Source organism: Polynucleobacter sp. 78F-HAINBA (assembly GCF_018882325.1).
Lineage (GTDB): Bacteria > Pseudomonadota > Gammaproteobacteria > Burkholderiales > Burkholderiaceae > Polynucleobacter.
The window spans coordinates 1-230686 of sequence record NZ_JACVOQ010000002.1 but is presented as its reverse complement, the minus strand read 5'-3'; the positions used below and the strand labels follow the sequence as shown (position 1 = coordinate 230686).

Below are 230686 nucleotides of genomic sequence, written 5' to 3'. Positions count from 1 at the left end.
GTGTAGTCAGTATTGGTATTGGAATAAACACCCTTGCTGCCAGTTAGGCGGATTGAATTGTGCTTATTGATGGGATAAGACATAGTGCTTCCAAAGCGCCAGTTTTCTTGTGAACCAGTGATTGCTGTGCCATTGACATATTTTTGACCGCCAGTAAAGTAGGTGGCATCAGCAGATATATAGGCCATGTTTTGAAAGTAATAAATGACGTGGGCTTCAGATGAATATATCGGATTTTGGGAGAGCGTATTGCTTCCCAGAAAGCTGGTGTTACTTGTATAGATCGTAGCCATACCCGCTAATTCCAAGCGCCATGGACCAATTGCTTGCGATGCTCCGATAGCAGGTTGAATCAGCGAGCGATTAGCGCCTACATTGAGCATTTGTTCGCTGTTGTACTTACCCCATGGAATAGATGCGGCTAGGCTGGTGCCGATAATAAGATCTTGTTGATAACTTTTAAATTCATCTAAGGAGAGTGCTGGTGCTCCATAAAGATTGGCTGAGACTTTCACAACAGGATCAGATAATCCTTCAGCAGATGCGTTTATATTTTGAGGGCCAAGAGTGCCTGTCCCAGAGAGTTGAGCGTACGGAACCAAGAGGCTGATTCGGCCAGACTGCCCAAAGACGTCGATGATGCGAGTTAGATTTACCGCTTCAGTAGTCAGTGTATAAGAACCACTTTTGGCCTGTGCAATACCGCCTGTAACAAAATTGATGCCAATTGGCGCATTGGAATATGCACGGGCTTCAATTTCTTGAGCTTGAGCCTGCTGATAAGTAAATACCAATAGGCATAGCCAAAAAATTCTCACGCAATACGAGTAAAACAATTATTTTTTCGAGCCAAAAAGAATTGCCAGTGTGGCTGTATTGCCTATTGCTTGGTTGACGCCCATGAAGATTAAGTAAGGCCAAACAATAAGCCAATAGAGGATAGCCATTGCAAAAATTCTGATGGGCTCACCATTGCCAAAGGCTGCCATAGAATGGATGAATTCTTTGCCATGAATTAATCCATCGACTCCAGCCTCAAGGAAGTTCAAAGCTAGAACGAAAGCTAAATAAACAATGGATTCAAATATTAGTGAATTAACAATCCCATGTTCTTTGTTAACTTTGATTGGATAAGCAGCCTGAGCAATCAACATAAATTTAGCTGCAATACCCGCCTTGATGATTGCAAAACCAAAAATAGATAGCGGGATCGGGCGCTCCTCAAGAGCGGTAGCGGCAAAAAATGTAATTGCACAGAACCAAGTGCCGAGATAAAGGGTCAGGGCAAAAGCCTTTTTAGCCTCCTCTTTAAGCTTATCTATTAAGCTGTGATGGTTAGGTTGGCTAACGGTATTGTTTGTCATTAAAAATAATCAATCAGAGAAAAGTGGGGCGATTACTCGCCGCAAGTGGCGCAAGAGCCTGCAGTTTCCACTGGAGCAGGCTCCTGTGTATAGCGTGCAATAAAGGCGTGCTTGCTGGTCATCGGAATTTTTAGCCAAACAAAGTGACCTGAACCAGGCGCAACATCTATTGATTCGCCACTCATATTCCACATTTCAGACAAGACAACATCAGTATTGCCGTTAGGCTCAATGATCTCTAATTTGTCACCAACGGAAAAGCGGTTCTTAACATCAACCTTGACGCGGCCCGAAGCAGAATCGACATCCAGAGTCTCGCCTACATACAAGCTGCGCCCTGATAAGGAGTGGCCGCGCATATAGAGTTGATACTCTTTATCGTGGTGGCGCTCATAGAAGCCATCGGTGTAACCTCGGTTAGCCAAGCCTTCTAGTTGACCTAATAAAGCGGTATTAAATGGTCTACCTGCTACAGCGTCATTGATTGCTGCTCGGTAGGCTTGTACAGTACGAGAAACGTAATAAGGCGATTTGGTGCGCCCCTCAATCTTGAATGAATCCACGCCCATCTTCGTCAAGCGTTCAATATGCTCAATCGCGCGCAAATCCTTGGAGTTCATGATGTAAGTGCCATGCTCATCTTCTTCCATTGGCATCAAATCATCTGGACGACGCGCCTCCTGGAGGAGAACGACATCACCACTGGTATTTTGTTGCCCTGGCTTGACCTTGTAATCCCAGCGGCAAGCGTTGGTGCAAGCACCTTGATTGGAGTCACGATGCGACATATAACCAGAGAGTAAGCAGCGACCAGAATAGGCAATACACAAAGCGCCATGAACAAATACTTCTAATTCCATTTCTGGACAGTCCTGACGAACTTCTTCGATTTCATCAAAAGAAAGCTCGCGTGACAAGATGACTCGACTAATGCCAACGGAGCGCCAGAACTTCGCAGAAGCTCCATTGACGGTATTAGCCTGAACCGATAAATGAATGGGCATATCTGGCCATGCTTCTCTGGCCATCATGATGAGACCTGGATCCGACATGATCATGGCATCGGGCTTTAATGCAACTACAGGATCCATGTCTTTAATGTAGGTGCGCGTCTTACCGCCATGAGGAAGTAAGTTAGAAACCAGATAAAACTTTTTGCCTAAAGCATGGGCGGTATCAATACCTTCTTTGAGCGTTTCCATTTTTCCGAAGTCGTTATTGCGTACTCGGAGTGAATAACGTGGCTGCCCCGCATAAATGGCATCAGCGCCAAAGTCAAAGGCAGTGCGCAGCATAGAGAGGCTGCCGGCAGGGGCTAGAAGTTCTGGAATCTTGGTCATGGGGGCTATTTTAGTGAATACAGGCATTCTTGCTTGATTTGCAGCAACACCAAGCCCTGGAGGTCAATAGGCATGTGTTTATCCCATCATTCCAGCTAAATAACCCACTATGCAGAGTATCCTACGGGGTCTGTGGCCAGCATTGCAACAATGAACGGGGAGCCTTCCCCTTGAGTTGTACACCCGAAATTGAAGGCACTTATTAAAGAATCAGAAAGAACGCAATGACAAAACTCACATCCAAGCCAATCCTCAAAAAAGCGAGCGGCATTCTGGCGCAAGAGTTTGCGATACCTAAAGATATCGCTTGGGCCTGGGTCACATTATTGCTGTCACAAGAAGAGCAAAAACGCGATAGCGAGGAAAAGCGCTATGCCCGCATTGCAGAATTCGAGACTTGGATTACAGAACTCAGTTTACCGACTGATCCAAAAAATCCTGCAGGCGGAGCCGTAAGTCCAGAGTCGGTCAAGAATTCAGCTAGAAACGTATTTGAGTGGCCGCATGAGTACATTTTTGAAGAGCCGGCAGTAGCCAAGCATCCAGATTCCAAGATGACATATGCCGATACGATTACCAAACCAATCTTAGATGCCGTTAAAGACGCTGGCGGATCCGATGATCGTCCTGCACTTATTGCTATTTTGGAAGGCTATGCAAAAGAGGGTAAAGAGCCATTTGCCAATGTCACACCAGAAGGTATTGAGTGGAAGGGTAGCAATTGGTCCGATGGAGATAAGCTCAATCTCCTCACAATCAAAACCTTAAACAACCGCTTAGCCAATCTAAGAAAGAAGGGATTGATCTAAACCCAATCAATTCATCACAACAGAAAAAGAAAAAACCACCTAAAAAGGTGGTTTTCTTGTATTTGGCTCCTCGACCTGGGCTCGAACCAGGGACCTACGGATTAACAGTCCGGCGCTCTACCAACTGAGCTATCGAGGAATAAGCCGATATTATAGCAAGATGAAATCATCTACTCCAAGTTCTGTGCAGATCCCTAAAGTATTGACCATCGCTGGGTCCGATAGTGGCGGTGGCGCGGGCATTCAGGCTGACCTCAAAGTCATTACAGCCCTGGGCGGATATGGGATGTCGGTCATCACTGCCATCACTGCCCAGAACACTTTGGGGGTGAGCCGTATTCAGGATATCGACCTTGATGTGGTCGAGGCCCAGATCGATGCGATCTTTCTGGATATTGGGGTGGATATCGTCAAAATTGGCATGTTGGCCAGCCCAGAAATCGTCCGTACAGTGGCATCAGCCCTCAAGCGCCATGGGGCCAAAAGAATTGTTCTTGACCCTGTATTAAGAGCTACCTCAGGCGCCAGCCTTGGAGGTGACGATACTGCCCAAGCCATTATTAAAGAGTTGTTTCCGATGGCGACTTTAGTAACCCCTAATCTCGAGGAGGCCTCCTTGCTATTGGGCCGAGAATTAACTGGCCCTGAGGATTTCAAGTTGGCTGCAGAAGAGTTGCTCGACATGGGCCCGCAAGCGGTCTTGATCAAAGGTGGTCATCTCGATACCACCCATACTCAGCTGACTGATTTTCTGATGTGGCGAACCATGGAAGATGGTCTTGAAGTAATTCAATCAAAAGAGTTCAAACATTACCGCGTCAATACAGCCAATACCCATGGCACTGGTTGCTCATTAGCATCCGCCATTGCAACGTATTTAGCAGATGGTCATGATCTTTCTCATGCAGTTGCTAAAGCAATTTCTTATGTTGAGGCAGGGCTTGAGGCAGGGCGCTTCTTAAGTATTGGTGAGGGCCCCGGACCCTTGTGGCACATGCATGATTTCTATAAAACGGCATTGCCAGAAGAAGAGGGTAAGTATTGAGTTTTTTTGTCTTAGGTCTTAAGTCTCATCTCTTATGTCTCATGTCTTCATCAACTCTTGCAGCCGCTTCACGGCTGCTTTGGGGTCGCTAGCGCCATTAATTGCTCTGACAACAGCAACTGAGCCAACTCCACTTTGTGCCACCGCATGAATGCTGCTTTCATCAATGCCACCAATCGCCACTAATGGATAGTGGTTCATTAATTGAGCGTACTTATATAAACGCCCTAAACCCTGAGGTGCTGTGGCCATCTTTTTGAGATTGGTTGGAAAGACGGCGCCCATAGCGATATAGCTTGGGCAGAAGCGATCTGCATAAACCATCTCTGCATAACCATGGGTACTTAAGCCAAGTCGAAGACCTGCAGATCGAATGGCATCTAAATCTGCAGTCTCTAAATCTTCTTGTCCCAAGTGGATTCCGTAGGCGCCAGCCTCAATCGCTTCTTGCCAATAATCATTAATAAAGAGCAAAGTCCTGCTGCCCTGAACTGCATCAACTGATTCTCTAATTTGTTTTTTAATGAGTTTTTTGTCTTCGGATTTGAGGCGCAGTTGGACGGTTGGCACTTCGGCCTCCACCATGCGTTTTACCCAATTAGCATCCGGCATCACTGCATATAAACCCAAGCGCTTTGGACACTCTGCAAAAGCATTGGGGTTCATATTGCGGGTCCAGGGAAGCAAGTCAAAATGCTCCGGTCTAGATGGCCATTTGAAGGGATTGAATCCACCATCTTGATGAACCATGCGAGACCAAGCCTTACCTAAGACTTTGGCGTCACACTCAATAAAGCCCATTTGGATTGCAGCAACCATGCCGGCGAGTTCGTAATGATCAGCAGCATGCTCGTTATCGATTAACGGTGGTGGCGATGCCAGGCTGAATTCTGGAATCGGAATGCACAAATCTGCTTTGCTATGAGCCGCAACAATTTGGTCTGCAAGATCGCGAACTAAGCTCATCAGTACCTTAATTAACTTTGATGCCAAAAAGGCGTGCCAACCAATGGCGTACTAGCTTGTGCAGATTGCTGGGCTTTCATGGCGCCAGAAAGGTAGGCAGTGCGACCAGCATCTACAGACATTGCAAATGCCTTAGCCATCGCTACTGGATCATCAGCTAATGCAACAGCAGTATTCAGTAGGACACCATCAAAACCCCATTCCATCACACTGCAAGCATGGGAGGGTAAGCCCAATCCAGCATCAACCAACAGCGGAACCTTTAAGCGATCACGCAAGAGTTTTAATGCATAAGGATTTAAAGGGCCTTGGCCTGTTCCAATCGGTGCAGCCCAAGGCATTACCGCTTGGCATCCCACATCAACTAAGCGTTGGCACAAGATAAGATCTTCTGTGCAATAAGGAAGAACCTTAAAACCATCTTTAATTAAAGTTTCTGCGGTAGAAACTAAACGTAAAGTATCAGGTTGCAAAGTGTAGTCATCGCCGATCAGCTCCAACTTAATCCAGCTAGTTTCAAAAACCTCACGCGCCATTTGCGCGGTTGCAATGACTTCTTTAGGGCTGTGACAGCCAGCGGTATTCGGTAAAACCGGTACTGCCATTTTTTTGAGTAGATCCCAAAAACCAGAGTGCGCCTCTGTAGTAGAGGTTCCTTGCCTACGCAAACTAACAGTAATCATTCCAGGATTAGATTGCTTAACAGCATTTTCCAAAACTTGTGGAGAAGGGTAACGCGAAGTCCCTAGCAACAAACGGCTAGCAAAAGTCTCACCATACAGAACCAGGGGATCTGCAGTATTTAAAGGATTTGGTAAAGGGGCAGTCATGTAAATAGATTACTTATGTATTAATTTTATTAATTCGTAGATGAGTTAGCCGCCAGTAACCGGTGCAATGACTTCCATTTCATCGCCTTCACGCAAAACTTCTTCCGCGTGCCTGGTCTTGGGAACGAATTCATAATTGATGGCAACAGCAAAAGGTGGTTTTGCATCAATGAGTAAAAGAACATCATCAATCGTGCTGTTATCCGGAACTTCTTGAGGAACTTGGTTGACCATTATGCGCATGCGCTGAGCTCCTGATGGGTTGAACCTGTGACCTCTAATCCCAATGCAGTTGCGGTCGAACTAGATCCTGAGCTCAACACTTCTAATGCGCAATCTAAGATGGCTGGAGAGATCATGAAGCCATGGCGATAGAGGCCATTGATCATCATAAGGTCGGCCTGGTTGGATTTTTGATCAACAGAAATCTCAGGCAAGTTATCTTTGAGTGTTGGGCGGCATTGTGTAGCCATCTCTAAAATGCGTGCTTCGGCAAAACCACTATGCACGGTATAAACCGCACTAAGTAATTCCATGGCGGAGCGCACGCTCATTGGAGATAAATCCTCAGACTCAATTTCTGTAGCACCAACAACATAGACATCATCTTCTTTTGGAGCGATATAAATTGGGTAGCGTGGATGAATCAGGCGAGTAGGGCGACGCAGTTTGACCTCTGGTGCATGCAAGCGAATGACTTCACCACGCACGCCACGTAAATCTTTAGCTGTATCACCAAGCTGTTTCCAAGAATCCTTTGCTCCCAAGCCACGACAATCAATCACCCAATCAAAACCATGCGATTTACTACGGAGCTCTTCAGGATCGACTGATTGATTCCAATGACAAGGCACCTTCATTAAAGTGAGCTCAACTAACAAAGCTTCCAGTAACTGGCGGTTATCTAGTTGGCCTTCATTCGGAAGGTAGAGACCTTGGGTAAAGCGATCAGCAACCCCCGGCTCGATTTCCGCGAGAGATTGAGTATCCAAATGAATTGGTTTGGAAAGCGCCTGATTTCGATCGCAATTTCTTTCAAGATGGGAGGCAAAACGTTCTGCATCACTGGCATCTTGACGATGCCATAAGATCAAAGTGCCATCTTGTTGAAAGTAAACCGGCTTAGCTAGTTCATCGATGAGTTGCTTCCAACGCGGTAAGCTATGAACACCCATCCGCACAACGTTATCTTCCGTAATGGCAGATTCCGCTAGTGGCGCAAGCATTGCAGCAGCAATACGTGCAGCCGCATTAGCGGCATCTGAGCCGCCTTTCTCAAACAGCTCAACTTGAGCACCGCGTTTAGCAAGCGCAACCGCTAGCAACCGACCCATAAGGCCGGCGCCAACGATGGCATATTTGCCGTTTGAGAATGCCTTAGTCACTTACTGATAAATCTCGCTACCGCGCTTACGAAACTCTGCTGACATCTCTTCCATGCCCTTTTGTGGATCGGTAGAGACTTCGGCAGTAATCGGAATCACTTTTGCTTTGGGATTGCCATCAGCATCCAATGTAGCTGCGTAATCACGGACCTCTTGAGTGATCTTCATAGAGCAGAACTTCGGTCCACACATTGAGCAGAAGTGGGCAATCTTGGCGCCTTCAGCAGGCAATGTAGCGTCGTGATACTCACGAGCACGCTCAGGATCTAAGCCAAGATTAAATTGATCTTCCCAGCGGAACTCAAAACGCGCTTTTGATAAAGCGTTATCGCGAACTTGAGCGCCAGGTAAACCTTTAGCTAAGTCTGCGCCATGGGCTGCAATCTTGTACGTGATGATGCCGGTACGGACATCCTCTTTATCCGGCAAACCTAAATGCTCTTTTGGCGTGACATAGCAAAGCATCGCTGTACCGTACCAACCAATTTGCGCAGCACCAATACCGCTAGTGATGTGATCATATCCAGGGGCAATATCGGTGATCAATGGTCCAAGGGTATAGAAGGGTGCTTCTAGGCAGTGCTTTAATTCTTCGGTCATGTTTTCTTCAATGCGCTGCATTGGAACGTGACCAGGACCTTCAATCATCACTTGAACATCATGCTTCCATGCTTTGGCAGTCAATTCACCAAGGGTATGAAGTTCGCCGAACTGCGCGGCATCGTTCGAGTCAGCAATGCAGCCTGGACGTAAACCATCACCCAAGCTAAATGACACGTCATAGGCTTTCATGATCTCGCAGATCTCATCAAACTTCGTATAGAGGAAGTTTTCTTTATGGTGAGCTAGGCACCACTTAGCCATGATGGAGCCACCACGAGAAACAATGCCGGTAATACGATCAGCAGTGAGTGGAACATAGCGTAGTAGTACGCCAGCATGAATAGTGAAGTAATCCACACCTTGCTCAGCTTGCTCTACCAAGGTATCGCGGAACATTTCCCAAGTGAGGTCTTCTGCAATACCACCAGTCTTATCGAGCGCCTGGTAGATTGGAACCGTACCAATTGGAACTGGTGAGTTACGAATAATCCACTCACGCGTTTCATGAATATGTTTACCTGTAGACAGATCCATGATGGTGTCTGCACCCCAACGAATGGACCACACCATTTTCTCTACTTCTTCATTGATGGAAGAGGTCACGGCAGAGTTACCGAGGTTGCCGTTAATCTTCACGCGGAAGTTACGACCAATAATCATTGGCTCCAGCTCAGGGTGATTGATGTTCGCAGGAATGATCGCGCGACCAGCGGCAATTTCTGAACGTACAAATTCACCAGTAACAATGTCAGGCAAATTGGCGCCGTAGCTCTTTCCAGGATGCTGCTTGAGTAGTTGTTTGTATTCAGGATTCTTGCGCAATTGCTCAAGGCCCATAGACTCACGCAAAGCAACGTATTCCATTTCAGGAGTCACGATGCCTTTACGGGCGTAATACATTTGGCTCACGTTTTGGCCAGCGCGTGCAACGCGAGGAGGATTAATGTGGGCAAAACGCAGATTCTGGGTAGCCGCATCTTGTGAGCGAGCAACGCCGTACTCAGAGCTCGGTCCAGCTAATTGCACCGTATCGCCACGTTCTTCAATCCAGTTTTTGCGCAATAAAGGTAAACCTTTTTCAAGGTTGATCACAATGTCGGGATCGCTATAAGGACCCGAGGTGTCATAAACCGGTACAGGTGGATTGGGAACCATCTCTTCGCCTACGCGAGTTGATAGTTGCTCAATCATTCGGATAGGAGCTTTGATATCTGGACGCGAACCTTCTAAATAGGTTTTAGTCGAAGCGGGATAGGCAAATTTTTGGCCAAAGTCTCGCTCCAAGCTTTTAAGGCTAGGAATTTCTTGTTTAGATTTATTGTTGGTATCACTCATGTCCATCTCCTGACTGTAATTAGATGGACGAAACCGGGTGACGGTCTGATGGAAAACTCCCCACGCCAGCATTACCTGGATCGGGTTATAGGGTCTTTCTCAGCGCCTCACAGTAAAAATCACCATCAGGGCACCCCTGTTTCATCCTTAGAGCTAATTTAACCACGAATTCAGACCAAGTTGGGTGACCAAAATCAAGTTGCAAAGGGTGCTTCAGTCTAGGGTGGTGAAATCTAGCCAGCTTTGGTATTCCGCAAAATGAAATCCGCCGTCACAAAAGCGGCATCGCTAGTGAATTCATCGGCCAGAATGCGCGCTGCAGCCTCTGAAATCGAGATTTCAATAAAACCACTGACTTCACCATCGTGGTTGGTAGGTGCAAAGTTGTCCGCTAATTCCAGGTCATAAATATAGAGCTGTTCATCATGAAAACCTCTCCCCGGAATGGGGCGGCGCATATGAATACGACCCACTGGCTCAATTTGGTCAGAAATCTGCGGTGGAACGCCAGCTTCTTCCCATAATTCTCGGCGGGCATTAACCCAGGGGGTTTCATCGGCCCCAATACCGCCAGCAGCAAGGTTATCTAGTCGACCTGGGTCAGTAGCCTTGGTTTCACTGCGACGTCCAAGCCAGAGATTGCCGGCCTTGGTATAGCCATTAATGTGGGTTGCCATGCTCTGAAAGCCAAAAGTACGGAAGGCAGAGCGCTCTAAACGGAAGTATTCATGCCCATTTTGGTCAATCCAAGCGAAATCCTCATGTCGCCAGCCCGGAATAAAGCCGCCTTGCTGCATCCGATCGGCTAATTTCGCCAGACTCTCGGAGAGTGCCACAGGTCTTGCTTGGCGAATAGTCAGCCGATCGTGACCTATTTCTACATGGGATATTGGGTTTTTGGCCAAGGATTCTTGCAAATACGGGATGAAGTCCGGATTGAGGTGCCCAATGACCTGCCCAGAGGAGGCGCCACCCAGAAAATGGATAGGTAAAAAATCCTGAGGGGCAGACCTCGCCGTATTTTGGAGCATCTCCTCAAGGGCGGCAATCGTGCTGGTGGTGAGCTTGTGCATGCCCTAAGTGTAAGAGAAATTAAAAAAACTAAAAAAGTAGTCTAAAAATCTATAAACAAATTTCAATTGTCAACAGATCTTTACTTATATTTTTGTCAGAGGCGGATGCTCATAATTTAAGCAAGCTAGGTCACTCTATACAAATCTGCGACTTACGAAAACTTTTAGGTATTTATCCACAATCCCTGTGGATAAGTTTTTATTTGGGAGTGGTCCCGCCGACAGGAATCGAACCTGTATCCCACGCTTAGGAGGCATGTGCACTATCCATTGTGCTACGGCGAGAATTAAAAAATAAAAAACTTTTTTTTAAAAAGATGTTGGGGCGTGAAACATTATCCACTGATTACCAGCCACACATCGCCCATACTGAATTGGTGATGGCAACCATCATGTCAGGTGCAAAGTAGGCTAAAAAAATCATTCCCAAAATAATGATTGCAAGTGGATATAGGAGCCATTGCGTGAAACGGTGTTTTGCTTGCATATCGTCTTAAGCAAGCGCAGCACGATGAATCGCACGCTCTTTTACAGGCAAGTTGACCAAGAACGCAAACACGCCCAATGCAATCGCAATATTCCAGACAATCAAATAGGAGCCAGTGCGATCAAATAAGTAGCCACCAAAATAAGCGCCACAGAAGCTGCCCAATTGATGCGAGAAAAATACCAAGCCAGAAAGCATGGTGAGGTATTTAACGCCAAAGATCTGCGCCACGATCGCATTGGTTAATGGGATGGTGGATAGCCATAGGAAGCCCATGATGGCAGCAAAGATGTAGGTAGAGGTTGGGCTGAGTGGCAGCCAAACAAAAGCCATAATGGCAAAAGATCTGAGGATATAGATGCCAGATAGTAGGTAGCGCTTAGGAAAGCGTTGGCCTAGTATTCCGGCGCTATAGGTGCCAAAAATATTGAATAAGCCAATCAATGCCAGTGCAGTTGTTGCTACTGCTGGTGCACCAACATCGGGATAGATCTTAGATAGATCTTTGAGGTAGGGTGCCAAATGCACTGCGATAAACACCACCTGAAATCCACACACAAAATAACCCAAAGTGAGCAATCGAAAACTAGGATTGCCAACAGCTTCTTTTAGCGCTTGTTTAATTGTTTGATCACTCGCTTGCTGCGAATTGTTTAAATTAGGTTCACGCAACATAAACGCAATCGGAATCATCAGGCTGGCCATCAGTGCCAGCATGAGTAGCGCATCGTTAGCACCAAAGCTACTAAGTAGTCCTTGCTCAACCGGAATCATGAGGAACTGCCCAAACGATCCAGCGGCTGCTGCAATACCCATTGCCCACACCCGTTTTTCTGCAGCAACATTACGACCTAAGATGCCGTAGACCACGCTATAGGTTGTTGCAGTTTGTGCAAGACCAATCAGCAATCCACCAGCTAATGAAAAGTTCAAAGCATCGGTGGAGATTGCCATGCCGGCTAAACCAAGCGCATAGAGCGCACCACCAGCCACCATAATTTTGAGAGCGCCATAACGATCAGCTAATGCTCCGGTGATCGGTTGAACTGCACCCCAAATTAAATTCTGTAAGGCAATGGTAAGAGCGAAAGTTTCACGACCCCAGCCATTGGCTGAAGTGATGGGTAAGTTGAAGAGGCCAAAACCATGGCGTATGCCCATGGAGAAGGTCACCATCAGCCCGCCAAAAATCAACACTTGTTTAAGCGATAACTTTTGGCTTGTATGGCTCGATGACATTGGGTTAAATAATGCCTTTTTCTTGAAGAGCGGCGATAGCTTGTGGGTCTAGGCTTAGGCGCTCCTTCAAAATCTCATTCGTATGCTGACCCAGGGTCGGGGGAGCCATGCGCACCTCAACTGGGGTTTCAGACAGTCGCATTGGGCTGCCAACGAGTTTCATATTGCCGGCAGTAGGGTGCGGAACGTCAATTTGGACCCCTCGAGCCTTAACTTGCTCGTTATCAAACACTTCCTCGAAGTTATTGATGGGGCCACAGGGTACGTTTGCTGCCTCTAAAAGGCTGATCCATTCAGCCTTGGTTTTACGACGAGTCATCACTTCTAGTAATGAAATCAATGACTTACGATTCTCAACTCGCAGAGGATTGTTAACATAGAGAGGGTTCTCGGCCAAATGGGCCTCGCCACCCGCAGTAACAAAGTGCTTGAATTGGCCATCATTACCGACGGCCACAATCATCCAGCCATCTGAGGTTGGGAAGGTTTGATAAGGGACGATGATGGGTGAGGCATTGCCCCAGCGACGAGGGACTTTATCGGAACACAAGTAGGCGCTGGAAACATTGGCCATGACCGCAATTTGGGTATCTAGGAGAGCCATATCGATGTATTGGCCTTGGCCGGTCTGATCGCGATGGACTACAGCCGCTAAGATGGCCGTGCTGGCATACATGCCGGTAAAGATGTCCGCTATTGCCACGCCTGCTTTTTGTGGGCTGGCTCCTGGAAAATCATCCGCCTCACCGGTCACGCTCATAAAACCACCCATGCCCTGGATGATGAAGTCGTAACCCGGGCGATGCGCATAGGGGCCATTTTGACCAAAACCGGTAATAGAGCAGTAAATTAGGTCAGATTTGACCTTTTTGAGGCTTTCATAATCCAGGGCGTACTTGGCTAGATCGCCAACCTTATAGTTTTCGATGACTACATCAGACTCTTTAGCGAGCTGGCGAATGATTTCTTGACCCTCAGGCTTACTGATATCGACCGTAATAGAGCGTTTATTGCGATTAATACAGATGAAATAGGCTGTTTCTGCGGTGTCATGGCCTTCAGCATCCTTCACAAAGGGAGGGCCCCAATGGCGGGTATCGTCCCCAACGCCTGGGCGCTCCACTTTAATGACGTCTGCACCGAGATCGGCGAGGTTTTGTGCGCACCACGGGCCGGCAAGCACACGGCTGAGGTCTAAAACGCGAATATGACTTAAGGCTCCCATCCGCTAATTTTGGCATGAATAGAGGGGTAATTCAGGAAAATTCGGGTTTTGCTTTGCACATGACTACAATTTGCCCGCATGGCTACCCGTAAAACATCCGAATACAGCGAATCATCGATTCAGGTCCTAAAGGGACTCGAACCCGTCCGTCAGCGGCCGGGAATGTACACCCGCACCGACAACCCTTTGCACATCATTCAAGAGGTGCTTGATAACGCTTCCGACGAAGCTCTAGGTGGGTTTGGTAAGCAAATCATCGTGACATTGCATACCGATAGCAGTGTCAGCATTGAGGATGACGGTCGTGGAATTCCGGTTGGAATGCATCCGACTGAGAAGTTACCCGTTGTAGAAATCGTCTTTACTCAGCTCCATGCTGGCGGTAAGTTCGAAAAAGGTACTGGTGGTGCTTATGCGTTCTCCGGTGGTTTGCACGGAGTTGGTGTTTCGGTAACCAATGCCTTATCCAAGAGACTAGAAGTGACTGTATGGCGTGAAGGCCAGGTGTCTACTTTGACTTTTGCTGATGGCAAGGTTATCGAAAAGCTTAAAACTAGCGCTGCTGGTAAAGAAGATAAATCGCACGGGACGCGCGTCCGTGCATGGCCTGATGGCAAGTACTTTGATAGTGCTGCGATCCCAATGCCAGAACTCATTCGTCTATTGCGCTCTAAGGCAGTGCTATTGCCAGGCGTCAAAGTCACCCTGATTCAAGAGAAGTCTGGTGAGAGTCAAACTTGGCAATATGCCCAAGGATTGCGCGGCTATTTAAATGAAGCGATGGCTCAAGCGGGCCATGGTGCAGAAGTAATTCCTCCATTTGAAGGTGAGCAATACGCTACAGGCAATGGTGATGACGACTCCTTTGCTGAAGGCGAGGGCGCGGCATGGGTTGTTACTTGGACTGAAGACGGCGCACCGGTGCGTGAGAGTTATGTGAATTTGATTCCGACTCCAGCAGGCGGAACGCATGAGAGCGGATTACGAGAAGGTCTCTTTAATGCCGTTAAAGGTTTTATCGAGATGCATGCTCTACAGCCTAAAGGTGTGAAGCTTATGCCCGAGGACGTGTTTGCACGCGCCTCCTTCATTTTGTCTGCCAAGGTTTTGGATCCACAGTTCCAAGGTCAAATTAAAGAGCGCTTGAATTCCAGAGACGCAGTGCGCTTGGTCTCTGGTTACGCTAAATCTGCTCTTGAGCTTTGGCTTAACGAGCATGTGGATTACGGCCGTAAATTAGCTGACTTGGTAATCAAGCAAGCTCAAGCACGAACCCGTGCAGGCCAAAAAGTCGAAAAGAAAAAATCTTCCGGTGTAGCGGTGCTACCTGGAAAGCTGACCGATTGCGAGAGCGAAGATATTGGCCTGAATGAAATCTTCCTCGTGGAGGGTGATTCAGCGGGCGGCTCAGCCAAGATGGGTCGTAATAAAGAATATCAAGCGATTCTGCCTTTGCGCGGTAAGGTTCTTAATACCTGGGAAGCAGAGCGCGATCGCTTGTTTGCGAATAACGAAGTTCATGACATTGCAGTTGCGATTGGTGTTGATCCGCATGGTGCTAATGACACGCCTGATTTATCAAACTTGCGTTACGGCAAAGTATGTATCTTGTCTGATGCGGACGTTGATGGCGCACACATTCAAGTATTGCTACTAACCTTGTTCTACAAGCATTTCCCTAAGTTAATTGAATTAGGGCACATTCATATTTCAAGACCGCCATTGTTTAGAGTGGATGCGCCAGCACGTGGCAAAAAGCCAGCGCAAAAAATCTACGCACTGGATGCAAATGAACTCCAAGCAATTGAAGATAAATTGCGCAAAGATGGCGTTAAGGAAACTGCATGGCAAATTTCTCGATTTAAGGGCTTGGGCGAGATGAGTGCTGAGCAATTGTGGGACACCACTTTGAATCCAGATACGCGTCGCCTCTTGCCGGTGACCTTGGGTACTTGGACAGAAGATGAAACGATTAAAACAATGGATATGTTGATGGGTAAATCCGAATCCGGGGCGCGTCGTGATTGGTTAGAAGAGCGCGGTAACGAAGTAGAGGCGGATATCTAATGGCGATTAAAAAAACTCCGGGCGGTAGTGGTTCAGACGATCAAGCAGATTTGTTTGCTGGTGAACCCATTGAAATGAATATTGTTGAAGTGGATGAGCCCATTGCTGTCCAAGCAGGTGGCCCTAAAGATCCGCATGATCCCAAAATTGTTGAACTCAATGAGGATGACAAAGACAGCCTAACGCTGGCAGTCTATGCAGAGCGTGCTTATCTTGATTACGCAATTAGCGTAGTTAAAGGCCGAGCTTTGCCGGATGTATCGGATGGTCAAAAGCCGGTTCAACGCCGTATTCTGTTCTCGATGAGTGAGATGGGTTTGCGCGCTGATGCTAAGCCGGTGAAGAGCGCTCGCGTTGTGGGTGATGTACTGGGTAAGTTTCATCCGCACGGCGACCAATCTGCTTATGACGCATTAGTACGTCTTGCCCAAAGCTTTTCATTACGTTACCCATTGATTGATGGTCAAGGTAACTTCGGCTCACGTGATGGTGATGGTGCAGCGGCCATGCGTTACACCGAGGCGCGTTTAACCAAAATTGCTGGTCTTTTGCTGAGTGAAATTGATGAAGGTACGGTAGATTTTGCGCCGAACTACGACGGATCTTTCCAAGAGCCTAAGTTGTTGCCAGCACGCTTGCCATTTGTTCTTCTGAATGGCGCATCTGGTATTGCGGTGGGTATGGCGACGGAGATTCCTTCACATAACTTACGTGAAGTAGCTAGCGCAGCGATTGCTTTGATGAAGTCTCCAAAAATGAGCACTTCAGAGTTGTTAGAGATCATGCCTGGCCCTGACTATCCAGGTGGCGGTCAAATTATTTCTTCTCCAGCAGAGATTGCGCAGATTTACGAAGCAGGTCGCGGCAGTCTTAAAGTGCGTGCCCGTTGGTCTGTCGAGGAATTGGCTCGCGGACAGTGGCAAATTGTGGTCAATGAGTTGCCACCATCCACTTCATCACAACGCGTACTGCAAGAGATTGAAGAGATCACCAATCCGAAGGTCAAGGTTGGTAAGAAGACCTTAACCCCCGAGCAGAACAATCTCAAATCGACTATTTTGAATGTGCTTGACGGTGTCCGTGATGAGTCGAGCAAAGATGCGGCTGTGCGCTTGGTATTTGAGCCTAAGAGCAAAAATATTGATGTCAATGAGTTTGCGAACTTATTGCTCGCCCACACCTCACTAGAGTCCAATGCGCCAATGAATTTGGTGATGATTGGTACGGATGGTCGTCCACGTCAAAAAGGTCTCAAAGAGATTATTTCCGAGTGGATCTCCTTCCGGGTTGGCACTGTTACACGTCGTACTCAGCACCGCTTAGGCAAGGTAAACGACCGTATGCATATTTTGGAAGGACGCTTAATCGTTCTTCTAAACATTGATAAGGTGATTAAGATCATTCGCAATAGCGATGAGCCTAAAGCTGACCTGATTAAAGAATTCAAGCTTAGCGATCGCCAAGCAGAAGATATCTTGGATATCCGTTTGCGTCAGTTGGCTCGCCTTGAGGGTATCAAGATTGAACAAGAGTTGAAAGAACTCAAGTCTGAGCGTGATGATCTTGAAGGTTTATTACAGAGCGATACCGTTCTCCGTAAACGCATCATCAAAGAAATTGAATCCGATATGAAGGATTTTGGTGATGATCGCCGTACCTTAATTCAGGAAGATAAGCGTGCTGTTGCTGAAACTAAAGTATTGGATGAGCCAGTAACGGTCATCGTATCTCAAAAAGGCTGGGTGCGTGTACGCCAAGGTCATGAGCACGATGCAACCCAGTTTGGCTTTAAGGCAGGCGACGCTCTTTATGGCACATTTGAGTGTCGGACCGTTGATGTGATGCAAGGTTTTGGCAGTGATGGCCGCGTCTATACCGTACCGGTTAGTGAGTTGCCTGGTGCCCGTGGGGATGGTTCGCCTTTGACTAGCTTTGTGAACTTAGCTGCTGGTTCACAAATGGTGGCTTACTATGCCGGCCAACCAGATGATTTAGTACTCATTTCTACTAGATCGGGTAACGGCTTCCTTGCAAACGTTGCGGATATGACTACCCGTAACAAAGCTGGTAAATCTTTCGTTGGTATCGATAGCAAGTTCCCAGGTGGTGATGCGCCTCTTGGAGCGGCTAAAGTGACCGCTGGCATGAAGCAAGTAGCCTGCTTATCAGAAAGCTCTAAGTTATTGGTATTCCCGCTGGATGAACTCAAGCGCTTACCTACCGGCGGTAAGGGCGTCATTCTGATGGGCTTAGATGATAAAGAGAAGTTGGCGTCTGCAATTGCCGTTGGTCCTGATGGCGCTACGTATTCTGGTGCCGGACGAGCAGGTAAGCCTACAGAATTAAGCCTTGATGCGAAAACCTTGAAATCGTTTGCGGGTAATCGCGCGCGTAAGGGTCATTTCGTAGAGCCAAGACTGAAGGATGGAAAGCTCAAGGCAAACTAAGCAGCAAGCCTAGCTTGGTAGAAGTTCAACAACCCGGTCCTTGGTTGACCGGGTTTTTTATTTCCCCTTATAACTTTTTGGGAATTGGTACGCCGTACTTCACGGCAATCACTTCAGCCAATATTGATACAGCAATTTCAGGTGGCGTCAAAGCGCCGATAAAGAGACCAACAGGTCCGTGAAGACGCTCTACCTGTTCTTGTGTCACATCAAACTCTAATAAGCGGGCTTTACGTTTCTGGGTATTGATTCTGCTGCCCAATGCGCCAACATAAAAAGCGGGGGACTTTAATGCCTCCATCAGCGCCATGTCATCGAGCTTGGGATCATGCGTTAAGGCAACTACAGCTGTATGGGAGTCAACGCCAATTTCTAGCAATACATCATCTGGCATGCCCTTGATAAATTGAATATGCTCGCGATTGATGCCTTCTGCATACTCTTCACGAGGGTCAATGACGATGACTTCAAAGTCAGATGCGAGTGCAAAGTCGGCTGTATACAGCGATAGTTGCCCCGCGCCAATAATGACCATGCGCCAACGAGGACCATAAGTGGTTTTCATTAATCGCTCATCGCAAATAAATGCCTCATTACGGTTGCCAGCTTCTAGTTTGGATTTACCGGTCACCAGATCCACTGTGCGGGAGGCAATTTGGTGGTTGGAGATGGAATTCAGAATGGCTTCCAGAATTGCTAATTCTGGTTTTGGTTCGACAAGTAAGCGCAACGTTCCGCCACAAGGCAAACCAAAGCGCGCGGCCTCTTGTTGACTAACCCCGTAGACGACCATCTCTGGCAAGTCTCTAGTTAAGATTTCAGTTTGAACTCGGCGAATTAAATCGTCCTCAACACACCCACCGGATACCGACCCAGCAACTTGCCCATCACCTCGAATAGCCAGCCAAGAGCCGATAGGTCTTGGGGCAGAACCCCAGGTTTGAACCACTGTGGCGATGGCAACAGGATGACCTGCCTTGAGCCAGTCAACAGCGGCTTTTAATACGCTTAAATCAGTGCTGTTCATTTCTTGTCTCTAATTTCTTATATTTAATTTTTTTGTATTTATTATTTTTTTCTGGCAATGTAATTATTATCACCTTAATGACAAGTTCTAGCCTATCCACACAAGCCTCACATTTACGCCTTGCTGTGCTCTTGCTAGCGGCGGGAGAGGGTAGTCGCTTGGGGACACATCCCAAAGCCTTGCTCCGTAAGGACGGTCAGACCCTATTAAGACTATTTTCAAGTGCAATTCAAGAATTTGCCCCAACTGAATACATCGTAGTGACTGGCTTTCATGCCGGAGCGATTGAGTCAGAGATCGAGATGATCAATAGCTCCCTCACACATTCAATCGAAGTCATTCGGAATCCCGCTCCAGAAAGAGGTCAAGCCTCCTCTGTTCGCCTGGGCCTCGAATCCCTTAAAGGAGGGTTTGATGTCTTGTTGGTTGCTCTCTCAGATCAACCTGAGATAGGGGCAAGAGAAGTGCAAGAACTGCTTAATTCATTTCTCAACCGGGAGATCGGCGAGGAAATCATTCTCCCAATAGTGGAAGGTAGGCGCGGTAATCCTGTGCTCTTTTCACGAAAAGCGTTATTAGACGTCCTTGCAACTCCTGGGATGGTTTGTCGGGAATATATGGATGCTCATCCTGACAAAGTAAGGACTATGCCCACCAGCAATCAGGCATTTGCGATGGATGTTGACACGCCGGAAGACATCCAACAACACAAATTAAGCCTAACTTAGTTTTTTAAATCTCAGCAATCAGCTCGATTTCAACGCAAGCACCCAAAGGGATTTGCGCCACACCAAATGCACTGCGTGCATGCTTACCGGCATCGCCAAATACTTCAAAGAGCAGTTCTGAGCAGCCATTCACAACCAAGTGTTGCTCAGTAAACTCGGAGGTGGAGTTGACTAGCCCCATCACTTTCACAATACGCTTCACTTTGTCTAGAGAACCCAAGTGATTTTGTAAGGTGGAAATTAAATCAATCGCAATTGACTTAGCTGCAGCTTTTCCGGTCTCTGTATCCATATCCTGACCAAGCTTACCTACCCAAGGCTTACCATCTTTCTTGGCAATGTGGCCAGACAGAAAAACAGTGTTGCCGGAAGTGGCTGCCATGACATAAGCGGCAGCAGGGGGACCAGGCGGGGGTAGATTAATACCAAGAGTTTTGAGACGATCGCTAATGTGGTTTGTCATAGGTTTTTATTAAGAATTTAAAAAGAATAAATAGATACAGGTGGTTAATGTAAATCTTACTGGATTACTTTGATAGTTGACGCATGGCATTTTCAAGACCATTCAAAGTCACGGGGTACATGCGGTCTTTCATTAAGCCCTTCATGATGTCAATGGATTGACGGTACTGCCAGACTGATTCTGGCTCCGGATTGAGCCAAGCAAAGTGGGGGAAGTGATCAATCAGGCGATTGATCCAGGCTGCACCAGTTTCTCGATTGTTGTATTCCACTGATCCGTTAGGGCTCAGAATTTCATAAGGAGACATAGTGGCGTCCCCAATGAAAATCAGTTTGTAGTCGGGCCCATACTTATTAATAATGTCTTGAGTAGCCGTCACTTGGTCTCGTCTGCGACGATTGCTTTGCCAGAGGTGTTCATATACGCAGTTATGAAAGTAGTAATACTCCAAGTGCTTGAATTCAGTTTTGACGGCGGTAAACAATTCAGAAATCCGCTGAATGTGGTCATCCATTGATCCACCGACATCCATTAACAATAAGACTTTGACTTGATTGTGACGCTCAGGTCGCATTTGGATATCAAGCATCCCTGCATTTGCTGCAGTTGAATGAATGGTCTTATCGAGATCCAATTCAAGACTGGAGCCTTCTCTAGCAAACCGTCGTAAGCGACGTAATGCCATTTTGATATTGCGTGTGCCTAGACTGAGATCGCTGTCGTAATCTTTAAACTCGCGCGCTTCCCAAACTTTAATGGCCGTACGATTACCAGCACTTTCACCACCAATGCGAATACCCTCTGGGTGATAGCCGCTATGACCAAATGGGGATGAACCTCCAGCGCCAATCCACTTGTTGCCACCACCGTGCCATTCCTTTTGTTCCTTCATGAGTTCTTGAAGGCGTTTCTGCAACTCCTCAGGACCGCCTAATTTTTTGAGCGCCGCTTTTTCTTCTTCAGTTAATACGCGCTGTAATTTTTTCTCAAGCCAGTCAAGTGGAATGTATGGGGCTAAGGCCATGATTTGCTCTACGCCATTAAAGTAAGAGCCAAAGACTTGATCAAAGCGATCAAAGTGCTGCTCATCCTTTACCAAAGTCATGCGCGCTAACTGGTAAAACTCATCAATCGAAGGTTCAATGATGCCTTCCTTTAAAGCTTCCAATAAAGTTAAAAATTCTCGAACAGAAACTGGCACCTTGGCCTCTTTGAGCTGGAGAAAAAATTGAATCAACATGATTCAGCTATTGCAGTATGGAAGAGCGTGAGATCAGCGGTGATTGCGGTTCATCATGACGAGACGTTCAAACAAGTGAATGTCCTGTTCGTTTTTCAGAAGTGCACCATGTAACGGTGGAATCGCAATCTTGTCTTCACTGCTATAAAGGGCCTCAGCTGGAATATCTTCTGCTAGCAATAGCTTTAACCAATCGATTAATTCAGAAGTAGAGGGTTTCTTTTTTAAGCCCGGCAGTGATCTGATTTGATAGAACGATTTAAGAGCTGCATCCAGCAACTCTTGTTTGATGTTGGGATGGTGGACATCCACAATGCTTTGCATGGTTCCAGCATCTGGAAACGAGATGTAATGAAAAAAGCAGCGACGCAAAAATGCATCCGGCAATTCTTTTTCATTGTTTGAGGTAATGATGACAAGAGGGCGGTGCTTTGCTTTAATGAGCTCCCTGGTTTCATATACATAGAACTCCATACGATCAATTTCTCGTAATAGATCGTTTGGAAATTCGATATCTGCTTTATCAATCTCATCAATTAACAGTACAACTGGCTCATCCGCTTCAAATGCTTGCCAAAGGACGCCTTTAACAATGTAGTTGCGTATGTCATTTACTTTTTCATCGCCAAGCTGGGAGTCTCTCAGTCTGCTAACGGCATCGTATTCATAAAGTCCTTGCTGCGCCTTGGTGGTCGACTTGATGTGCCATTGCATGAGGGGCATATTCAATGCTGCGGCAACTTCCTCGGCCAGCATCGTCTTGCCTGTACCTGGTTCGCCTTTAATTAAAAGAGGGCGCTGCAGTTGAATTGCGGCATTTACTGCCAATTTCAGGTCATCGGTAGCTACATAGCTTTGGGAGCCATCGAAGCGGGATTTGGTCTTAGTCATCTCTAGGGCAATCAATTTGTCTTTAAATAGCGTTCAAGTATAGGTAAAAGGGCTGATATTTTCAGTGTTTTCACTGATTTCAAGCTCTGAAATGGTGGATCTGCTCCTGTCTCCGCTATACTCTGAGCAAATTGATCTAAATCAAACTCGTTAATGATGATTTCTATGAAAAAACACCTCATTCTTTCCCAATTGACCCTCTGCGCTGGTTTGGCTTTTGCCGGACTTAACGCTCAAGCTCAAGACGTCAAAGGCTCTGCTCAGGCTGGACAAGGCAAGGTTTGGCTTTGTATTGGTTGCCACTCCATTCCTGACTACCGCGCTGACTATCCTTTGGTTTACAAGGTCCCAATGCTAGGCGGCCAAAATGCTGCTTACATAGCTAGCTCTTTGTCTGCTTACAAGAAGGGCGAAAGAAAGCATCCAACGATGCGTTCAATTGCTGCCAGCTTGTCTGATCAAGACATGGCTGATCTTGGCGAATACTATGCTGCGCAAACTGCCAGCTCACCAAATAACCCATTGAAGTGATATTTAGAGGCACGTTTATGAAATTCGCACTAATTACCGCCATTTTGTTATCCAGCATCGGTCTAGCTCAAGCAGCTAGCGCTGAAAAAGGTCAAGCACTTGTAGAGAAGGCTAATTGCGCCTCTTGCCATGGTGCCGGGCTAAATGCTCCAATCCTGCCTGCTTACCCAAAGTTAGCTGGCCAGTATTCTGATTACCTCTACTACGCATTAAAGGCGTACAAAGTAGGGAATGGAAATGCTCAATACGGTCGCAATAACGCCATTATGGGTTCCCAAGTCCAGGCATTCTCTGATGCCGACATGCATGACATTGCCGCTTATATCGCTTCATTGCCAGGAAATTTCGTAGTTAAGAAGTAATCCAGCAATTCTTGCCGCATAAGCAAAAAGGCTTAGGTTAATCACCTAAGCCTTTGTTCTTTATGGGCTTTCGGGTTTTCCTATGCCTTTATTTTGTTGCCTCAAGCCCTCTGGTGAGGTGTTTTCGCATGGCCAGCTCTGCTGCTAGGGGATCTCTTTTGAGTATTGCCTGAAGAATCTCACGATGCTCCACGAGTGAACTTAATAAACGTCCGCTTCTGGTCAAGGAATCTCGTCTTTGAAGCTTTAGCACCTTACGAAGGTCCTCAATCACGCCATTCATCCACTTATTGCCAGCGATTTCTTGGATCAGATCATGAAATTTGACGTTAATTTCGAAAAATTGCTCTGTATCACGATCTGCTGCAGCTTTTTCTAGACGGTGATGCAGGTTATCAAGTTGTGTGAGCTGTGCTTCAGAAGCCTTTATGGCTGTCTCTTTTGCTGCCTGACCCTCTAGTAAAGAGAGGACGGTAAAGATTTGTTCTAGATCCCGGCGATCAACTTCGGTGACATAGGCACCTTTATTCATCTTTGTAGTCACCAGGCCCTCAGAGGCTAAGACCTTGATTGCTTCACGCATTGGTGTACGCGAGATGCCAAAGGCTATCGCTAAGCTTTGCTCGTCAAGCCAGCTCCCGGGCGCCAGTTCATGGGAAAAGATCTGCTCGCGTAGTCGCTCAGCTACATCTTCATATAAGGGTCTGTTAATTAGTTTTGTATTCATAATTATGTATACAGTATCTAGACAAATTTAAAAATGTCAAGCAAAATAGCCCTATAAATTTAGCAACAATGTAATAAAGCCAACCGGGAGTGCTTTATGAGTACAAGTGAAAAAAAGTCAGCATCGAATTCATCCAATACATGGCCTAATGTGCCCGATAGCAATTTAGATGCTTGGAAAAAGTCAGCACAAAAGTCGGCGCCAAATGGTGATGTCGATAAATTAGGTTGGCAAACGCCTGATGGAATTCATCTCAAGGCTTTGTATACGGCCGAAGATACTGAAGGACTTCAATACACACATTCATTGCCAGGATTTGAGCCATTTGTCCGCGGACCTCAGGCAACCATGTACTCAGTACGTCCTTGGACTATTCGTCAATACGCTGGTTTCTCAACTGCAGAAGAATCTAATGCGTTTTATCGCAAGGCGCTAGATGCAGGTGGCCAAGGTGTTTCCGTTGCTTTTGACTTGGCTACCCATCGCGGCTATGACTCTGATCATCCACGCGTGACTGGCGACGTTGGTAAAGCTGGTGTAGCAATTGATTCTGTAGAAGACATGAAGATTTTGTTTGATGGCATTCCATTAGACGAAGTATCCGTTTCAATGACGATGAACGGCGCCGTATTACCTGTGTTGGCTGGTTATATTGTTGCCGGTGAAGAACAAGGTGTTAAGCAAGAGCTGCTATCAGGCACGATTCAGAATGACATTCTGAAAGAGTTCATGGTGCGCAACACTTACATCTACCCACCAGAGCCTTCGATGCGCATCATCGGTGACATCATTGAATACACCGCCAAACACATGCCGAAATTTAACTCGATCTCGATTTCGGGTTACCACATGCAAGAGGCTGGTGCGAACCAAGTTCTCGAATTGGCATTCACATTGGCTGACGGTAAAGAGTATGTAAAAACTGCATTAGCCAAAGGCCTGGATGTCGATGGCTTTGCTGGCCGCCTTTCATTCTTCTTCGCTATTGGTATGAACTTCTATTTAGAGGTTGCCAAGTTGCGTGCTGCGCGCCTCTTGTGGTGGCGCATCATGAAGTCATTTGAGCCAAAGAATCCAAAATCACTGATGTTGCGTACGCATTGCCAAACATCGGGCTGGTCTTTAACTGAGCAAGATCCGTATAACAACGTTGTTCGTACAACGGTTGAAGCCATGGCAGCAGTATTTGGCGGCACCCAATCCTTGCACACGAATTCATTTGATGAAGCGATTGCTTTGCCATCTGAATTCTCTAGCCGTATTGCCCGTAATACTCAGTTAATTCTTCAAGAAGAAACGCACATCACTAGCGTGATTGATCCATGGGCTGGCTCTTACATGATGGAGAACCTCACCCAAGAGATGGCTGATAAAGCCTGGGAAATTATTCAAGAAGTAGATGCCATGGGTGGCATGACTAAAGCCGTGGAAAGTGGTTGGGCTAAGCTGAAGATTGAAGCTGCAGCTGCTGAGAAACAAGCCAAGATCGACTCTGGTTCTGATGTCATCGTCGGCGTTAATAAATACAAGCTCGGTAAAGAAGACTTAGTTGATGTCTTGATGATTGACAACGATAAGGTTCGTGAAAGCCAAGTTGCACGATTAAAAGATATCAAGGCGAAGCGCGACTCCAAAAAAGTTGAAGCTGCATTAGAAGCATTAACAAAAGCCGCAGAAGAAAACACTGGCAACTTGTTGGAGTTGGCTGTACAAGCAATTCGTTTGCGCGCCACGGTTGGTGAAGTTTCTGATGCATTAGAAAAAGTTTACGGGCGCCATCGCGCCGATACTCAAAAGGTGACTGGTGTGTATGCAGCTGCTTACGACTCAGCAGAAGGCTGGGAAAAATTGAAGGTAGAGATTGCTGATTTCGCAAAAGACTTTGGTCGTCGCCCACGCGTGATGATTGCGAAGCTTGGCCAGGATGGTCATGATCGTGGCGCAAAAGTAGTTGCAACTGCTTTTGCTGACTTGGGCTTTGACGTGGATATTGGACCGCTGTTTCAGACTCCTGAAGAGTGTGCTCGCCAAGCAATCGAAAATGACGTTCACGCTCTAGGAATCTCTACTTTGGCTGCGGGACATAAGACTTTGGTGCCGGCCATTATTGCTGAGTTGAAAAAGCAGGGCGCTGACGACATTATTGTTTTCGTTGGCGGTGTGATCCCAAGACAGGATTACGACTTCTTGTATGAGGCGGGTGTGAAGGGTATTTATGGCCCTGGTACTCCGATTCCGGCATCAGCCAAGGATGTGCTTGAGCAGATTCGTAAATCTGTAAAGCCAGAGTAATTTAAAGATCGAAGACATCAGCATGCTAAATGCAGTTGACCAAGCTTTGGTGAATGATCTCACCGGTGCACCATCATCGGCGCAGCGTCGGGCCTTGGCCAAGATCATCACCTTGCTTGAATCTACTCGCATGGATCATCGTAAGCGTGCGGATGATGTCCTCAATACCTTATTGCCAAAGACAGGCAAATCATTTCGCCTGGGAATCTCTGGTGTGCCTGGAGTTGGGAAATCCACCCTAATTGAAACTCTTGGTTTGTATCTAATTGAGAAGGGGCATCGTGTTGCCGTTCTAGCCATTGATCCTTCTTCCAGTCTATCTGGCGGCTCGATATTGGGCGATAAGACGCGGATGGAGAGGTTATCAGTACTAGATAAGGCCTTTATTCGTCCGAGCCCATCATCTTGCACATTAGGCGGCGTTGCTGAGAAAACGCGTGAAGCGATGTTGGTTGCTGAAGCCGCAGGATTTGACATTGTGATTGTTGAAACCGTTGGTGTTGGTCAAAGTGAAATTGCAGTTGCTGGCATGACAGACATGTTCTTGCTATTGCAATTACCCAATGCTGGCGACGACCTGCAGGCGATTAAAAAAGGCGTCATGGAAATTGCCGATCTGATTGTGATCAACAAGGTTGATATCGATCCAGACGCCGCTATGCGCGCACAATTATTTATTACGAGCTCTCTACGCCTTTTGGGTTTTCAGGGCAACCCAGATCACGCCTCGCACGATCAAGAGTATTGGCATCCTACGGTAATGACCTTAAGCGCTCTAGAGGGTAATGGCGTATCTGAATTGTGGGAAAAAATTCTGCATTTTCAGAAACTGCAAAACGCGAATGGCAAATTGCAATCGCGCCGTAAACAGCAGGCTGGAGCATGGATGTGGGATCGCATTGATGCTGGCCTTAAGAATGCTTTTCAGAATCACCCAGCAGTACAAACACTTTTACCTGGTCTGAGTGCCGAGGTAAATCAAGGAACCATGGCCGCTTCTGTTGCTGCGAGACGTTTACTCGAAGCAATGGGACACGAATTTTTCTAAGGAGTAGTTATGAAGGAAATCATTCAACAGCTTGAAGCAAAGCGCGAACTTGCCAGATTAGGTGGCGGGCAAAAGCGTATTGCCGCTCAACATTCCAAAGGCAAGCTTACTGCACGCGAGCGTATTGAACTCTTGCTAGATGCTGGCACCTTTGAAGAGTGGGATATGTTCGTTGAGCATCGTTGCCACGATTTCGGCATGGCTGACCAAACTGTTCCAGGTGATGGTGTTGTTACTGGTTACGGCATGATTAATGGCCGCTTGGTATTTGTATTCTCACAGGACTTTACTGTCTTAGGTGGCTCTCTTTCAGAGGCGCATGCCGAGAAGATTTGCAAGATCATGGACCAAGCGCTCAAAGTTGGCGCTCCAGTGATTGGTTTAAATGACTCTGGTGGCGCACGTATTCAAGAGGGTGTAGCTTCCTTAGGCGGCTATGCTGAGATTTTCCAGCGCAATGTGACTGCCTCTGGCGTGATTCCTCAAATCTCTTTAATCATGGGTCCATCAGCTGGTGGCGCTGTGTATTCACCAGCACTCACTGACTTCATCTTCATGGTGAAGGACAGCTCTTACATGTTTGTGACTGGCCCAGAAGTGGTTAAGACAGTGACGCATGAGGATGTTACTGCAGAAGAGTTGGGTGGTGCGGTAACTCATTCCACTATTTCAGGTGTATGTGATTTGGCTTTTGATAATGACGTTGATGCCATCATGATGCTCCGTCGTTTCTTCAACTATTTGCCTTTATCTAATCGCGAAAAGCCACCCATGATCAATGGGGCGCAGCGCACTGAAGAGCCTGATTTCTCACTTGATACATTGGTGCCAAGCAATCCAAATCAACCTTACGATATGAAAGAGTTGATTGAGAAGATTGTTGATGATGGCGAATTTTTCGAACTCCAACCTGATTACGCAAAGAACATCTTGATCGGTTTTGCGCGCATGGAAGGTCGCTCAATTGGTATCGTTGCTAACCAGCCTTTAGTTTTGGCAGGTTGCTTAGATATCAAAGCATCTATTAAAGCTGCTCGTTTTGTTCGCTTCTGTGACGCCTTCAATATCCCTGTTGTCACATTGGTTGACGTGCCTGGATTTATGCCTGGTACATCGCAAGAATACGGCGGCATCATTAAGCATGGTGCGAAGTTGCTTTACGCCTATGCTGATTGCACCGTTCCTAAAGTGACGCTGATTACACGTAAAGCCTATGGTGGAGCCTATGACGTGATGGCCTCTAAGCATTTACGTGGCGACGTGAACTTCGCTTGGCCTTCTGCTGAAATTGCAGTAATGGGCCCTAAAGGTGCCGTTGAAATTATCTTCCGTGAAGAAAAATCGGATCCAGCAAAAATTGCCGCACGTGAAGCTGAGTACAAAGCGAAGTTTGCAAACCCATTTGTGGCAGGTCGACGTGGCTACATTGATGATGTGATTTTGCCGCATGAGACACGTAAGCGTATCTCACGTTCTTTGGCGATGCTGAAAGATAAAGAACTCACAAACCCACCACGTAAACACGGCAACATTCCCCTCTAAGGCGCCGACAAATCATGACTACGAAAATGTTTAAGAAAATTTTGATTGCAAACCGCGGTGAGATTGCTTGCCGTGTAATGAAAACCGCCAAGAAGATGGGCATCAAGACGGTAGCCGTCTATTCTGAGGCGGATAAAGAGGCGCGTCATGTGCAAATGGCTGATGAAGCGGTTTGTATTGGGCCGGCTCCTTCACGCGAGTCCTACTTAGTCATGGATCGCATTATTCAGGCTTGTAAAGACACTGGCGCTGAAGCGGTTCATCCAGGCTATGGTTTCTTATCTGAGAACGAACAGTTTGCTAAACGCTGCGAAGAAGAAGGTATTGTATTTATTGGACCAAAGCATCAGTCTATTGCAGCCATGGGCGATAAGATCGCCTCCAAAAAGCTTGCTTTAGAAGCTAATGTTAATACCATTCCTGGCTACAACGAAGCGATTGATACAACTGAAGAAGCAGTCAAGATCGCCCAAGGCATCGGTTACCCGGTGATGATCAAGGCATCAGCAGGCGGTGGTGGCAAGGGCTTGCGTGTTGCATTTAATGATAAAGAGGCTGCTGAAGGCTTTGCTGCCTGTAAAACAGAGGCAATGAATAGCTTTGGTGATGACCGTATCTTCATTGAAAAGTTTGTTGAAGGCCCTCGCCATATTGAGATTCAGGTTCTAGGTGATTCACATGGCAACGTGGTGTATTTGGGTGAGCGTGATTGTTCGATTCAGCGTCGCCATCAAAAAGTGATTGAAGAGGCCCCATCACCATTTATTGATCCGGCAACCCGCAAGGCAATGGGTGAGCAAGCCGTTGCTTTGGCAAAGGCTGTGAACTATCAATCTGCCGGTACAGTCGAGTTCGTGGTTGGTAAAGACAAGTCTTTCTACTTCCTCGAGATGAATACCCGCTTGCAAGTGGAGCATCCAGTAACCGAAGGGATTACCGGCTTGGATTTAGTTGAGCAAATGATTCGTGTAGCTGCAGGTGAGAAGCTGGCATTTAAGCAGGAAGATATTAAGCTTGATGGCTGGTCAATGGAGTGCCGTATTAATGCTGATGATCCATTCCGTAACTTCTTGCCATCTACTGGCCGATTAGTGAAATATCGTCCACCAGAGGAGTTGGATGGTGTACGCGTAGACACTGGCGTCTATGAGGGCGGCGAGATCCCGATGTACTACGACTCGATGATTGCGAAGTTGATTGTTCACGGCAAGGATCGCACTGAAGCTATTGAGAAGATGCGTGCTGCACTGAATGACTTTGTCATTCGTGGCATTCATTCAAACATTCCTTTTCAGGCAGCGCTTTTACAGCATCCACGATTTGTATCAGGTGACTTTACTACCGGCTTTATTGCTGAAGAGTATCCAGATGGTTTCAAAAAGGATTCTGTTCAGCCAGCTGATCCGAAGCGTTTAGCAGCCTTAGCAGCATTTATGCGCTATCGCTACCTTGAGCACATCAAGATGATTGACGGCCAATTGGCCGGGCATGAAATGACGATTGCGAAGAAGTTTGTCGTGGTTACTGGCTCACGAGTAGGTTCAAGCGAAGAGATTCAAGAGATTCCTGTTCGCGTTGATCTGAAAGATGGCGTCTACTCTGTCTACATAGAAGAAGAGAGCGATGTTAGTCGTTACAACATCGTTAGCAATTGGCGTCCAGGTGAGCTTTGCCTACGTGCAACCATCAATGGCACGCACAAGATCACTGCACAAGTAGAGCGTAAAGGTGTTAAATACGCACTTGTCTTAGATGGTGCGCATTACGAATGTATGGTCTTAAGCCCTCTAGGTGCTGAACTTCAACGTCGCATGTTGGTTAAGGTTCCGCCAGATACTTCAAAGTTAGTCATGTCTCCAATGCCTGGTCTATTGACCAATATTTCTGTGAAGGTTGGCGAAGCAGTTACTGCCGGTCAGAAATTGGCTGCCATTGAAGCCATGAAAATGGAAAACACACTCGTTGCTGGACAAGACGGCGTTGTTGCCGAGATCTGCGCCAATGTTGGTGAAAGCTTGGCAGTTGATCAGTTGATCATTCGTTTTGAATAAGGCTGGTTATGACTAAACCATTCAAGATTTTAGGAATTCAGCAAATTGCTATCGGTGGCGAGAATAAAGATCGCCTCCGTAAGCTTTGGGTTGAGTTATTGGGCTTTGAATACAAGAGTACTTTTGTCTCTGAGCGTGAAAACGTCGATGAAGATATTTGCGCGATTGGCAAAGGGGCTCATGAGATTGAAGTTGATCTCATGCAACCCTTCGATATTGAAAAGAAGCCTGCTGTTCATCAGACCCCTTTAAATCACATTGGCCTATGGGTAGACGACCTACCAAAGGCTGTTGAATGGTTGTCGGCTCAGGGTCTGCGTTTTGCCCCAGGCGGTATTCGTAAGGGTGCTGCGGGGCATGACATCACCTTTGTTCACCCGAAGGGCAATGAGGAGTTTCCGTTCTGTGGTGAGGGCGTATTGATTGAGCTAGTTCAGGCGCCACCAGATATCATTGTGGGTCTGAGTTCATAGAATCTAGAGAGTCTAAATTGACCCGTATATTGGCCATCGACACCTCCTCAGCTTGGTGTTCGGTGGCTTTATCTTTACCTGATGCCGCGCCTTTAGTTCGCCACCAAAAAGTGTCGGCTGGCGCTAGCCAGCTCTTATTGCCTTGGGTGGAAGCGTTGCTATCCGAAGCTTCGATAGAGCTTTCCGCTTTAGATGCAATTGCGATTGGTAATGGCCCTGGAGCTTTCACGGGGGTGCGCTTAGGTGTTGCTGCTGTTCAGGGGCTCGCTATTGCGACAAGGCTGCCAGTTTTACCTGTAGCGAGTCTAGATGCCATTGCTAGTCAACTCGTTCTAACTCCAGCATTTATTTCTTCGGGGGCTCAATCATTTGTCATTGCAGTTGATGCCCGCATGGAAGAGGTTTATTGGGCTAGCTACAAGATTCTGGCCAATCAATTGCCTCAGCGGCAGGGAGAAATACATCTGACGCCACCAGAGGCATTGGAGCTTTCAAATATTGATTTTCTAGCGGGCAGTGCGCTTCTAGAATTTGGTGATCGACTATTTACCAACACTTCACATCCATTAGCCAGTACTCATCTTGATTCCGCTATCGGAGTGAATGCTCTAGGCGTTTTGGCTTGTGCGGAGGAAATGTGGGGTAAAGGCCTGCAGCAAGATGTACATCTACTGGAGCCTCTATATATTCGAAACAAGGTGGCATTGACTACTGCGGAACGAATTCAGCAACATGGTTGATAACATCGATTCCTTGCACTCCAGTACCGAAGGAGTATCAGAGCTCTCATTTCTACCCATGACGGTAGCAGATTTAGATTCTGTTCTAGCCATTGAATCTGTTTCGCACATTCATCCATGGACAAAGGGTAATTTTTCAGATTCACTTGCTGCTGGTCATTGGGCATACTGTGTGCGACCTCAATTGACAGATACAGTTAAGGGTAGTTATTTGGATCCAGAAGTGCTTTGGTCTTACTGCATTTTATTTCCGGCGGTAGATGAGTTGCATCTCCTGAACATTACCGTTTCTCCAAAATTGCGTCGTCTAGGTATTGGCATAAAAATGATGAATGCAATCGAGGGTGTAGCAGCGCAGCAAAAAATGCCTCGGATTATTCTTGAGGTTCGCCCCAGCAACGATGCAGCCTTAAAACTATATCAAAGCCTGGGATACGAACAGATTGGTTTGCGCAAAAACTATTACCCAGTTGATGCGGCAAGCGGATTGCGTGAAGATGCTCTGGTTTTGGCTAAATCGATTAAGCTTGAGGCATGAACATGAGTGCAAATTCTGCCTTTCTGAAAGAGATGGGTATTACCGAGTGGACTTCACGGGATGCTATTCCAGCGCAAACTCAAGTAATGGCTTCTGCAGAAGTGCTTACCCAGGATGCTGATCCACTGGCTACTTCAGCCCCTGTTGCCTCAGAAGCACGCGAGCGAACCTCTTCTGGAATATGGTGGTTTTTTGGTAGCAAACCTCAAGGTGACGCAGAAGTGCTTTTTCAGAACATCATTCGTGTTCTGGGTTTAACCCCACAAGAATGGTCTTGGAAAAATCCTGCGGATAAGTTCAATCCGGAATTGTTGCCGCAAGATGGAGCTCCGATAGTTGCTGTAGCTTTTGGTGGCTCAGCCGCTCAAAAATTATCGGGTGAACGTGATGCTCTTCCAGAGCTTCGCGAAACAGTCTTAGCTATTAATGCTGATGGCGCAGAGGATCTACCGCTGATTGCGACTTTTGAGTTAAATCAATTGATTGCTAGACCAAAAGATAAGGCGCTATTTTGGCAGGATTTATTGCTTGCTAAATCAGTATTGCAAAATATCTAAGCCTTCCGCTTAGTGCTTGTGCTCGCCAATTAAATGCATTGAGTCATATTCAGCTTGATTGGAAGCATGACGTTTAATCACTAGCCACATAATTGCGCTTACAGCGACACCAAAGCCAATAATTACCGCCTGAATCGGAGCATCCAGCCAAATTAATCCAGAGTAGATTAAGAGCATCATCAACACTGAAATATTTTCATTAAAGTTTTGCACGGCAATGGAATGACCGGCAGACATCAGAACGTGCCCACGATGTTGAAGCAGTGCGTTCATTGGCACCACGAAGTAACCAGCCAGCCAACCAACCAATATCAATAAGAAATAAGCTGGCAATAGGTTTAGGGAGATCTCAAACTTACCAATAGTCCAAAGCGTTGTATTGGGCAGCATGTCTGAGTTGTAGATTGCCATGACGCAGACCACAAGACCCATGGCAATGCCATAAGGAAGGACTTTGAGGGAGCTACGTAGAGGTACGCGCCAAGCTGCCCAAACAGCCCCTCCGGCAACGCCAACCGCAGAGATTGCCTGAAGAATCGCTCCTTGGGATAAGGTCATATGCAAGGCAACTTGAGCCCACTTAATCACAATAAACTGCAAGGTAGCGCCAGCACCCCAAAATAGGGTGGTCACTGCCAAGGAGATCTGTCCAAGGCGATCATCCCAGAGGGTCTTAAAGCAAACAGCAAAATCTTTTACCAACTCAATCGGATTGGTTTTCTGGGACTCATAGCGCGCCCCGGTATCTGGAATGCGTAAATTGATTAGGGCAGCCAGCACATAAATCATCATGATGATCATGATTGCTGATTCTGCGGCAGTATCAATGCTGGTCTCAAGGATGGGCATATCAAACCCCAAAAGACTTTGGGATACAGACTTGCTAATCAGGACACCCCCAAGTACGGTGCCCATAATGATCGAGCCTACGGTAAGGCCTTCAATCCACCCATTGGCTGCAACCAGCTTTTCCGGGGGGAGTAGCTCGGTCAGGATGCCGTATTTGGCTGGTGAGTAGGCAGCAGCCCCAAGGCCAACAATGGCATAGGCCAGCAAAGGGTGGCTGCCAAAGAGCATTACTACGCAGCCAAAAAACTTAATCGTATTGGTGATGAACATGACATTGCCCTTGGGCCGGGAGTCAGCAAAGGCCCCCACAAAGGCTGCCAGCAATACATAAGAGAGAACGAAGAATAATTTGAGTAAAGGAGTCATCCAGGCCGGAGCGTTAAGCTGGACCAAGAGGGCGATTGCTGCGATCAGCAATGCGTTATCAGCAAGCGACGAAAAAAATTGCGCCGCCATAATGATGTAAAAACTACGGTTCATTCGTACAATCTAGTCATTAATGTAATTAAAACATGAAAGGAGGGGTGGATATGAGCTCGTCGGCTAATCGCTTGATAAATAGGCCAATTTTGGCAACTATACACACTGATGCCTTTCGTCATAATTTAGGTCGTATTCGTGAACTCGCCCCGGAATCCAAAATCTGGTCGGTTGTAAAGGCTAAATCCTATGGGCACAGTCTTGAGGCCGCATTTAAAGGGCTGGAGTCTACCGATGGTTTTGCCTTGCTGGATATTGCAGATGCACAATGGCTCAGAGATCATGGGTGGGAAGGCCGCATCCTGCTTTTGGAGGGCCTTTTTAGTCAAGAAGAGCTTGAGTTAGCAAGTAAGCTCCGATGTGATTTGGTGGTTCATAGTGAGAAGCAAGTCGCATGGCTGGAGTCTTTTGTTAATCATTCGGGTCACCCAATCAATCTCTTTTTGAAGCTGAATTCCGGCATGAATCGCCTTGGCTTTAGGCCGGAGCAATACCGGACAGCTTTTCACCGCCTACATGCGGCTGGTTATCACCTTCATCACATGACCCATTTTGCTAATGCAGATCAAGTCGATCAAGCGCCATCGGTAGGTGAGCAGCTGGACTGTTTTGAGCAAGCAATTGAGGGCTTGGAAGCTCCAAGCTCCTTAGCGAATTCAGCGGCAATACTCTGGCATCGCAATGCGCTAGGTGATTGGGTTCGCCCAGGAATTATGTTGTACGGCGTTTCACCTACTGGAGTGCATGCCGACATTGTTCGTTCTGAACTTCAAGCAGTTATGCAGCTCCGCAGTGAAATCATCGACATTCAAGAATTAAAGAAGGGTGATCATGTTGGCTATGGTGGCCGCTACCAAGCTCCGGAAGATATGCGTATCGGTGTAATTGCTTGTGGCTATGCTGATGGCTACCCGCGTCATGCGGAAGATGGCACACCAGTTTGGGTTGATGCTGCTGATGCACAAGGTGACGGCGTGATTTGTCCGATTGTTGGGCGTGTATCAATGGACATGCTAACGATTGATTTGCGTGAAGCACCCAATGCCAAAATCGGTAGTGTGGTTGAGCTATGGGGTCAAGAAGTGCCGGTGGACGATGTGGCTCAGATGAGCGGAACCATTGGCTATGAACTTATTTGCGCATTGGCACAACGGGTGCCCGTAGTAATCAAGTAAGGCGCTGTGCTACTTGATAGCACGCACCTTATTTAAATTTACTTATTCCAGATCTGCCACCAACGGCGCTCTTTTTGAACGCGTTGGCCAGTAACCATCATCTGGCTATCAGGGAAGTTGAGCTTGAATACGCGCAGCGAATCATTACTCAAGTCAGTCATGCCTAGCTTCTCATAAGACTTCGTTAGAAGGTAGAGCGCTTCTTCAACAGCAGGTGCGCGATCGTAATCACGAATAACAAGTTGCGCTCTATTGGCCGATGCTAGATAGGCGCCACGTTGATAGTAGAAGCGAGCAACAATCACGTCAGCCTCTGCTAAAGAGTTCACGATATAGCGCATACGATCCAAAGAGTCGGGCGCATATTTACTATCAGGGAAACGCTCAACAACGACTTTGAATGATTCAAAAGCTTCCTTAGCTGCCTTAGGATCTCGCTCACTTAAATCTTGTCCGGTAAATTTACCAAGCCAACCCAGGTCATCATTAAAGCTAATCAAGCCCTTGAGGTAGTAGCCGTAATCTAAATTTGGACTTCCTTGATGAAGCTTAATGAAGCGATCGATGGCAACTTGAGCTTGCGCTTGTTCTTGTGCTTTCCAGTAGCAATAGGCTGCATTAATTTGCGCTTGCTGAGAATAGGGGCCAAAAGGGAAGCGTCCCTCTAGCTTTTCAAAGTACTTGCCGCACTTTGCATAATCAGCATCTTTCAGTTTGTCGGTTGCCTCAGAGTAGAGCTTTGTTTCTGACCAAATATCCGCATCATCTTTTTGACCGTCACTACCAGCGCACCCACTGAGAACTAAGCATGCAACGCCAGCTCCAACAAATAGGGAAACAAGTGATTTCCTAGAAGATGACCCAACAGTGGCAGCAAGCCTTAAACTGGCGTCTGTAATAACGTCCGACATAACTAAAAGGCTCTTTAAGCGTGGCATTGCCGCATACTCCCGATTCGAATCCCATTGATTATATCGATGATGAGGATTTCATTGCCCTAGAAGTTCCCCCTGAGGTCAGTGGAGAGCGTTTGGACAAGTTCCTTGGTGGTGCTTTGCCTGATTATTCGCGAAATCGACTTAAGGCCTGGGTTGAGGCTGGGGCCGTTACGGTTGATGGAAAGGTCACTAAAGTCCGCCATTTGCTCCGTGGAAGCGAGAGTATTAAGGTCTTTCCACAAGAAATGCCGGAACAATTTGCTTTTGCACCAGAAGATATCCCCTTAGATGTCGTTTATGAGGATGACACGGTCATTGTCATTAATAAGCCCGCTGGCCTAGTGGTCCATCCTGCAGCTGGTAATTGGACGGGCACTTTGTTAAATGGCCTATTACATCGCTTTCCAGAGCTAAAACTGCTCCCAAGGGCCGGAATTGTGCACCGCTTGGATAAAGATACCTCTGGATTAATGGTGGTGGCCCGCACGGATATCGCCCAAACCTCCCTGGTAAGGCAGCTACAGGAGAGAACAGTAGGTCGACGTTATCTCGCTTGGGTTTGGGGTGATGCCCCATCACAGGGCAAGGTATTAGCAAGCGTTGGCCGTGATCAGCGTGATCGCCTCAAAATGGCAGCTGGCTCACCCCAGGGCAAGCCTGCAGCAACACTATTTCGACGCTTGGCTAAAGGCGTTTTTGCTGAAAGTCCTACGGCTTTGCTGGAGTGCCGACTAGAGACAGGCCGCACCCATCAAATTCGGGTTCACTTGGAATCCTTGGGTTTTCCACTTTTAGGTGATCCTGTTTATCGCAAACGTACCCCTGGCGCAGCTAAGACATTGCCTTTAAATCGCCAGGCATTGCATGCTTACGCTCTTAGTCTGCAACACCCAGCAACGCATGAAGTGATGACCTGGTTTAGGCTACCCCCACAAGATTTAATCGATTTATTGCCACTGGTGGGTATGACTGAGGAAGATCTGCCTAAAGAAGAGGCGCTAATGGCATCCATCAAAAATGATCAACGCAATTAATCTGATTGAGCCGAGCTGGGTTGCACCGCAGCAAGTAAGGGCCTTTTGTACAACTCGCCATGGCGGTGTCAGCAAGTCACCATTTAATACTCTCAACCTTGGGTTGAATGCGGGCGATGATTCGGCGGATGTTCTCCAAAACCGCATCATCGTTAGATCACATCTTCCAACTGAACCACTTTGGCTTAAACAGATTCATGGTGCGACTGTAAGCACTCCAATCAACAGGAACGCTTCCAGTGGCAGACCATTTGAGGCAGATGCTGCCGTCACCAATATTCCAAATGAGGTCCTAGCGATTCTGACTGCGGATTGCATGCCGGTATTGTTTGCAAGCAAGAGTGGGGGAGTTATTGGGGCAGCACATGCTGGTTGGCGTGGTTTAAGTGGTAGTGTTCTTGAAAATACCCTTCAAGAAATGCTTGCCATATCACCAGGCTTGAGTCCAAAAGATATTGTTGTGTGGATGGGTCCCGCCATAGGTCCAACCGCATTTGAGGTGGGTGAAGATGTGCTGCAGGCTTTCGCTCCCCAAGGCCTAGATATTCTGTCAAAGGCATTTACGCCAATTGTTGCTAGCCCCGGAAAGTACCTGGCAAACTTATATTTACTAGCCCGAGATCGTTTGCGCTCATTGGGTATCGAGCAAATTGATGGTGGCGACTTTTGCACCTTCAACGATTCAGAGAGATTCTTTTCTTATCGCAGAGATAAAGAAACCGGCCGTTTTGCTTCCTTGATTTGGATATCTGCCTAGACATAAACTCGGGGTTATTACTAGCTTAGCCCTAGGGCTAGGGTTAGTGCGTATAACCCTTCCAGCCTGATAGATGGAGAATGGTCTCAATAACTTTACGAGATCATTATGTTTGCAGGTATGAATACAGGTGTTGCGCCATCATTGGCTCCACACCACATGGCGTTAATTCCACCAGAGCGTTTGGCAGAAATTCAAAAAGAATACTTCGCCGAATTTGCGCACCTTGGAACCAATCCAGAATCTATTGAAGTAAAAGATCGTCGCTTCTCTGGGAAGGCTTGGCATTCGTCTTGGAGCAAGATGATTGCCGCAACTTATTTGTTGAACTCTAAGCATTTGCTATCTCTTGCCAAAGCAGTTGATGCAGATGAAAAAACTAAGGTCAAAATTTTATTCACCACAGAGCAAATGATTGATGCCTTATCCCCGTCGAACTTTATCGCAACCAATCCTGAGGTTCTTGAAAACATTATTAGCTCACAGGGTCAGTCTATTCAAAATGGAATAGTGAACTTGCTTGGGGATTTGAAAAAAGGCAAAGTTTCATTAACCGATGAAAGTGCTTTTGAAGTTGGAAAGAATATTGCAACAACTGAAGGTCAGGTGGTATTTCGCAATGATCTCTTTGAGTTGATTCAATACACGCCACTGACTGACACAGTCTATGAGCGCCCATATTTAATGGTGCCACCCTGTATTAATAAGTACTACATATTGGATTTGCAACCTGATAACTCTGTTGTGCGTTACATGGTTGAGCAAGGCCATACTGTTTTCTTGGTTTCCTGGAAAAATCCTGATGCCTCCATGTCTAAAGTTACCTGGGATGATTACGTCGGCGAAGGTGTCATTAAAGCAATTGAGGTAACCAGGGAAATTGGAGCGACGGATCAGATTAATGTGCTCGGCTTCTGCGTTGGTGGAACATTAACTTCCACTGCATTAGCTGTATTAGCAGCTCGTAAAAAAGATTACGTTGCCAGCTTAACCTTACTCACCACGCTATTGGACTTCACCGATACCGGCATTCTGGATGTCTTTATTGATGAGGGCATGGTCAAGTTACGAGAAAGCACTATTGGCGGTGAGGGCGGTCATTTCGGCATGATGTCTGGATTGGATCTTGGTAATACATTCTCTTTCTTACGTCCAAATGATTTGGTGTGGAACTATGTTGTTGAGAATTACTTAAAGGGAAATTCTCCACCGCCATTTGATTTGCTCTATTGGAATGGTGACTCTACCAATTTGCCCGGTCCAATGTACTGCTGGTATCTACGCCATACCTATCTACAAAATGAATTGATTAAACCAGGCAAGCTTACCGTGTGTGGTGAAAAGGTTGACTTAGGCAAAATCACGGTCCCAGCTTATATTTATGCATCGCATGATGACCATATCGTGCCCTGGAAATCGGCTTATGAATCTACCCATATTTTGAAGGGCAAGAATCGATTTGTCTTAGGAGCGTCAGGACATATTGCTGGAGTGATTAATCCACCAGCAAAAAATAAGCGTCATTATTTTGAAAACAATAAGTTAGCTAAGACAGCAGATGAGTGGTTAGCTGCAGCTAAAGATATTAAGGGTAGTTGGTGGCCTAACTACGCTCAATGGTTAGAACAATTTGGTGGCAAAAAAATTAAAGCTAGCAAAACGTTCGGTAATGCACAGTACAAAAAACTAGGAGCGGCACCTGGTAAGTACGTGAAAGAAAAAGTATCCGCAGCTGCTCAATAATATTTTCATAAGGGGTAATACATGTCTCAAAAAATTGCATACGTAACTGGTGGTATGGGTGGCATTGGCACTGCTATTTGTCAACGTCTCGCCAAAGATGGCTTTAAAGTTATCGCTGGTTGCGGTCCAAACTCCCCGCGTAAAGATCGCTGGATTGGCGAGCAAAAAGCTCTGGGTTATGACTTCATTGCTTCTGAGGGTAACGTTTCCGATTGGGACAGTACTGTTGCTGCATTCGATAAAGTTAAAGCTGAAGTAGGGCGTGTTGATGTTTTGGTGAATAACGCTGGTATTACTAAAGACAGCGTCTTCCGCAAAATGACTCCAGAGCAGTGGAAGGCAGTGATTGATACCAACCTCAATTCTTTGTTCAATGTGACCAAGCAAGTAGTTGATGGCATGGCTGATAACGGATGGGGTCGCATTATCAATATCTCATCAGTAAACGGTCAGAAGGGCCAGTTTGGTCAATCTAACTACTCCACAGCTAAAGCAGGTTTGCACGGATTTACGATGGCCTTGTCACAAGAGCTGGCCTCTAAAGGCGTTACTGTAAATACAGTTTCTCCTGGTTATATTGGTACAGACATGGTCAAGGCTATTCGTGAAGATGTTCTAGAGAAGATTGTTGCTGGTGTTCCAGTGAAGCGTTTGGGTACTCCAGAAGAGATTGCTTCCATTTGCTGCTGGATCGCCTCTGACGATGGTGGTTATGCCACTGGTGCTGATTTCTCCTTGAATGGGGGTCTGCATACGGGCTAAACACCTTAAAAATGCAGTTTTAGTAGTGTGCTCATCGGCATATTTACCTTTAGGTCAAACTAGGGATAAACTATGCCGATGTTGCATTGCAGTACCGAGAGTTAGGAAAAAAATTACATGGCCACACGTTCAAAAAAAGCCGGCGATAGCCGCTTGATCAAGAAATACCCCAATCGTCGTTTATATGACACCCAAACCAGCACCTATGTCACGCTGGCTGATATCAAAAATTTAGTAATGGCTGGCGATGCTTTTAGCGTTGTTGATGCAAAAACTGAAGATGATTTAACGCGCAATATCTTGCTACAAATTATTTTGGAAGAAGAGGCTGGCGGAGCGCCGGTATTTTCAACTCAAATGCTTTCTCAAATCATTCGCTTTTATGGAAACTCCATGCAAGGTTTGATGGGTAGCTATCTTGAAAAGACTATGCAGTCCTTTGTTGATATTCACAATAAGTTAGGCGATCAAACTCAAGGCTTAGGTGCTGGTAGTACCCCTGAGGCGTGGGCCAAGATGATGAACCTTCAAAACCCAATGATGCAGGGTTTGATGGGTAACTACATGGAGCAAAGCAAAGATTTATTTGTGAAGATGCAAGAACAAATGCAAAACTCCCCAACCATATTTAAAGGTTTCCCATTTCCAGGTCAGCCTAACTCAACAGAAAAAGAATAGTTGTGGCGGGTAAAGTTGGTTTTGTTTCCCTGGGATGCCCCAAGGCGCTGGTTGATTCTGAGCTCATCCTCACGCAATTAAGTGCCGAAGGTTACGAAACTTCCAAGGATTACTCAGGCGCAGATCTTGTGGTTGTTAATACGTGTGGCTTTATTGACTCTGCTGTTGAGGAAAGTCTTGCTGCGATTGGTGAGGCCTTATCCGAGAATGGCAGGGTGATTGTTACGGGCTGTCTTGGTGCTCGTAAAAATGCTGATGGTAGTGATCTTATTCAGAGTATTCACCCTAAAGTCCTTGCTGTTACTGGCCCACATGCCACGCAAGAGGTGATGCAGGCTATTCATTTGCATCTGCCAAAACCTCACGATCCATTTACTGATTTACTACCGCCGATTGGTGTGAAGCTCACGCCAAAGCATTATGCGTACCTTAAGATTTCCGAAGGTTGCAATCATCGTTGCACTTTCTGCATTATTCCTAGTTTGCGCGGTGATCTTATTTCGCGTCCGATTGGTGAAGTGCTGCTTGAGGCTAAAAAATTATTTGAGTCCGGCGTAAAAGAATTATTGGTTGTTTCTCAAGACACGAGTGCTTATGGTGTAGATATTCAATACCGTACTGGGTTTTGGGATGGCAAACCAGTCAAGACACGCATGTTTGATTTGGTAAATGCTTTAAATCAAATTGCCAGAGAGCATCAAGCTTGGGTTCGCCTACATTACGTTTACCCATACCCACATGTTGATGATGTTCTACCTTTAATGGCCGAGTTCTCTGATCATGGTTATGGCGTACTTCCTTATCTAGACATTCCTTTGCAACACGCGCATCCAGATGTGCTTAAGCGCATGAAGCGTCCTGCTAGCGGGGAAAAGAATTTAGAGCGCATTCAGGCATGGCGTGCTGCATGTCCAGATTTGGTAATTCGTAGCACTTTTATTGCGGGCTTTCCTGGTGAAACTGAGGAAGAGTTTGAGTATCTTTTGAATTTCCTGGGTGAGGCTCAAATAGATCGTGCCGGTTGTTTCGCTTATTCACCGGTTGATGGTGCAACTGCCAATGCCTTGGATAACCCAGTTCCAGATGCATTGCGCGAAGATCGCCGAGCCCGCTTTATGGCCAAGGCTGAGGAAATCTCGACCAAACGACTTGCTAAAAAAATAGGCAAACGTATTCAGGTCATCATAGACCGCGTGGATGAATCGGGTGGAATTGGCCGAACTATTGGCGATGCCCCTGAAATTGATGGTTTAGTGCGGGTTTTACCCCCTAGCAAGCCTTCTAAGCGCTATCGTGCCGGTGAAATCATCAAAGTGACGGTGATTAGCTCCCAAGGGCATGACCTAATAGCCGAAACTTGACTATTGGAATAAAAATAGTGTTTTGACCTGTTATCAGGGTCATTATTTTGCCTAATTAGGTACCGTAAAGGGGATTGTTATGAGTCGTGATGTCGTCGTTTTAAGTGCTGTACGTTCTGCAATTGGCACATTCAATGGATCATTGAGCAGCCTTGAGCCATGTGAGCTCGGCGGTATCGTGATGAAGGAAGCGGTTGCGCGCTCTGGAGTGGATCCAGCTTTAATTAATTACGTTACTGTTGGTAACACTATCCCTACAGATAACCGTTACGCCTATGTAGCTCGTGTAGCTTCTATCCAAGCTGGCCTGCCTATGGAATCGGTTGCCATGGCTTTAAATCGTTTGTGCAGTTCTGGTTTGCAAGCGATTGTGTCTACTGCTCAACAAATTATGTTGGGTGACTGCGATTACGGTATCGGTGGTGGCGTTGAAGTGATGTCACGCGGTATGTACGGTTCACCAGCAATGCGCAGCGGTGCTCGCATGGGCGATACCAAAATGATTGACTTGATGGTTTCTGTTTTGACGGATCCATTTGGTGTTGGTCATATGGGTGTTACTGCAGAGAACCTCGTTGAAAAGTGGAAGCTCACACGTGAAGAGCAAGATGCTCTCGCAGTGGAATCACATCGTCGTGCTGCACACGCAATCAAAGAGGGTCGCTTCAAATCTCAAATCGTTCCAATCACCATCAAAACTCGTAAGGGTGATGTTGTGTTTGATACAGACGAACATTGCAAGCCAGATACCACTATGGAAACTTTGGCGAAGATGAAAGCGGTCTTCAAAAAAGAGGGTGGTAGCGTAACTGCAGGTAATGCATCAGGTATTAATGATGGTGCAGCATTCTTTGTATTGGCAGAAGCTGAAGCCGCTAAGAAGGCTGGTCATAAGCCAATCGCCCGCCTAGTGTCTTACGCTGTTGCTGGTGTACCTAACCACATCATGGGTGAAGGCCCAATCCCGGCAACTAAGATTGCTCTGGAGCGTGCTGGCCTGAAATTGGATCAAATCGATGTGATTGAATCCAATGAAGCGTTTGCTGCACAAGCTTTAGCAGTTGCTAAAGGCTTAGGTTTAGATCCAGCCAAGACTAATGTCAACGGTGGAGCAATTGCATTGGGTCACCCAATTGGTTGCTCTGGTGCCGCTATTGCGACTAAAGCTATTCATGAACTGCATCGTGTTCAAGGCAAATATGCTTTGGTCACAATGTGTATTGGTGGTGGTCAAGGTATCGCAACTATTTTTGAGCGCCTGTAATCAGCGCTCATTTGCTGCTCTATCCTAAGCCAAGTGCTTTAGGCAATGAGCAGTAAAGCAGCATCCAAGCCGACTCGGTCAAAAGCCGCGTCGGCTTTTTCTTTGACGATTGGTTTTGCTTTATAGGCAATACTGATTCCAGATCTGTGCATCATTGGCAGGTCGTTTGATCCATCACCCATGGTGATGGAGTTACCTTTTTTGCAATTCATCAATGCGCAGGCTTGCTCTAGATAAGCATTTTTCGCTGCGCCATCAACGATATCGCCAATGACTTTACCTGTCAGCTTGCCATTAATGATTTCTAGAGTATTTGCTTGGGTTTGCTTAAAGCCCAACTCCTGCTGAAGCTTTTGGGTAAAGAAAGTGAAGCCTCCAGAAACTAGTAAGGTATACAAGCCTTTAGCATTTGCCCCAGCTAGCAATTCAGTGGCACCAGGGTTAGGTCGCAAACGTTCGCGATAGACTGACTCCAATACATTGGCGGATACGCCTTCCAGAAGGGCTACGCGTCTGCGCAAACTTTCTTTAAAGTCTTTAATTTCACCGCGCATAGTGGCTTCAGTGATTTCTGAAACGGCAGCTTTCTTGCCTGTGAAGTCTGCAATCTCATCAATGCACTCAATATTGATCAGGGTCGAGTCCATATCCATTGCCAGCACCTTCACTTCACCTGGATTAAATCCTGGGGAAAGAAAAGCTAAGTCCGCATCATGCGCAGCAGCAATATCACGCATAGCAACTCTTGCTTCCGGAAGTAAAGCTTGAGAGCAAGTCCAGCGGGCAGTGAAATACTTCAAATGACTTTGTTCATTGCCGTCCTTGGCAATCTCAATACCTAAAACTTTTGCATGCGCAATCAATGCAATATTTAATTGTGAAGTGATTGGGATATTAGCAATTGCTACAAGAGTAAGGTGCTTAGACATAGGCATTGACGATCAGTAATTAATTTGCTTGAACAGTATTGAGCATGGCGGACTCATTGAGGCTTCTGAGAATTTTCCGGATATGGTCTAGACGTTGCTCTAGTTTCTCAAAATCCTTCTCTTTTTGGGGAAGAATTTTTAACTTATCCTGCCCATTGAGTTGAATGTATTTGGATGACTGAATCAATTGAATGATCTTCATCGGGTCAATCGGAGGATTGGGTATGAACTGGATCTGAATCGATGCTGGGCTAGCATCAATCTTCTTGATTCCAAAGCCAGCCATTTCTAGGCGTAGTCGATGGGTTTCATATAGGGATTTAGCTTGGTCAGGCAAATCACCATAGCGATCTACCAGTTCTTCACGTAATCCCATGAGTTCGGAGAAATCATTTGTACCGGCGAAACGCTTGTACATGGAAAGGCGTTCATGAACATCGGGGCAATAGTCATTTGGGAAGAGTGCAGGTACGCCGAGATTGACATCAGTAGTTGCCTGCAGCGGAGATAGTAGATCTGGCTCTTTGCCGCTTCGCAGGGATTTAACTGCGCGATTGAGCATCTCGGTATACAGCTGAAATCCAATTTCATGAATTTCACCAGACTGTTTATCTCCTAGGACTTCACCTGCGCCGCGGATTTCTAAATCATGCATCGCCAAATAGAAACCGGACCCTAGTTCTTCCATGGCTTGAATAGCATTTAAACGTAGTTGCGCCTGCTTACTGAGTGCCTCAGGGTCCGGAACTAGCAAATAGGCATAGGCCTGGTGATGGGAGCGTCCAACGCGACCACGTAATTGATGTAGCTGGGCTAATCCAAATTTATCTGCGCGATGCATGATGATGGTATTAGCAGTCGGAACGTCAATACCCGTTTCAATAATGGTGGTGCATAACAAGATGTTGGTGCGCTGAGTCACAAACTCACGCATGACCGATTCCAGTTCACGCTCATGCATTTGACCGTGGGCAACGCTAATACGAGCCTCTGGAATAAGCTCTTGCAATGCATGCTTACGGTTTTGAATTGTTTCCACTTCATTGTGGAGGAAGTAGACCTGGCCACCACGCTTAATCTCCCGAAGCACTGCTTCACGAATAACGCCGTCACCTTCTCGCCGCACAAAAGTTTTGATGGCCAAACGTTTCTGGGGTGCCGTCGCAATGATCGAGAACTCACGCAAGCCTTCCATGGCCATGCCCAGTGTCCTTGGGATAGGTGTTGCTGTCAGGGTCAGGATATCGACTTCAGCGCGCAATGCCTTGAGCGCATCCTTTTGACGCACTCCAAAGCGATGTTCCTCGTCTACGATCACCAATCCCAAGTTGGCAAATTGAGTTTCTTTTGAAAGAAGCTTATGTGTGCCAATGATGATGTCAGCCTCGCCTTTAGCGATCGCCTCTAATGCGGCATTAATTTCTTTGGTGGTTTTAAATCGCGAGAGCTCAACAATGCGCACAGGCCAATCGGCAAATCTATCCTTCCAGGTTGCGACATGTTGTTCTGCGAGCAGGGTGGTTGGCGCCAAGATGGCCACTTGTTTACCACCCATCACCGCAACAAAGCTGGCGCGCAGGGCAACCTCGGTCTTGCCGAATCCTACATCGCCACACACCAGTCGATCCATCGGTGTACCGCTAGTCATATCACCGATCACTGCAGCAATCGCATTTGCTTGATCTGGTGTTTCTTCAAAGCCAAAGCTTTCAGCAAAGGCTGCGTAGTCATGAGCTGAGAACTCAAAGGCATGACCTTTGCGAATCGCTCTTGCTGCATACAGGCTTAATAGCTCAGCAGCGGTATCTCGAATTTGCTGTGCAGCTTTACGTCTTGCCTTATCCCACTGACCAGAACCCAACTGGTGCAATGGTGCTGAGTCAGGATCAGAGCCTGCATATCGGGTCACCATCTGTAGTTGTTGCACTGGTACATACAGGGTTGCATCTTTGGCGTAAACCAAGTGCAGGAACTCTTCAAAAATGGGCTCTTCTTTGGGTGGTGCTAAATTGAGTAGCACTAAACCTTGATAGCGACCAATGCCATGATCTGTGTGAACAACGGGGTCACCAATCTTGAGCTCAGATAAGTCCTTAAAGAGCATATCCGGATCGGCGCTCTCACTCTCCTTGCCTTTACGTCGTTGACGTGCTGTGGTGGTGAATAGCTCAGCCTCGGTAACCACGACGAGGTTTTCAGCTGGCCATGTAAAGCCGTTAAAGAGTTGCGCTGTGACCAAGCCAAATAGAGCATCACTCTTAATAAAGTCAGCAATACCTTCAAAGCCTTCTGGCTTTAGTGGGTAGAGCGGTTTGCCATTTTGTCCAGCAACTGAATTACTCTCCTCAAAGAGTTGGCGAATGGATTCTTTACGGCCATTACTATCACTACAAATAAGTACGCGCACTTTTTCTTGAGAAACCAAAGCGCGCAAGCGATTCATTGGATCAGCATCACGACGATGAACCGCTAAATCAGGAACAGCTAAAAATTGCGGAGCAGCTTTTGATTCTTTATCCGCCTCTTTATCCAATGCCAGACGCGCATTGGGTTTGGCTGCTGTGAAGAATTGATCCACATCCAGGAATAACTCTGCTGGTGGAAGAATGGGGCGATCAAGATCATGCTTTAAGAATTCATATCTAGAAAGCGTGTCCTTCCAGAAGCCCTTAATAGATTCTTCAACATCACCGATGCTTACTAGCCAGACGGGATCGCCTGAGCGGGGGAAGTAATCAAAGACTGTCGATGATTCTTCAAAGAAAAGGGGTAAATACGATTCGATACCAGCACTAGGAATTCCTAGGTTGACATCTTTATAAATTGAACAACGCGTTGGATCGCCTTCAAATACCTCGCGCCATCTGCCGCGAAAGGCGGTACGTGAAGCATCATCAAATGGAAATTCATGTCCCGGTAATAGACGAACTTCTTTAACCGGATAGAGGCTGCGCTGGGTATCTGGATCAAAAGCTCGAATTTGCTCAATCTCATCACCAAAGAGATCAAGGCGATAAGGCAGACTAGAGCCCATCGGAAATAAATCAATGAGTCCGCCGCGAATACTATATTCACCAGGGCGCATTACTGCGCTTACAGGATCGTATCCAGCTTGCTGCAACTGAAGTTTTAGTGCCGCCTCATTAAGCTTGTCACCTTGTCTAAAAAAGAAAGTATGGCCAGATAAAAAGTTTGGTGGTCCGAGTCTTTGTAAAGCGGTGGTAATGGGCACCAAGACAATGTCGCAACTGCCGTTGAGTAATTCATAGAGCGTTGCTAAGCGTTCTGAGACCAAATCCTGGTGAGGTGAGAAATGGTCATACGGCAGAATTTCCCAGTCAGGCAATAAACGCGTCTTGAGCTGTGGGGCAAAGGCTGGGATTTCTTCTAACAGACGCTGGGCTTCCTGCGCCTGAGCGCAGAAAATAACCATGACTGAGAATTCAGATCGGTACCGCAGGGCAGATTGGGCTATTAATGCAGCATCTGATGAGCCAACGAGCCCTGAAAAGGTAAAGCGCTGCCCAGCCCGGGGTACGGGTATGGGGGGTGCTAGTTTTAATGCATCAGACATCTGCGCTCATTATAGAATCAGGTATGCGCCCGGCAAATCAATCTTCTCCCCAATGTCACGCCTTGTTACCCACGGCTGGAGCAGGATCCAGACTTGGTGGAGTCTTGCCAAAGCAGTTTCAGGAATTAGCGGGCAAACCCATGCTGGCCTATGCCTTGGAAGCCTTTGCTGCTACCCCGGAGATTGCCTCTATTTGGGTGGGTGTTAGCTCCGGCTTTGTCGACAATCCTATTCTGAGCTCACTCTCCAATAAGTCTGCCTCTATTCAATTTCTCCCAAGCGGCGGCCCAACCCGTCAAGAAACCGTCAGAAATACTTTGGCAGCCATGCTTAAGGCGGGAATTCCGGAAACAGACTGGGTGCTTGTGCATGATGCTGCCCGACCTGGCATTTCTACCGAGCTGATTCAAAAACTGATTCGTGCTGTCACTCAAGCTGGTGAGGGCGGTCTTTTGGCAATTCCTTTAGCCGATACATTAAAAATGGCTGATGCCAACTCCGCAATTGCCGGCAATCCCAATAGGTCGATGAAGACGATTTCTAGAGATCATCTTTGGCAGGCACAAACGCCCCAGATGTTTGGCTTAAAGCGTCTGCATGATGCAATTGAAGAGGGTATTCGACTAGAGGCCGACATTACCGATGAGGCAAGTGCAATGGAACTCTCAGGCTCTAGCCCATTATTAATAGAGGGTGCCACTCGCAACTTCAAAGTAACCCACCCAGCGGATTGGGATTTGATGCAAACCATCTTGCAGGCCTCCCGCAAATAAACCCTCTGAATCTATAACGACAACTCAATGACTTCAAGCGCTCCTCACATTCCCCAGTTTCGTATTGGTCAAGGTTATGACGTTCATGCCTTAGTTGCGGATCGTAAGTTAATCTTGGGTGGTGTTCATGTCCCCAGTGATAAAGGCCTATTAGGGCATTCGGATGCGGATGCCTTGTTACATGCATTAACCGATGCCCTGTTGGGCGCTGCTGGATTGAATGACATTGGCCAGCTATTTCCAGATACTGATCCCCAGTTTAAGGATATGGATAGCCGAATTTTGCTCAGAGCCGCTCTTCAGAAGGTTCAGGCTGCCGGGTTTCAGGTGGGTAATGTCGATGCGACGATTATTTGCCAAAAGCCCAAATTAGCCACTTTTTTGCCTGATATGGTCCGCAATATCGCGGCAGATTTAGCTGTCACGCCAAGCCATGTCAACCTGAAGGCCAAAACCAATGAATCCCTTGGGCACTTAGGCAGAGGTGAGGGCATTGCAGTCCATGCGGTGGCTCTGCTCTACAAGGCCTAAATATCCTCCAAAACCACTAAGCATTGTAGAATTACGGTCTTTAGAGTGAAGCTTTAGCTCGGTAGTGTTTGCGGAATTCGCGCGAGGATGGCGAAATTGGTAGACGCACCAGGTTTAGGTCCTGACGCCAGCAATGGTGTGGGGGTTCGAGTCCCCCTCCTCGCACCACAAGATAACTACTTGGCTTGGGCTTCACATATTCCGATTTTCAAATAAGAGACGAGAATGGCTGTGCAGATAGAAAATTTAGGTCAGTTAGACCGCAAAGTGACCTTAGAGTTCGCTCGTGCCGATTTGGCTAAGGCAAGAGAAGACCGTTTGGCTAAATTGGGTAAGACCATGAAAGCCCCAGGCTTCCGTCCAGGCAAAGTGCCTAAGAGCATGGTTGAAAAGCAATACGGCATGCAAGTGGATTTCGAGCTTCAGTTCGATAAAGCTTCTGAGCTGTTCTATGACTTAGCTCAAAAAGAAAAAATCCTTTTGGCTGGCCAACCACGCCTTGACCCAAAATCTGAATTAGACGCAGACAAAATTGTGTTCGATGCTTACTTTGAAGTGTTACCAGAAGTGAAGATTGGTGACTTCAGCAAAGCAGAAGTGACTAAGTACACAACTGACATTTCCGATGCAGAAATTGATCGCGCATTAGATGTATTGCGCAAGCAGCAAGTTCATTACCATCCACGTGGCGTAGCTGGTGCTCATGGTGATGGCGGTGCAAACACAGCTGCTCAAGCTGGCGACCAGGTTGTAATCGACTTCGTTGGCAAAATCGATGGCGTTGAATTTGCTGGCGGTAAAGCTGAAAACTTTGAGTACGTTCTTGGTGAAGGTCGCATGCTCCCAGAATTTGAAGCTGCTACATTGGGCCTCAAAGCGGGTGAGAGCAAGACTTTCCCATTAAGCTTCCCAACGGATTACCACGGTAAAGATGTAGCCGGCAAGACTGCTGACTTCACTATTACTGTTAAGTCAGTAAATTGGGCGCACCTGCCAGCAATTGATGATGCGTTTGCATTGTCTTTGGGCGTTACTGAAGGTGGCGTTGCCAAAATGCGTGAAGAAGTCAAAGAGAATTTAGATCGCGAAACAAAACGTCGTATTACTTCCTTGTTAAAAGGCGAAGTAATGGAGAAGCTCAACAGTCTTTGCGAACTCGATGCACCAAAATCTTTGGTTGCTCAAGAGCAAGAGCGCTTAGTTGAGTCTGCACGTCAAGACTTAATGCAGCGTGGCATTCCTAATGCAAAAGACGCACCGATTCCTGCTGAGATGTTTGCTGAGCAAGCCCTCAAGCGTGTTCGCCTCGGTTTGATTTTGAGTGACTTGGTTAAGCAGCAAAACTTGGCTGCAACTGCAGATCAAATCAAAGCTGAAATTGATGAACAAGCTGCTACATACGAAGATCCTAAAGAAGTAGTGCGTTGGTTCTACAGCAATCCAAGCCGCCTTAAAGATATCGAGAACTTGGTGCTGGAAGACAACGTGATTAAGCATTTCACTTCGCAAGCTAAAGTGATCGATAAAGCAGTTACCTTCGAAGAACTCAGCAAGCTCAACTAAGTATTAATTAATAAAGGCCTGATCACATGAACCAGAATCATTTCCAGTCTGAGAATTTAGAACCTAAAGCTTTGGGTTTAGTTCCAATGGTGATTGAAACCTCTGGTCGAGGTGAGAGAGCCTATGACATTTACTCTCGCTTACTCAGAGAACGTGTAGTTTTCTTGGTTGGCGAAGTAAATGATCAAACTGCAAATTTAGTGATTGCCCAGTTGCTATTTCTTGAGAGTGAAAATCCAGATAAAGAAATTTCTCTGTACATCAACTCTCCTGGCGGCTCTGTTTCCGCTGGTCTGGCTATCTACGACACAATGCAATTTATCAAGCCACACGTCAGCACTTTGTGTATGGGTATGGCTGCGAGCATGGGTGCGTTCTTGTTGTGTGCTGGTGAGAAGGGTAAGCGTTATGCATTACCTAACTCCCGCGTGATGATTCATCAGCCATTAGGTGGCGCACGTGGCCAAGCTTCTGATATTGAAATCCAAGCTCGTGAGATTCTTTACTTACGTGAACGCTTGAACAAGATTTTGGCGGATCGCACTGGTCAATCAATTGAAACGATTGCTAAAGACACTGATCGCGATAACTTCATGTCTGCAGATCAGGCTCAAGAGTATGGCTTGATCGATAAAGTGATTGATAAGCGTCCTTAATACCTATTCATTTTTAGATAGCCACCTTGAGCGATAAAAATACTACCAATAGCGCAGATAAAGTTCTGTATTGCTCTTTCTGCGGCAAGAGTCAGCATGAAGTAAAGAAACTGATTGCCGGACCTTCTGTTTTTATTTGCGATGAGTGTATCGACTTATGCACCGACGTCATTCAAGAAGAGCTCGCTAAGCTTCCTAAGGCTGAGGACGATGATGCTTTACCAACACCACACCAGATTCGCGAGAACTTAGATCAGTACGTGATTGGTCAGGACCATGCGAAGAAGACTTTAGCTGTAGCGGTTTACAACCACTACAAGCGTTTGCAGTATTTGCCAAAACCTAAAAAAGAGAAGCTTGATAAAGATGGTAAGCCTGTTGAGGCTGCCGACAAAAAGGAATCTAAGACTCCTGCCAAAGCCATGGTTGATGGTGTTGAATTGGCAAAGAGTAATATTTTGCTGATCGGTCCAACCGGCTCGGGTAAAACATTGTTAGCCCAAACTTTAGCGCGTATGTTGGACGTGCCATTTGTAATGGCTGACGCCACAACATTAACCGAAGCGGGTTATGTTGGTGAAGACGTTGAAAACATCATTCAAAAGTTATTGCAAGCTTGTGACTACAACGTAGAAAAAGCACAGCGCGGTATTGTGTATATCGATGAGATCGATAAGATCTCCCGTAAATCAGATAACCCATCCATTACTCGCGACGTATCAGGCGAGGGCGTTCAGCAAGCCTTGTTAAAGCTGGTTGAAGGTACGATGGCTTCTGTGCCTCCTCAAGGTGGACGTAAGCACCCGAACCAAGATTTCTTGCAAGTTGATACGACCAATATCCTATTTATCTGCGGCGGTGCATTTGACGGTCTTGAGAAGGTCATTCAACAACGTACTGCGAAGACTGGCATTGGATTTAATGCCACGGTTCCAGGTAAGGATGATCGCGGTGTTAGCGACCTCTTAATCGAAGTGGAGCCAGAAGATTTAATTAAGTTTGGCCTCATTCCTGAGTTGATTGGTCGTTTGCCGGTTGTAGCAACTTTGGCGCAATTGGATGAAACTGCCTTAATTCAGATCCTGACTGAGCCTAAGAATGCCCTTGTAAAGCAGTATCAGGCGCTTTTAACAATGGAAGGCTCTGAGCTTGAAGTTCGTCCAGCGGCATTGTCAGCCATCGCCAAGAAAGCTATTGCACGCAAAACCGGTGCACGCGGCCTGCGTTCTATTCTTGAGGGATCCCTCATGGATGTCATGTATGACCTGCCATCTTTGAAGAATGTTCAAAAGGTGGTCATCGATGAAAATACCATCGCTGAGGGCGGAAAGCCTATTTTGGCCTACAAGCAGGGTGACGAATCCACAGAAATGAGCAAAAAAGCCTAATTTTTGCTATTTTTTGCTGTTTTCACAGGGTTTTCGCTCACTTTTTGCATATTTACCCCTTGTTTTTCACTTGGTGGCACCCATATAGGTAGTATCCTATTCCTAAATAATGTCCCTATGTAGTAGTACGGCATTTTTAGAGATTTTTACGGAACGACTATTTTGGAGGAATTGCCCCATGCCTGGCCACTTATTACTACCCTCTGAACCTATTCAACTGCCACTTCTCCCTTTAAGAGACGTCGTAGTGTTTCCGCACATGGTCATCCCCTTGTTTGTGGGCCGTCCAAAATCAATCAAAGCGCTAGAAGCTGCCATGGAAACTGGCAAAAATGTACTTTTAGTAGCTCAAAAGACTGCCGCCAAGGATGAGCCTGGCGTAGAGGATCTCTATGAGGTTGGCTGTATCGCCAACATCCTGCAAATGCTCAAGCTGCCCGACGGTACCGTAAAGGTATTAGTTGAGGGCGTACAGCGCGCTGAAGTAAGTCAGGTTGAAGATAGCCAGGGTTATTTCTGCTGTGAAGCTAGCCCAAGCCCAATGTCAGCATTGGATGCGCACGAGACTGAGGCTTTGCGTCGTGCCATCATGGCTCAGTTTGATCAGTACGTAAAACTGAATAAAAAAGTTCCTCAAGAGATTCTGTCCTCACTTGGTGGCATTGATGACCCAAGCCGTTTGGCGGATACGATTTGCGCACATCTCCCAGTTAAGCTCGAACAGAAACAGCGTTTACTGGAAATGACGGATGTAGTGCAACGCTTAGAAAGTCTCTTGGCTGATCTTGAAAGTGAAATCGATATCTTGCAGGTTGAGAAGCGTATTCGTGGGCGTGTAAAGCGTCAGATGGAGAAGAGTCAGCGCGAGTACTACTTAAACGAACAAGTTAAAGCTATTCAAAAAGAATTAGGCGAGGGTGAAGAGGGTGCCGATCTCGAGGAGCTTGAGAAGCGCATTAAGGCTGCCCGTATGCCTAAAGAGGCATTGAAGAAGGCTGAGTCTGAGTTGAAGAAACTCAAACTCATGTCACCAATGTCTGCTGAAGCAACCGTGATTCGTAATTTCATTGATACTTTGGTGACGCTTCCATGGAAGAAGAAAACCAAGATCAATAATGATCTAGCCAATGCTGAAAAAGTATTGGATGAAGATCATTACGGACTTGATAAAGTGAAAGAACGCATCCTGGAATACCTCGCAGTTCAACAACGTGTTGAACGCGTCAAGGCTCCGATCCTTTGTTTAGTTGGGCCTCCTGGTGTTGGTAAAACTTCTCTAGGTCAATCTATTGCCCGCGCAACCAACCGTAAGTTTGTTCGCATGGCATTGGGTGGTGTGCGTGATGAGTCTGAAATTCGTGGTCATCGCCGCACTTATATTGGCTCTATGCCGGGCAAGATTCTATCTAGCTTGACTAAAGTGGGCGTACGCAATCCTTTATTCCTCTTGGACGAAGTAGACAAGATGGGCATGGATTTCCGCGGCGATCCAGCAAGTGCATTGCTAGAGGTTTTGGACCCAGAGCAAAATCACACATTCCAAGATCACTATGTTGAGGTTGACTTTGATCTCTCCGATGTGATGTTTGTTGCAACATCTAACTCCTTGAATATTCCTGGTCCTTTATTGGATCGCTTGGAAATCATTCGTCTTGCTGGTTACACGGAAGATGAGAAGACCAGCATTGCCATCAATTATTTAATCCCTAAACAGATTAAAAATAATGGTCTCAAAAAAGATGAATTGAAGATTGAAGAATCCGCTGTTCGCAGCATGATTCGCTATTACACACGTGAAGCTGGTGTTCGTTCCTTAGAGCGTGAAATCAGCAAGATCTGCCGTAAGGTAGTGAAGTTGCTTCTCCTCAAGAAAGAGGCTGCACCAGTCACTGTGAATGCTGACAATCTTGAGAAGTTCCTTTCTGTGAAGATGTATGACTTTGGTCTTGCTGCAAAAGAGAATCAAGTTGGCCAGGTAACTGGTTTGGCTTGGACCGAAGTTGGCGGTGATCTATTGACCATCGAAGCGGCAGTGATGCCAGGTAAGGGCGTCATCACTCGTACCGGCTCCATTGGCGACGTAATGAAAGAATCTGTCGAAGCGGCTAAGACTGTGGTTCGTTCTAGAGCGAGAGCCTTGGGAATTGCGGATGAGGCTTTTGAGAAGAAAGATATTCATATTCACTTCCCAGATGGCGCGACGCCTAAGGATGGTCCATCGGCTGGTATTGCCATTACAACGGCCTTGGTTTCTGTCTTTACAGGTATACCGATTCGCTCTGATGTAGCCATGACGGGTGAGATTACTTTGCGTGGTGAAGTATTGCCCATTGGCGGCCTGAAAGAGAAACTATTGGCAGCGCATCGTGGTGGTATCAAACTGGCTTTAATTCCAGAGGAAAACGTCAAAGATTTGATCGATATTCCGGATAACGTCAAGAATGCGATTGAAATCGTTCCGGTCCGCTGGATTGATAAAGTTCTGGAGTTGGCTTTAGAGCGAAAACCAGTTGCTTTACCGGATCCAACACCAGAAGAGCTCGCTAAAAGGGCTGCTGAAGCTAGCAAAGCCAATGAAAAGATTTCTTCTGGTGAAGCCTTAAAGCATTGATGTCTAGGGGATATTTGAGGGATTTTGAGTCATATTGAACGGTTTATTTAAGTCCATTCTGATGAAGAATCCCTCTTTTATTCCCGCACTAGGTTACAATCTCGTCTGTATTAATTTGGGGCGCTTAGCTCAGATGGTAGAGCGTCTGCCTTACACGCAGAATGTCGGCGGTTCGATCCCGTCAGCGCCCACCAGTTTCCCAAATCGCATTCGCTTTTCCTCTTATAGGCTTTCTAGTTCCTCTAGACCTTCTGCCTAGTACACTCGCATTATTGACTTTATTTTCGAGCGATTAATTCATGTTTGATTCCGTACGTAAGCACCAAAAAATTCTACAGTTTGTATTGATGCTGTTTATTGTTCCTTCTTTTGCCTTGTTCGGCATCTCCAGCTATTCCGGATTTATGGATAAAGAAACGGATATTGTTAAGGTGAATGGCAAACCAATTACTGCGCAAGAAGTGGATATGGCTGCTAAGCGTCAGGCTGAGCGTGTTGGCGGAAACATGCAAATTGCTCAAAGTCTGCCGTTTCGTCAGGCAATTTTGAATGAGTTGCTCCAGCAGCGTATCTTAGGATTTGCGGTGAGCGACCTGCGCTTGCAAGTGGGTAAGCAAGAGCTTGTGAATAGTCTGCAAAAGATTCCTCAGATTCGTGCTTTATATCGTCAAGATGGCACATTTGATGATGCTCGCTTTAAGCAGTTATTGGCAAGCAACGGCATGAATGAAGAGCAGTTCTATGCCGGTCAAAGCTTTGACTTAAAAATTCAGCAGTTAGTTAACTCAGTTGCGCGTACAGAACTGGCAAGCCCAAAATTATCTGAGATTGTTTCATCTTTGTATGAGACCGAAAGACAAGTTCAGGCTTTGCAGTTCAACGCTAAAGATTATTTATCTAAAGTGAATCCAAGTGCTGAAGAGCTGCAGGCTTTTTATGAAGCTAATGCAAAATTATTTGAGCGTCCTGAATACATTGATGTTGAGTACATTGTTCTCAAAGCAGATCCAAAAGAAGACTCCAAAGCCTTTAATGAAAAGGCAGATCAGTTTGCGAATATGACTTACGACCAGTCTGACAGCTTAAAGCCTGCGGCTGATAAATTAAAGCTCAGCATTCAAACCCAGAAGGGTGTGACTCGTGGTGGTGCGCCAGGCGTATCCAAAGATCATCCCTTGGCTAATCCTAAGGTGATGCAGTCTCTTTATGGTGATGAGTCCCTCAAGAACAAGCGCAATACTGAAGCTGTTCAAACGGCGTCAGGTGTATTTGTATCTGCTCGGGTAGTTACTTTGCACCCAGCACAAATTTTGCCGTATAGCGAGGTTGCAGCAGAAGTGAAGCGTCAAGTTAGCCAACGTGCTGCAGAGAAATTGGCCATTTCTGCTGCAAGCGAGAAATTAGCCGCACTTGAAAAAGATCCGAAGAATGCCGCTGGTTTCTCAAGTCCTAGCTGGATCTCACGCAATAAGCCCGGCAGCTTAGTTGGTCCATCAATGGATGAAGTTATGTCTGTTAATGCAAGCAACTTGCCGGCTGTAGTTTCGGTTGCCAATCCAGGTGTTGGCACTACGATTTATCGTATTGATCAAGTTCGTCAGCCACCTGCAGTTGATGCCAAGGTACATAAGGCTCAGGCGCAACAGATTCAAGCGCTGGCTGCGCAAGCCGAATTTGCTGGCTTTATGGGCTATTGGCGTAATAGCGCTGGCGTTAAAGTCATCAACCCGCTCAAGCAAGCAAGCGCAGGTAGTGCGGGCAGTTAAAACTAAGGCAGTTTTTTAAGTAAGTTACTGTATGGGGCCATTGAGCCCCATACGTTTTTAAAGATAACGCTTTGTGCCGCCACATTGGGATGTAGGCGATCCGCCTGGAACAATTCTGGTTTTGTGGCAACGCCTTCTAAGAAAAATGGCATTAACTCGATACGCTCTTGACTTGCAAGCAAGGGGTAGAGATTCTTAAATTGCATGGTGTAGGTTTGGCCATAGTTCGAAGGAATCTGTATGCCGCAGAGCAAAACCTTTGCACCCGATTTTTTGCTCACCTGAATCATCTTGCGAAGATTGGCTTCGGTTTGATTTACAGGCAATCCTCGCAAGGCATCATTTGCCCCCAGCTCTATAAGCACAATTCCTGGTTTTTTCTGATCCAAGAGATTGGGGAGGCGGCTCAGGCCACCCGAGCTAGTTTCTCCGCTAATGCTGGCGTTAAAAACGTTCCACGGACTTTGATCTTTGGCTAATTGCTCTTGGAGCAGGGTGACCCACCCCGTGCCACGCGGCAGGCCGTATTCAGCAGAAAGGCTATCACCCAGTATCAGGACTACTGGCTTTACTTGTGCCCAAGAAGAAATGCTTAATACAAGGCAAAATAGCCCTGTAATGAATTTATTCACAGTTAAAAACTGAATCCACATTTTTTCCACTCTAGAAAATTTTCACATGAACAAACAGTCTAATTCCATTGTTGCCGATCGCGTTGGCAAGCTGGTAAATACGGCTGATGGTGACCTGGCTATTTTGCACGACTTGAGTTTTCAAATTGAGCAAGGTGAAAGTGTGGCAATTATTGGCGCTTCCGGCTCTGGAAAGAGTACCTTGTTAAGCCTCTTGGCTGGTTTAGATCTGCCAAGCTCGGGGCAAATTGATTTAATGGGGCAAAGCCTTAATCTCTTGGATGAAGATGGCAGGGCACGTTTGCGTGGTCAGTTCGTTGGCTTTGTATTTCAGTCTTTCCAGCTGTTGCCACACCTAACGGCCCTAGAGAACGTCATGCTTCCCTTGGAGATGGCAGGCGTAGACCATGCTAAAGCCAGGCTAGAGGCTAATCAATGGCTAGAAAAGGTTGGCTTAAGCCTGAGAGCCAATCACTTTCCTAAGACGCTGTCAGGTGGTGAACAGCAACGGGTGGCGCTAGCCCGAGCTTTCATTAATAAGCCCGCCATTCTGTTTGCCGATGAGCCTACCGGGAGCCTGGACGAAGCTAGCGGAAATAGGGTGATTGAGCTCCTTTTTGAGCTAAATCGGGAGAATTCTTCAACCCTGGTTCTGGTGACCCACGATCCAGCCTTAGCTGCTCGGTGCGGACGCCAATTGAGTCTTCAGGGCGGGCGCCTGGCTTAAGCAAAACCTTATAATCTTGCCATGTCATCATTCTGTTGCTTGCCCGGGGCAAATGCCCTTTCAGCCTTCCGCCAACAGCGACTTTTAGCTTCGCTCGCAGCCCAAGGAATTCAACTTGAGTCCATAGAGGCTCAATACCTTCATTTCGTTTGGTCTGAGTCAGAACTCAGTGCCAAAGATAAAGAGGTGCTCGAGAGTCTTCTGACTTACGGCCAACCTTTTAAATCTCAGCTGAAGGGCGGCTCCTTATTCAGCAAAGCCGCCGATAAACAATCTGCGATTGCTATTCCCCGATTTGGCACAGTTTCTCCATGGGCTAGTAAAGCAACAGATATTGCACGTCAATGCGGGCTTCAAGTGTTACGTATTGAGCGTGGCGTTCAGTATGCTTGGCAGAGTAAAAAAGCACTCAGCACAGAACAAGATCAGCTGGTGTTGGCTGCATTACATGATCGTATGACTGAGGCTGTTATCTCAGATATCAATGAAGCTAGTGCTTTATATCAATCTCTGCCTGATCGCCCATTTGTCCGCATCCCAGTATTAACTGAGGGCAGAGCTGCACTAGATAAAGCAAATCAAGACTTAGGTCTCGCCTTATCGGAAGATGAGGTGCTTTATCTCGTTGAGAATTTCATTCGCTTAGAACGTAATCCGAGCGATGTTGAGTTGATCATGTTTGCCCAGGCGAATAGTGAACATTGCCGTCATAAGATTTTCAACTCTAGTTGGACTATCGATGGGGATGATCAAGAGAAATCCCTATTTGCAATGATTCGCAATACGCATCAACTTCAGCCAGAAGGCACGATCGTGGCCTACTCCGACAACTCAGCAGTGATGGTGGGAGCCGAGTCAGAAACTTGGTCCCCCAAAGGTGAGGGTCGTCGTTACGAAAAAGACACACGTTTAGTACATACCTTGATGAAGGTGGAGACTCACAATCACCCAACGGCAATTGCACCATTTCCGGGCGCCTCTACAGGTGCTGGTGGCGAGATTCGTGATGAAGGTGCGACTGGTGTCGGCGGGCGTCCTAAAGCAGGCCTTACTGGCTTCTCTGTTTCAAACCTCAATATCCCTGGCACCGGTTTGCCATGGGAGTCTGAGAAGTACGGCAAGCCAGAGCGTATTGCCACACCACTACAGATCATGATTGATGGTCCATTAGGTGGCGCCGCATTTAATAATGAATTTGGTCGTCCCATTCTCGGTGGTTATTTTCGCGTCTTTGAGCAAACCTTAGAAGGTGTTCGTCGCGGTTATCACAAGCCCATCATGATTGCTGGTGGTATCGGTAGCATTGATTCAATTCATACTGCAAAGAAGCAAATTAAAGCGGGGCACTTATTTATTCAATTAGGTGGCCCTGGTATGCGTATTGGTATGGGTGGCGCAACTGGTAGTTCTGTTGCAACCGGAACCAATACTGCAGATTTAGATTTTGATTCTGTCCAACGCGGTAACCCAGAAATGGAACGCCGTGCACAAGAAGTGATCAATTCTTGTATTGCAATGGGTCAGAGTAACCCTATTGTTTCAATTCATGATGTTGGTGCGGGTGGTATTTCCAATGCATTTCCAGAGCTAGCTGATGGTGCCGGCTTAGGCGCCCAATTTCAGTTGCGCAAAGTGCCGCTTGAGGAAAGCGGCATGAGTCCTGCAGAGATTTGGTGTAACGAATCTCAAGAGCGTTATGTTCTAGCAATTGAGGCTAAAGATCTGGAGCTGTTTAAGTCACTCTGTGAGCGCGAGCGATGCCCATTTGCCGTAGTGGGTGAAGCAACAGTTGAGCGTCAACTTCAGCTAAGCGACAGTAAAGAAACTACTGGTACCGATGCTGCAATGCCCATTGATATGCCAATGGAAGTATTGCTAGGCAAGCCGCCACGTATGCATCGTGATGTGACGCGTGTGGCACAAGAGTTTGAAGAATTAAATGTCACTGACGCCGATCTTGCCCAATGCATTGCTTGGGTTCTGCAGCAACCCACAGTTGCTAGTAAATCATTCTTGATTACTATCGGCGATCGTACCGTTGGTGGTCTCAATACTCGTGATCCATTTGTTGGGCCATGGCAAGTTCCTGTTGCTGACTGTGCAGTTACCTTGATGGATTACAAGGGCTACCGTGGTGAAGTTATGACCATGGGCGAGCGTACTCCATTGGCCGTGATTGATGCACCAGCCGCTGCCAAGATGGCAGTTGGTGAAGCCATTACTAATCTATTGGCTGCGGACATTCGTCGCTTAGAAGACGTTAAGCTTTCTGCTAATTGGATGGCTGCTTGTGGTGCACCCGGAGAAGATGCAAAGCTGTATGACTCCGTTAGAGCAATTGGGATGGATTTATGTCCAGCACTTGGCATTTCTATTCCGGTTGGTAAAGACTCTCTATCTATGGCTACTGCATGGCAGGAGGGCGATCAAGCCAAAAAAGTGGTTTCTCCAGTCTCCTTAATTATTTCTGCTTTTGCTGCAGTTCAGGACGTTCGTAAAACTACAACGCCTTTGCTTAAACTCAAAGATGAATCTGGCGCAGCATTAGAAACTGAATTGATCTTGATTGATTTAGGTCGCGGTAAAAACCGCATGGCTGGAAGCATTCTTGCTCAAGTACTCAATCAATCTGGTAAATCAGCTCCGAATGTAGATCACCCAGATGATCTGAAGGCACTTGCTACTTCCATCATTGAACTGCGCAAAGCAGATCAGTTGCTGGCTTACCATGACCGTTCTGACGGCGGCTTGTTCGCCTGTATTGCAGAGATGGCATTTGCATCGCATACCGGCATTTCAATGAATGTCGACATGATTGCTGTTGATGTTGGGCAAGAGGCTGACTGGGGTGACGCTAAGAACTGGGCGCAACAGGTATCTGGTCGACGTCATGAGCAAACCATGCGCGCTTTATTTAATGAAGAGCTTGGTGCGGTAATTCAGATTCGCAAAGCTGATCGGGATGCTGTATTTGCTGTTTTGCGTAAATTGAACCTGAGCGCGTTCAGTCACGTGATTGCAAAACCAAATACCAATGGCCGGATTGAAATTTGGCGTGATGCAAAAAATATCTTTGCTGAACCACGTGAAGTCCTGCAAAAGATGTGGGCTAACACGAGTTATCAGATTGCTCGCTTACGCGATAATCCAGATTGTGCTGATAGTGAGTTTGCGCTACTCGATAACGTTGCCGATACTGGAATGTCACCAAAGCTGACATTTGATATTGCGGAAGATATTGCAGCACCATTCATTAATAAGAATGCTAGACCTAAAGTCGCTATCTTGCGTGAGCAGGGTGTTAATTCTCATGTAGAAATGGCTTATGCCATGAATTGGGCTGGCTTTGATAGTTATGACGTTCATATGTCAGATCTGCTTTCTGGTAAATCCAAGTTAGATGATTTCCGTGGCCTGGTTGCCTGCGGTGGATTTAGCTATGGAGACGTATTGGGGGCAGGCGAGGGTTGGGCGAAAACTATCCTCTTTAATGCTCAATTACGCGATCAGTTCTCCTCATTCTTTAATCGCCAAGATAGTTTTGCTTTAGGTGTCTGTAATGGTTGCCAAATGATGAGCAATCTAGCAGGAATTATTCCTGGTGCTGAAGCATGGCCTAAATTTACCCGCAATCAATCCGAGCAGTACGAGGCTCGATTGGTGATGGCTGAAGTGATGGCATCGCCTTCCATCTTTACCCAGGGTATGACAGGAAGTCAGCTACCTATCGCTATTGCGCATGGCGAGGGCTTTGCTAACTTTAGCCAACAAGGCAATTTAGAGGCGCTTCAGAAACAAGGGTTGGCTGCTCTCCGTTTTGTGGATCACCAAGGTAACCCTACTGAAACCTACCCAATGAATCCAAATGGTTCGCCTGGTGGTTTAACTGGCGTTACTACTCCAGATGGTCGCTTCACGGTCATGATGCCGCATCCTGAGCGCGTCTTTAGGGCGGTGCAGATGAGCTGGGCACCAAGTGAATGGCTCGACACACCAGATGGAGCAAGCCCATGGATGCGATTATTCCGCAACGCTAGAGTCTGGGCAAAGTAATCTAATGCCAGATTCATCTATGGCGATGGAGCCAGTTACATTTTCTGAGAGTGGTGGAGTGCGCTATTTGCACTTTGGTAGCGAGTTAATTCAGGGTGCAATGCGCATTCGTGATCCAGATGAGATTTATCTGGAATACAACCAGCAAATGATGGCTTGGTTATTGTTTTTGGAAACTAAGCCTGGCATGAGAATTGCTCAACTTGGCTTAGGAACTGGCGCTCTGACAAAGTTTGCTCATCGTTATTGCCCAGCTGTAAAAACTACAGTTGTTGAACTCAATCCTGCTGTGATTGTGTCTGCTCGCAGCATGTTCTTCACTCCTGATGATGATCGCCGTCTAGAGACATTGAAAGCCGATGCCAAGGCTTTTGTTCAGAACAAGAAGAATCAGGATCGCTTTGATGCGGTTCAGGTTGACTTATATGACGCTATTTGCGATGGCCCGGCTGCTAGCTCCTTAGAATTCTACAAAGGCTGTTACGACATTCTCAAGTCACCCGGCGTACTAACGGTGAATTTGTTTTCTCGTCACAAGAGCTTTGATATCAATTTAAACAATATCTGTGAAGCATTTGATAATCGAGTCCTTCTGTTTCCAGAGTCTCATGACTGTAACGTTGTTGCGATTGCTTTTAAAGGTCCGCAATTAGATGTTGAGTGGAAGGAAGTCTCAAAGCGCGCCAAATTAATCATGGAAAAAACTGGCTTGCCAACCAATACCTGGGCTTCTGGTTTGAATCGTGAGAATGCCCATCAAGAAAATAAGCTCTGCATCTAGGCAAATTTAGATAAGAAAAAAGGCGATCGGTTGATCGCCTTTTTTATTGCCCCAAACATCGGGGCTATTAATACTTAGATTGTTACTGTGTCAGCAACATCGCTGAATGACTTAATCTTGTCAAAGTTCATGTACTTATAAACTTCACCAGATTTAGCGTTCAATGACTCAACTTGCTCAAAATACTCCTGCGGCGTTGGTAGGCGACCCAAGAGCGCTGCAACCGCTGAAAGCTCAGCAGAAGCGAGATACACACGAGTGTCGATACCTAAACGGTTCGGGAAGTTACGTGTTGATGTGGAGACTGCTGTAGAGCCTTTACGGATTTGAGCCTGGTTACCCATACAGAGTGAGCAGCCTGGAGTTTCCATGCGGGCACCTGTAGCACCCAGAATGCCGTAATAGCCTTCTTCGGTCAAAATCATCTGGTCCATCTTGGTTGGAGGAGCCACCCATAGGCGAGTAGGCATATCCTTTTTACCCTGAAGAACTTGACCTGCTGCACGGAAGTGTCCGATGTTTGTCATGCAAGAGCCGATAAATACTTCATCGATTTTCTCGCCAGAAACTTCAGATAAGAACTTCACATCGTCTGGATCATTAGGGCAAGCTAGGATTGGTTCTTTAATCTCGCTCATATCGATTTCGATTACTTCGGCGTAATCAGCGTTTGCATCAGCCTTGAGCAAGTCAGGTTTAGCAATCCACGCTTCCATTGCTTTGATACGACGACCTAAAGTGCGCTTATCTTCGTAGCCATTTGCAATCATCCACTTCATCAAAGTGATGTTAGAGCGCATGTATTCAATGATCGGCTCTTTGCTGAGAGCAATTGCACAACCAGCAGCTGAACGTTCTGCTGAAGCATCGGATAATTCAAATGCTTGTTCAACTTTCAGATCAGGCAAACCTTCGATTTCTAAGATGCGACCAGAGAATACGTTCTTCTTGTTTTGTTTTTCAACAGTCAACAAGCCTTTCTTGATGGCATATAGAGGAATTGCATTAACCAAGTCACGCAAAGTAATGCCGGGCTGCATTTTTCCTTTAAAGCGAACCAATACAGACTCAGGCATATCCAAGGGCATTACGCCAGTAGCGGCAGCAAAGGCAACTAAGCCAGAGCCAGCAGGGAAGGAGATGCCGATTGGGAAGCGGGTATGACTATCACCACCAGTACCGCAGGTATCTGGCAAGAGTAAACGATTTAACCAGCTGTGGATCACGCCATCACCTGGACGCAATGCAACGCCGCCACGGTTAGTCATAAACGCTGGCAACTCATGGTGAGTGCGAATGTCTACTGGCTTTGGATATGCGGATGTATGGCAGAAAGATTGCATTACCAAGTCTGCAGAGAAGCCTAAGCAAGCCAAGTCTTTCAATTCATCACGGGTCATTGGACCAGTGGTGTCTTGTGAGCCGACTGTAGTCATGTGTGGCTCGCAATAAGTGTCCGGGCGTACGCCTTGACCTTCCGGCAATCCACAAGCGCGGCCAACCATCTTTTGCGCCAAGCTGAAACCTTTTTTGTTATCAGGTGGGCTAACAGGGATACGGAATTCTGTAGAAGCTGGCAAGCCAAGTGCTGCGCGTGCTTTAGAAGTGAGGCCACGACCGACGATCAAAGGAATACGACCGCCTGCACGAACTTCATCCAAAATTACTGGTGACTTGAGTGAGAAGGCAGCAATTTCTTTGCCGTTCTTAAATGCTTTACCTTCGTATGGACGGAGTTCAATTTCGTCACCCATATTCATATCGGAAACGTCTAACTCGATAGGCAATGCGCCAGCGTCTTCCATGGTGTTAAAGAAGATTGGAGCAATCTTTGTACCCAAGCAAACACCACCAAAGCGCTTGTTCGGAACAAATGGAATATCTTGACCAGTCCACCACAACACAGAGTTGGTTGCAGATTTACGTGAAGATCCTGTACCAACAACGTCACCAACGTAGGCAATTTGATTGCCTTTCTTTTGGAGAGCTTCAATTTGCTTCATTGGGCCACGAACACCAGCCTCATCGGGTTCAATGCCTGGACGTGGGTTCTTCAGCATGATCGTTGCGTGCAACGGAATATCTGGACGACTCCATGCGTCAGGAGCAGGTGACAGGTCGTCGGTATTGGTTTCACCGGTGACTTTAAATACGGTGAGCTTCATGCTTTCTGGAACAGCGGCGCGGCTCGTAAACCACTCGGCATCAGCCCAGCTTTGCAGAACGCCTTTAGCTTCTGCATTACCTTTTTCAGCTAATTCTTGTACATCATGGAAATAGTCAAACATCAACAAAGTCTTTTTCAAAGCGGCGGCGGCAGTAGCTGCGCACTCTGAATCGGAGAGCAATTCAACCAAAGGCTTAATGTTGTAGCCGCCGAGCATAGTGCCCAAAAGCTCAGTAGCTTTAATGCGTGAAATCAAAGGGGACTTCTCAGTCCCTTTAGCGACGGCATCCAAAAATTCTGCTTTAACTTTAGCCGCTTCATCAACACCAGCAGGAACGCGATTGGTAATGAGTTCAAGTAATTCTGCTTCTTTACCCTTTGGAGGATTTTTGAGCAAACCAACCAGTTCGGCAGTTTGATCTTTAGTCAGGGGGAGGGCTGGAATTCCAAGGGCTGCGCGTTCGGCAACTTGGGCGTTGTAGGCTTCTAGCATCGTATTTCCTATCGGGTAAGAGTTATCAACTTAAGGCTCAGCAGGGCTTTATTCCCTATCCAGTCTATTGTAATTGCTAATTCATGTCTTATATAAGACTTAATTGTTAAAAGTTCTCAAAAAAGCCTCATTTGAGGGCGAAATAGGGGTTAATTGGGATAAACCGATAATTCTCAGTAATTCAACACTATTGCAAAAAGGGTATTGGGCCTGGAGTGATGGTGGATTTTGAGTTTGCGAAAGAAGTCTGAGTGGCAAGAAGTTGCCTATTAAACAGGCAAATTTTTCACTGGACTGGCTAGCAGCCTGAGAGTTATTGGGTGACCTAGGAATTTATCCAGACAGAGACGCTATCGTTATAATTACTTTTTCCAACAGAGCTTAAGCGATGACCAAATACGTTTTTGTCACTGGTGGTGTGGTTTCTTCTTTAGGGAAAGGAATCGCAGCTGCCTCGCTTGCCGCGATTCTTGAATCCCGCGGCCTGAAAGTCACCCTCCTAAAATTAGACCCTTATATCAACGTTGACCCTGGGACCATGAGCCCGCTTCAACATGGCGAAGTCTTTGTTACTGAAGACGGCGCTGAAACTGACCTCGACCTTGGGCATTACGAGCGTTTTGTCTCCGCAAAAATGCGTAAGAGTAATAACTTCACAACTGGTCAGATCTACGAATCCGTCATTAGCAAAGAGCGACGCGGTGAATATCTGGGTAAGACAGTTCAAGTTATTCCTCATATTACGAATGAAATTCAAGCATTTGTAGAGCGCGGTGCGAAAGCAAGTCACGACGGCAAAGCCGATATTGCTATTTGTGAAATCGGTGGAACAGTGGGTGATATCGAATCCCTGCCATTCCTTGAGGCAGCTCGTCAAATGAGCATTCGCATGCCAAAACATAGCTGTGCTTTCGTTCACCTTACTCTGGTGCCTTATTTGAGTAGCGCTGGCGAATTAAAAACAAAGCCGACCCAACACTCTGTTCAGAAGTTGCGTGAAATTGGCATCATGCCAACTGTTCTCCTGTGTCGCGCAGACCGCCCAATTCCGGAAGATGAGCGCGCAAAGATCTCACTTTTCTCCAATGTACGTGAAGAGGCTGTTATTTCAGTTTGGGATGTTGACACTATCTACAAGATTCCTGAGATGCTACAAGCCCAGGGTATGGATGATTTAATTTGTCGTGAATTAAATATTGAGGCTAAGCCTGCAGATTTATCTGTTTGGGCAAACTTGGTTTATGAGTTAGCTAATCCGCAGCACGAAGTCACCATCGGTATGGTTGGTAAGTATGTTGAGTTAACGGAATCCTACAAGTCATTGATCGAAGCTTTGCGTCACGCAGGTATTCATAATCACACACGCGTCAACATCAATTACATTGACTCTGAAGTCATTGAAAAAGATGGTGTTGACTGCCTTCAGAATCTAGATGCAATCTTAGTCCCTGGTGGTTTTGGTAAACGTGGCACCGAAGGTAAGATTGCCGCCATTCGTTATGCCCGCGAGAACAATGTTCCTTACCTAGGCATTTGTTTGGGTATGCAGTTAGCTGTGATCGAATTTGCGCGTCATGTTGCTAATATTGCGCAGGCAAACAGTACTGAATTTGATCCTGAGACAGAGAGTCCAGTTGTGGCTTTGATTACTGAGTGGGTCGATCGTGAAGGTCGCGTTGAGAAGCGCACCAATGATTCTGATCTTGGTGGAACCATGCGTTTAGGTTCACAACGTTGCCCCGTTAAAGACGGCACTTTGGCTCATGAAATCTATGGCTCTGAAGTGAATGAGCGTCACCGCCATCGCTATGAAGTGAATAACGTCTACGTACCGCGTCTTGAGAAGTCTGGTCTGATTATTTCCGCTAGAACTCCTAACGAGTCCCTGCCTGAAATGATGGAGTTGCCTAGCGGAATGCACCCTTGGTTCTTTGGAGTGCAGTTCCATCCTGAGTTCACATCCACTCCGCGTGATGGACATCCATTGTTCTCTGCTTTCATTAAGGCATCATTGGTTCATCAAGCTGCTTCCCAAAAGCAGGCAGCCTAGGAGATCATCATGAGTGCATTTAAGTTATGTGGTTTTGATGTTGGATTGGATCACCGCTTTTTTCTGATTGCGGGTCCTTGCGTTATTGAGTCCGAACAATCTGCTTTAGATATTGCTGGCGAGCTCAAAGAAATTACTTCTGCACTAGGTATTCCATTTATCTATAAGTCATCTTTTGATAAAGCCAATCGCTCATCTGGCACCTCTTTCCGAGGCTTAGGCATGGAAAAAGGGCTCGAGATTCTGGCGCGTGTAAAACGTGAAATTGGCGTACCGGTTTTGACCGATATCCATGACATCAGCGAAATTGCTCCCGTATCAAAAGTGGTAGATGTTCTTCAGACGCCAGCCTTTTTATGTAGACAGACTGATTTCATTCGAGCTTGCGCACAAAGCGGCAAGCCAGTGAATTTTAAGAAGGGTCAGTTTCTATCTCCACATGAAATGCTGAACGTCATTGATAAAGCGCGTGCAGCAGCTGCAGAAATGAACCTAGCGGATCAGTTTATGGTTTGCGAACGTGGCGCTTCTTTTGGTTACAACAATCTTGTTTCCGATATGCGTAGCTTGGCAATTTTGCGTGAAGCAAAGGCACCAGTTGTTTTTGATGCGACCCATTCAGTTCAGCTTCCTGGTGGTCAAGGTAATGCGAGTGGCGGGCAGCGGGAGTTTGTTCCTGTATTGGCTCGCGCTGCTGTTGCGGTAGGCATCAGCGGGCTATTTATGGAGACGCATCCAGATCCAGCTAAAGCCCTTTCTGATGGCCCAAATGCTGTACCGCTAAACCGTATGAAAGAACTGCTGGAATCTTTAGTTGCAATTGATTCTGTTGTTAAGAAGCCCGGATCATTTTTAGAAGATAGTTTTAAGTAATTCCCCAAATTCATTTTTACTTAGGAGAAGGTGCATGAGCGCCATTGTTGACATCATCGGTAGAGAAGTTTTAGATTCACGCGGCAACCCAACGGTTGAGTGCGATGTATTGCTAGAGTCTGGCGTTATGGGGCGCGCAGCAGTGCCTTCAGGCGCTTCAACAGGGTCACGTGAAGCCATTGAGCTCCGTGATGGCGATAAAGCGCGTTACCTGGGAAAGGGCGTTCTCAAGGCGGTTCAAAATATCAATATCGAGATTGCTGAATCGATCTTGGGTCTAGATGCTAGTGAACAAGCTTTCCTTGATCACACCTTAATTGAATTAGATGGAACTCATAACAAGGCTCGCTTAGGCGCTAACGCAACTTTAGCCGTCTCTATGGCTGTGGCACGTGCTGCTGCAGAAGAGGCTGGCTTGCCTCTGTATCGCTATTTTGGCGGATCAGGCGGCATGCAATTACCGGTACCAATGATGAACATCGTTAATGGCGGTGCTCACGCCAATAACAGCTTGGATATTCAAGAATTTATGGTGATGCCTGTCGGTGCTCAAAGTTTCCGTGAAGCATTACGTTGTGGCGCAGAAATCTTCCATGAGTTGAAGAAAATTTTAGGTGCGCAGGGCATGCCAACTACCGTTGGAGATGAGGGTGGTTTTGCACCAAACTTCAAGAGTAATCAAGAGTGCTTGCAGACCATCATGAAGGCAATTGAAGGCGCTGGTTACCAAGCCGGTGAAGATGTTTTATTAGCTTTGGACTGCGCTGCTAGTGAGTTTTACAAAGATGGCAAGTACCACTTATCAGGCGAAGGCTTGCAACTGACCTCAAGTGAATTCTCAGACTACCTCGGCAACTTAGCTGACCAATTCCCGATCGTATCTATTGAAGATGGAATGCATGAGAGTGATTGGGATGGATGGGCTGACATTACTCAAAAATTGGGTAAGAAAATCCAATTGGTTGGAGACGATCTCTTTGTTACCAACACTCGCATTCTTAAAGAAGGTATCGAGAAGGGCATTGCAAATTCGATTCTCATTAAGATCAATCAAATTGGTACATTGACTGAGACCTTTGCAGCGATTGAAATGGCGAAGCGTGCTAATTACACTGCAGTCATCTCTCATCGCTCTGGTGAAACAGAAGACAACACGATTGCTGATATTGCTGTTGGCACCAATGCTGGCCAGATTAAGACAGGCTCTTTGTCTCGCTCTGATCGCATTGCCAAGTACAACCAATTGCTGCGTATTGAAGAAGATTTGGGTGATGTAGCTACTTATCCTGGTAAATCTGTTTTTTATAACCTCAAACGCTAAATAACAGCTTCATTTTTTTATGCGGATCGTCATCTACTCTATGCTGCTATTGCTTATCGCAATACAGTACCCACTGTGGTTGGGCAAGGGTGGATGGCTTAAAGTTTACGAGATGGAGAAACAGCTTGAGCTTCAGCAAGCCAAAAATAGCTTGCTGAGCTTACGTAATGCAAAACTTACTGGTGATGTAAAGGATTTAAAAGACGGCACTCGCGCCATTGAAGAGCGCGCTCGTGTTGAGCACGGCATGCTTAAGGAAGGCGAGTTCTTCGTACAAATTCTGCCAACCGAAAAGTCAGCCGCCAATGCTGCGGATGGCGTGAAACCAACAACTACAAAGCAATAACTACTGCTTAATGTCCGCTTGATGGCGGTCTTGTAGCGTCGGCCAATAAGTCTGTTTTAAATACTTGCCTGCAATCAACGGCATCAAAGCGATAGGCTTTAGCGCAAAAATCACACTCAGTTTCTACAGCACCTTGTTCGGCAAGGATGCTTTCAACTTCTTCTTCGCCTAGCATTCTGAGGACATCAGCCACCTTAGCGCGGGAGCACCGGCATCCGAAGCGAACAGCGCGTGCCGGAAAGCTGCGAACACCACTTTCGGCAGATTCCTCTAAAAAGAGACGGCGGAGAATGGTTTCCGGGGGTAGGGTCAATAACTCTTCATTGGTGATGGTTTCACCAAGCGTCTGAATTCTCGTCCATCCCTCTGCGGCAAGCTGAGGATCTAGATGCGCATGGCCGCCAGAATCAGGTAACCGTTGCAAAAGCAATCCACCAACATGGGTATCGTTTGATGCTAGCCAAATACGAGTATCTAGCTGCTCTGAATTTTGCATGTATAGAGCGATAGCTTCAGCAGCGCTAGTCACTGGCTTAATGACCGTACCACGATGCTCCTGAAGGGCCACAATGCCTTGATAGGGCGGTTGACCGGGCTGACGGTCAGATGGATCAAGAGTGATCACCAGTCGCCCCGTATTGTCTGCATCCAGAAGCTCGCCTAAGGTCGCTTCAGGATCGATGCTGGCTGCATCAACAGACAGCTTTACGGTAGCTCGCATTGTCAGATCAGATTTGCATTCAACTACTAGAAGTTGGATAGGACCCTTGCTTTGAGCTTGAATAATCAAAGTCCCATCAAATTTGAGGCTGGCGCTTAAAAGCGTCGCTGCACCCACAAAATCACCTAGGATTCGTCGTATTACAGGGGGATCATTACGGCGCTCTAAAACGGCCTGCCAGGCGCTGCTAATGGAAACAATTTCCCCGCGGACCGGGGCGCCATCGCACATAAATACAAGTAATTCGTTCATAGGTGAAAGTATCCACTTTTTTGAGGGTCAGGGTGCTAAATGATGAAATCCTAGGCCGACCTGAGATAATGGCATTTATGCATATACGTACACGTTTCGCCCCCAGTCCAACGGGCTTCATTCACTTGGGCAACCTTCGCAGCGCTTTGTACCCATGGGCTTTTGCCCGTCATAACAAAGGCGATTTTATTTTGCGCATCGAGGATACCGATGTGGAGCGTTCCACTCAGGAAGCGGTTGACGTCATCATTGAGGGTATGGCCTGGCTTGGTCTAGATTTAGATGAAGGCCCAATTTATCAAATGCAACGCATTGATCGCTATCGCGAAGTTGTTAAGCAGATGCTAGATGCTGGCCTTGCTTATCCTTGCTATATGAGCGAAGAAGAGCTCAATAAGCTGCGCGATCAACAGATGGCCAACAAGGAAAAGCCGCGCTATAACGGCCAATGGCGTCCAGAGCCTGGTAAAACTTTGCCAGAAGTTCCAGAGGGTGTTTTGCCGGTGATTCGGTTTAAGAATCCCATTGGCGGATCCGTTATCTGGGATGACGCAGTTAAAGGCAAGATTGAAATTAGCAACGATGAGTTAGACGATTTAGTGATTGCTCGTCCTGATGGCACGCCAACCTATAACTTCTGCGTTGTGGTGGATGACCTTGATATGAACATTACCCACGTCATTCGTGGAGATGATCATGTGAATAACACGCCTCGCCAAATTAACATCATGAAGGCACTCGGCGGTATACCGCCGGTATACGCCCATTTGCCAACAGTCTTAAATGACTCCGGTGAAAAAATGAGTAAGCGTAATGGCGCCATGAGTGTTCGCGATTACCAAAAAGCAGGGTACTTGCCCGAAGCCATTCTGAATTACCTTGCACGATTAGGATGGTCTCATGGTGATGCGGAGATCTTTACTAAAGAGCAGTTTGTGAATTGGTTTGACTTAGATAGCCTTGGTAGATCACCCGCGCAACACAATCCTGAAAAACTGCTTTGGTTGAACCATCAATATATTCAGAATGCAGATCCAGCTGTCCTTGCAGATGCTACCAAGCCTTTTGCACATGAGTTAGGTATTGATACGGAAAAGGGTCCAGACTTTGTTCAAGTAGTTGCACTCCTGAAAGATCGCGCAAACACGCTGATTGAAATCGCTGAGGGAGCGAAGCTTTTTTACTTGCCGGCACCGACGCACAATCCTGAGCAGATTGCCGCAAATATCTCAGCTGAAATCATTCCAGCATTAAAAGATTTGATCGAAGCGATTAAGTCTGCGGAGCATACAAAAGTTGCTTATGGAGCAGCTTTTAAAGAAGTTTTAGCCAAGCATCAGATCAAAATGCCAGCGTTAGCAATGCCTGTCCGTTACGCCTTATTTGCTACAACTCAGACTCCAGCCATTGATTCCGTCTTGGTTGTTTTGGGTAAGGATGAAGCTGTAGAAAGGCTCTCCAAGGTCGTCTAAGACAGAATTTGCGTCCTCTTACAAAAATAGGATAAAATCTTGGATTGTTTTGAGTGTCTTGTAGATTTTTAGCGAGATTACGGGGGTATAGCTCAGCTGGGAGAGCGCTTGCATGGCATGCAAGAGGTCAGCGGTTCGATCCCGCTTATCTCCACCAAGCATTTAAAATAGCAGCATTAGTTTTAGCAGTAGTCCAGGTCCCCATCGTCTAGAGGCCTAGGACATCACCCTTTCACGGTGAGTACGGGGGTTCGAATCCCCCTGGGGACGCCAAAATTTTTGGCTAGTTGTGAGTAGTATGAAGTGACACAAGTAGCATGCGATGTACTTGGAGCGGTAGTTCAGTTGGTTAGAATATCGGCCTGTCACGCCGAGGGTCGCGGGTTCGAGTCCCGTCCGCTCCGCCAAGTAAGTTTAAAAAGCCCCTGCATAAGGGGCTTTTTTCATTTCAAGGGCATTCCTTTAAATCTTCTTAGTACGCGATGGTTTTGGTGCAGCCTTATAAAGAGGTTCAACCGAAGGCATCAGTGCAGTCAATTGCTCAATTCGAGTTTCACCAGAAGGGTGGGTGGATAAGAACTCTGGTGAACTATTACCTTTAGTCGCCTTCAACATTTTTTGCCAAACGGTGATTGCGCCCATTGGGTTGTAACCAGCTCTTGCGGCTAGCTCCAAACCAATTGCATCAGCTTCTGACTCATTTTCTCTAGAGTTCGGCAGAACAATTGCGTATTGAGCCACTTGGTTGGCGGCGCTTACTGCCGATCCATATGGCCCAGCTACTGCCATAGCGATATTGACTAAGATATTTTGGGCTGCGGCTTGAGAAACTCGCTCCCTGCCATGCTCTCTTAGGGCGTGAGCGATTTCATGGCCCATGATGGCAGCAATTTCGTCATCAGTGAGATTGAGCTCTTCAATGATCCCCGTGTAGAAGGTAATCTTTCCGCCTGGTGCGCAGCTAGCATTTAGTATTGGCTCATCAATGAGGGTTAAGCGCCAATCCCATTGTCTAGTGTCATCTCGGAATGCCTCGGTCTGCGGAATGAGTCGATTCGCAATGAACTTCAAGCGATCATAGGTGGGTCCTGACGTGACCAGTATATTTTTTTCTTTTGCTTTTTGATTTTGCTCGCTATAACTTGCGGCAGAGAGGCGATTAACGTCCTCTGAAGAAGCCATCATGAATTGCGACCGATTTACACCGACAGCTCCAGGCCTGGTGGTGTTAGCGCAAGCCGAGAGGATGGCAGAAACCGCAAGGATCCAAAAGATACGAATGCTCAAGTGCGATCCCTGCATTTACAACGAATTACTTGATGCCTTATTTCTTTTTAGGCGCAGTAATGGATGCGGCCATAGCATCAAAATAAATTACCTTAACCTGTTCGCCAACATTCACATCGGCTAGCAATTGTGGGTTCTTAACTGTCAACACAGTAACTTTTCCACTTGGACCCTTAACGGAAACCAATTTCTTGGTACGGTCAACCGCAACAATGTCAGCAATGATCGTTGTGGTGTTGGTAATTGTGCGAGTTGGCTTTTCACCAGGTTTGGAGGCTACTTCTGATGAAGTTTCTACTTTGCTACGAATGCCATCGCTCTTAGTCTTGATTAACTCAATTGCTACAGCCAATTCATAAGTAACACTTAGTCGATCACCTTTTTTGATTTGATCAAAACTCTTGATCTCTGGGCCAGCAACAAATTTAGATTCACCTTCGTTGTTTTTAAAGAAAATCGTGCGAGTTTTCTTATCAATCTTGGTAACCGTGCCTTCATATAACTGGAAAACATTGTCAGTGACAGCTGCGTCCACAACTACGGCATTTGCTGCGGTAGGTGTTTGAGCCATAACAAGTGCTGGGCCTGAAAGTAGGGCTGCGGCTACGAGGGTAATTGGGGCGAATTTAATTTTCATAACTTTCCTTAATATTAAGTACTTCTATAGAGATATTAGCGTATTTTTATCCCCAATTTGACCTAAAACGCCATCCTTTGGCGCTCAAGGAAATTTATAGACTTCTTTGATAACATCAGTTCTTTTGTAGCGCCTTGATCAAAAGGAATGAGATGCCCCGTTTTGCAGCTAACCTCACGATGCTTTTTAATGAAGTTCCATTTTTGGAACGCTTTGCTCTTGCCAAAACTGGTGGGTTCAAAGCTGTTGAATTTCTCTTCCCTTATGAATTTGATGCTCAAGAGATTAAATCTGCCTTAGATAACAATGCCCTAAAGCTGGTGCTCCACAATCTCCCTGCTGGCGATTGGAGCGCAGGTGAGCGAGGAATTGCCTGTTTACCCGATCGCGTTGCTGAGTTCAGGTCTGGGGTCGCTAAAGCCATTGAGTACGCCGCCATTCTTGAGGTACCCCAATTAAATTGTCTTGCTGGGAAGGCTCCGGCAGGATCTGATCTAAAAATACTTCACGATATTTTTGTATCCAACCTTCAATATGCAGCCAGTGAACTGAAGAAGGTTGGATTAAAGCTATTAATTGAGCCAATTAATACGTTCGACATTCCTGGCTTTTATCTCTCTAAGACGGAGCAGGGAATTTCCATTTTGAATGCTGTTGGTGCTGATAATGCATTTCTACAATACGACATCTATCATGCACAGCGCATGGAGGGCGAGTTGGGTAACACCATTCAAAAGCACCTCAACCGAATAGCGCATATTCAACTGGCCGATAACCCAGGCCGCAATGAGCCAGGCACCGGAGAAATCAACTACGAATATCTTTTTGGTCTGTTAGACCGCCTTGGTTACGACGGCTATATTGGCTGTGAATATAAACCCCTGAAATCCACTGAGGCAGGTCTTGGGTGGATGAGCCAATACGAACAAGAATAAAACTAGGAAGACATTATGAGTAAGTTAAAGCTAGGTTTCGTTGGTCTCGGAATTATGGGCGCACCTATGGCAGGTCACCTGGTTGCTGCCGGTCACGAAGTATTTATCAATACCCGAAGTAAGATTCCGGATGAGTTGTCTAACAGTGCTGCGATTCCATGTTCTAGTCCTGCAGAAGTTGCTAGCAAGGCAGACATCATCATCACGATGGTTCCAGATACCCCCGATGTTGAAAAAGTTTTATTTGGCGAAAACGGTATTGCATCTGGATTGAGTAAGGGCAAGATTGTTGTAGATATGAGCTCCATCTCACCCATCGCAACAAAGGAGTTTGCTCAAAAGATTAATGCCCTTGGATGTGAGTATCTGGATGCACCTGTTTCGGGTGGTCAGCTTGGCGCTAAAGGTGCAACCCTCACAATTATGGTGGGTGGCAGCGATGCGACCTTTGCAAAAGTAAAGCCTGTATTTGAATTAATGGGTAAAAACATTACTTTGGTTGGTGCCAATGGTGCCGGCCAAATCACGAAGGTTGCCAATCAAATTATTGTGGCTTTAAATATTGAAGCAGTTGCTGAAGCGCTGGTATTTGCTTCTAAAGCTGGTGCTGACCCAGCGAAAGTACGCGAAGCCTTAATGGGCGGTTTTGCTAGCTCTAAGATTTTAGAAGTTCATGGTGAGCGAATGATTAAACGCACATTTGATCCTGGCTTTAGGATTGAGCTTCATCAAAAGGATTTAAATCTTGCACTTAGTAGCGCTAAAGCCTTAGGTGTCTCCTTGCCCAACACTGCAACCGCTCAAGAATTGTTGAACTCCTGCAGCGCCCATGGCGGCAATGCCTGGGATCATTCAGCGATGGTCAAGGCCTTAGAAAAAATGGCGAGCTTTGAAATTGGTCAGAAGGCTTAAAAAAGATTATGAGAACAACGCTGTTGGTTTATCTTCATGGCTTTCGCTCCTCCCCGAATTCAAGCAAGGCGGTGATGACTGGTGAGGCGGTGAGAGCGCTCTCAACACCTGACAATGTCTATGAATGGTATTGCCCTCAATTATTGGCATCCCCTAAAGAAAGTATCGATATGGTTGTTAAACATATCGATCAATCTAAAGCAGATCGCATGGTCATCATCGGATCTTCTTTGGGTGGCTTCTATACAAACTACCTTGCTGAGAAATATCAATGCAAAGGTATTGCCTTAAATCCTGCGGTTTATGCAGCAAGAGAGTTAGAACCTCATGTTGGCCTGATGACTGCTTACGATAGTGAAGAGCCATTTGATTTCAAAGCTGAGTACATTGATGAGCTACGTGCTTTGCAGGTTGACAAGATTACCAATCCAGGGCGATATTTTTTAATCGCCGCAAAGGGTGATGAGCTCCTAGACTGGAAGGAGATGTCTGATTTTTATCCTGGAGCCAAGCAATTGATTCTTGAGGGCAGTGATCATGGTATTGCCGACTACGCCAATCATCTACCAGCGGTAATTGAATTTATCGAGCATTAATTTCTTGATTGATTCATTTGGTAATTTATTCCAATCTATACGCAGAAGATCTCTGTGGATTCTGATTGCCGCCATTTTTCTATCCGTCCTTGGACACCTGATTTTATTTTTTGGCCTTCCTTTCTTTTCTTTCGGTAGTACGCCTCCGATTGCTGAAGACCTGATTATCAAAACAGAACTTCGTATTGAGCCGCCTAAAAAGATTCAACTTAGCAGCGCACCAAAGAAAAAATCTACACCCAAGAAACCCAATGCTGTATCTGCAGATCCGATTTCAGATGCAGGCAAAGGAGAGCAGGGGGCATTAGGCAATCAATCTGGCCAAGCATTTCGTCTTCCAGATTCTGGAACCTATTACTTCGATGCCTATGTTGATGGGCAACTCTATCAAACTGCGCAACTGGACTGGATTGCTGAGGGTAATAACTACCGTCTCTATATCAACATACCTTACGCAGTTGTTGGCCCATTTGTATTTGAATCCCGCGGCTCGGTCGATGCGTACGGAGTTGCCCCCTCTATCTACTGGACGCAACGCGGAACAAAACCCCCGCGTTACTCAAGATTCGATCGAGATCGGAATGGAGTAGGGAAGATGTACTTTTCTGAGAAGCCAGAATTTACCCCCGATTTATTGCCAGGAACCCAGGATCGATTTAGCCTGATGTTCCAGTTTGCCTCCCTGCTAAATGGCAGCGACAAAATTGATGATGCTGGAAGTATTAGGGCGCTTCCTGTGGTCGACTACAACACGCTTGAAATGTGGCAATTTAAGAGTTATGGCGAAGAAGAGTCGGAGGCTATTCCAAGCCTAGGGAAGTCAGTGAATCGCCATTACGCGCTCATGCAGCGTGAAAACGACCCATACAAGCGCCAGGTTGATATTTGGCTTGCCAGGGACCTCGATTGGCTACCTGGCAGAATGCGCTCCCTGGAGTCCAATGGACGCGTTTTGGAGCTAGTCTTTAAGCAAAAGGCGCCTATTGATAAAGCAAAGCTGCTTAATTAGGCTTGAAACAATTCAAATGAGTCTTTTTTAGAATCCAGCTCCGGACTTTGGATTCTGGTTTGACCGGTTTAATAAGGCGCCCATCATGGAATACAAGGCAGCGCCAGACATTGAGACCGCAAAGATGCCTGAGAAGGAGATGATGATAGGCAGGATTCTCCAACGCTCTGATAGCGTGTAATCACCATATCCAACCGTGGTGTACATTTCGCCTGCAAAGTAGAAGGTTTGTGGATTGGTTGGGAAGACCTGTAAAGCAACGCAGATATAAGACCAGGCCACAATTTCTATGAAATGACTACCAATGATCAACAAAATGGCAATGAAATAGGACAGGAAATTTGCTCCGTATATGCGCTTATTTTCAAGTTTGCGATCCAGCCAGTGAAATGCGCCTGCAATCATCAAAACAGCAACGCCATGCAATGTCAGCATGAGGCAAGCCAGAATCAATACAAACCAAATCTCACTATTGCCCATATCCGTATTAATTTCAGAGAACAGGGTGCTGAAACTAGGTAGGCTACTAAAACCTGGAAGTTTGATGAAATGATCAATGAGGTCCATACGAAGTGCTTATTTGAGGATGCTTTCTTAGTTACATTTCTTATTTGACATAATAATGATTATACGCAAGTAATACTTATGTCAGTTATGTGGGGCTCTTTATGGGGCCGCCTGGATATGGCTGCTTATAGAGCTTCTGCCAACGAGAAATCAAACCCTCACGTATATCTTCTTTGCTAAATAACGCAGCTACATCAATTGCTGAATAGCCTTCATGGTTACGCATCTTCAAATCAGCGCCGTTATCCAATAAGAACTTAATTAGCTGATCGTTTCCGGAGCTGACGGCCATCATTAAGGGCGTTGTTTCGCTGGGGCTTAGCGCGTTAACTTTGGCGCCATTGGCAACCAAGAATTGAGCGACACTAAGCTTCCCAGTGGTACAGGCGTAATGTAAAGGCGCCCAACCAGACCTATTCACATCGGCTTTCTTCTTAAGCACCAAGGTCTCTACCAAAGGGAGTTCGCCCTCAATAGACGCCATCATTAGTGGGTTTTCACCGCTTTTATTGGTTAGATTGATATCTGTTGCAGGGTTGGCAATCAGCAGGTCTACAACCTTGAGGGACTTATCCCGAATGGCAACAATCAACATCGGATTGCCTTTGGGATCCAGTGTATTAGGGCTAACTCCAGCCTTAATTAGGGACTGAACCTCTGAGACGTCGTCAAATTTTGCCGCTTTAGTGAAATCAGCAATTTGATCTGCTGTTTGAGCGAATACAAGGCTAGAGAGGCCTAGAAAAGCAGCACTAAATGCGCAATTTAATTTAAATGAATTTCTCATGAAATCGGTCTATTTATATGAAAACATTGGAAAAAATTACTAGAAGTTTGTGCCGCAAGTGTCTCAATTGAGACGCCCTTCAAATCCGCAATAAATTCACCAACTTTAGAGACCCAGGCAGGCTCATTAGTCTTACCGCGATATGGAATTGGCGCTAAATACGGTGAATCTGTTTCAATCAGCATGCGCTCTAGAGGCACTTGCTTACAAGTTTCCTGAAGATCTTTTGCGCTCTTAAAGGTCACAATTCCAGAAAAAGAGATGTAAAAGCCCATTTCCATGGCCGCCTTGGCAACTTCGGTAGATTCTGTAAAGCAGTGCATTACGCCACCAATTTGATCAGCACCCTCTTCTTTGAGGATTCGAAGCGTATCTGCTGAAGATGAACGCGTATGGATGATGAGGGGCTTTTTAGATGCAATAGCTGCTCGGATATGGGTTCTGAAACGCTCTCTTTGCCATTCCATGGATTCATAGCTTCTATCGCCCATGCGATAGTAATCAAGCCCAGTTTCACCAATGGCAATAATTTTGGGGTGTTTTGCCTCTTCAGCTAGGAATTCAAAGCTAGGTTCTGGCGTATCTTCGTAATCAGGATGCACCCCCACAGAGGCATACAAATGAGCATGGTCCTCGGCAAGTTTTTTCACATTAGGAAAATCAGGAATATCAACTGAAACGCAAAGTGCATGGCTCACCTTGCAGGCGGCCATATTGGCCAAAACCTCAGGTAAGCGAGTTTGAAATTCTGGGAAATCGAGGTGGCAATGGGAGTCTATAAACATGACTCGCCATTTTAGTCTTCAAATACCTGTTGGTATTGGGAAAGCAAGGCTTCGAGCTGAATGCGAGTGGCCAGAGGGTGATTTTCATGGCGGCGCGCCTGTATTAAGGACTTCCAGAAACGCAGTAGCTTGGGAAGGCGTGCTTGTTGAGCGAGAGTCTTTATCGTCGCTTCATGTTTGGGGTAATAGCGAGGCGAACCCATTTGAGTGCAACTTTGCAGGTCCGAGACCCAGCGTTGCATTGTGGCTAGCAAAACCGAATAACGCGCTTTTTGCGTCTTATCAGCAGCATCTAACCAATTAATCCGAGCGCCCTGCGACATCGACTGCAATAAATACCGCGATGCTTGAATTGCAATGGTGAGCTCATCTTTTTCATCTTTATTGTGACGAGCAATTAATGAATCCAAAACGGCATAGGGCGCCCCACCCTGCTCGTCATAAATAGACTCAATATCAGCATCACTAATTTTCATACCAGGAACTGAGGCGAGTTGATTGCGCAACCAATTCAATCCACTGATTCGATCTGGGCGTGGTGCTGACAACAAGCGACAGCGTGATCGAATTGTTGGCAAGACGCGATCGAGGCGATCAGCTAGCAATATAAAGATTGTATTTTTTGGCGGCTCTTCAAGAGATTTGAGTAAAGTATTTGCAGAGTCTGCCCTGAGCATTTCTAATGGATAAACTAAGATGACGCGATTTCCTCCGCGGTGCGTCCCAATTGAAAGTCCTTCAATTGCACTTCGTGCATCTTCAATTGAAATACTTTTCTTCTCTTTTTTCTCAGGTGCATCACCATCACCATCAATTTGACTCGCCTTTGTTTTTTTAGGTGAGTCAGATTCAGAATCGAAATCACCATGAGGTAAAAGTTTGCGATGTGTTTCAGGGACAAGTGCAATAAAGTCTGGATGGTTGGCTGAGTCAAACCACCGGCAAGCCTCACAGTGATTGCAGGGCTTTGCACCTTCAGTGGCCTCACATAAAAGCGCCTTAGCCAATTCAATAGAAAACTCGAACTTGCCAATGCCGGATTGGCCATGGATTAGAACGGCATTAGGGAATGAAGAAAAATTCATTCCATCCCAGACAGGCTCAAGCCAAGGGGCTATTTTTTTCGCAGACTCATGTGGAAACATCAGATCAACCATTTACAGCTTGATCTCCAATGATTCAAGATCATTCCAAATCACATCTGGTGTACGAGTGGCATCTACTAAAAAAAAGCGTTTTGGATCCGCCTTTGCTCTGCGGAGATATTCCTGGCGAACCTTTTCAAAAAAATCTAAATCCATCTTCTCAAACTTATCTGGCGCCCTCACCTTAGATCTTCTGGCCTCAGCAACAGAACCGGGTAAGTCAAATAAGAAGGTGAGATTAGGTTGTAGTAAAGAGCCATCTGGACGACCCTGCACCCAACGCTCTAAATCATTTAACTTCTCTAAACTTAAGCCACGACCACCGCCTTGATAAGCAAAACTAGCATCAGTAAAGCGATCGGAAATAACAATCTTTCCAGCCTTTAGTGCCGGCTCAATTACTTGCGCAATATGTTCCCGACGTGCCGCAAACATCAACAACGCTTCGGTTTCTAGATTCATGGGGGCATCAAGCAATAAGGAGCGTAGTTGCTCGCCTAACCGAGTACCACCCGGCTCTCTTGTCATAACAACATCACGATCTGGATATCGTTTTTTTAATAGCTTGGCAAAGGAGTCAATATGCGTGCTCTTCCCTGCACCATCGATGCCTTCAAAGCTAATGAAATAACCTGGAAATGGAGTTGTCATAAGAATTACTGTGAATTCGATTTAGTAGTTACATTGCGTTTGCGTTGAAATTGATCAACAGCATTTTCATGCTCTTTTAAGGTTTTGGAAAAATGGCTACTGCCATCACCACGAGCGACAAAATAAATAGCATCACTTTTAGCTGGATGCATCACAGCTTGAAGAGATTCCTTGCTCGGCATTGCTATTGGCGTTGGTGTTAAACCTTTGTGCATATAAGTATTGTAGGGACTGTCTTTACGCAAATCCGCTTTTCGAAGATTGCCGTCAAATTTAGGGCCAATACCGTAAATTACGGTCGGATCGGTCTGAAGGGGCATATTGATCTTGAGGCGATTAACAAAGACCGCTGCAACCAGAGATCTATCGCTAGATCGTCCCGTCTCTTTTTCAACGATAGACCCCAAAATGAGGAGCTCGTATGGGTTTTTTAATGGCGAAGTAGCATCTTTTTGTTCCCAGGCGGATGTCAGTTGCTTTTGCATGGCTTGGGATGCCCGACGATAAATTGATATATCTGAGTCGTCTGGATCAAAAATATAGGTATCCGGATAGAAAAGACCCTCATCTCCAGGATAAGAAAGACCAATAGCCTGAAGCAATTCTTTAGAGCTCATGCCCTTGGTTTGATGAATCAGTGCTGGATGACCATCTATTAGGCTTCTCAGCTGCCAGATGGTCATGCCGGGAATAATGGCAACACTCTCCCTGACCCGGTCACCACGGGCAACTTGCAGCAAAACATTTCCTAAGCTTGCACGGGGTGCCAATAGATAGGTACCCGGCTTTAGCTTGGAGCCAACAAATAGCGCTCTTGCTGCGATCTGTAGAGTTAGCGGATTAGTGGCTACACCTTGCTCGGATAGCTGGCTTGAAATGGCCGATAGACCCGATTGAGAGGCAATCTTGACTTTGTATGCGGAAGCCCCCGGAATATTGGATGCACCCGGCACAACCGGCCATAAGAAGATGGCTCCATATAGAAGAATAAGAAAGCCAGCCAAGTAGAGTACATAGGATTTCCATGCCCCACAATTTGAATGCTTTGTAAATAGAGTTCTTCTCTGAAATTTTCTGCTCATCGAGCTATGATAAAAGCACATGACCCAAAGTTCAGAAAACACCTTAATGCCCGCAATTAGCCTAAATCACGGATTAACCGCCCTAACCAATTGGGGTTTGATCCTAGTTGAGGGTCCCGATGCTGCAGCCTTGCTACAGGGCCAATTAAGTAATTCCGTAGTCAGCCTAAAACGAACCCTTTCAGGTGAAACGGCGCAAGGTCCTACAGCTGTTCGCCTGGTTGGTTATTGCAATCCCAAGGGGCGGCTTTTAGCCAGCGCTTGGCTTGCCTTGTTTCCAGAGTCTGCCGATTCCGATGATCGTTTTGCTCTTTTCATCTCCAAAGATATTGCAGCCAGCACTGCTAAACGATTGGCGATGTACGTTCTGCGCTCAAAGGTAAAGGTGCTGGATGTTTCAAACGAATGGGATGTATTTGGCTCCTACCAAAACGCACAAGGCGAGCAATCGATTGCCTTACCCAAGGATGCTCTCGCATTGCGAATGCCCGATGTACTTGCTGAAGGACAATCCTTTCAGCGCACTCTGATTGCAAAAAGAAGGTCAGATTCCAATATATCTTCAGATGATGGGGCCGCCCTCATGCAGTGGAATTCTTTAGAGGTGTTGAGCGCAATTCCGCGTATTGTGCTGGCCACCCAAGAACAATTTGTTCCGCAGATGATTAATTTTGAATCAGTTGCTGGAGTAGATTTCAAAAAAGGTTGTTACCCGGGCCAAGAAATCGTTGCTCGGAGTCAATATCGTGGTGCAGTAAAGCGCCGACTTCAGCTAGCACATACAGAGGCAGGTGAATTGTCCTTAGATCTCGCAAAGCCTGGTGTTGAGTTATTCCATGATGGTGACGCTAGCCAACCATGCGGTATGGTAGTTCTGGTGGCTAGCAACCCAAGCCATCCAGATCGCATTGATCTTCAGGTGGAGTGCAAGTTAGATGCACTTGAGTCAGGACAAATCCACCTAGCTATGAGTAATGGCCCTGTGTTAAAAATAGACCAATTGCCTTACCCTTTAATAGAAATTTAATTTCATTACCGTACTAATTAATTTGTTATGTGCCTAATTCTCTTCGCCTGGAAATCACACCCAGACTACCCTTTGGTTGTAGCGGCGAATCGAGATGAATTTTATGAGCGCGATACCGATCCAATGGGATGGTGGTCAGAGCACCCTCATGTCTTAGCAGGAAAAGATAGAGCAGATGTATTGGGCAGCCCCGGAACATGGCTTGGCTTTACCAAGAACGGCCGCTTTGCTGCCCTCACCAATGTCAGGGCACCGAGTGAAAAAAATCCCGATGCAAGAACACGGGGAGAGCTCAGCCTACGCTATCTGACAGGCCAGCACAAACCCCATGCTTATATACAAGAAAATGCAAAACGGTTCGAGCAGTACAACGGATTCAATCTATTAATGGCAGATCTCAGTGATCCAGAGAATGCAGAAATGCACTGGGTCAGCAATCGCCTCATGATGGGTCAAAACATTCGCCCAAGAAAAGTATTTCCTGAGCAAGCGCTGAGCCCCGGAGTCTACGGTCTATCGAATGCCATGCTCGATACCCCATGGCCTAAAGTGAATCATCGAGTAGCGGCGTTTGCTCAAACATTGGCTATGGACAGTGGACAACTTAAAAATGCGGATCACTATTTACGTGTACTAGCAGATACACATGAAGCAAGCACTCAAGAGTTGCCGAGTACTGGCGTAAACCCAGATTGGGAGAAAGCCTTATCTGCTGCATTCATTAAGACGCCCTCTTACGGAACGCGTTCAAGCACTATTTTGCGTGTTCGCAAGGATGGTCAGTTTGAGATGGTAGAAAGACGTTTCGATGCGAATGGCACCGTGGGTCATGATGTTGTTACTGGAGAACTCAGCGCCGCTCCAGGATCCAATCTCTCTGTATAAGCAATCAATACGGTTAAATTTTTACTTCTGACGCGAGTCTTCGTTTACTACTCGCTCACCATTTGCATCTTTAGTAGCCAGTCGTTTTAGAAATTGGAATGTACCTGTTGCCATACAGCAGATTTCACCTTGATCGTTATAGAGCTTAGCCTCACAAAAGGCCATCGTAGCTGTACGTCGAACAGTATCTGCTTTTACCCTCAAGATGCCATTGGCAGCCTGCATAAAGTTATTCTTCATCTCCACAGTTACAACGCTTCGATCGCTAGGATCACTAGAACGCGCAGCCACCGCCATAGCAACGTCCATCAGAGTAAGCAATACGCCGCCATGGGCGACGTCCCAAGTATTGGTGTGCTCAGGCTTGAGGGCTAGGAGTATTTCCCCTTTACCCATCTCGGCGCTGATCAGACGCACGCCAAGTAGCTTTAAAAAAGGAACATTGAGTTCTTCGCCCAGATTGGCAAGCTGAGTTGCCGCATTCAGTTGTACTTTATTTGTCATAGGGTCATTTTAGAGGCTTCTGCGATGCTTGTGAATTACCCATAGAATACAAAATATGCCCTTTAATCTGCGTGGCGATGATGTCTGTCAGCCTACCCAACCTACTCCGCTACCGAACCCCTATTGGGTGGCATTTTCGCCTTCTGTCGCTAAGCTAGTTGGAATGGAACTTGGGGTGAATAACTTTCCCAAAGACCCTGAGTGGCTAGGAGTATTAGCAGGAAATCAACTCAATGTTGGAGAGTTGGAATTTTCAAAGCCAATTTCTACAGTCTATAGCGGCCATCAGTTTGGCTCGTGGGCAGGACAGCTTGGTGATGGTCGCGCTATTTTGCTTGGAGATATCAATAATCTCGAACTCCAATTAAAAGGTGCCGGTAGAACTCACTATTCCAGAATGGGGGATGGCAGAGCAGTTTTGAGATCGTCTATTCGCGAGTTCTTATGTAGTGAAGCAATGCATGCTCTTGGCATTCCTACCAGTCGAGCTCTTGCATTAGTGGGATCGAAGCAAGCCGTTAGGCGAGAGACCATGGAAACCGCAGCGGTATGCTCTCGCATTGCCCCAAGCTTTATTCGGGTTGGACACTTTGAGCACTTTGCATCATTACAAAATATTGTGCGTCTGAAAGAATTGGCTGATCTCCTGATTTCTGAATTCTATCCAGAGTGTCTTACCACCAAAGACCCCTATCTCAATCTATTCAAAGAGATTAGTGCTCGTAATGCTAAATTGGTTGCCCAGTGGCAATCTGTTGGATTTTGTCATGGCGTTTTAAACAGTGACAATATTAGCGTCCTCGGGCTTACTATCGACTATGGGCCTTTTGGCTTCTTAGATCACTTTGAAATTGATCATATCTGCAACCATAGCGATCTTGGTGGTCGATACGCTTATCATCGCCAACCTCAAATCATGCATTGGAATATGGCCTGCCTTGCTAGCGCAATGCTCCCATTGCTGGAGCTCGAGCATTCCGCAGAAGAATCTCAAGACCTTCTCCGCTCCGCGCTCGAAGAATTTCCAGTAATTTATGCAAAAGAGTGGCAACAGCTATTCCGCTCCAAACTAGGTTTGCAGTCAATAGAAGATGGTGACGTCGGATTAATTGAGCGTCTCCTGCAAGCGATGCATGACTCAAAGGTAGATTTCACTAATTTCTTTCGCAACCTCAGTAATCTAAAGAAAGATTCCAAGCTGATAGAGATCATGCTGAGAAATGAGTTTGTTGATCGTGAGAGCATCGATCAATGGTTTACTGACTACATTAATAGACTGCAATCTGAGTCTTTGAGTGATGCAGAAAGAAAAGGATTGATGAACCAAGTCAATCCAAAATACATCCTACGAAATTATTTGGCTCAAACCGCTATTGAAAAAGCCCAGCAGGACGATTTTTCTGAAGTTCAAACATTGCAACAGATACTGATGCATCCGTTTGATGAACAAGAAGCATTTGAGCAGTACTCAAATCCTCCGCCCATCGATATGCAAGCTATTGCAGTTAGCTGCTCGTCATAACTAAATGCATTCACCACTATGACCAAGAAAACAGATCAAGAATATAAAAAATCACTGAGCGATATTCAATATCGAGTAACGCGAGAAGCGGCAACCGAAAGGCCTTTTACCGGCGAGTTTTGGGATCACTGGGCTACCGGTCAATATCGCTGTATCTGTTGTGACACGCCATTATTTCAATCTTCCACTAAATTTGATGCAGGTTGCGGCTGGCCAAGCTATAACGCACCTGAGAACAATGCGGCAATTACTGAAATTCGGGATAGCTCCCATGGAATGATTCGCACCGAAGTGTGCTGCACCGAATGTGATGCGCATTTGGGACATGTTTTTGATGATGGCCCACAGCCAACGGGGCTGCGCTACTGCATCAACTCAGCCTCCTTGAAATTTGAGCCCTCTGAGAATGCCGCCCTCAATAAAGCAGAATAACTTTCAAATAGCTGGATAATCACTGCATGAAATTTCTATTCGACCTCTTCCCCATTATTCTCTTTTTTATTGCCTTTAAATTCGGCGATATCTATACCGCAACTATCGTAGCCATGGTTGCTACCATCGGTCAGATTTTGTGGGTGTACTACCGCCATCGAAAAATAGATGCAATGCAATGGGTTAGCCTTGTCATGATTCTAGTTTTTGGTAGCCTAACAATCTTCTTGCATGACAAAACTTTTATTCAACTAAAGCCAACTGCTCTTTACTGGTTATTCGCTGGCGCCCTATTTATTAGCGCGCAGTTCTTCCAAAAGAATTGGATTCAAGTGTTGATGGGTAAACAGATTACCCTCAAAGAGCACAGCTCTAAATCCGTGTGGCATCAAGTAAATATGGCTTGGGCAACATTCTTCTTTTTTATGGGTGCCCTCAACCTCTATATCGCCTTTGAATATTCGGAAGAGACTTGGGTCAATTTCAAGCTATTTGGCAGCACAGGATTGCTAGTAATTTTCGTCATTCTTCAAGGCGTCTGGCTCAGTCGCCATATGGAGCACCCTGCAGAATGAGTATCAATCAAGATCGAATTGCCTTGTTTGAGTCAGATCTAAAGTCGGCCTTTCAGTTAACCCAGTTGAATATTGAAGATGAAAGCCATCTCCATGCAGGTCATGCCGGAGCAGCTTCTGGTGGCGGGCACTTTAAGCTCACCATCGTAGCCCCAGAATTCGAGGGAATGAGCAAGATGGCTCGCCATAGAGCCATCTATGCTGCTTTAAATAAGCACTTCCCTGCTGCCATCCATGCCCTCACCATCTTGGCATTCACACCTAGTGAAAGCACCAATTAGTCATAGATTGCATTAAGATTTCCCTTTTACACATACTTTTATTTCCCACTCCATGTTGAATACACGCCAAATTTTGACTATCAGCGCATTTGCCGCTGCACTTCTCTCATCCGCTGTTTATGCGCAAAATGCCGCCATCGTTAATGGCAAAGCAATTCCTAAGGCACAGCTAGATAAATTAGTTCAAAAATCGAATCAACCCGATAACCCGCAAGTACGAGATCAAGCAAGAGAAATGCTCGTCACTCGTGAGCTCATTTTGCAAGAGGCCAATAATCGTGGCGTGATGCAAAAAGAGTCAGTTCGCGAACAGCTTGAGCAATCCAAAATGGGTATTTTGATTGCGGCAGTATTTGAAGACTATGTTGAAAAAGAAGGTGTTGCAGATGCTGAGCTGAAAGCCGCTTACGAACAAGTTAAGGGCCAGTACACTGGCAAGGAATATCACGTAGAACATATTCTGGTTGAAAAAGAAGCTGACGCTAAAGCAATAACAGCGCAAATTAAAGCTGGTGGTAACTTTGAGCAAATTGCCAAGGAGAAGTCAAAGGACCCTGGCTCCGCTCCGAATGGTGGCGATCTCGGTTGGGTAAGCGAAAAAGCACTCGTGCCTGAATTTTCCAAAGCGATGGTCCAGCTCAAAAAAGGTCAAGTAACTGACAAGCCAGTCAAGACTCAATACGGCTGGCACATTATTAAATTGGATGATGTACGCGATGTGAAAGCGCCTAGCATGGAAGAAATTAAGGACCAGCTAAAGCAAATGATCACCGCAGATCAAAATTGGCAAAAAGCGAAATTCTCTGAATTAATGCAAAAGCTTCGCGCTAAGGCAAAGATTCAGTAAAGCAAAGCTGCTCTAGCTAACAAACCCAGGCCAACCCCCTGGGTTTTTTCATGCCCAACGAAAAACTACGTTTACCTTTATATTCGAACAATGATGATCTTACACACCATGCTTAGAGTCGGCAATATGACTCGCTCGATTGATTTCTACACCAAAGTTTTAGGCATGAACCTTCTGCGAACTACTGAGCGTCCAGCGCAGAAATATTCTTTGGCATTTGTGGGCTTTGGAAATGGAAATGCAGATGGGCAATCTGAGATTGAGCTGACCTATAACCATGGTGTTGATAGCTATGACTTGGGCACTGCTTATGGTCACATTGCAATCAGCGTTCCTGATGCTTATGCTGCTTGCGAGAAGATCAAGGCCTCAGGCGGCAATGTGACTCGCGAAGCTGGACCAGTAATGGGTGGAGATACCATCATCGCATTCGTTACCGATCCAGATGGTTACAAGATTGAGATAATTCAGGACTGATTTTTTTCTCTTCCGTTGAATCAAGATTCCATCCAACTTCGGGTAATTCAAAGTCTTTCAGATATTGCTGAGGCTGACTGGAATGCGCTACTTTCGCCCGATGCTGGACCATTCCTAAAGCATGCATTCCTAAATGCTTTAGAGCTAACTGGATGTGTTGGTGGCAATACCGGCTGGCATGTAGCCCACCTCTTAGTCGAGGACTCAGACTCAAGACTTCTTGGAGCAATGCCCCTTTACCTCAAGCAACACTCCTACGGGGAGTTTGTTTTTGATTGGGCATGGGCCCAGGCTTACGAGCAGAATGGCATGCCCTACTTCCCTAAGGCGCTTTCTGCAATACCATTTACACCCGTTCGCGGGCCAAGACTTCTTGTGTCAGCAAATGCAGATAAAAGCGCCATTCAAGAGGTCTTAGTATCGGGCTTGAAAACGCTAGTAAAGCAAAATACGCTCTCCTCAGCACATGTCCTTTTCCCAGAGGCTAGCGAACTCGATGAACTCAAGCAGCAAGGATTCATGCTCCGCGATTCTGTTCAATTCCATTGGCATAACGCTGGGTACCAAGATTTTGAGCATTTTCTTGCCAACTTAACAATGAAGCGCCGTAAGAATATTCGGCGAGAACGTGCTGCTGTAGAGAGTCATCAAATTACCTATCGTCATATTCCCGGATCGATTGCAATACCTGATGATTGGGCCTTCTTCTATCGCTGTTATGAAAACACCTATATCGAGCACCGCTCTTCACCCTACCTAACGGAGGAATGCATTCAATTGCTTGGTAGAAGCATGCCTGAGAATTTCCATCTCATCATTGCTTCTCAGGATGGCAGACCTATCGCATCATCATTGCTTGCAGTGGATCGCCTGACTTCAAAAGCATATGGTCGCTATTGGGGTGCTATAGAACATATTCCTTGTCTGCATTTTGAATTGGCTTATTACCAGGCTATTGAATATTGCATCAAGGAAGGTATCAAGATATTTGAAGGTGGCGCTCAGGGTGAACACAAGATGGCCAGAGGATTTTTACCTACCACCCTGCAATCTGCCCATTGGATTGAAGATCCCGGCTTTTCTAATGCGGTGAAACGCTTCTTAGAGCGTGAACATGAAGGTATGGCAGCGTATGTTGATGAGCTTGAGCAACACATTCCACTGAAATCGTCTAAAGTACTGCCATGACCTCATCCAACAACTCACCAGAGCAAGCAGGAGCTAATTCCTTAGCGGTTGGTGACGATGCCTCTGACTCACCCTGCATTGGTGTCTGCACAACTCTGTATGACGAAATCTGTCAGGGCTGTGGCCGCACTCTAGGCGAGGTCAGCAATTGGGTATTTTTTAGTCAGGAAGAAAAAGATTCAGTTTGGAAACGCATCCGTGCCGATGGCACTGCAATGCGATTCCAACGTCAAGCCAAAGAAAATACTTAGCCAGCTAAAGCTTGGCTACGCAAATACTCTTCATAAGTTCCAGAGTAGTCGGCGATTGTTCCATCCATCTTCACTTCAAGGATGCGATTAGCCAAAGCAGAAACAAACTCGCGATCATGGGATACGAAAATTAAAGTGCCTTCGTATTTCTCAAGAGCGATTTGCAAGCTCTCAATCGATTCCATGTCCATGTGGTTGGTTGGCTCATCCATTGCAAGAACGTTATATTTCTGAAGCATCAATTTGCCCCAAATCATTCTGCCCTTTTCACCACCGGATAGCACTTTCACAGACTTGCCAATATCATCGCCGGAGAATAGCAGGCGGCCTAATGTGCCACGAATCACTTGATCATCGTCGCCTGTACTGCGCCAGTTGTTCATCCAATCCATGAGCAATTCGTCTTTTGCGAACATCTCAGTGTTGTCCTGAGGCATCACGCCCACGTAAGCATTTTCTGCCCACTTCACATCACCACTATCAGCGGCAATTCCATCAAAACGTTTGCTCAGGATAGTTTTCAGTAGCGTTGTCTTACCTGCACCGTTTTGACCAATGATGGCAATCTTTTCACCGGCACGCACACCTAGCTTAAAGTTTTTGAAGATGGTACGGTCAAAGGTTTTAGTCAGGGCGTTGCACTCAACAGCCATGTTGTGCAACTTCTTCTCAGAATCAAAACGAATAAATGGATTCTGGCGCGAAGAAGGCTTAACTTCAACGATCTCAATTTTCTCTAACTGCTTCTGTCGAGAAGTAGCCTGACGCGCCTTCGATGCATTTGCAGAGAATCGGGCTACGAATGCCGCTAATTCAGCAATTTTTTCTTTAGCTTTGACGTTGTTGCTGAGTTGCTGTGTTCTTGCTTGAACGGATGCAAGCATGTAGGAATCGTAATTACCTGGATAGACCTTCAGTGTTCCAAAGTCCATGTCAGCCATATGTGTACATACTTCATTGAGGAAGTGGCGATCATGGGAGATGATGACAATCGTGCTCTTAATTTGATTCAGAATATCTTCAAGCCAATGAATGGAGTGAATATCCAAGTTATTGGTTGGCTCATCTAGAAGCAGCACATCTGGATCAGAGAACAGTGCTTGCGCTAACAATACGCGCAACTTCCAGCCTGGAGCTACAGCACTCATTGGGCCATTGTGTTGCTCAATCGGAATACCAATACCTAGCAACAACTCCCCTGCTTTTGCCTCTGCGGTATAGCCACCGTATTCTGCATACTTACCTTCGAGCTCAGCAGCCTTCATGTAATCTTCATCGGTCGCATCTGCATTGGCGTAGATAGCATCGCGCTCAGCTGCGGCCTTCCACATCTCTTCGTGACCCATCATCACCACATCAAGTACGCGAACATCCTCATACGCAAACTGGTCTTGGCGCAATTTACCTAAACGAATACCAGGGTCCAAGCTCACGTTTCCGCTAGTTGGCTCAAGCTCTCCACCCAAAATCTTCATGAAAGTAGATTTACCGCAACCGTTGGCGCCGATTAGGCCATAGCGATTACCGCCGCCAAACTTAACGGAGATGTTTTCAAACAAGGGTTTTGCCCCAAACTGCATAGTGATATTAGATGCTGACAGCACGGATGTGTTCTTACTTTCTGATAGGTCAAATACGAGGGTGCGGATGCAGGTTTTGCATCGAAGACCGTTATTTTAACGGTTTGCGCCTAAAAAAGCCGTAAATTAGACTTTTAGCTTAAATGGCGTGAAATCGGTATGAATGTCATAGTGATCCTGATTTTCCTTGCGCTTCAGAAAACCCACTACCCAGTACGTTAAAGGGGTCGCTAGAACCTCCCAGGCGGTCTTGAGGACATATTGAGAGGCTGCGACAGCTAAGACCTCATTAAGTGGCCAGAGCCCGTAAAAAGCCAGCATATAGAACAGGGACGAGTCCACCAACTCCCCGCTGGCTGTAGACACGATCGTACGCATCCACAGAAAGCGCCCCTGGGTCAAAATCTTCATTTTGGCGAGGGTATAACTGTTAACAAAACTACCGCACCAAAAAGCAATCATTGAGGCAAGGGCAACACGCCACGAGTTACCAAATACTGTCTCCATGCCCTGCTGATAATTGGCCATATAGGATCCAGGTGCTACAGGCAAAGCAATGACGAGTTGAGCCATGATGGCCGCAAAGGCCAGAGCTGTAAAACCAGCCCAAACCGCTCGGCGATCATAGGCATAACCATATACTTCGGTCAAAATGTCGCCAAAGAAATAGGCAATCGGGAAAAAGAGGATCCCGGCCCCAAAGATCACATTGCCAAAATAAGGTAAATCTAAGGTCGCAGCTTTACCTGCGCCAATGAAGTTGGAGCACAGCAGGACCACGACAAAGGCTGCCAATATCAGGTCGTAATAACGATGGTGACGTCTGGGTGCGTCCATAAGTCAAGAAAAATGGATAATAGAAATAAGAATATCTGTATTCCTGAAAATTCACAGGGTGCGTATCAAAAACCAAAATAGGACGACTAACAATCATGAGTAAAGCTAGTTTTAACTGGGCAGACCCCCTACTCCTCGACACCCAATTAACCGAAGATGAGCGCATGGTGCGTGATGCTGCCGCTGAGTATGCTCAAGGCCGTCTCATGCCGCGCATTCATGATGCCTATCGCAACGAAACAACTGACCCTGCAATCTTCCGTGAAATGGGTGAATTGGGTCTTTTGGGAATCACCATTCCTGAGCAGTACGGTGGCGCAAACCTCAATTACGTTTCCTATGGATTAATCGCCCGCGAAATTGAGCGCGTGGATTCTGGTTACCGCTCGATGATGAGCGTCCAGTCCTCCTTAGTCATGGTGCCTATCAATGAATTTGGTAGTGAAGCCCAGAAACAGAAATACCTTCCAAAATTAGCTACCGGCGAATGGATTGGCTGCTTTGGTTTGACAGAGCCTAACTATGGTTCAGATGCAGGCGGAATGATCACCAGAGCGAAAAAAGTTCCAGGTGGCTTCTCGCTCACGGGCTCTAAGATGTGGATCTCCAACTCTCCAATTGCAGATGTATTTGTTGTGTGGGCTAAAAATGATGAAGGCTTGATTAGGGGCTTTATCTTAGAAAAAGGCATGAAGGGTCTATCAGCACCCAAGATCAGCGGAAAGATGGGTCTACGCGCCTCCATTACTGGCGAAATCGTGATGGATGAAGTATTTGTTCCAGCAGAAAATGAATTCCCAGAAATTGCTGGACTCAAAGGTCCATTCACTTGCCTTAACTCTGCACGTTATGGCATCGCCTGGGGTACGCTTGGGGCTGCTGAGTGGTGTTGGTATGCCGCACGTCAATACACGATGGATCGCAAGCAGTTTGACCGCCCCCTCGCCGCTAATCAGCTGATTCAGAAAAAGCTTGCGGATATGCAAACTGAAATTACGCTAGCCCTTCAAGGCTGCCTACGTTTAGGCCGCATGAAAGACGAAGGAATCGCTGCGCCTGAAATCACTTCTATGATGAAGCGCAACTCCTGTGGAAAATCTTTGGATGTAGCTCGCTTAGCTAGAGACATGCATGGTGGGAACGGTATCTCAGATGAATATGGTGTAGTGCGTCATATGCTCAATCTGGAAGTCGTCAACACCTATGAAGGTACGCACGATATTCACGCCCTGATTTTGGGTCGTGCACAAACTGGAATTCAGGCTTTTAGTTAAAGACCAAGTTTGGTGATGAGGTCTTTTGCGGTTTTTGCAAAAGCTTCATCACTATCATTTTCAAGTTGTACGAAGTGATCTTCGCGATAGCTCGGAAAATTGCGAACGATTGAAGATTGGTACGATGGGTCGTAATGCATCACCAATAACTCTTCAACCAAACTCTCAAAATTCCCTGCATCAATTGCCTCATGCCATTTAGTAATTTGAACCTTGCCATAACGCGACGTTAACAAGCCCAGCTTTTGCTTAAAGCTATCGGGATTCGATAAAAAATGTCGGTACTCACGCAGGAGCCATGAAACTCGCGTAGAGGTACTTGAACGAAGTTCTATGCATTGACCTTCACGAATCCGCTCCATTAATGGATCCGGAATATGTAAGCCACCTACCTTTTTACTTTCAGACTCCACAAAGACAATCTTGCTGGAGTCTAATTTATTCAACGCATTCCACAGATTGGTTTCAAAACCTTTTTGCGAGGGCTGCTCAATGTTTGGTTCATTGCCAAGGACTGAGCCACGGTGAATAGCTAAGCCCTCAAGATCGAGGATTTGTTGGCCGAGCGAGCCAATCTCCTGGAGAATGCGAGTCTTGCCGCTTCCAGTCATTCCGGCAATCACTTGAAAAGAAAAATCTTTAGCAGCCTGATCGAGCCCATCAATCACAACACGACGAAAGCCTTGATATCCACTTTGTAGCTGCATGGCTTTCCACCCTATGCGATTGAGGATATGGGTAAATGCACCGCTGCGCTCACCACCACGCCAGCAATAAATCAAAGGACGCCATTCCCTCGGAAAATCGATCAATGAATTTTCCAAATGATTAGCAATATTGCGAGAGACATAGGCTGCGCCTAATTTCTTTGCCGCAAATGGCGATACTTGTTTATACAGAGTGCCGACTTCTATACGCTCTTCATTGTTCAATACAGGCAGATTAATGGCGCCAGGAATATGATCTAAGGCAAATTCAGCTGGGGAGCGAACATCAATAATGGCATCAAACTCATTTAAAGACGATGCTAATTTTTCAATGCCGAGAATGTGTGGATTGCTAGGTTGCAAATAATGTCCTAGCGCAGCTTATTGATCACATGATCAGGCCAAGGCGATGATTTACCGGTCTTCAGATCAACCCAAACCATGGTTGCTCCGCCAACGGCAGCCATCACATCCGGTTCAGAATTCAACGCCATAGTTGTATAGACATCTAGACTTGAGCGTCCAATATTTCCGATATACGTCTTTAGTATCAGCTCACCTGGATAGGCAAGCTGTTGATGAAAATTACAAAAACCATTAATCATCAACATGGATTCATCGCCAGGGGCAACACTATAACCAAGGGAGGTGATCCACTCCACCCTAGCCTGCTCCATGTAACGAAAGTACACCGTATTGTTGACGTGACCAAATGCATCCATATCACCCCAGCGGATAGGCATGTTCATTTGATGAACAAACTTTTTCTCCGTTGGGATCTCGATGCGCATAAGTTTCTAATAAAAGATTAACGAACTTGTAGTGCCATTTGATACAAATTGGTAGAGCGGGCACCTGATCTGCAAAAGGCTAATATGGGACCAGGCATTGTTTTTAACAAGCGTGCCATCTCAACAACTTGATCAGGCGTAAATGCGCCGGGTATGACTGGCAAATAAGCGTAGTTCAAGCCTAGCGCTTCAGCTTGCGCCTGAATTTGTGCATTAGCAGGTTGATCAGGGCCACCTTCAAAATCAGGGCGATTATTGATTACGCTTTTGTAACCCTGTTTAACGATCTCAGCTAAGTGACTTGGGTCGATTTGACCGAGCGTACCGAATTGATCGGTATGGCAAGCAATAGGAAGACTCATTTAGACCTCAAAAAGTAAAAAAGTATTAAAAACTAAATACTTAGATTCTAAATCAGACTTACTTTTTGTGGCCCGTAAAGAAACGGTTGCAAATAGCCATGCCAGCAAGCATTGCCACTATAAAGACTAAAGCCTTGATGTGACCAGCTCCGAGAGCAACAATTGCGGGACCAGGACAAAATCCAGCAATGCCCCACCCTGCACCAAAAATCAGACTACCAATGACGAGAGGCTTGGAAATATCTCTTCTGGTGGGGATATGGAGAGCACCACCAAAAAAAGCTTCCGTACGCTGAGAGACCAAGTAAAAACCGCCTAAGCCAACCAGAATCGCTCCAGCCATCACAAGGATTAAAGATGGATCCCAATTGCCCGCAAGGTCAAGAAAATTGAGAATCTTTTGAGGGTTACTCATGCCGGAAATGATCAGGCCAATACCGAATAAAACACCAATCAAATACTGGCTATAAAAATTGAAATGTCTTCTCATGATTTACAGACCCAACACATGGCGAACGACAAAGACTGTAAGAAATCCTGCGGTCATAAAAGAGATAGTGGCCACTAAAGATCTTGGAGATAAGCGAGATAAACCACACACACCATGTCCACTGGTGCAGCCTGAACCGTAGTGGGCACCAAAGCCTACTAGAAGACCGGCAATGATGATGGCAAACCAATCAGCATCAATTACTGTTGTTGTATGCAGGTCAAGTAACAAGCTTGCCCAAAACGGCGCACTCAACAGTCCCAATACGAGACTTATGCGCCAATTGATGTCAGCTTCTTTGGGTGTAAGCAGACCAGAAACAATTCCGCTGATCCCAAGGATGCGACCATGCAAAATGACATATAAGGCCGCAGCAATGCCCAATAGCATTCCACCGAAAAATGCGGGGCCAGGAGTAAAAGCCAACCAGTCTATCTGCATCTGATTTTTCTTAATAAAAAAGGGTTAACTGCAGGGATTGGGCGCATTACGAGACTCCAAATAACGCAGAGCCAAATATGCGCCAAAGATAAATCCTGGTAGGGCAAGTATTGAACCGATGGCCAAGGTGGAGATTCCACTCAAGCCCTGGCCTACGGTGCAACCAAGTGCTGTCACACCGCCAAAGCCCATGAGCGTAGCGCCAATCAAGTGATTGGCAGTGTCTTCGGTATTACGAAAGCTTTCCCAACGAAAAGACTTGGTGAATATAGAAACAAATGCAGAGCCTGTAATCATCCCAATCACTGCGGCAATGCCAACGGTAATGACCTTGGAGGTATCGCTATACATCATTAGCCAATCTAAGGAGTAGGCATAAGGGGCTACAAAAGAAAGACTCTCCATACGACCAGAGTTGGTAACCAAGAAGACCTCTTCTAAAGTATTTGGATCCTCAGCAACATAGCCCAAGCTACCAGACACCCACCATACAGCGCAAATAGCTAGACCGACAAATATGCCGGCAAACAGATTTTCCGCTGTCCAAAAAGCCTTGCTAGCTAAAGCGTATGCAATAAAAGCGAAACCAATTATTAATCCGAGAGCTAAATGTAAGTTAGCTCGAGCAATGCCAGTAACTGGGCTCAAAATGCTTGGCAAATCTTGTGGTGTATTAAGCCCTATGAAAACAGAATCCAGCGTATTAATACGAATGACACCGAGAAAGCCCTTCATGGTCATATAGGCGGAGAGTCCAAGAACCATAAACACAACGATGGACTTCAGATTGCCGCCGCCAATGCGAACTAGAGTCTTGCTTCCGCACCCAGAGGAAAGCACCATACCAAAGCCAAATAGCGTGCTGCCCACAATAGTAGATAGCCACAAGAGCTTACTGCCGGTATACATGCTCTTTAATGGATCAATCAGCCCAACATAAGACATCAGAGCAAAACCAACAATAGCAACGCCAATAGCTAGGAACCACTGCTTTAAGCGACCCCAGCTAGACATAATAAAAATATCCGAAACCGCACCCATGCTGCAAAAACCAGTTTTCTGCATCACCGCACCAAGCAAAAAGGTAATTGCAAAGGTAGCAAATAAAACGGATTTGCTAAGGGAGGAAATATCTACCGCATCCATAATCAAAATTCTTTACTGAAATTATTTAAATTTATAAAACTGTTTATTGAGAAAGGCTGTGACATCAGCCTCATCCTCAGGGAAAAGATCGAGACGGAGCTCTGTATTACACATAGCAACCATCGACTTTAAGTTCTGGAGATTTTTAACCTTGCTATCGCTACGTGTGTAGATCATGTCGCCATTACCAAAACCAGATTTCTTGGCATGGCAGGCGTAGCATTTCTGTTGATCAATCTTCTTGCCGTTTGCCAGATCTGGCGTTGCGAAGGCAGATAAATGCAGCCCAAGGGATGCAAAAATGGCAATGCAAAGCTTTATCAGTGGTAATTTCATTTGAAATCAGTCATTTAGCGAAGTAAACGACTATTTTAAAGCCCAGACGACAAATTTGCCTTATTCCGCCTGAATTGAGAGGTAAACGTTATAGGCATTCATGCGGTTTGCAGCCCTAAATAAGGGCATTCCTTCGTATTCAGACCAATCTGCCTGCTGATAGGCCTCTTCGAAAGGATCCATATTGACAGCCGATTTGGTCATCGATTCACGCAAATACTTCAAATACTCCCTGGTAAAAAGGATATCTTCAGCTGGATTGCTTGAATAGGCGCCATGACCTGGAATGACGATGCTGGGATTCAATGCTTGAATTTCATCCAAAGCATGCAGCCACCCCCTACTATCTGCATTACCAACAAAAGGAATGCGTCCTCGGAATACCAAATCTCCAGCAAAAAGGACTTTCTCGGAGGGGACGTAAATAATCAAGTCTTCAGGAGCATGAGCAGGGCCTACCCTCCCGATCTTGAATTCAATTCCGCCTACTGTCAGCGTATAGCTTTGATCTATCCATACATCGGCGCCCATTAACTTGGTCGAGGAATTCACCCAGGGTGCGAAATCAACACGGGAGGCAATTAGTCGCTGCTTAGCAGTTTCTGAGGAAAGGTAATTTCTACCCTCGCCTTGTGCATAAATCTTTGCGCCAATATTTTTAAACTCTTGCAGGCCATAGACGTGATCGGCATGGTAGTGAGTCACAATGACTGCAACCACTTTCTGAGGTGTGATCTTTTTGATTTCAGCTATCAGCTTCTTTGCGAGAACCGGCGAACCTAATGCATCAACAACTACTACGCCCTTAGGCGTAATAACAAACCCTGCATTGGAAATGAAATTCTGATTCTTGCTGTTACCCATTTCAGCAAGGCCTTGCACGAAATAAGTGTGTGGCGCTACCTGGATAGGCTTAAGAATTAAATCATCCGCCGCATAAACCGTAGTTACAGATAAGAAAATCGAGAAAGCACCAAGAAGAAGCGAGCGCATCCGAATGGCCGTCACAGAAAACAATTAAGGCTTTATGTAAGCGAAATGATTTTGGTACTGAAGATCAGCAACACGAACAACCCCGGATGGTGTGAAGTCAGTATCGAGAATAAATTGATCCTTCTTAAGATTACGATTCTTTAAGGTAATCTCGCAGACCTCGAAACGCACTCCCCGTGACTTCAAAGCGCCAACTAGGGGTGCATATTCAATTCCATTCTTCTTATCTTTTGCACCTTCCATCATGATGTCTACCCCATTAGCATGGGTAACAACAATGATCTTGGTTTGTGGAGATACATCCAAGTGGTTGCGGATATTACGCAGGCCTTTAATGCCCTGAGTCTCCGCATCATCAATGTGATAAACCACTTCAGTGGGACCAGCAGCATGAGCAGCTAAAGTAAAAAAAGCAAAAGAAGTAACGAGGCACTGAAGTAATTTTTTCATGATGTATCTCTGATTAGTAATAATTAGATTGAAACCATTCCAGGGTTATTTTTTACGCCTTTAATGATTGGCTCGTTTAGCTTCACAGCCTTCACAACCTTCACATCGCGTAAATGACGCTCGATTACATCCCAGATCGGCTCACCACCAGCATTTCTAGCCTCTTCACTTACGGGAGCCCAACCAGCGACTTTATAAATCTTGCTTGGATCTATGTCCTTGCCATTTAAACGCATATCGCTAATGCGCTTACCTGCGGATGCTGCAGGGTCGATGGTGTATTGCATACCACCGACACGAACCATATCGCCGCCCTGCTGGTAATACGGATCAGGGTTAAATAAGTTATCTGCAACGTCCTCAAGAATTGTCTTGATAGTCTCACCAGTCATATTCGTAACTGTGGTGTATGGATAGGTAATAGCAGTTTGATCCAATAGGTTCTCACGGGTGATGGCCTGACCCGGCAATAAGCTAGTACCCCAGCGGAAGCCTGGAGAGAACGCAATCTCTGCATTCTTCTGAGCCATCAATCCATCCAAAATTAATTGGTCGAAGCTACCATTAAAGTTGCCACGACGATATAAAAGACCATCTGTAGTAGCTAACTTCTCATTCAACTTTGCCTCGTATGGAGCGCGAACTTTAGCAATCAGCTTATTCATAGCCGGATCAGCCGGAATCATATTCGAGAAGATTGGGAAGAGTTTGTAGCGGAAATCAACTGGCTTGCCGCCCTTCACATCAAAGTCCAGTACGCCCAAGAACTTGCTATTGGAGCCTGCATTGGTAACCAAAGTGACGCCGCCGGAATTCTTAACCTTAACTGGAATTGGTACACCATCATGCGTATGGCCACCCATAATGGCATCCAAACCAGTAACGCGAGAAGCCATCTTCAAATCAACGTCCATGCCGTTATGCGAAAGCAATACGACAACCTTTGCTCCCTTGGCCTTCACTTCATTAATTGTCTTTTGAAGATTCTCTTCCTGAATGCCGAATGTCCAATCAGGAGTGAAATAGCGAGGGTTAGCAATTGGCGTGTATGGGAATGCCTGTCCAATGATGGCTACTTGGATCCCGTTCTGAACTTTCATCACGTAGGGATTAAATACAGAGTCACCAAAGTCAGCGGTCTTAATATTTTGGGCAACAAAAGAAACCTTGCCCTTGAAATCGCCATTGACGATTTCCATTACGCGCTTCTCACCAAGAGTCATCTCCCAGTGAGGAGTCATAACATCAACACCCAACAGCAAAGCTGCATCAACCATATCCTGGCCATTGGTCCAAAGTGCCGTACCGGAGCCCTGCCAAGTGTCACCACCATCTAATAGCAATGCGCCTGGACGGCTTAATTTAATTTGCTTAATCAAGGTTGCCATATGGGCGAAGCCACCCATCTTGCCGTAATTTTGTGCTGCAGCCACATAATCTAAATAAGTGAATGCATGGGCATCACGTGTACCTGCTGCAATACCGTTAGCCTTAAGGAAATATTCGCCAACTAAATGCGGCGTCTTACCTTCTTGCGCACCAATACCTAAATTAACGTTAGGTTCGCGGAAATAGATTGGCAGGAGTTGCGCATGGCAATCTGTGAAATGCAGAAAGTGGACATTACCGAATTTCGGCAAGTCATAGAATTTTTGCGCAGTAGTTTGTGCGCTAGCAAAGTTGGATTGCAAACTCATGCCACCAGCGGATGCGATAGCTAGCGCTTGCAAAAACTCACGACGATTTAAAGACATAGTATTTCCTTAAGAAAACAGGCCTTTCGGCCTGTTTAGATCTGTTATTTATTTACAGGTGATTCTGGGTCAAGCAATAAAGCCATGACATCCTGAATTTGTTTCTCATTCAAGAGCTTGAAGTGGGCGATACGCGGCATATTGCTGCATGCGTTGTAAGCCTTCGCATTATTAATGCGGTTCCAAGTGTAGGTAATAACCTCTGGAGAGTAGCCACGCATTTTTCCATAGCCGGATAATGAAGGGCCAATAGTTCCATAGGAGATTTCTTTTGGATCGATTTGGTGACAGTTATAGCAACCTCCACCGATCACGGTATCAGCCTTATCAGACCACGTTGCACCACGACCGCTTTGGGCAATTTTTTCGCCATTCTTCCAGTCGCCGATGTACTTGCCATCTGACGGCTGTTGAATCGTGTCCATATTCATTTTCTGAATTTTTTCACGCATAGCCTCGCCCTGCTTGCTGTTAGCAAATTGAGGATCTGAACAGAATTTCTGCGTTGCATCCTGATCAATGCGATCCAAACCAGCAATGCCTTGAGCCCTAAAGCTGTCTTGCATCATCTTATTGAATTTAGGGTCATTTTTTTGCTGAGCAAGAGCAGGTGTCTGCACCAAGCCAGCGGCAAAAATAAATCCAGAAATAGCTAAGAGTTGTTTTAAGTGTGTCATTTTCATTTTCGTCGTCTCTTATCTATTAACGCTTCAAGCCAGGTGTTTCAACTGTGCCGCCATTAGCGTTCTTTGCCATATACATTGACAAAGCCATGGTGACATCAGAGCCATAGATTGGGAAAGGGAAACGCTGTTGACGATAGCAATCATTCAAACGTTGCTGCATTGTCCAAAACTGACCACTAGAAACACGGTATGCAGGCCAGTAGCCCCAACCTAAAGCGGCACCCTTTTGTTCCGTGATATTTGGTAAATCTTGCAAACGAATGCGCTTTCCATTTTCGGAGTGGCAAGATGCGCATGAGAAATCCATCGGTCCGCCCTGGAAGAAAAAGGCACGCTTCCCGAGGTCATACATTTCTTTCTCTTTTGGATGCGCAGTGCTTACCTTAATCTTGTCACCCTTAGACTGGGTTACAACGTAAGCAACAATCGCCTCCATATCCTTTTTAGGACCCTTTTGGAATGGTGCATCGATCATCTCTTGCGGATCGCGACCTTGTAGAACTTGCATACAGGTCATCAAGCGGGATTCAAGATCCTGAACCTTATTGGTATCTTTAAAGTAGCGCGGTAGTTGTGCTGCAGCGCCTTTAACTACGCCTGGGCCTAAACCTAAATTACATTTTTCAAGCGTGGCATTTTTAGGGCCCGCTGGTTTCTTCCATAAATCTTCGCCAGCCGCCTCGTAGAGCTCTGAAGGGTTGCCATCTGCAATCATCTCTCGATATTTGGCAATATCGTCTGTAGCACTTTTTTGTGCTGACACCGAAGATGTCATTGTTAATAAAGTTGCCACTAAACCAGTAGCTAACCCTAAGGTCAATTTACGCTGCATTTCCTACCCTTTCAGAACCACGGAGGCGGTGATGATTTATTAAAGCAAAAAGCAATTAAGAAGCAGTTGCTTCGTCAGTACGCTTGTCACCCTTGCTATCGTTCCAAGTCACAACAATCTTGTCACCCTTAGCACCCTTGTACTTAAAGTTCAAGAATGGATCCTTAGAAACTGCTGGACCAAATTGACCATTGAATACATCTTTACCATTGGCTTTTACATTAATCGTGCTGATGAACCAAGCAGGAATAGTTTTGCCTGAAGCGTCTTTACGCTGACCAGATTCCATATCGTGTTTCATCAAAATTTTTACATCTACAGTACCGCCGTTTTCAGCAGCTCTTACGCGCATTGGATCAGCCATTTTGGTTCCTCTTTTAATCTATATAAGTGAATCGTATTTATCTACTTGCTTCGGAATTAACCGCCGCAACCACCAAGCGTTACCTTGACTTCTTTAACAGTCATTAACCACTTGCCGTCAGCTTTTACTAAGCCGTATACATTGGATGTTTGACCCATCTTGATACGGGTTGTTACAAATGAATCAGTGCCAGCTGGGATAAAGAATTGAGCTGCTAATGAACTTGGATTCTTTTCAACCAAGATAGCCATTTGCTCAGCCTTCAGTGTGGAAGTGATTCCAACAGGAACAACTGCGCCGTTTTCAGCGATATCCGGAGCATTCAAAGTCACTGCAGATGATTTATCTGGACTACCAGCGCCCAAGATCTTAAATACATCATCAATACCCTTGCCTTCAAAAGCGGCCTTGTTCCACTCTTGAGCTTGTGCAGTACTAATGAGACCTGCCGAAGCCATCAAGCCAAATACTGCTGAATACTTCAATAAACTACGACGCTGCTGATTCATAAAAACTCCTTTATTAATCTTTACTTCTATCAATTTATTACCTATTTTGCATTAAAACATGGTGGTTACCACCTAGTTAGCTATTTTTATTTGCCACCAGATAGCACCCAAGTTACTAAAGTCTTGCGGTCCTCATCGGAAAGTTGAGCTTGTGGTGGCATTGGAATGGAGCCCCACACACCAGCACCTCCAGATTTAACCTTTGCCATTAGCTTGTCCAGGGCGCCACTCTGACCGTCATATTTCTTGGCAATATCAGCTATAGATGGGCCAACTAGCTTTGCATTAGGAGCATGACAAGCGGAGCAATTCTCGCTTTGGAACAAAGCTGCTGGACCTTTTTTAGCGGCTGAATGCGTATCCTTGGCATGAGCCAAACCCTCGCCGGCTGCGCCAGGCAATGCTTTTAATGGTGGCTTGGTTGAATCTGCGCCACGATATGGGCCATACATACGGTTTTGCTCTGCAATATTGTCATGCGCATTTCGAGCAAAGTCAGGCAATGTTGAGCCGATTTGGACAAATGGTACGCAGTTATGCATGCAAGAATTTCCATTAACGTCCGGCTTGTCTTTTACATTCCAGAAGCCATGCTTTGTGGTCATGCCGTTACGATTCGGCATTTTGACATCGGCAATATTTTTATCGCTCAGCACAAAATCATCAGGAACAATCTCGCCTAGACTCAAGATAAACGCAACAACCGCGTAAGTATCGTCAGGTGTTAGTGATCTTGGTGCATTCCATGGCATCGCGCGATAAATGTAATCCCATAATGTAGATACCGTAGGCACCTTCATGAGGGTTGTACGTTGCGGCTGCTTCATATCCTTTAATGAAGCTACCTTACCCGTTTTGACATCATCCTTAGTAGTACCACCAGCAATCGGAGTGAAGATCTCATTAGACTCACCAAATGTGCCGTGACAGCTTGCACACTTAGTCTCCCAAATTACTTGGCCTTTTTCGACAGAGCCAGATCCCTTTGGCAAACCTTTAAAGTCGGGGCGAACATCAATATCCCAGGCGGCAACCTCCGCAGGAGTAGCCGCTCTACCAATACCAGGGAATTTGGCTGAACCAGACTGCGCTAACGCTTGTTGCGCAGTAATTGCGATGAGCGCCGCAAAGCCTAGGCCAATACTAAATTTATCCAACTTGAACATTGCTCACCTCGCCGTTTGAATCCAATTTCCATGATTGAATTGCATTGTTGTGATAAATAGATCTAGTGCCGCGAACATTACGCAGAGTCTTGATCGAGGGTTGAATATAGCCAGTGTCATCCATCGCACGGGATTGCAGAATCGCGGGAGAGCCGTCCCAAACCCAATCAATATTGAAGCGAGTAATGGACTTCGTAAGAACTGGAGTCTCTAGGCGAGCAGTACGCCAGTTATTTCCGCCATCAAATGAAACGTCTACACGTGTAATTTTTCCGCGGCCTGACCAAGCCATACCACTCACGTTGTAGAAACCTTTATCTAGCAACTGCTGACCACCCGATGGAGTGGTGATGACCGATTTACATTCCTGAATCGATGCGTACTGACGATGCGTTCCGTCAGGCATGAGCTCAATATAGTGAACCGCTTCGTCTTTTGCATTCCATGGCATATCACCCACTTCCAGGCGACGCAACCATTTAACCCAGCTAACACCCTGCACGCCAGGAACTACCAAGCGCAATGGGAATCCATTTTCAGGACGCAACATCTCACCATTCATCGCCCAAGCCACGATGGTGTCATTCAAACAGCTCTCAAGATTGATGGTACGAGTCATACCTGAGCCATCGCCACCTTCGGCAAGCATGAACTTGCCTTTTTTGAGATCAGCACCACACTCTTCGAGCAAGACCTTTAATGGAACACCGGTGAACTCACAGCAAGAAAGCATTCCGTGTGTGTACTGAACAGTAGGTACGGCTACGTTGCCCCACTCAAGACCAGTATTGGCGCCACACTCAATAAAGTGGGTACGAGAAACAGATGGCAAGCGCATTAAATCGTTCATCGTGAAAACACGTGGGTTTTTCACCAAACCATTGACCATCAAGCGATGGGTTTCAGGGTTAATGTTGTACCAACCCTGGTGATGACGCTCAAAATGCAATCCATTTGGAGTAATGGTTCCGAATAAACCTTGCAATGGAGTGAAGGCAACCGAGGCCGCTGAAACTCGTGTTAAACCTGGAGACTCACGACGAATCAAGTTGGACTCATAAATAGATGGCACGCCATAAGGCATTGTTGCCACATTCTTACCAAGAGTGGTTTGCCATTCTTGCTTCTCAAGGATCGCAGGATCACCCTCGCCTGCAGCCATAGCCAGTGGTGCTGTTAAGCCAGCCGCCGCACCGCCTAGAGCAGACATAAAGCCCTTGCGCAAAAAGCCGCGACGATTCTCATCTAAACCATTGGCATTGATATCGGCGATAAGCTCTTGGGAGATAAAATGCTCAGGCGCCTTAACAAGGCGCGCCTGGTTAGCCGGCTTTTCGATAGCACCAATATCCTGCGCACTAATCTCTATTTGTTTTTTGGTCATGTGATCTCTACTTTGATGAATAGATACTTAAAAAATTAATGCAAACTTTCAGCAATCTTCGCGCACACCGTTTGACACATCTCTACAGTAGCGTTGTCAGCAATTGAGTAAAAGACAGTCGTGCCCTCTTTGCGTCTCAGCAATATTCCCGCCTTGTGGAGAGCGGCAAGATGGCGTGAAACGTTAGCCTGACTGGAGCCGCACAACTCAATAACTTCAGATACAGACTTCTCGCCGCTACACACGGCATACATGATGCGCAGGCGTGATGGCTCGGAAAGTACGCTGAAATAATCTGCTACGCGCGCGAAAACCTTTTCCATCGCTTTAGGAGAAAGATCTTTGGTGGCTTTTTTGACTTTTGCTTTGATATTCACTGGTATTAATATATGCGTATACGTGCATATATTGGACACCCAAGACTAAAACACTTATATAGTGGGATACCCTAGTCCACAAAGGCAATACAATCAAAAAATGGATATTGATGCAATTCTGCTGTCCTTAAAGCTCGCTTTTTGGACCATGGCTTTGATGCTCCCATTTGGGGTTTGGGTTGCTCATAAGCTAACCAAGCTCAATAAAAGCCGTCCATGGCTTGAAGCCGTTCTAGCCCTTCCTTTGGTGCTTCCACCTACTGTTTTGGGCTACTACTTCCTGGTTTCATTCGGAAATACCAGTATTTTCGGTATTCCCCTTGTGTTTTCATTCACAGGCATCCTTCTTGCCTCGCTGATTGTGAATATCCCATTTGCCATTCAACCTATTCAAAGAGCATTTGAGGCCATCAATCCTGAAATTCGTGAGGCTGCCCAAGTGAGCGGTCTAAGCAACTGGCAAATCTTTCGCTTGATTGAGCTGCCACTATCCTGGCGAGGCATTACTGGTGCCGCCGCCCTTACCTTCGCTCATACTCTTGGCGAGTTCGGCGTTGTCCTCATGGTTGGCGGCGCAATTCCAGGGGAAACAAAAACTGCCTCCATTGCAATTTATGACAAGGTACAGAGTTTTGACGCCTCGGGTGCAGGCTCTTTGGCGCTTGTGCTCTTGGGATCATCTTTAGTGTGCATAGCACTCTCGTACGGAATATTTGGTCGCAACCCAAATCGTCGTAGAGGTATCAGCTAATGCTAAAGGTAAAGATTAGTCAAAACACTCCTAGCCCACTGCAAATCAGCTTGGAATGCGCACCGGGAGACTTACACGCTTTGGTCGGCCCCTCCGGGAGCGGTAAAACTACAGCTCTTAGAACCATTGCCGGCCTAAACGCGCCATCTAGAGGAAAAATTGAATGTAATGGCGAGGTCTGGTTTGAAACCGATGATCTAGGTGGTAAAGTCCGGCAGCTTTCACCTGCAGAACGCTCATGTGGATTCTTATTCCAGCAGTACGCGCTCTTTCCGCATCTCAATGCACTGGGCAATGTGACAATTCCCTTGCAAAATTCCGGTCTCAATACATCTGAACGTAAGAAAGTTAGCCTGGATCTATTGGATCGCATGGGTATAGCTGATCTTGCAGATAGATTGCCACACCAACTATCTGGTGGACAGCAGCAACGTGTTGCCCTCGCCAGAGCCCTGGCTAGACAACCCAAAGTCTTGCTATTGGATGAGCCATTTTCAGCAATCGACGCTCCAACACGTCAAGGCTTATATAAGACCTTGGCACAGCTTCGTACAGACTTAAATATTCCCATGATCTTGGTGACGCATGACTTACGTGAGGCTGATTTATTGGCTGACCGGATTACCGTCATAGATCAGGGCATTAGTTTGCAAACTGCTGCCCCAAGAGTTTTATTTGAAAGACCAAGGAATTCCCGAGTTGCGGAATTAGTTGGTATTAGCAATATGTTTCAAGGCGTATTTGACTCTGGTAGCTTGAGTTGGGATGGGTGCAACACAGTTTTTAGTGTTGCAGATAAAGGAAAGATTCCTCCCAAAGCACGTGTTGCCTGGGTCATTCCTCAGAGTGGCTTAAGCGTTCATAACAAACCGACTCAGACTAGCGTGCCTGCACTGGTTGAGAAGATGAGCGCGCTTGGCCAGATAGCAGTCATTCAATTGCGAATTCAAGATAGCGAAAATACAGTTGAATGGGAGGCGTCTGCAGCTGAAGTCAACAGATTACAGATGCAGACTGGAGCGCTAATGCATCTCGAGCTAGATGGAAATCAAATTCATATCATGCCATTGCGACCCATTAATGACCCACGTCGCTTTGTTGATCAGTAGAACTCTGATGCAAAAAATGCGCTTACAAGACTCTCATCCAAGCAAGCGCATCGATATAGGCGGAATTACTTAGAGCAACCGCCTCCACCACAAGAACCGCTCCCACTAGTATTAATTCCTAACAATGGGTAGGCTGGGCAGAATCTAAACAGTCCTGTTGCCAAAGGAACAATACCAATCCAAGCCCAAGCACCAGTCGATCCTGTAATAGCCAAACCAATTAACACCAATCCAACAATAATACGTAACATGCGGTCAATTCCGCCAACATTGCATTTCATATCAACATCCTTTTTAAAATTAAGTACAGATTAGTTCAGAGATACACCTACCAATGGACGGCCTTCTAAAGTCCAAAGGTATAAAGACCCATCATAGAGTTTGGTAGATTTATTACCAATCAACTCAGACATCACAAACCAACCGCCAGCAGCTAAGTGACCACTATTGCAATAGCTAATTGCAGGTGCCTTAGGGTTAATGCCGTTAGCAGTAAATAAGGAGTTATAGGTATTCTTATCCCAGAAATACAATGCTCCTTTTGCTGGCTTTGCCAATAACTCAGGCGCCAGTTCTTTCGCTCCAGCGATATGCCCATAAGCCCCTACATAGTCACGCTTGCTAAGACCAAAAAACTGAACAGGCTGACGAGCATCAATCAAGGTAGATTTACCTGTTTTTGAGGCAAGGGCTACCTGCTCCGAATTGGCAATTAATTCTTTACGCTCAGCTTTGCCGAGCCAAGTTCCATTCGATTTAACAGATGACGCAACAGAATAATCACGGCCTTCAGATAGCCAGCCAGCCATACCGCCATCCAATACAGCAATATTGTCTTCGCCGTAAACCTTAAATTGCCAATAAGCACGTAAGGCTTCATCAATATCTGAAATATCAAGACCAACGGGCACCAAAATAATCGGCTTATCAGAATTGACTCCTACAGACTGAATGATCTTTTCAAAGTCTGCCTTTTCAGGAATGAGATATTTAATCTTCTTCCCATCAATCATTCTGTCAGTCCTAACTCTTTTGAAATCCAATAATGTTGAGTCCTGAATATGCCCGCCTACCTCAACCAAAAATTTCTTACCCGTCTTTTTATCGACTTCAAATTCAGGGGCACGCGTGTAGCTAGCAACATCACCGCGAACTTCAAGTACTTGAACCTCTGATTGGTTGGCCGCCAACCACTCTGCGCTGACTACTGGACCAGGCAATGTCACAGCCTGAACAATTCCGATAAAGCTTGCGATGGCTAAAGCCAGCCCTACTTGCATCTTTTTCATTTGAACTCCTAGGTTAATTTTCAGGTAATAAATGCTGCGAAAGCTGATCCAATAAATCAATCTTGCTTTCCGTTAAAACATGATGACTCTTCGAATCCAATGCACTCTCCAAATCTCCAAGCTCGATCTTGAGCTCGCGAATTTTTTGGTCTCGGCTCAGGATCAGCTTTTCCATGTCGATAAAATATAGTTTTGTTAATGCGCTAATCCAGCGTGCGATTGGCCCCATTCTGCCTTTTATTACCATATCAAAATTACGTAGCTCAGCGACTACCGATTTTGCTGATACAAACTTTTCACCAGTAACCCATTGATTGGTAGTGAATAGTCGAACAGGCAAACCTTGCTGATTTAACGCAATCCCAATGAGGTGATGGAAATCATGCCCAAATCTCTTAAATAAGTGGAAATGGCCATGCTCATCATCAACCATCTCATCCGAAGAATGTGCGTGGTAATAAAACTCATAACCGCTGACTTCGTCCACTAAGTCATTTGCTGGGTAATGATTCCACTCAATAAACTCCTTGGCGCCACAAAGCGCTACCTCGCTAAGGGTTACACCCTTTCTTGCGTATCGTGTTTGGATGCTTGCAATTTCTTGAGCAGCCATACAGAGAGTGGATTGGATCAACACGTTTATGAATTAGTCAGCTGATTTACGCTTTTTCGGTCCACAGGGGTTTGCTGGTCCACAGGGATTAGCCGCCTTCTTCTTAGCTGGGCCACATGGGTTGGATGCATCCTTCTTTGGACCGCAAGGATTTTTTTGCTCGGCGCCAGCCGGTGTTGCTGGAGCATCCGCTGCATTTGCCATCGGAGCTGATGCCAGTCCTGCCAATGCTAAAGCTAATGCAACTACAGTTGATTTTTTAGACATTATTTTTTCCTTTTAAAGTATTAAATTTCTTGCGAGCTAACAGGGCCACGTGATTTCTTTTCCATCCAAGATCCCAATGCAAATACACCAACCGCCGCAATCACCATTGCGACATCAATGGATAGGCTAGAAACACTCAAGAGCTCTGGCAATGAATCGGCATTGGCAATTTCACCAAGTGTGGTGAGGGACTCAATACTTGGGTATATGCCGGCAAATATGCTTGTTCCAAGCAGCAATCCGATTAAAAAGATTCCAGCATCAATGCGACCAGACATGAGTCCAACCACTGAAGTTCCAGGGCAATAGCCACCGATAGCAAAACCAGCCCCAACAAATGCACCACCTAAGGCAGCGGCACCTAAAAATGATGGCGGAACAAAGAGGCTGCCACTATCTACAACGCCAACCTTTTCCAATATCAACAGTCCAACAGCTGCAAATACGATTGCAGTAAACATGACTTTAAATACAGACCAGTCTGTTAGGCGAAACTGGCCTGTTAATTTATTGGGATTACCAAAGCCGGCGCGCTCAAGCACAAAGCCAAAAGCTCCACCAAGTAATAGTCCAGAAAGAATTGTTCCCATCTTATTTCTCCTCTTTCATAAAGCGGCTAGCCAAGAGGCCAACAGCAAAGAATGTACCCAGAAAGGTAAACCCAGCAAGGCTAAGCACCGCTGCTCCTGATAGACCCAGGCCGCTTGTACAGCCAGCAGCAATACGTGCGCCAAAGCCCGCCAATAATCCACCAAATAAAGCCGTAAATGGTCGACTAGAACCACCTAAATAGCGCTTGCCGTCAAACTTCACCGCGATTCTTCCGGCAAAAAAGGCTGATAGTAAGGCGCCAAGGGCAACGCCTACAACTTGCCAACTAATCCAAGCATCCAGAGGCCTGCCCTCTTCAACCATTCCACCCAAATACTCATTAGCATTTGTTGCGGCGGGCATTAGATACATTCCAAACCAGGCTGTTAGGCGAGTTATGAATCCTGTGGCACCCAAACCATGACCAGTGACAACAAATGTTGCTAGAAGCACAATACCAAGCAGAATCCCTGCAATAAGCGGATTCCAGTACGGCGCTGGACAATTCTGATTTTTTTCACTCATCTTCAAATGACCTCAATTAAGGTATTAATAATATATTTAATTATATATTATTACCGAGAAAAGAAAGAGTCAAGTATGAATTGCAGTGAATTGCAGTGAATTTGAGGTACAAAAAAAAATGGGGCCATAAAGCCCCATAAGAAACGAAGATTAATGGAAAGCCTTAGAACTCACCTTTAACCGTAGTCAAACCCAAAGCATCCCAATCAAGCATGCCACCACGGTAGTAATAAATCTTTGTAGCTGGAAAGCCATCGCGAGTCATGGCAGCCATCGCCATTGGACTCTGCGGACACACCGGACCATTACAGAAAGCGTAAATCTTCTTAGCTTTAGAGCAATCCCATTTGGTTGAACCAGCAACTGGCTTTTTGCAGCCTAACTCATCCATACGCATAGCTACTTCCGTATAGGGAATGCCGACAGAACCTGGAATAGTACCTTTTACGCGATCATCAACAACCCGCATATCTACAACAATGGAGTCCTTGTCATTGAGCGCATTTAAAACATCAATCTCATCAACAGGAACAACCCCCTTAATTGGGATTAGCGGCTGCAACCAGCCCTTATTCTTAGCGCATGGGGTCATTACGCGAGTAATTTCCACAGGGCCCTTAGGAGTGTTTACAACAAATTTGGTGGATTTATCGATAATTTGGAGCAACTCAGGATTGGCAGGTGCGGCCGACTGGGCAGAAACCATGCTGGATGCAAGCAGCAGACCAATTGATAAAAACTTTTTCATAAAACCCCTCTTATTATTTATCTGCCAATAAAATGGCTATTTAAATGCTTATATACGCATTAACGCATAATTTCACAGTGTGAGGCCAAGTGTTGCCAAACTTAATCCTGAGAAACCCCTATTGTTGTTGGTGTTATCCCCTTTAATATCCCAATAGCTAGTAATAAACCCTTTTATTGACCTAAATAATGGAATCCACATGAAAAATAGTCGTCGCCAATTTATGATTTTGTCCGCTGCTGGTGCTTGCACCTTGGCTTTGAACGGAAAAGTTCAAGCTCAAGCAATGGTTTCTGAAACTGATCCACAAGCTGCTGCGTTGGGTTACAAGGCTGTAGCAACATCAGTTGATAAAGCAAAGTATGCAAAATACGCTGCCGGCCAAGAGTGTGACAACTGCGCTTTATTCCAAGGTAAAGTAGGCGACGCGACTGGCGGCTGCTCTTTGTTTGGCACTAAGAAAGTTGCTGGTAAAGGCTGGTGCTCTGCTTATGCTAAAAAGGCTTAATGCCAAATTAGCTTCTGTATAAAAAAGCTGCTTCGGCAGCTTTTTTATCGCCTAGCAGTTTATGCGCTAGCTTGTGAGAACGCTTTTAACTTCTCAATACTTGGTATTTGAATGCTCAAACGAGAGACGTTTGAAATGATTCCCTGGTCAGCCATAGAGGCTAGAGCCCTGCTAATAGTCTCAAATTTCACATCCATCATGAGACCCATATCTTCACGCTTAAATAGGGGTGCAATAGCCATGTCGCCAGAAATCTTTGCAACCCTTAAAAAGAAACGCGCTAAACGGACTTCTATTCGACCGGTATTGATTTCAGAAAACCAAGACTCCGATTGAGCAAGAGCTTCACCCCATTTCTTAACAATCTGGCGATGCAAACGCGGTGACTCTTCACCTAAGGATGAAATAATTCTCTTGGGAATGCGGCATAAATGAATATTTGAAAGTGCGGCAGCTGAATGGGTATAGGTGTCGCCTAGCAATGCTTCCATGCCAAATAAGTCACCAGGAACTACGAGACGGACAATTCTTCCGGAGCCATCGGAATTAATGTGAAGTAATTTGATATAACCATCCCTGAGGGTATAAACATATTCAGCCGCATCACCTTGCGTATAAATTCCGGAGTTAGCCTCAAACCTCAGATCATCAATCGGCTCATGGATCTTAGAAAAGTCTTCCTCATTGAGCTCAGCAAATAGTACCGAGCTACGTATCGAGCAAGAATTGCAGTCGCTATTACCTTGCCAAGCGCTCTTAATTTCGATGGTCTTCATGCGCTCTTTTTGGCAACCATACCGAGTAGGGCTGACATGCCGGTATGTCTAGCGCCTTCAGACAACTCTTTTTCGTAGCACTCGAGCTCGAGGATTTCAAATCCCTGACTAAGCTCTCGAATCATTTCTTCTGTATACAAGTGCTCAATTAGGGATGGGCCACCCGTCTTGTACTCCAACTGCTTTGGCGTATAGCCTTGAAGAATAAATAGGCCGCCGGGTTTCAAAGTCTGATGTACTTGCTTAAAAATCCTGGCTCGCATTTCGGGATCAGCAAACTGGATGAAGATGCCAATAACCGCATCATAGGCATTTGCCTGCCAATCAAAACTATCGGTATCGCAGAGGCTATATTGGATGCTAACTTGATTGTCAGTGGCAAATTGCTTAGCCTTGGCAAGGGCGATATCAGAAACATCAAAGCCGGTGACACGCATTCCCTGCTTTGCAAGCCAAACGCCATTGCGCCCTTCTCCATCGGCAATGCAGAGAACAGAATTATTGGGCTTTAGATATTGAGCAGTTTTCTGGACGAGGTATTCATTTGGCTCTTTACCAAAGATAAACTCCTCGTTATCAAAACGCTCATTCCAGAACTGGGTAGCATCGCTAAAACTCATTTAGGCTCCGACCTTCAATTAGCGTTCATGAAACTACTTCTTCAGACCGCCAACGAGGTCATTCTTTAAATCAAGCACATTTTCAAGTCCAACCGCGATACGAACAAGGCCATCGGTAATGCCGGCAGCTTTACGAGCTTCAGGAGTTACGCGGCAGTGAGTCGTAGTTGCAGGATGTGTAATTGTTGTGCGAGTGTCGCCCAAATTTGCGGTGATTGAGCAAAGCTTGGTTTGATTGATGAGTTTGAATGCAGCCTTCTTGCCACCCTTTAAAGTGAAAGACAAGATGGCGCCACCTGATTTTTGCTGGCGCTTAGCTAAAGCATGCTGAGGATGTGACTTCAGGCCAGGATGATAGACACGCTCTACCCCTGGCTGCTTTTCTAACCATTGAGCGATTTCTAATGCGTTCTGACTCTGCTGCTTCATGCGCAACTCAAGAGTCTCTAAACCTTTTAAGAATACCCAAGCATTAAATGCTGAAAGTGTTGGTCCGGCTGTTCTTACGTAGGGAAATACTTTGCCCATGATGAAATCATTGCTACCCACAATAGCGCCGCCAACCACTCTGCCCTGGCCATCCAAATACTTGGTTGCCGAATGAATGACTACATCAGCGCCTAATGCTAGAGGCCTCTGTAAAGCTGGTGTGCAGAAGCAGTTGTCGACCGCAAACAGAGCCTTCGCTTTCTTTGCGATCTTAGAAATAGCTTTGATGTCTGCAATTTCAGTTAATGGATTGGAAGGCGTTTCCAGATAAAACAACTTGGTATTTTCTTGGACGGCATTCTGCCAAGCCTTGGTATCAGCCAAGTCTACATAAGTAGTGGTGATGCCAAAGCGCCCCAAAATATTGCTAAACAATTGGATGGTGGCACCAAATACAGAGCGAGAGCAGACCACATGGTCGCCCGCCTGCAGATGAGACATTGCCATTGTCAAAATCGCAGCCATTCCCGAGGAAGTTGCGATACAGGCTTCACCGCCCTCTAAGGCAGCGAGACGATCCTGAAACATGCTGACTGTGGGATTGGTGAAGCGAGAATAAATAAAGCCTTGATCTGCATGAGCAAAACCATCGGCAGCCAATTCAGCGCTATCGAAGCAAAAGCTAGAAGTCAGGAACATCACCTCTGAATGCTCTTGATATTCAGCGGTGCGACGAGTGCCAGCGCGTACCGCTAGGGTTTCAAGCGCAAGTTTTGAGAAATCAGGTTTTTTGCGGGTAGTTTTACTCTTCATACCGCTATTTTGACACCGAATTACAGAATTGCCTCAGACACGCATGCCTGAGGAACTCGATCGTTGTTTTTAGTCTTCTGTAGCCAAATGCAAATGCAGTTGGGAGCGTGCAAAGTCGCTGGAGTCACGTTGACGATCAGCCTTAGCCTCAGAGGTATTGCGAGCCGCCTCTAAAGCATCCAAGTAAGAGTCATTGATATCACCAGTGATGTAATGACCATCGAAACACGAGGCTTCAAAGTGTTGGATATTGGGATTAATGTCCTTCACAGCCTGCTTCATATCTTCAACGCTTTGGTAGATCAACTGATCGGCACCGATCATCTTATTGATCTCTTCATCAGTACGCCCATAGGCTACCAACTCGCTACGAGTTGGCATATCAATACCGTAGACATTCGGAAAGCGTACTGGAGGCGCTGCAGAAGCAAAAATCACTTTCTTAGCGCCAGACTCACGCGCCATCTGCACAATCTCAAAAGAAGTTGTGCCACGAACGATGGAGTCATCCACAATCAATACCGTCTTGTCTTTGAACTCGATACGCATGGCATTCAGTTTTTGACGTACTGACTTTTTACGTACAGCCTGACCTGGCATGATGAAGGTTCTACCGATATAGCGATTCTTGAAGAAGCCTTCGCGGTAATCAACACCTAAACGCTTGGCAACCTGCATAGCCGCTGGACGACTGGAGTCCGGAATCGGCATCACGACATCAATCTCGCCCGGAATCGTTTCTTTACGAATTTTCTCAGCAAGGTAATCACCCATGCGCATACGCACGTTGTAAACAGTAACGCCATCAATCGTCGAATCAGGGCGAGCCATGTAAACGTACTCAAAAATGCAAGGTGTCAGTACTGCATCAGCAACGCATTGGCGCGAGTAAAAATTACCATCTAAATCGATATAAATTGCCTCACCCGGATTGACGTCTCGCACAAAGGTAAAGCCAAGACCATCAAGGGCAACTGACTCAGAGGCAATCATCCACTCTGGACCCTTAGGCGTATCAATACGTCCGATACATAAAGGACGAATGCCAAACGGATCGCGGAATGCCAGTAAGCCATAACCTGCTATCAAAGACACAACAGCATAAGAACCTTTAACGCGTTTAGTTACTTGAGTAACGGCATTAAACATGGCGCTTTCATCAAGTGCCGCACTATTGGTTTCTTTTTGAAGTTCGTCAGCTAGTACGTTTAATAAAACTTCTGTATCTGAGCTGGTATTGATATGGCGACGGTCGCGATAGGCCATCTCGACACGCAGGCTAGCTGCATTAGTAAGGTTGCCGTTGTGCGCCAAGATAATTCCGTATGGCGCGCTAACGTAAAACGGTTGCGCCTCTTCTTCGCTGCTAGCAGAGCCAGCGGTTGGGTAACGTACCTGGCCAATGCCAGCATTACCTAACAAACTGCGCATATTGCGAGTTCTAAATACATCTCGCACTAAGCCGTTAGCCTTATGCATCGTGAATGAGTTGCCATTCATCGTTGCCATGCCGGCAGCATCTTGACCGCGATGTTGCAAGAGCAACAATGCGTCATATATCAGTTGATTAACTGGGGAGTGGGAAACTGTTCCAACGACGCCGCACATAAGCCTAGATCCCTATTGTTAATGAAGGTGTAACGGTGGGTGTAATTTTGGGCATTGCATCACCCAATTGTTTTGCCCAATCGGCTGGTAGCCAATTTTTAATTAAACCGGTTGCCATGTCTATAGCTGGACGAGTAATCGCTTTTTGCCAAGCCACGCTTTGAGGGATTGGCGTCAAAGCTGCTAATGTGGCCATCACAACCACCACTAAGCCGCCACGCGCCAAACCAAAAATAAGGCCCAAAAAACGATCTGTCATGCTGAGCCCAGCAGACAAGATGATCTTTTGAATCACGTTTCCAACCAGGCCACAAACAATCAAAGTCAAAATAAATAGAATTAAGAAGCTCACACCCAAACTTAGCAACTCATCCATATGAAAGGTAGATAACCATTCAACGGAAAGATAGTTGGTGTAGTGATAAGCAACCCAGGAGGCAACAAACCAAGAGGCAAGTGCCAGGACTTCTTTAAACAGGCCTCGAGAAATGCCCACCAAAGCAGAAACCAACAACACTACTAGGGTGAAGTAATCCACCGTAGTTAACTTCAAGGTGGATAAATATTCCATTAAGGGGCACCAACCTCAACAAGCCTTGGAGATAGACCCATGGCTTTGACTTTTTTCTCAGCAGCTTCAGCCGCATCCTTATCGGTAAATGGGCCAGCTCTCAACACATAAAGCTTCGTACCATCGGTACCCGTTTTATTGAGAACGTAGTTAGGAATCTTTTGATCTTTCATCTTCGTAATCCAGCCTTTGGCGCGATCTTCGGAAGCGAAGGCGCCAATCTGAATAACGTACTTACCGGAACCTACTTTTTTTGGAAGCTCTTCAGCCTTTGCTTTAGTAGTCGTATTTGGTGCAGCAACCACTTCTTCACCAGCAGCTAATCCAATAGAGTTGGGTTTAGGAGCTGCAGGCGTTGATTTAGCGTCGGCCTTGACTTCAGGTTTTGCTTCAGGCGTTGGTGCTACTACAACTTCTTTTTCTTTAGCAGGTGTTTCAACTACTGCTGCAGCTTTTGCTTTTTCATCATTCGCAGGCATTGCTGCGTTAGGTACTGGAAGGCTGGTAACGATGTTCACAGCAATATCGTTATTTACAGACTTTGGCTTGTTATCCAAGATGCGGGGTAAGCCCACTACCGCGATTAAAACCAATACAGCCGCACCAATCAAACGATGACGAGCACGTTGCTGCTCAGGATCTTCGGTTAGAGCAAGCTCTTCACTCTCTTGAGCACGCTGAAAACTGCGGGGGGCTAATTTATTGACGGTACGACGACCCCTCACTGAACCTCGGTCAAGGTCTTCAGTCTCAGAGTTTCGCTTAAAAAGCTTCGGTAAACGAATCATGGATCAATGCGCCTGGTTGTTTCGATATGCCATTACGCCGGCAACGGTATAGAAGGATCCGAAGATAACAATTCTATCACCCTCACCAGCCTTAGAAAGAGCTTTTTGATACGCTGCAGCAGGATCTGGGAAGCATTCAATACCGCCATCTTCGCCATTTTTAACGGCTACGCCCAGCTCTACCAGTCTCTCAGACAAGGCTGTCGCAGTAGCAGCCCGCGGAGTCGGTAAATCAGTACAAAACCAAAAATCAACGCTATCCAATAATGGCTTAATAACTCCAGCTATATCCTTGTCCGCCATTGCCCCAAAAATGGCATAGGTATAGGGGTGATAGCCCATTTTTTCGAGGCCCTGCCCTAAAGTAGCTGCGGCATGGGGGTTATGCGCAACATCCAGGACGACAGTAGGCTGACCAGGAAGCACCTGAAAGCGGCCAGGTAACTCCACCAATGCGAATCCATTACGAATATCTTGGGCGCTAACTGGTAGGCGCTGATGCAATGCCATGAGAGCTGCAATCACGGCAGAGGCATTCAGAATTTGGTTGGCGCCACGTAAAGCGGGATAGCCAAGGCCGCTAAAGCGTTTTTGACGCCCCGCCCAACCCCACTGCTGCTTATCACCCTGAAAGTTATAGTCACGGCCTTGCAGCCATAAATCACAGCCCAGCTCTTCAGCATAATCAATGAGAGATTGTGGGGGCACAGGATCGCCGCAAACCGCAATAGCACCAGCACGAAAAATCCCCGCCTTTTCTCGTCCAATAGCTTCGCGAGTACCGCCGAGAAAATCAGCATGGTCAATATCAATACTGGTAACTATGGCGCAATCTGCATCAATAATATTGACAGCATCGAGGCGTCCACCCATACCAACCTCAAGCACTACAGCATCTAAATTCGCTTTGGAAAATAAATGCATGATTGCCAAGGTGGTGAATTCAAAATACGTTAGGGTTGGCGCATCTACTAGACTGGCTCGAGCCTTTTCAACGGCGGAAAAATGTTCTAACAAGAGATCATCTTTGACCTCTTCACCATTTACTCGAGCGCGCTCGTTAAAGTTGAGTAAGTGTGGGGACATATGACAACCCACTTTATAGCCAGATGCCAACAAAATACTTTCGAGATAGGCGCAGGTTGAACCCTTGCCGTTGGTGCCAGCCACTGTAATAACAGGGCATTCGAAATGAAGCCCTAAAGCTGCTTTAACGCGATTAATTCGGTCAAGGCCCATGTCAATACCGACAGGGTGAGCCGTCTCGAGGTGACTAAGCCAAGCCGCTAGGCTAGAGAAAAGAATGGGAGTTTGGTGTGCGGAACTCAAGCGCTTTATACAGCCGCGCTACCCGCAATCGCAGGCTCAGGAAGCTGCTGGAGTAAAGCCAACAGTCGGGCAATTTCACCGCGCATCTGGCGACGATCAACGATCATATCAATGCCACCCTTTTGCATCAGAAATTCTGAACGCTGAAAACCTTCTGGCAACTTTTCACGAACAGTTTGCTCAATCACGCGCGGTCCAGCGAAACCAATCAAAGCTTTTGGCTCAGCCATTACCACGTCACCCATAAAGGCGAAGCTGGCAGAAATTCCACCCATCGTTGGATCGGTTAAGACGCTGATATATGGCAAACCTTTTTTAGACAGCAAGGTCAACATCGAGTTCGTCTTAGCCATCTGAAATAAGGAGAGCAAGCTTTCTTGCATACGAGCACCACCAGTTGCAGTGATACAAATAAAAGCGCACTTCTTGGCAATAGCCTCTTGGACGCCACGTGCAAAACGCTCACCAACTACTGAACCCATCGAGCCGCCCATATATTGAAACTCGAAACAGGCAGCCACAACAGGAATGCTTTCGATCTTGCCACCAAGAACGATTAAGGCCTCAGACTCACCAGAGGCATCATTCGCCTCTTTAATGCGGTCTGGATATTTCTTGGAATCTTTAAATTTGAGAGGGTCGGTTGGGTAGATATCAGCGCCAATCTCGTAGCGACCTTTTTCATCCAACAAGCTATCCAAACGCAAACGTGCGCCGATGCGCATATGGTGACTGCATTTAGGGCAAACCGATAAATTGGCTTCAATATCTGTGCTGTAAAGAACTGTTTCACAGCTTGGGCACTTGACCCAAAGTCCTTCAGGAACAGATTTGCGGTTGGCAGGATCCGTATGTTGGATTTGTGGGGGCAGTAATTTATCGATCCAGCTCATCAGTTTTTAACTATCCAGTGCATTAACTATCTAAAGCGACGCGAATTTCACGTATGAAGGTTTCAAGTGATTGTACCGCCTGGCCGGGGGCAGAATCCTCCAAAAGTCGAATAATTCGACTACCAATAACCACCGCATCCGCTGTTTTTGATACCGCACGGGCACTTTCAGCATCATTAATGCCAAAACCGACCGCAATCGGGATTGCGGTGGCTTCGCGGATCTTAGGAATGATGCTGGCTACATCCTGGGTATTGAGGTGAGATGCTCCAGTTACACCACGCATGGACACGTAATAGATATAACCAGAAGCTATTTTGGCCGCATCCTTTATGCGTTCTGGTGATGAAGTGGGTGCCAATAGGAAAATTGGGTCAACACCAGCAATCTTCATGCGAGCAGCAAAGTCCTCGCACTCCTCCGGCGGGTAATCCACGACAAGCACGCCATCAACACCAGCGGCCTTGGCTTCAGTTGCAAAGCGCTCTGCCCCCATTTGTTCCACAGGGTTGGCATAGCCCATCAACACAACGGGCGTATCTGCATCAGTTTTACGAAATTCTTTCACCATATCTAAGCAGCCATGCAAAGTAACGCCTTGTGTCAGCGCCCTCTCAGATGACCGCTGAATCACCGGACCATCCGCCATCGGATCGGAAAAAGGAACACCGAGCTCAATGACGTTTGCGCCACCGCGAACCAATGCATGCATTAACTCAACAGTGAGTTTTGGATCGGGGTCACCAGTAGTAATAAAAGGAATGAGTCCCTTTTTGCCAGAAGCTTTTAGTTCATTAAAGAGTGCAGTAATTTTTGACATGGCAATTCGTAATTATTATTTTTATGTGAGTTCGTGAGTGACTTCGAATTAACCTTCGGAGCCGGTAGCTTGTGCGACGGTATGCATATCTTTATCGCCACGACCAGATAGGTTTACCAAGATGGTTTTATCTTTAGAAAGTGTCGGCGCTAATTTGCACGCATATGCAATTGCATGTGAAGACTCTAAAGCAGGAATGATGCCCTCAATACGGCAGCAATCATGGAATGCCTTAAGTGCCTCTTCATCCGTGACCGCTACATAGTCAGCACGACCCGAATCTTTTAACCAAGCATGCTCAGGACCAACGCCAGGATAATCCATACCAGCAGAAACAGAATGCGTTTCAGAAATCTGACCATTCTCATCTTGCAATAAATAGGTACGGTTGCCGTGCAATACGCCTGGCTTACCAACACAAAGTGCTGCGGAGTGAAGACCACTATTTAAGCCATGGCCTGCCGCTTCAACACCAACCAATTTCACTTCTGGATAATCGATGTAAGGATAGAAAATACCCATCGCATTAGAGCCACCGCCAACACATGCCATGACATAGTCAGGCTGACGCCCAGTCATTTCAGGCATCTGTACTTTGCACTCCTCGCCGATCACACTCTGAAAATCTCGGACCATCATCGGATATGGGTGAGGACCTGCCACAGTACCAATGATGTAGAAAGTATCTTCCACATTGGTAACCCAATCTCGCATTGCCTCATTGAGTGCATCTTTGAGAGTTTTCGTTCCCGATTCAACAGGCACTACTTTTGCGCCAAGCAATTTCATACGAAATACGTTTTGAGCTTGACGCGCAACGTCGACAGATCCTTGATACACAGTGCAATCCAAACCGAAGCGTGCACAAATAGTTGCAGTAGCTACGCCATGCTGCCCTGCTCCCGTTTCAGCAATGATGCGCGGCTTACCCATACGCTTGGCCAGCATCGCTTGACCAATGACGTTATTAATTTTGTGTGCGCCTGTGTGATTTAAATCTTCGCGCTTGAGATAGATTTGCGCACCACCCAACATCTCACTCCAACGCTTGGCGTGATACACGGGTGATGGACGACCTACAAAATGTTTGAGCTCGTAATGAAACTCTTCTAAGAATTCTGGATCGTGTTGGTATTTTGCATAAGCCGCTTTGAGTTCATCCAAAGCGAACATGAGTGTCTCAGAAACAAATACGCCACCGTAAGGACCGAAGTGCCCTCGTGCATCTGGCTTATCGTACATAAATACCTCTTTTGATTAGTTACAGCAAATAATTAGGTTGATGTGCTTGCGTCTGCGGCTCGCACTGCCTCAATAAACTGCTTCATTAAGACGTGATCTTTTACACCCTTGCTGATTTCAACGCCGCTAGAGACGTCAACCGCGCAAGGATGCAGACGAGCAATAGCTTCGCCCACGCTGTGAACGTTCAATCCACCACTCAAAACGACCCGAGGCGCGTTTGCGCTTATCCATGCTTGTGGAATTCCTGACCAATCAAAAGGAACGCCCCCTCCACCGTAACCCTCAACGAGAGCATCGAGCAAAAAGGCGTTTGCTTGCCTATATTGTAGGGAAAAATCATCGAATGCGAAGCCGGCTCCAACACGTGCAGCCTTCATCCATGGCTGCCCCGCTGCTAGGCGCTCACACTCTTCTGGAGACTCATCCCCATGAAACTGCCATAAGGTAATGGAAGCTGCCGCCCTAATAGCCTCAAATTCAGCATCTGTAGCGTTTACAACCAAGCCGACGGCATCAACCCCAGCTGGGAGTCTAGATATCAATGCGGCGGCAATATTGGGGGTTACAGCCCTTGGGCTTGGCGGATAAAAGACGAAGCCAACAGCGTCAACGCCAGCGGCAACAGCGGCATCCACATCCGCAGGCGTCTTGAGACCGCAGATTTTGACCCTAGTACGGCCTGGAGAGTTGGTAAGTAAGCCCATAGCCCTAATAATAAGGGGTATGGTGATTCTCTGCCCCTATTGGCCAACGAACTGACCTACCAGAATCTGAGCCGGGTCAATTAACCTGCCATCCTTTAGTACCTCGTAATGAAGATGAGGTCCCGTAGCTCTACCAGTTGACCCAACACGGGCAACCAGTTGGCCCCTCCGAACTTCTTGACCCTCAGCTACGAGTAGTTCACTAGCATGTGCATATCTAGTTTGAATACCATCCCGGTGGTCGATCGCAAGTAAATTGCCATAAACTGGATCACGAAATGCTTTTGACACCCTACCAACGCCGGCCGACACAATAGGCGTTCCTAGAGGAGCCTGAAAATCAACACCCAAATGCTCGCTCCAAGTATTTATAAAAGGGTCCAGCCTTTTTCCGTAGCCACTAGAAATAGAAATGCGATCCTGAAGCGGCATGCCAGTTGGTGAAGCCTCAAGCCAAGAAACGTAACTGACCCAATGCTCAGATAATTTATTTAAGTACTCATTATTTCGCTTCATATCTTGCAGAGAATCTTGAAGTGCATTCATGAGGCTGGGGTTTTTATCAGAACGAGTTGGGCTTATAAATGGGCCACCTACCGAAGGTGTCTTAGGTTTGTCTTTTTGAATTATCGGTGGTGTAGCAAGCACTGATAACTTTTGATTACTGATTTGCAAGTCATTCACCTTAAGCTGGTAAAGAGCAATTTGCTTTTCAATATCAAATAACTTTTGGCGATAAAAGCTATTGAGGTTTTCAAGCTCAACTGCGGTATGAACATTTCCAAGCTTACGGGCAAGCTGAGGGTTGTATTCAATAGCCATCTGAAAACCCATGTATTGCAAAAAAACGCCCAATAAGATTAACGATAATGCAAAAAAACAAGCCCCCAACAAAAGATGCTTTAGCGTTAAATTAATGCGGTGTATCTTGCCAACAGCACCTGAGACCCAAAAAATTTGCATCTGAGTTAAGCGGCATTACTTTTTTGCATCGCCTGAGCAATCAGAACATCAGCAGTTTGTGAAGGTGATTCACTATCGGCCTGTCTAAGCTTGCCTTCGAGTTTTGCGCCAACCTGCATACCCAGAGTGCCATACGTAATGTCACCACTAACAAAGGCGGTGTCTAGCAACTCAACACGGTCAGAAGAAAAAATATTACCCTGAAGGTTTCCAGAAACAATCACATGCTTGGCTCGAATATCCCCAGTCACAGTTGCACCTTTTGCAATAGCGACGGTTGCTTCACAACCATCTTCTTGCAGAATATTTCCATTCACAAGCCCATCAATACGAACGCTACTACGCAGCAATAGGTTGCCGTCGACCCTTAAGCTTGAGCCAATGATTGTTTCAAAACTCTCTACAGATTTACCTAGTGTTTGATTAGATTTGGCCTTGAACATGAGATACCTCTTAATTTGCAGATGATGATCATCTCAAAAAAAACTATTTATGCCATTGCCCTAGGGGCTAATAGACGAGATTAATGCACCCTAGACTTAATCCAAAGTCAAAAAAGGAGGTAACCAGGAATTTTCAAGCCAAGGTTTTGGGATCTGAAACTCATCCGGATAGGCTATTTGAGCTAAATAGAGCCCAGCCGGCGAAAACGTAGGAGCTGCAATGCTACGGTCTTTTGCTGTGAGGACCTCAGCCATCCACTCAGCCTTTTGCTTACCAACGCCAATTTGGATAAAACTTCCCACCAAATTGCGCACCATGTGGTGCAAAAATGCATTGCCTTTGATCCTGAAATACAACCAAGGTTCACTCGAGAAAATCTCGATGGAATACATCGTTTTTACTGGGGTCTTGCTTTGGCACTCAGATGAACGGAATGAGGTGAAATCATGCTCACCAATCAAACATTTGGCAGCCTCCCTCATTGCATCAACATCAAACCAGCGATCCGGTGGAAGCATGACATAACCTGCGCGATCTGCTGCCATTGGTGAGCGGCATGGCCCGGCATGTAATGCGTAGATATAAGTTCGCTCATGAGCAGAGTATCGAGCGCTAAATTCTTCAGGAACAGCTTGAGCCCAATTAACCACTATCGATTCTGGTAAGAAAGTATTCACACCTCTGACCCATGACCAGTTTTCTCGCTCAACTTCAACATCGAAGTGAACAACCTGGCCTAGGGCGTGAACGCCCGTATCCGTCCTGCCGGCTGTGATGACGCGAACAGGATTGGATTTCACTGCATCAATGCCTACAAATGCAGAAATTGCTTTTTCTAATTCATCTTGAATCGTGCTCTGGTTTACTTGAGACTGCCATCCTGAATAGGGGCTGCCATCATATTGAAGGCCTAGAGCAATGCGCATAGTACTGCTTAAGAATTTCTGCGCGACAGCTCAGCCAATAAACCCTGAGCTTCGATCGTAATTGCTGGATCAATTGAACTGCCAATATGGATAATTTCTTGAAGCGACTTCTTAGCGGCTGAAAAATCTTCTATGGTGATGTAAGCCCGAGCTAGATTTAGTTTCACACGAAGAGCATCAGCAAGTGGATTAACCTCAGCAACTGGAGTTAGGATAGGCTTTTTAACAGGCGTTAAATCCAGATCAATTCCTGCGAATAGTGCTTTTGCACGATCCGGCATTGCACCATGAGTTGGATGATGCTCCTTAGTGGCTGGGGCAACTTTAGGAATTTCTCCGGAAAAATTAGGCACTTCAGAACGGCGGGCATTCTTGGCCAAAAACCACAACAGTAGACCCGTAAGACCCATTAATGCCAGAGCAAAGATCGCTGGCGCAAATCCACCCAAACCAAAAGAACCATCATTTTTTGTCGATGCGGATGACTTGCCTTTAGCCTGATCAAGAAGACGCTGTAAATCAGCAATATTCTTTTCAAGTTCGGCGACGCGTACTTTTGTCTGCTCCAGCACTTTCTCTTGCGCAACTAGATCTTCCGTATAGCGACGCTCTTCAGAACTGCCTTCAGCACTTGATCCAATTTTGAGTCGATCCTTGGCCGGCAGATCCGCAGCATCCTTTTGTGTACTTGAGCCTTGCGCCCCACCCTTTGCATCTCGCTCGGATAACCACTGGGCATTAGACTCGGCAACAAACTGTTGAGCCTCTGCTGGACTAATCGAGCGCAATAAAGCCTGATTGGGTTGATTGAGTTCAGCGCCAGCCTCTAGGCGATTAATGCTACCGCTAGCAAATGCATCAGGATTGGCTTTAAACAAAGCCATCATCGTTTGATCTAGCGTGGCACCCTGCATTTGCGGCGCTAATTGCGCTGCAATTTCTGATAAGGTTTGACCAGGTCTGACCAGAATTTTCTGGGCATCACCCAAGAGCAATGTAAAGGTTTTAGTAAGACTTCCTGCTGACCAATTCAACGTGACTAAAACATCCAAGAATGGATCTTCTGTAATTGGCACCGACTCAACCGTCTCCAACAAGACCATCAACTGCTCTTGTTGATTACGATAAATCATCGCCTGAGGATTCAGGGCGAGTATCTTTTGAGATATCCCTAAACGATCGTAGGCTGCTTTATTCGCAAGCCCAACATTCAAACTAGAGAGCGCAGATTGCTCATCAACACCAACTCGAATAGGAAACTCTACTTTGAGCGGTTCACCAGGTCTAGAAAGTAGTTTTGGGGAGCCAAGAGAAATAGCTCCTGCCGCACATGACCAACTTAGCCAAACTAAGCAAAGCGCTTTTGCAAACTGAATTTGGCTAAATCTAAACATTAGTGCTCAAGCAAGATGCGGAGCATGCGGCGCAATGGCTCTGCAGCACCCCACAAGAGTTGATCGCCAACAGTAAAAGCACCAAGGTATTCAGGGCCCATCGCCATCTTATGGAGACGGCCAATCGGCACTGTCAAAGTACCACTAATTGCAGCTGGAGACAATTCACGCTCAGTTGTTTCGCGATCATTTGGAACGACCTTAACCCACTGATTATCGTTAGCCAAAATAGCTTCGATTTCTTTTAATGGAACATCTTTTTTGAGCTTGACTGTAAGGCCTTGTGAGTGGCAACGCATTGCGCCAACTCGAACGCATAAGCCATCAATTGGAATGCTTCCAGGAGTTCTAAATGCAGGACGGCCCAAGATCTTATTAAACTCAGCGCCGCCTTTCCACTCTTCTTTGGTTTGACCATTCTCAACAGGAACATCGATCCAAGGAATCAAACTGCCTGCTAAAGGCGTATTGCGGAAGTTTTTCTTCGGAAAATCAGGTGAACGTAAAGTCTCAGTAATCTTACGGTCAATATCCAAAATCCAAGAGGATGGATCAGCTAACTCTGTAGCTACGCTGTCACGCAATGCACCCATTTGCAAAAGTAGTTCGCGCATATTTTGTGCGCCAGCACCGGAAGCTGCCTGATATGTCATGGCACTAATCCACTCAACCATATCGGCCTTAACTAAGCCACCCATAGCCATCATCATTAAGCTCACTGTACAGTTGCTACCAATCCAGTTCTTTCCACCTGCAGCCAAGGCTTTATCAATCACCGGACGATTGACTGGATCCAAAACCAGAACAGCATCTTCCTTCATGCGCAATGCACTAGCTGCATCAATCCAGTGACCTTGCCAACCAGCAGCACGAAGCTTAGGGAAAATCTCATTGGTGTAGTCACCACCCTGGCAAGTCAAAATAATGTCGCAACGTGAGAGCGCCTTGATGTCGTTCGCATCCAGCAAAGTATTTTCACTCTTGGTCACTTTCTGACCATTCAAAAGCGGTACTTCACCACCAGCCTGGCTGGTACTAAAAAATACAGGCTCAATCAGATCAAAATCCTTCTCAGCCAGCATTCTCTCCATGAGAACGCTCCCAACCATACCGCGCCAGCCAACTAAGCCTACTAATGGAGTTTTTGTATTTGCCATGATGAATGATCTATTAAGTAAATTAATTTAGGGTGATGCGTTATTTTGAAAGAGCGGCAACTACAGCATCGCCCATTTCCACGGTAGATACTTTTTTAGTGCCTTCGGTATAGATGTCAGCAGTACGTAATCCTTGCGATAAGACCTTTTGTACTGCTGCCTCAATGCGGTCCGCTTCAGCAGGCAAACCTAATGAGTAACGCAACATCATGGCAGCCGAAAGAATAGTTGCCAATGGATTAGCAATACCCTTACCAGCAATATCCGGCGCAGAGCCATGGCTTGGCTCGTACAGGCCTTTATTGTTTTTATCCAATGATGCTGATGGCAACATACCGATAGAGCCAGTCAACATTGATGCTTCATCAGAAAGAATGTCGCCGAACAAATTACCCGTAACCACGACATCAAATGCTTTAGGAGCTTTGACCAATTGCATTGCAGCGTTATCAACATACATGTGTGACAACTCAACATCTGGGTACTCTTTGCCTACGCGAATCATGACATCACGCCACAACTGTGAAGTTTCAAGAACGTTGGCCTTGTCAACGCTGCATACTTTCTTGCCACGCTTGCGCGCAGCCTCAAAAGCCACACGTCCAATGCGCTCCACTTCTGGCTCGCTGTAATGCATCATGTCGTAACCTTCACGCGCACCCTTAAACAAAGGAAGCTCAGAAGTACGAATGCCGCGTGGCTGACCAAAGTAGATATCGCCATTAAGCTCGCGAATAATCAATATGTCTAAGCCGCTAACGATTTCAGGCTTCAGACTAGAAGCAGCAGTTAGTTCGTCATAACAAATTGCAGGCCTGAAATTGGCAAACAACTCTAAATGCTTACGTAAACCTAAGATAGCCTGCTCAGGGCGGAGTTCACGGGCCAAGGTGTCATATTTCCAATCACCTACAGCGCCGAACAAAATGGCATCTGCTTTTTTAGCAAGTTCTAAAGTTGCAGGAGGTAATGGGTGGCCTGCCACATCATAGGCAGCCCCGCCAACAGGTGCAGTCTCAAGATCAAATTTAGGGCCGAGCGCATTTAATACCTTAACGGCTTCAGCAACGATTTCCGGGCCGATACCATCGCCCGGTAGGACTGCAATTTTCATGAAAGGCCTTTAACTCTATAAAACTATGGCAGTTGTGTCGCAAGCCAAGGCATCTTCAGGATGCGCTCAGCTTCATAAGCCTTGATTTTATCTGCATGTTGCAGGGTTAAGCCAATATCGTCTAAGCCGTTCAGCAGGCAATGCTTTCTGAATGGGGCCACATCAAAGCTATAAGCGGTCCCATCAGGGGTAATGACTTGCTGTGCTTCTAGGTCAATAGTGAGCTGATAGCCACTAAAAGCCAGGGTTTCATTGAATAAATGGTCTACCTGTATTTCTGAAAGAACGATTGGTAGAAGGCCATTTTTAAAGCAATTGTTGTAAAAAATGTCCGCAAAACTAGGTGCAATGACCGCTCTAAAGCCATATTGGTCTAAAGCCCAAGGTGCATGCTCGCGGGAGCTGCCGCAGCCAAAGTTCTTGCGGGCCAGCAAAATACCAGCATCTTTATAGCGCGGCTGATTTAAGACAAAGTCCGGATTGATTGGGCGATTGCTGCAATCCTGCCCAGGCTCACCATGGTCCAAATAACGCCACTCATCAAACAAATTCTGACCAAAACCCGTTTTCTTAATGGATTTTAAGAATTGCTTCGGAATGATGGCATCGGTATCCACATTCTCACGATTGAGGGGGGCAACCACGCCTTTGTAAACGGTAAATTTTTCCATAATGATCTTTGCTGAATATTGACTGCGCGCTTACTTCACCGGCGTCACAACAACATCTTTCCCTTTAGTCTGGGATTGATTGGTATTGGCAGAATTACCACCCATAGAGTTGCCCATGGTTTGCATATCTTTACCAAGACCTTCCATCATATTGCTGCAAGCGGAAAGAACGATTCCTGCAATAGCAACGATGGTTAATTTTTTAATCATTGTGAAAGAAGACCATTTAAACACTGTATTTCCTTAAGAAATCTTACGAACATCAACAAAGTGACCTTCAATCGCAGCAGCAGCTGCCATTGCCGGACTTACTAAATGCGTTCTTCCGCCATTACCTTGGCGACCTTCAAAATTACGGTTAGAAGTCGATGCGCAGCGCTCGCCCGGCTCAAGGCGATCAGCATTCATTGCTAAACACATAGAGCAACCAGGTTCACGCCATTCAAAGCCAGCAGCCTTGAATACACGATCCAAACCTTCACGTTCAGCCTGAGCTTTTACCAAGCCAGATCCAGGAACCACCATAGCCAATTTGACGTTGGCGGCAACCTTCTTACCGAGTCGATCAACCACCTTCGCTGCAGCACGAATATCTTCAATACGGCTGTTGGTGCAAGATCCAATAAACACTTTATCAATCGAGATATTACTTAATGGGGTATTTGGAACCAGCCCCATATACTCAAGAGCACGCTCCATAGCGGAACGTTTATTCGCATCACGCTCTTTCTCAGGATCAGGAACACGATCGCTAATAGATAAAACCATTTCTGGGGAGGTGCCCCAAGTTACTTGAGGGGCAATCTCTTCAGCACGCAACTCCACTACGGCATCAAACTTGGCATCCACATCAGAATGCAAGGTGCGCCAGTATTGCAAAGCATGCCGCATAGCCTCGCCTTTAGGCGCGTAAGGTCTGCCTTGAATGTATTCGATGGTAGTTTCATCAACAGCTACAAGTCCAGCACGAGCGCCTGCCTCAATTGCCATATTGCAGAGGGTCATGCGACCTTCCATAGACAAATTGCGAATCGCTTCACCTGCAAACTCAATGGTGTAACCGGTGCCTCCCGCAGTACCAATCTTGCCAATGACAGCAAGCACGATATCTTTTGCAGTGGAGCCTGGTTGAAGGCGTCCATCCACCTTGACCAACATATTCTTACTCTTTTTCATGAGCAAGGTTTGGGTGGCCAATACATGCTCCACTTCAGATGTGCCAATACCAAATGCCAGCGCGCCAAAAGCGCCATGAGTACTTGTATGTGAATCACCGCAGACTACCGTCATTCCAGGCAAGGTAGCGCCCTGCTCCGGCCCAATCACGTGAACAATTCCTTGGCGGAGATCGTTCATTTTGTATTGAGTAATGCCAAAGGCATCGCAATTTTGATCCAGTGTATCTACTTGTAATTTAGAGATTGGATCTGTGATTCCCTCAGAGCGATCTGTCGTTGGAACATTGTGATCTGAAACCGCCAGGTTGGCAGAAATTCGCCACACTGGACGGCCAGCTAAATTCAATCCTTCAAAAGCTTGAGGGCTTGTCACCTCGTGCAATAACTGACGATCTATATAAATCGTGGCCGTGCCGTCTTGTTCGGAATAGACAACATGGTCATCCCACAATTTATCGTAAAGCGTGCGTGACATGTAAACCCTCTAAAGCTTTTATTTACGTACAGAAATGTTAGGAACCTTGCGTGAAGTTTCTCCAACATATAACTGACGTGGACGACCAATCTTGTATTCAGGATCAGTGATCATTTCCTCCCACTGAGCAATCCAACCTACTGTTCTTGCCAAAGCAAAAATACAGGTAAACATTTCTGTTGGAATACCCAATGCGCGCTGAACAATTCCAGAGTAGAAATCGACGTTTGGATAGAGCTTACGGCTAACGAAGTATTCATCCTCCAAAGCAATCTTCTCAAGCGTCATTGCCAACTTAAATAATGGATCATTCTCGAGACCCATTTCTTTCAATACTTCATGGCATGTTTCACGCATGAGTTTTGCGCGTGGATCAAAGTTCTTATAAACACGATGACCAAAGCCCATCAAGCGAACGCTGGAGTTTTTATCTTTGACTTGAGCAATAAATTCCTGAATATTATCTACGCCACCATTTGCCTGGATTTCATTGAGCATCTGCAAGCAAGCTTCATTAGCGCCACCGTGAGCTGGGCCCCATAAACAAGCAATACCAGCAGAGATTGCAGCAAATGGGTTGGTTCCAGAAGAACCACACAAACGCACTGTTGAAGTGGAGGCATTTTGCTCATGGTCAGCGTGCAATGTAAAGATGCGATCCAAAGCGCGAACCAGTACTGGGTTGACTTTGTACTCTTCACATGGAGTAGCAAACATCATGCGCATGAAGTTGGCTGTATATGACAACTTATTATCAGGGTAGATAAATGGCTGACCTACAGAATATTTATACGCCATTGCAACCAAAGTTGGCATCTTCGCAATCAAACGAATCTGAGCAACTTCACGAGCATGCGGTTGACTGTAATCAATCTCGTCATGGTAGAAAGCAGCCATTGCACCAACCAAGCCTGTCAAAACAGACATTGGATGCGCATCGCGACGGAAACCGCGCAAGAAAAATTGCATTTGCTCATGAACCATCGTGTGGTGCATGACCAACTCTTCAAAATCTTTCTTCTGTTTAGCGTTTGGCAACTCGCCATTCAGCAACAGGTAGCAAACTTCCAAGAAGTCACAATTGTGTGCGAGATCTTCAATTGGGTAGCCACGGTAGAGCAACTCACCTTTATCGCCATCGATGTAAGTGATTTTGCTGTTGCATGAGGCCGTAGACAGAAAACCTGAATCGTAGGTGAACTTACCGGTTTGACCGTAAAGCTTACGAATATCAATTACGTCAGGACCAATCGTGCCTTTATAAATTGGCAAGTCAATATCTGGTGTGCCGTCCGAAAACGATAATTTTGCCTTGATGTCCGATTCAATCATTTCTAATCCTTAGTCATTCAAATTGATGATTAATACACTATTTGATCATGCGTCCGCACTACTGTTGCACCAAAATGCTGAATTACTTCTGTCTCAGCCTTTCTAACACCGCCCTAAATGGGGCTTCTTGTGACTCTTTCTCTAGTGCCGGTACAGAATCCTTTCGACCAATCAGTAAATCCATCAGGTCATTGTCTTCTAAGGCCAGCAACTGAGTTAATACTTTTCCATCTTCCACATTCAATTGAGCGCCGTAACGCTCAAAAAAACGCTGCAGAATTAAATCGTTTTCAAGCAAGCCTCTGCGGGCATCACTCTTTAAGCGATATAACTCTGCATTTGTGAGGGTCATACTGCCCTACGTACCATCAACTCCTTGATCTTTCCAATTGCCTTGGTCGGATTCAAATGCTTAGGACATACATCCACGCAATTCATGATGGTATGGCAACGGAATAAACGGTATGGGTCTTCCAAGTTATCCAAACGCTGTGCAGTTTCTTCATCACGGCTATCGGCAATAAAGCGATAAGCCTGCAACAAACCAGCTGGGCCAACGAACTTGTCTGGATTCCACCAGAAAGATGGGCATGAGGTTGAGCATGAAGCACACAAGATGCACTCATACAAACCATTCAACTCTTCGCGCTCTTCAGGACTTTGGAGACGCTCTTTTTCAGGAGGTGGATTGTCGTTAACTAAGTAAGGCTTGATAGACAAGTATTGCTTGAAGAACAAAGTCATATCCACAATCAAATCACGCACGACTGGCAAGCCAGGCAATGGGCGCAATGTGATGACTTTAGGCAAGGTCAACATATTGGTTAAGCAAGCCAAACCATTCTTACCATTAATGTTCATAGCATCAGAGCCACAAACACCTTCACGGCATGAACGACGATATGTAATTGTTTCGTCTTGTTTCTTTAAAGAAATCAAGGCATCCAACAACATCCGCTCACCAGTCAATTCAAGCTCATAACGCTCCATACGTGGCGCAGCATCGACATCTGGATCGTAGCGGTAAATTTCAAATATACGAATATCACTCATCTTTAATTTCTCTTCGCTTAGAAAGTACGTTCTTTAGGAGGGAAAGACTCAACCGTCAATGGCTTCAGAACAACCGGTTTGTAGTCCAGGCGATTGCCTTCGCTATACCAAAGTGTGTGCTTCATCCAGTCGTTGTCATCGCGATTTGGGTGATCATCGTGCGAATGGGCGCCACGACTTTCTTTACGTGCAGCTGCAGAAATCATGGTTGCATTTGCAGCTTCAATCAAATTGGCAACTTCCAAAGCTTCGATACGTGCCGTATTGAAAATCTCTGACTTGTCTTTGAGCCACAAATGTTTAGCGCGCTCAGTCAACTTCGCCATTTGACGAACACCTTCGTCCATCAACTCTTGATTACGGAATACGCCAGCGAATTTCTGCATAGTCTTACGAATATCATTAGCAACGTCTTGCGCATACTCACCAGATGTTGAGTTATCAAGAGCCGCAATACGAGCCATTGTTTGTTCGCCAGCATTTGCAGGCAATGGTTTGAATTCGCGATTCTTGAGATCCATTGCAACAATGTGATTACCCGCTGCGCGACCGAACACCAACAAGTCGAGCAATGAGTTTGTACCCAAACGGTTAGCGCCGTGAACGGATACGCAAGAGCACTCACCGATTGCATATAAACCATTAACGATGTCGTTATGTTTGCCATTAGCAGGCACAACCACTTGACCATTGATGTTGGTAGGAATACCGCCCATCTGGTAGTGAATGGTTGGCACAACTGGGATTGGCTCTTTAGTAACGTCAACGTTAGCAAAGTTGATACCGATCTCATATACAGAAGGCAGGCGCTTCATGATTGTCTCAGCACCGATGTGAGTCAAATCAAGAACCACATAGTCACCGTTAGGACCGCAACCGCGCCCTTCTTTAATTTCTTGGTCCATTGAGCGTGATACGAAATCACGTGGAGCTAAATCTTTCAGCGTTGGCGCATAACGTTCCATGAAACGCTCGCCATCTTTATTGCGCAAGATACCGCCTTCGCCGCGGCAACCTTCTGTCAACAATACGCCCGCACCAGCTACGCCAGTTGGGTGGAATTGCCAGAACTCCATATCTTCCAATGGAATGCCTGCGCGTGCCGCAAGGCCCATACCGTCACCGGTATTAATAAATGCATTAGTAGATGCGTCCCAAATACGACCAGCACCGCCAGTAGCCATCAATACAACTTTGGCTTCAAGGATGTAGACCTGACCTGTTTCCATTTCGAGTGCAGTTACACCAACGACATCACCTGCATCATCACGAATAAGGTCAAGTGCCAACCACTCTACAAAGAAGTTTGTTTTAGCGCGAACGTTACGCTGGTACAAAGTGTGCAACATTGCATGACCAGTGCGGTCAGCAGCAGCGCAAGCGCGTTGTACTGGCTTCTCACCATAATTTGCAGTGTGTCCACCGAATGGGCGCTGATAAATCGTGCCATCAGGATTGCGGTCAAATGGCATACCAAAGTGCTCGAGCTCATAAACAGCTTTAGGCGCTTCGCGACACATAAATTCGATCACGTCTTGATCACCCAACCAGTCGGAACCTTTGATGGTGTCGTAGAAGTGATAGTGCCAGTTATCTTCACTCATATTGCCCAGTGATGCACCGATACCGCCCTGTGCAGCAACAGTATGTGAGCGAGTTGGGAAAACTTTAGTTAATACCGCAACGTTCAAGCCAGCTTCCGCTAATTGCAAAGAAGCGCGCATACCTGAACCACCTGCACCAATAATTACCGCGTCGAAACGGCGGCGTGGCAATGCTTTTTTAATCGCAGTCATGAATTACACTTTCCACAAAATTTGTACGGCATAAGCCGCACAGGCTACGAGATACAAAACAGTTAACACTTGCAGTGTTAGACGAATACTGACTGGCTTGATGTAATCCATCCAAATATCGCGGATACCAATCCAAGCGTGATAGAACAAGCTAATGAAGAATAAAAGCGTCAAGAGCTTCATGAACTGATTGCTAAACAATGCAGCCCAGCCTTCATAAGTCGCGCTACCAGTGATGCAATAGTCAACAACTAAAACGATTGTGAAAACAACCATCACGATGGCAGTTACACGTTGAATAATCCACTCTTTAAGGCCGTAGTGCGCTCCAACAACTAAGCGCTTTGGTCCAATTTGATAAATAGGCATTCGATTTCCTTAATAAAGAAGTGCTTAGTACAAGCCAAATAGTTTGAGGCCAACAACCGCAGTCAAAGCTAGACCTAAGAAAAATACAAAGATCGCTGAGCGGTTGGCGTCTGCCTTTTCAACACCAATCTCTAGATCTAGCAAGAGATAGCGAATACCGGCGCAGAAATGGTGCAAGAAAGACCAAATCAATCCAAGGAGAATGATCTTTACAAGAACATGACCTGTAATAGCTTGGAACTTTTGGTAACTCATCTCGGAAGCCAAGCTTTGATCTAAAAGATAAAGCAAGAATGGCAACATTAAAAACAATGCCGCTCCACTAATACGATGAAGAATTGATACTTTTCCAGCCCAAGGAAGGCGGTATTTGATCAACTGGGCAAGACCAATATTTCGATAAACCGGTCTATCTTTTTTTACGTTTTGCTGTGCATCAACCATGGGCAATCTCAATCTTTCGGTGGAGGTTCAGTGTGGCTTTGTTGTGTTGCAACATATTCTATTGGAAACCTTGGGGGTGGTGGGGACTTTTTAGCGTTTAAAGGGGTTAAATAGTGGTTTTTACTGATTTTTGAGTGTACTACCTAGTTCAATTTATTGTCGTAGTGCTGATCAGAAGTGTCATACCTTGCGTGACGAATTTCTACTGGTTTATTCCCGTAGGTAAAAGCCACACGCTCCACGGAAAGCAAAGCAGCCCCTTCTGGAACTTGTAGGTGCTTGGAAAGCTCTGAATTAGCTAGGACAGCCTTTATCTTTTCTTCTGCCCGCACCATATGGGTGGCGTACTCACTCTCATAGAAGGCATACATTGGGCCAGGCCATGCGTTCAGGGCATCCAATGTCAGACCCTTAAAACGACCTTCAGGTAGCCAAATCTCCTCAAAAACGATCGGGCGTCCTGCAGAGCTTTGAACGCGATCGATTCGAATAACGGGGTCACCCGCCTTTAATTTAAGCAACTTTGCGGTATGGGCATCAGATTGCATGTTTTCGCAGGCTAAAAACTGATTTTTGAGGTGCAACTTATCGCCAGAATCGGGCTCTAATCGTAAAAAACGGTATTGGAAGTCCTCTTCTTGATGGGTTGCCACAAAAGTACCCTTACCTTGACGTCTCACCAGTAGATTTAGGGCGGCTAACTCATCGATCGCTTTGCGCACAGTCCCCTGACTAACGGCATATCGGGCTGCAAGCTCCATTTCACTGGGGATAGCGTCACCAGGTAACCATTCGGAGGCCTGCAAACTCGCCAAAATCATGGCTTTGATTTGCTCATAAAGCGGGCTAAATGAGGCTATGGGTTCAGATATCAACGACAAATTAACTCCAGGCAGCTTCTTATTGGATAAAATTCAGACTTATCTCATATCTTATATAAGACATGATTGACAGTGTAAATGGAAAGTCCCTACACTTGAATGGATAATAGAAAAGATTTCAATTAATTAACCTCAACTGGAGTTATTAGTAATGGCAAAAGCCCCAATGCGTGTTGCAGTCACCGGTGCAGCCGGTCAAATCGGATATTCCCTCCTCTTTCGCATCGCCAATGGCGACTTGTTAGGCAAAGATCAGCCAGTAATCCTCCAGTTACTTGAAATTCCAGATGAAAAGGCTCAAAAAGCTTTAACTGGCGTAATGATGGAATTAGAAGATTGCGCATTCCCATTGTTGGCTGGCATGACAGCCCACTCTGACCCAATGACAGCATTTAAAGATATCGACGTTGCATTGTTGGTTGGCGCACGTCCACGTGGCCCTGGCATGGAGCGCAAAGACTTGCTCTCAGCTAACGCTCAGATTTTCACAGCCCAAGGTAAAGCATTGAATGCAGTTGCCAAGAAAACTGTGAAGGTATTGGTTGTTGGTAATCCAGCAAACACCAATGCTTACATCGCTATGAAATCTGCTCCAGATATTCCTGCGAAGAACTTCACAGCAATGTTGCGCTTAGATCACAACCGCGCACTCTCACAATTAGCCAACAAGTTGAATAAGCCTGTAGCTGATATTGAGAAATTAGTTGTTTGGGGTAACCACAGCCCAACAATGTACCCAGACTATCGCTTTGCAACCATTGATGGCAAGTCTGTAAAAGACAGCATCAACGATGCAGCATGGAATAAAGATACTTTCATTCCTACGGTTGGCAAACGTGGTGCGGCTATTATTGAAGCACGCGGCCTCTCTTCTGCAGCGTCTGCAGCAAACGCAGCAATTGATCACATTCGTGACTGGGTTCTCGGCACAAATGGTAAGTGGGTCACTATGGGCATCCCATCTAAAGGTGAATACGGTATTCCTGCTGAAGTAATTTACGGCTACCCAGTCATTTGCGAAAACGGCGAATACAAAATGGTTGAAGGCTTGGAGATTGATGAGTTCTCACGTGAACGCATGAACCATACACTCAACGAATTGCTTGAAGAACAAGCTGGCGTTAAGCACCTCCTCTCATAAGGATTACTACACATGAAGCAAACTCTTCTCATCGTTAGCCTAGCAGCGGCCGGCCTCTTAGGTTCAGCATCTGCTGTTGCTAGCGAAGAAGTAACCACTTGGACATGTAGCGAAAGCAAGCAATTCAAAACTTCAGGTACAACTGAATTAGTTCGCATTACTTGGGAATCTAAAACATTTGACTTGAAGCGCGAAAATTCTCTACCAGGAAGCTTGCGTTACAAAAACAGTAACAGTGGGCATGACCTTGTGGTGCTAGGTAACAAAGCAATGTTGTTTAACATCAAGTCTGGAACTCGTCTTGCTGATTTCTGCCAAACTGCAGAAATGAAAACAGGCAAGCTCCCGCACTTGTTTGCAAATTCAGAGCCTTTTACTCAGAACTAAAAGTAATCGCATAAAAATAAAAGAGCCGAGAGATTCTCGGCTTTTTTTAACGCCCTCATTTTTAGGTAGCTAAATTTTTGACTAGTGAAATAAAGGCTGCTGCGTAGGAGCATCATCTGGCAACTCAGCATGAACAGCGTCTCCCGATCGATCAGGAAAGAGTGGTGCTCCGCAATCATCACAAAGCTCTGGATCAAAAAGCATTGCATGACGAAAAACATCTTCAACACCAGCCTCATGAAGCGCATCTGCAATCCGCTTCATCGGACTCTCATCATCAGATAAATCATTCAGCGCGTCATTGGCAACGCTCTCGCGATCATAGAGCGGCCAGATTACGCCATAAACTACCTCAGGCGAACCTTTTAAGCTAAATGAAATGCGGTACTCATCCGCTTGTTCCTCACCAAATGCACCCACCACACAAGACAATCCAGCGGGCAAAACGCCCAGCGTGCTCTCAAGAAAATTTACGCCCGCACGAATGCTTAATGGGCGTACTTGTTTATCAGCCAAGCGGCAGTTTGTGAAGTAGGCTTCTGGCAATAAGAGCTCAAACTCACAGCCCGGCAAGAGTGAGGCAATGGGTTCTTTCATCGTGTTTTGCCAACCAATCAAACTAACGCCCCGCTCTTGTCGCGTTGGCGCTTCAGCCTGCCATCGGAAAAGTGGAGCTCCTGAAGGGGCGGCAACAGCTGCAATGATGAAGCGTGGATCAGCCAATACTGCAATGGTCTCTGACATCTCGCGCAACTCCAGCTTAACTTCGCTAGAGGAAATGGCTGCTGTTGCTAGCGCTTCAGTCAACAAGCGAGTTTGGCAATGTGAATGCGGCATTTGATCAATGCTATAGAGCCAAGGAACAATTGCTAATCGCGCATCTGTAGAGGCAATAGAGTTGTGTAATGCAGCTGCAGTAGATTCAATGACATTCAATGGCAGTGCGCCAGACGGAATCTGATAGCGTGTGTGTGCCACGATAGGTAATGCCAATAACAACACATCCCAACTCTGACCTTCGTGCTCTATGGTGAGTGACTCAGCAAGTGTTTCGGCAGAATCCGCTAGCACTTCAAAGGCTACGGTATTAATGCGGAACGTTTGATCTAGTGCGGCATCAATTACATTCTGATTTTGACTTTTCAGCAAACGCATTAAGCGAACATTTAAACGCTCTTCCCAAAAACGATCTTCCATTTGACTACCAGAGGCGGCCAAAGAGATGGCGTCAGCTACCAGGCGCTCTACATCTGGAGAAGCGCGCTGCGAGGATTTAGTGCGATGAACAGCCATGGTGCACTCTCCTACTTTCTTTCGGGACGTCTAAATAGCGGTTTCTCTGGTTTTGACTCAGAGGCGACATATTTGTAGCCATCTAAATTAAAGCCCTTCAAATCCGCAGGATCAGTAATGCGATTTTCAACAACGTAACGAGCCATCAATCCCCTAGCCCGCTTGGCATAAAAAGAAATAATTTTGTACTTACCGTCTTTGCCATCCTGAAACACCGGAGAAATCACTGGGCACTCTAAGTTCTTAGCTTGCAATACCTTGAAATACTCTTCGGATGCTAAATTCAGAAGAGCCGGTTTCTTTTGCTTCTCCAGCACCTTCTTCAGTGAATCGGTCACACGCTCACCCCAGAATGCATATAAGTCTTTTCCTCGAGCATTCTTAAACGATGTTCCCATCTCTAAGCGATAAGGCTGCATTAAGTCTAGGGGGCGCAACGCGCCATATAAGCCAGAGAGAATGCGGACATGGTCCTGTGCAAAATCAATAGCCTTGCCATTGAGGGTCTTGACGTCAAATCCATCATAGACGTCGCCATCAAAGGCATAAATGGCCGGCTTGCTATTTTCTTCGGTAAATTTCTTGGACCAGTCGCGATAGCGGCCTACATTCAGGGCGGCCAACTGATCTGATAAACCCATGAGATTGGCAACCTCTTGAGGCGAAAGCTTCTTTAGCTCAGCTATGAGCTTTGCCGATTCCGAAACAAACTCCGGCAAAGTCGGGGCCTTGACCTTGACGGGGGTTTTGTAATCTAGGGATTTAGCAGGTGAAAGTACGATCAGCATGGCACAATTTGAATATGAATTTCTACCATTCTAGCGACTACCTACCTTATTTGCCTTAAACCCCTTGCATGAACCAAAACCCACCTCTGACCCCTGCCTTCCCTAGCCGACTACCCGATGTAGGGACAACGGTATTTACGGTGATGTCTGCCCTTGCAGCAAAACACCAGGCCATCAACTTGGGTCAAGGCTTTCCAGACTTTCCCTGCGATCGCGATCTTATATCCAAGGTCAATGCGGCGATGCTGGCTGATCACAATCAATATCCACCGATGATTGGGGTCGCAGAGTTGCGTCAGGGCGTGTCACAAAAAATTTCCGCCTTGTATGGTCATAACTATGATGCTGATACCGAGATCACCATCACCGCTGGTGGTACTCAAGGAATCTTGACGGCAATCTTGTCATGCGTCAGTCCAGGCGATGAAGTTGTCATTATTGAACCAGCCTATGACAGTTATCGCCCCTCAATTGAATTGGCTGGTGGTAAAACTGTTGCCGTATCTTTGACTGCCAATTGCGATAAGCAAGGAAGCGTGAATTCCTATTCCATCCCTTGGGATGAGCTAGCAAAAGCAATCAATCCAAAAACACGACTCGTCATCATCAACACACCACACAATCCAACCGGTATGGTGTGGCAGAAATCCGATCTTGATTGCTTAGCCAATTTAGTAAGAAGTACAAACGCGCTGATCTTAAGTGATGAAGTCTATGAGCACATGGTGTTTGACGGATTCAAACATATCAGCATTTCGAGCCATCCTGAATTAGCGGCGCGAAGCTTTCTCATATCGAGCTTTGGTAAAACCTATCATGTCACCGGCTGGAAGGTAGGCTATCTAGCTGCACCAGCAGCAATGATGAAAGAGTTTCGCAAGGTACATCAGTTCAACGTATTTACCGTGAATACACCAATGCAATATGGCATAGCAGAATATCTCAAGCATGCAGATCATTACCTGGCGCTGCCATCTTTTTATCAAGCTAAGCGAGATTTTTTTAGTACAGGGCTAGAGAGAACTGGTTTCAAATTATTGCCAGCTCCAGCGACCTATTTTCAGTGCGTTAATTACACCAAGTTAAATATTCCCCAAGCAAAGACGAGCGAAGCCGATTTTTGCTCCTGGCTAACTACTGAGGTTGGTGTAGCTGCTATTCCTGTTTCTGCTTTTTATTCCAAGCCTGTCGAGTCAGGCGTGATCCGTTTTTGTTTTGCTAAAGAACAAAAAACGCTCTCTGCGGCATTAGAGCGTTTACAAACCCTATAAAAGAGAAAAGATCATGGCAATAAGTAAACCCAATAAAGACATCATTGATGTTTATAGCTGGCCAACGCCAAATGGGCATAAGGTTCATATCATGCTCGAGGAGTGCGGCTATAAATTAGGCAAAGACTGGATTGCCCATCCGATTGATATTGGAGCCGGTGACCAGTTCAAACCCGACTTCTTGGCGATTAGCCCAAATAATAAGATTCCAGCCATTACCGATCCCAATGGCCCGGATGGCAAGCCGATCCACCTCTTTGAGTCTGGCGCAATCCTGCTCTATCTAGCAGCCAAAACAGGGAAGTTTTTACCCAAATCCACCCGAGCTAAATACGAGGTCTTGCAATGGCTCATGTTCCAAATGGGGGGTCTAGGGCCACTTTTAGGTCAAAACCACCACTTTCGGATCTACGCACCCGAAAAAATTGAGTATGCAATCAATCGCTACACTAATGAAGCTAAGCGCCTATATGGGGTGATCGATCATCAACTGAAAGATAATCCCTATATAGCTGGAAAGAATTACTCCATTGCCGATATCGCGATATTCCCGTGGACGCGTAATTGGAAGAATCAAGGTATTGATATCAACGAGTATCCGAATTTCAAGCGCTGGTTTGAAATGATTGGTGAGCGCCCTGCCGTTAAGCGTGGCGTTGAAGTATTAACTGCATTACGCAAGCCCTTGCATGATGACAAAGCAAGAGAGCAATTATTTGGTTCATCACAGTATCAAAAAAGGAAATAGCATGAAGATTCAATCGGTTGGAGTTATTGGTGCAGGTACGATGGGCAACGGTATCGCGCAAGTATGCGCAGTTGCTGGGCTAGATGTTGTGATGGTCGATATCAGCGATGCTGCGGTTGAGCGTGGCTTGAGTCAAATTAGCAAGAGCTTAGATCGCCTTGTTAAAAAAGAAACGTTAACGACTGAAGGAAAGGAGGCAGCATTAAAGCGTATCAAAGGCAGCACTTCGTATGCCGACTTCAAGGGCCTTCAATTAGTGATTGAAGCTGCAACCGAGAATCAAACTGTTAAAGAAAAGATTTTGAAACAAGTGGATGAGATCGTGAGCAAAGAAACCATCATTGCCACGAACACCTCTTCGCTATCCATCACGAAACTTGCCGCCTTGGATTCCAATCCAAGCCGCTTTATTGGCATGCACTTTTTTAACCCGCCACCAATGATGGCATTGGTTGAGGTAATTCGTGGCTTGCAAACTTCAAATGCAACACACGCCGCCATTATTGAAATGGCTAAGCGTATTGGCAAAGAGCCGATCACCGTTAAGAACTCTCCTGGATTTGTTGTTAACCGCATTTTGCTGCCGATGATTAATGAAGCCTTCTTCGTTCTTCACGAAGGTCTTGCCAGCCCTGAGGATATTGATGCCGGTATGAAGTTGGGCTGCAATCAGCCGATTGGCCCTCTTGCCCTGGCTGACTTAATTGGCCTAGATACCTGCCTTGCGGTGATGGAAGTGTATTTTGAGAATTTCAGCGACTCCAAATATCGCCCTTGCCCACTACTCCGTGAAATGGTTGCTGCCGGCTACCTTGGTCGCAAGACTGGGCGCGGTGTCTATACCTATGATCAGTAATCATTCAACTCAATACAGCCAACTTAAATAAAGAAGTATTTGTGAACCCATTACCACCCTTAGTTCGTAAATTAGCCTACGCCGGCCTAATCCCATTTATTGGCCTCGCCTTAATGGTGCAGTTGGCGCCAACCCCACTCAATTATTTGAGCGCAGAGTCCCTAGCTGGTTATGGAGCAGTGATCACTGCGTTCATGGGTGCATTACATTGGGGCGCTAATTTGCATACACTAGGTAAAGCACCTCCGGGTGATCGCTGGGAAGATCGGAATGCCTGGATTTGGGGTGTGATCCCAGCATTAGTAGCCTGGGTTGCGCTACACATTTATATTCCAGTTGGCCTGGTCATCTTGGCATCTGCTTTAGTTATCCAGCGCAATATTGATAAAGAAACCTATCAATACTATTTTTCTAGTGATGAGGCTTGTGCAGCTTTTATCACTTTACGCAATCGACTCACATTAGTTTCTGCCAGCTGCTTAATTTGGGCAGCTCTTGTAATTTTGTTTGTACAGAATTAAATCTGTCGCCATGGGCAATCTATTTGATCAAGCACCTCCGCCTCCACTGGCAGAGGCCTTACGCCCAAAAACGATTGAAGAAGTCATTGGGCAAACGCACCTACTGGCTACAGGCAAGCCCCTCAATTTAGCCTTTGCCTCAGGCAAGCCTCACTCAATGATTCTGTGGGGTCCGCCAGGGGTTGGCAAGACCACCCTGGCAAGACTTTCCGCTAAGGCATTTGATCGCGAGTTCATCGCAATATCAGCAGTACTTGCAGGCGTAAAAGAAATCCGCGAGGCTATTGAGCAAGCTCAACAAAGCATGTCTCAATATGGTCGACAAACTATTTTGTTTGTAGATGAGATTCATCGCTTTAATAAGAGCCAACAAGATGCCTTATTGCCGCATGTTGAGTCTGGCTTGTTTACCTTTATCGGCGCGACTACTGAAAACCCTTCATTTGAGGTGAACTCAGCCCTGCTCTCGAGAGCACAAGTCTATGTACTGAAATCCTTAGCCGCCTCAGAGTTAAAGCAATTATTTGATCGAGCACGCGAATTTGCAATGCCTGATATTGCTTTCCAGGCTGATGCAATTGACAGTCTGATCTCTCATGCAGATGGCGATGCTAGGCGACTGCTCAATTTGGTTGAGCAAGTTCGTAACGCAGTTACCACCCCTAACTCCAACATAACAACTGTTGACCAACAGTTCATTGAGAATGCCTTAACTGTTCAGGCCCGCCGCTTTGATAAAGGCGGAGATCATTTTTATGATCAGATCTCTGCCCTGCATAAATCGGTACGTGGTTCCAATCCGGATGCAGCGCTGTATTGGTTTTGCCGAATGTTAGATGGTGGAGCAGATCCGCGCTATCTCGCCCGAAGAATTATTCGCATGGCTTGGGAGGATATTGGTCTTGCAGATCCAAGAGCAATGCAACTGGCAAATGATGCCGCCCAAACTTTTGAGCGGCTAGGCTCACCTGAGGGTGAACTGGCACTTGGGCAAGCGGTTGTCTATCTAGCCATTGCCGCCAAAAGTAATGCTAGCTACAAAGCCTACAACGCAGCAAGAGCCTATGTTGCGAATGATCAAAGTAAGCCAGTGCCTAATCATTTACGCAATGCTCCGACCAAACTCATGAAAGAGTTGGGACACGGTAAAGAATATCGCTACGCACATGATGAGCCACATGCTTATGCTGCTGGAGAATCTTATCTCCCGGAAGGAATGGCAGAGCCACATTGGTATGAGCCAGTTGATCGAGGCTTAGAGAGTCAGATTGCTGAGAAGATGGCTTTCTTACGCAAGTTAGATGAGGAATCGAATAAGAAATGATTCAAAAGCTAAAGGGTGCAACTCCAATTGCCGGGACTTTTTATTACGACATCATCTCTCCTTTCTCGTATTTCTACATCAAGCAGCGTCATCGCTTTGATCAGCGCGTCAATATTCAACCAGTCCCGATCTTGCTCGGCGGCCTCTTTCGAGCAACTGATAATCGCGGACCTGGAGAAATAGAGGCAAAGCGCCCTCACACCTACCAATATTGCGTATGGCTTGCTGAAAAGCTAGGTTTACCATTTCAGTTTCCAGATCACCACCCTTTCTTGACGGTGGCTGCGCAGCGTCTACTTGCACAGCAAGACGCCCAATGGGAAATGGTTGAACGTGCATTTGAATATGTTTGGGTAGAAGGCAAGGACCCCAATCTATCCTGGCCAGAATTCTGCCAATACCTTGGTTTGGCAGCGGATACACCGAAACCAGATGCACCTGAAATCAAAGCTAAACTGATTAGCAATACAGAGAAAGCCAAAGCAGATGGTGCATTTGGCGTGCCAACTCTGGTAATTGATGGTCATGCGTTTTGGGGAGTGGATACCATCGACTGGGCTTTGGATTATCTAGATAGGCCCGAGATGTTCGAAGAGGCGGCTTATCAGCGCGCGGGCAAGATGCCATCTGGTCTTTGAGCAATACAATAAGATTTATTCCATTTTTACTAGATTTTTAAGGACATTCGCTATGCGCAAAATCATTGCCTCCCTATTCTTGATTTCGAGCCTAATAGCTAGCGCAGCATGCTTTGCAGGCCCTAAGGTTGAGTTTAAAACCACCATGGGTAATTTTGTTGTTGAACTTGATTCAGTAAAAGCACCAAAAACCACTGCCAACTTTTTGAACTACGTTAATAGTGGGTTTTATAACGGCACTATTTTTCACCGTGTGATCGATGGCTTCATGATTCAGGGTGGCGGATTTACTCCAGATTTAGTTCAAAAACCCACCAATGCACCGGTGGCTTCAGAAGCTCAAAATGGACTCAAGAATGACACCTACACCATTGCAATGGCTCGCACAATGGATCCTGATTCCGCGACAGCCCAGTTCTTTATTAACGTTAAAGATAATGAAGGCTTGAATTATCCGAACGCTCAAGGTAATGGCTACACCGTATTTGGAAAAGTCATTTCTGGCACGCAAACCATTGATGCCATCCGCAAGATTCCTACTATGGTTGCACCAGCACCCAGAATGGGGCGCATGGCAGATGTTCCTAGCAAGACGGTTACGATTGAATCCGCTACTGTTCTCAAGTAAATTCTCTAGGCCTATTTGAGCTCTGATGGTCAATAGCATGATCTTGCTCGATGATGCCCAGAGCACTCAGGCTAGGCCTAGCAGCCGCCTCTATGAAAATGCCCTTCAACACTGGACTGTCTACCCCCAGTCCAGCCACGCCGAAACAAATACTGCTGTAGATCTATGCCTGCAGGATATTCGCAAAGCATTAAGTCAGGGCGAATATGTTGTTGCTGCCTTTGCTTATGAATTGGGTCTATACATTCATAAAATTGATCGGCCTACTGCTGGAGATAAGAAAAGTCATCCACTAATACAGGCATGGTCTTTTGAATCTTATGAGAGCTTAAGTAAAGAAGGTGTTGATACCTTCATTGAGAATCGCATTTCAGCTCTAAGACCTGAAGCTCAAGTTGCAGGCGTTGCTAATCTTCATTTCTCTATTAATGAAGAGCAATTCAAGTCTGATATTGAGACTATTCAAGAGTACATTCGTAATGGTGATACGTATCAAATCAATCATACCTTTCGGATTACGGGAGAATCCTATGGTGACCCTCTTGCACTGTATGCACGATTAAGAAGTCGCCAGCCGGGAAGATTTGGTGCATTTATTGAGAGTGCCTCGAACTACATTCTTTCTCAGTCTCCTGAGTTATTTATCCAGAAACAAGGCGGCACTCTAAAGGCTATGCCTATGAAAGGCACCGCTAGTGCACTGAATGATTCAGCGGAGCACTTATCAGCAGATGCCAAGAATCAAGCGGAGAACGTCATGATTGTCGATTTGCTACGCAATGATCTGAGTCGCTTGGCCTTACCGGGAACCGTTTCCGTTCCAGAGCTCTTTGAGGTTGCTAGGTACGGTGATGTATTACAGATGACATCCACCGTTCAGGCTGAGATAAAACCGGGAATTGAGCTACGTGATGTACTCAATGCTGTCTTTCCTTGTGGCTCTGTAACTGGAGCCCCCAAGAAACGCAGTATGCAAATCATCCAAGAATTAGAATCACAAGATCGCGGCTACTATTGCGGTGCACTTGGCTGGATGGATCCTGGTGGTGACTTTGCATTTAGCGTTCCTATTCGCACGCTTGAAATTGAACGGGATAACGATTCGCATGCTGCGCCATTTACATTAGGTATCGGCGCCGGCATTACGATTGATTCTGAAGCTTCGCAAGAATGGGAAGAATGTCAGATTAAAGCGGCGTTCTTAAGTAAGCTCCCTAGTAAGCTGGGCTTATTTGAAACAATCTTAGTTCGGCAAGGTAAAGCTCAGCATCTGCAACTTCACTTAGAGCGCTTGTCTGATTCAGCCTTAGCGCTTGGCATTCCCCACTCTATGAGCGACATAAGCAAGGCTATTGAGGATGCTTGCGAAAACGTCTCTTGCGATACCGACTACCGCTTGCGATTGGATTTGGATCATTCAGGCAAGCCCAGCCATCAAATATCCCCAATAAGTCCATTAGCAAATTCCGTAAAGATTTTTTGGGCAAGTGACATTCTTCCTATCCCAGGTAATGCCACCCTTCACTCTGGCAATGTTTTACTGAAACATAAAGTGAGCTGTAGAGGTATTTATGACCAGGCCTGGAAAGTAGCAGAAGAACATGGCGGCTTTGATGCTCTTTTTGTTAATGAACAAGGCTTTGTTACCGAGGGCGGAAGAAGCAGCATCTTTATTAAGTCTGGCCATCGCTGGCTTACGCCACCAGTCACAGCGGGTCTACTGCCAGGGGTAATGAGGTCAATCATATTGAATGATCCCAAATGGAATGCCCATGAGGCAAACCTGACTATTGATGATGTCAAAAATGCAAAAGAGATTATGCTTAGCAATGCACTACGTGCCCACATCCCCGCCCATTTTTAGAAAGACCGCATGAAGTTTTGCTCGCACTGCGCAGCACCTATTAGCATCAAGATTCCTGCGGATGATTCGCGGGAACGTCATGTTTGCGATTCTTGCGGAAGCATTCATTATTTCAATCCACGCAACGTGGTCGGCAGCATTCCCGTCTTTGGCAAAAAGGTTTTATTGTGTCGTCGTGCCATAGAACCTCGCCATGGCTATTGGACTCTTCCCGCTGGATTTATGGAACTTGGTGAAAGCACCAGCACTGGTGCAGCAAGGGAAACTCAAGAGGAGGCTGGCGCCATTGTTGAGATCGGCCCGCTGTACTCCCTACTTAATGTGCCACATGCTGAGCAAGTTCACCTCTTCTATCTAGCCACAATGACTTCAGCTGACTTTCAAGCTGGCGAAGAGAGTCTAGAAGTTGCGCTATTTAATGAGCAAGATATTCCGTGGAGTGAGATTGCCTTTCCAACCGTAAAACAAACTTTAGAGTGGTTCTTTGCTGATCGCGCTGCAGGAGTATTCGATTCAGGCATTGAGTTTGGTGTTCGCAGCAGAGATATTCTGCCAACAGAAAAAATCTAATCATCGCAAGCGCATGAGCAATATCAACTGGCTAGGATCTCAGGATGAATTTCCTAACCCAATTGATTGCGCAGATCCAGACCCGAGCGTTCCTGGCTTAATAGCAGTCAGTGAGCGCATCTATCCAGGGCAACTAGCTCGCGCCTACCGAATGGGAATATTCCCCTGGTACTCAGATAATCAGCCAGTCTTATGGTGGTCACCCAACCCCCGAATGGTATTAAAGCCTAAGAACTTTAAGTGCCATGACTCGCTGAAGAAAACTATTCGACACTTTTTAACGGATCCGCAAAAAAATATCTGTGTTGATAATGATTTCGGAGCAGTCGTTCGCTCTTGCGCAACCGCCAGGAGAAAAGATCAAGATGGCACATGGATTACCCATGAAATCATGGATGCTTATACGCAACTTCACGAGCAAGGTCATGCACACAGTATTGCGGTAACTGAAAATGGTCTATTGGTTGGCGGCCTCTATTGCGTTGCATTTGGTGGAATGGTTTTCGGAGAATCCATGTTTAGCCATCAAACAGATGCCTCCAAAATTGCCTTGGCTGCTCTCTCCGCTTGGTGCGAGCTACATCAAGTCGAAATGATTGACTGTCAGCAAGAAACAGCGCACCTGGATTCTTTGGGGGCTGCACCAATATCTCGGGATGAATTTTTGACTCATCTGCAAATTAAGTTAAAGCAAACTAATATAGAGATTCCTTGGACATTTGATAAAGCAATTTTGCGTCACTGGCTATGACCCAATTAAATGAGCTACCTTTAACCGAGCTTCAGTTCTATGCGACGGCACCCTATCCTTGCAGCTATCTGCCGGGCAAGATTGCTCGCTCGCAGGTAGCTACACCCTCACACCTCATACATGCTGATTTATATGGTGAACTAGTCAATGCAGGTTTTCGTCGTAGCGGTCTATATACCTATCGACCCTATTGCGATGAATGCAATGCTTGCACAGCAACCCGCATACCAGTAAAACAGTTTGCGCCCAATCGCAGTCAAAAGCGCTCCTGGAAAAAACATGCGGGGCTTGATATTCGCGTTCTGAATTTGGGCTACCAAGAGGAACACTATCAGCTTTATCAAGCCTACCAAAGCAATCGTCATTCTGGCGGCGATATGGATCAAGGTAGTGAAGATAGCCAAGATCAGTACATGCAATTTCTATTGCAAAGTCGAGTGAACTCGAGAATCGTTGAGTTTCGCGATGGTCCGCATGACCCCCATCCAGGACGTCTTCGGATGGTGAGCATGATTGATGTCTTAGATCAGGGTATTTCGTCTGTGTACACCTTCTTTGATACCAGCAATACATCTGCCAGCTATGGGAGTTTTAGCATCCTGTGGCAAATTCAGCAGGCCCTAGAATTAGATCTGCCCTATCTATATCTCGGCTACTACATTGAGAATAGTGAAAAAATGTCCTATAAGGCCAAGTTCCAACCCATTGAAGGATTAATGGATGATCATTGGCAACCCATCATTGGGCCATAATATCTACCCATGATCGATAGTTACCCTCTTCTACGCCCCTGGCTATTTTCTTTAGACCCAGAGCAAGCGCATAACCTGACCTTGAGCAATCTTGATCGCGCGCAGCGCTGGGGCTTATTGCGTCACCTAGTTGAGCAACCTGCTGCCGATCCCAGAAACTTATGCGGCATTACTTTTCCGAATCCAGTTGGGCTTGCAGCCGGGCTAGATAAGGATGGCAAACACATTGATGCCCTTGGCTCCTTAGGTTTTGGTTTTTTAGAGATCGGTACAGTCACACCGAAGCCACAACCCGGCAATCCAAAGCCTCGCATGTTTCGCTTGCCGCAAGCACAGGCCATCATTAATCGCATGGGCTTCAATAATGACGGCGTCGATGCATGCGTTAAGCGTGTTCGCAATTCTTCATATTGGCAAAATGGTGGCATCGTTGGTTTAAACATCGGCAAGAACGCGAGCACCCCAATCGAGAATGCTGCTAGCGATTACGTCACGGCCATGGAAGCGGTTTACGAGGTTGCCTCATACATTACCGTCAATATCTCGTCACCCAATACACAGAATTTACGCGCTCTTCAAGGCGAAGAGATGTTACGCGCTTTACTTGGCTCCCTACATTTAGCACGTGAAGCACTATGCGATATGCATGGTGTTCGCAAACCTCTCTTTTTAAAGATTGCACCAGATCTAGATCAAAATGACATCAAACTCATCGCCGATCTTTTACTTGAATTTAAGATTGATGCAATCATCGCTACCAATACAACAATTGCCCGTGAAGCGGTACAAGGTCTTGAATTTGGTCAAGAAGCTGGCGGCTTGTCAGGCGCTCCAGTTCGCGCCGCCTCTACCGAAGTAGTTAAGAGTCTGAAGCAGTATTTAGGTGATGCCATTCCGATTATTGGCGTTGGCGGTATTCTGTGTGGCAAGGATGCAGAGGAAAAAATCGAGGTCGGTGCTAGCTTAGTTCAACTCTATAGCGGTCTAATCTATCGTGGCCCAAAACTGATTTCTGAGTGTGCAGCTGCATTAAAAAACTAACTTAGTAGGACCCAAACCCGCTTTTTCGTATTGAAACTGCATTTCATATTGTGCAATTTTGCTAAAAATCGCTACAATTGACAGCATGACAACGAGCAAACCCGAAAAAGTAGCAAAAGTACCTGGCGAGGCTGGCAAAACAGCCATCCAGGTAGTTGAGCGCATGATGAACCTGCTCGATGCCCTAGCAACACACGAAGAGTCTAGTAGCCTTAAAAATCTTGCTGAGGAGACCGATTTACACCCCTCTACGGCGCATCGCATCCTAAACGATCTAGTTGCCTGTCGCCTAGTTGAGCGTGGCGATGGCGGCACTTATCGTCTCGGCCTGAAGTTGCTCGAGCTTGGCAATTTGGTTAAGGCACGTCTTTCAGTTCGCGAGGCAGCTCAAGCACCGATGCGAGCTCTACATAAACTCACTGGTGAGACCATCAACCTTTCAGTACGCCAAGGTGATGAAATTGTTTACATTGACCGCGCATATAGCGAGCGCTCTGGTATGCAAGTAGTTCGTGCCATTGGTGGTCGTGCGCCGCTCCACCTCACATCGGTAGGTAAATTGTTTCTAGCAAGCGATGACCCTAGCCAAGTTCGAGCCTATGTCACCCGCACTGGTTTAGCTGGGCATACCAGAAATAGCATTACCGAATTAGGAAAATTAGATTCAGAACTCAATCAAGTGCGTAAATTAGGTCACGCTCGTGATAATGAAGAATTAGAGCTCGGCGTGAGCTGCGTTGCTGCAGAGATTTTTGATGACAGCGGTAAGTTAGTGGCGGGACTGTCGCTAAGCTCCCCAACGGATCGCATTCAAGCAGATTGGTTGAAGCTATTACAAGATACGGCTTTGCAGATTTCTAAGGGCATGGGTTACAAACCCAAGGTCAACGACCCAAATTCCTAAAACTGAATTTCGTTTGCGAATGGAATTCTTACATTAAGCGACGAATTGCATGCGGCTCACCAGAGGGCATACGCTCATACCAGTCGCGCACCCTTACAGCATCTGCAAAGCGTGACTGCGTGCCTACAGAGTCCAAGAAAACCAGTAATAACGGGGTATTGTTTACTCTAGCCTGCATAACCAAGCACTTGCCAGCCGCATTAATAAAGCCCGTTTTTTGGAGGCCGATATTCATATCGCCAGCACGTACCAGACGATTGGTGTTCAAGAATTTCTGTGGACGCTTTGCAATCACCATTGTTAAATCTGGCCAAGTCGAAAACTCGCGAATCATTTTGTATTGATAAGCAGTGCTTAACATGCGCGTGAGATCTTCTGCCGATGCCACGTTCTCACTCATTAACCCAGTTGGATCTGCAAAATGAGAATGCGTCATGCCAATCTCTTTAGCCTTGCGATTCATAGCATCTACAAATGCTGGGATGCCGCCTGGATAATTTCGACCAAGAGTATATGCGGCGCGGTTTTCAGAGGACATCAGTGCTAACAACAAGGCTTCTTCACGAGTTAAGACTGTGCCGCCTGCAAGACGTGAAGTTCTATAGATATGAACGTCATCCGCATTGATGACAATAGTTTCATCAAGGGGTAATTTAGAGTCGAGAACCACCATTGCAGTCATTAACTTGGTGATGGAGGCAATCGGAAGACTTACAGAAGAGTTCTTCTCGAAATAAACCTCTTTAGTGTCTTGATTAACTACCATTGCAACGCTGGACTTCAGACTGAGGTCATCGTGCTGACCGCGCAATCCTAAGGCGGTTGCAAATGAAGGTCTAGCTACTACAACTGGATCGCTAGATCGTGTAACAGTTGTTCGAACGGCTTTGGATTTCTTGGAAGATTTTGCAACTTTCTTCACCTCTACTTTGGTGGGCGCCTTTGCGGATGATTTAGAAGTCTTCGCTGCTTGGGAATCCTTATTGGCTGCACTTACCTGAAAAGAAAGGGCTACGCCAAATGACATAAATACAGCTAGAGCGATGAGCCTAAATCGATTCAAATACATCCCCAATTACCTTCCAAAACTTTTAACATACCGAATGATAAATAACTTTTGCTTCTATGCAGCAATTATTGGCCGCATAGGGAGTAAAAAATGCTTGCTTATGGTGCCGCCTACTCCGCAATCGTCGCAATAACACTGGCCTGCCCGCGATTGACCAGTACTACGCCAGTCATGGTGAGCAATAAGCCCCCTGCCATCATTAAAGTGAATGGCTCATCAAATAGGAACCATGCCATTACTGCAGTGGTTGGCGGCGTCAAATACAAGAGGCTCGTTACCCTGGTTGCCGCCCCTTTACGAATCATCATAAAGAGCAAGCTAATCGATCCTATGGAGAGCGGGAAAATTGCCCAAAGTAATGCGCCAACAACGGAAGCATTCCACACCATGATTCCGGACTCAAAGTAATACATACAAATAAAGCAGAGGACGGCTGACACGCCGAACTGAATAGATGAGCCAGCGCGAAGATCGAACACTGGGCAAAATTTCTTCTGATAGAGAGTGCCAAATGTTATTGAAAGCAAAGCGGCAAAGGCAAGGACATAACTAAACAAAGGGATATGGGCGAAACCAATTTTTTCCGCCACCACTAAAGCCACACCAGCAAAACCAAAGCCTAAACCAATCCACTGACGGCCAGTTACCCTCTCAGAAACCCAGGCGGCAAACCAAGCAGTCAAAATTGGCTGCAAGCCCACAATGATGGCCACTAGGCCAGCAGTCATTCCCAAACGTACAGCAAACCAAACGCCTAGTAAATAGCCAAACTGAAGCAACATCCCAGCAACTGCGATGTGCTTGATTTGAGACCAGCTTGGCCAGCTTATTCGCCACACTAGACTAAGGCAAGCCATGGCCATCAAGACGCCTGCAAATCGCCAAAATAAGAAAGTGGCTGGCTCCACATAGGGCATTGCTAAACGAGCAATCACAAAGCCAGTACTCCAGATCAATACGAATAACGGCGCTATTAAGCTGTCTAGCTTCAATTTCATGGATAACTTATTGAAAATATGGAGTTTTTATTTAACCCCTAATTTTAGGCTTTTTTCCATACCTTCATCCCCCTATATAAATGGCCTAGCATATTATGTTGCACTGCACCATAATTACTGTAAAATGGTGCGTAATTAAATTGACAAGCTCGAGATAAAGCTCATAGTCATGAAAGAGAGTGAGTCCACATGAAAGGGATTGAAATGAACTTAACGCCAGAACAAATAGCCGCAGCGCAAAAAGCGAATTTAGAGACTTTGAGCGGACTTACCAATCAAGCTCTTCAAAGCATAGAGAAATTGGTAGAGCTTAATATGCATATTGCCAAGCAAAGCTTAGGCGATAGTATGAGCAGCGCTAAGAAAGCTTTAGAAGTAAAAGATATCCAACAACTCCTGGCGCATCAAGCAGAAGCTGTTCAGCCAATGGCTGAAAAAATCATGGCTTATAGTCGCCATCTATATGAATTAGCTCACGAGACACAAGCCAACTTTACCAAGTCTGCTGAAAAAGAGATGCAAGCGGGTCAGAAAAAAATCAATGCCTTGGTAGAAGACTGGACGAAAAATGCCCCAGCTGGATCTGATGCTGCCGTACTTGCTATGAAACAAGCAATTGCATCTGCTAATAATGTTTTTGAGACCAGTCAAAAAGCCGTCAAACATGCAGTGGAAGTAGCGCAAAGCAATCTCAGCAAGGCAGCTAACTCAACAACCACAAGCGCTAGCAAGGTAAGCAAAAAGAAATAGTCTGTCAGCAGTAGCAACTGATTGGCCTCGAATTTCGAGGTCAATTTTTTATGAGTCTATCGGCACAAATAATTCATTAAGACGTGGTTGTGGCAAACCCTCCTCATGTGCAAGCTGATCAAGCCTCAATCGAAATTGCGGAAGTGCGTCATCATTCAGCCTATAGATCTCCATCCAGGTTTCCCTACCAGCATCATCTCTATTCGGTCTTTTTAATAAATCATATTTAAGAGCAGGAAACTCCTTAGCAAGTTGCTCCTGTACACCTTTAACTATGCTAGATACCCCTGGCAATTCATCGACCAGAAATTTATAGTAAACATAGAGATTCATTTTTCACCGCCCATGCCATCCCAACGCTTGACCATATTGTTATCAAGATCAAAAAGGTCTAAGCATCTTCCCACCGTATGATTAACCATCTCATCTAAAGTAGCTGGTTTGGCATAAAAAGCAGGAACTGGCGGCATCACAATGGCGCCGTACTCAGTGACCTGAGTCATCGAACGCAAGTGTCCAGCATGAAGCGGGGTCTCCCTGACTAATAATACTAGGCGGCGGCGCTCTTTTAAAATGACATCGGCTGCACGAGAAACCAAGCTACTGGTAACTCCAGTAGCAATTTCGGAGAGCGTCCGGATTGAGCAAGGTGCAATCACCATTCCCATGGTATGAAAGGAGCCCGAAGATATTGAGGCTCCAATATTTTTTGCCGAGTGAACAAAATCAGCCAAGCCTTCAATTTGTGCGGACTTATAGTCCGTCTCTGCCGCCATCGTTAATTTTGCTGAGTCGCTCATCACAAGATGTGATTCAACATTTAAATTCTTTAAAGCTTCCAGAATGCGAACGCCGTAAATTGTTCCAGATGCTCCGGTAATGGCAACTATCAAACGCTTTTTCAAAAAATCACTCCTTACTTTTGATTCAGAAAGGATGCAATAGAGACACTGGGATCGAGAACCTGATTCAAATCAACAACTTCTTCTCCGGGTATGCGAACCTTTGTAAAAACATGCCCTTCGTATGCAAGCGGCTTAGTGGCATCAAAACCAACTTTAGAGCTCATACCTTGATACGAGGCAGGAATCACACCATCAGCATCCACTTGCAAGCCAACAGTTGTAGAGGGATCCAGCACAGAGCCCTGAGCATCATGTATGACCACTAAATCATGCTTAGCCTGAAAGCGTGTGGCAATAGCCCACTCAACCTGAATAGGGTCATGTACATCAACATCCTCATCAACTACTATCACATGCTTGACATCGTAATGGGAACTAAATGCTCCAAGGATGACGTTCTTAGGCAACCCCTCATGGGTTTTCTTAATCTGCACATATAGATGGTATCGACCAACGCCTCCCAGCGAAAGATGTACATCACGAACACTCGGAAAGCTCCGCTTGAGGTGAGAAAGAATAGTGGATTCGCGAGGTATTGAACCGAGTAGCAAATGCTCTAGTTCGGCAGGAATAATCGTATGGAAAATCGGATCGTTTCGATGTGTAACTGCATCAACCACAATCACTTGGCGCTTTTCTTGGGAGCTATAGTATTTAGGAAACTCACCAAATGGCCCCTCAATTTCGCGAACTTTTGGAGGGATATGTCCCTCAATCACAATTTCAGCGTTTGCAGGAACTAACACATCATTCGTAAGGCATGAAACAACATCTAAAGGCTTGCCATGAAGTGCACCAGCAATTTCGAGCTCATCTGAATCGATTGGTGCAATTGCCTGAGACGCAAGCAATGTTAATGGGTCAACACCAATAACTACTGCAACCGGTAAAGCCTGATTCATTTCTTCTGCAGCTTGCTGAAAAACATGTAAATGGCGGGGCAAAATTAGCACAGCCATTCGGTCTTTTGAATTGACCTGTATACGATTGATCGATACATTCTGAACACCGGTTTTTGGATTTTTTGCAATCACCAAACCTGCAGTAATGTAAGGACCGCTATCATGCTCACTATGTGTGGGGACTGGCAGCAGAACTCTCAAATCAAAATCTTTATGGACGATTTGCTGACATGGTGCGTCTTTGACAATATGACAAGGCAATGGATTATCAGCAGCAGCTCTAAAGGAGTCCAAAAGCCGCCCCTCTTCAACGCCCATCGCCTCGGCAATCCAAGCTCTAGAGGACATAAATCCTGATACAACAGGAATGGCATGACCATCAGGAGCAGGGAAAAGCACCCCGCTCTCACCATCTAACTTTTTAGCAATAGCAGCGAGCTGATGCTTCAATGCAATATTCTTTTTAGTTGCAACCAGCCGATTCGTTTGGACTAACTGCTTAAGCCAAGGTCTGAGTTCGGTATATTTTTTCATAATAATTCACGGTTGGAGTAATTAAAAAGCACTTAAACCCCAGACCCTCGAAGGTCTTGAGCTTTTAAGCGCGGAATTAAATCATTGGAGTCGATGAGCAACTCAATAAACGCAAGTTGATTTGATTCAAGGACCCGTTGAGCCATATCCGTAAACTACTCTGGCGTAATACCTGATTGAGCAACAACCTTTTTCCAGATTTCCATTTGTTTCTTAATGAAAATCTCAAATTGTGGGCTTGTTCCACCATCTGGTACAACACCCTGCTCTTGGAATGTTTTTTTGATATCGTCTTGTTTCAAGATTAAATTAATTTGCTTATTTAACTTATCAACAACCGCTGAAGGTGTTCCGGCTGGCACAACAAATCCATGCCAAGAGGATGCTTCATAACCTTTAACACCTGACTCATTAATCGTGGGAACCTCCGGCATCATCGAGGATCTAGACTCAGTTGCGATAGCGATAGGTCTAATTTTTCCAGACTGGAGAAATGGGCGAACATGGGGATATGCGTCAAAAGCAACCTCAACTTGACCGCCAGCCAAATCTGTTAACAAGGGTGTACTGCCCTTGTAGGGAACTTGATTAAGGCTTGTACCAGACATACTCTCAAATAACACCATTGATAAATGGTTTGAAGATCCGGGGCCTGAAGATCCATAGTTAACGGAGCCAGGCTTTGCTTTAGCTAAAGCCAATAGATCACCAGTTGTTTTAATAGGAGAATTTGAGTTGACGACCAACACCATTGGGGATCTACCAGCCAAAATGACTGGGGTAAACGCCTTTAGAGTGTCATAAGGTAGCGATTTATACAAATACGGGTTTGCTGAAAATGGAAACTGCGCAACCAACATCGTATAGCCGTCTGGAGCAGACTTTGCCACATAATTGCTGCCAATAACCGTTCCTGCCCCTGGCTTATTTTCGACAACTACCGTCTTGCCCCAAGCATCACTGAGTTTTTTTCCCACGATGCGGCCTAGTGTGTCGTTAAATCCACCTGGTGGATATGGGACAACAATCGTAATTGGTTTGTCTGGATATGAATCCGCGCTTTGCGCGTATACACAGCCTACCGATGAAATAAGCATCCCAAACACTAATGACAGAATACTTAACTTTAAATGTACTTTCATACTGTCTCCCCCAGTTATACGCTGACTTTTTTAATTAAATTGTCACGTTCATTTTGATTCTTCGAGTTACCCTCGAGCACCACCCGACCTCTTTCAACTACATAATGCCTATCGCATAAATGAATAGCTTTATGAATGTTTTGCTCAATCAATAAGATGGCGATGCCTTGCGACTTAAGCTCTTCCATTAATTTGAAGATCTCAACAACCACCATAGGCGCAAGGCCCTCTGTAGGCTCGTCAATTAAAAGCAATTTTGGCTTGCCTACCAATACACGACCCATCGCCAGCATCTGCTGCTCACCACCAGACAGAGTTGTACCAGCTTGATGGCGTCTCTCACCTAACCTGGGAAAGCGTTTAAAAACTTGCTCAATCCGCTCCTGAGCGGCATCACGGCCATTAGAAGGTACCTGCATTAATCCAAGCTTAAGATTGTCCTCAACACTTAAACCAGGAAAAATGCGGCGATCCTCTGGAACCAAGCCTAAACCAAGACGGGTAATTTCATTTGCTGGAAGTAAATCAATTTTTGCTCCATCAAAAACAATTTCGCCCTTTGAAGGTTTATGCCAACCTGCTATTGTTTTAACAATAGTAGTTTTACCAACACCATTTCTACCAAATAGACCCACCGTTTCACCGGCTTGAATAGTTAAATCAACACCTTGCAATACATGGGAGAGTCCCAGGTTTACATGGACATCCTTCATCTGCAGAATCATGCGAGCTCCTCGCCAAAATAAGCCGCCTGAACTAAGGGATTTTTACGAACTTCGCCTGGAGCGCCCTCGGCCAACTTTCGCCCCTGAGCCATGACAAATACTGTTTTAGATAGATCCATTACAAGATCAACATCATGCTCAATCAACAACACGGTTGTATTGAGACCAACACGCTTAATTAAATCTGCGGTTTCATGGGTATCCACCTGAGACATCCCTTGGGTGGGCTCATCTAATAGCAGTAATTTTGGTCTAGTAGCTAAAGTAACAGCAATTTCGAGACGCCTTTGCTGACCGTGAGATAAAGCACCTGCTAGTTGACCGCGTGAATCCTCTAAACCAAACTCTTCGAGAAGCTCATTTGCTCTTTTGAGAGCGATTTCGCTTTTTTCTAAAGGTAGATATAAGTGAGAACGCGGTTCAAGAACCTGACTGGCAATTCTCAAATTGTCCATCACCGTCAAATCAAAAAATAAATTGGTGATCTGAAAAGACCTAGCCATTCCAGAGAATAACCGACCCTCTGGGCTAAGACGGGTTACATCTACGCCATCAATATGAACAGCGCCATTATCTGGAAGAAAGGTTCCGCTCAATAAATTAAAGAGTGTGCTTTTACCCGCCCCATTCGGACCAATAATTGAAGTGACACCGAGTTTCTGAACGGCTATGGAAACCTCATCCACAGCAATTAAGCCTCCGAATCGCTTACTTAAACCTTTTGCTTCAAGAATGATGGAATGCGCGTTATTCATGTTTTCCCTCTTCTTTTTTAGCATCAACTTTATTCATACGGGTCACAATTAAACCAATCAAGCCCTTAGGCGCTGAAATCACAATAGCCACAAAAATAAGTCCAATCACAATATGGTGGTGGGAAGTCCAGGTGCCAATGACAGACTTAAAGGAAGTGAGCAAGACGCTTCCTAAAATAGGTCCAATCAATGTGCCTACACCACCAAGTACAACAGTAACAACGGCATTTCCCGAGACGCTAAAGAACATTAGTTCGGGAGAAACAAAACCCCTGAGCATAGGATAAAGAGCGCCAGATACAGCGGCAACTACAGCGGCCAAGATAAATGCAACTTGTTTTGGCCCTTTTGATTTATACCCAATATAGGCAAGCCTATTCTCATTAGACTGAATAGCCAGCCAAAGTGAGCCCGTTGGTGTTGATAGGAAATATTTCAAGATGCCATACAAAATAGAAATCGTTAATAAACAAATCAGGAAAAAGATACCTGAATGAGACGTATCAATCAGACCAAAAGGAGTCCAAATTTGGAGAATGGGAACCCCCATCATGCCGTCAGATGCCCCAAGGCTGCGCGTGTTGTACACAACCTTTGCCGCTACTTGTGCCAACCCAAAAGTTATCAATGCGAAGTACACCCCTTTTGACCTTAATGCAATGAAGCTAGCCACCCAGCCTAAGACGGCCGAAGCGATAGTAACAATTAAAATTGCTAGAGCGAATGAAGGTGCGAGCTCTTTCAGTATCAGTGCGGATAAATAAGCACCAAATCCAAAATACAGCGCCTGTCCCAGAGATAGAAGTCCTACAACGCCCAGCAATAGATCAACAGAGAGTGCTAGTCCACCAAAGATGAGTGCCTCTGTAGCCAGTCTTAGGAAGAAAGTATCGCCAAGATAAGTACCAACAATAAATAAAGCTGCAGCCGAACCAAGCAGTACTAACTCCACCAGTCGAATAGCGCGCGCTTTCGTATTAAGCATTTTTCATTCCCCCATACAATCCGGCGGGTTTAAACATGAGCACCAAGACCATGACAGAAAAAACCAATGGGTCCGACCAAACTGGTGAAATAAACAGTGAGGAGATCGATTGCAGTTGAGTTAACAGAAGACCAGCAACGACAGCGCCCTTAATACTTCCGAGACCACCCACAATCACCACGCTAAATGCCATCAAAATAAAATCTCGGCCCATCGTTGGGAAAACAGAATAAATCGGCGCAAGCAAAACCCCAGCTAGGCCGGCTAGTGCAATTCCGAATGCAAATGTGAGTGCATAGACCCTCATTACCGGGATACCTAGAGATGAACTCATCTCTTTATCGTAAGCAGCCGCCCTCACAATCGCTCCGATTTGGGTTTTATAAATAACAGCCCAAACACAAAAAATTAATATCGCCCCAAATCCCATCAGAAATAGGCGATAGTTTGGAAACATCACCCCAAGAAACTCACTAGCCCCTGAAATCGGTGCAGATGGCTTAATTGGATTGGCCCCCCAAATAATCTTATAGGCATCCTCAAGGACCATTGCAACGCCAAACGTTAGCAAGAGCGTCAGAATATGACGATCTTTGTAATGAAATACTTTTTGGATTAAAAGCCTTTCCATGGCAAATCCAATAGGAATCAATAACAAAGGTACCAAAATGAGGCATAACCAAAAAGAAACACCCATGGCCATGAGAGTCACACTAATAAATGCTCCAGCAGCGTAAAACTCACCATGAGACATATTGATTACATCCAGCAAACCAAAAATGATCGTCAGGCCGAGCGCCATTAATATCACGGCAACCCCGATCGAGAGGCCATTAATTACTTGTGGTGTGTAGATGTACTGTAAGGCTTCAAGCATAGAAAACCAATCGCATATTTAAAATCAAATACTTATAAACACCCATGCTCAAGCTTCATCTCAAGCATGGGGTCGATACCCAAATAAATTAGAAGCGTGTGCAAGTATCAGGACCAATTGCCTGATCAGACGCCACTTTTCCAACAATATTGAACTCACCATTCTCAACGCGTACAGCAAACATATCCTGCATAGCCTGATGGTCTCCAGCGCGCATTTTCTTTGCGCCCTGTGGAGTTTGCCAAGTTAAATCATTCATAGCAGTACGCACTTTGTCTGTCTCAGTAGATTTTGCTTTTTCAACAGCTGCCTTGTAGAAGTACAGCAATCCATATGAGTCAGCGCCGTAGAGATCAGGGAGCTTGTTATAAGCCTTCTGGAAGTCAGCAACAAATTTCTTATTTGCAGGGTTATCCAATTTTGGAGAATAGCCAACACCGGTAACAAAGCCATTAGCTGACTTACCAATCGCCCCCATATTTTGCGAAGTAACAGTGCCAGAAGCCCCTACAACGGTAACGCCCTTATTAACGCCGTATTCATCCATCTGACTAAACAGGCGGACTGTATCGTTACCAGCCACTGAGGTATAAATAACATTTGGCTTGGCGGCGCGAACTTGACCGAAATATGGTGAGTAGTCCTTGTTATCCAATGGCGCAAATACCTCACCCACGTCTTTGGCTCCCTTTTCAGTAGAGGCCTTCTTAAATGCCGCTACAGTGCTACGACCCATTTCATAATCAGGTCCGATGAAGAAAATATTAGCCTTAGGGAGCTCTTTATCAACCCAAGCTGCTAAAGCTGCGGATTGCATGCCTGCGCGTGCGTTAACTCGAAATACGTTAGGAGAGCACTTATCAGCTGTAATAGAGTCGGCAAAAGAAACTGTGGTGGCAATCAGTTTATTGTTTCGCTCTGCTAGCTGACCAACCGCTAACGTGGATCCTGAATTGACAGTACCCGTTAAAAAGTCCACCTTCTCAACTTGAAACAGTTTTTCAGCCTTTTGAGTCGCTACAGCCGGATTGGCCTCTTCATCTTCATAAATGAGATTAATTTTTCGACCATTAATACCGCCCGCAGCATTAATCTCCTTGGCCGCCAAATCTAAACCCATTTTTACTTGCTCACCAATTGGGGTGTATGTCCCAGAAAGCGGAGTTACTACACCAATTTTGATTGGGCCAGACTGAGCCACAGCAATCGACATACCAAAACTTAGGGCTGCAGCAATGGCAATTTTTTTAGCTTTAAAATTATTTTGCATCATTCATGTCTCCAGATAAAAAATTAACGACCAACAAATTTGGGTTGACGCTTTCCGTGGAAAGCTTCTACCCCTTCTTTAAAATCCTCAGAGTTACGCAAACGGCTATAACAATGACCCTCCACTTCGATTGCTGTTGTTAACAAACAATCTTCAGTCTCATTCAACATCTTCTTAGCGGTTCTTTGAGCCATTGGAGAGAAAGCTCGTAATTCATCTACCAATTTTGAAACGGCCTGGGCCAATTCAGCGTCCGGAACACACTCTGTTGCTACACCCCATTCGAAGGCCTGCTGGCCCTTAATTCTTCGGGAACGCATTACGATATCCTTGGTTCTAGTAATGCCAACCATTTTCTGCAAGCGTGCTGAACCACCAGAGCCTGGAATTTGACCTAGTTTTTGTTCTGGGAGTGCATACAAAGTAGATTCGGCAGCAATTCGGAAATCGCATGCAAGCGAAATCTCAAAGCCGACGCCAAAGCAATAGCCATGATTAGCTGCAATCACTGGCTTCGTACAGCGCGCAGGAGCAGCAATATTCCAAGCTAATTTAGAGACGTGCTCTGGTGTAGCCTCCAAGAATCCCTTAATGTCGCCACCGCTTGAGAAATGCTCACCTTCGGCTCGCAATACAATGATTCGCACACGATCATCGGCATCCAAAGCCTCAAATGTCGCACGCAACTGATCTCTTTGCGGCATTTGGATGACGTTAAATGGCGGGCGCTTGAGAACAATATCAGCCCTTTCATGGTCAGCATCAATCTCAACATAAAAGCCATCGAGATTATCCAGAATATTGCTAAAGGGGTGTTTTAAAGCTGTTGTCATAAGGTCTTTCTAGTAAAAATTAAACACTTTCATATTCGCCGGCCACTAATTTACGTCGCAATACTTTTCCCACGGGCGATTTGGGAATTTCTTTTACAAAAATATATTCTCTTGGACGCTTAAAATTCACCAAGTCAGAACCTCGGCAATAATCGTCTAGCGATTTTGAATCAACTGATGCAGCAGTCTTAATAAATGCAACTACCTTTTGTCCCAGGCGATCATCCTTGAGGCCTGCCACAGCAACCTCGCTCACCGAGGGATGCAAAGAAAGTATGGATTCGATTTCTACCGGAGAGATATTTTCTCCACCAGAAATAATCATGTCATCGACTCGCCCCGTAACAAAAAGCTCGCCAGACTCATCGAAATAACCGGTATCCCCCGTGAAATACCATCCATTCCGTATCGATTTCTGATCTGCGTCAGGGCGCTTCCAATATCCTTCGAAGGCTTCATCCCCACATAGATCGCAAATAATTTGACCCTCTTCATTTGGGGTAGCCAAAACCGTTGGAGTAGTCGCTTGAGAACCTGCATCTAGTTTCACGACGCGAATACGCGCGTTAATGCCGGCCCTGCCTGCCGAGCCAGGCTTGGCAACAGCACTTTGGTTAATCGTATAGGTGTAGATCTCGCTAGATCCATAGTGATTCACAAATAATTCAGGAGAAAATGCTTTATCTAATTTCAATAAAAGTGCGTCATGCATCGGAGCACCAGCGAAGCCAAGTTTTCTAACGGAGGAGACGCGCGATGGACTGAAATTTTTTGATTCCAGCATATCGTGATACAGAGTGGGAACGAGGTATAAATGCGTGACCTTTTCTGCCTCAATTGAATCGATCGCTTTTTCAACATCCCAGCGTGGAACAGCAACATAAGTTCCATTCACTATGCAAAGTGAAAGCAATGTGCGAACTCCCATCGTATGGTAGAGCGGCATCACACCAAGAGTGACCTCACCCATGGCATATTGATTTTGAGCGACATGGGCGACTCCAGCCGCCCGCTCTGCTCGTTGCTTCCGAGGAACCCCTTTTGGCTTGCCTGTAGTTCCCGAGGTAAATAGCATCACAGAGATATCTTCAACATGCCCATCAGGGGTAGGTTCGCCGACCTCCTCCATCAAGCTATCAAAATAGACGTGAGTACTTGAAGAGGCTGTATCCGTACATAGAACAACGGGGATTGATTTGCTAGTCTCGGAGTCCAAGTAATTTTGTAGCGAAATTTCCTCCACAAAAGCGAGCTTTACATCAGAATTTTGAGCGCAATAGTCAATTTCTTCAGGCTTTGAACGCCAGTTAAGAGGAACCACAGCGATGCCGGACATCTGACAAGCCCAATGAATGGTTGCCGCTTCGTAACGATTTTGCAAAATAGTTAATATGCGATCACCGCGAGTGAGTCCTCTTTTATAGAATGACTTCTGCAGCGCACCAATACAATTAGCCCATTCACGGTAAGTTAACCTACGATCACCATCCACGATGGCCAGCCGATCAGGCTCACGCTCAACAGCCTGTAAAAATGTCCTGCCTAAATCAAGCATGGGTATCTCCAATCGCATTTCTTCTTTGTTCGGCAACTTCTAGAACGGCCTCAACGATGCCAACATAACCGGTACATCGACATAAGTTCCCAGATAAACCCTCTCTCACCTCTGAATCCGAGGGGGAGGTATTTTTTTGGAGCAGATCCTCTGCCGCCATTAAAAAACCGGGGGTGCAAAATCCACACTGCAAGGCATGATGCTTTTTAAAGGCAGCCTGCAAATCGGATAATTCACCAGCCTGTGCGATGCCTTCAACAGTTTTAACGCTTGCTCCATTTGCTTGGCAAGCGAACATCAAACATGAGCGCACAATTTGGCCATTTACCTCAACCGTGCATGCGCCACACACACCGTGCTCACAGCCTGCATGAGTGCCCGTCAATCCAAGATCGTGACGCACGAAATCAAGTAATGTGGTGCGGTCCTCACACTTTGCCGTTCTCTCGATACCATTGATGGTTAAGTGAATCGATTGCTCTGTCATGATTGGTATTCGCCCTCAAATTCAAATGCTTGTTTTGCTGCTCGAGCCCCCAGAGTACGCATCAGATGCCTCCTCAAACCTGAAGTAGCGGTAGGATCTTCGCGCACTTCAATTGTGCTGGCCAATTTATTAATATGTTCATTAACTTCAGCCAGCGAACTAGCTTCGATACGGAATACTTTGACGGTATCATCCACACCACCAAATCCAATCGTCCAGGATTTACCATTTCTGACTACGGCTACCGCTACAACAGCGAAATCACCATGCCTATAGCCATATTCAGCAAAACCAAAACCTGTCCCTGCTGATTGAATCGGAAATTCAACGGATACGATCAACTCATTCGACTCACGACTAGTCTGAAGAGCGCCAAGAAAGAAATCGGCAGCCTTAACTCTTCGTTCCCGCTTTTTACAGGCAAGCGTGACAGATCCGCCGAGAGTCATGAGCGCTAAAACCATCTCAGCGCTTGGATCAGCATGCGCGATAGATCCACATACAGTGCCACGATTACGAATTGGGGAGTGCGCCACCCATGGAAACATCATCTTTAATAATGGCTGCGTGATTGCTAATAGATCCCACCCCTCTAGTGTCGACTGAGTTACGCCCGCTCCAACTCGCAGGGACCCTTTCGTTACATTAAATTGATGCAACTCTTGAGTAAGAGATAAATCAATTAAATGGGCAGGGCTAGCAACACGCATAGCCAACATGGGTACCAAAGTTTGACCGCCGGCTAGAATGCGGGCATCCTCACCATGCAACTCTAATAAATCCAAAATTTCTCTTATCGAACTTGGTCGATGCATTTGAAAGGCGGCTGATTTCACTTTTTTAACCCCAATACAGATAAGAGTTGAGTGAATAAGCCCATCAATGCATTCTGCCCGCCTTGGGCTCCAGCTTCTTTAGCCAAGGCGCGAAATAACTGATCTAGAACCAAGCGAATTGCGCCTTCTAATAAACGACTACCAATTGCAGATAACTTTCCGGAGACTTGGGCTTGATAGTCATAATGCAACAGTGTTTCACCATCGATCGCCTCTAGGCGCACACCACCCATTCCAAGGGCCATGCCTAAGGGACCCCTTCCCTCGCCTCCCAATGAAAAGCTAGTGGGTCTTACGATATCGGTCAAATCAATTTTTGCGTTAAAGCGTGCTTTTGCAACACCAATTCTGACAACGGCTACACAATCAAATCGAATTCCATTCTGAATGGATGACTCTTTAATAGACTCACAACCAGGAATGACATTCTTCAAACGATTTTGATCCAAGAGAACAGCAAAAATTTCTTCTGGGACAACCTTTAATCTAATCTGGCCCTGCGCCCTAAGTGGGTAGTCATGGTTGACCTTCAATGCGGATGATGTTGTGGGCTCAATATCTTTTATTAACTTACCTTGAGATACGAGTAGCGCATGAATTCGACTTGGCGTTGCGGGCAGGACAATATCTTCGACCCCAAGAGCATCAGCAATTGCATTGGCAATACATACCGGAGTACTCATGCTGTTACCCTCGCCAATTCCCTTTGCCCCCATTGGAGTAAAGGGGCTTGGGGACTCTTGATGGTAAATTTTTGGAGGAATAATCTCACTTGCTGTTGGTAAACGATAGTCAGCAAAAGTACCCGATAAGAAATTACCATCACTACCGTATACAAACTCCTCGAATAAGGCCGCACCTACCGCTTGCGAATACGCGCCATATATCTGACCATCCGCAAGCAATGGATTAAGAATTTTTCCAGCATCATGAACGGTGATGTACTCGTCAACCTTTGCAAAACAAGTATCTGGGTCAATTTCAATACCACAGACATCTAGGGCAAATCCGTATGCTGCAGATGTATTAATACGATCATTTCCATCTGGAGCTTGGAGTACATCAGGACTCCAGAATGAGGTTTCCTGCAGCGCTAAAGTAACATCTCTACCAAGGGCTTCTTGAACAAGACCTGGCGACCAATGGAAATTTCCGCACACTCTTGAAAATGGTATGCATCCCTCGCTTTGACCCCCAATAGATATATTGCCATTCGCAAACAGCAACTGATCTGCATTGACTTTAAGGACATGCGCAGCGTAAGCGGCTATACGTGCTTTTAATTTTTCAGCCGCCATAAATACCGTACCCGCTACCGCGCCAGCAAAACGACTGGAGTAATTCCCTGCCGCAATCGACCATGCATCCTTGGCGGTATCAAAATCCACGTTGACCTGTATTTGCGCAGGAGTAAGACCAAAAACATCGGCTAAAAGTTGGGCAATTACAGTTTGGTGGCCTTGACCAGCGGGTGCAGATGCAATATTGGCGGCGACATTGCCTGATGGATCAACACTGACTGTCGCCGATGTAATTGCCCCATTTTTAGGTCCGGATTTTGCCCTTTGCTCTGGAGTCAATACGGTGGTGATATATCCCATATTGGATACGGATGGTTCAACAATGGATGCAACACCGATGCCATAGTGACGACCATTTTTTCTTGCCTCATCGCGACGCGCTATTAATCTTTGATATTCAGGCGAAGACTTTACGGTAGCAAGCGCTTGTTGATAGTCTCCTGAGTCGAGCAATGCCCCTGCAGCAGCTTGATATGGAAACTGATTTTTCTCTACGTAATTGAGTGCCGCAATCTCTAGGTGGGATTTGCCAAGCCGTTTAGCAATCTGATGAACTAGTCGCTCCAGTGCAAAATACACCTGAGGACCTCCAAAGCCCCGCACCAGTCCAGTGGGGGTTTTGTTAATCAATACCACTCGATTACGAATTTTTACATTCTCAATCTGATATGGGCCAGTAACGCAACCGTGCATTCGGTATAGTGTTGCCGGCTCAGGAGCTCTAAGATATGCACCGCAATCTTCAATTTGGTCGTAATCTAGAGCGAGAATCTTTCCATCAGAATCAACTGCCGCCCGTAAATGGGTATGACGTGCCGTTGCAGAGGTGGCAGCCTGCAAATGCTCTAAACGATCCTCAATAAATTTAACAGGAGCACCCGCTTTTCGAGAGGCCAGACAGGAGAGAATAATGTAGGGTAAAACCGATTGCTTCACTCCAAAGCTACCCCCTGAATCAGGAGGCACATGATGGCGTAATTTTGTTCCTGGAATTTTTAATGCGGCAGCCATCACTACGTGAAGTGAAAATGGCCCCATAAAATTTGAGCTCACCTCATAAGAGGAATCACTAGCGCGCCACTGCGCAATCACCCCGCCCGTCTCCATCGGAGTGCATGAGTTACGAGGATAGCGAATATCAACCTCAATTACATGATTGGCCTGTGAAAAGGCTTTATCTGGATCCCCATAATGAAATGAGCGGTCCGAGACGCAATTACTACCCATATCCGCATGCAAAATTACCGCGTCATCCATTAAGGCCGCATCTACGTCGACCACGGCTGGGAGCGGCTGTATATTTACTTGAACTTTTTCAGCACCATCCTCAGCCAACGCCCTTGATTCAGCGATAACAACAGCAATGGGCTCACCAACATAACGAACAAATTGATCAGCCAAAACCCATTGGCGCATTGGCGTCTTAACCGCAACTACCAATGGATTGGACCAAGACTGTACGTCTTCGATTGTCAGGACAGCGCGCACTCCGGCTATCTCCAAAGCCTCATGGATATCTACCGATAGAATTTTTCCATGCGCGATGGGCGAACGAACGATGGCAGCGTAAAGCGTGCCAATCGGTAAAGGTAAATCATCGAGGTAGCGGCCAGCACCAGTCAAAAGCGCAGCATCTTCTACGCGCTCATGGGGTCTACCTAAATGGATCGAAGCTTGAGTCAATGCCGTCTTTCAGAAAATGGAATACTTCTAAACCTGAGAGAAGAGTAATGAACTGTTGCCGCGGGCGCTTACCTTAGAGTCGGATCACTTACCCCAGAGTCTGATTTTATATATCAGGAAAACCCTAGGAATCGAGCTTGGAGGTCTTTTCTACCTGCAGTCGATACTGACTTGGTGCCACGCCTTGATGCTGCTTAAAGAATCTGGTGAAATGGCTAGGCGCAGAAAAACCGAGCTCATCACCAATGTGGATAAGGCTTTCTTCGTTGCTGGCAAGCGCATCGAAGGCAAACTCCATCTTGAGAACGTTTGCAAAAACAATGGGCGATAGACCAGTGCAACGACGGAAAAGATCAAAAAAATGGGAGCGAGATAAATCAACGCTTTTAGCAACAGTAGAGATATCGCTAAGGCCTTGCGGAGAAGTCCGCATCAAATGAATTGCCTTCCGAATTCTTGGGTCCATAAAAGCTAAGGAACTTCCCGCAGCTCGAAGATCACCTTGGGATATATAGCCAATATCTTCCATAAACGTAGCTGTGAGGTCTAGCAACAGAGACTCTAGATGGGCATGGGTAATTTGATCAGACCACCAGAGTTCCATTGAGATCTTCTCAAGAATCTGCTTTTGCATAGCACTCATTGCCGAAAGATTGCTTGAGAAAAAACGAGGGTGACTACTGGCTAAGAATTTCTTACTAAAGGAAGCAAGCCACTTTGGCTCAAGGTATAAGGCGAGCAGTATGGGACTCTGTCCGTTTACCGGTAAATGTAAATAGGAGTGCTCTTCCCAGGCATTAATTAAAACAGCGTTGTCGCTCGTTAAAGGGCAATGAGCACCCCTTACCTGAAAAGCGATGTCAGGACCCGCTACTTTACAAAGTATGTGACAGTGATGGTGAGCATGAGTCACAAGAGGGGCATCCATTTCCAGGAGTGCCACCCTTCCAAATTCACCATGCAATAAACGAATTACCTTTGACATGGTGTAGATGATCTCACAGAGCAAACCGCGGTGCTAAGCATTGCAATATTGCACTGCAAAATAATGCGCTGTTACCTCTTCTTAACCGGCGGTAAATCAGTACAGTGACCATGAGCAGCCTCAGCAGCCAAGCCAACTGACTCGCCTAAGGTTGGATGCGGATGAATAGTTTTACCAATATCTACAGCATCAGCACCCATCTCAATTGCAAGACACACTTCACCAATTAAGTCGCCAGCATGGGTGCCTACAATTCCGCCACCAATAATGCGCTTCGTTGTGGCGTCAAAAATCAGCTTCGTGAAACCTTCATCACGACCATTTGCAATCGCCCTGCCGCTAGCAGCCCAAGGGAATAAGCCCTTCTCGTAAACAATGCCTTTGGCTTTACATTGCTCTTCAGTCAAGCCAGCCCAAGCTACTTCAGGGTCGGTATACGCTACGGATGGAATCTGCTTAGCATCGAAGTAGGATTTTTCACCAGCCGCAACTTCAGCTGCAACGTGACCCTCATGCACTGCCTTATGAGCAAGCATAGGTTGACCAACGATATCGCCAATTGCAAAAATGTTGTTCACATTAGTGCGCATTTGATTATCAACAGGGATAAAGCCCCGCTCATCCACGATCACTCCTGCAGCAGATGCATCAATCTTTTTGCCATTCGGTGTGCGCCCTACTGCAACCAATACCAAGTCGTATGTTTGCGGCTCTGAAGGAGCGCTCTCACCTTCAAAACTTACTTGAATACCATCGGCCTTAACTTCAGCTTTAGAGGCGCGAGTCTTGAGCATGATCTTTTCAAAACGGCCGGCGTTAAATTTTTCCCAGACCTTTTCTAAATCACGGTCTGCGCCTGCCATAAGGCCATCCATCATTTCGGCAATATCAATGCGGGAACCTAAGGTGCTGTAGACGGTGGCCATCTCCAAGCCAATAATGCCGCCGCCAATAACTAACATACGCTTTGGAATGCTCTTGAGCAATAAAGCGCCAGTGCTATCGACAATGCGCGGATCTTCCGGCAAGAACGGTAGTTTTACTGGTTGACTGCCAGCAGCAATAATTGCTTTCTGAAAACGAATCACTTCTTTTTGCCCAGCCAAATCTTGGCCATCACCCTTGGTTAACTCAACCTCAACGTGATTCGCATCTAAGAAATGGCCAAGGCCACGAACAACAGTCACCTTGCGTGCTTTGGCCATGCCAGCCAATCCACCTGTCAATTTAGCAATAACAGAATCTTTATAGCCACGCAGTTGATCAATCTCAATTTTTGGAGCACCATAGCTAATGCCATGCTTAGACATGGTCTTCACTTCGTCCATCACCGCAGTGGTGTGAAGCAAAGCTTTAGATGGGATGCAACCCACGTTTAAGCACACTCCGCCCAAAGTGGAGTAACGCTCTACCAAAATAGTGCTCATACCCAAATCTGCACTTCGGAATGCAGCGCTATAACCACCAGGGCCCGCACCTAAGACAAGCACTTCACACTCATGATCAACCTTACCGCTAAATTGACCAGCGATAGGAGCGGTGATCACAGCAGCGGCTACTGGAGCAGGTGCAGGAGATGGGCTTGCTGCAGGCGTAGAAGCCTGAGGCGCTGCTACTGACCCCACTTCAATTTCTGCAACGGCACTTCCCTTGCTAACCTTATCGCCAGCTTTAACGGAAATACTCAGAATAGTTCCAGCAGCGTCAGCCGGAACTTCCATCGTTGCTTTATCAGATTCCAAAACGAGCAAGGGCTGCTCTTTTTCAATGACATCGCCTACCTTGATGAGCACTTCAATAACTGGCACATCTGAATAATCACCAATATCTGGTACGAGAATAATTTGCTTAGCCATGTCTTCTCCTTATAGCGCTGCGCGACGGAAGTCGGACATTAGCTGAGCGATATAGACATTGAAGCGTGTTGCTAAAGCACCATCAATTACACGATGATCAGCGCTCAATGACAATGGGCAAATTAAGCGCGGGACAAATTGCTTGCCATCCCAAACAGGCTTCATAGCAGCTTTGCTTACACCCAAGATTGCGACTTCAGGAGCATTCACAATTGGTGAGAAATACGTACCGCCAATACCACCCAGAGAGGAAATGGTGAAACTAGCACCTTGCATTTGATCTGGCTTTAATTTTCCATCCCGTGCAAGTGCAGCTAATTCGGAGGTTTCGCGAGCAAGCTCAAAAATGCCTTTTTTATCAGCATCGCGAATCACTGGCACCACCAAACCATTTGGCGTATCTGCGGCAAACGCAATATTGAAATACTTCTTCAATACCAGGTCATCACCGTCAATAGAGCTATTGAACTCAGGGAACTTCTTGAGAGCGGCTACAGCAGCCTTCATCAAGAAAGCCAACATGGTGATTTTGAGGCCCTGCTTTTCATTCTCTTTATTGGTGAGAACTCTAAATGCCTCGAGATCAGTAATATCCGCATCTTCGTGATAAGTCACTGCAGGAATCATGACCCAGTTGCGACCTAGGTTTGCTGCAGTCAATTTCTTGATACGATTGAGTGGCTGACGCTCAGTCTCTCCAAATTTAGAGAAATCTACTTTAGGCCAAGGAATGAGATTCAATCCACCCAAGCTTCCGCCAGATGCATTTGATGTACTACCAGCCCCACCACTCATTGCCGCTTTTACAAATGCCTGAACGTCTTCCTGAGTAATTCTGCCTTTTGGTCCAGAGCCTTTGACTTGATGGACGGCAACACCAAGTTCACGAGCAAATTTACGAACAGATGGACTTGCATGACTTGCTGTTGGGTCAACTTCAACCGGAGTATTACTAACAGGAGGTGGTGCAGGTGCGCGCACAATTGGCGGCTCTACTTTTGGAGCTGGGGCTGATTCAACCTTCACCGCTGCGGGAGCTGGTGCAGTTTGTGAAGCAACTGGAGCAGCTACCTCGCCACTTTCTTCAAGCACCAAAACAATGGCACCTTCTGAAATCGAGTCGCCTACTTTAACTTTGACTTCCTTCACAACACCGGAGTGTGATGATGGAACGTCCATAGTTGCTTTATCTGATTCCAGAACAACAATGGACTGCTCTTTTTCAACGCGATCACCGGCTTTTACCAATACTTCGATAACAGGCACATCTGTGTAATCCCCAATATCCGGGACTTTAATATCAATTAGTTGGCTCATAGTATCTGTCTCTGATCAAACCATCATTGGGTTTGGTTTAGTGATGTCGATTTCGTATTTCTTAATCGCTTCGGCTAGTTTTTGACGATCAAGCTGACCAGCATCCACTAATGAACGTAGTGCTGTTAATACAACCCAGCGACGATCTACTTCAAAGAAATCACGTAATTTTTCGCGGGTATCGGAGCGACCAAAACCATCGGTGCCCAATACTTCGAAACGACGACCCATATGCTGAATTGCTGGACGAATTTGCTCGGCAAACAAACGAACATAGTCAGTAGCAGCAATCACTGGGCCGACAGTATCTTTAAGGCACTTTTCCACATGAGACAAGGTTGGCGCTGCTGTTGGGTTGAGCAAGTTGTTGCGATGAACCGCAGTCCAATCACGACCCAACTCAGTAAAGCTTGGGCAGCCCCACAAATCAGAAGCAACACCCCAATCTTTATGCAAGATCTCAGCAGCTTCAATGACTTCGCGGAAAATTGTTCCCGAACCTAAAAGCTGTACACGCAATTTCGCATTGGCATCACCAACGGATTTGAGCTTGTACATGCCTTTAATGATGTCTTGCTCTGCACCCTTTGGCATTGCTGGGTGAGCATAGTTTTCATTCATCAAAGTGATGTAGTAATAGACATCTTCTTGTTCAGCTAGCATGCGACGCATACCATCCTGAATCACCACGGCAACTTCAAATGAGAACGAAGGGTCATAGCTGATGCAGTTTGGAATGGCAGCACTCCATACTTGGCTGTGGCCATCTTCATGCTGAAGACCTTCACCATTCAGAGTTGTTCTACCGGCAGTACCGCCCAATAAGAAACCGCGGCTACGCATATCGCCAGCAGCCCAGCAGAGATCGCCAATGCGTTGGAAACCAAACATGGAGTAGAAGATGTAGAAAGGCAACATCGGCACACCATGAGTCGAGTATGAAGTTGCAGCAGCGATCCAATCACACATACCACCCGCTTCATTAATGCCTTCTTGCAAAATCTGACCAGTCTTATCCTCTTTATAGAACATCAGTTGATCATGATCTTCTGGGGTATAGAGCTGACCCAATTGATTCCAAATACCTAATTGGCGGAACATGCCTTCCATACCAAAGGTACGTGACTCATCAGGAACAATTGGAACCACCCGCTTACCTAAAACCTTATCGCGCACAATCGTATTGAGAATACGGACAAAAGCCATCGTTGTAGAGATCTCGCGACCATCCGATGTCGCCTCTAACAATGGTGCGAATACATCTAAAGCAGGAACTGGCAAGCTCTCCGCTTTCATGCGACGTTGCGGCAAATATCCGCCCAACTCTTGGCGACGCGCTTTCATGTACTCAAGCTCAGGACTACCCTCAGCAAACTTCACCAAAGGCATTTCATCGAGTTGCTCATCTTTAACTGGGATCTCAAAGCGATCACGGAAGCGACGTACGTCATCCGCATTCATCTTCTTGGCTTGGTGGGCAATGTTCATCGCCTCGCCAGAACCACCCATACCGTAGCCCTTAATAGTGTGAGCCAAAATAACTGTAGGCTGATTCTTGTGATTCACAGCTGAATGGAAAGCAGCAAATACTTTATGTGGATCATGACCGCCGCGATTGAGCTGCCAGATTTCCTCATCACTCCAGTCACTTACTAAAGACTTTAATTCGGGAGTGTTGAAGACGATTTCACGCACATAGGAACCGCTCTTGGCCTTCATGGTCTGATATTCACCATCAACAATTTCACCAAGACGCTGCATCAAGATGCCTTTTTTGTCACGTGCAAACAAGGCGTCCCAATGACCACCCCAAACAACCTTAATGACATTCCAACCAGCACCGCGGAACTCGCCCTCAAGCTCCTGAATGATCTTGCCATTACCGCGCACAGGACCATCAAGGCGCTGCAAGTTACAGTTCACGACAAAAATCAGGTTGTCTAATTTTTCACGGCCAGCCATACCAATAGCGCCGAGTGATTCTGGCTCATCAGTTTCACCGTCACCCAAGAAAGCCCAAACTTTGCGACCTTCCGCCTTAATAAATCCACGGTCTTGCATGTAGCGCATAAATCGCGCCTGATAAATAGCCATGATTGGGCCAAGACCCATAGACACTGTTGGGAACTGCCAAAAATCTGGCATCAACCAAGGATGTGGATAACTAGAGATGCCCTTACCACCTACTTCTTGGCGGAAATTGTTCAGTTGATCCTCGGATAAACGACCAAGCATGTAAGCACGTGCATAAACGCCTGGTGCTGAGTGCCCCTGAACAAAAATCAGGTCGCCACCATGCTCTGGCGATGGTGCATGCCAAAAATGATTAAAGCCAACGTCATACAACGTAGCTGCAGACTGGAATGAAGAAATATGTCCGCCAACATTGGTATCTTTGTTAGCGCGCAGAACCATAGCCATTGCGTTCCAACGTGTATAGGATCGAATCCGATGCTCAACGTTTTGATCGCCAGGCAGGCGTGCTTGCTGCTCTACTGGAATCGTATTGATGTAAGGAGTTTCAGCATGAAACGGCTGATTAACTCCATTGACTCGCGCATGAGAAATTTGCTGATCAATAAGATATGCGGCACGCTCAGGACCCTCATTCCGAATAACACCATCTAGCGCCTGTAACCACTCTTGGGTTTCACCTGGATCCGCATCTTGCTTTCCTGCGCTACCCAAAATTTGATCTGGAACTGCTGCCATAAACTGCCTCCATTAGTCACATCGGTCTTATTTATTCACTCTATAGGCAATATTCTAGGAAGGTCTATGGGTGTAAACAAGCAATTTCCCACATAATGATAGTATTTCTCACTATGTGGTATTTTGTTGCATCGCAATCAGATATATGAATCCAGACAAAATACATGGAGAAAGCTATCCATAGGGCAAAATAAGCGGATTACATGAAAAAAATTGCGTTTTCAATCTGGCAACTTAAGCCTGTGAAGTGGCTCCGTCGAATACGGGGATTTAAGCTTGTCTACACACCATTAATAGCAATTGTTCTTTTTACCGTGGTGATGGGCGTCATTATGGGCACCCTTCAGCTTCAGGAAAAGGGTCAACAAGAGGCAGCTCTATTTAGAGAGCTCTCCTTTGCAAAGCAGCGAATCCAATTGCGCTTTGCCAACAACACGGATGTACTGCAATCGATCGGCCGAGATTATGTCGGAGCAGGAGAATCTGCAAAGTTAAAAGATAACGTCATTATTCAGGCTGAAAATCTTCTGCAAAGCAATCATGAGATTGCGCAAATCGTTTGGATAAATGAAACATCTCAGCGCAAATGGAGAATTCCACCGGACAACTTAAAAACCGATTGGTTTAATAAAGTCAATAATGCAGGCGTCATTAATCAAGCACTCAGAAAAACACTAGAACTCAGCACTGCTACCAATAGACCGGCATTCAGTCAGTTCATTGCGCTCGAGGTTCCAAATGATGAGTTAATTGCTAAAGAAATTCGGAATGTATTTTGGCAAACGGTGCCGCAAATTTCTGGAAATGAAATTAAAGGCATGGTTGCCGTCTTATATACAACCCAGGGCATTCTAGAAATGATCCCTGGCGAACTCAAAGGCCAGTATCGATTCACTCTAATTACGGATGACGAGAAGGTCTTGGCAATTTCGTCTGACAAAAATACACCCAAACGTGCATTTAGCAATCAAACTAGTCTTGACATAGGGGTACTCAGTCCAAATCTCAGTTTGCGAATCGATACCTATCCACCCGCTACAAATCTGACATTCAGAATGTTGATTGGTGTAGTTTTAGGGTTAAGCGCATTCGTGATCTGGAGTCTATGGTCAGTACTCAAACAGATGCAGGTTCGACAAGAAGCTGAAGCGAATCTTCGTGCGGAAACTAACTTTCGTAGTGCAATGGAAAATTCCACTCCAGTAGGAATTCGTGCGCACGATATGAATAGGATGATCACCTACGTCAATCCCGCATTTTGCGAGATGACGGGCTGGTCAGCCGATGAACTCATTGGACTCAGCCCGCCCTTTGCCTTCTGGCCTGAAGGGCAAAAAGGAGAGCTCACAGAAAAGATGAATCGAGCCCTGAAGCTAGCGCTGAGTCATGATAAGAAAATTGGTATCGAGGGATCAATCCTTCATCGAAATGGATCTATCATCCAAACCCGTACTTTCATTGCTCCATTGATTAACGAAAATGGAAGGCAAACTGGCTGGGTAACTTCATTAATTGATATTTCCGAACCAAAGAAAATTCGCGAAGAATTAGCGGCTTCACAAGAGCGTTTCATTACTGTTTTAGAAGGTTTAGATGCGGCAGTATCGGTAGTCTCTAATGAGACTGGTGAATTACTCTTTGCAAATCGCTTTTATCGTGAACGGTTTGGCGATACCGCTAAAGGGCATTTCGATTTAGCTGGTGGCGATATCAAACAAAATATCTTGCAAGCACTTTCCGAGGGTGCTCCACCATCCTCTCTTTATCAAGAAACAGAGTCTGAGGAAATTCAACTGCTAGATGAATCTAAAGGAACTTCAAAATGGTATGAAGTTCGCAGACGTTTCGTACCCTGGGTTGATGGGCATTTAGCGCAATTACTGATTGCCACTGATATTACGATTCGTATTGAAGCGGATGATTTAGCGCGTCAACAAGAAGAGCGTATGCAATTTACTAGCCGATTAACTACGATGGGTGAAATGGCGTCTTCATTGGCGCACGAATTAAATCAACCGCTTGCAGCTATCTCCAACTATTGCATGGGTGTAGCAAAACGTTTACAAGGTCATCTGGATCCCGTCACTCAGAAAGATATTCTTCCTGCATTGGAAAAGGCCTCTGATCAAGCGCATAGAGCCGGCACCATCATTCAACGCATTAAAGGATTTGTGAAGCGCAGCGAGCCTCAACGCAAATCATGCGATATCAGTGAAATTATTAATGATGCAGTTGGCCTCGTCGAGATCGAGGCGCATCGCCATCGACTCAGCATTGCCACTGAAATTTCTGAAAATCTGCCAACAGTCGATGTTGATCCAGTCTTAATTCTGCAAGTATTAGTTAATCTTCTAAAGAATTCCCTTGATAGCTTGAGGGAGGTTTACCCCCTATCCTCGCGTTGGTCAGCCCCTCCAGTTAGGATTGCAGCCGATTTGGATACCAGCACCTTCCCAGCCATGCTACGTATTCAGGTGACCGATACTGGCGCTGGAATCGCTGAATCGGTCATTGAACGCATGTTTGAGCCCTTTTTTAGCACTAAAAACGATGGCATGGGCATGGGCTTGAATATTTGCCGGTCTGTGATTGAGTCCCATCAGGGCCGTCTTTGGGCAAAAAATCACATGGATGCAGAACATACAAAGCTGACGGGCTGCACCTTTACAATACTGTTACCCCTCGAAGCCCCAGGCTCTGAGGGAAAAAGTTGATTAATGCATTTTTTTAGATTTATCTGCGAGAGCCAATATGAACATAAGTGCCGCCACCAAACCCAATCAAGCTGAAGTGGTTTATGTTGTGGATGACGACGAAGCAGTCCGTGATTCCCTCACCTGGTTGCTAGAAAGCAATGGTTATGTTGTTCGCTGTCATGCAAGTGCCGAGCGATTTTTGCAGTCACTACAAAGCACGGATAAATCGACGATCTCTTGCGCTATCTTAGATGTCCGCATGTCAGGCATGTCTGGTCTTGAATTACAAGAACGTTTGATTAGTGAAAATCTACCAATGCCAGTTGCATTCATCACAGGTCATGGTGATGTCTCAATGGCAGTGTCAACCATGAAACGTGGCGCAGTCGATTTCATTGAAAAACCTTTTAAAGAAAATGATCTCTGTGGTTTAGTAGATCGCATGCTTGCTAAAGCACGGATCGATTACTCACAAGCAAGCCAACGCAAGATTACCCAAAGCCTGTTGAGCAAATTAACTGGCCGCGAGCGCCAAGTTCTCGAGCGCATTGTTGCAGGTCGTTTGAATAAGCAGATTGCAGATGATCTTGGTATCTCTATCAAAACGGTTGAAGCACACCGCGCCAACATTATGGAAAAGCTCAACGTGAATACCGTTGCAGACTTGCTCCGCTTAGCGCTCTCAGACCCACAACCCAATTAATCCCCCCTATGCCTGCACAGCTACTCGACGGTGTCGCCCTATCTAAAAAATTACGCACTGAGATTGCAGCGCGTGGAGCCATCGTCACCGCCAAAGGTGTCAGACCCGGTTTAGCAGTAATTGTTGTTGGTGAAAATCCTGCTAGTCAGGTTTATGTCAGAAACAAAGTGAAAGCCTGTGAAGATGTTGGTTTTCATTCTGTACTCGAGCGCTATTCGGCCGAGTTAGGTGAAGAAGAGTTACTTGCTCGTATTGCCACACTCAATGCTGACCCCGCTATTCATGGAATCTTGGTTCAACTCCCTCTTCCTGAACATATTGCGGCTGAGCGTGTTCTAGAGACAATTGCTCCAGAAAAAGATGTGGATGGCTTTCACGTAGCTAACGCTGGCGCCTTAATGGTTGGTCAGCCTGAATTCAAACCCTGCACGCCGTATGGCTGCATGAAGATACTGGAGAGTATTGAATACCCGATTCGCGGCGCGCGCGCAGTGATCGTAGGTGCATCGAATATTGTTGGTAAACCGATGGCAATGCTCTTGTTGCAAGCAGGCGCTACTGTGACGATTTGCAATAGCAAGACTCGTGACTTAGCCCACCATACTAAAGATGCGGATATCTTGGTGGTCGCCACCGGCAAACCCAAAATGATCACCGGTGATATGGTGAAGAATGGTGCCGTTGTAATCGATGTGGGCATTAATCGCATGCCTGATGGCAAGCTCTGCGGCGACGTGGATTTTGATGCAGCTCAATATGTCGCTGGCTGGATTACCCCTGTACCAGGCGGTGTAGGCCCAATGACCATCACGATGCTGCTCATGAACACTCTAGAAGCAGCAGAGAAAGCAGCTAAGCCGTCTAACTAGCCCTTTCTATCTTGGCGGCTATTGATGTCTAAATAGCAAAAGTTGGCATCGTCCATTAAGCTATAGGGATGACTACATCAATACCTTTAAAGCCTTCTGCTGAACTCCAAAAGAATCCACTCATTTCATTTGGGAGAGGTATTTGCACCTACTCTGAAGTAAAACCCTCAGACATTGAGCCTGCAATTGATTTCCTGCTGGCGCAAGCAGAAAAAGCGGTAGCTCATGCAGTCGATCCAAGAACTCCAGCAAGTTGGGATGACTTACTTGAACCGCTTGAAGATGCAACTGAAGCGCTCAGTAGATCATGGGGGGTAATTTCTCACTTGAATAGTGTGGCAGACACCCCAGAACTTAGGGCAGCCTACGGTGAGATGATGCCCAAGGTAACTGCATTTTTTTCTAACCTGGGTCAAAATCTAGCGCTGTATCAAAAGTTCAAAGAACTAAGTCAAAGCTCTGGTTACGCAAAGCTATCTACAGCCCAGAAAAAAGTAATAGAAAACTCATTAAGAGATTTTCGTCTTGGCGGTGCAGAGCTAGCTGATTCACAAAAGCCCCGCTTCGCCGCGATTCAGGATGAGCAAGCATTGCTAGGCAAAGCATTCTCTGATCATGTTTTGGATGCAACGGATAGCTTTGTGCATGTCATTACAGATGAGGCAGACTTGAAGGGCTTGCCAGAAGACGCCATCGCTGCGGCCGCCGATCTTGCCCAACAGAAGAAGCTTCAAGGCTGGGCATTTTCGTTGCATTTCCCATCCTATTATCCAGTGATGCAGTACTCCGAGAGCCGGTCACTGCGCCGCCTAATGTATGAAGCCTATGTAACGCGAGCTTCTGAATTGGCTCCCGAGTACGCTCAAGGAAAAATGGATTGGGATAACACGCAGAATATGCTCGAGCAGCTGAAACTGCGTGATGAAGAAGCGGTCATGCTGGGATTTAAAAATTACGCAGCCTTGAGTCTGGCACCAAAGATGGCAAATGATGTTGAGGAAGTCGATGCTTTCCTGACCAACTTTGCACAGAAAGCAAAACCCTTTGCTCTTAAAGACTGGCAAGAGCTTTCTGCATTCGCCAAATCTGAACTCGCTATTGTCGATGGATTAGAGCCATGGGATATTGCTTTTGCATCAGAAAGATTAAAGCATGAGCGTTATGCATTTTCTGAAAATGAGCTGAAGCAATATTTCCCCTTACCTAAAGTATTGGAAGGCTTATTTGGCGTCATTCAAACTTTGTTTGGCGTGAAAATTGAGAGTTCTGATCTTCCAACATGGCATGCAGACGTTCAATCTTTCTCGGTTAAAAATTCTGAAGACCAAATAGTTGCATACTTTTACTTAGACCCCTACGCTAGACCTGGCAAGCGCGGTGGCGCCTGGATGGATGATGCGCGTGGTCGTCGAGTACTACCAAGTGGTGAAATTCAAGTACCGGTAGCATATTTAGTCTGTAATTTTGCACCGCCAGTAAAAGTAGATGGGGTGTTGCGGCAACCAACTATCACTCATGATGATGTCATCACCCTCTTCCATGAAAGCGGCCATGGTTTGCATCACCTCTTAACGCAAGTAAGCGCCTTAGGCGTATCCGGCATTAATGGTGTGGAATGGGATGCTGTCGAATTGCCAAGTCAGTTTATGGAAAATTTTTGCTGGGAATGGGAAGTCTTGGAAAAGATGACTGCTCATGCTGAAACTGGCAAGGCACTTCCTAAGGAACTATTCAACAAAATGCTCGCTGCAAAGAATTTCCAAAATGGTTCTATGACCCTGCGCCAAGTCGTGATGTCATTAACCGATTGGCGCCTGCACTCGAGCCTTGATCCCAAGAATGCTCAGGGACAAGCCGTGCTGAACCTCTCCCGGAGTATTGCAGATCAGTTCAATGTCATACCTCAGCCAACCCTCTCCCGCTGGATCAATACCTTTAGCCATATTTTTGCAGGTGGCTACGCTGCAGGTTATTACAGCTATAAATGGGCTGAAGTACTTTCGGCCGACGTTTATGCCGCCTTTGAAGAGTCGGCCAAGCTAACGGGCAGCATCCTCGATATTGAGACCGGCAAGCGCTATCGGACCGAAATTCTAGAGGTAGGTGGTAGCCGCCCCGCTGCTGAGTCCTTTAAAGCATTTAGAGGTCGGGAGCCAAGCATTGATGCACTACTTCGCCACGGTGGTCTAGTAACTCAGTAATTGGGCGATCTAGGCTTTGATTTCAGCGATCACTGGAGTGTGATCTGAAGGCTGCTCCCAAGTGCGGGGCTCTTTGTCAATGACACTCGCGCTGCATTTTTCCTTAAGCGCGTCACTCAGCAGAACGTGATCAATCCGCATGCCGGCGTTTCTTCTGAAGCCCATCATGCGGTAATCCCACCAGCTAAAGGATTTAGGCGCCTGCTCGAACATTCGGAATGAATCTGTGAAGCCCAAATCGAGGAGCTTCTGAAAAGCTTCTCGCTCTGGTGGGGATACAAGATTCTGGCCAATCCACTTAGACGGATCATGCACATCATCATCGGTAGGTGCAATATTAAAGTCGCCTAAGAGCGCTAAACGGGTATTTTGAGTTAACTCTTCTTTTAACCAATCTTCAAGCGCTGCAAGCCATCCCAACTTGTATTGGAATTTATCGCTATCGGGCGATTGTCCATTGGGAAAATATGCCGACACCAGACGAATCGGCTGCATGCCCTTGAAGCAAACGGTAGCAGCCAAGATGCGCTGTTGTTCATCCGCATTTCCGGGAATATTTCTAATAGGCTTTAAGAAAGTAGTTTCATGATCTGTAGCAATCGGCGCTAATGCCGCTTTGCGAACAATGATGGCGACACCGTTATAGGTCTTTTGTCCGGCAGCAATGCTGATGTACCCTGCCTCCTCTAGTTCTTTGTGCGGATACTTATCATCAGTCAATTTGAGTTCTTGAAGGCAAAGAGCGTCAATTGGCTTCTTCGCTTTTTCTTGATCCTGTAACCACTTGAGTACGTGAGGTAAACGAACCTTTAGTGAGTTGACATTCCAGGCTGCTATTCGAATCGAATCAGCCATCAATGCCGAGCTCCTGCAATTTACGGGTGATCGTATTGCGGCCAATACCAAGGCGCTGGGCTGCCTCAACTCGCCTTCCACGAGTGACCTCTAGGGCTGCTTGCAGCACTGCTTTTTCAAACTTAGAGCAGAGAACGTCATACACTTCCGCGTCGCCGTCTTGAAGCATTTTGACTGCCAGTCGCCCTAAACCACCCTCCCAATCTACCGAAGCGCCTCTAACGGCAACTGGAGTCGAGGGGCTAGATTCGCCCTGCAACAAAACAGGTTGCTCACTAGCTTCCGCCAAAATGTCAGCCGGTAAATCACTTACCCCAATCACATTAGATGGGGTCATTACGGTTAACCAATGGCAGAGGTTTTCTAATTGGCGCACGTTACCTGGAAATGGCATAACGCTGATTTCTTTTAAAACATCATCCGATAGTTTTTTAGACTCTACGCCTAAAGACTTAGCGCAAGACAACATAAAGTGGCGTGCTAGAACTGGAATATCCTCAGCACGCTCGCGCAAGGCTGGCATCCGCAAACGAATCACATTTAAGCGATGCAGTAAATCTTCACGGAAAGCACCAGCAGCAACACGGGCTTCTAAATTTTGGTGAGTTGAAGCAATGATGCGCACATTTGCTTTGATAGGATCCTGCCCACCAACGCGATAAAAGTGACCGTCGGTTAATGCACGCAATAAGCGAGTTTGCAGATCAAATGGAATATCCCCGATCTCATCTAGGAATAAAGTGCCGCCATCAGCCTGCTCAAAACGTCCGCGACGCAAAGTTAATGCTCCAGGAAAAGCCCCACGCTCATGACCGAATAACTCTGACTCCAGTAAATCCTTAGGCACTGCCGCAGTACTAAAAGCCACAAATGGGCCCTTAGCGCGAGGACTGTGTTTATGTAATGCTTGGGCAACCAACTCTTTACCAGTGCCAGATTCACCGGTAATTAAGACTGTTGAATGAGACTGAGCCAAGCGACCAATGGCACGGAAAACTTCCTGCATTGCGGGAGCTTGGCCAATAATTTCAGTGGAGTCTTGTCTCCAGCCATTCATCTCTTTGTTACCTGATTGATTGCGCTCGCTCTGCTCCATAGCACGACGAATAAGCTCTACAGCCTTATCAATATCAAATGGCTTAGTGAGATATTCAAATGCTCCACCTTGGAATGATGAAACTGCCGAATCTAAATCTGAGTATGCCGTCATGATAATGACCGGCAACATCGGATAACTTTCTTTTACGTTTTGCAGAAGATCTAAACCATTACCACGTGGCATCCGAATATCAGAAATCAATACTTGCGGAACATCCTTCTCCAGCGCATCGAGCACATCATTCGGATTGGAGAAACTCTTATGGGGAATATTCTCACGAGTCAGCGCCTTCTCTAAGACCCAACGAATAGATTGATCATCATCCACGATCCAAACGGGTTTCATAATGCTTTCTCCTGCCTACGGTAAGGAATTTGAATATGGAAATCAGTCCGTCCAGGACGGCTGTCACAAGCAATAAAGCCTTGGTGCTGCTGCACAAAAGTTTGAGCCAGCGTAAGCCCAAGACCGCTGCCGCCATCTCTGCCAGAAACTAGAGGGAAGAAAATACGCTCGCGTATATCTTCTGGAATACCAGGTCCGTTATCAATGACATGCAAGTCCATCGCCATTTTGTAGCGTTGCTTCGAAATGGTTACAGAGCGAGCCACCCTCGTTTTCAATTCAATTTGAGCAATGCCCTGCTGTATTTCTTCTGACAGGGCTTGAGCAGCATTGTGGGCAATATTTAAGACTGCCTGAATCAACTGCTCACGATCACCGAGCACCTCAGGCAGGCTGGTGTCGTAGTTCCGAATAATTCTCAAACCTTTTGGAAACTCCGCCAAGACCAAGCTACGTACGCGCTCCAATGCCTCATGGACATTAAAGGATTCCATAGCGTGCGCCTTACGATGTGGGGCGAGTAATCTATCCACCAAGTTCTGTAGACGATCTGATTCTTTAATAATGACTTGGGTGTATTCACGCAAGCCTTTTTCTGGAAGTTCAAACTCCAGTAATTGAGCAGCACCTCGAATGCCACCCAAAGGATTCTTAATTTCATGCGCTAAGTTGCGCATTAACTGCTTATTAGCTTCAACTTGCTGAGTGACGCGTTCGTCGCGCTCACTTCGTAACTGCTGATCAATCGGAAACCATTCCATCATGATCAGAGTTGGATCTTCAAGACTAGCCACGACTACGTGCGCAGGAATCGACTCTTGATGAATACTACCTGGTAATGAATGCAACACCATCTCTTGACGCTGAGCGGACACATGCCCAAGCTTCACCTCTTCGATCATGTGCTTAATAGACTGGTTATCGCCAAACAAGTTGTGCACAGATTGCCCCTCAAGAGATTTACGCGAAAGATCCAGTGCAGACTCTGCAGCTGGGTTCACGTAAACCAATTGTTGGTTCTCAGCCTCAAATACCACGATGGCATTGGGCATCTGATCAAGCAATGTCGGAAAAAAAGGAGCAGCCGAAGCTGCCCCTTTGAACGAATTGCGCAACAGACCTGCGCTCAACATTTCTCCTTCGCTTACAGGGAGTAGTACATATCGAATTCGATAGGATGAGTAGTCATACGGAAACGTGTGACATCTTCCATCTTCAAAGCGATATATGCGTCGATCATAGAGTCTGTAAAGACACCGCCACGAGTCAAGAACTCACGGTCTTTGTTCAAAGCTTCTAATGCTTCTTCCAAGCTTGCACAAACGGTTGGGATCTTTGCATCCTCTTCTGGCGGCAAGTCATACAAGTTTTTGTCAGCAGCTTCACCTGGGTGAATCTTGTTCTGAACACCATCCAAGCCTGCCATCATCAATGCTGCGAAGCAGAGGTATGGGTTAGCCAATGGATCAGGGAAACGAGTTTCAATACGACGACCCTTAGGACTTGAAACGTGTGGAATACGAATCGAAGCAGAACGGTTACGTGCTGAGTAAGCCAACTTCACTGGAGCCTCAAAGCCTGGAACCAGACGCTTGTATGAGTTTGTACCTGGGTTAGTAATCGCATTCAATGCTTTAGCGTGCTTGATGATGCCGCCGATGTAGAACAATGCGAACTCTGACAAGCCTGCGTAGCCGTTACCAGCAAACAAGTTCTCGCCGTTTTTCCAAATAGATTGGTGAACGTGCATACCAGAACCGTTGTCGCCAACGATAGGCTTAGGCATAAACGTAGCTGTCTTACCGTATGCGTGCGCAACGTTTTGAATTACATACTTCTGCCAGATAGTCCAGTCAGCACGCTCAACTAAAGTACTAAAGCGAGTACCCAATTCGTTTTGGCCTTGGCCAGCAACTTCATGGTGATGTACTTCGACAGGAATGCCTAAAGATTCGAGGATCAAACACATTTCAGAGCGCATGTCTTGGAATGTATCTACTGGAGCAACTGGGAAGTAGCCGCCTTTTTTGCCTGGACGGTGACCAGTATTACCACCTTCGATTTCAGCAGCTGAAGACCATGGAGCCTCTTCAGAATCTACCTTAACGAAACAACCCTGCATGTCAGCACCCCAACGGACGCCGTCAAAAATAAAGAATTCTGGCTCTGGACCAAAGTAAGCGGTATCGCCTAGGCCAGTGCTTTTCAAATAAGACTCAGCACGCTTCGCAATCGAACGTGGGTCACGGTCGTAACCTTTGCCATCTGAAGGCTCGATCACATCACATGTGATTACCAATGTTGGCTCTTCATAGAATGGGTCGATGTAGCAAGCTGTTGGATCAGGCATCAACAACATGTCAGAAGCTTCAATACCCTTCCAACCAGCAATAGATGAACCGTCAAATGCATGACCGCTCTCAAATTTGTCTTCGTCAAAATGGGAAATAGGTACTGTTGTGTGTTGCTCTTTACCCTTTGTATCTACAAAGCGGAAATCAACGAAAGTACATTCTTTCTCTTTAACTAACTTCATCACATCAGCGACGGTCTTCGTCATGCAAATCTCCTCTATTAACTAAATTCGGAATACAAACCTAAGGTGTACACCCTTGTTTATTCCAGGCATCAAATATGCCCTTGGGATGTATCTAATTTACTGAAGCAAACAAACGGGAACAGTCATTATTGCACTAATTAAGTGCTGAAATACCCCTCAAAACCTTAAAAAATACCCAATTTGCACCAAACTAGTGCTTACTCGGGTTTAGAAATATCATGAATTTCATAACCCAGAGCTTCGGTACCTGTGCGTAAAGCAATCCAGGCACTATCGAGCAAGTTTGCATTGCCTTTAATGCCCAACTCAATATGGCGTTCAGCATAAACACCGCCCTTAGAGGCATCGCCAACCGATGGAAGACTGAAGACCTTCACGCCTGGGAATGTAGCTTCTATACGCTCCATTAAAGGCGTTAAGGTTGACTCGATACCCTTAGGGACGATAAAGCTCCGCTCTGCCCAGTTTTCACGATGAAAGAGGTTTTGATAATGGGTATCTAGACACCAAGCCATCATCGGCGCAGCCATTACCGGGAACCCAGGGACAAAATAGTGCTCACGAATACAGAAGCCAGGAATCTGGTTGTAGGGATTGGGGATGATGTCACTACCAATCGGGAACTCACCCATCTTGAAACGGTGTTGATTTTCGGAAGTGTTGAGATCCGCCTTTATTGGATCCCCTTCCGCCATAGATTGAATACGCCCAGCAATCAATTCTTGTGCAGTTGGATGCAGTTCAGTTTTGGTGCCCAGAGCCAAAGCAGCGCACTGCCGAGTATGGTCATCCGGAGTAGCGCCAATACCACCAGTACTGAATACGACATCACCACTTGCAAAGCTATCTTTCAGGGTTGCGGTAATTTGCGCAGGATCATCAGCAACATACTTCGCCCAAGATAGACTCAAGCCGCGTTCATTCAAGAGCTCAATCAATTTACTTAAGTGTTTATCTTGGCGACGGCCTGACAGAATCTCATCACCAATCACAATTAATCCAAAGCGACGCGCCTTAACCTCGGGCGCATCAATGCTGACCTGTTTTGATGCCTCAACCATGGTACGGGAGCTCCATATCAATTACACGTGCTTCAATATTTAAAGATTGATCCAACTCATTTCTACGCAACTCTTTTAATGCCTCAAGTAAATAGTGCGTGAACCACAACGCAGCGAATACAAAGATCAAAGAGTAAATCCAAAGAGCTACAAAACTCACAACAGGAAACAACACCAAAGCCAATGCTGAGGTTGCCCAGAAAAAAGTGGGTACAGCGCCAAGCATTCCCGAAACAATTCCCATGGCTAACAGTGGCCAACGGTGTTGGTGCAATAAGGTATCGCGCTCTTGAGAATTGGCATGCTGAGCCAGCACATCATAAGACATTAAACGCATGGTTAACCAGCCCCAGAGTAATGGCGGCAAAACAGCTACCAATGGTGGAATCCACCATACCGGCAGAGTCAACATCACCAATGCCAAGCAGATCAGGGCAGACCAGATCGTGTAAACAAAACTACCAAACAAGCCACCACCCTTTTTTCGTTCAATATCTTTATAGGCATGTTGCCTAGTAACTACTTTGACAATCGTTGGTACGGTAGTGAATGCGATGAACACCAATAAACTGATCGAGATTAATGGGATGAGCAGCATGACAAAAAAGAGTGGCGCAATCCAGGCACGTGCGTTCTCAAATCCAGCCCAAATCAAGCCATCCTGAATCCAACTAGTAAAGATGGATGTTGTTAGAAAGATGCTGAGCATTTCTAATGCCGGAGTCCAAGTTAGCCAAATTAAGCACCCCCATAAGACAGAGACAATCAAAAATGGGCGCAGGCTTAACCACAGCATTCTAGGATGCATCGTGCCAACTAAAGCTAAGCCAAACGACTTAAATACCTGCTGCATGCTATCCATAGATTTCCATTGCTAGCGAGTGGACTGCTGTTTATTTACTTCGTCTTAGGAAAAATTTCACGCACAGAATGCAGCAGACCTTGCCACTGCTGCTGCAACACATTATGTGAAATAGTCAAATCCCGGACTCCAGTGGGATGAACTTCCTTTGGGAAGATCGCGGTATTGAAGATCATGTCCCACCACGGAAACAAGACACCAAAATTGCAACCGCCCAAAACACCTGGTTTACCTTTGACCTCGTGGCCATAACCTACCGCATGATGCATCCGGTGATACATCGGCGATACCAATAGGTATTTAAAGGCACCAAGATGAATTTTCAGATTGGCATGCTGCCAACTCTGAATAAACTGACTTAATACCACCAGCAAAATAAACTGGCTCGGAGATACCCCAAAAAGTAATGCAAAGAAAGCAAATACGACTGCATGCAAGATGCTATCGAGAATATGGTTTCGGTCATCCGACCATGCTGTCATAACAGTTTGACTGTGATGCAGGGCATGCAATTGCCACCACCAATTGAAAGTATGTGAAGCCCGGTGATATAGATACTCAACTAGGTCTAGCAATACAAAGTAAATACAAAAGCTAACTAAGGGGATAGAAGTTACTGGTGGCCACCATGACTCTACATTGAGCCTGCCAAATCGGAAGTCATGTAGGACAGAGTCGATCTGAAAGAAAAACCCCGATAAGGCGAGAAAGATCAAGCCGTGAAAAATGCCCAGTCGATGAAACAAAGTGTAAAAAATATCTGCCTTAGAACTTGTGGCAAAACGCTCCTGCCTCTCTGCCGGAGAAAATGTTTCCCAAGTACGCAAGATGACAGCAATTAGCAAGATCTGAATGCAGCCAAACAAAAACCAATCGATACCATCAAAGACATCTTCTGCCATAGACATCAGGTCGAATTGATACAGAATGGGTCCCGCTACATTAGCGAACAAGAATTCTTGCGTGCTAGCGTAGGCGGACGAGATGGCGGCTAGTAGAGGATTGGAATCCATATATCCAATTGTGACTTATTTATCCTGTTTTGGCAGGGTTGCAAAACAGAAGCCACGAGCCTTCAAATTGACAATCAGTTGCTCTAAGACGGCTGGCGCCCAGGGATCCTTACGCGACCAAATACCCAGATGGGCCATGGTGATATCACCATCTTGCAGCTGACTACTAGCCTTATCCAGAAGCATCTGATTGGGGTGGGTCTGTGAGCTCAGTTCATCACCCAGAAAACCAGCTGGACTCCAGCCGAAATGCTGGTAACCACATTGACCACCCATCCTAATGGAACGAGGCGAAGTCTTACCGCCAGGTGCGCGCCAAATTTTCTGAATATTCTTACCAGTTAGCTCTTTGAATCGCTCATCTACACGCCTGATTTCTCGGCAATAACTTGCTTCGTTATACAGACTCATCACTCCGGCTTTGGAGCCAAACTGTGGCTTTGCAAAGATCTCTCCGCTGGGGCCATCTTTGACAAAGTACAGATGGTCATAAGTATGGCTGCCGAAATGATGACCTTCGCGAACACGATCCTGCCAAAAAGATTTCCATGAATCATCTAGAGAAAAATCACCGCGACTGGTTTTTTCATTGGCCAGAAAAAAAGTGGCTTTGATTTTTTGGCGATTTAATATGTCTGCAACTGTCTGAGCAACAGACATATTGCCGGTATCAAAGGTGAGGTAAATCGTTTTTTTACAATGTGACTCTTGCGCAAACCCAAGCGATGTAAAAAACGCTAAGACCAGTAGTGCTGCAAGTCTGGTAAATAAGGCTTTGAGAAGCATTACCTAAGTTATTCCCAACCGGCACGTGGGGCGAAGAAAACCCCATGCGGGGATTTACCAACCGGAATCACAGTCACCAGCTTCATGGATGGGATATCAATCACCCCTGCCTTTTTGGAGAAACGAAATGTGACCCACATCGTTTTTCCATCAGGCGTAATTTCCATATCATCCGGGCCTGCAGGCAAACCAGTAATATCACCCACCTTTTCCAAGGTCTGCATATTGATTAGGCTAATGGTTGACGCAATACGGTTACTGACGAACACATGCTTTTTATCGCCCAAGGGACGGAAGTTATGAGCGCCCTTCCCGGTCAAGATTCTTTTAACTTCTTTGCGATTCTTCCAATCAATTACCTGGACATTATCTTCGCCAGTAATGCCAACCAATAGATATTGGTCTCCAGGAGTCATCCAAACGCCAGCAGGCACCTTACCTGTCGTCATTTTCCAAAGCACAGTCTGACTATCTAAATCAATTGCTGCTAATTCATTGGAATCTTGTAGGGTAATAAATGCAATCTTGCTATCCGCTGTAAATGCAACGTGACTTGGTGTCTTGCCTAACTTAATCGACTTGGCCAACTTCAGGTCTGCGCCTTGAGCGTGATAGACATCCACTCTATCCAAACGATTGCCGTTTGAAACAAACCATTTATGGTTCGGTGAATAGCCGATTTGGTAAGGGTCAATGATGTCAGGAATCTTGCCTGTCAACTCACCAGTAGTGGGGTTCATTAAGACAACATCATTACCTGCAGCATTTGCAATCAGTAGCGTCTTTTGATCTGGAGTCATCATTAAGTGATGGGGCTCTTTACCAACCGACACAGTCTTAATGACTTTGCGACTCGACATATCGATCAAGCTCACCGTTGCTTCCCCAGAGTTCAATACAACTGCTAACTTGGGCTCGCCTTTGGAGTCAGCTGCTGCTGGAGCTTGTGCAAAGGCGGCATTCTGAAACCCAATCAGGGCAAATGCAGTCAAGGCTGAAATAGTGCCAAATTTGGCTTTTCTGAGATAAGTATGCATAGCTCTCATTGTAAGCAATTGACGCCCTAGACTGGCGCCTTAGGCAAAGACTTATTTGACCTAACGCAAGCTGGCCAGGACCTTTTCAAGACGTTTCAAAGACATTGGGGTTGGGGTCTTTAATTCCTGAGCGTAGAGGGCCACCCTCAACTCCTCCAGTTGCCAGCGAAAATCTGTCAAAGCCTGGTCCTCAGACATGGCATAGTTCGCAGATCCACGACTGCCTTGAACCAGCTTTTGCCATGGCCGAGCAACAGACTCCCAGTCTTTCTGACACTGCGCATCTCGACTAGGATTGGCACGCAACTTATCGATACGCATTGCAATCGCCTTGAGATAGCGCGGGAAATGCACCAACTGCGCATAAGGGGTATCGGATACGAACTTGGGGAATATCAGACCCTGAACTTGCGTTTGAATGTCCGTATATGCAGCAGCTGAGGCAGCCTTGGCCTGGGCCAGTTTCTTTTGAAGGTCCGCATGAGCCTGCAAAGCCGCTAGGGCATGCTTTGAAATCTCTTGTGCAATCAGGGCTAAGCGTGGCTTACCTGATTGCAGGCGCTCTGTAAATTGCTCAGCATTCACAGGGAGTGGATCGCCCATAAAGGCACGCTCTAAAGCAAGATTAAGAATTTGCTCAATCAAACCATCTACTGAACCAACATTAATAAATAGCAAACCCAGCTCCCGAATTCCGGGCAGCTGTTTTTGTAGTGCCTTGAGCGTGTCTTTATTCGACAGGGCAAACAATCTTCGTAATCCTTGCCAGTGATATTTTCTAGCCTCAAGTAAATCGTCGAAAACCTCAAAATCACATGACTCTGTGCGATCTACTAAAGCGGGATAACCAAATAAGGTGCGATTGCCTTTTTGAATCTCCAGTGTTTCAGGCAATTCACCAAAGTCCCAGCTGCGATATCCACCCTGCTCTACATTTTTTACTGTAGATGTACCGGCGCTCTGACTTGTTTTGACGGGGGCGTTTGGAGCGGTTGCTGGAACTTCACCGCCTAACTCCTCCTGTACCGCTTGTTGGGCTATTGCCTGAAACGCGGTTCGGGCAGTTTCTCCGTACTCTGCGCGCAATCTGGATAAGTTGCGCTCGAGCTCCAACTGGCGACCATGCTCATCCACTAGGCGGAAATTCATAGTCGAATGCAGTGGCAAGGATTCCGGCCTGAAATCCGTTCGCTTAATTTCCAAACCACGCTCTTTACGAATATCCGTGATCAGACTATCTAAAAAGTCACCTACCCCAAACTGTTTGTCTGCCAGCATGCGCTCTAAGAACGATTTTGCATACTCCGGTAGCGGCACACAGTGACGTCGTAATTTCTGAGGAAGTGATTTGAGTAGCAGGTGTATTTTTTCTTCGCACATACCTGGTACCAACCATTCGCAACGACGACCATCCACCTGATTCAATAACGTCAAAGGAACAACCAGAGTGACCCCATCTTTAGGGCTGCCAGGCTCAAAGTGATAAGTCAAACTCAGCTCACTACCACCGACAATCATTTTTTTAGGATAGCGATCTACCGTAATACCGGCAGCTTCATGGCGCATTAAGTCGGCTTTAGCTAAACGCAAGAGGCTGTCAGCGCTCTCTTCATTGCCACCCTCGCTCTTGGCTGCCTTCTTGAGCCAGGCTTTCATACCCTCTCGGCTGAGGACATCTTTTGGGATGCGTGAGTCATAAAAAGCGAATAGGAGATCATCGTCTACCAAGACATCGGGACGTCTGGAGCGATGCTCTAATGCCTCAATTTCTTTAATCAGTCTGCGGTTGTGCCAGAAGAATTCAAAACTACCCGGGTATTTTTTTCTAGCGTCAGCTTCGGTCTCCCGCATTAATGCAGGAGTATCCATGCGACCGAACATCTCCTCTTGTACCAAAGCTTGCTTAATAAATAACTCGCGAGCCTCTTCTGGATTGTGCGACTCATAGCGAACTCGTCGACCGTGATAAATCGGCAAGCCATACAAAGTGCCTCGCTCAAATGCCATGACTTCACCTTGACGACTATCCCAGAAAGGGTCGCTCAAAGATTTAATCAGGCGGTGAGCTGCTACCTTCTCAACCCACTGGGGTTCAATCTTGGCAATCGTACGGGCATACATCCGATTGGTTTCTTGAAGCTCGCCTGCCAAGATCCAAGCACCAGCCTTCTTGCCAATGGTAGAGCCCGGCCAAATAAATGGACGAATACCGCGTGCGCCGATATATCCACCCGTCTTACTGCCGCGCTCTTGGGATTTTTCATCCTCTTCTTTTTTGGCGACATAGCCTAACAAGCCTGTCAATAAAGATAGGTGAACTTGTTCATAAGTAGCAGCCGAGGGATTTTCTTTCCAACCCTTTTCCCCCAACATCGTATGGAGCTGGCCGTGAACGTCTCGCCACTCTCGCATACGTCTTGGAGATAAAAATTTACTACGGCATAAGTTCTCTAATTGGCGATTGCTATGTTTATGTTTCAGCGCATCCTGATACCAATCCCAGAGCTTCACAAAGCTCAAGAATTCAGAACGTTCATCTGCAAACTGCAAATGCGCTTGATCCGCCGCAGCAGCTTGATCCATGGGTCGATCGCGAGGATCTTGTGTGGCCAATGCAGAAGCGATGATGGTGACTTCACGTAATGCGTTTTGCTCTTTAGCAGCCAAGAGCATGCGACCAATTCGGGGATCAAGCGGAAGATCTGCTAATTGCTTACCTGTAGGAGTCAACTTGAAGCTGTTATTAATATCTTTGTTGTCGCCTGCAGAATCTTCGTCGTAAACAATAGCCCCTAACTCATCTAGCAATTGCACACCATCGGCAATCGCGCGACCTAAAGGCTTATCAATGAATGGGAATTCTTGAATGCGGGGTAAGCGCAAAGAACTCATACGAAGTAATACAGCTGCTAACGAGCTGCGCAGAATTTCTGGATCGGTAAATTTAGGCCGATTTAAATAGTCTTGTTCGCTATACAGACGAATACAAATACCATCTGATACACGACCGCAACGACCTGCCCTTTGATTGGCTGCAGCTTGCGATATAGACTCGATCTGGAGTTGCTCTACCTTGTTGCGATAGGAATAACGCTTGACGCGCGCCAAACCGCTATCGACTACATATCGAATATTGGGAACCGTTAATGAGGTCTCGGCAACGTTAGTTGTCAAGATAATGCGTCGACCATTACCAGGATTAAATACACGCTCTTGCTCTGCAACCGATTGACGGGCAAAGAGACTCAATATCTCTGGATGAAAGCGTTGCTGAAGGACATGATCTTTGCGCAGGGCTTCGGCACAATCCCGAATCTCTCGCTCCCCCGGTAGGAATACCAAGACATCGCCAGCACCAGAAGCGCCCTCTCGCCAAACATTGGCAATGGCCTCTGCTACCGCATCTGGAATTTCTTTGGCTTCTTTGGACTCTTTTTTTCCATCTGGCTTAGCATCAGGCTCTAGTGGCTCATAACGCTGCTCCACCGGAAAAAGTCGGCCACTCACCTCAATGACAGGTGCCGATTTGCCATTCAAGGTGAAATGATCTGAGAAACGCTTAGCGTCGATAGTCGCAGAAGTGATGATGAGCTTGAGATCAGGACGCTTGGGCACCAACTGACGCAGATAGCCCAGTAGAAAGTCAATATTGAGACTACGTTCATGAGCCTCATCGATGATGAGGGTGTCATAGGCACGAAGCTGGGGATCTCTCTGGGTCTCGGCTAGCAAGATGCCATCAGTCATTAACTTAATAGAGGCGCCCTGACTAGTCTTATCGGCAAAGCGCACTTGATAACCCACGTCCTGTCCAATGGGAGTGCCCAGCTCCTGGGCTATACGCTTCGCTGTGGCTGTTGCAGCAATACGGCGAGGCTGAGTATGCCCAATCAGCCGGCCGCCGTTGATAGTGCCCCTACCGAGATCCAAGCAGATCTTCGGCAATTGGGTTGTTTTACCGGACCCAGTCTCACCACAGACAATCACCACCTGATGGGAGCTCAAGGCGTCTTTAATAATTTGGCGCTGGCCCGATACCGGCAACTCCTCCGGAAAGCGAATTTCTAGCCTTCTTGAGGTGTTGGAAGCAGGCACAGTCGCAGGGCTTGCTTTGGGTTTTTGTTGGTTTATAGGCTCTTGCACCCTATAATTTTCTCACTATGCCAACAAATGCACCAAACCCCGGCTCAAACGCCGAAGAATCAAGCTCCAACTTTCCTTTTGTAGGATGGCTGCGTGATGTTGCGCCCTATATTCATAGCTTCCGCGAGAAGACCTTTGTCATCGCCTTCGCCGGTGAACTAGCCCAAGAAATCGGCCTCGAAAATCTCATTGAAGATATCGCCATGCTGCATGCCATGGGTATGCGTATTGTTTTAGTTCACGGCATCCGCCCCCAAATTGAAGAGCAGTTAACCCTCCGCAATATTAAGAGTCAGTTCGGTAAGAGCGCCATGCACAGCTATCGCATCACTGACGCCGCGGCTTTGGAGTGCGTGAAAGAAGCTGCTGGTGAATTGCGCCTCGATATTGAAGCGGCATTTAGTCGCGGATTACCCAATACCCCAATGGCAGGTTCACGTATTTCAGTGATCTCAGGTAACTTTATTACTGCAATGCCTGTGGGCGTAGTTGAAGGCATTGATTACATCCATACCGGCTTGGTGCGTAAAGTGGATTCGACCTCAATTAAGCTTTCACTAGATAGCAATAAGATTGTGTTGCTCTCACCCTTAGGTTTCTCGCCTACTGGTCAAGCATTTAATCTGGCATTTGAAGATGTAGCAGCATCAACTGCTGCTGCGCTTAAAGCGGATAAGTTGATTTTCTTAAGTCCATATGCCGGCCTAAAGGATGAAGAAGGCGATTACATTACCGAGTTGTCAATGCCACAGCTACAGGAATATGTAGCCCAACACCCTGAACTCGATCTTGGCATGAAGAGTTTGCTCAATATCTCCGGCAGAGCCATTCGCGCTGGTGTGAGCCGCGTGCACTTCTTGCCATGCAATCAAGATGGCGCACTTCTGGAAGAGCTCTTTACCCATGATGGTATCGGCATGATGTTGGCCTCATCTGATATTGAAAATTTGCGTGAAGCCAATCAAGATGACGTTGGCGGCATTCTCCAATTGACTAGCCCGCTTGAAGAAGAAGGTATTTTGGCTGCTCGCGGTCAAGACGTCATTGAACGTGATATTCAGCGCTTCTCTGTTATTGAGCATGATCGCGTTCTCTTCGGCTGTGCTGCCCTATTCCCATTCCCTAATGGCGTAGGTGAGCTTGCTTGCCTCGCAGTAGATCCTGATGTTCAAGGCTCGGGTGATGGAGAGCGCTTACTCAAGCGCGTGGAGATGCGGGCAAAACGCGAAGGCATTAAAAAGCTTTTCGTTTTGACTACCAGAACAGAGCATTGGTTTTTAAAGCGTGGCTTTAAGCGTGCCTCTGTTGATGATCTTCCTGAAGAAAGAAAGCAGATCTATAACTGGGATCGCAAATCTATGGTTCTCACCAAAGATCTCTAAGCTTCTATAGTTATTTTTTCATTATTTATTAGTACACCGTATTTGAAAGGTATTACAAATGGCACGCATGGTTCAATGCATCAAACTCAATAAAGAAGCAGAAGGCATGGACTTTGCTCCACTGCCAGGCGAGCTAGGTAAGAAGATTTGGAATCAAGTATCCAAAGAGGCTTGGGCTGCTTGGTTAAAGCAACAAACCATGTTGATTAACGAGAATCGCTTAAATATGGCCGACCCTCGTGCTCGTCAGTACCTGCTCAAGCAAGTTGAAAAGTACTTCTTTGAAGGTGGTGCAGATATGGCTCAGGGCTACGTACCGCCAGCTGAATAATTATTTTTGACTATCGCTTGACGACTTAAATCCAGAGGCATAGGATTGAGCCGTAGTCAGTCAGATCTCGTGATTGGCTACATTGGCGAAAGCCACTACTCGTAAGCATATCTATGTGCTTATGGGCATTGGGAACTAAATCTCTTCCCTTTGCCTGCGCCATGAAGAATCATGGCAAACAAACCCGATGGATCAGCTTGCTGCCCCGTCGGGTTTTTTAATTTAGAACGTGATTCTGCTCACACCGGACGCATTGCTCACCAGCAAAATATTGGCTTTCTCTTTTGCAAATAGGCCAACAGTAATCACACCAGCAATTTGATTAATTTGCGCTTCAAGTGCAATTGGATCTGCAATCTTCAAACCTGCTATATCCAGAATCCAGCCACCGTTATCTGTCACAAAAGGCTGACTTGGTGTCTGCCCCAAATCCGAACGAGTCTCTTTTGACATCCTAAGCGTTACCGTACCACCCAACTTGGCCAACTCTTGAGTTACAACCCCTTTGGATAAGGGAATAATTTCTACAGGCAAGGCAAAGTTGCCTAGCACCGGCACTTGCTTAGAAGAATCACAAATACAGATGAATTGCTTTGCCATCGAGGCAATAATCTTTTCACGGGTTAAGGCACCACCCCCACCCTTGATCATGTGGCCTGCAGGATCGATTTCGTCGGCGCCGTCTACATAGGCGGGTAGCTGATCCACATCATTGGGATCCAAGACCTTAAAACCATGCTTTAAGAGGCGCTCAGTCGTAGCATTAGAACTCGATACTGTTCCTAAGAAATGCGCCTTATGGGGTGCTAGGGCGTCAATAAAGCAATTGGCGGTAGAACCTGTTCCAATACCCAGGATTTGGCCAGGAGGTAGCTTTAATACCTCATCCCGCGCCGCTTCACCTACCAATTGTTTTAATTGATCTTGATTCATGATCTTGCCCGATATCCTTATCTGAACTGGAACAGCCTTATTTATGCATCTATCATATGATATTCAATCTGTTTTACTGATTAATTAAATAAGAGCATTCAAGATTCTGATGACTTCCTCCGCTACCGCACTGAGCCAACTCAAACAACTGACTACCGTGGTGGCCGATACCGGCGACTTTGAACGCATGCGGGAATACCAACCGCAGGACGCCACAACGAACCCTTCCCTGATCCTCAAAGCTGCCCAGCAAGCCAACTATCAGGCATTGGTAAACCAAGTTAAATCTGCCCATCCGGGTATGAAACCAGTCGATTTAGTTGACTACATCCTGGTGGCGTTTGGCCTGGAGATTTTGAAGACCGTCCCAGGAAGAGTTTCGACCGAGGTTGATGCACGTCTCTCTTTCGATACTCAGGCAACCATTACTAAAGCAAAACACCTCATCGCTCTGTATGAGTCGCATGGCATTGATCGCAAACGCGTCTTGATCAAATTAGCCGGTACCTGGGAAGGCATTCAGGCAGCAAAAGTTTTGGAGGCCGAAGGTATTCATTGCAATATGACGCTGCTTTTCTCTTTAGTGCAAGCTGCAGCCTGTGGCGCAGTCAATGCGAAATTGATTTCACCATTTGTGGGGCGCATTACTGATTGGTACAAGGCCAAACTTGGTAGCAACTGGAATGATGTTGATAACGGCGGTGCAAATGATCCAGGCGTTACATCCGTCAAGCGCATCTTCCACTATTACAAGCATTTCGGCATTGCCACTGAAATCATGGGTGCTAGCTTCCGCAATACCAGTCAAATTCTAGAGCTAGCTGGATGTGACTTGCTCACTATCAGTCCAGAGTTGCTGGGCGACCTTCAGAACAGTACGGCAGCGGTTGATAAAAAGCTCAATGCTAGCAATGCAGCGAGTGCACTTGCCAGTGAAAATATCTCCCCTCTCAAGTTAGATGAATCCAACTTTAGATTGCAACTAAACAATGATGCGATGGCCACTGAAAAATTGGCTGAGGGAATACGTAATTTCTGCATTGATACTGAAAAGCTAGAGGCTTTATTAAGCAACTAAGGAGTTAAGATGATTATTCATTGTCCTCATTGCAGCAAAGGTAACCGAGTCCCTGCTGAGAAGCTGAATCAGACCCCAATCTGTGGAGCCTGCAAACAAGAGCTGCTATCGCTACCCATCAATGCAACAGCTGCAAATTTCAGCGAGCTAGTAACTCAATCAGTAATGCCGGTGATAGTAGATTTTTGGGCACCATGGTGCGGTCCATGCAAGATGTTTGGCCCAACCTTTGAGGCAAGCGCCATTGCTCATGCCAATCAAGTGTTATTTGTAAAGGTGAATACCGAGGCAGAGCAACAGCTCGGGTCACAGTGGAATATCCGCTCAATTCCAACGCTAGCGGGATTCAAGAATGGCAAAGAGGTTCACCGTATTAGCGGTGCACTACCGCCAGCTCAATTAGAGCAATTTGTGCGGCAACTACTTTCTTAAGGCGCTGCAACTTACTTCTTAGCAGTATTGATACCCAAAATACTATAGGCCGGGCAATTGCCAATCATTCCAGTCAGTAATGGGATGATGCCGATCCAAGCCCAAGGGCCAGTAATCCCAAAACCTGCAAGCCCCATCAAAGTAACGCCAACAGTCATTCGTAGAACGCGGTCAGTATGTCCGATATTGCATTTCATAGAAGCCTCTTGAGTAGATGAAGGGGTGCGTATTATTTAGCTTCTTTAGCTAAACGCTGTCTTAGTGCTTCGTACAAGCATACGCCACTAGCTACAGATACATTCAAACTCTCGACTACGCCTTTCATTGGTATGCGTACCAACTCATCACAAGTCTCGCGGGTTAAGCGACGCATGCCCTCACCCTCTGCACCCATGACAATACCAATAGGGCCCGTGAGGTCCAGATCGTAAATCGATTTTTCCGCTTCGTCGTCAGTGCCAATTAGCCAAACACCAGCTTCCTGCATCTCTTTCATGCTGCGAACCAAGTTGGAAACAGTAATTACCGGCATGACTTCAGAAGCACCACTCGATACCTTGCTGACAGTAGCGTTAATGGAGGCTGAGCGATCCTTAGGTATCACCACCGCATCAACACCAGCACCGTCAGCAACACGCAAGCATGCACCGAAGTTATGAGGATCGGTTACACCATCCAATACCAAGAACATCACTTTGCTTTGATTGCTTTCTGCGTCCTCTACCACTTCGGTAATGGTGCGTGCAATCGTCATCTTCTCGGCCAGAGCAACTACACCTTGATGGCGATCATGTCCTGCAAGCTTATGAAGACGCTCAGAGTCGGCTGCGTGCAGTCGTTCACCCAAGATCTCTTCGGCCTGCTTGAGAAAATCTCCCATACGGCGATCACGACGACTCGGATCAAAATAAACTGACTTCAGACTTGCCGCATCCACTCGTAAGCGCGCTTGTACTGCATGAAAACCAACCAATATTTGCTTCATCTTTACTTATCTCGATTCTGTATTGCTAATTATTTACGACGCGCTTTAGTGCTACGAACAGGTGGCTTTGTGCCAGCAGGCTTGCCAGTTGACCTAGAAGGCTTACCGGCTTTGCCAGACTTGGCGACTTTACTTGCTGTTCGTCCAGCTTGATTCTTCGACTGATTGGCACCAAGATTACCAGCAGACTTAGCGGCATTCACATTAATACCGGAATGCTTTTGCGGCTCTTTACTGCCAGGGCGACCCTTTTTAGGAGCAGCCTTTTTATTTGGTCTACCTGTGTCGCTAGCCAAAACAATCTGACGACGATTTGTAGTACCGCCAGGCTCTAGACCAACGGACTTCACGAGACTAAATTCAATCTTGCGAGCGTCCAGATCAACACGACTGACTAAAACATGTACACGATCGCCTAAGCGATAACGAATACCCGTTCTCTCACCGCGGAGTTCTTGGCGAGCTTCGTCATACTGGAAGTAATCACCACCCAATTCGGTGACATGAACCATGCCTTCAACAAAGAGGTTTTCCAGCTGAATAAATAAACCAAAAGATGCCACACCAGTCACTGTGCCGGCGTATTCCTGGCCTAGATGGTCGCGCATGTAGTAGCACTTGAGCCAAGCCTCAACGTCGCGAGATGCTTCATCAGCACGGCGCTCATTAGATGAGCAATGAACCCCTAATTGACCCCAGATAGGCAATGCGGCATTAGCGCCTTTGGGTAATTTAGGTAAACGCGTGCCATTGGCGGCAGCCTCTTTTGCATCGCTATGAGATTTTTTAGCATTGACTGCATTCTCACGACCTTTGCCCTTACGTGGCAGCGTGAGGTTAAGTGGCACTTTTGGTGGCAGAACAGGCGTATATGGCTTTTTAGCCAAGATCGCCTTAATCACTCGATGCGTCAAAAGGTCTGGATAGCGTCGAATCGGGCTCGTGAAATGCGAGTACGCAGGATAGGCAAGACCAAAGTGGCCTTCGTTATCTGGTTGATACATCGCCTGCTGCATAGAGCGCAAAACAACCGACTGAAGCATGTTGGCATCAGGACGCTCTTTAATTTCACGCATCAACTTGGCATAGTCTTTTGGTTTGGGCTTTTCACCGCCACCCAAGGACAAGCCAGAGGTGCGCAAAACTTGGCGCAAGGTAACTAATTTTTCTTCAGAGGGTTCAGCGTGAACGCGATACAAACTGAGGTGCTTATTCTTATCAATAAAGTCAGCGGCGCAAACGTTGGCCGTCAACATACACTCTTCGATCAGGCGATGCGCATCATTACGTAAACGCGGCTCAATACGCAGAATCTTACCTAGCTCATTACTGATGATTTGGGTTTCAGTCGTTTCAAATTCGATAGCGCCACGCTTTTGACGGGCGTCTAATAGAATTTTGTACAAGGAATAGAGGTTGGTCAGTAAGGGTCTGAACTCAGCAAAACGTGTTGCCTCAGGACCCTTGCTGTTGGAAAGAATTTCCCACACCGTATCGTATGTAAAACGCTGCGCAGAATGCATGACCGCTGGATAGAACTGATACGCAAGCACTACCCCGTTGTTATCCACAACAGAGTCACACACCATACACAGACGATCAACCCCAGGGTTTAATGAGCAAAGACCATTAGAGATCTTCTCTGGCAGCATTGGTATTACCCGTCTCGGGAAATACACTGAGGTTGCGCGCAGGAGGCCTTCATCATCCAAAGGCTGCCCTGGCTTGACGTAATGGGATACGTCAGCAATCGCTACGATCAGGCGCCAAGCCTTGCTCTTGCCGTACATGACTGGCTCGCAATACACCGCATCATCAAAGTCACGGGCATCGGCACCATCAATAGTAACCAAAGGAACATCGCGTAAATCCACTCTACCTTCAAGGTCAGATTGCTGCACGGTGTCAGGCAATGCATCTGCTTCTTTTTTGACTGCTGCTGAAAACTCATGGGGAACGCCATATTTACGTACGGCGATTTCAATTTCCATGCCGGGATCATCAATCTCACCCAACACTTCAACAACGCGACCAACGGCTTGTCTATAACTATCTGGATAGTCGATGATCTCGACACTCACCACTTGACCTAATTTGGCATTGCCCTGACCTTTTGGTGGAATCAAAATATCGTGACCGATACGTTTATCTTCCGGCGCAACAATCAAAACACCATTCTCATTTAAGAGACGCCCAATAACGACTTTATTGGCGTGCAAAACCACATCGACGATCTGACCTTCTGGGCGACCGCGGCGATCTGTTCCTAAAACTCTGACATTGACTCTATCGCCGTGCATGACGCGGGACATTTCTCTTTCAGAAAGAAAAATATCTTCACCACCGTCATCCGGGATTACGAATCCAAATCCATCTCGGTGACCTTGGACTGCACCTAAGCGGTCAGCCTCTCGTGGCACCAAGTTTTTTGCTTTACGCATTTAATTCCTTCGGCAATACATGCCTTATATATCAATGATTATTCTTGCTTAGGCTACTGTATCAAACCACCAAGTCTGAAGGGGAAAAGCCAAAAGGGGTTGGAAAGTGGGCCAAACGGCGCATACCTTTATAATAACGGCATGCCCAGGTGGCGAAATTGGTAGACGCACCAGCTTCAGGTGCTGGCGATCGTAAGGTTGTGGGGGTTCGAGTCCCTTCCTGGGCACCAAATACACCTACAAAGACCTATATGGGGACTAAACAGCCCATTTTCAATAGGCGATTAGATTCCCATCGTTCGATGCAAAATCTTGGGCTTCATTTCATCCCAGAGACTTTCAAACTCTTCTGCCCTGTCTTCCGATAGCTTGATAGACTCAAAGAGGCCGCTAAAGAAAATCGTCTTTTTGGGAGCCAAGGTCTTTTCAAACTCAGTCAGCCCAACTGGCTTATCGTCAATATCTCGCGTTAATTGGGCTGAGCACACAATAGCTTCAGCATCATCCTGATCGATTACCGCAAACTCAATCAACTGCTGAGATTTTTCCAGAATAACTAAAGTTCCTCGTGCATAGCAAACTGCCTCATGCTCTTGAACGATATAGGCTAAAAATTGATCTTCTTCCTCTTTGCTCATGCGCAGGTCATCAATGAAAAAGAGGTACTGATCCCCCCGCCCATTTACCAAGGTAAAGACCTTGGGAATCACTCCATGCCCTAAGGCAAGGTTGCGGTAATAAGAAGAAAGTTCAACAGCGAGGTTTTCGGCGAAAAGATGCATGATAAGCAAAGAAAAAGGTGAAGTGATTCGGTAAGAGTATTTGGTAGCTGGTTAATTATTGAGTGCATTGTTTAGAAAAGTCATCGTGCGATCCCAGGCCAAATCAGCAGCGGCCGGGTTGTACTGCAATGGCGGCAAACCTCTTGAATCCGACTTTGGATTAGCAAATGCATGCTTAGCGTCATAGCGCTGAAAATCATACGTCACCCCGGCAGATTTAAGCTTTTCCTCTAATTGGTCGACGCCAGCGATAGAGAAGAAATCATCATGAAGAGCCCAGTGCGCCAGCATCGGCTTTGATATGGCAGTTGCATCAACATACTCTAATGGAGGATATCCGTACCAAACCACCGTTCCATCAGACTCAGGAACAAGACCGGCAGATAAAACCGTCAGCGCACCACCCATACAGAATCCTGTGACAGCCACTTTATCGCTACCAGTTGATTTAAGGTACTGAACAGCACCACGGATATCTTGACTAGCAGCATCACCAAAATTAAGATCATTCATGAGGTGCTCGGCTTCATTTGCCTCGAGAGCAAGTTTGCCACGATAGAGATCCGGAACCAAAGCGCGGTATCCCGCTTTTGCTAAACGATTGGCGACATTTTTAATTTCATCATCAAGTCCCCACCATTCCTGGATCACCACTACGCCAGGAGCATTTTTTGGATTAGTAGGCTCAACTAAATAAGCTCCAACTGAAGCGCCGTCCGGTCTTTGAAATGTAATCATGTCAATCTCTCTATAGAAAATGAATTGTGCTTAGCGTGCCTGTTTATCGGTATGAATATAGCCCACCAACCAGAAGGTAAGCAAGCCACACAGCGCTGCTCCATAGCCAACCAGGTTGTAGTGATCCATTTTCCCATCAGCGCCAATGGTGACCACTACACCAGCGATAACAGAGGCTAGACCTGAGGCCAGCATCTGCACTGAGCCTACGAGACTCATAAAGGTTCCCCGAATCTTGGCCTCTACTACTTGGCTCACTATGGCCATCGCTGGAATCATGCGACCGGAAACCAAGACAAAAAATGCGGTGGAGTTAATCAGCACCACCCACAGCGGCACCGGCATGAGATTGGTTGTCACTAGCAAGGGAACAAGGCTAATCACCGCAAGCACTCTAAATACTTTGACCTTGCCATAACGATCGGCCATATGACCAATGATGCGAGAACTCATGAGGGTGGCTATACCGCCACAAAGATAAATTAAAGAAATATAGGAGTTATCAATTCCCACATTGGATGTGAGGTAGAGGGCTATATAAGGAATCACGGAAAACCCAGTCAACATAATCAGCGCCATAAAAATAAATGCACGCAGATGCTGATGAGCAACAAAGATATTCCAGATTTGGCTGAGGCGACTGCCCTCATGAGAATGCCCCAAGTGCCCAGAGATCTTGGGAATATTGCGATAGCCTAAATACAGGATGAAGCTCGATATCAAAGCGATAAAGATAAATGGCGCACGCCATCCCAAGGATGGAATGTTATTGGCCAAAAATAAACTTAAGGGAACGCCAGCTACTGTCGATACAGAGAATGCCGACATGACTGTACCCAAAGCCTTGCCTCTGCGTTCGAATGGAATGGAATCCGCAATGATGGTTTGAACCAGTGAACCCAAGATGCCACCAAATGCTCCTGCAAATGCGCGGGCAATAAATAGCGAATGGTAATCAGGGGCTAAACCACAAACTAAGGTGGCAATAATGAAGCAGACATAAAGACTGAGAAGGAGCACCCTTCTCTCAAAGCGGTCTACGAAATACGTAGCGAAGACACCGGCAATGGCTGCGGAAAAAGTATAGGAAGAGAGTAATAGGCCAAACTCATGCGTATTGATATTGAGCTCTCGAATAAATTCGGGGCCTAAAGGCATCATGATCATGAAGTCCAGGATATGGGTGAACTGAATTCCGGCCAGAGAGAATAAGAAAAAGCGCTCTTTGCTCTTTCCACCTGGCATGTGATGCTCGGTCAAGGGTTTCTTTACATGAAATTAGAGATGTGACATTATCAACCCACACAGAAATCACTGCCTGCGCCCTTTACCTTAAGAGCACTCATGAACAACGTCATTACCGCTTTCTCCGATTTTCCATTCCTACTCCTCGTGAGAGATAGCGCCTGGGGAATTGTTTGCCTTATCAGTATTCTGATCTTTCATGGCAGCGCCATCAACCACGTCTATATGCGTTTTGAGCGCCTCACCCGTCAAAATCTAGCGGCGCACCAATACAACCGCGTCTTCTTTCACTTTTATGCCACCTTCGTATTTTTAGCCATGTTCCACCTGCTAGAAATCCTATTTTGGGCGGCTTACATCATTGGGCTCGGCATTATGAAATCACCGGTTCCTGCAATTCTCTTTGCAGGTAGCTGCTACACCACTGTAGGCTTTGAATCCGATACCTTGCTGGATGGCTGGAAGACATTTGCATTTTTCATCTCTTTCAGCGGTCTATTTTCATTGGCATGGACTACCTCCATCATGATTGGCATGACCACGGCCTATAAGAATGCTTGGGACCAAAAGTATCGACACACTGATGTTTATTAAGTGATATGGTCTAAATATCTGCAATCTATGATGATCAGGTGTATCATTAGGGTTAACCCTTAAGGAGCTCACCATGGCACATTCAAACTCAGTTCAGTTTCACCAGGCACCCGCTTTTAGCTTTAAGCCTTTGTTCGCAATTAAAGACTTCTTTGCCTTGTTGGTAGCTGCATTTAGCGAAGCTAAAGTAATGGAACAGAAATCACGTAAAACTAGCGGAAATTGGTAATTTATTGCTGATTTAGTCCTGTTTTAGGCCATTTATGGTCAGTTTTAAGAAATAAGCCTCTGATTTTTCGGAGGCTTTTTCTTTTGCAGCTCTAGTTATACGCGCTTAATGTAGTACCCATATACACAGCGTGAACCACCCCGAGACGGGTTATGTGTATCTTCAATGACCCCATCAATTACCGCACTTAAGTGCTTGGAAACCTTCACAATTAGCCTGCCTGAGGGCAGCTCATTGGCCAACATGTGCACTTGGCAACCAGCCCCAACCTTCATTGTAGGAACCCAATCAAAGCCATGACCCAGAATATAGTCATGAAAGACATTGCGATGATTGCCATTACGAGGTGAGGCACCCTTAGTATTGAGCTTACGAGCTAACTTATCGTTTCTTTGCTCTGCATAGGCTGCATTAGCGGCACGCAGATCTTCATAGACCTGCATGTAAGGCAATTGAGCAGCGATGGCGATGGCGCGAACCACGCAGTCACCTGCCCCTCCCTTAAAGCCTGCAGCCTCTCTACCCCCATCATTCAGCTGAAACCCTAGCGCCTGGCCACGAGCATTATTCAGTCTAGTAAACGGATTTAAAAAGCTAAACATGGAGTTGCTGAGAGATTAGGTAAGTTTCGAGCAAAAGAAAAATGGACTTGCCTCGCGACAAATCCATTTCAATTGAGAGCAAAGCGCTAGAAATTAAGCGTGGGCTTTCTTCACTTCCAAGCGCCATGCATGAAGTAAAGGCTCGGTATAACCATTCGGCTGCTCTAGACCTTTGAAAATCAGATCGCTGGCTGCTTTATAGGCATAAGAGTCTTTGTAGTTCGGCATCATTGGCTTGTACAAAGCATCGCCAGCATTTTGACCATCAACTACTTTAGCCATGCGCTGCATAGTCTCATTCACTTGAGCCTCAGTCACGATACCGTGCAATAACCAGTTAGCAATATGCTGACTTGAAATACGCAATGTGGCGCGGTCCTCCATCAAGCCTACGTTATGGATATCAGGCACCTTAGAGCAACCAACACCTTGATCAATCCAGCGAACTACATAACCCAAGATACCTTGGCAATTGTTATCCAATTCTTGCTGAATCTCTTCCTTAGACCAGTTTGCTTTTTCAACTACTGGAATGGTCAACAAATCATCAATCAGGGCTTCAGCTTCAGCAGCAGTATCTAACTGCTCCATCTCTTTTTGCAATTGCGCTACGTTAACTTGATGGTAGTGCAAAGCATGTAGTGTTGCCGCTGTTGGTGACGGAACCCAAGCAGTATTTGCACCCGCTTTAGGATGAACAATCTTCTGCTCAAGCATGGCCTTCATCAAATCCGGCATTGCCCACATTCCCTTGCCGATTTGCGCACGGCCACGTAAGCCACAATCCAAACCAGCCAAAACGTTACGACGCTCGTAAGCAGATAACCACTTGCTGGTCTTCATATCGCCTTTGCGCATCATTGGACCTGCATGCATTGCTGTATGCATTTCATCGCCAGTGCGATCAAGGAAGCCGGTATTAATAAAGGCAACGCGCGCACCTGCTGCAGCAATCGCTGCCTTAATATTGGCGCTCATGCGACGCTCTTCATCCATGATGCCAAGCTTTACAGTGTCTGCTGGCAAGCCAAGCAATTTCTCAACACGGCCAAAGAGTTCACCAGCAAAGGCAACTTCTTCAGGGCTATGCATTTTTGGCTTAACGATATAAACAGAGCCTTTACGTGTATTGCCGATTGCCTGAGTTGCAGGACGGTTAATGTCATGCAAGGCGATCAATACAGTCACTACTGCATCCAAGATACCTTCGTAGATTTCTTTACCGTCGCCAGTGATGATCGCTGGGTTAGTCATCAAGTGACCAACGTTACGGAGGAATAGCAAAGAGCGGCCATGCAAAGTCACAACGCCGTCTTTAGCATCAACAGCGCCAATGCCGGCAGTGTATTTACGATCTGGATTTAATGTGCGAGTAAAGGTTTTGCCACCCTTGCTCACTTCTTCTACCAATGTACCCTTGAGAATACCTAGCCAGTTTTCATAAGCAACAACTTTGTCATCGCCATCAACCGCAGCAATTGAATCTTCCAAATCCAAAATGGTAGAGAGAGCAGCTTCGAGTACAACATCGTTTACACCGGCAGCATCGCTAGCACCAATTGTTTTGCTCTTATCGATTTCAATATCAATGTGTACGCCGTTATTACGCAATAGTACTGAGGAAGGTGCAGAAGCGTTGCCTTGATAACCAACAAACTGCTTTTCATCAGTCAGACCTGTTTTGCTGCCATCCTTCAAGCTAACAACTAATTTATTGCCATCCACTGTGTAGGCGGTAGCATCTGCATGCGAACCTTTGGCCAGCGGTGCAGATTGATCTAAAAATTGGCGAGCAAAGGCTACAACCTTAGCACCACGAATCGGGTTATAACCACCAGCTTTAGTAGCGCCGTCATCTTCAGAGATCACGTCTGTACCGTAGAGAGCGTCATACAAAGAGCCCCAACGTGCATTAGCAGCATTTAATGCATAGCGCGCATTGAGAACTGGAACCACCAATTGAGGGCCAGCTTGAAGGGCCAATTCATCATCAACATTCTTAGTAGTACCTAGAACTTTTCCTGGCACTTCATCTAAGTAACCGATTTCTTTAAGATGCTTGCGATAAGCAGGCATATCTTTGATTGGGCCAGGATTAGCTTGGTGCCACTTATCCAAATCCAATTGCAAGCGATCGCGCTTAGCCAATAAAGCTTCGTTCTTTGGACCTAGGTCTTTAACGATTTCGTCAAAACCTTTCCAAAAGTCAGCGCTTTTAATACCTGTACCAGGTAACACTTTATCTTCAATGAAACGATATAACGGTGTAGCCACTTGTAGGCTATTACATTGTGTACGTGCAGTCATCTATAAACCCCAAAACAAATATATAAATTAAATTTACAAAAGCTAATTAAGAAAATATCTTATTAACCCTTGAATGGATGTTGCAGAAGAATCGTTTCATCACGTTCAGGTCCTGTTGAGACCATAGCGATCGGCTTTCCCGCAACTTCTTCGATACGACGCAGGAACTTCTGTGCCTCTATTGGGAGTTTGTCCCATTCACGAATACCAAAAGTAGTTCCCTTCCAACCTGGGAAATCCTCATAAATCGGCTCACAGCGCGCGACAGCTTCAGCGCCACGCGGTAATACATCTAATTTCTGACCATCAAGGGTGTAACCAACGCAAAGACGAATAGTCTCAAAGCCATCCAAGACATCAAGCTTAGTGATGCATAAGCCAGAAAGGCCGTTGATCTGAATAGAGCGCTTCAATGCAGCAGCATCTAACCACCCAGTGCGGCGCGGACGACCAGTAACAGAGCCAAACTCTTTACCCACTTCAGCCAAACGAACGCCAACTGGGTCTTGCTTGGCTGGGTTATCAAAGTCATACAACTCGCTTGGGAATGGGCCCGCACCAACGCGTGTGCAATAGGCTTTAGTGATACCCAAGATGTATTGCAATGAATCTGGGCCAACGCCTGATCCTGCAGCCGCATTACCGGCTACGCAGTTGCTTGAAGTGACGTAAGGATAGGTACCATGATCGATATCGAGCAAAGTTCCTTGTGCACCTTCGAATAATAAATTTTGACCAGCCTGCTCTGCAGCATATAAAGCGCTAGAGACATCAACTACCATTGGCTTAATGCGTGCCGCATAAGACATAGCTTCTTCTAAAGTCTTTTGGAAATCAACTGGCTCAGCACCGTAGTAGTTTGTGAGCATGAAGTTGTGATATTCCAAGTTCTCACGCAATTGAGCGGCAAACTTTTCTGGATAAAACAAATCTTGTACACGTAAGGCGCGACGTGCGACCTTATCTTCATAGGCTGGTCCAATACCGCGGCCAGTAGTACCAATCTTGGCATTGCCACGTTTTTTCTCACGCGCATGGTCAATCGCTACGTGATACGGAAGAATTAATGTGGTTGCTTCAGAAATCTTCAAACGGGATTGAACATCCAATCCTGCGGCTTCTAGCTCACCAATTTCTTTAAAGAGTGCTTCTGGAGAAAGTACGACACCATTACCGATGTAGCAAATCACGTTCTTATGCATGATTCCAGATGGGATCAAGCGCAGGATCGTTTTCTTGTCGCCAATGATCAAAGTATGACCAGCATTATGTCCGCCCTGAAAACGCACGACCGCTTGAGCATGGTCAGTTAACCAATCCACCACTTTGCCCTTGCCCTCGTCACCCCACTGGGTGCCAATGACAACGACGTTACGACCATGAGCTTGTTGCTTTGAAGACATAATGAAATCCAAAAGGTAATTACAGAATTAGTACGTTATTAATAAAGCGGGTTATTTCTTCTTTAGTTCCCATAAGCTGCCCTGCCTTACCAGCTCACGATCACAAATATATTCAGCGGTTTCTACAGCGTCACCATCCATTGCTTGAATGACTACTTCACCTGCATTGCGCAATTCAGCAATCTTGCTAGCCAGGCTTGCATCCACAATCCAAGGCGCTACGATGGCGGGCTTTCTTGGTGCTGTAGGCGCAAGATTGGTGAGAGTCAATAAATCCATTGAAAAGCCAGTAGCAGGACGAGGACGTCCAAATGCTTGGCCAACATGATCGTATCTACCACCACGTGCTATTGGTTGTGGCAACTTATCAACATACGCCGCAAACATCACACCGCTGTGATATTGATATCCGCGCAAATCAGCCAAATCAATACTGAGTTCAACCTGATTAGGCAAGGCCGCAATTGCAGCAGCAAGCTTTTCTAATTGAGCCAAGGCCTCATCAATCAACTTGTGTTTTGGCAAAGCCTTTTTAGCGTCAGCTAATACTTTAGCGCATGGTCCATTCAACTCTGTAAGAGCCATTAAAGCTTCAGCAGATTTAGTCGGCAAGCATTTAGCCCAAATAGCCAAGCGTGGTCGATCTTTACTCTGTAGCAAGCTATAGAGTGCCTCGATATCACCCTTCTCAAGACTTTGTCCATCCAGAATTCCAGCAAGCACGCCAGCATGAGACAGGTCTAGATAAACCTTGTTCAAGCCAGCAACACTTAATGTCTGCAATAACAGGGAGACCGCTTCAAAATCCGCTTCCCAACTTGCGCAGCCGTAAATTTCGGCGCCAAGTTGCAATTCTTCACGAGCAGAACTGCCTACTGGGGTACGAGCGTGTGCAATAGAACCTGCGTAGCAAAGACGGGTTACACCTTTGCGATTCAGTAAATGGGCATCAATGCGAGCAACCTGTGGGGTCATATCCGCACGCAGACCCAATGTACGACCAGATAATTGATCAACCAATTTGAATGTTTGCAAATTGAGATCTGAACCAGTGCCCGTTAGCAAGGAATCTAAGAACTCCAGAATCGGAGGGGCAACCAGCTCATAGCCATAGGACTCATACAAATCCAGAATGGCACGACGCAGAGACTCTACCTTACGAGCCTCAGCTGGTAAAACATCAGCAATATCTTCAGGAAGTAACCAACGATTCATGATCTGAAATATTCACTTTCAATTTTTTTTGTGCAAGAACTTGAAGAACTCGCCATTAGGCTCAACCACCATGACATCCTTCTTATCTTTGAAGGAGCTGCGGTAAGCCTCAAGACTCTGATAGAACTGTGCAAACTGTGGATCGCGACCAAACGCTTCCGCATAAAGTGCGGTGGCCTTTGCATCGCCTGAACCTTTAATCTTTTGTGCATCACGATAAGCCTCAGCCAAAATCGTGTCACGTTGACGCTCGGCGTTTGCTCGAATCTTGTCTGATTCTGCTGCGCCAGTAGAACGGAGCTCATTGGCAACGCGTTTGCGCTCCGCTTCCATGCGGCGATAAACGGAATCACTAATCTCAGCAAGTAAATCTACGCGCTTGAGTCGGACATCCACAATTTCTACGCCGATATCTGAAGCGTCATCAGCCACCTTCTTGCGTATACCTTGCATAACTTGCTCACGCTGATCAGAAATCAACTCACGTACAGTCCGTTTGGTGAACTCTTCATTCAAGGCAGAGCGGACCAATTGAGTTAAGCGATCTTGCGCCAAACGCTCATCACCCTTGAAGCTGATGAAGAATTTACGTGGATCAACAATGCGCCATTTCACATACGAATCCACTAAGAGATTCTTCTTCTCGGCAGTAATAAAACGCTCTGCCTCAGGGTTATCAATTGTGAGAATACGGCGATCAAAGAAACGCACGCTTTCGAATGGCGCTGGATATTTGATTTGCAAGCCAGGTTGCTCGATTACACGAACGATCTGACCAAAAGCAAAGACAACAGCAAAGTTGCGTTGATCGACAATAAAAATGCTGGAAGCTAGAACATAGGCAAGAGCAATTAATCCAGCAATGCCAGCTAGGAGACGATTTGCGTTCATTATCTTGCCTCCCGATCACGACTACGTAAGCCATCACGTTTATCAGCAGCATTTGCAGATCCAGAACTCGGAGTGACAACACTAGGAGAGCTTGCGACTGGTGCCGCAGGATTGCCTGTTGCCCCACCCACTGTGACAGATCCAGTTGGTGTAGTTGCAGGCGTCTGGCCCGTTGCTACTTGAGTACTCTCCATGCTCACTTGAGCGACCAACTTATCCAGCGGAAGATACAAGAGGCTATTGTTTTTAGTCGTGTCCACCAAAACTTTGGTGACGTTGTTATACATCTCGCGCATGCTGTCGATATACATACGATCCCGCGTCACGCCAGGCGCTTTTGCATACTCTACAAACACTTGTTTAAAGCGGGCGGCATCACCTTCAGCCGTAGCCACTACACGTGCCTTGTAACCCTCAGCCTCTTGAATCAAACGCGCTGCCGTACCTTTGGCGCGCGGAATAATATCGTTTGCATAAGCCTGACCTTCGCTCTTTAAACGCTCTTGGTCTTGTCCTGCTTTTACAGCATCATCAAACGCAGCTTGCACTTGCTCTGGCGGCTGAACGTTTTGAACGGTCACGCTAGTAACGTAAATACCAGTCTTATAACTGTCCAAGATTTTCTGAATCGAGTTTGCGAGATCAACACCAATCTTCTCGCGCCCCTCATACAAGACGGTATCCATCTTGCTACGAGCAACGATTTCACGAACGGAGGTCTCTGCTGCTTGAACCACTGTGGCATCAGGATCGCGATTATTAAATAAATAATCAGTAGGGTCTTTTAATCTGTATTGAACGGCAAAGCGCACATCAATAATGTTTTCGTCTTCGGTCAACATCGAAGAATCTTTTTGATTGGTCGCCTTAATTAATGTTGGGCGGCCCACTTCTACAGAACGCACGCCAGACAAATTAACCGTCTCTTGAGATTGAATTGGCCAAGGCATGCGCCAGTTAATACCCGGCTTAGCGGTGTAATCGTATTTACCGAAGGTAGAGATCACCCCAGCTTGGCCTTCTTGAATAATGAAGAAGCCACTAAAGATCCAAACTAAGAGCACGCCACCAGCAGCTAGTAAGACTGTAGCTTTAGAACCAAATGGATTGCTGAAATTGAAATTAGGTGCACTCATACCGCCACCACCATTACCGCCATTGTTACCACCACCATTACCGCGCTGAGATGGCGGTGGAATGTCAGTGCTATTCGGTTTGTTAGTAGGTTTGCTTGATGTTGTGCCAGGTTTTTTCTTGCCGCCAAAAATACCGCTGAGGCGGTCATTGAAATCACGCCACAATTCATCTAAATCTGGAGGGCCATCTGGCTTGGCTGGCTGCTTATTTGGCTGAACCTCTACCGGCTTTTCAGCATCTGAATTGCTCGGTTCAGCCTGAGGAGATTGTTCGCTACCCTGCCCACCCTTGGCATCTTTAGATCCACTGCCTGGGTGACTATTGCCCCAGCCTGGATCATTGACCGAAAACAGCTCAAGAAATTTACGCATCGTTTGGTGAATATTTTCGGTTGGGAATCGGGTTAAATTCAGAAGTCTCTGGTCGTTCGGGTAAAGGAGCTAAAAACTCGTCTGGGTCCATTTGGACTTTGGCACGATTCTGCTCGACCCTTATTCTATCAGTCATTTGAGAGCATTCGGCGAGTGCTGAACGCAATAAATCCAGGCCTAGGCCAGTCTTGGCAGAGAGGAAAACCTGGCTCGGAATTCCCTCGGAATCGCGGACCAGGACTGCACCCTCCGTAAAGGTCTGGGGCATCTGGTCAATCTTGTTCATCACCTCAATACGGGGGATGTCATCTGCACCAATTTCCCGTAAAACAGCCTCTACTTCAGCCTTTTGCTCCCTGGCAACCGGACTACAGGCGTCAATCACGTGCAAAATCAGGTCCGCATGGATGGTTTCGTCCAAGGTGGCCCTAAATGCCTCTACTAATTGGTGGGGTAATTCGCGGATAAATCCAACCGTATCCGAGACCACAATGGACCCTACACCATCTAAATGGACCTTTCGGGAGGTGGTATCCAGGGTCGCAAATAGCTGATCTGCGGCATATGTCCCTGCTTTTGTGAGGGAATTAAACAATGTGGACTTACCAGCATTGGTATAGCCAACCAGGGATACTGAAAAGACGTCCTTGCGGTTACGTGCCCTTCTTTGGGTTCTTTGCTGGCGTTGGAGCTTCTCAAGCTCAGTTTCTAGGCGCTTGGCCTTGGTTGCCAGCATCCGTCGATCGAGCTCCATCTGGGTTTCACCAGGGCCACCACGTACACCGATACCGCCTCGTTGACGCTCCAAGTGACTCCAAGCGCGCACTAAACGAGACATGCGATAGCGCACTTGAGCCAGCTCAACCTGAGTTTTACCAATATGACTTTGCGCTCTTTGACTAAAGATATCCAAAATCAGGCCCGTACGGTCCATGACATGAAAGCCAATGTGGCGCTCGAGATTGCGTTGCTGTGTTGGCGATAGTGGATGGTTAAAGATGACCAATTCGGCACCTTGCTCTTCCATCACTTTTTTGACTTCATTAGCCTTGCCTGAGCCAATGAACAAAGCGGGGTCAGTTTTGCCCTTGCGGGCAATCACGCTAGCTGTAGGTATAGAGCCGGCACTGTCAGCCAAAAGGCTGAGCTCTGCCATGCTGTCCGCAAAATCCTCGCGGCCTGTATCGACGCCTACTAGAACGGCACGCGCCGCATCTACACCTGTTTTATACAGAGCTAACTTCTTCCGTACGGAACTCCACTGCACGAGCGGGAACGATCGTGGAAATGGCGTGTTTGTAAACCATCTGGGTCACGGTATTGCGCAAAAGGACTACGTATTGATCAAAAGATTCAATATTGCCTTGCAGCTTGATGCCGTTAACAAGATAGATGGAGACAGGAACATGCTCTTTGCGCAAGGCATTGAGGAAGGGATCCTGTAGCAATTGGATTTTGCTGTTATTCATACTGCTCCTTAATGGTTTTTATTTGCTGCTTCTATTTTTGGGAGTCTTGCTTTTTTATTAATCAATCTACTGCCTACTGCTACTTACTGCTGCTGTCTACCTCCAACATAAGGGGTCTGATATTCAAAAATCAAGCCCCTCCGTCTAAAACATAGTTCAAACACAATTAAAGCCACAACGCTATTTTTACTTCTTTTTGCCTTTTTTGCCTTTGTCCGCATCAACATAGGGGTTTTTGGCTGTATTCATCTGAATGCGCAATGGGGTACCGCGTAACTTGAAGACCTCTCTAAAACGACCTTCCAAGTAGCGTTTATAGCTATCAGTAACACCGCTCAATGAGGTTCCATGAATCACCACAATCGGAGGGTTCATACCACCTTGGTGGGCATAGCGTAATTTTGGACGACCCATACCCACGCGCTTAGGCTGCTGATGCTCAATGGCCTCTTGCAAAATACGGGTGAGTTTAGGTGTTGGTAATTTCGCCATCGCTGCAGCGTAGGCAAGGTCTACATCTTTAAACAGCTCTTTGAGGCCGGTGCCTTTTTTGGCTGAGATTGGATGTACGTTTGCAAAGTCGAGGAAGCGTAGTTTTTGGGCAATCTCTAAACGCGCACGCTCTTTAACGTAGGCATCCAAACCATCCCATTTATTGACAGCCACAACTAGTGCACGCCCTGCTTCCACAATAAAGCCAGCGATATGTGCATCTTGCTCTGAAATATCCTGTTGGGCATCGAGCATCAAGATCACCACATTGCAATCGGCAATCGCTTGCAATGTTTTAACAACGGAGAACTTCTCAATTGCCTCAAATACTTTGCCACGACGACGCAGGCCCGCAGTATCGATCAGGATGTAAGGCTTGCCGTTACGCTCAAAAGGAACTTCAATCGCGTCGCGTGTTGTTCCTGGCATGTCAAATGCAATCACACGCTCTTCACCGATCAATTTATTGATCAAAGTGGATTTACCAACGTTAGGACGACCTACTACCGCAATCTTCATTGGGCGATTAGGATCGTTGTCTAATTCTTCTGGTTCAGGTTCTGGAATACCTAATGAATCCAAAGCATCATCGATCAAGCCACGCACACCATCACCATGCGCTGATGAAATCGGGAACGGTTCTCCAAGACCCAGCTCATGGAAGTCTGCAGTGACAACGCCAGCTTGCATACCTTCAGTTTTATTCACCGCTAGGATGACTGGTCTGCCGGTCTTGCGCAAGAAATCAGCAATCACACGGTCTTGTGGCGCCATACCCAAACGGCCATCCACCAAGAAAATAATGATGTCGGATTCGGCGACAGCTTGCTTGGTTTGCTTGGCCATCTCGGCAACGATGCCGGTCTTGGCTACTGGCTCAAAACCGCCAGTGTCTACGCAAATAAAGGCACGCTCACCAATACGACCTTTGCCGTAGTGACGATCGCGAGTTAAACCCGAGAAGTCAGCAACCAAGGCATCACGTGAACGCGTTAAGCGGTTAAAGAGCGTCGATTTTCCAACGTTAGGACGACCGACAATAGTGATTACTGGATTCATTTTGGACTGTACGCCGCTAGTTTGCCACCTTGAGATTGAATCAAGATGAGGCCATTCACCGCAATCGGTGCGGCTGTGATTGGACTACTGTCATGACGAATGCGTGCCAGCATTTCACCATTCGCTTGTGCAAGTGCATGTACATAACCCTGTGCATCACCTACGAGTAACACTTTACCAACCGCCATCGGCTCACCAACATCTCTAAATGTCAGCTGTGTGTTTTCCCAAACTTGCGAGCCATCCTTGACTGCAAACGCAGTGACATTCGATTTTTCATTGGATGAGAAAACTAGATCAGGACTTTGTGCTGTACCGGTAAAGCTTGAATAGTCTTTGAACCATAAAAGGTTTCCAGTGCGCGCTTGGCCGCAACCCACACGACCTTGATAGGAAACGGCGCAAATAATTTCGCCCTCCATACTGGGCTTAGCGGTCACATCATTGAGGCGCTCAATTTCAGAGAAGCCTTTTGGAAATGAAACTGGAGTCTCCCAAACTAAACCACCATTGGCAATCGCAATCATGCCAAAACGACCACCAGCAAATCCAGTAACAATGACTTCATTGCCAATGGCAAGCATGCCGTAGCCTACACGCAATGACAGTGCCGATTGTTGACGTTGATAAGTCCACTTACGAACACCAGTCTGAGCATCAAGACCAACAAAGCGATTATCTAAAGTGCGGATGATGACCACTCCACCAGCAACCACTGGTTCAGACAAGACTTCGCTACCAACGCTGACATTCCAGATGGGCTTGCCAGTATCGTCATATGCGTAAACAGTACCTTTGGTGGTGACTACAGCAGTAGTTCGCCCATCAGATCCAGGGCCGATAGATAAGCGATCCGGTACTGATACTTCCCAAACTTTTGCACCGGTACGCAAATCAATCTTAGCGAGATTGCCGCGATGCGAAGCGGCGTAGACCGCATCACCAGCTACCGCAGGATGAAAGTTAAATGACTCAGATGATCCTACGCTGGTGGTCCATACGGGAGTTAAGTCAAATTGATTAGTAACCGGGACGAGCTCGGCAGGCTTGCGTACACGTGAGCCACCAGAACAAGCTGTTAAGGCCAGCACTACAGAACCCAATACAAGGGTTGTACTTGCTAGTTTTGCTACACGTTTGCAATCCATCATCACTGAGCTACTCCTCCGACGGCATCCAATTTAACCTTCAAGAGACGACGTGCCTCTTCAGGGAATTCTTTTGCATCATTCAGCTGCTTCCATGCAGCTTCATAACTCTTACGCGCATCCACAGTATTCTTTTGAGCTAAATACCAATCGCCACGACGCTCTAACCACAATGCCTCGAAGCCTGCGACAGGCTTGTCTTTCAGCATGGCATCCGCTTCTGCAAAATCTTTTTCAGTGCCCAGCTCTATCAGCTGCGCTATCAAACGTAATTTAGCCAAAGCTAAATAACCCTGGTCTGAAGAATTCTTAGCAGCCCAACGCAAATAATCCATAGCTTTTGCTGAGTCACCCGCATCAGATGCAATTCTCGCAGCGACTAAGCTGGACATTGCCGCATACGGCGTGCTGGAAAACTGCTTTTGCAAATCATCGGCAGCACGTAAAGTTTGATCTTTATCACCTTTGTTAATCGCAGTAACCATGGTCTCGTATAACTGAGACGCAGCTGCGGCCTGGCTAGTGCGCCACCATTGGTATCCGCTATAGGCTGCATAGGCAAATAAAGCTGCAGTAACAACACCGGTAATCAGGTTGCGATACTTTTGCCAGAATGCTTTAAGTTGATCTACTTGTTCTTGTTCTTCTAGGTCTAAAGGCATGTCAATCCAAGCTAATAAATGCAGTTTTTAATGTTAATGTCTTAATTCTATTCGGTGGCGCCAACTATGGCATCAATTACAGCCTCCACAACGCTATCAAGCGCTACAGGCTTTTGTTCACCGCTACTACGCAAATCCTTAAGCTGAGCCTCATTTTTAGCCAATTCATCCGGTCCAATAATGACTGCATAGGCTGCCCCACTCGCATCCGCCTTCTTCATTTGCGACTTAAAGCTGGCAGTTTGGCCATCTGGAGGGCAAAAGAGGACAACATCGATACCGGCGTTACGCAGGCGCTCGGCAATGATCATGGCGGCAGTCAAGGTTTCGCCACCCTGATGAATGACAAAGGCATCGCACTGAGCTTGCGGTTCTGGCAAGGATCCAGAAACCTTCATCAACTCCAAAACACGTTCCATGCCCATGGCCCAACCGCAAGCTGGAGCAGCTTTACCACCCATGCGCTCGATCAAGGGGTCATAACGACCGCCACCAGCGATGGTGCCCTGGGCACCTAACTCTTCGGTAATCCACTCAAAAACAGTCAGGTTGTAATAATCCAAACCACGAACTAAGCGGGGGTTGATCTTGCAAGGAATGTTATTTGCCTTGAGCAATACCTGAACTGCGTCGAAATGTTTGAGTGACTCTTCACCCAAGAAATCCAATAACTTTGGCGCGCCTTCAATCAAATCCTGCATTGCTGGATTTTTAGAATCCAAGATACGCAATGGATTGGTTAGCAAGCGACGCTGGGAATCCTCATCGAGCTGCTCTTTATTTTTCTCGAAGTACGTTACTAAAGCAGCGCGATGCTCAGCACGCTCCGGAGCTTGTCCTAAAGAATTAATTTCTAGACGCACACCCTTCAGACCCAGTTCATCCCATAGGCGTTGACCCATCAAAATGATTTCAGCATCAATATCGGGGCCAGCAAAGCCCATTGCCTCAATACCAAATTGATGGAACTGGCGATAGCGACCACGTTGTGGACGCTCATGGCGGAACATTGGTCCCGTGTACCAAAGACGCTTTGGTCCTTCATAGAGAAGATTGTTCTCAACAACAGCACGAACTACAGCGGCAGTACCTTCTGGGCGCAATGTGAGTTGCTCGCCATTCAGACGGTCCTCAAAGGAATACATTTCTTTTTCAACGATATCGGTTACTTCACCAATGCCACGTTGAAACACTGCAGTCGCTTCCACAATCGGAGTACGCAAGAACTCATAGCCATAGGCACGAGTGAGATCACGTAAGACATGGTCTAAATGTGTCCACTGCGCAGCATCAGCCGGCAAGAGATCATTCATGCCGCGAACGCCATTAATTTTTTGGATCTTTTGTATTTTAGCTGGATTAGCTTGTTTAGCCTGGTCAGTCATGATGTGCGCTTCAGTTCTTCTTTGTCGTTCTTATTTGTTGTTCTTTTTTTTACTTAATTTATTTCGGTGCGTAATTCTGATTCACGTACTCATCCACAATCACCTGAAACTCTTGAGCAATGTTCTCGCCACGCAAAGTCTTTACTTTGACGCCATCCACAAAGACGGGGGCAGCCGGAGTCTCGCCAGTGCCGGGTAATGAGATGCCAATATTAGCGTGCTTACTTTCGCCCGGGCCATTCACGATGCAGCCCATGACGGCGACATTCATTGCCTCTACACCAGGGTGGGTTTTTTTCCAGACTGGCATTTGTTGACGCAGATATGACTGAATGTTGGCAGCCAATTCTTGGAAAGTTGTACTTGTCGTTCTGCCGCAGCCAGGACAAGCAATTACCATCGGTGTGAAATTACGCAATCCCATGGTTTGCAAAATCTCTTGGGCAACGATAATTTCGTTCTCGCGTGGCGCGCCAGGATCAGGCGTTAAAGAAACCCGAATCGTGTCACCAATACCCTCTTGCAACAAGATGCCCATTGCCGCCGTTGAAGATACGATGCCTTTACTGCCCATGCCTGCTTCTGTAAGACCCAAATGCAATGGGTAATCAGAACGACGTGATAGATCGCGATACACAGCTACTAAATCTTGCACATTGCTGACTTTGCAAGACAGCAAAATTTGATTGGGGTTCATGCCGAACTCCACAGCCTTTTCTGCAGACTGCAATGCGGATTGAATCAATGCCTCAATCATCACTTCTTGCGCAGTCTTCGGAACAGGCAAGGCCGCATTGCTATCCATAATGCTAGCAAGCAAGTCTTGGTCTAAGCTGCCCCAGTTCACACCAATCCGAATCGGCTTGTCATATTTACAAGCGGCCTCGATCATTTGTGCAAATTGCGGATCGCGCTTTGCGCCCTTGCCTACATTACCCGGATTGATGCGGTACTTAGATAAAGCTTTGGCGCACTCTGGGTAGTCATTTAATAAAGTGTGGCCGTTGTAATGGAAGTCGCCAATCAATGGGACCAAAACGTCCATCTTGTCTAGCTGCTCACGGATATAGGGCACTGCTTCAGCTGCAGCTGGCGTGTCCACCGTAATACGTACCATCTCTGAGCCAGCACGTGCCAACTCTTTAACTTGTATTGCGGTACCGACTGCATCTGCAGTATCAGTATTAGTCATGGATTGGACGCGTACTGGTGCATCGCCACCAATCGTAATGATGTTGGTTTTCCAGGCAACGGTTGCCTGACGAGTAGCCCTCTTAGGCGATGGGCCTAAAGGCAGCTTTGGAAGATTGTGAGATGAATTACTCATTGGACTTGTATTGTGAAATCAGTCGTCTAATCTTTTGAGCCACTGCACTGGGTGCTCGGCTTGATACTCTTGCTCTTCCTCATCTTCGAGCTCTTGAGCATCATCTTCTAAATCATGTTCTATTTTTTTGTCATGTACCGCACGCTCACGCACTCTAGTGCGATCAACTACATCACCCGCCAACTGGCCACAGGCAGCAGCAATATCATCACCACGGGTTTTGCGAACCGTAGCCACCATGCCAGCATCTAACAAGATGCTCGCGAAGGCGTGCACACGTTGCGCTGTTGAACGCTTCAATCCAGATTCTGGGAATGGATTAAATGGAATGAGATTGATCTTGCACTTGATGTTCGCCAATAAGCGCACCAACTCTTTTGCCTGAATGTCAGAGTCATTCACACCATCGAGCATGCAGTATTCAAAGGTTAAGAAATCCCTTGGGGCAAAAGGCAAATACCGTTCGCACGCAGCCAGCAATTCTCTTAAAGGATATTTTTGGTTTAGTGGGACAAGTTGATCACGCAGTTTGTCATTCGGCGCATGCAATGACACTGCCAATGCCACTGGGCAATCTTGCGCCAGGCGATCAATCATCGGCACAACGCCAGAAGTCGATACGGTCACACGGCGACGTGATAAACCATAGGCCCTGTCATCGAGCATTAAACGCAAAGCAGTAACAACGTTGTCATAGTTGAGCAAAGGCTCACCCATGCCCATCAAGACCACATTCGAGATCACGCGACCGGTGTGTTCCCAGCCCGGTGTTGGGTATTTCTCAATACGGCGAACGGCATTCGGATCAGTACGGAGCAAATGCTCTGCAAACCAGAGTTGCCCAATGATTTCACCAGCAGTGAGATTGCGTGAGAAGCCTTGATGCCCTGTTGAGCAAAAACGGCAATTAACTGCACACCCAGCCTGAGATGAGATGCACAGAGTGCCGCGATCATCTTCAGGAATAAACACAGATTCCACAGCATTACCTGCACCAACGTCCAGCAGCCACTTGCGGGTGCCATCTGCTGCATGCTCATCTTTAATGACTGGGAGGGAAAGTACTTCCGCTTTATCGAGCAATGTTGCCCTAAAGCTTTTGGCCAAATCACTCATGTCGTTAATGTCAGATACACCACGCTGGTGTATCCACTGCATGAGCTGCTTCGCCCTAAAGGGCTTTTCATTCAACCCCGCGACATACGCTGCCATTTGGTCAGCGTCAAAATCTAAGAGATTTACGCGCGGGGAGGTCAATGCGCCTACTTATGTATTAAATAGGTTGTTCGTTAGCAATCGTGAATTAACGATTGAAAACGTTCATACCGGCGAAGAAGAATGCAACTTCAACGGCAGCAGTTTCAGGAGCATCAGAGCCATGAACAGCGTTTGCATCGATGCTGTCAGCGAAGTCAGCACGAATAGTGCCAGCATCAGCTTTCTTAGGATCAGTAGCGCCCATCAAGTCACGGTTCTTAGCAATTGCGCCTTCGCCTTCTAATACCTGAATCATTACAGGACCAGAAATCATGAAGCTCACCAAATCTTTAAAGAAAGGACGTGCAGCGTGCACAGCGTAGAACTGCTCAGCTTCAGCTTGTGACAAATGCGCCATTCTGGACGCAACAATCTTCAAACCAGCAGATTCGAAACGGTCATAGATCTTGCCGATTACGTTTTTTGCAACAGCATCAGGTTTGATAATTGAAAGGGTGCGTTCGATAGCCATGTAAAACTCCAATAGTGATTTCAAAGATTTTGCTGAAATTAGCGCCAATTTGGACTCAGGGTGAACTTCTGCCCCATTTCCTACAACGCGCCAGGAATTCAGCGACCCCCGAATTATACATCGCCTGACCGTATTTACCCTGATCTGGGCGTGGCTAAGCCATTGAATTTACAGGGCATAACCCTTTAAGTTGTAGTTCTTTTCATGGGGGGCTTGAAATTACCCCATTTTGTCTATACTTACTGTCAACAGCCCCTCGTGGGCTCGTGTATTAACTATGAAAAAGGAGTCAATATGAGTGATCTGAACTCTTACGGCTTTGGGCAAACAGGCTCGATTAGCACCCCACAAGTACGCAACCGTGTACTACGCAATACCTACGCCCTTTTGGCGCTCTCAATGGTCCCTACTGTCATTGGCGCATGGCTTGGCGTTGCATTTAGGCTTAACTTCATGGCGAGCAGCCCGTTTATGGGTTTCATCGTCTTTATGGCAATCGCCTTTGGCTTCTTCTGGGCAATTGAGAAAAACAAAGACACCGGCGCTGGTGTTCTGCTGCTTTTAGGCTTCACCTTCTTTATGGGCATCATGATGTCCGGCCTGGTGGGCTACACACTCAATAGCTACAGCAATGGCGCTACCTTAATCATGCTGGCTTTTGGCGGCACAGGTGCAATTTTTGCTGTGATGGCAACGATTGCTACTGTGAGCAAGAGTGATTTTTCAGGCATGGGCAAATGGTTGATGGTTGGTGTACTGCTCTTGATCGTGGCTTCATTGGCCAACATCTGGTTGCAGTTACCCGCTTTGATGTTGACTGTGATGGTTTTAGCAATCGCGATCTTCTCAGCATTCATCTTGGTTGATGTACAACGCATCATCAATGGTGGCGAGACCAACTACATCATGGCTACTTTAGCTATCTACCTGGATGTCTATAACGTCTTCACCAACTTGCTCGCACTTTTGGGCATTGTGGGTGGCGACAGAGACTAAGTCTTATTCCCAGCTTCGACAGAAAAGGCACCTTGCGTGAACTGACCCACAAAAGTTGGACACCAAATCCAACTCAAGGGGGTCAGTCTCATGTCCAAATACAGCAAAGAGTTCAAGCTAGAAGTTATTCAGCATTACCTCTCCGGTAAGGGTGGTTTTAAAGCAGTCGGAGATCGCTACGGCGTTAAACACACCTATATTCAAAAATGGGTTCATGCCTATAAAGCTCATGGTCAAAAGAGCTTAATCAAGACTTACACACATTACCCCGACACCTTTAAGGTATCTGTGCTCCAGTCTATGCAACAAGACCAACTCTCCATCAATCAAGCCGCAGCCCGGTTTAATGTGCCAGCCCCCAGCACGATTAGTCTTTGGCAACGCCTCTACAATGAAGGTGGTATTACAGCCCTAGAACCCAAGCCCAAGGGACGGCCACCGATGTCAAAACCCTTCAAACCATTTACCCCCACCAATAAGCCAGTCACCCAAATGACTCCGCAAGAGCTCATGCAAGAGCTCGAGTACCGCCGAGTGGAGACTGATTACCTAAAAAAGCTCGAAGCCTTAGCCCAGCAAAAGCACTTGGCAAACAAGAACAAGTCCAAGTAATTACTGAGTTAAGGCAGCAATACCCTTTACAGACCATATTGGCAGTAGCCAATATGGCGAGAAGTGTTTATTACTACCAGCTAGGGCTAAGCAAGCAGGCCGATCCTCATCTTGCAACAAAGACCCAGATCCAAGTGATCTACCAGCGCCACAAAGGTCGTTATGGCTATCGACGAGTCCATTTGGAGTTAAGCAATCAACAGTGTTACCTCAACCCCAAAACCGTACAAAAACTGATGGGGCACCTCGGCCTTAAATCAACGGTGCGCCCTAAACGCTACCAGTCTTACAAAGGGTCTGTGGGTAAGGCAGCCCCAAACCTATTAG

General features: G+C 46.3%; 223 protein-coding genes, 8 tRNA genes, 1 pseudogene and 1 riboswitch (1 of these 233 cut by a window edge). Of the genes and pseudogenes, 90 read left to right on the top strand and 142 right to left on the bottom strand.

From position 1 onward, the window contains the following. The 3 genes in view from ICN11_RS03250 to ICN11_RS03240 are tightly spaced (at most 32 nt apart) and all read right to left on the bottom strand, a layout consistent with a single transcriptional unit that may run on beyond the window. Positions 1-818, bottom strand: the 5' portion of a protein-coding gene (locus ICN11_RS03250) for a transporter (protein ID WP_370623590.1). Its footprint begins 46 nt before the window's first position; the window shows 818 of its 864 coding nt (coding positions 1-818); it begins with the start codon at positions 816-818; its stop codon lies beyond the left edge, outside the window. 18 nt (positions 819-836) lie between these two features. Further along, positions 837-1364 carry a hypothetical protein gene (locus ICN11_RS03245; protein ID WP_216229120.1) on the bottom strand — a complete coding sequence of 176 codons (528 nt, stop codon included), beginning with the start codon at positions 1362-1364 and terminating at the stop codon, positions 837-839. 32 nt (positions 1365-1396) lie between these two features. Then, on the bottom strand, positions 1397-2704 hold the full coding sequence (locus ICN11_RS03240; protein ID WP_216229119.1) for a U32 family peptidase: 1308 nt from the start codon (positions 2702-2704) through the stop codon (positions 1397-1399). Between the two features lie 224 nt (positions 2705-2928). On the opposite strand from ICN11_RS03240, the gene ICN11_RS03235 reads away from it, so the two are divergent. Next, the gene (locus ICN11_RS03235; RefSeq protein ID WP_216229118.1) at positions 2929-3513 is read left to right on the top strand and encodes a hypothetical protein; all 585 of its coding nucleotides are present in this window, start codon (positions 2929-2931) and stop codon (positions 3511-3513) included. 63 nt (positions 3514-3576) lie between these two features. On the opposite strand, the gene ICN11_RS03230 is transcribed toward ICN11_RS03235, so the two are convergent. Further along, positions 3577-3652: transfer RNA gene (locus tag ICN11_RS03230), tRNA-Asn, on the bottom strand. Between the two features lie 21 nt (positions 3653-3673). Here ICN11_RS03230 and thiD point away from each other — a divergent pair. Further along, on the top strand, positions 3674-4558 hold the full coding sequence (gene thiD, locus ICN11_RS03225; RefSeq protein WP_216229117.1) for a bifunctional hydroxymethylpyrimidine kinase/phosphomethylpyrimidine kinase: 885 nt from the start codon (positions 3674-3676) through the stop codon (positions 4556-4558). A gap of 39 nt (positions 4559-4597) precedes the next feature. Here the strand turns inward: thiD and ICN11_RS03220 are convergent, their stop codons facing one another. From ICN11_RS03220 to ICN11_RS03175, 10 genes are all read right to left on the bottom strand, one after another. After that, positions 4598-5524: a thiamine phosphate synthase gene (locus ICN11_RS03220; protein WP_216229116.1), complete on the bottom strand. Its 927-nt coding sequence runs from the start codon at positions 5522-5524 to the stop codon at positions 4598-4600. A gap of 11 nt (positions 5525-5535) precedes the next feature. Further along, entirely contained in the window at positions 5536-6354 is an 819-nt protein-coding gene (locus tag ICN11_RS03215; protein WP_216229115.1) for a thiazole synthase, read from the bottom strand. Positions 6355-6399: 45 nt separating this feature from the next. Continuing rightward, complete coding sequence (gene thiS / locus ICN11_RS03210; RefSeq protein ID WP_216229114.1) at positions 6400-6597, bottom strand: sulfur carrier protein ThiS; 198 nt, start codon at positions 6595-6597, stop codon at positions 6400-6402. Further along, entirely contained in the window at positions 6588-7739 is a 1152-nt protein-coding gene (locus ICN11_RS03205) for an FAD-dependent oxidoreductase (RefSeq protein WP_370623589.1), read from the bottom strand. The genes thiS and ICN11_RS03205 overlap by 10 nt, the downstream gene beginning before the upstream one ends. Further along, complete coding sequence (gene thiC, locus ICN11_RS03200; RefSeq protein WP_255539867.1) at positions 7740-9677, bottom strand: phosphomethylpyrimidine synthase ThiC; 1938 nt, start codon at positions 9675-9677, stop codon at positions 7740-7742. It lies immediately after the preceding gene. Positions 9678-9717: 40 nt separating this feature from the next. Then, a riboswitch (TPP riboswitch) is annotated at positions 9718-9825 on the bottom strand. Positions 9826-9910: 85 nt separating this feature from the next. Next, positions 9911-10750 carry an NUDIX hydrolase family protein gene (locus ICN11_RS03195; protein ID WP_216229113.1) on the bottom strand — a complete coding sequence of 280 codons (840 nt, stop codon included), beginning with the start codon at positions 10748-10750 and terminating at the stop codon, positions 9911-9913. 210 nt (positions 10751-10960) lie between these two features. Beyond that, positions 10961-11035, bottom strand: a tRNA-Arg gene (locus tag ICN11_RS03190). A 61-nt stretch (positions 11036-11096) separates the two neighbouring features. Beyond that, a complete protein-coding gene (locus ICN11_RS03185) occupies positions 11097-11237 on the bottom strand; it encodes a hypothetical protein (protein ID WP_216229112.1) in 141 nt (46 codons plus the stop codon). Between the two features lie 6 nt (positions 11238-11243). Then, complete coding sequence (locus ICN11_RS03180; RefSeq protein ID WP_216229111.1) at positions 11244-12476, bottom strand: MFS transporter; 1233 nt, start codon at positions 12474-12476, stop codon at positions 11244-11246. Positions 12477-12480: 4 nt separating this feature from the next. Further along, positions 12481-13701 carry a CaiB/BaiF CoA-transferase family protein gene (locus ICN11_RS03175; RefSeq protein WP_216229110.1) on the bottom strand — a complete coding sequence of 407 codons (1221 nt, stop codon included), beginning with the start codon at positions 13699-13701 and terminating at the stop codon, positions 12481-12483. A gap of 78 nt (positions 13702-13779) precedes the next feature. Here ICN11_RS03175 and ICN11_RS03170 point away from each other — a divergent pair, with 78 nt between their 5' ends. Together ICN11_RS03170 and parC are read left to right on the top strand one after the other, a co-directional pair. After that, positions 13780-15768, top strand: a complete 1989-nt coding sequence (locus tag ICN11_RS03170) for a DNA topoisomerase IV subunit B (protein ID WP_216229109.1) — start codon at positions 13780-13782, stop codon at positions 15766-15768. 74 nt (positions 15769-15842) lie between these two features. Then, positions 15843-18215, top strand: coding sequence for a DNA topoisomerase IV subunit A (gene parC / locus ICN11_RS03165; protein WP_216863140.1), 2373 nt, complete (start codon positions 15843-15845; stop codon positions 18213-18215). Between the two features lie 67 nt (positions 18216-18282). Here parC and ICN11_RS03160 read toward each other — a convergent pair whose 3' ends face one another. Continuing rightward, positions 18283-19242 carry an XdhC family protein gene (locus ICN11_RS03160; protein WP_216229108.1) on the bottom strand — a complete coding sequence of 320 codons (960 nt, stop codon included), beginning with the start codon at positions 19240-19242 and terminating at the stop codon, positions 18283-18285. 77 nt (positions 19243-19319) lie between these two features. On the opposite strand from ICN11_RS03160, the gene ICN11_RS03155 reads away from it, so the two are divergent. Further along, entirely contained in the window at positions 19320-19970 is a 651-nt protein-coding gene (locus ICN11_RS03155) for an NTP transferase domain-containing protein (protein ID WP_216229107.1), read from the top strand. A gap of 4 nt (positions 19971-19974) precedes the next feature. Here the strand turns inward: ICN11_RS03155 and ICN11_RS03150 are convergent, their stop codons facing one another. The 3 genes from ICN11_RS03150 to ICN11_RS03140 all read right to left on the bottom strand — a co-directional run bounded on the left by ICN11_RS03150 (position 19975) and on the right by ICN11_RS03140 (position 22564). After that, positions 19975-20433 carry a RidA family protein gene (locus tag ICN11_RS03150; RefSeq protein ID WP_216229106.1) on the bottom strand — a complete coding sequence of 153 codons (459 nt, stop codon included), beginning with the start codon at positions 20431-20433 and terminating at the stop codon, positions 19975-19977. 64 nt (positions 20434-20497) lie between these two features. Beyond that, positions 20498-21673 carry a VWA domain-containing protein gene (locus tag ICN11_RS03145; RefSeq protein WP_216229105.1) on the bottom strand — a complete coding sequence of 392 codons (1176 nt, stop codon included), beginning with the start codon at positions 21671-21673 and terminating at the stop codon, positions 20498-20500. Between the two features lie 33 nt (positions 21674-21706). Further along, complete coding sequence (locus tag ICN11_RS03140) at positions 21707-22564, bottom strand: MoxR family ATPase (protein ID WP_216229104.1); 858 nt, start codon at positions 22562-22564, stop codon at positions 21707-21709. Positions 22565-22720: 156 nt separating this feature from the next. Between ICN11_RS03140 and ICN11_RS03135 the strand changes: the two genes are divergently transcribed. Next, positions 22721-23095: a cytochrome c gene (locus tag ICN11_RS03135; protein WP_370623592.1), complete on the top strand. Its 375-nt coding sequence runs from the start codon at positions 22721-22723 to the stop codon at positions 23093-23095. Between the two features lie 17 nt (positions 23096-23112). Then, positions 23113-23457 carry a cytochrome c gene (locus tag ICN11_RS03130; RefSeq protein ID WP_216229103.1) on the top strand — a complete coding sequence of 115 codons (345 nt, stop codon included), beginning with the start codon at positions 23113-23115 and terminating at the stop codon, positions 23455-23457. A gap of 88 nt (positions 23458-23545) precedes the next feature. Here ICN11_RS03130 and ICN11_RS03125 read toward each other — a convergent pair whose 3' ends face one another. After that, positions 23546-24184, bottom strand: coding sequence for a GntR family transcriptional regulator (locus ICN11_RS03125; RefSeq protein ID WP_216229102.1), 639 nt, complete (start codon positions 24182-24184; stop codon positions 23546-23548). A gap of 96 nt (positions 24185-24280) precedes the next feature. Between ICN11_RS03125 and scpA the strand changes: the two genes are divergently transcribed. From scpA to ICN11_RS03085, 8 genes are read left to right on the top strand one after another with little or no spacing between them, the layout of a single operon-like run. After that, positions 24281-26476 (top strand): methylmalonyl-CoA mutase, encoded by a 2196-nt coding sequence (gene scpA / locus ICN11_RS03120; RefSeq protein ID WP_216863133.1) that lies wholly within the window; start codon positions 24281-24283, stop codon positions 26474-26476. 22 nt (positions 26477-26498) lie between these two features. Then, on the top strand, positions 26499-27524 hold the full coding sequence (gene meaB / locus ICN11_RS03115) for a methylmalonyl Co-A mutase-associated GTPase MeaB (RefSeq protein ID WP_216229101.1): 1026 nt from the start codon (positions 26499-26501) through the stop codon (positions 27522-27524). A 9-nt stretch (positions 27525-27533) separates the two neighbouring features. After that, positions 27534-29066 (top strand): acyl-CoA carboxylase subunit beta, encoded by a 1533-nt coding sequence (locus tag ICN11_RS03110; RefSeq protein ID WP_015421081.1) that lies wholly within the window; start codon positions 27534-27536, stop codon positions 29064-29066. A 26-nt stretch (positions 29067-29092) separates the two neighbouring features. Beyond that, positions 29093-31117, top strand: a complete 2025-nt coding sequence (accC, locus tag ICN11_RS03105; RefSeq protein WP_216229188.1) for an acetyl-CoA carboxylase biotin carboxylase subunit — start codon at positions 29093-29095, stop codon at positions 31115-31117. An 8-nt stretch (positions 31118-31125) separates the two neighbouring features. Then, the gene (locus ICN11_RS03100) at positions 31126-31590 is read left to right on the top strand and encodes a VOC family protein (protein ID WP_216229100.1); all 465 of its coding nucleotides are present in this window, start codon (positions 31126-31128) and stop codon (positions 31588-31590) included. 17 nt (positions 31591-31607) lie between these two features. Then, the gene (tsaB, locus tag ICN11_RS03095; RefSeq protein ID WP_255539866.1) at positions 31608-32330 is read left to right on the top strand and encodes a tRNA (adenosine(37)-N6)-threonylcarbamoyltransferase complex dimerization subunit type 1 TsaB; all 723 of its coding nucleotides are present in this window, start codon (positions 31608-31610) and stop codon (positions 32328-32330) included. Next, a complete protein-coding gene (rimI, locus tag ICN11_RS03090) occupies positions 32323-32868 on the top strand; it encodes a ribosomal protein S18-alanine N-acetyltransferase (protein ID WP_216229099.1) in 546 nt (181 codons plus the stop codon). Before tsaB ends, rimI begins: the two co-directional genes overlap by 8 nt. Positions 32869-32870: 2 nt before the next feature. Next, positions 32871-33425, top strand: coding sequence for a hypothetical protein (locus ICN11_RS03085; RefSeq protein ID WP_216229098.1), 555 nt, complete (start codon positions 32871-32873; stop codon positions 33423-33425). A gap of 9 nt (positions 33426-33434) precedes the next feature. Here the strand turns inward: ICN11_RS03085 and lplT are convergent, their stop codons facing one another. Then, complete coding sequence (gene lplT, locus ICN11_RS03080; protein WP_216229097.1) at positions 33435-34754, bottom strand: lysophospholipid transporter LplT; 1320 nt, start codon at positions 34752-34754, stop codon at positions 33435-33437. 74 nt (positions 34755-34828) lie between these two features. Here lplT and alr point away from each other — a divergent pair, with 74 nt between their 5' ends. Next, complete coding sequence (alr, locus tag ICN11_RS03075) at positions 34829-35929, top strand: alanine racemase (RefSeq protein ID WP_216229186.1); 1101 nt, start codon at positions 34829-34831, stop codon at positions 35927-35929. A 38-nt stretch (positions 35930-35967) separates the two neighbouring features. On the opposite strand, the gene ICN11_RS03070 is transcribed toward alr, so the two are convergent. Next, the gene (locus ICN11_RS03070) at positions 35968-36840 is read right to left on the bottom strand and encodes an outer membrane protein assembly factor BamD (protein ID WP_216229096.1); all 873 of its coding nucleotides are present in this window, start codon (positions 36838-36840) and stop codon (positions 35968-35970) included. 20 nt (positions 36841-36860) lie between these two features. On the opposite strand from ICN11_RS03070, the gene ICN11_RS03065 reads away from it, so the two are divergent. The 7 genes from ICN11_RS03065 to ICN11_RS03035 all read left to right on the top strand — a co-directional run bounded on the left by ICN11_RS03065 (position 36861) and on the right by ICN11_RS03035 (position 44466). Beyond that, the gene (locus tag ICN11_RS03065; RefSeq protein WP_216229095.1) at positions 36861-37901 is read left to right on the top strand and encodes an RluA family pseudouridine synthase; all 1041 of its coding nucleotides are present in this window, start codon (positions 36861-36863) and stop codon (positions 37899-37901) included. Then, positions 37885-38658: a peptidoglycan editing factor PgeF gene (pgeF, locus tag ICN11_RS03060; RefSeq protein ID WP_216229094.1), complete on the top strand. Its 774-nt coding sequence runs from the start codon at positions 37885-37887 to the stop codon at positions 38656-38658. The genes ICN11_RS03065 and pgeF overlap by 17 nt, the downstream gene beginning before the upstream one ends. A gap of 108 nt (positions 38659-38766) precedes the next feature. Further along, a complete protein-coding gene (gene phaC / locus ICN11_RS03055) occupies positions 38767-40401 on the top strand; it encodes a class I poly(R)-hydroxyalkanoic acid synthase (RefSeq protein WP_216229093.1) in 1635 nt (544 codons plus the stop codon). A gap of 21 nt (positions 40402-40422) precedes the next feature. Beyond that, positions 40423-41163: a 3-ketoacyl-ACP reductase gene (locus ICN11_RS03050; RefSeq protein WP_216181466.1), complete on the top strand. Its 741-nt coding sequence runs from the start codon at positions 40423-40425 to the stop codon at positions 41161-41163. Positions 41164-41280: 117 nt separating this feature from the next. Further along, positions 41281-41841: a polyhydroxyalkanoate synthesis repressor PhaR gene (gene phaR / locus ICN11_RS03045; RefSeq protein ID WP_216229092.1), complete on the top strand. Its 561-nt coding sequence runs from the start codon at positions 41281-41283 to the stop codon at positions 41839-41841. 2 nt (positions 41842-41843) lie between these two features. After that, positions 41844-43202, top strand: coding sequence for a 30S ribosomal protein S12 methylthiotransferase RimO (rimO, locus tag ICN11_RS03040; protein ID WP_216229091.1), 1359 nt, complete (start codon positions 41844-41846; stop codon positions 43200-43202). 79 nt (positions 43203-43281) lie between these two features. Next, entirely contained in the window at positions 43282-44466 is a 1185-nt protein-coding gene (locus ICN11_RS03035; protein ID WP_216229090.1) for an acetyl-CoA C-acyltransferase family protein, read from the top strand. Positions 44467-44504: 38 nt separating this feature from the next. Here ICN11_RS03035 and serB read toward each other — a convergent pair whose 3' ends face one another. Together serB and mfd are read right to left on the bottom strand one after the other, a co-directional pair. Next, positions 44505-45395 (bottom strand): phosphoserine phosphatase SerB, encoded by an 891-nt coding sequence (serB, locus tag ICN11_RS03030; RefSeq protein WP_216229089.1) that lies wholly within the window; start codon positions 45393-45395, stop codon positions 44505-44507. Between the two features lie 19 nt (positions 45396-45414). Next, positions 45415-48969 carry a transcription-repair coupling factor gene (gene mfd, locus ICN11_RS03025; RefSeq protein WP_216229088.1) on the bottom strand — a complete coding sequence of 1185 codons (3555 nt, stop codon included), beginning with the start codon at positions 48967-48969 and terminating at the stop codon, positions 45415-45417. A gap of 23 nt (positions 48970-48992) precedes the next feature. On the opposite strand from mfd, the gene ispD reads away from it, so the two are divergent. The 9 genes from ispD to ICN11_RS02980 all read left to right on the top strand — a co-directional run bounded on the left by ispD (position 48993) and on the right by ICN11_RS02980 (position 58257). Beyond that, positions 48993-49742, top strand: coding sequence for a 2-C-methyl-D-erythritol 4-phosphate cytidylyltransferase (gene ispD, locus ICN11_RS03020; RefSeq protein WP_216229087.1), 750 nt, complete (start codon positions 48993-48995; stop codon positions 49740-49742). 27 nt (positions 49743-49769) lie between these two features. Then, positions 49770-50273: a 2-C-methyl-D-erythritol 2,4-cyclodiphosphate synthase gene (gene ispF / locus ICN11_RS03015; protein WP_216229086.1), complete on the top strand. Its 504-nt coding sequence runs from the start codon at positions 49770-49772 to the stop codon at positions 50271-50273. Between the two features lie 81 nt (positions 50274-50354). Continuing rightward, positions 50355-50441 (top strand) — tRNA-Leu (locus ICN11_RS03010). Positions 50442-50498: 57 nt separating this feature from the next. Then, positions 50499-51836 (top strand): trigger factor, encoded by a 1338-nt coding sequence (tig, locus tag ICN11_RS03005; protein ID WP_216229085.1) that lies wholly within the window; start codon positions 50499-50501, stop codon positions 51834-51836. 26 nt (positions 51837-51862) lie between these two features. After that, a complete protein-coding gene (gene clpP / locus ICN11_RS03000) occupies positions 51863-52492 on the top strand; it encodes an ATP-dependent Clp endopeptidase proteolytic subunit ClpP (protein WP_216229084.1) in 630 nt (209 codons plus the stop codon). 26 nt (positions 52493-52518) lie between these two features. After that, the gene (clpX, locus tag ICN11_RS02995) at positions 52519-53880 is read left to right on the top strand and encodes an ATP-dependent Clp protease ATP-binding subunit ClpX (RefSeq protein ID WP_216229083.1); all 1362 of its coding nucleotides are present in this window, start codon (positions 52519-52521) and stop codon (positions 53878-53880) included. 178 nt (positions 53881-54058) lie between these two features. Beyond that, the gene (gene lon / locus ICN11_RS02990; protein ID WP_216229082.1) at positions 54059-56491 is read left to right on the top strand and encodes an endopeptidase La; all 2433 of its coding nucleotides are present in this window, start codon (positions 54059-54061) and stop codon (positions 56489-56491) included. Positions 56492-56609: 118 nt separating this feature from the next. Continuing rightward, positions 56610-56685 (top strand) — tRNA-Val (locus ICN11_RS02985). A 105-nt stretch (positions 56686-56790) separates the two neighbouring features. Next, positions 56791-58257 carry a peptidylprolyl isomerase gene (locus ICN11_RS02980; protein WP_216229081.1) on the top strand — a complete coding sequence of 489 codons (1467 nt, stop codon included), beginning with the start codon at positions 56791-56793 and terminating at the stop codon, positions 58255-58257. Between the two features lie 2 nt (positions 58258-58259). Here ICN11_RS02980 and ICN11_RS02975 read toward each other — a convergent pair whose 3' ends face one another. After that, positions 58260-58910, bottom strand: a complete 651-nt coding sequence (locus tag ICN11_RS02975) for an arylesterase (RefSeq protein ID WP_216229080.1) — start codon at positions 58908-58910, stop codon at positions 58260-58262. A 25-nt stretch (positions 58911-58935) separates the two neighbouring features. Here ICN11_RS02975 and ICN11_RS02970 point away from each other — a divergent pair, with 25 nt between their 5' ends. Genes ICN11_RS02970 through ICN11_RS02960 form a run of 3 tightly spaced genes read left to right on the top strand, consistent with a single transcriptional unit; the run spans position 58936 to position 64450 of the window. Further along, positions 58936-59616, top strand: a complete 681-nt coding sequence (locus ICN11_RS02970; RefSeq protein ID WP_216229079.1) for an ABC transporter ATP-binding protein — start codon at positions 58936-58938, stop codon at positions 59614-59616. Between the two features lie 21 nt (positions 59617-59637). Further along, positions 59638-63669, top strand: a complete 4032-nt coding sequence (purL, locus tag ICN11_RS02965) for a phosphoribosylformylglycinamidine synthase (protein ID WP_216229078.1) — start codon at positions 59638-59640, stop codon at positions 63667-63669. Positions 63670-63673: 4 nt separating this feature from the next. Beyond that, positions 63674-64450, top strand: a complete 777-nt coding sequence (locus tag ICN11_RS02960) for a spermidine synthase (RefSeq protein WP_255539865.1) — start codon at positions 63674-63676, stop codon at positions 64448-64450. Positions 64451-64524: 74 nt separating this feature from the next. Here ICN11_RS02960 and ICN11_RS02955 read toward each other — a convergent pair whose 3' ends face one another. Further along, on the bottom strand, positions 64525-67110 hold the full coding sequence (locus ICN11_RS02955) for a bifunctional aconitate hydratase 2/2-methylisocitrate dehydratase (protein ID WP_216229077.1): 2586 nt from the start codon (positions 67108-67110) through the stop codon (positions 64525-64527). Positions 67111-67498: 388 nt separating this feature from the next. Between ICN11_RS02955 and ICN11_RS02950 the strand changes: the two genes are divergently transcribed. The 4 genes from ICN11_RS02950 to ftsB are packed head-to-tail and all read left to right on the top strand — an operon-like array spanning position 67499 to position 71700. After that, on the top strand, positions 67499-69160 hold the full coding sequence (locus ICN11_RS02950; protein WP_216229076.1) for a CTP synthase: 1662 nt from the start codon (positions 67499-67501) through the stop codon (positions 69158-69160). Between the two features lie 9 nt (positions 69161-69169). Then, entirely contained in the window at positions 69170-70033 is an 864-nt protein-coding gene (gene kdsA / locus ICN11_RS02945) for a 3-deoxy-8-phosphooctulonate synthase (RefSeq protein WP_216229075.1), read from the top strand. 34 nt (positions 70034-70067) lie between these two features. Continuing rightward, a complete protein-coding gene (gene eno, locus ICN11_RS02940; protein ID WP_216229074.1) occupies positions 70068-71354 on the top strand; it encodes a phosphopyruvate hydratase in 1287 nt (428 codons plus the stop codon). 19 nt (positions 71355-71373) lie between these two features. Then, positions 71374-71700 (top strand): cell division protein FtsB, encoded by a 327-nt coding sequence (ftsB, locus tag ICN11_RS02935; RefSeq protein WP_216229073.1) that lies wholly within the window; start codon positions 71374-71376, stop codon positions 71698-71700. Between the two features lie 7 nt (positions 71701-71707). Here the strand turns inward: ftsB and ICN11_RS02930 are convergent, their stop codons facing one another. Then, positions 71708-72673 (bottom strand): Hsp33 family molecular chaperone HslO, encoded by a 966-nt coding sequence (locus ICN11_RS02930; protein WP_216229072.1) that lies wholly within the window; start codon positions 72671-72673, stop codon positions 71708-71710. A gap of 68 nt (positions 72674-72741) precedes the next feature. Between ICN11_RS02930 and gltX the strand changes: the two genes are divergently transcribed. The 4 genes from gltX (at position 72742) to ICN11_RS02910 (ending at position 74552) form a co-directional block, all read left to right on the top strand. Further along, a complete protein-coding gene (gltX, locus tag ICN11_RS02925; protein WP_216229071.1) occupies positions 72742-74145 on the top strand; it encodes a glutamate--tRNA ligase in 1404 nt (467 codons plus the stop codon). Positions 74146-74226: 81 nt separating this feature from the next. Then, positions 74227-74302 (top strand) — tRNA-Ala (locus ICN11_RS02920). Between the two features lie 40 nt (positions 74303-74342). Next, positions 74343-74418 (top strand) — tRNA-Glu (locus ICN11_RS02915). A 57-nt stretch (positions 74419-74475) separates the two neighbouring features. Continuing rightward, a tRNA-Asp gene (locus ICN11_RS02910) sits at positions 74476-74552 on the top strand. 55 nt (positions 74553-74607) lie between these two features. Here the strand turns inward: ICN11_RS02910 and ICN11_RS02905 are convergent. Together ICN11_RS02905 and ICN11_RS02900 are read right to left on the bottom strand one after the other, a co-directional pair. After that, entirely contained in the window at positions 74608-75432 is an 825-nt protein-coding gene (locus tag ICN11_RS02905) for a M48 family metallopeptidase (protein WP_255539864.1), read from the bottom strand. 37 nt (positions 75433-75469) lie between these two features. After that, positions 75470-76069, bottom strand: coding sequence for a hypothetical protein (locus tag ICN11_RS02900; RefSeq protein ID WP_216229069.1), 600 nt, complete (start codon positions 76067-76069; stop codon positions 75470-75472). Between the two features lie 152 nt (positions 76070-76221). On the opposite strand from ICN11_RS02900, the gene hyi reads away from it, so the two are divergent. Genes hyi through ICN11_RS02880 form a run of 4 tightly spaced genes read left to right on the top strand, consistent with a single transcriptional unit; the run spans position 76222 to position 79521 of the window. Next, positions 76222-77004 carry a hydroxypyruvate isomerase gene (gene hyi, locus ICN11_RS02895; RefSeq protein ID WP_216229068.1) on the top strand — a complete coding sequence of 261 codons (783 nt, stop codon included), beginning with the start codon at positions 76222-76224 and terminating at the stop codon, positions 77002-77004. Positions 77005-77019: 15 nt separating this feature from the next. Then, a complete protein-coding gene (locus ICN11_RS02890) occupies positions 77020-77916 on the top strand; it encodes a 2-hydroxy-3-oxopropionate reductase (protein WP_216229067.1) in 897 nt (298 codons plus the stop codon). Positions 77917-77924: 8 nt separating this feature from the next. Further along, on the top strand, positions 77925-78512 hold the full coding sequence (locus ICN11_RS02885; RefSeq protein ID WP_216229066.1) for a YqiA/YcfP family alpha/beta fold hydrolase: 588 nt from the start codon (positions 77925-77927) through the stop codon (positions 78510-78512). A 4-nt stretch (positions 78513-78516) separates the two neighbouring features. Continuing rightward, positions 78517-79521, top strand: coding sequence for a DUF3108 domain-containing protein (locus ICN11_RS02880; protein ID WP_216863131.1), 1005 nt, complete (start codon positions 78517-78519; stop codon positions 79519-79521). 27 nt (positions 79522-79548) lie between these two features. Here ICN11_RS02880 and ICN11_RS02875 read toward each other — a convergent pair whose 3' ends face one another. From ICN11_RS02875 to mltG, 6 genes are all read right to left on the bottom strand, one after another. Further along, complete coding sequence (locus ICN11_RS02875) at positions 79549-80088, bottom strand: ion channel (protein ID WP_216229065.1); 540 nt, start codon at positions 80086-80088, stop codon at positions 79549-79551. An 85-nt stretch (positions 80089-80173) separates the two neighbouring features. Then, entirely contained in the window at positions 80174-80875 is a 702-nt protein-coding gene (locus tag ICN11_RS02870; RefSeq protein WP_216229064.1) for an ankyrin repeat domain-containing protein, read from the bottom strand. Continuing rightward, a complete protein-coding gene (locus tag ICN11_RS02865) occupies positions 80872-81660 on the bottom strand; it encodes a TatD family hydrolase (protein WP_216229063.1) in 789 nt (262 codons plus the stop codon). Before ICN11_RS02865 ends, ICN11_RS02870 begins: the two co-directional genes overlap by 4 nt. Before the next feature lie 11 nt (positions 81661-81671). Beyond that, the gene (locus ICN11_RS02860) at positions 81672-82817 is read right to left on the bottom strand and encodes a DNA polymerase III subunit delta' (RefSeq protein ID WP_255539863.1); all 1146 of its coding nucleotides are present in this window, start codon (positions 82815-82817) and stop codon (positions 81672-81674) included. Beyond that, the gene (gene tmk, locus ICN11_RS02855) at positions 82818-83456 is read right to left on the bottom strand and encodes a dTMP kinase (protein WP_216229062.1); all 639 of its coding nucleotides are present in this window, start codon (positions 83454-83456) and stop codon (positions 82818-82820) included. Positions 83457-83461: 5 nt separating this feature from the next. Beyond that, complete coding sequence (mltG, locus tag ICN11_RS02850; protein WP_255539862.1) at positions 83462-84460, bottom strand: endolytic transglycosylase MltG; 999 nt, start codon at positions 84458-84460, stop codon at positions 83462-83464. Positions 84461-84557: 97 nt separating this feature from the next. On the opposite strand from mltG, the gene ICN11_RS02845 reads away from it, so the two are divergent. Both ICN11_RS02845 and ICN11_RS02840 read left to right on the top strand, forming a co-directional pair. Further along, a complete protein-coding gene (locus ICN11_RS02845) occupies positions 84558-85565 on the top strand; it encodes a folate-binding protein YgfZ (protein ID WP_216229060.1) in 1008 nt (335 codons plus the stop codon). A 27-nt stretch (positions 85566-85592) separates the two neighbouring features. Beyond that, the gene (locus ICN11_RS02840) at positions 85593-86450 is read left to right on the top strand and encodes an NRDE family protein (protein WP_216229059.1); all 858 of its coding nucleotides are present in this window, start codon (positions 85593-85595) and stop codon (positions 86448-86450) included. 21 nt (positions 86451-86471) lie between these two features. On the opposite strand, the gene ICN11_RS02835 is transcribed toward ICN11_RS02840, so the two are convergent. Beyond that, positions 86472-86954 carry a PaaI family thioesterase gene (locus ICN11_RS02835; RefSeq protein WP_216229058.1) on the bottom strand — a complete coding sequence of 161 codons (483 nt, stop codon included), beginning with the start codon at positions 86952-86954 and terminating at the stop codon, positions 86472-86474. A gap of 55 nt (positions 86955-87009) precedes the next feature. Between ICN11_RS02835 and ICN11_RS02830 the strand changes: the two genes are divergently transcribed. From ICN11_RS02830 to ICN11_RS02795, 8 genes are all read left to right on the top strand, one after another. Continuing rightward, the gene (locus ICN11_RS02830) at positions 87010-88476 is read left to right on the top strand and encodes a YdiU family protein (RefSeq protein WP_216229057.1); all 1467 of its coding nucleotides are present in this window, start codon (positions 87010-87012) and stop codon (positions 88474-88476) included. A gap of 18 nt (positions 88477-88494) precedes the next feature. Continuing rightward, a complete protein-coding gene (gene msrB / locus ICN11_RS02825) occupies positions 88495-88908 on the top strand; it encodes a peptide-methionine (R)-S-oxide reductase MsrB (protein WP_216229056.1) in 414 nt (137 codons plus the stop codon). 26 nt (positions 88909-88934) lie between these two features. Then, positions 88935-89483 (top strand): septation protein A, encoded by a 549-nt coding sequence (locus tag ICN11_RS02820; protein WP_216229055.1) that lies wholly within the window; start codon positions 88935-88937, stop codon positions 89481-89483. Then, on the top strand, positions 89480-89764 hold the full coding sequence (locus ICN11_RS02815; RefSeq protein WP_216229054.1) for a BolA family transcriptional regulator: 285 nt from the start codon (positions 89480-89482) through the stop codon (positions 89762-89764). The genes ICN11_RS02820 and ICN11_RS02815 overlap by 4 nt, the downstream gene beginning before the upstream one ends. A gap of 52 nt (positions 89765-89816) precedes the next feature. Then, positions 89817-90611, top strand: coding sequence for a peptidylprolyl isomerase (locus ICN11_RS02810; protein ID WP_216229053.1), 795 nt, complete (start codon positions 89817-89819; stop codon positions 90609-90611). Positions 90612-90701: 90 nt separating this feature from the next. Continuing rightward, positions 90702-91088 carry a lactoylglutathione lyase gene (gene gloA, locus ICN11_RS02805; protein ID WP_216229052.1) on the top strand — a complete coding sequence of 129 codons (387 nt, stop codon included), beginning with the start codon at positions 90702-90704 and terminating at the stop codon, positions 91086-91088. A 15-nt stretch (positions 91089-91103) separates the two neighbouring features. Then, positions 91104-92276 carry a GNAT family N-acetyltransferase gene (locus ICN11_RS02800; RefSeq protein ID WP_216229051.1) on the top strand — a complete coding sequence of 391 codons (1173 nt, stop codon included), beginning with the start codon at positions 91104-91106 and terminating at the stop codon, positions 92274-92276. Then, positions 92273-92527, top strand: coding sequence for a DUF1289 domain-containing protein (locus ICN11_RS02795; RefSeq protein WP_216229050.1), 255 nt, complete (start codon positions 92273-92275; stop codon positions 92525-92527). Before ICN11_RS02800 ends, ICN11_RS02795 begins: the two co-directional genes overlap by 4 nt. Here ICN11_RS02795 and ICN11_RS02790 read toward each other — a convergent pair. Both ICN11_RS02790 and ICN11_RS02785 read right to left on the bottom strand, forming a co-directional pair. After that, a complete protein-coding gene (locus tag ICN11_RS02790; RefSeq protein ID WP_216229049.1) occupies positions 92524-94131 on the bottom strand; it encodes an ABC-F family ATPase in 1608 nt (535 codons plus the stop codon). The two genes, ICN11_RS02795 and ICN11_RS02790, sit on opposite strands and share 4 nt — an antisense overlap. A gap of 102 nt (positions 94132-94233) precedes the next feature. Further along, entirely contained in the window at positions 94234-94944 is a 711-nt protein-coding gene (locus ICN11_RS02785) for a queuosine precursor transporter (RefSeq protein ID WP_216229048.1), read from the bottom strand. A gap of 95 nt (positions 94945-95039) precedes the next feature. Here ICN11_RS02785 and ICN11_RS02780 point away from each other — a divergent pair, with 95 nt between their 5' ends. Then, entirely contained in the window at positions 95040-96218 is a 1179-nt protein-coding gene (locus tag ICN11_RS02780; RefSeq protein ID WP_216229047.1) for an acyl-CoA dehydrogenase, read from the top strand. Here the strand turns inward: ICN11_RS02780 and mnmH are convergent. The 17 genes from mnmH to ICN11_RS02695 all read right to left on the bottom strand — a co-directional run bounded on the left by mnmH (position 96215) and on the right by ICN11_RS02695 (position 109006). Then, positions 96215-97288, bottom strand: a complete 1074-nt coding sequence (gene mnmH, locus ICN11_RS02775) for a tRNA 2-selenouridine(34) synthase MnmH (protein WP_216229046.1) — start codon at positions 97286-97288, stop codon at positions 96215-96217. The genes ICN11_RS02780 and mnmH overlap by 4 nt on opposite strands. Before the next feature lie 8 nt (positions 97289-97296). Next, positions 97297-97674 carry an acyl-CoA thioesterase gene (locus tag ICN11_RS02770; protein ID WP_370623588.1) on the bottom strand — a complete coding sequence of 126 codons (378 nt, stop codon included), beginning with the start codon at positions 97672-97674 and terminating at the stop codon, positions 97297-97299. A 59-nt stretch (positions 97675-97733) separates the two neighbouring features. Further along, positions 97734-98078: a TIGR01244 family sulfur transferase gene (locus tag ICN11_RS02765; protein ID WP_216229044.1), complete on the bottom strand. Its 345-nt coding sequence runs from the start codon at positions 98076-98078 to the stop codon at positions 97734-97736. A 58-nt stretch (positions 98079-98136) separates the two neighbouring features. Then, the gene (locus tag ICN11_RS02760; RefSeq protein ID WP_216229043.1) at positions 98137-98568 is read right to left on the bottom strand and encodes a DUF6691 family protein; all 432 of its coding nucleotides are present in this window, start codon (positions 98566-98568) and stop codon (positions 98137-98139) included. Positions 98569-98571: 3 nt separating this feature from the next. Further along, positions 98572-99009, bottom strand: a complete 438-nt coding sequence (locus tag ICN11_RS02755; protein ID WP_216229042.1) for a YeeE/YedE family protein — start codon at positions 99007-99009, stop codon at positions 98572-98574. Between the two features lie 24 nt (positions 99010-99033). After that, entirely contained in the window at positions 99034-100155 is a 1122-nt protein-coding gene (locus ICN11_RS02750; protein WP_216229041.1) for a YeeE/YedE family protein, read from the bottom strand. Positions 100156-100176: 21 nt separating this feature from the next. Beyond that, entirely contained in the window at positions 100177-100491 is a 315-nt protein-coding gene (locus ICN11_RS02745) for a hypothetical protein (protein ID WP_255539861.1), read from the bottom strand. Positions 100492-100551: 60 nt separating this feature from the next. After that, positions 100552-101484 carry an MBL fold metallo-hydrolase gene (locus ICN11_RS02740; protein WP_216229040.1) on the bottom strand — a complete coding sequence of 311 codons (933 nt, stop codon included), beginning with the start codon at positions 101482-101484 and terminating at the stop codon, positions 100552-100554. 24 nt (positions 101485-101508) lie between these two features. Next, positions 101509-101934: a DsrE family protein gene (locus tag ICN11_RS02735; protein WP_216229039.1), complete on the bottom strand. Its 426-nt coding sequence runs from the start codon at positions 101932-101934 to the stop codon at positions 101509-101511. Positions 101935-101957: 23 nt separating this feature from the next. Further along, on the bottom strand, positions 101958-103688 hold the full coding sequence (gene soxB / locus ICN11_RS02730; protein ID WP_216229038.1) for a thiosulfohydrolase SoxB: 1731 nt from the start codon (positions 103686-103688) through the stop codon (positions 101958-101960). A 44-nt stretch (positions 103689-103732) separates the two neighbouring features. Continuing rightward, positions 103733-104371, bottom strand: coding sequence for a sulfur oxidation c-type cytochrome SoxX (gene soxX, locus ICN11_RS02725; protein ID WP_216133307.1), 639 nt, complete (start codon positions 104369-104371; stop codon positions 103733-103735). A 19-nt stretch (positions 104372-104390) separates the two neighbouring features. Continuing rightward, a complete protein-coding gene (soxA, locus tag ICN11_RS02720) occupies positions 104391-105206 on the bottom strand; it encodes a sulfur oxidation c-type cytochrome SoxA (protein ID WP_216133308.1) in 816 nt (271 codons plus the stop codon). Between the two features lie 55 nt (positions 105207-105261). Further along, positions 105262-105570 carry a thiosulfate oxidation carrier complex protein SoxZ gene (soxZ, locus tag ICN11_RS02715; RefSeq protein WP_015421154.1) on the bottom strand — a complete coding sequence of 103 codons (309 nt, stop codon included), beginning with the start codon at positions 105568-105570 and terminating at the stop codon, positions 105262-105264. Positions 105571-105626: 56 nt separating this feature from the next. Continuing rightward, positions 105627-106079, bottom strand: a complete 453-nt coding sequence (gene soxY, locus ICN11_RS02710) for a thiosulfate oxidation carrier protein SoxY (protein WP_216229037.1) — start codon at positions 106077-106079, stop codon at positions 105627-105629. Positions 106080-106165: 86 nt separating this feature from the next. After that, positions 106166-107245: a c-type cytochrome gene (locus ICN11_RS02705; RefSeq protein ID WP_216229036.1), complete on the bottom strand. Its 1080-nt coding sequence runs from the start codon at positions 107243-107245 to the stop codon at positions 106166-106168. Further along, the gene (gene soxC / locus ICN11_RS02700) at positions 107229-108584 is read right to left on the bottom strand and encodes a sulfite dehydrogenase (protein WP_370623591.1); all 1356 of its coding nucleotides are present in this window, start codon (positions 108582-108584) and stop codon (positions 107229-107231) included. Before soxC ends, ICN11_RS02705 begins: the two co-directional genes overlap by 17 nt. An 80-nt stretch (positions 108585-108664) precedes the next feature. Next, entirely contained in the window at positions 108665-109006 is a 342-nt protein-coding gene (locus ICN11_RS02695; RefSeq protein ID WP_216229034.1) for a metalloregulator ArsR/SmtB family transcription factor, read from the bottom strand. Positions 109007-109106: 100 nt separating this feature from the next. On the opposite strand from ICN11_RS02695, the gene modB reads away from it, so the two are divergent. Both modB and ICN11_RS02685 read left to right on the top strand, forming a co-directional pair. Continuing rightward, entirely contained in the window at positions 109107-109757 is a 651-nt protein-coding gene (modB, locus tag ICN11_RS02690) for a molybdate ABC transporter permease subunit (RefSeq protein ID WP_216229033.1), read from the top strand. Further along, positions 109757-110866: an ABC transporter ATP-binding protein gene (locus ICN11_RS02685; RefSeq protein WP_216229032.1), complete on the top strand. Its 1110-nt coding sequence runs from the start codon at positions 109757-109759 to the stop codon at positions 110864-110866. Before modB ends, ICN11_RS02685 begins: the two co-directional genes overlap by 1 nt. Positions 110867-110931: 65 nt before the next feature. Here the strand turns inward: ICN11_RS02685 and ICN11_RS02680 are convergent, their stop codons facing one another. The 7 genes from ICN11_RS02680 to ICN11_RS02650 all read right to left on the bottom strand — a co-directional run bounded on the left by ICN11_RS02680 (position 110932) and on the right by ICN11_RS02650 (position 114899). Beyond that, on the bottom strand, positions 110932-111147 hold the full coding sequence (locus ICN11_RS02680; protein ID WP_216229031.1) for a DUF2892 domain-containing protein: 216 nt from the start codon (positions 111145-111147) through the stop codon (positions 110932-110934). Positions 111148-111177: 30 nt separating this feature from the next. Next, positions 111178-112155, bottom strand: a complete 978-nt coding sequence (locus tag ICN11_RS02675; RefSeq protein ID WP_216229030.1) for a sulfurtransferase — start codon at positions 112153-112155, stop codon at positions 111178-111180. A gap of 13 nt (positions 112156-112168) precedes the next feature. Beyond that, positions 112169-112792: a hypothetical protein gene (locus ICN11_RS02670; protein WP_216229029.1), complete on the bottom strand. Its 624-nt coding sequence runs from the start codon at positions 112790-112792 to the stop codon at positions 112169-112171. A 9-nt stretch (positions 112793-112801) separates the two neighbouring features. Beyond that, positions 112802-113035 (bottom strand): hypothetical protein, encoded by a 234-nt coding sequence (locus ICN11_RS02665; RefSeq protein WP_216229028.1) that lies wholly within the window; start codon positions 113033-113035, stop codon positions 112802-112804. A 20-nt stretch (positions 113036-113055) separates the two neighbouring features. Beyond that, positions 113056-113625: a YeeE/YedE thiosulfate transporter family protein gene (locus tag ICN11_RS02660; protein ID WP_216229027.1), complete on the bottom strand. Its 570-nt coding sequence runs from the start codon at positions 113623-113625 to the stop codon at positions 113056-113058. A 1-nt stretch (position 113626) separates the two neighbouring features. Beyond that, positions 113627-114151, bottom strand: coding sequence for a YeeE/YedE thiosulfate transporter family protein (locus ICN11_RS02655; RefSeq protein ID WP_216229026.1), 525 nt, complete (start codon positions 114149-114151; stop codon positions 113627-113629). A 163-nt stretch (positions 114152-114314) separates the two neighbouring features. Continuing rightward, positions 114315-114899, bottom strand: a complete 585-nt coding sequence (locus ICN11_RS02650; protein WP_216229025.1) for a rhodanese-like domain-containing protein — start codon at positions 114897-114899, stop codon at positions 114315-114317. Between the two features lie 199 nt (positions 114900-115098). Here ICN11_RS02650 and ICN11_RS02645 point away from each other — a divergent pair, with 199 nt between their 5' ends. Continuing rightward, a complete protein-coding gene (locus ICN11_RS02645) occupies positions 115099-115407 on the top strand; it encodes a high-potential iron-sulfur protein (RefSeq protein WP_216133322.1) in 309 nt (102 codons plus the stop codon). Between the two features lie 59 nt (positions 115408-115466). Here ICN11_RS02645 and ICN11_RS02640 read toward each other — a convergent pair whose 3' ends face one another. The 27 genes from ICN11_RS02640 to ICN11_RS02510 form a co-directional block, all read right to left on the bottom strand. After that, positions 115467-116183 (bottom strand): Crp/Fnr family transcriptional regulator, encoded by a 717-nt coding sequence (locus ICN11_RS02640; RefSeq protein WP_216229024.1) that lies wholly within the window; start codon positions 116181-116183, stop codon positions 115467-115469. Continuing rightward, on the bottom strand, positions 116180-116803 hold the full coding sequence (locus ICN11_RS02635) for a bifunctional 2-polyprenyl-6-hydroxyphenol methylase/3-demethylubiquinol 3-O-methyltransferase UbiG (protein WP_216229023.1): 624 nt from the start codon (positions 116801-116803) through the stop codon (positions 116180-116182). The genes ICN11_RS02640 and ICN11_RS02635 overlap by 4 nt, the downstream gene beginning before the upstream one ends. 33 nt (positions 116804-116836) lie before the next feature. Further along, on the bottom strand, positions 116837-118045 hold the full coding sequence (locus tag ICN11_RS02630; protein WP_216229022.1) for an O-succinylhomoserine sulfhydrylase: 1209 nt from the start codon (positions 118043-118045) through the stop codon (positions 116837-116839). Positions 118046-118114: 69 nt separating this feature from the next. Beyond that, positions 118115-119653: an amidophosphoribosyltransferase gene (gene purF, locus ICN11_RS02625; protein WP_216229021.1), complete on the bottom strand. Its 1539-nt coding sequence runs from the start codon at positions 119651-119653 to the stop codon at positions 118115-118117. 4 nt (positions 119654-119657) lie between these two features. Then, positions 119658-120224, bottom strand: coding sequence for a CvpA family protein (locus tag ICN11_RS02620; protein ID WP_216229020.1), 567 nt, complete (start codon positions 120222-120224; stop codon positions 119658-119660). Further along, positions 120224-121012, bottom strand: a complete 789-nt coding sequence (locus tag ICN11_RS02615; RefSeq protein ID WP_216229019.1) for an SPOR domain-containing protein — start codon at positions 121010-121012, stop codon at positions 120224-120226. The genes ICN11_RS02620 and ICN11_RS02615 overlap by 1 nt, the downstream gene beginning before the upstream one ends. Positions 121013-121015: 3 nt before the next feature. Continuing rightward, positions 121016-122341, bottom strand: coding sequence for a bifunctional tetrahydrofolate synthase/dihydrofolate synthase (gene folC, locus ICN11_RS02610; RefSeq protein WP_216229018.1), 1326 nt, complete (start codon positions 122339-122341; stop codon positions 121016-121018). A 5-nt stretch (positions 122342-122346) separates the two neighbouring features. Beyond that, a complete protein-coding gene (accD, locus tag ICN11_RS02605) occupies positions 122347-123234 on the bottom strand; it encodes an acetyl-CoA carboxylase, carboxyltransferase subunit beta (RefSeq protein WP_216133330.1) in 888 nt (295 codons plus the stop codon). Between the two features lie 22 nt (positions 123235-123256). Beyond that, positions 123257-124054 (bottom strand): tryptophan synthase subunit alpha, encoded by a 798-nt coding sequence (trpA, locus tag ICN11_RS02600; RefSeq protein ID WP_216229017.1) that lies wholly within the window; start codon positions 124052-124054, stop codon positions 123257-123259. A gap of 48 nt (positions 124055-124102) precedes the next feature. Beyond that, positions 124103-125296, bottom strand: a complete 1194-nt coding sequence (trpB, locus tag ICN11_RS02595) for a tryptophan synthase subunit beta (protein WP_215333246.1) — start codon at positions 125294-125296, stop codon at positions 124103-124105. A gap of 32 nt (positions 125297-125328) precedes the next feature. Beyond that, positions 125329-126003, bottom strand: a complete 675-nt coding sequence (locus tag ICN11_RS02590) for a phosphoribosylanthranilate isomerase (protein WP_216229016.1) — start codon at positions 126001-126003, stop codon at positions 125329-125331. Between the two features lie 36 nt (positions 126004-126039). Further along, entirely contained in the window at positions 126040-126837 is a 798-nt protein-coding gene (locus ICN11_RS02585) for a M23 family metallopeptidase (RefSeq protein WP_216229015.1), read from the bottom strand. A gap of 134 nt (positions 126838-126971) precedes the next feature. Continuing rightward, on the bottom strand, positions 126972-127409 hold the full coding sequence (locus ICN11_RS02580; RefSeq protein WP_216229014.1) for a polymer-forming cytoskeletal protein: 438 nt from the start codon (positions 127407-127409) through the stop codon (positions 126972-126974). Positions 127410-127505: 96 nt separating this feature from the next. After that, a complete protein-coding gene (gene truA / locus ICN11_RS02575; RefSeq protein WP_216229013.1) occupies positions 127506-128336 on the bottom strand; it encodes a tRNA pseudouridine(38-40) synthase TruA in 831 nt (276 codons plus the stop codon). A gap of 8 nt (positions 128337-128344) precedes the next feature. Further along, complete coding sequence (locus ICN11_RS02570) at positions 128345-129730, bottom strand: FimV family protein (RefSeq protein ID WP_216229012.1); 1386 nt, start codon at positions 129728-129730, stop codon at positions 128345-128347. Continuing rightward, positions 129730-130887, bottom strand: coding sequence for an aspartate-semialdehyde dehydrogenase (asd, locus tag ICN11_RS02565; RefSeq protein ID WP_216229011.1), 1158 nt, complete (start codon positions 130885-130887; stop codon positions 129730-129732). Before asd ends, ICN11_RS02570 begins: the two co-directional genes overlap by 1 nt. A gap of 40 nt (positions 130888-130927) precedes the next feature. After that, positions 130928-132001, bottom strand: a complete 1074-nt coding sequence (gene leuB / locus ICN11_RS02560; RefSeq protein ID WP_216229010.1) for a 3-isopropylmalate dehydrogenase — start codon at positions 131999-132001, stop codon at positions 130928-130930. A 23-nt stretch (positions 132002-132024) separates the two neighbouring features. Then, complete coding sequence (gene leuD / locus ICN11_RS02555) at positions 132025-132672, bottom strand: 3-isopropylmalate dehydratase small subunit (protein WP_216229009.1); 648 nt, start codon at positions 132670-132672, stop codon at positions 132025-132027. Between the two features lie 30 nt (positions 132673-132702). Further along, positions 132703-132882, bottom strand: coding sequence for a hypothetical protein (locus ICN11_RS02550; RefSeq protein WP_216863130.1), 180 nt, complete (start codon positions 132880-132882; stop codon positions 132703-132705). Between the two features lie 33 nt (positions 132883-132915). Beyond that, positions 132916-134325, bottom strand: coding sequence for a 3-isopropylmalate dehydratase large subunit (leuC, locus tag ICN11_RS02545; protein ID WP_216181235.1), 1410 nt, complete (start codon positions 134323-134325; stop codon positions 132916-132918). 18 nt (positions 134326-134343) lie between these two features. Beyond that, on the bottom strand, positions 134344-135657 hold the full coding sequence (gene gltA / locus ICN11_RS02540; protein WP_216229007.1) for a citrate synthase: 1314 nt from the start codon (positions 135655-135657) through the stop codon (positions 134344-134346). Positions 135658-135739: 82 nt separating this feature from the next. Continuing rightward, the gene (locus tag ICN11_RS02535; RefSeq protein ID WP_216229006.1) at positions 135740-136009 is read right to left on the bottom strand and encodes a succinate dehydrogenase assembly factor 2; all 270 of its coding nucleotides are present in this window, start codon (positions 136007-136009) and stop codon (positions 135740-135742) included. Next, positions 136006-136710: a succinate dehydrogenase iron-sulfur subunit gene (locus tag ICN11_RS02530; RefSeq protein ID WP_216229005.1), complete on the bottom strand. Its 705-nt coding sequence runs from the start codon at positions 136708-136710 to the stop codon at positions 136006-136008. Before ICN11_RS02530 ends, ICN11_RS02535 begins: the two co-directional genes overlap by 4 nt. Positions 136711-136727: 17 nt before the next feature. Continuing rightward, positions 136728-138506 carry a succinate dehydrogenase flavoprotein subunit gene (sdhA, locus tag ICN11_RS02525; protein ID WP_216229004.1) on the bottom strand — a complete coding sequence of 593 codons (1779 nt, stop codon included), beginning with the start codon at positions 138504-138506 and terminating at the stop codon, positions 136728-136730. Positions 138507-138509: 3 nt separating this feature from the next. After that, positions 138510-138875: a succinate dehydrogenase, hydrophobic membrane anchor protein gene (sdhD, locus tag ICN11_RS02520; protein WP_114691369.1), complete on the bottom strand. Its 366-nt coding sequence runs from the start codon at positions 138873-138875 to the stop codon at positions 138510-138512. A 24-nt stretch (positions 138876-138899) separates the two neighbouring features. Beyond that, complete coding sequence (sdhC, locus tag ICN11_RS02515) at positions 138900-139319, bottom strand: succinate dehydrogenase, cytochrome b556 subunit (RefSeq protein ID WP_216229003.1); 420 nt, start codon at positions 139317-139319, stop codon at positions 138900-138902. A 143-nt stretch (positions 139320-139462) separates the two neighbouring features. Next, a complete protein-coding gene (locus ICN11_RS02510) occupies positions 139463-140200 on the bottom strand; it encodes a GntR family transcriptional regulator (protein ID WP_216229002.1) in 738 nt (245 codons plus the stop codon). A 151-nt stretch (positions 140201-140351) separates the two neighbouring features. Between ICN11_RS02510 and ICN11_RS02505 the strand changes: the two genes are divergently transcribed. Both ICN11_RS02505 and ICN11_RS02500 read left to right on the top strand, forming a co-directional pair. After that, entirely contained in the window at positions 140352-141341 is a 990-nt protein-coding gene (locus ICN11_RS02505) for a malate dehydrogenase (protein ID WP_216181210.1), read from the top strand. Positions 141342-141353: 12 nt separating this feature from the next. Next, positions 141354-141728 carry a hypothetical protein gene (locus tag ICN11_RS02500; protein ID WP_216229001.1) on the top strand — a complete coding sequence of 125 codons (375 nt, stop codon included), beginning with the start codon at positions 141354-141356 and terminating at the stop codon, positions 141726-141728. A gap of 81 nt (positions 141729-141809) precedes the next feature. Here ICN11_RS02500 and ICN11_RS02495 read toward each other — a convergent pair whose 3' ends face one another. Then, a complete protein-coding gene (locus tag ICN11_RS02495) occupies positions 141810-143021 on the bottom strand; it encodes a DUF2863 family protein (protein WP_216229000.1) in 1212 nt (403 codons plus the stop codon). Positions 143022-143032: 11 nt separating this feature from the next. Beyond that, positions 143033-143809 (bottom strand): peroxide stress protein YaaA, encoded by a 777-nt coding sequence (gene yaaA, locus ICN11_RS02490; RefSeq protein WP_216228999.1) that lies wholly within the window; start codon positions 143807-143809, stop codon positions 143033-143035. 68 nt (positions 143810-143877) lie between these two features. Here yaaA and ICN11_RS02485 point away from each other — a divergent pair, with 68 nt between their 5' ends. From ICN11_RS02485 to ICN11_RS02425, 13 genes are all read left to right on the top strand, one after another. Next, on the top strand, positions 143878-145080 hold the full coding sequence (locus tag ICN11_RS02485; protein WP_216228998.1) for a methionine aminotransferase: 1203 nt from the start codon (positions 143878-143880) through the stop codon (positions 145078-145080). Between the two features lie 40 nt (positions 145081-145120). After that, on the top strand, positions 145121-145828 hold the full coding sequence (locus ICN11_RS02480; RefSeq protein WP_216229182.1) for a glutathione binding-like protein: 708 nt from the start codon (positions 145121-145123) through the stop codon (positions 145826-145828). 1 nt (position 145829) lies between these two features. After that, positions 145830-146684 (top strand): 3-hydroxybutyryl-CoA dehydrogenase, encoded by an 855-nt coding sequence (locus ICN11_RS02475; protein WP_216228997.1) that lies wholly within the window; start codon positions 145830-145832, stop codon positions 146682-146684. Positions 146685-146725: 41 nt separating this feature from the next. Next, a complete protein-coding gene (locus tag ICN11_RS02470) occupies positions 146726-147205 on the top strand; it encodes a DUF3429 family protein (protein WP_216228996.1) in 480 nt (159 codons plus the stop codon). A gap of 10 nt (positions 147206-147215) precedes the next feature. Continuing rightward, a complete protein-coding gene (locus ICN11_RS02465; RefSeq protein ID WP_216228995.1) occupies positions 147216-148529 on the top strand; it encodes a replication-associated recombination protein A in 1314 nt (437 codons plus the stop codon). Further along, positions 148526-149167 carry a 2-hydroxychromene-2-carboxylate isomerase gene (locus ICN11_RS02460; RefSeq protein ID WP_216228994.1) on the top strand — a complete coding sequence of 214 codons (642 nt, stop codon included), beginning with the start codon at positions 148526-148528 and terminating at the stop codon, positions 149165-149167. The genes ICN11_RS02465 and ICN11_RS02460 overlap by 4 nt, the downstream gene beginning before the upstream one ends. 52 nt (positions 149168-149219) lie before the next feature. Next, positions 149220-149795: a peptidylprolyl isomerase gene (locus ICN11_RS02455; RefSeq protein WP_216228993.1), complete on the top strand. Its 576-nt coding sequence runs from the start codon at positions 149220-149222 to the stop codon at positions 149793-149795. Positions 149796-149832: 37 nt separating this feature from the next. Further along, complete coding sequence (locus ICN11_RS02450; RefSeq protein ID WP_216228992.1) at positions 149833-151659, top strand: bifunctional chorismate-binding protein/class IV aminotransferase; 1827 nt, start codon at positions 149833-149835, stop codon at positions 151657-151659. A gap of 9 nt (positions 151660-151668) precedes the next feature. Then, positions 151669-152229, top strand: coding sequence for an NUDIX hydrolase (locus ICN11_RS02445; protein WP_216228991.1), 561 nt, complete (start codon positions 151669-151671; stop codon positions 152227-152229). 13 nt (positions 152230-152242) lie between these two features. After that, on the top strand, positions 152243-152980 hold the full coding sequence (aat, locus tag ICN11_RS02440) for a leucyl/phenylalanyl-tRNA--protein transferase (RefSeq protein ID WP_216229181.1): 738 nt from the start codon (positions 152243-152245) through the stop codon (positions 152978-152980). Beyond that, positions 152977-153732, top strand: a complete 756-nt coding sequence (locus ICN11_RS02435) for an arginyltransferase (protein ID WP_216228990.1) — start codon at positions 152977-152979, stop codon at positions 153730-153732. The genes aat and ICN11_RS02435 overlap by 4 nt, the downstream gene beginning before the upstream one ends. A 9-nt stretch (positions 153733-153741) precedes the next feature. Further along, positions 153742-154773, top strand: coding sequence for a quinone-dependent dihydroorotate dehydrogenase (locus ICN11_RS02430; protein WP_216228989.1), 1032 nt, complete (start codon positions 153742-153744; stop codon positions 154771-154773). Between the two features lie 85 nt (positions 154774-154858). Then, positions 154859-155677: an IclR family transcriptional regulator gene (locus ICN11_RS02425; RefSeq protein ID WP_216228988.1), complete on the top strand. Its 819-nt coding sequence runs from the start codon at positions 154859-154861 to the stop codon at positions 155675-155677. A gap of 28 nt (positions 155678-155705) precedes the next feature. On the opposite strand, the gene ICN11_RS02420 is transcribed toward ICN11_RS02425, so the two are convergent. Then, positions 155706-156746, bottom strand: coding sequence for a serine hydrolase (locus ICN11_RS02420; protein WP_216228987.1), 1041 nt, complete (start codon positions 156744-156746; stop codon positions 155706-155708). Positions 156747-156856: 110 nt separating this feature from the next. Next, positions 156857-157744 (bottom strand): DMT family transporter, encoded by an 888-nt coding sequence (locus ICN11_RS02415; RefSeq protein ID WP_216228986.1) that lies wholly within the window; start codon positions 157742-157744, stop codon positions 156857-156859. A gap of 204 nt (positions 157745-157948) precedes the next feature. Here ICN11_RS02415 and ICN11_RS02410 point away from each other — a divergent pair, with 204 nt between their 5' ends. After that, the gene (locus ICN11_RS02410; protein WP_216228985.1) at positions 157949-158494 is read left to right on the top strand and encodes a phasin family protein; all 546 of its coding nucleotides are present in this window, start codon (positions 157949-157951) and stop codon (positions 158492-158494) included. A 48-nt stretch (positions 158495-158542) separates the two neighbouring features. Here the strand turns inward: ICN11_RS02410 and ICN11_RS02405 are convergent, their stop codons facing one another. The 18 genes from ICN11_RS02405 to aceE form a co-directional block, all read right to left on the bottom strand. Further along, the gene (locus ICN11_RS02405) at positions 158543-158827 is read right to left on the bottom strand and encodes a DUF4936 family protein (protein WP_216228984.1); all 285 of its coding nucleotides are present in this window, start codon (positions 158825-158827) and stop codon (positions 158543-158545) included. Then, a complete protein-coding gene (locus ICN11_RS02400) occupies positions 158824-159399 on the bottom strand; it encodes a UbiX family flavin prenyltransferase (RefSeq protein ID WP_255539860.1) in 576 nt (191 codons plus the stop codon). Before ICN11_RS02400 ends, ICN11_RS02405 begins: the two co-directional genes overlap by 4 nt. Positions 159400-159410: 11 nt before the next feature. Next, a complete protein-coding gene (locus ICN11_RS02395) occupies positions 159411-160835 on the bottom strand; it encodes a UbiD family decarboxylase (RefSeq protein ID WP_216228983.1) in 1425 nt (474 codons plus the stop codon). Between the two features lie 155 nt (positions 160836-160990). Then, positions 160991-161977, bottom strand: a complete 987-nt coding sequence (locus tag ICN11_RS02390; protein ID WP_216228982.1) for a tripartite tricarboxylate transporter substrate binding protein — start codon at positions 161975-161977, stop codon at positions 160991-160993. Positions 161978-161991: 14 nt separating this feature from the next. After that, on the bottom strand, positions 161992-162702 hold the full coding sequence (locus ICN11_RS02385; RefSeq protein ID WP_216228981.1) for an ABC transporter ATP-binding protein: 711 nt from the start codon (positions 162700-162702) through the stop codon (positions 161992-161994). Continuing rightward, entirely contained in the window at positions 162699-163457 is a 759-nt protein-coding gene (locus tag ICN11_RS02380) for an ABC transporter ATP-binding protein (RefSeq protein WP_216228980.1), read from the bottom strand. Before ICN11_RS02380 ends, ICN11_RS02385 begins: the two co-directional genes overlap by 4 nt. Further along, positions 163450-164442 (bottom strand): branched-chain amino acid ABC transporter permease, encoded by a 993-nt coding sequence (locus ICN11_RS02375; RefSeq protein ID WP_216228979.1) that lies wholly within the window; start codon positions 164440-164442, stop codon positions 163450-163452. Before ICN11_RS02375 ends, ICN11_RS02380 begins: the two co-directional genes overlap by 8 nt. Further along, positions 164435-165319: a branched-chain amino acid ABC transporter permease gene (locus tag ICN11_RS02370; protein WP_216228978.1), complete on the bottom strand. Its 885-nt coding sequence runs from the start codon at positions 165317-165319 to the stop codon at positions 164435-164437. The genes ICN11_RS02375 and ICN11_RS02370 overlap by 8 nt, the downstream gene beginning before the upstream one ends. 88 nt (positions 165320-165407) lie before the next feature. Next, positions 165408-166592, bottom strand: coding sequence for an ABC transporter substrate-binding protein (locus tag ICN11_RS02365; protein WP_255539859.1), 1185 nt, complete (start codon positions 166590-166592; stop codon positions 165408-165410). A 20-nt stretch (positions 166593-166612) separates the two neighbouring features. Continuing rightward, a complete protein-coding gene (locus tag ICN11_RS02360) occupies positions 166613-167422 on the bottom strand; it encodes an enoyl-CoA hydratase/isomerase family protein (RefSeq protein WP_216228977.1) in 810 nt (269 codons plus the stop codon). Between the two features lie 19 nt (positions 167423-167441). Then, the gene (locus ICN11_RS02355; RefSeq protein WP_216228976.1) at positions 167442-168977 is read right to left on the bottom strand and encodes an AMP-binding protein; all 1536 of its coding nucleotides are present in this window, start codon (positions 168975-168977) and stop codon (positions 167442-167444) included. Further along, on the bottom strand, positions 168970-169464 hold the full coding sequence (locus tag ICN11_RS02350) for a (2Fe-2S)-binding protein (protein WP_216228975.1): 495 nt from the start codon (positions 169462-169464) through the stop codon (positions 168970-168972). Before ICN11_RS02350 ends, ICN11_RS02355 begins: the two co-directional genes overlap by 8 nt. Continuing rightward, positions 169461-170300: an FAD binding domain-containing protein gene (locus ICN11_RS02345; RefSeq protein ID WP_216228974.1), complete on the bottom strand. Its 840-nt coding sequence runs from the start codon at positions 170298-170300 to the stop codon at positions 169461-169463. The genes ICN11_RS02350 and ICN11_RS02345 overlap by 4 nt, the downstream gene beginning before the upstream one ends. Next, entirely contained in the window at positions 170297-173284 is a 2988-nt protein-coding gene (locus ICN11_RS02340) for a molybdopterin cofactor-binding domain-containing protein (protein WP_216228973.1), read from the bottom strand. Before ICN11_RS02340 ends, ICN11_RS02345 begins: the two co-directional genes overlap by 4 nt. A 124-nt stretch (positions 173285-173408) precedes the next feature. Then, the gene (locus ICN11_RS02335) at positions 173409-174269 is read right to left on the bottom strand and encodes an AraC family transcriptional regulator (protein ID WP_216228972.1); all 861 of its coding nucleotides are present in this window, start codon (positions 174267-174269) and stop codon (positions 173409-173411) included. 71 nt (positions 174270-174340) lie between these two features. Beyond that, positions 174341-176125, bottom strand: a complete 1785-nt coding sequence (lpdA, locus tag ICN11_RS02330) for a dihydrolipoyl dehydrogenase (RefSeq protein ID WP_216228971.1) — start codon at positions 176123-176125, stop codon at positions 174341-174343. A gap of 9 nt (positions 176126-176134) precedes the next feature. Further along, positions 176135-177442 (bottom strand): dihydrolipoyllysine-residue acetyltransferase, encoded by a 1308-nt coding sequence (gene aceF / locus ICN11_RS02325; protein WP_216228970.1) that lies wholly within the window; start codon positions 177440-177442, stop codon positions 176135-176137. A 15-nt stretch (positions 177443-177457) separates the two neighbouring features. After that, positions 177458-180154 (bottom strand): pyruvate dehydrogenase (acetyl-transferring), homodimeric type, encoded by a 2697-nt coding sequence (gene aceE / locus ICN11_RS02320; protein ID WP_216228969.1) that lies wholly within the window; start codon positions 180152-180154, stop codon positions 177458-177460. A gap of 203 nt (positions 180155-180357) precedes the next feature. On the opposite strand from aceE, the gene ICN11_RS02315 reads away from it, so the two are divergent. The 4 genes from ICN11_RS02315 to ICN11_RS02300 all read left to right on the top strand — a co-directional run bounded on the left by ICN11_RS02315 (position 180358) and on the right by ICN11_RS02300 (position 186623). Continuing rightward, positions 180358-182868: a PAS domain S-box protein gene (locus tag ICN11_RS02315; RefSeq protein ID WP_216228968.1), complete on the top strand. Its 2511-nt coding sequence runs from the start codon at positions 180358-180360 to the stop codon at positions 182866-182868. A 37-nt stretch (positions 182869-182905) separates the two neighbouring features. Beyond that, complete coding sequence (locus ICN11_RS02310) at positions 182906-183553, top strand: response regulator transcription factor (RefSeq protein ID WP_216228967.1); 648 nt, start codon at positions 182906-182908, stop codon at positions 183551-183553. An 8-nt stretch (positions 183554-183561) separates the two neighbouring features. After that, positions 183562-184422: a bifunctional methylenetetrahydrofolate dehydrogenase/methenyltetrahydrofolate cyclohydrolase FolD gene (folD, locus tag ICN11_RS02305; protein ID WP_216228966.1), complete on the top strand. Its 861-nt coding sequence runs from the start codon at positions 183562-183564 to the stop codon at positions 184420-184422. 68 nt (positions 184423-184490) lie between these two features. Next, the gene (locus ICN11_RS02300; RefSeq protein ID WP_216228965.1) at positions 184491-186623 is read left to right on the top strand and encodes a M3 family metallopeptidase; all 2133 of its coding nucleotides are present in this window, start codon (positions 184491-184493) and stop codon (positions 186621-186623) included. Between the two features lie 9 nt (positions 186624-186632). Here the strand turns inward: ICN11_RS02300 and xth are convergent, their stop codons facing one another. The 10 genes from xth to hrpA all read right to left on the bottom strand — a co-directional run bounded on the left by xth (position 186633) and on the right by hrpA (position 200384). Further along, complete coding sequence (gene xth / locus ICN11_RS02295; RefSeq protein WP_216228964.1) at positions 186633-187478, bottom strand: exodeoxyribonuclease III; 846 nt, start codon at positions 187476-187478, stop codon at positions 186633-186635. Then, positions 187471-188922: a nitrogen regulation protein NR(I) gene (gene ntrC / locus ICN11_RS02290; protein WP_216228963.1), complete on the bottom strand. Its 1452-nt coding sequence runs from the start codon at positions 188920-188922 to the stop codon at positions 187471-187473. The genes xth and ntrC overlap by 8 nt, the downstream gene beginning before the upstream one ends. Further along, a complete protein-coding gene (gene glnL / locus ICN11_RS02285; RefSeq protein ID WP_216228962.1) occupies positions 188919-190055 on the bottom strand; it encodes a nitrogen regulation protein NR(II) in 1137 nt (378 codons plus the stop codon). Before glnL ends, ntrC begins: the two co-directional genes overlap by 4 nt. 11 nt (positions 190056-190066) lie before the next feature. Continuing rightward, positions 190067-191482 carry a type I glutamate--ammonia ligase gene (gene glnA, locus ICN11_RS02280; RefSeq protein ID WP_216228961.1) on the bottom strand — a complete coding sequence of 472 codons (1416 nt, stop codon included), beginning with the start codon at positions 191480-191482 and terminating at the stop codon, positions 190067-190069. A gap of 197 nt (positions 191483-191679) precedes the next feature. After that, a complete protein-coding gene (locus ICN11_RS02275) occupies positions 191680-192543 on the bottom strand; it encodes a molybdopterin-binding protein (RefSeq protein WP_216228960.1) in 864 nt (287 codons plus the stop codon). Beyond that, complete coding sequence (locus ICN11_RS02270; protein ID WP_216228959.1) at positions 192536-193405, bottom strand: EI24 domain-containing protein; 870 nt, start codon at positions 193403-193405, stop codon at positions 192536-192538. Before ICN11_RS02270 ends, ICN11_RS02275 begins: the two co-directional genes overlap by 8 nt. Before the next feature lie 35 nt (positions 193406-193440). Continuing rightward, entirely contained in the window at positions 193441-194418 is a 978-nt protein-coding gene (locus tag ICN11_RS02265; RefSeq protein ID WP_216228958.1) for a sterol desaturase family protein, read from the bottom strand. A 15-nt stretch (positions 194419-194433) separates the two neighbouring features. Then, positions 194434-195204, bottom strand: coding sequence for a polysaccharide deacetylase family protein (locus ICN11_RS02260; protein ID WP_216228957.1), 771 nt, complete (start codon positions 195202-195204; stop codon positions 194434-194436). 8 nt (positions 195205-195212) lie between these two features. Continuing rightward, positions 195213-196241, bottom strand: coding sequence for a cytochrome D1 domain-containing protein (locus ICN11_RS02255; protein ID WP_216229178.1), 1029 nt, complete (start codon positions 196239-196241; stop codon positions 195213-195215). A 60-nt stretch (positions 196242-196301) separates the two neighbouring features. Next, complete coding sequence (gene hrpA, locus ICN11_RS02250) at positions 196302-200384, bottom strand: ATP-dependent RNA helicase HrpA (protein ID WP_370623587.1); 4083 nt, start codon at positions 200382-200384, stop codon at positions 196302-196304. A gap of 17 nt (positions 200385-200401) precedes the next feature. On the opposite strand from hrpA, the gene argA reads away from it, so the two are divergent. Continuing rightward, on the top strand, positions 200402-201766 hold the full coding sequence (argA, locus tag ICN11_RS02245) for an amino-acid N-acetyltransferase (RefSeq protein ID WP_216228956.1): 1365 nt from the start codon (positions 200402-200404) through the stop codon (positions 201764-201766). Positions 201767-201824: 58 nt separating this feature from the next. Further along, positions 201825-202097 (top strand): oxidative damage protection protein, encoded by a 273-nt coding sequence (locus ICN11_RS02240; protein WP_062308940.1) that lies wholly within the window; start codon positions 201825-201827, stop codon positions 202095-202097. Between the two features lie 222 nt (positions 202098-202319). Here ICN11_RS02240 and rpiA read toward each other — a convergent pair whose 3' ends face one another. Further along, entirely contained in the window at positions 202320-203030 is a 711-nt protein-coding gene (gene rpiA, locus ICN11_RS02235; protein WP_216228955.1) for a ribose-5-phosphate isomerase RpiA, read from the bottom strand. Positions 203031-203139: 109 nt separating this feature from the next. On the opposite strand from rpiA, the gene tal reads away from it, so the two are divergent. Continuing rightward, positions 203140-204108, top strand: a complete 969-nt coding sequence (gene tal / locus ICN11_RS02230; RefSeq protein WP_216228954.1) for a transaldolase — start codon at positions 203140-203142, stop codon at positions 204106-204108. 9 nt (positions 204109-204117) lie between these two features. Beyond that, positions 204118-204540 (top strand): thioredoxin TrxC, encoded by a 423-nt coding sequence (gene trxC, locus ICN11_RS02225; RefSeq protein ID WP_216228953.1) that lies wholly within the window; start codon positions 204118-204120, stop codon positions 204538-204540. Between the two features lie 11 nt (positions 204541-204551). Here trxC and ICN11_RS02220 read toward each other — a convergent pair whose 3' ends face one another. The 3 genes from ICN11_RS02220 to rnr are packed head-to-tail and all read right to left on the bottom strand — an operon-like array spanning position 204552 to position 207966. Next, on the bottom strand, positions 204552-204737 hold the full coding sequence (locus ICN11_RS02220) for a DUF2892 domain-containing protein (protein ID WP_215392435.1): 186 nt from the start codon (positions 204735-204737) through the stop codon (positions 204552-204554). Positions 204738-204769: 32 nt separating this feature from the next. Then, entirely contained in the window at positions 204770-205525 is a 756-nt protein-coding gene (rlmB, locus tag ICN11_RS02215; RefSeq protein WP_216228952.1) for a 23S rRNA (guanosine(2251)-2'-O)-methyltransferase RlmB, read from the bottom strand. Positions 205526-205554: 29 nt separating this feature from the next. After that, a complete protein-coding gene (gene rnr, locus ICN11_RS02210; protein WP_216228951.1) occupies positions 205555-207966 on the bottom strand; it encodes a ribonuclease R in 2412 nt (803 codons plus the stop codon). Positions 207967-208109: 143 nt separating this feature from the next. On the opposite strand from rnr, the gene ICN11_RS02205 reads away from it, so the two are divergent. After that, positions 208110-208196: transfer RNA gene (locus ICN11_RS02205), tRNA-Leu, on the top strand. A gap of 54 nt (positions 208197-208250) precedes the next feature. Here the strand turns inward: ICN11_RS02205 and ICN11_RS02200 are convergent. The 3 genes from ICN11_RS02200 to ICN11_RS02190 are packed head-to-tail and all read right to left on the bottom strand — an operon-like array spanning position 208251 to position 210746. Continuing rightward, positions 208251-208748 carry a hypothetical protein gene (locus ICN11_RS02200; protein WP_216228950.1) on the bottom strand — a complete coding sequence of 166 codons (498 nt, stop codon included), beginning with the start codon at positions 208746-208748 and terminating at the stop codon, positions 208251-208253. A 51-nt stretch (positions 208749-208799) separates the two neighbouring features. Then, a complete protein-coding gene (locus ICN11_RS02195; RefSeq protein WP_216228949.1) occupies positions 208800-209486 on the bottom strand; it encodes a dienelactone hydrolase family protein in 687 nt (228 codons plus the stop codon). Positions 209487-209516: 30 nt separating this feature from the next. Next, on the bottom strand, positions 209517-210746 hold the full coding sequence (locus tag ICN11_RS02190; protein ID WP_255539858.1) for an MFS transporter: 1230 nt from the start codon (positions 210744-210746) through the stop codon (positions 209517-209519). 84 nt (positions 210747-210830) lie between these two features. Between ICN11_RS02190 and ICN11_RS02185 the strand changes: the two genes are divergently transcribed. After that, a complete protein-coding gene (locus ICN11_RS02185; RefSeq protein WP_216228948.1) occupies positions 210831-211325 on the top strand; it encodes a hypothetical protein in 495 nt (164 codons plus the stop codon). A gap of 73 nt (positions 211326-211398) precedes the next feature. Continuing rightward, entirely contained in the window at positions 211399-211554 is a 156-nt protein-coding gene (locus tag ICN11_RS02180) for a hypothetical protein (RefSeq protein WP_216133433.1), read from the top strand. 95 nt (positions 211555-211649) lie between these two features. Here the strand turns inward: ICN11_RS02180 and ICN11_RS02175 are convergent, their stop codons facing one another. The 15 genes from ICN11_RS02175 to ndk all read right to left on the bottom strand — a co-directional run bounded on the left by ICN11_RS02175 (position 211650) and on the right by ndk (position 228751). Then, the gene (locus ICN11_RS02175) at positions 211650-212156 is read right to left on the bottom strand and encodes a hypothetical protein (RefSeq protein ID WP_216228947.1); all 507 of its coding nucleotides are present in this window, start codon (positions 212154-212156) and stop codon (positions 211650-211652) included. Between the two features lie 93 nt (positions 212157-212249). Further along, positions 212250-214463: a malate synthase G gene (locus tag ICN11_RS02170; RefSeq protein ID WP_216228946.1), complete on the bottom strand. Its 2214-nt coding sequence runs from the start codon at positions 214461-214463 to the stop codon at positions 212250-212252. A gap of 62 nt (positions 214464-214525) precedes the next feature. Continuing rightward, entirely contained in the window at positions 214526-215866 is a 1341-nt protein-coding gene (locus ICN11_RS02165) for an adenylosuccinate synthase (RefSeq protein WP_216228945.1), read from the bottom strand. Positions 215867-215917: 51 nt separating this feature from the next. After that, entirely contained in the window at positions 215918-217081 is a 1164-nt protein-coding gene (locus tag ICN11_RS02160) for an ATP phosphoribosyltransferase regulatory subunit (RefSeq protein ID WP_216228944.1), read from the bottom strand. An 18-nt stretch (positions 217082-217099) separates the two neighbouring features. Further along, positions 217100-217972: a protease modulator HflC gene (hflC, locus tag ICN11_RS02155; protein WP_216228943.1), complete on the bottom strand. Its 873-nt coding sequence runs from the start codon at positions 217970-217972 to the stop codon at positions 217100-217102. Beyond that, positions 217972-219480 (bottom strand): FtsH protease activity modulator HflK, encoded by a 1509-nt coding sequence (gene hflK / locus ICN11_RS02150; RefSeq protein ID WP_216228942.1) that lies wholly within the window; start codon positions 219478-219480, stop codon positions 217972-217974. Before hflK ends, hflC begins: the two co-directional genes overlap by 1 nt. Then, the gene (gene hflX / locus ICN11_RS02145) at positions 219473-220747 is read right to left on the bottom strand and encodes a GTPase HflX (protein ID WP_370623586.1); all 1275 of its coding nucleotides are present in this window, start codon (positions 220745-220747) and stop codon (positions 219473-219475) included. The genes hflK and hflX overlap by 8 nt, the downstream gene beginning before the upstream one ends. Further along, complete coding sequence (hfq, locus tag ICN11_RS02140; protein WP_114653200.1) at positions 220707-220949, bottom strand: RNA chaperone Hfq; 243 nt, start codon at positions 220947-220949, stop codon at positions 220707-220709. The genes hflX and hfq overlap by 41 nt, the downstream gene beginning before the upstream one ends. A 186-nt stretch (positions 220950-221135) precedes the next feature. After that, positions 221136-222500, bottom strand: coding sequence for a ribosome biogenesis GTPase Der (gene der, locus ICN11_RS02135; protein ID WP_216228941.1), 1365 nt, complete (start codon positions 222498-222500; stop codon positions 221136-221138). Next, complete coding sequence (bamB, locus tag ICN11_RS02130) at positions 222497-223651, bottom strand: outer membrane protein assembly factor BamB (RefSeq protein WP_216228940.1); 1155 nt, start codon at positions 223649-223651, stop codon at positions 222497-222499. Before bamB ends, der begins: the two co-directional genes overlap by 4 nt. Continuing rightward, entirely contained in the window at positions 223651-224310 is a 660-nt protein-coding gene (locus tag ICN11_RS02125; RefSeq protein ID WP_216228939.1) for a tetratricopeptide repeat protein, read from the bottom strand. The genes bamB and ICN11_RS02125 overlap by 1 nt, the downstream gene beginning before the upstream one ends. A 47-nt stretch (positions 224311-224357) precedes the next feature. Further along, positions 224358-225695, bottom strand: a complete 1338-nt coding sequence (gene hisS / locus ICN11_RS02120) for a histidine--tRNA ligase (protein ID WP_216228938.1) — start codon at positions 225693-225695, stop codon at positions 224358-224360. Between the two features lie 58 nt (positions 225696-225753). Further along, positions 225754-227022 (bottom strand): flavodoxin-dependent (E)-4-hydroxy-3-methylbut-2-enyl-diphosphate synthase, encoded by a 1269-nt coding sequence (gene ispG, locus ICN11_RS02115; RefSeq protein WP_216228937.1) that lies wholly within the window; start codon positions 227020-227022, stop codon positions 225754-225756. An 18-nt stretch (positions 227023-227040) separates the two neighbouring features. Then, positions 227041-228234: a 23S rRNA (adenine(2503)-C(2))-methyltransferase RlmN gene (rlmN, locus tag ICN11_RS02110; protein WP_216228936.1), complete on the bottom strand. Its 1194-nt coding sequence runs from the start codon at positions 228232-228234 to the stop codon at positions 227041-227043. Positions 228235-228325: 91 nt separating this feature from the next. Beyond that, positions 228326-228751 (bottom strand): nucleoside-diphosphate kinase, encoded by a 426-nt coding sequence (gene ndk / locus ICN11_RS02105; RefSeq protein WP_015421250.1) that lies wholly within the window; start codon positions 228749-228751, stop codon positions 228326-228328. A gap of 294 nt (positions 228752-229045) precedes the next feature. Between ndk and ICN11_RS02100 the strand changes: the two genes are divergently transcribed. Both ICN11_RS02100 and ICN11_RS10700 read left to right on the top strand, forming a co-directional pair. Further along, positions 229046-229747: a Bax inhibitor-1 family protein gene (locus ICN11_RS02100; RefSeq protein WP_216228935.1), complete on the top strand. Its 702-nt coding sequence runs from the start codon at positions 229046-229048 to the stop codon at positions 229745-229747. Between the two features lie 90 nt (positions 229748-229837). Further along, positions 229838-230686: pseudogene (locus ICN11_RS10700) on the top strand (helix-turn-helix domain-containing protein); the annotation flags it as partial.

Coding starts and splice junctions, on each gene's coding strand:
- ICN11_RS02650 (WP_216229025.1), bottom strand. CDS start 114,899: ATGAAAAAGTTTTTATCAATTGGTCTGCTGCTTGCATCCAGCATGGTT.
- hyi (WP_216229068.1), top strand. CDS start 76,222: ATGCCCCGTTTTGCAGCTAACCTCACGATGCTTTTTAATGAAGTTCCA.
- pgeF (WP_216229094.1), top strand. CDS start 37,885: ATGATCAACGCAATTAATCTGATTGAGCCGAGCTGGGTTGCACCGCAG.
- ICN11_RS02660 (WP_216229027.1), bottom strand. CDS start 113,625: ATGGGAACAATTCTTTCTGGACTATTACTTGGTGGAGCTTTTGGCTTT.
- ICN11_RS02175 (WP_216228947.1), bottom strand. CDS start 212,156: ATGTTTAGCTTTTTAAATCCGTTTACTAGACTGAATAATGCTCGTGGC.
- rimI (WP_216229099.1), top strand. CDS start 32,323: ATGGTTGATAACATCGATTCCTTGCACTCCAGTACCGAAGGAGTATCA.
- ICN11_RS02870 (WP_216229064.1), bottom strand. CDS start 80,875: ATGAGAAATTCATTTAAATTAAATTGCGCATTTAGTGCTGCTTTTCTA.
- ICN11_RS03170 (WP_216229109.1), top strand. CDS start 13,780: ATGGCTACCCGTAAAACATCCGAATACAGCGAATCATCGATTCAGGTC.
- ICN11_RS03235 (WP_216229118.1), top strand. CDS start 2,929: ATGACAAAACTCACATCCAAGCCAATCCTCAAAAAAGCGAGCGGCATT.
- leuD (WP_216229009.1), bottom strand. CDS start 132,672: ATGGAAAAATTTACCGTTTACAAAGGCGTGGTTGCCCCCCTCAATCGT.
- xth (WP_216228964.1), bottom strand. CDS start 187,478: ATGGCTGATTCGATTCGAATAGCAGCCTGGAATGTCAACTCACTAAAG.
- gloA (WP_216229052.1), top strand. CDS start 90,702: ATGATGATCTTACACACCATGCTTAGAGTCGGCAATATGACTCGCTCG.
- trpB (WP_215333246.1), bottom strand. CDS start 125,296: ATGTACGATAAGCCAGATGCACGAGGGCACTTCGGTCCTTACGGTGGC.
- ICN11_RS02615 (WP_216229019.1), bottom strand. CDS start 121,012: ATGATTCGTTTACCGAAGCTTTTTAAGCGAAACTCTGAGACTGAAGAC.
- rnr (WP_216228951.1), bottom strand. CDS start 207,966: ATGCGTAAAGCAAAAAACTTGGTGCCACGAGAGGCTGACCGCTTAGGT.
- ICN11_RS02395 (WP_216228983.1), bottom strand. CDS start 160,835: ATGAAAAAATATACCGAACTCAGACCTTGGCTTAAGCAGTTAGTCCAA.
- truA (WP_216229013.1), bottom strand. CDS start 128,336: ATGCGCATTGCTCTAGGCCTTCAATATGATGGCAGCCCCTATTCAGGA.
- trpA (WP_216229017.1), bottom strand. CDS start 124,054: ATGTCAAAAATTACTGCACTCTTTAATGAACTAAAAGCTTCTGGCAAA.
- ICN11_RS02455 (WP_216228993.1), top strand. CDS start 149,220: ATGCGCAAAATCATTGCCTCCCTATTCTTGATTTCGAGCCTAATAGCT.
- ICN11_RS02405 (WP_216228984.1), bottom strand. CDS start 158,827: ATGAATCTCTATGTTTACTATAAATTTCTGGTCGATGAATTGCCAGGG.
- ICN11_RS02835 (WP_216229058.1), bottom strand. CDS start 86,954: ATGACAAATAAAGTACAACTGAATGCGGCAACTCAGCTTGCCAATCTG.
- ICN11_RS02485 (WP_216228998.1), top strand. CDS start 143,878: ATGAACCAAAACCCACCTCTGACCCCTGCCTTCCCTAGCCGACTACCC.
- soxZ (WP_015421154.1), bottom strand. CDS start 105,570: ATGGCTGATCCAATGCGCGTAAGAGCTGCTGAAAACGGCGGTACTGTA.
- parC (WP_216863140.1), top strand. CDS start 15,843: ATGAATATTGTTGAAGTGGATGAGCCCATTGCTGTCCAAGCAGGTGGC.
- ICN11_RS03175 (WP_216229110.1), bottom strand. CDS start 13,701: ATGGGAGCCTTAAGTCATATTCGCGTTTTAGACCTCAGCCGTGTGCTT.
- ntrC (WP_216228963.1), bottom strand. CDS start 188,922: ATGAAACCCGTTTGGATCGTGGATGATGATCAATCTATTCGTTGGGTC.
- ICN11_RS02755 (WP_216229042.1), bottom strand. CDS start 99,009: ATGCAGATAGACTGGTTGGCTTTTACTCCTGGCCCCGCATTTTTCGGT.
- ICN11_RS03070 (WP_216229096.1), bottom strand. CDS start 36,840: ATGTCGGACGTTATTACAGACGCCAGTTTAAGGCTTGCTGCCACTGTT.
- ICN11_RS02390 (WP_216228982.1), bottom strand. CDS start 161,977: ATGAAAGTACATTTAAAGTTAAGTATTCTGTCATTAGTGTTTGGGATG.
- phaR (WP_216229092.1), top strand. CDS start 41,281: ATGGCCACACGTTCAAAAAAAGCCGGCGATAGCCGCTTGATCAAGAAA.
- ICN11_RS02275 (WP_216228960.1), bottom strand. CDS start 192,543: ATGGTTGAGGCATCAAAACAGGTCAGCATTGATGCGCCCGAGGTTAAG.
- ICN11_RS02355 (WP_216228976.1), bottom strand. CDS start 168,977: ATGCTTGATTTAGGCAGGACATTTTTACAGGCTGTTGAGCGTGAGCCT.
- ICN11_RS02885 (WP_216229066.1), top strand. CDS start 77,925: ATGAGAACAACGCTGTTGGTTTATCTTCATGGCTTTCGCTCCTCCCCG.
- ICN11_RS02975 (WP_216229080.1), bottom strand. CDS start 58,910: ATGTGGATTCAGTTTTTAACTGTGAATAAATTCATTACAGGGCTATTT.
- ICN11_RS02750 (WP_216229041.1), bottom strand. CDS start 100,155: ATGGATGCGGTAGATATTTCCTCCCTTAGCAAATCCGTTTTATTTGCT.
- scpA (WP_216863133.1), top strand. CDS start 24,281: ATGAGTACAAGTGAAAAAAAGTCAGCATCGAATTCATCCAATACATGG.
- ICN11_RS02365 (WP_255539859.1), bottom strand. CDS start 166,592: ATGATGCAAAATAATTTTAAAGCTAAAAAAATTGCCATTGCTGCAGCC.
- ICN11_RS02475 (WP_216228997.1), top strand. CDS start 145,830: ATGAAGATTCAATCGGTTGGAGTTATTGGTGCAGGTACGATGGGCAAC.
- der (WP_216228941.1), bottom strand. CDS start 222,500: ATGAATCCAGTAATCACTATTGTCGGTCGTCCTAACGTTGGAAAATCG.
- ICN11_RS02260 (WP_216228957.1), bottom strand. CDS start 195,204: ATGCTTCTCAAAGCCTTATTTACCAGACTTGCAGCACTACTGGTCTTA.
- ICN11_RS02200 (WP_216228950.1), bottom strand. CDS start 208,748: ATGCATCTTTTCGCCGAAAACCTCGCTGTTGAACTTTCTTCTTATTAC.
- ICN11_RS02830 (WP_216229057.1), top strand. CDS start 87,010: ATGCCCTTTAATCTGCGTGGCGATGATGTCTGTCAGCCTACCCAACCT.
- ICN11_RS02445 (WP_216228991.1), top strand. CDS start 151,669: ATGAAGTTTTGCTCGCACTGCGCAGCACCTATTAGCATCAAGATTCCT.
- ICN11_RS02180 (WP_216133433.1), top strand. CDS start 211,399: ATGGCACATTCAAACTCAGTTCAGTTTCACCAGGCACCCGCTTTTAGC.
- ICN11_RS03050 (WP_216181466.1), top strand. CDS start 40,423: ATGTCTCAAAAAATTGCATACGTAACTGGTGGTATGGGTGGCATTGGC.
- ICN11_RS03085 (WP_216229098.1), top strand. CDS start 32,871: ATGAGTGCAAATTCTGCCTTTCTGAAAGAGATGGGTATTACCGAGTGG.
- ICN11_RS02165 (WP_216228945.1), bottom strand. CDS start 215,866: ATGTCTTCAAAGCAACAAGCTCATGGTCGTAACGTCGTTGTCATTGGC.
- ICN11_RS02655 (WP_216229026.1), bottom strand. CDS start 114,151: ATGAGTGAAAAAAATCAGAATTGTCCAGCGCCGTACTGGAATCCGCTT.
- lon (WP_216229082.1), top strand. CDS start 54,059: ATGCCTGGCCACTTATTACTACCCTCTGAACCTATTCAACTGCCACTT.
- leuB (WP_216229010.1), bottom strand. CDS start 132,001: ATGAAAATTGCAGTCCTACCGGGCGATGGTATCGGCCCGGAAATCGTT.
- ICN11_RS02495 (WP_216229000.1), bottom strand. CDS start 143,021: ATGGCTGTTCATCGCACTAAATCCTCGCAGCGCGCTTCTCCAGATGTA.
- ICN11_RS03035 (WP_216229090.1), top strand. CDS start 43,282: ATGAGTCGTGATGTCGTCGTTTTAAGTGCTGTACGTTCTGCAATTGGC.
- ICN11_RS02100 (WP_216228935.1), top strand. CDS start 229,046: ATGAGTGATCTGAACTCTTACGGCTTTGGGCAAACAGGCTCGATTAGC.
- ICN11_RS02160 (WP_216228944.1), bottom strand. CDS start 217,081: ATGAATCGTTGGTTACTTCCTGAAGATATTGCTGATGTTTTACCAGCT.
- ICN11_RS03215 (WP_216229115.1), bottom strand. CDS start 6,354: ATGACTGCCCCTTTACCAAATCCTTTAAATACTGCAGATCCCCTGGTT.
- glnL (WP_216228962.1), bottom strand. CDS start 190,055: ATGTTGAGCGCAGGTCTGTTGCGCAATTCGTTCAAAGGGGCAGCTTCG.
- ICN11_RS02350 (WP_216228975.1), bottom strand. CDS start 169,464: ATGACAGAGCAATCGATTCACTTAACCATCAATGGTATCGAGAGAACG.
- ICN11_RS02845 (WP_216229060.1), top strand. CDS start 84,558: ATGACCCAAAGTTCAGAAAACACCTTAATGCCCGCAATTAGCCTAAAT.
- ICN11_RS02170 (WP_216228946.1), bottom strand. CDS start 214,463: ATGACTGCACGTACACAATGTAATAGCCTACAAGTGGCTACACCGTTA.
- kdsA (WP_216229075.1), top strand. CDS start 69,170: ATGAGTGCATTTAAGTTATGTGGTTTTGATGTTGGATTGGATCACCGC.
- ICN11_RS02820 (WP_216229055.1), top strand. CDS start 88,935: ATGAAATTTCTATTCGACCTCTTCCCCATTATTCTCTTTTTTATTGCC.
- ICN11_RS02770 (WP_370623588.1), bottom strand. CDS start 97,674: ATGAACATGCCTATCCGCTGGGGTGATATGGATGCATTTGGTCACGTC.
- hisS (WP_216228938.1), bottom strand. CDS start 225,695: ATGACTGACCAGGCTAAACAAGCTAATCCAGCTAAAATACAAAAGATC.
- sdhA (WP_216229004.1), bottom strand. CDS start 138,506: ATGACTGCGATTAAAAAAGCATTGCCACGCCGCCGTTTCGACGCGGTA.
- ICN11_RS02665 (WP_216229028.1), bottom strand. CDS start 113,035: ATGTCTAAAAAATCAACTGTAGTTGCATTAGCTTTAGCATTGGCAGGA.
- ICN11_RS02425 (WP_216228988.1), top strand. CDS start 154,859: ATGACAACGAGCAAACCCGAAAAAGTAGCAAAAGTACCTGGCGAGGCT.
- ICN11_RS03130 (WP_216229103.1), top strand. CDS start 23,113: ATGAAATTCGCACTAATTACCGCCATTTTGTTATCCAGCATCGGTCTA.
- ICN11_RS03245 (WP_216229120.1), bottom strand. CDS start 1,364: ATGACAAACAATACCGTTAGCCAACCTAACCATCACAGCTTAATAGAT.
- ICN11_RS02960 (WP_255539865.1), top strand. CDS start 63,674: ATGCCAGATTCATCTATGGCGATGGAGCCAGTTACATTTTCTGAGAGT.
- ICN11_RS02640 (WP_216229024.1), bottom strand. CDS start 116,183: ATGAAGACCATCGAAATTAAGAGCGCTTGGCAAGGTAATAGCGACTGC.
- ICN11_RS02430 (WP_216228989.1), top strand. CDS start 153,742: ATGATCGATAGTTACCCTCTTCTACGCCCCTGGCTATTTTCTTTAGAC.
- thiS (WP_216229114.1), bottom strand. CDS start 6,597: ATGCGCATAATGGTCAACCAAGTTCCTCAAGAAGTTCCGGATAACAGC.
- ICN11_RS02420 (WP_216228987.1), bottom strand. CDS start 156,746: ATGTATTTGAATCGATTTAGGCTCATCGCTCTAGCTGTATTTATGTCA.
- aceE (WP_216228969.1), bottom strand. CDS start 180,154: ATGGCAGCAGTTCCAGATCAAATTTTGGGTAGCGCAGGAAAGCAAGAT.
- ICN11_RS02590 (WP_216229016.1), bottom strand. CDS start 126,003: ATGGGCTTACTTACCAACTCTCCAGGCCGTACTAGGGTCAAAATCTGC.
- ICN11_RS03100 (WP_216229100.1), top strand. CDS start 31,126: ATGACTAAACCATTCAAGATTTTAGGAATTCAGCAAATTGCTATCGGT.
- ICN11_RS02785 (WP_216229048.1), bottom strand. CDS start 94,944: ATGGACGCACCCAGACGTCACCATCGTTATTACGACCTGATATTGGCA.
- ICN11_RS02980 (WP_216229081.1), top strand. CDS start 56,791: ATGTTTGATTCCGTACGTAAGCACCAAAAAATTCTACAGTTTGTATTG.
- modB (WP_216229033.1), top strand. CDS start 109,107: ATGGATATTGATGCAATTCTGCTGTCCTTAAAGCTCGCTTTTTGGACC.
- tig (WP_216229085.1), top strand. CDS start 50,499: ATGGCTGTGCAGATAGAAAATTTAGGTCAGTTAGACCGCAAAGTGACC.
- ICN11_RS02810 (WP_216229053.1), top strand. CDS start 89,817: ATGTTGAATACACGCCAAATTTTGACTATCAGCGCATTTGCCGCTGCA.
- ICN11_RS02745 (WP_255539861.1), bottom strand. CDS start 100,491: ATGAAATTACCACTGATAAAGCTTTGCATTGCCATTTTTGCATCCCTT.
- ICN11_RS02465 (WP_216228995.1), top strand. CDS start 147,216: ATGGGCAATCTATTTGATCAAGCACCTCCGCCTCCACTGGCAGAGGCC.
- leuC (WP_216181235.1), bottom strand. CDS start 134,325: ATGTCACGCACGCTTTACGATAAATTGTGGGATGACCATGTTGTCTAT.
- sdhC (WP_216229003.1), bottom strand. CDS start 139,319: ATGGTTGATGCACAGCAAAACGTAAAAAAAGATAGACCGGTTTATCGA.
- ICN11_RS02300 (WP_216228965.1), top strand. CDS start 184,491: ATGACTACATCAATACCTTTAAAGCCTTCTGCTGAACTCCAAAAGAAT.
- hflC (WP_216228943.1), bottom strand. CDS start 217,972: ATGAACGCAAATCGTCTCCTAGCTGGCATTGCTGGATTAATTGCTCTT.
- ICN11_RS02265 (WP_216228958.1), bottom strand. CDS start 194,418: ATGGATTCCAATCCTCTACTAGCCGCCATCTCGTCCGCCTACGCTAGC.
- thiC (WP_255539867.1), bottom strand. CDS start 9,677: ATGAGTGATACCAACAATAAATCTAAACAAGAAATTCCTAGCCTTAAA.
- ICN11_RS03220 (WP_216229116.1), bottom strand. CDS start 5,524: ATGAGCTTAGTTCGCGATCTTGCAGACCAAATTGTTGCGGCTCATAGC.
- purL (WP_216229078.1), top strand. CDS start 59,638: ATGTCATCATTCTGTTGCTTGCCCGGGGCAAATGCCCTTTCAGCCTTC.
- ICN11_RS03160 (WP_216229108.1), bottom strand. CDS start 19,242: ATGAACAGCACTGATTTAAGCGTATTAAAAGCCGCTGTTGACTGGCTC.
- yaaA (WP_216228999.1), bottom strand. CDS start 143,809: ATGCTGATCGTACTTTCACCTGCTAAATCCCTAGATTACAAAACCCCC.
- soxA (WP_216133308.1), bottom strand. CDS start 105,206: ATGCAGCGTAAATTGACCTTAGGGTTAGCTACTGGTTTAGTGGCAACT.
- ICN11_RS03195 (WP_216229113.1), bottom strand. CDS start 10,750: ATGCACAAGCTCACCACCAGCACGATTGCCGCCCTTGAGGAGATGCTC.
- ICN11_RS02865 (WP_216229063.1), bottom strand. CDS start 81,660: ATGTTTATAGACTCCCATTGCCACCTCGATTTCCCAGAATTTCAAACT.
- ICN11_RS02410 (WP_216228985.1), top strand. CDS start 157,949: ATGAACTTAACGCCAGAACAAATAGCCGCAGCGCAAAAAGCGAATTTA.
- rlmN (WP_216228936.1), bottom strand. CDS start 228,234: ATGGCAGCGTATGTCGCGGGGTTGAATGAAAAGCCCTTTAGGGCGAAG.
- ICN11_RS02955 (WP_216229077.1), bottom strand. CDS start 67,110: ATGCTAGAAGCCTACAACGCCCAAGTTGCCGAACGCGCAGCCCTTGGA.
- ICN11_RS02435 (WP_216228990.1), top strand. CDS start 152,977: ATGACCCAATTAAATGAGCTACCTTTAACCGAGCTTCAGTTCTATGCG.
- ICN11_RS02680 (WP_216229031.1), bottom strand. CDS start 111,147: ATGAAATGCAATGTTGGCGGAATTGACCGCATGTTACGTATTATTGTT.
- folD (WP_216228966.1), top strand. CDS start 183,562: ATGCCTGCACAGCTACTCGACGGTGTCGCCCTATCTAAAAAATTACGC.
- ICN11_RS02220 (WP_215392435.1), bottom strand. CDS start 204,737: ATGAAATGCAATATCGGACATACTGACCGCGTTCTACGAATGACTGTT.
- argA (WP_216228956.1), top strand. CDS start 200,402: ATGCCAACAAATGCACCAAACCCCGGCTCAAACGCCGAAGAATCAAGC.
- ICN11_RS02635 (WP_216229023.1), bottom strand. CDS start 116,803: ATGAGTTTTAGCGATGCTACCCAGTTCTGGAATGAGCGTTTTGATAAC.
- soxB (WP_216229038.1), bottom strand. CDS start 103,688: ATGTCTTTAAATCGTCGTGAGTTTTTGCAAGCGCTAGCTATCGCATCC.
- ICN11_RS02450 (WP_216228992.1), top strand. CDS start 149,833: ATGATCTTGCTCGATGATGCCCAGAGCACTCAGGCTAGGCCTAGCAGC.
- ICN11_RS02385 (WP_216228981.1), bottom strand. CDS start 162,702: ATGATTCTGCAGATGAAGGATGTCCATGTAAACCTGGGACTCTCCCAT.
- tmk (WP_216229062.1), bottom strand. CDS start 83,456: ATGACAACTCCATTTCCAGGTTATTTCATTAGCTTTGAAGGCATCGAT.
- ICN11_RS02900 (WP_216229069.1), bottom strand. CDS start 76,069: ATGAAAATTAAATTCGCCCCAATTACCCTCGTAGCCGCAGCCCTACTT.
- ICN11_RS02270 (WP_216228959.1), bottom strand. CDS start 193,405: ATGGATAGCATGCAGCAGGTATTTAAGTCGTTTGGCTTAGCTTTAGTT.
- lpdA (WP_216228971.1), bottom strand. CDS start 176,125: ATGGCTAAGCAAATTATTCTCGTACCAGATATTGGTGATTATTCAGAT.
- ICN11_RS02815 (WP_216229054.1), top strand. CDS start 89,480: ATGAGTATCAATCAAGATCGAATTGCCTTGTTTGAGTCAGATCTAAAG.
- ICN11_RS02795 (WP_216229050.1), top strand. CDS start 92,273: ATGACCTCATCCAACAACTCACCAGAGCAAGCAGGAGCTAATTCCTTA.
- ICN11_RS02415 (WP_216228986.1), bottom strand. CDS start 157,744: ATGAAATTGAAGCTAGACAGCTTAATAGCGCCGTTATTCGTATTGATC.
- ICN11_RS02550 (WP_216863130.1), bottom strand. CDS start 132,882: ATGATTAAAAAATTAACCATCGTTGCTATTGCAGGAATCGTTCTTTCC.
- ispF (WP_216229086.1), top strand. CDS start 49,770: ATGACTTCAAGCGCTCCTCACATTCCCCAGTTTCGTATTGGTCAAGGT.
- ICN11_RS02185 (WP_216228948.1), top strand. CDS start 210,831: ATGAACAACGTCATTACCGCTTTCTCCGATTTTCCATTCCTACTCCTC.
- lplT (WP_216229097.1), bottom strand. CDS start 34,754: ATGAACCGTAGTTTTTACATCATTATGGCGGCGCAATTTTTTTCGTCG.
- ICN11_RS02570 (WP_216229012.1), bottom strand. CDS start 129,730: ATGTTTAGATTTAGCCAAATTCAGTTTGCAAAAGCGCTTTGCTTAGTT.
- ICN11_RS02125 (WP_216228939.1), bottom strand. CDS start 224,310: ATGCCTTTAGACCTAGAAGAACAAGAACAAGTAGATCAACTTAAAGCA.
- ftsB (WP_216229073.1), top strand. CDS start 71,374: ATGCGGATCGTCATCTACTCTATGCTGCTATTGCTTATCGCAATACAG.
- ICN11_RS03125 (WP_216229102.1), bottom strand. CDS start 24,184: ATGAATACAAAACTAATTAACAGACCCTTATATGAAGATGTAGCTGAG.
- ICN11_RS02675 (WP_216229030.1), bottom strand. CDS start 112,155: ATGAAAAAGATGCAAGTAGGGCTGGCTTTAGCCATCGCAAGCTTTATC.
- ICN11_RS02705 (WP_216229036.1), bottom strand. CDS start 107,245: ATGTTCAAGTTGGATAAATTTAGTATTGGCCTAGGCTTTGCGGCGCTC.
- ICN11_RS02585 (WP_216229015.1), bottom strand. CDS start 126,837: ATGGGTTTTCAGATGGCTATTGAATACAACCCTCAGCTTGCCCGTAAG.
- clpP (WP_216229084.1), top strand. CDS start 51,863: ATGAACCAGAATCATTTCCAGTCTGAGAATTTAGAACCTAAAGCTTTG.
- hflK (WP_216228942.1), bottom strand. CDS start 219,480: ATGCGTAAATTTCTTGAGCTGTTTTCGGTCAATGATCCAGGCTGGGGC.
- bamB (WP_216228940.1), bottom strand. CDS start 223,651: ATGATGGATTGCAAACGTGTAGCAAAACTAGCAAGTACAACCCTTGTA.
- ICN11_RS03110 (WP_015421081.1), top strand. CDS start 27,534: ATGAAGGAAATCATTCAACAGCTTGAAGCAAAGCGCGAACTTGCCAGA.
- glnA (WP_216228961.1), bottom strand. CDS start 191,482: ATGACGAAGACCGTCGCTGATGTGATGAAGTTAGTTAAAGAGAAAGAA.
- ICN11_RS02375 (WP_216228979.1), bottom strand. CDS start 164,442: ATGCTTAATACGAAAGCGCGCGCTATTCGACTGGTGGAGTTAGTACTG.
- thiD (WP_216229117.1), top strand. CDS start 3,674: ATGAAATCATCTACTCCAAGTTCTGTGCAGATCCCTAAAGTATTGACC.
- accC (WP_216229188.1), top strand. CDS start 29,093: ATGTTTAAGAAAATTTTGATTGCAAACCGCGGTGAGATTGCTTGCCGT.
- ICN11_RS02315 (WP_216228968.1), top strand. CDS start 180,358: ATGAAAAAAATTGCGTTTTCAATCTGGCAACTTAAGCCTGTGAAGTGG.
- serB (WP_216229089.1), bottom strand. CDS start 45,395: ATGTCTAAGCACCTTACTCTTGTAGCAATTGCTAATATCCCAATCACT.
- ICN11_RS02380 (WP_216228980.1), bottom strand. CDS start 163,457: ATGAATAACGCGCATTCCATCATTCTTGAAGCAAAAGGTTTAAGTAAG.
- ICN11_RS02740 (WP_216229040.1), bottom strand. CDS start 101,484: ATGCGCTCGCTTCTTCTTGGTGCTTTCTCGATTTTCTTATCTGTAACT.
- rpiA (WP_216228955.1), bottom strand. CDS start 203,030: ATGAATCAAGATCAATTAAAACAATTGGTAGGTGAAGCGGCGCGGGAT.
- ICN11_RS02620 (WP_216229020.1), bottom strand. CDS start 120,224: ATGGAATATTTATCCACCTTGAAGTTAACTACGGTGGATTACTTCACC.
- ICN11_RS03140 (WP_216229104.1), bottom strand. CDS start 22,564: ATGACTAAGACCAAATCCCGCTTCGATGGCTCCCAAAGCTATGTAGCT.
- soxY (WP_216229037.1), bottom strand. CDS start 106,079: ATGAATCAGCAGCGTCGTAGTTTATTGAAGTATTCAGCAGTATTTGGC.
- purF (WP_216229021.1), bottom strand. CDS start 119,653: ATGTGCGGCGTCGTTGGAACAGTTTCCCACTCCCCAGTTAATCAACTG.
- ICN11_RS02890 (WP_216229067.1), top strand. CDS start 77,020: ATGAGTAAGTTAAAGCTAGGTTTCGTTGGTCTCGGAATTATGGGCGCA.
- ICN11_RS02780 (WP_216229047.1), top strand. CDS start 95,040: ATGAGTAAAGCTAGTTTTAACTGGGCAGACCCCCTACTCCTCGACACC.
- ICN11_RS02530 (WP_216229005.1), bottom strand. CDS start 136,710: ATGAGTGATATTCGTATATTTGAAATTTACCGCTACGATCCAGATGTC.
- ICN11_RS03155 (WP_216229107.1), top strand. CDS start 19,320: ATGACAAGTTCTAGCCTATCCACACAAGCCTCACATTTACGCCTTGCT.
- ICN11_RS02580 (WP_216229014.1), bottom strand. CDS start 127,409: ATGTTCAAGGCCAAATCTAATCAAACACTAGGTAAATCTGTAGAGAGT.
- ICN11_RS02760 (WP_216229043.1), bottom strand. CDS start 98,568: ATGAGAAGACATTTCAATTTTTATAGCCAGTATTTGATTGGTGTTTTA.
- ICN11_RS02505 (WP_216181210.1), top strand. CDS start 140,352: ATGGCAAAAGCCCCAATGCGTGTTGCAGTCACCGGTGCAGCCGGTCAA.
- ICN11_RS02840 (WP_216229059.1), top strand. CDS start 85,593: ATGTGCCTAATTCTCTTCGCCTGGAAATCACACCCAGACTACCCTTTG.
- ndk (WP_015421250.1), bottom strand. CDS start 228,751: ATGGCTATCGAACGCACCCTTTCAATTATCAAACCTGATGCTGTTGCA.
- ICN11_RS02240 (WP_062308940.1), top strand. CDS start 201,825: ATGGCACGCATGGTTCAATGCATCAAACTCAATAAAGAAGCAGAAGGC.
- meaB (WP_216229101.1), top strand. CDS start 26,499: ATGCTAAATGCAGTTGACCAAGCTTTGGTGAATGATCTCACCGGTGCA.
- ICN11_RS02765 (WP_216229044.1), bottom strand. CDS start 98,078: ATGAGTCTTCCTATTGCTTGCCATACCGATCAATTCGGTACGCTCGGT.
- phaC (WP_216229093.1), top strand. CDS start 38,767: ATGTTTGCAGGTATGAATACAGGTGTTGCGCCATCATTGGCTCCACAC.
- mfd (WP_216229088.1), bottom strand. CDS start 48,969: ATGTCTGATGCATTAAAACTAGCACCCCCCATACCCGTACCCCGGGCT.
- aceF (WP_216228970.1), bottom strand. CDS start 177,442: ATGAGCCAACTAATTGATATTAAAGTCCCGGATATTGGGGATTACACA.
- ICN11_RS03240 (WP_216229119.1), bottom strand. CDS start 2,704: ATGACCAAGATTCCAGAACTTCTAGCCCCTGCCGGCAGCCTCTCTATG.
- ICN11_RS02735 (WP_216229039.1), bottom strand. CDS start 101,934: ATGAAAAAATTACTTCAGTGCCTCGTTACTTCTTTTGCTTTTTTTACT.
- ICN11_RS02630 (WP_216229022.1), bottom strand. CDS start 118,045: ATGAAGAGTAAAACTACCCGCAAAAAACCTGATTTCTCAAAACTTGCG.
- msrB (WP_216229056.1), top strand. CDS start 88,495: ATGACCAAGAAAACAGATCAAGAATATAAAAAATCACTGAGCGATATT.
- ICN11_RS02255 (WP_216229178.1), bottom strand. CDS start 196,241: ATGCATACTTATCTCAGAAAAGCCAAATTTGGCACTATTTCAGCCTTG.
- ICN11_RS03185 (WP_216229112.1), bottom strand. CDS start 11,237: ATGCAAGCAAAACACCGTTTCACGCAATGGCTCCTATATCCACTTGCA.
- gltA (WP_216229007.1), bottom strand. CDS start 135,657: ATGATTGAATCGGACATCAAGGCAAAATTATCGTTTTCGGACGGCACA.
- ICN11_RS02360 (WP_216228977.1), bottom strand. CDS start 167,422: ATGACAACAGCTTTAAAACACCCCTTTAGCAATATTCTGGATAATCTC.
- gltX (WP_216229071.1), top strand. CDS start 72,742: ATGGCATTTATGCATATACGTACACGTTTCGCCCCCAGTCCAACGGGC.
- ICN11_RS02645 (WP_216133322.1), top strand. CDS start 115,099: ATGAAAAATAGTCGTCGCCAATTTATGATTTTGTCCGCTGCTGGTGCT.
- ICN11_RS02685 (WP_216229032.1), top strand. CDS start 109,757: ATGCTAAAGGTAAAGATTAGTCAAAACACTCCTAGCCCACTGCAAATC.
- ICN11_RS02970 (WP_216229079.1), top strand. CDS start 58,936: ATGAACAAACAGTCTAATTCCATTGTTGCCGATCGCGTTGGCAAGCTG.
- ICN11_RS02875 (WP_216229065.1), bottom strand. CDS start 80,088: ATGGACCTCATTGATCATTTCATCAAACTTCCAGGTTTTAGTAGCCTA.
- ICN11_RS03145 (WP_216229105.1), bottom strand. CDS start 21,673: ATGTTGATTCAATTTTTTCTCCAGCTCAAAGAGGCCAAGGTGCCAGTT.
- sdhD (WP_114691369.1), bottom strand. CDS start 138,875: ATGCCTATTTATCAAATTGGACCAAAGCGCTTAGTTGTTGGAGCGCAC.
- soxX (WP_216133307.1), bottom strand. CDS start 104,371: ATGAAAATGACACACTTAAAACAACTCTTAGCTATTTCTGGATTTATT.
- ispD (WP_216229087.1), top strand. CDS start 48,993: ATGCGCCCGGCAAATCAATCTTCTCCCCAATGTCACGCCTTGTTACCC.
- asd (WP_216229011.1), bottom strand. CDS start 130,887: ATGGCAAATACAAAAACTCCATTAGTAGGCTTAGTTGGCTGGCGCGGT.
- tal (WP_216228954.1), top strand. CDS start 203,140: ATGACTTCCTCCGCTACCGCACTGAGCCAACTCAAACAACTGACTACC.
- ICN11_RS03150 (WP_216229106.1), bottom strand. CDS start 20,433: ATGACAAACCACATTAGCGATCGTCTCAAAACTCTTGGTATTAATCTA.
- hfq (WP_114653200.1), bottom strand. CDS start 220,949: ATGAATAACAGCAAAATCCAATTGCTACAGGATCCCTTCCTCAATGCC.
- accD (WP_216133330.1), bottom strand. CDS start 123,234: ATGAGCTGGATCGATAAATTACTGCCCCCACAAATCCAACATACGGAT.
- ICN11_RS02195 (WP_216228949.1), bottom strand. CDS start 209,486: ATGATTACATTTCAAAGACCGGACGGCGCTTCAGTTGGAGCTTATTTA.
- ICN11_RS03135 (WP_370623592.1), top strand. CDS start 22,721: ATGATTTCTATGAAAAAACACCTCATTCTTTCCCAATTGACCCTCTGC.
- ICN11_RS02535 (WP_216229006.1), bottom strand. CDS start 136,009: ATGACCCTCACAAATGCAGAGTTATATCGCTTAAAGAGTGATGCCCGC.
- ICN11_RS03180 (WP_216229111.1), bottom strand. CDS start 12,476: ATGTCATCGAGCCATACAAGCCAAAAGTTATCGCTTAAACAAGTGTTG.
- trxC (WP_216228953.1), top strand. CDS start 204,118: ATGATTATTCATTGTCCTCATTGCAGCAAAGGTAACCGAGTCCCTGCT.
- ICN11_RS02500 (WP_216229001.1), top strand. CDS start 141,354: ATGAAGCAAACTCTTCTCATCGTTAGCCTAGCAGCGGCCGGCCTCTTA.
- ICN11_RS02860 (WP_255539863.1), bottom strand. CDS start 82,817: ATGGTTGATCTGATGTTTCCACATGAGTCTGCGAAAAAAATAGCCCCT.
- ICN11_RS02930 (WP_216229072.1), bottom strand. CDS start 72,673: ATGAACGAATTACTTGTATTTATGTGCGATGGCGCCCCGGTCCGCGGG.
- ICN11_RS02950 (WP_216229076.1), top strand. CDS start 67,499: ATGACCAAATACGTTTTTGTCACTGGTGGTGTGGTTTCTTCTTTAGGG.
- ispG (WP_216228937.1), bottom strand. CDS start 227,022: ATGAGTAATTCATCTCACAATCTTCCAAAGCTGCCTTTAGGCCCATCG.
- aat (WP_216229181.1), top strand. CDS start 152,243: ATGAGCAATATCAACTGGCTAGGATCTCAGGATGAATTTCCTAACCCA.
- eno (WP_216229074.1), top strand. CDS start 70,068: ATGAGCGCCATTGTTGACATCATCGGTAGAGAAGTTTTAGATTCACGC.
- ICN11_RS02460 (WP_216228994.1), top strand. CDS start 148,526: ATGATTCAAAAGCTAAAGGGTGCAACTCCAATTGCCGGGACTTTTTAT.
- rlmB (WP_216228952.1), bottom strand. CDS start 205,525: ATGAAGCAAATATTGGTTGGTTTTCATGCAGTACAAGCGCGCTTACGA.
- ICN11_RS02335 (WP_216228972.1), bottom strand. CDS start 174,269: ATGTCAAAGGTAATTCGTTTATTGCATGGTGAATTTGGAAGGGTGGCA.
- ICN11_RS02310 (WP_216228967.1), top strand. CDS start 182,906: ATGAACATAAGTGCCGCCACCAAACCCAATCAAGCTGAAGTGGTTTAT.
- ICN11_RS02370 (WP_216228978.1), bottom strand. CDS start 165,319: ATGCTTGAAGCCTTACAGTACATCTACACACCACAAGTAATTAATGGC.